This window comes from Roseobacter sp. HKCCD6576-2, assembly GCF_013179285.1.
Lineage (GTDB): Bacteria > Pseudomonadota > Alphaproteobacteria > Rhodobacterales > Rhodobacteraceae > Rhodophyticola > Rhodophyticola oceani.
This window is the reverse complement of sequence record NZ_WVNW01000002.1, coordinates 114,261-338,240: the sequence shown is the minus strand read 5'-3', so window position 1 is coordinate 338,240 and position 223,980 is coordinate 114,261. Positions and strand designations below refer to the sequence as shown.

The window sequence follows — 223,980 nt, the reverse complement described above, 5'->3', positions numbered from 1 at the left end:
ACCCGCACCGAGACCGACAGCTTCGGCCCCCTTGAGGTTCCCGCCGACAAATATTGGGGCGCGCAGACGCAGCGCTCGATCCTGAACTTCCCGATCGGGTGGGAGAAACAGCCGGTGGCCATCGTCCGCGCCTTGGGCGTGATCAAACGCGCTTGCGCGGAGGCCAATAAGGCCTCCGGCAAGCTGCCCGGAGATTTGGCCGACGCGATGATCGAAGCGGCTCAAGAGGTGATCGACGGCAAGCTCGACGATAACTTTCCCTTGGTGGTTTGGCAGACCGGATCCGGCACGCAGTCGAATATGAATGCCAATGAGGTGATCGCGAACCGGGCGATCGAAATCCTGGGCGGCGAGATCGGCTCGAAAACCCCGGTTCATCCGAATGATCATTGCAATATGGGGCAGTCGTCGAATGACACCTTTCCGACTGCGATGCACATTTCGGCGGCGGTTACGGCCCATGAGGTCCTGATCCCTGGCTTGGAAAAACTGCATGCCGCGCTTGAGGCGAAAGTTGCGGCCTTTGACGGGATCATCAAGATCGGTCGGACGCACACGCAGGACGCCACACCGCTGACGCTGAGCCAGGAGTTTTCCGGTTATGCGCATCAGGTCGCCATGGGCATCGCCCGCGTGAAAGCAGCGCTTGGCCGGATTTACGAACTGGCCCAAGGCGGCACGGCGGTTGGCACCGGCCTCAATACCTCGCCCGGTTGGGCCGAAGAGGTGGCAGGCAATATGGCGCGGATCACCGGCCTCCCCTTCGTCACCGCGCCCAACAAATTCGAAGCGCTCGCGGCGCATGATGCGATGGTCGAGATGTCTGGCGCACTAAAGACCGTCGCCGCCTCGCTGTTCAAAATCGCCAACGATATCCGTCTGCTCGGCTCAGGCCCGCGCTGCGGTCTGGGCGAGTTGATCTTGCCCGAGAACGAACCGGGCAGCTCGATCATGCCGGGCAAGGTGAACCCCACGCAATGCGAGGCGCTGACCCAGGTTTGCGCCCATGTGATGGGCAATGATGCGGCCGTTGGGTTTGCGGGCAGCCAGGGGCATTTCGAACTGAACGTCTATAAGCCAATGATGTCCTATAACGTCCTGCAAAGTATGCAGCTTTTGGGTGATGCTTCGGCCGCCTTTACGGACAATCTGGTCGACGGGCTGGATGCGGACCGGACCCGGATCGACAAGCTAATGCGCGAAAGCCTGATGCTGGTCACAGCGCTGGCCCCGACGATTGGCTATGACAACGCGACCAAAGTTGCCAAGACGGCGCATAAGAACGGCACCACCCTCAAGGAAGAGGCAATCAAGCTCGGCTTTGTCGATGAAGACACCTTCGAGGCTGTGGTCCGCCCGGAAAACATGGTCGGTCCGAAGTGAGCACCCCGATCAACTTGAACAAAGCCCGCAAAGCCCGCGATATGGTGGAAAAAAAAGCCAATGCGGATGCGAATGCCATCAAACACGGGCAAAGCAAAGCCGCGCGGCTGTTGCAGGCCACGCGGGATGAACAAGCCCGCAAATTGCTCGACGGGCATGAGCGGGAAAGCGAATGAACGCCCGGCCCCGGAAACGGTCTTTGACTTTGCGGGGCCACCGCACCTCCGTCTCGCTTGAAGACGCCTTTTGGCAGGAATTCCAACGCATCGCGACGGAGCGCGACATGTCGGTGAATGAACTGGCCGCAGAGGTTGATGAAGCGCGGGGACTGGAGAGCGGGTTGGCCTCGGCGATCCGTGTCTATGTGCTGCATCACCTAACCGGACGTTAACCACGATCAGCCTAGCCTGCGCGATATGAGACAGGACCCCGCCCTTCTTTCCGCCGATCACTGTATGTCGCATCTTTTTGGTTCCAAAGCCGCCCGTGATGGTTTGGTGATCCGGCGCAGCGTGCGAGATATCGACCGCTATGTGGGTCGGGAGGCCTTCATTCGAGAGTTGAAACGGCGCGGATATCGGGCGGTCGAAAACGCTGGCCAAATGGTGATCTTCTGCAACCAAGCGCCTGTCCGCATCGTGCGGTGATCCGTTTTCTTGCAAGAAAACGAACCGGAATTTTGCAAAACTCCGGTTACCCTCGCGGACGGGCGCGCAGCCAAATCCCATCTTTCGCTCGGACAGTGAGATAGGCTACCGGCACAGGATCGCGCCCCTCCAGCCGTTCAAACCGAAACGCCTTGACCAACATCGACAGCAAAAGCGGCCCCTCAACCATCGCAAAACCTGCGCCCGTGCACACCCGGCTGCCGGCAGAGAAGGGAATATAGGCCTCGCGCATACATGTTTTGCCATTCTCAGTCTGCCAACGGCCCGGATCGAACCCGTCGGGATTGTCCCAAAGACGCTCATGACGCTGCAGATGCCAGGGCGAGATGACCATCTGGCTCCCTTTACGGATCGACCGATCCCGAAACGTCTCAGGGCAGGCGTTTTCGCGGACCATCATCGGCACCGGTGGATAGAGCCGCAACGCCTCCCGAAACACATCCCGGCTGAACTTCAATTTCGACATAACCGAGAACTCGGGGCCGTCCAAAATCGCGGCTTCCTCGGCAATGCGCTCCTGCCAATTCGGGAACATCGCCAAGAGAAACAAGGTCCACCCAAGAGCACTTGCGCTCGTCTCATGCCCGGCCAGGAAGAAAATCGCCACCTGATCCACCATCTCCTCGGTCGAGAAGGTCTCGCCGGTCTGTGGGTCCGCCGTGGTCATGATTTTGGTCGCAAGATCGTCCGGCGCCCTGCCCGCTTTGATCTCCTCCATCCGATCTGCTGTGAGCCGGGTGATCAGCCCGCGGATCACGCGTGCCGATGCTTTCGTCTGCGCCCGATGCCCACGCGGCATCCAGCGCGGCAGGGGCAGAAACGCGGCGGCGTTTAAGATCGGTTGCGTCCTCTGATAGGTGCGAAACTCGTCAAACACCTGAGCGGCAATCTCGTTCTCAATCGGGATCGAGAAGAGCGTACGGAAAATCACATCTGCCGCCGCGTGGCTCATCTCAGGCTCGACATCCACGACGCCGTCTCCCATCCGCGCCACGGCGGCCTCGCCTGCCGCCCACATGGCCGGGAACGTGTCGCGCAACCGTCCGCCTTCGAAAGCCGGGTCGATGATCCGGCGCTGCCGCTTCCAGGTCTCGCCATTGGTCAGAAAGACCGAGTTTCCGAGAAGCGGGCGCAGCCCTTCGCCAATCCGATCCGATTTCGGAAAATCATCGGGGCGTTCCTTCAGAACCGTTTGCACCAAAGAGGGCTGGTTCAGCAGGTAAGACCGGAAAAACGGCGTCCGGAACTCGGCCATCCAGGCCCGATAGAGGCGCTGAGGCTGCGCCGAGAGAATGTCGCGCCGGAACAACTTGAGGTACCGCAGAAGAGACACCCGATCCGGGCGCGCGGCCGGTTTGGGCGGGATCATGCGGCCATACTCGTATAACGGTTCACCGGGCGTTCGATCCGGCTTTTCGAAGGCGCCCGGTCGGCGAAGCGGCTTTGCAGGCTCAGCGGGCCCGCCGTGATGCGAAAATAGTCGTAATCGCCCGGCTGATCGAAGGCGTTGAGATACTGGAAATGCAGCTCAAAAAGCCGCCAGCGCAGCGCCTTCCACCTCTCAGGACTCAGCGTTTGGGTGAAGGCCGCCGAAATGACAAGCGGCCAGCGCTTCCCCTCTGGCGCGACCCCGGTCACCGAAACCGGGTCGCAAAGCGCGAAGGCGCAGCCATCGCCGGGGGCCGTCACATCGACCCAAGTGATCTCGTCCCGGCTACTCAGAAACGCCAGATCCGCGCGCAGCCGACCCGCTTTCGGCAGGAAAGACACCATCGGCACCACCTGCCCCAAGGTCAGAAGCGCCAGACGCGGCCCATCCGCCGGAACCCGGCCTGCGCGGATCAAATCTGACAGGATCGAGACCGCGATATACGCACCGGAAGAATGTCCAACGATCAGCACCTCGTCCACATCCGCCTGCAAGGCCGCCGCAATTTGATCAGCAGCCTCACGCATCCGGTCCTCCTGCTCTGGCGGATACGCCCCACCATAGCGCGCCGAAAACGCGTAATCATGCATCAGGTAATAGGCGAGAAACCGTCCATCTTGTCGTCGGAACAGATCCAAGACGGCCCAGACCATGACCAGCCCCAGAGCCAAGCCGAAGAAGGACAAGGGAATGCCAAGGAGCCGGTGCCCCATCCATTCGACCACGAAGGCGACCGCGACTCCGACAGCAAGCGCCGCAAGCAACTGACCCAACAGGAAAACCACCGGGTAAAGCGCCGCAATCACCGGTCCCTTCCGGAGCGTCATTAGGCGAAACAGCGCCCCCGACCATATGTAGATCCAAGCCGTGCGAAAAAGCTGGCCATAAGTCGCGAGAATACCGTGGCTCATCGAGTCCCGCACGATGTCGGACCAGTACATCACCTCGATATCGGTCTCGACCGCCGCCCCCTCCATCTCGGCGCTGACATGCCAGCCGAATTTGCCGCTGGTCTGTTTTGGGCCAAGGGCGATGTCATAGCCAGAAATCGCAGCCTGCGCCGCCGCTTCGCGCCGGTAGCGCTCGCGATATTTGCGCGGCGGCACCGGGTCGTAGCCGGGGATATACATCACCCGGCGGCGGTGAACCTCTTGACCTGGGGTATCCGTCATCTGCCCAATCACACGATCGATTTGGGCAAGCCTATGGCAATTCAGCCCAGAAGGCCAAGGGCCGGGAATGTTTCAAGCAACCAAAACGCAAAGGCAGAAAACGCCCCGGTCATCAGCGCGACACCGACCCCAACCAGCAACAGGCCCATCACGCGCTCAATGGTTTTCATATGCCGTTTCAGTCGCGTCATCAGCCCCATGGCGCGTTCTATGAACGCGGCGGCCAACAGGAATGGCAGCCCCAGACCGATCGCATAGACCCCAAGCAGCGCTGTCCCGCGCTGGACGCTCGATTCCGTTGCCGCAATGGACAGGATCGCGCCCAGTTGCGGCCCAATGCACGGGGTCCAGCCAAAGGCAAAGGCGAGCCCTAGAATATAAGCGCCAAAGCTCGATCCACCCCGGTCGCCTGCATCCATTCGGGCCTCGCGGTCGAGGATTGGGATGCGGAAGAGGCCAAGGAAATGCAGGCCGAAAACGATAATCACGGCACCTGAGATTTGCGCCAGAAGAACCTGATTCTGAAGAAAGAATTGCCCAAAGACAGAGGCAGTGAAGCCAAGGAACAGGAACACCGTCGAGAGGCCCAAGACAAAGAACAGCGCGGCCAGAACGGCCTTGCGCCGTGCCGCACCCGCGACCGCCATATCGTTCATCGAAATGCCGCCCATATAGGCGAGATAAGGTGGCACAATCGGCAAGACGCAAGGGCTGAGAAAGCTCAGCACACCGGCGGTCAGCGCGACAAGCATCGCCGGCAAAAGCGACGCGTCAAACAGGTCAATCCCAAACATGTCTCTTCCCTACCCCGGCAAATCGGAAAGGTCACGAGGCCAACGGTCACATATCCGTGGACAGGACCGCGCGCCCGGCTTATGTCGCCGGGGATGGACTTTGATCTGGATATCGATGCGCGCGGCTTGCTCTGCCCCTTGCCGGTTCTGCGGCTCCGCAAACGTATGGGCGGCCTTGAAAGCGGTCAGGTCGCGCGGCTCTTGGCCGATGACCCGGCAGCGCATGTCGATGTGCCGCATTTCTGTGCCGAACAAGGGCATGGGTTTCTGGGGAGTGAAGAGATAGAGGACGGCACCGCCTATTTGGTCCGCAAGGGCTGAGACCGGGGGACCGGAAAACGCGCGTTTTCCGGGCGGAATTTTCGAAAATTCCGGGCCGCACTCAGCCGAACAGCACCATCGCTCGCGCATCCCAGGCCAAATCGGCCCGATCTCCGCGCTCCAACACGCGGCGTCCGGGCATGTTCCGCATCGACACCGATACCGTGTTCGGCGCCCCATCCAATCGCACATCGTAATAGGTCATATCGCCGTAATAGGTGTGTTCTTCGACCACGCCCTGCGCCACGCGATCCGCGCTTTGCCCCTCAAAAAGCAGTGTCAGACTCTCGGGGCGCAAGCCGATGCTGGCCTCGCCACCAATCCCTGCCGGGCATTGGTCGGGCGCCAAGGCCGCGCGCCCCAAACCGGGAACCTCGACCTCAACCATCGTACCGCCCGAGTCGATCACGCGGGCGGGCAAGAAATTCATCATACCGATGAACTCTCCCACACGCCGATTGGCCGGACGGCGGTAAAGCGCCTGCGGCGGCGCCAATTGCGCGATCTCACCTTCGAACATCACCGCAATCCGGTCGGACATGATCAGCGCCTCTTCCTGATCATGGGTCACCAAAATGAAGGTGATCCCAACCTGCCGCTGCAGCCGACGAAGCTCGGTCTGCATCTGCTCGCGCATCTTTTTGTCCAAGGCCGAAAGCGGCTCATCCAGCAGTAGCACCTTGGGCTTCAGGATCAGGGCGCGGGCCAGCGCCACCCGTTGCCGTTGCCCACCTGAGAGCGCATGAGCCGCACGGCTGCCAAACCCGCCGAGCCCGACCATCTCCAATGCCTCCCCCACGGCGGTTTGTTTTTCAGAACCACTCATGCCTGATTTCCGCAGGCCGAAGCCGACATTCTCCGCCACGCTCAAATGTGGGAAGATTGCGTAGCTCTGAAACACCATATTCGTCGGACGCTTGTTCGGCGGCACGCCTTCCACATCACGGCCATCCAACAAAATCCGTCCGCTCGAGATATCCTCGAACCCGGCAATTGCGCGCAGCAACGTGGTCTTGCCACAGCCCGACGGCCCAAGCAGCGAGAAGAACTCGCCCTGCCCGATCTCCGCGTCGATGCCGCGAAGCGCATGATACTCGCCATAGAATTTATGCACGCCCTGAAGCGCGATGATCGGCTCTTGGTTGGTGTCTTTCACAAGAACCCTCCGGTGTCTCTAAGGCCGGCCCGGTGTAGGCCCCGGCGGCGGAAATACTCAGCGGTGATCAGAAGCATGATCGACAGCACAACAAGGATTGTCCCAAGCGCCATGATCACCGGCAACCGGCCCGGGAAGCGCATTTGCCCCCAGAGATAGACCGGCAAGGTCGGCTCATTGCCCGAGAGGAAAAACGCTATGATGAATTCGTCGAGCGAGATCGTGAAACAGATCAGAAGCGAGGCGATGATCCCCGGCATCACCAGCGGCAGCGTGACCAAGCGGAAGGTCGAGAGCGGCGTCTCGCCCAAATCCACCGCGGCCTCTTCAAGGCTTTGATTCATATTGGCAAAGCTGCCGTTCAGGATCGCGATGGCGAAAGGCGTGCAGATCAACACATGGCCCGCAATCACCGTCCAGATCGAGGGGGTCAGGCCGATTTGCAACATCGCGACCAGAAGGGACACCGCGACAATGATCTCGGGCAGAACCAAGGGCAGCATGATGAAGCCCAATATGCCGCCCTTAGCCGGAAACACATGACGGTTGCCCGCCCGCGCGGCGAACAGACCGAAGCAGGTGGCCAAGATCGCCGTTGTGACCGCGATGAAGATCGAGTTGACCGTCGCATCATGCAGCGCTTCGGTCCGCGTCAGCTCGATAAACCAATCGAAGGTAAACCCTTGCAGCGGAAAGGCGATGATCGTGCCATCGTTGAAGGCGAAGAGCGGCAGGAGCACAATCGGCGCGTAGAGGAAGACCAAATAGGCCACCGCATATATCCGCAGGCCCTTCATCTGCTTCGGGTCCAGCGGCGAGTGACGAAGATCAGCGCGAGCGCAATGAAGGTCACACTGACCATGGCGATAACTGCCAAAGTCGCGCCAAGCGGCGCGTTGTTCAGCCGCATGAACTGCACCTGGATCATGTTGGCGATCATCGTGCCATCCGATCCGCCGACCAGGCGCGGCGTGACATAATCCCCAATTGTCGGAATGAACACGATCAGGATCGCCGCCAGAACGCCCGGCATCGCCAGCGGCAAGGTCACGCGCAGAAAGGTCATCACCCGGCTTTCGCCTAAATCCCGCGCGGCCTCCAACAGGCTGCGGTCGATCTTCTCCAGGCTCACAAAAATCGGCAGGATGGCGAAGGGCGCGAAGGCGTGGGCGAGCGTGATCACCACCGCATTGGCATTGTAGAGAATCCAGCTCAATGGCTCATCGATGAGCCCCAAGCCAACCAAACTGCCATTCACCGGCCCGTCAAAAGCCAGAATCACGCGCCACAGGAACACACGGATCAGATAGCTGGTCCAAAACGGGATGGTGATCAGAAAGAGCCAGAGCGACTTGCGGTCGGGCCGGACGTAAAAGCTGACAAAATAGGCAATTGGGAAGGCCAAAAGCACCGTCACAATCGTCACGGCGCCCGCGATGCGAAGCGAGCGGAACAACAGCTCGGAATAAAGCGGATCGGTCAGCGCCTCGCGGTAATTGTCGAGGGTGAAGCTCCGGTCGATGGTCAGGAAATCCTGGGTCCAGAAGCTAAAGAGAAAGATCGTGCCAAGCGGCGCCGCCAGCAGCAAGAGCGCATAGGTCAGGGGCGGGCTGACCAAGCCCAAGCCCCGTGCCGCATCCGTTCGTAAGGCCTTGCGCAGCCTCGCGCCCTGGCTCATCCACCTCTCCCCGACCACGCTCTTCGGTCAAGCTCGAAGATTTACGGCAATGCCCTCCAGGTGCAAGAGATTTGACCCGCTCCACCCTCTCGAGATCAGAATCGTGGCATCATAGAAAAGGGCCGCCCAGTTGGACGGCCCCTTTGAAACTCTGCTGGTTTGCTTAACGCTTGGAGAACTGGAAGCTCCGGCGCGCTTTCCGCTTACCGAATTTCTTCCGTTCCACAACCCGGCTGTCGCGGGTCAGGAAGCCAGCGGCTTTCAGCGCGCCGCGCAGGCCCGGTTCGTAAAGCTGTAGCGCTTTCGAGATGCCGTGTTTCACAGCACCGGCCTGGCCCGAGAGGCCGCCGCCTTTGACCGTGGCCATCACGTCGAACTGGTCTTCGCGACCGGCAACGGTGAAGGGCTGGCGCAGGATCATCTGCAGCACCGGACGGGCAAAATACTCGCTCTGGTCCTTGCCATTGACGACAACCTTGCCGGAGCCGGGGCGGATCCAGACGCGGGCAACCGCATCTTTCCGTTTGCCGGTGGCATAGGAGCGGCCAAGCGCATCACGCACAGGTTCGCGGGTGACTTCGGTTTCGGTGATCAGGGTGGCTTCGGGAGCGGGCACAGCGCCCTCTTCCACGGCGCCTTTCAGCTCGTCGAGCGATGTCAGTGTCTCGGCCATGCTCATGCGCTCCGCGTGTTTTTAGGGTTTATGGATTTCACATCCAGCACGGTCGGCGCTTGCGCCTCATGCGGATGCTCGGTGCCGGCATAGACGCGCAGATGAGTCATTTGCTGACGGCTCAGTTTGCCGCCCGGCAGCATGCGCTTGACCGCTTGGGTCACAACACGCTCGGGATAGTCACCATCAAGGATTTGGCCGGTGGTGCGGGACTTGATCCCACCCGGATAACCGGTGTGCCAGTAGTTGGGCTTGTCGCGTTTCTTGCCGGTCAACTGCACCTTATCGGCGTTGATGACGATGACATTGTCGCCCATATCCATCGAGGGGGTGAATGACGGCTTGTGTTTGCCGCGCAACCGCATGGCGATGATCGAGGCGAGACGGCCCAGAACAACGCCTTCGGCGTCGATCAAGATCCACTGCTTGTCGATATCCGCCGGGGTGGCAGAAAAGGTTTTCATGTGTCTTTGTCCTTCGGAAGACGAGATCGCGGGCGCGAAATCCGGCGCCCATCGGGATGGCGCCCTTTTACCGAAGTGACAATTCACGTCAAGAGCGGTGTTCCGGACAAAATCATTACAAAACAGATACTTGTTACTAGGGTACTATTTTACCCCAAAAGATTCTGTCCGGAACCTCTTGCCGGAGCGTCTATTGCACGCGCTCCGGACCCTTGATCAGCGATTGGGCGGTATAGACCAGAATCGCGGCCCCAACCGCGCCCAATGCACCGATTCCCAGTACGATGATGACATCGATCGGCCCGCCGATATCGGCCAGCCGCGACTTGGTGATGACCAATACGAACCAAACCGCCGCAACCGCCCCCACGGGCATCGCCAACTGCGCCAGAAGGAATTTGCGCCAACTCACAGCCCGATCGCGGATCAGCACATAAAGATACGCCAGCGTGATGACCACGGCCAGTGCCACAAGCGCCCAAAAGAGGCCACGGCCAAACATCTCTTCGAAGACGGCGATGAAGTTTCCAATTGTCGGGTTTTCCATATCGCTTCCTTCCCCTCTTAAGCCCGGCCGCGCAGCATCGCGTTATAGGTGGCTTTCAACCCGATCTCTTTGATCAGCCAACTGACCCAAAGCTCTTCCAGCGGCGCGATCAGGCCGGGGAAGCTCGGAACCAGATTGTTGTTATAGTCGAATTCGACCAACATCGCGCGCCCGACCCGCGTGATCAGTGGGCAGGATGTATAACCGTTGTAGAGATGGTCACTCTCTTGGCCTTCGATCTGTGCCACCAATTGGTCTTCGAGCACTGCGACCTGCCATTTGGCGCTGGCCGCCGTCTTGCCTTTCGGCACGCCCGCCACATCACCCGCGGCAAAGACATTGTCATAGCGGATGTGGCGGAGCGTATACTGATCGACCTCGACCCAGCCCTGTTCACCACTCGCCCCGGTTTGCCAAGACAGGCCGCTGTCGCGGATCACCTGGTGCGCGCGCATCGGCGGGATCACATTGGTGAAATCGAACCCAATCTCTTCGCTGCCGCCATCTTCCGTGCTGAAAGTCGCAACCTTCCGGCCCGGATCAATCGCCGTCATCACCCGGTTATACCGCGTCTCAAACCCCTGGCGCTCATAGAGCATCCGAACCTTCTCATTGACGATCGGCACACCGAACAAGGTCGAAGAATGGGCGCAATAGATGATCTCGGTCTGCCCGCGCGTCCCTTTGCGCCGCGCATGATCATCCGTGAGGAACGTGTATTTCAGCGGCGCACCAGCGCATTTCATACCCGTATTAGGCCGCGTGAACAGACCAACGCCACCCTCATCGGTGAACTGATCCATCAGGCTCCAGGTGGTCGCGGCCTCTTCTGGCCCGGCATAGACCGACCCAATCCCGTTTTGGCCAATGAGATCTCGGGACATCCCCTCGATGCCCTCGTAATGCAACTCCAAACCTGTCGCGACGATTAGATAGTCATAGCCAACCGTCTCGCCGGTTGAGGTGCTTACCTGCTGCGTCTCCGCATCGATGTTGGTAGCCGAACCTTCGATCCAGGTGATGCCGCGCGGCAACCAGTCAGCGGTTGCCGAAACCGAATAGGATGACGGGCGCAAACCGGCGGCGATGAGCGTGAAGCCTGGCTGATAGAGGTGCCGCACGCGCGGATCGATGATGGTGATCTGCGCCCCATCAACCCGATTGTGCAGCCGATTGGCCAGCGCCGTCCCGGCAGCCCCGGCCCCCAAGATCACAATCCGGGCGCTGCTCTGCACCGTCTGGGCCTGCGCCCCCTCGCCTTTCGGCAGCGCCGCGACAGCCCCGCCAGCGGCCATCAAGCCCAGAAGCTTTCGGCGCGTTTCAAAATCAGGTTGGTCCGTCATCCGCCCTCTCCCCCAAAACTGCAAGAATTCCCTTCAGCTTGGGGGTAATACGCAACGCCAACCATTGGCATTGATATAGATCAACCCTAGAAAGCGCGCCACATGCGTCTGTTCGGGCAAGACCTGACACCGACCGGGCGGAGAGAGATGCCGCTAGCACTCCGGCGGGATCGAATAGGTCAGCGAGGCGCGCGCGACGGGCCGGTCATCCCCTTCGGAGTAAATCCGACAGTCCCCAACGGCCAACACCCTGCCCAGCTTCAACAAAACCGTATCGCACAGCAGATCGACACCTGCGGCGGGCTTCCGCATGAAATCGATCGAGCAATTCGTGGTGACGGCAAGCGCCTTCGGCCCGATCCGCGTCAGGATCGCCAGATAGACGCCCACATCAGCGAGCGAAAACATCGTTGGCCCCGAGACCGTGCCACCGGGTCGCAGATGCTCCTCGCCCACGATCAACCGGACCCGCAACAGGCTGTCACCGACCTCTTCGACACGGAACATGTCGGCCACTTGCGGGAATTCCGCCGTCAAAAACGCCTGCAGCGCCGCCCGGTCCATCGCCAATGCCATTGCCCTCTCCCCTCGTTTCGCCCTAGGGTTCGCGTGTTTTCAGGGGCTTGGCAAGGGAGCGTGCAGGTGACCGAGCAGATTTTAATCCGAGAAGATATCGGGGCGATTACACGGCTGACATTGAACAGCCCGGACAGTTTGAATGCGCTGAGTGACGCGATGTTGGCCCGATTGAACGAGGAGTTTTCGGCGCTGATGCATGACGCCGGCCAGCGCGTGGTGATCCTACGCGGGACGGGTAAAGCCTTTTGCGCCGGGCATGACTTGAAAGAGCTGCGCACCAAACGGCAAGCGCCCGACAAGGGCGCCCGCGCCATCCGCGATCTCTTCGATCGCTGTACGGAGGTGATGCTGATGATCCCGCGCCTGCCGCAACCGGTCATCGCGCAAGTGCACGGCATCGCCACCGCTGCGGGCTGTCAACTGGTGGCCTCTTGCGATCTGGCCATAGCGGCGGACGACACACGTTTCGGCGTGAACGGCGTCAATATCGGCCTCTTCTGTTCCACGCCGATGGTGGCGCTTTCCCGCAATGTGTCGCGCAAACACGTGTTTGAGATGCTCACAACCGGGCGCTTCATCTATGCCAATCGCGCGGCGGAACTCGGGCTAATCAACAAATCCGTGCATTCCGAAGCGCTGGAACAAGAAACGATGGAGTTGGCCGAAACGATCGCCAGCAAGCTGGGCAGCGCTGTCCGGATCGGCAAACGCGCGTTTTACGAGCAACTCGAACAACCCATCGCCTCGGCCTATGACCAAACAGGCGCGGTGATGGTCGAAAACATGCTGGAAGACGACACCGCCGAAGGCATTGCCGCGTTTCTAGAGAAACGCGAACCGGACTGGAAAGACACCCCCTAACCTATTCTAGGAACAGGGATATTGTGGATGGTGGCTTGGCCTACCGGGCGCGGTTATCTGGCGGGGCGGACCAAATAGCGATCGAGCCCGCTTCGAGTTATCCTTTGCCGATCTGAAGGACGAAGACCTAGGCGGCTTTGGTCTTCGCAACCTGTTCCTTTATCGGCGTCGACGGTTAGTTTGGGTCGGCGTGTTTCCCCCGACCCTTCATCCCCCGTCTTCAGGCCCTGTAGATGGCCGTGAACTTGTCTTCCAGATAATCAAGAAGTGGCGCTTCGCTGATCTCTCCACCAATGGCGTGCTGGATCGTCTCGCGTGGCGATCGAAGTCCGCCATATTGCTGCAAACGCTCTTTCAACCACCCCGTCACCGCGCGCAGATCCCCACGCGCCAAATCCGTGTCCAGTTCCGGCAGATCACGCCGAAGCGCCGCGTGCAGGCACCCTGCATAGACATTGCCCAAAGAATAGGTCGGGAAATAGCCGATCAGCCCGGCGGACCAATGCACATCCTGCAACATCCCGTTTGACGGCTTGTCCACCGCGACGCCGAAATCGGCCTCAAACCGGTCATTCCAGGCCGCCTCCAGATCACTGACCGCCAGGTCACCCGCCAAAAGCGCGCGTTCCAGATCAAAGCGCATCAGAATATGCAGATTGTAATGCACTTCGTCCGCCTCGGTGCGGATATATCCCGGCTGCACCCGGTTCACAGCGGCATGAAATGCCTCTTCGCCGTCGACATTCAGCGCCCCGAACCGATCGACCATTCGGCCATAAAGCCAGCCGGTGAAGGCCCGGCTCCGCGCCAGTTGGTTTTCGTAGATCCGGCTCTGGCTCTCATGCACGCCCATCGACACGCCCTGCCCCAGACTGGTCAGGCGAAACTCCGGCGCGATGTTTTGTTCATAAGTGGCGTGGCCGACCTCATGGATTGTCGAATAGAGGCAGCCAAAGGGCTCACGCTCATCCACCCGCGTGGTGATCCGCACATCGGCACCACTGCCGGAGCTGAACGGATGCACCGCCTCGTCGATCCGGCCATGGTTGAAATCATAGCCAAAGGCCGCAGCCAATTCATGGGTCAGGGCCAGCTGCTGCTCTTTCGAGAACACCCCGTCAAGCGGCGCCGGATCATAGCCGCTCTCGGCCACCGCGGCTCTCAGCACCACCAAGCGCGGCCGAAGCGCGCCGAACATCTCCTCCAACGCCGCGCCGCTCATCCCCGGCTCATAATCCTGGAGCAGCGCGTCATACGCATCGCCATCACCCGAAAGCGCCGCCGCCTCTTCCTGACGAAGCGTCAAGATCTCACGCAACACAGGCAAAAAAGACGCCACGTCTTCATTGGCCCGAGCCTCGGCCCACACGCGATGGGCCAGCGCCGTGGCCCGAACGATGGCAGCAGACAATTCCGCCGGCACTTTCGCCGCCCGGTCATACGCGCGGCGGATCAACCGGATCTGCGCCGCATCCGCCTCTGTCTCTGGTTTGGCCGCCGCGAGCCAATCGGCCACCCGCGCATCGACCCGACGGCTGTGCAGCACCCCCTCCAACGCGGCCAGTTCCTCGCCGCGCTGCGCAACTGCGCCCTCGGGCATCATGGTTTCCTGGTCCCAACTCAGCCGCCCCATGACTTGCGCCAAAGCTTCCGTCTGACGTTGAAACGCCGTGAGATCGTCCATCGCGCTCATGCGCCTGCTCCTCGAACCGATTGTGGCAATGGGTACAAGCTGAGGAACCGGGCGCGCAGCACCAGAACCACCAACACGACCGCGCCGAATTGATGCAAAATCGCCAAATACCAAGGTGACGAATGCATGACCGTAATGATGCCCAACACCATCTGCCCCAACAGCATCACCGCCATCCAATCAAACGCCCGCTTGGTCGCGACCAGAGCCGAACGACGCGCCATCCACCAAACCACGACACCAAAGATGAACAGCAGATAGCCGACGATCCGGTGGAAAAACTGCACCGTCCCGTCATTCTCAAACAGGTTCCGCCAGACCGGCTCCAACACCCACATATCCGGCGGCGTGAAGCCGCCGGCCATCAGTGGCCAGTCAATGAAATTCCGCCCCGCATCGATCCCCGCGACCAAGGCCCCGATGAGGATTTGCAGAAAGGTCAAATGCAAAACCCCCGTCGCCATCCCCTTCAACTGCTTATCGCCCGAACGCCGCGCCTGCATCAGCGCCGCTTCGTCCCGACCAAGCGCCATCACATACCACGCGATCAGCGCCAGGATCAGGAAGGCCAAACCCAGATGGATCGCCAACCGATAAGACGCCACGTCCAGCATCCCGGCTTCCAAGCCTGACGACACCATCCACCAGCCAATCGCGCCTTGCAGCCCGCCAAGCCCTCCCAAGAGCAACAGCCGCCCGGTCCACCCCGTCGGCACATTGCGCGTCGCCAAAAGCCCAACAAATCCAAGCGACCAAACCAGGCCAATCACCCGGCCCAACTGCCGATGACCCCATTCCCACCAATAGATCACCTTGAACTCAGCCAGGCTCATCCCCTGGTTCTGCAACTTATACTCCGGGATCGCCCGATAGGCCTCGAACTCCGCGTCCCAGGCCTCTGCACTCAATGGCGGGATCGCGCCCGACAGCGGCGCCCATTCGGTGATCGAAAGCCCACTATCGGTCAGCCGGGTCAGCCCGCCCACCGCGATCATCACCACCACCAGCGCAAAAAGCGCCATCAGCCAGGCCCGGACCAACGCCCGTCCGCGCCCACGCCCGCCGCTCACGCCGCCCGGTGTCGCCGCCGGTTTCTGCGTCTCGCTCACCTCTTCGAAAATACTGCGGCTCATGCCCTGCGCCTCACCCTCTCACATCTTGCCGACAGAGCTATCCCAAGCCCCAACCGCCTTCAAGCAAGCGCGTCGCCCTGTCACGTCCCCGGGCTTCTCTGCTTCCCAAACATCCCCGCCGGAGGCTCCCAAACTCGGCCAAACCGCGCAAAGCCCGGCGGCCTCTCTCTCCGCGCCCCTCAAAGCCCATAAGCAGGCGCAGCCTGCCATCGCCGCCGGGCCGGAGTCCGTAGGGCGCGCATCACGGCTAATCCCGCCGCTTCTCGGCCCACCGCACCATTTGCCGCATCACACCGTGGAAAATCTGCACATCCGCCCGGGTCAGGGGGAGCCGCCCCCAGAGATTGCGCAGATTGACCTTCATCCCCTCGGCCTTGGTCTCGGGAAAGAAAAACCCCGCCTCCCCCAGCCGCTCCTCGAAATGATCGCCCAGCTTCTCAAGCTCCAACCCGCTGGCAAACTCGGTCCCCGCCATCTCCATCACCTCAGGCGCCACATCCACACCCTGCCGCCGCCATTCATAGGCGGTCAGCAACACACATTGCGCCAGGTTGAGCGACGGGAACTCTGGGTTCACCGGCACCGAAATCGTGGCATTGGCCAGAACGATATCTTCATTCTCCAACCCCGCACGTTCCGGCCCGAAGAGCACGCCGACCTTGCCACCCTCGGCCTGGATCGCCCTGGCCTGCTCCATGGCGCGCTCCGGCGTCACAATCGGCTTGGTCAAGCCTCGCGCCCGCGCCGTGGTGGCGAAAACATACGTGCAGTCGCGGATCGCCTCCGGCACGCTCTGGCAAAGCCCCGCCTGATCCAAAAGCCGCCCGGCCCCGCTGGCCAGTGCGACGGCGCGTTCATTCGGCCAGCCATCGCGCGGGCCCACCACCCGCATTTGATCGAGGCCGAAATTCCACATCGCGCGCGCGGCAGCACCGATATTCTCGCCCATCTGCGGGCGGACCAAAATGAAAACAGGCTGGGTCATGGCGCTCGTCTAGTGCGGCCCCACCGCCCATGCAATCCCCCCATTGTTCGCATCGCCCCCGCGCGCTATCACCCCGCAACGCGACGCCCGAGGACGCCTCCATGACCGAGACCCCGCAACTCTATCTGATCACGCCTCCATCCTTCGAGCCGGAGGTCTTCGCCCCGCGCTTGGCCTCGGTCCTCGACCGGTTCGAGATCGCCTGCCTCCGCCTGACCCTGGCAAGCCATGACGAAACCCATGTCGCCCGCGCCGCTGACGCGCTCCGCGAGGTGGCTCATGCGCGCGATGTACCGATTGTAATCACCGCCCATCTGCAACTGGTCCAAACTTTGGGCCTCGATGGCGTGCATCTGACCGATGCCGCACGGTCGGTGCGTAAGACCCGGAAAGAGCTGGGCGACGACTCGATTGTCGGCGCGTTTTGCGGCACCTCCTCCCATGACGGCATGTCGGCGGGCGAAGCTGGCGCGGACTACATCGCCTTTGGGCCGGTTGGCAACAGCGCCCTGGGCGATGGCAGCAAAGCTGAGCGGGACCTGTTCGCCTGGTGGTCGGAAATGATCGAATTGCCCGTGGTCGCCGAAGGTGCGCTCGACACGGATTTGATCGAAACTCTCGCGCCGGTCACCGATTTCTTCGCCATCGGCGAGGAAATCTGGCGCGAAGAGGATGCCAGTGCCGCGCTTACCCGTCTGACAGCGCCGCTTCGCTGACCCCCGACCGCACGGCCATCTCGCAGGCCCGTGCCAAAGCTTTGCGATCAACAAAATCGGCCACACGCAGCGGCGGATGATAGGTCACATATACCGCCCCATGGCGTGGCGTGGCGAGGATCTGCAGCAGGTTGTCCCCAAACTCCATATCGCCCCACCAACCGTAATACCGCGCCTCCGCGCCAGTCGGCGCAGCATAACGCAGAGATACCGGCTGCACCTGCAGGACGTTCTGCAATCGATCTGTGAAGAACGCCGAGAAAAGCGTTGATTTAAAATCCAAAACCCGCTGCCCGTCGCTCGATGTTCCCTCTGGAAAGAACAGCAGCTTGTGACCTGTGATCAAGCGATCCTCAAACACGGCCTGCTGCGCCCGGGCATCACCGCGCCGCCGATTGATGAACACCGTTCCGGTGCCGCGCGCCAGCCAACCGATCCCGCCCCAGCCCCGCACTTCGGCTTTCGCAACGAAATACAATCGTTTGCAGGCATTCAGCACAAAGATGTCGAGCCAGCTGACATGGTTCGACACATAAGCCCCCGGCCCGGCCATCGGCTGACCGCTGACGCGCCGTGGCAGGCCAATCAGCCAGCAAGCGGAGATACAGACAAACTGCGTGATATACGGCGTGACCGGTCGGGTCAGTCCGAAGAGCCAGCGCTCAGGCACCCGCAACAAGAGGAGCAACGAAAAACAGATCGCCAAGAGCAGCAGAAGCGGCGCGCCCCGGCGCGCCACGCGCAACCAATCACGCGCGCCCAATGCGCGCGGCGGTGGCGGCGGGGCCTCGCCATACCAGGTGCTCACGCCGACGCGCCTTTTTGATAAATCGCCCGATGCCGGTCCGACATCCGCGCTGTGTCCATGATCAAACAGACATCGACACAGTTGAAGGGCCGATCAATAAACGCCCCCTCGCCCACAAACCCGCCAAGCCGTAGATAAGCTTTGATCAAGGAGGGGATCGCGCGCGTCGCCGCCGGTCGATCCAATTGCTCCTCTGGCACCAAATCCATGCGCTGAAACGCCTCGGCCCGGGCTCGAACACGGATATCGACCGGGGCAAGGTGGCGATGATGCAAAAACGAAAGCGGTTGCGCCAAAGGTCCGATATCGGTGCCGTGGAATGACGCGACACCAAACATCACCTCGATCTCGCGCGCCGACACATAAGCCGCCAGCCCGTTCCAAAGATGCATCATCGCGCTGCCGCCACGATATTCGGCATGCAAACAAGATCGGCCCAACTCCAACAACCGACGACCCGATCTCTTCAACACCTGCAAATCATATTCATCTTCGGAATAGAATTGCCCGGCGGCCCGGGCCTGCGCATCGCCCATCAACCGATACACACCGACAACCTGATCACCCGCCGCACGGCGATGATCCAGCAACATCAGATGATCGAAATACGGATCGAAACGGTCCTGCTCCAACCGCGCCTGATGATCGACGAGCGGGCCATCGCCGCCCAATTCGCCCACAAACACCTCGTATCGCAAGCGTTGCGCGGCCCGAAGATCCTCCGCATCGGTCGCCAAACGCACCTCGAAATGACCGTCATCGATTTGCATATGCGTCCTCAGCCCTCGTCTCGCGCGGGTTTACCAAAGCCGCCTGCGAACGCAAGCATGCGCCCAGTCGGCACTTTGCCGCCGACCCCTGACATGTTAGGGTTTGGTTAACCATCCGGTTTTTACTGTAACGATTATCGCTCGAGCTTTACGAGAGGACGTCCATGATCAGCCCAACGCGCGTGCCGTCAATGACAACCTTTCCGGCATGCTCGAAATTCACAGTGATTTTGCCCCCGATATTTGACTGCACCTGCCCGCGCCCCCAATCGGACCGCTCCGGGTGGCGGACAATCATACCCGGCTCCAAAATCGCATTTAGATCATCCGACATGTAGAGGCTCCGCAAATGGAGGACAGACCGATTTTTCCGCCCGAAGATGTGGCCGCGCTGGTTGGCTCGCGACTTTGCCATGATCTCGTGAACCCACTTGGCGCCATTGGCAACGGCGTCGAGCTCCTAGGTATGACCGGCAGCACCGATGGCCCAGAGATGGCGCTGATCACGGATGCGGTCAAGGATGCCCTGGCCCGCATTCGATTTTTTCGGATCGCGTTTGGGGCGGCCTGCGCCGACCAAACGATCAGCCGCCGGGAAATCGATGACATCCTGTCTGGCCTGCACGCCACCGGGCGGCTGCGTGTCACTTGGACGCCGACTGAGGCAATGCCACGGCTGGACGTCAAACTCGCGTTTTTGATGCTGAACTGCGCCGAGACCGCCTTGCCGATGGGGGGCGACATCACCGTTACACAAGATGAGACCGGGCTGCATGTCACCGCCGAAGGGCCAAGGCTCACCGCAGACCGCGCGCTTTGGCAACTCTTGGAGCATCCATCGGAGACAGCGGATGTCCGCCCTGCGGAGGTGCAATTTCTTCTCCTGAGGGATACGGCCTTTGCCATCGGTCGCGGCCCGTGGGTGAGCGTGGGTGAGACCGGCCTCGACATCCGGGTCTAAGACAGCAGCACCAACCCGGCCCGGAACCGCCGCATATTCTGTCGGTAATGCTCGGCTGAGGCCAAAAGCCCTGCCGTCGCCGCCTCGTCAAGCGCCCGTACCACCTTGCCCGGTGCGCCCATCACCAAGCTGCCATCAGGGATCTCTTTGCCCTCGGTCACCAAGGCTCCGGCACCGATCAAACAGCCGCGCCCGATCTTGGCGCCATTCAAAACCGTGGCTCCCATCCCAATCAGAGACCCGTCGCCAATTGTGCAGCCATGTAGCATCGCCTTATGACCAATCGTGCAATCCGCCCCGACGGTTAGAGGACAACCCGGATCGGTATGAAAAACGCAGTTCTCCTGCACGTTCGAGCCAGCGCCGATCCGGATTTCCTCGTTGTCCCCACGGATCGTGCAGCCGAACCAGACGCTTGCGCCGGCTTCCAGCACGACCCTGCCAATCACATTCGCATCGGGCGCGACCCATGTATCCTCGGCAATCTCCGGGGCAATCCCGTCAAGCGCATAAATCATCCCCGGCCCTCCTCGAACTGGTCATGCAACATCCGCACATGCCCTTGCAGACCCGGTTGCTGCGCCTGCTTCAACCGCTCCGCCTCGACAATCTGTTTCAGTTTCGCTTCAGTTGCGTCCAAGTCCTCGTTGATCAGCACGTAGTCATAACCATCCCAATGGCTGATCTCATCCCAGCTTTTCTGCATCCGTTTCGCGATAGTCTCGGCATCGTCCTGGCCGCGAGCCTCCAACCGCCGTTTCAACTCGGCAATTGAGGGCGGCAAAATGAAGATCGATAGGACATGATCGCGGAGCGCCGAAGTTTTGATCTGCTGCGCCCCTTGCCAGTCGATATCGAACAGCACGTCACGCCCCTCATCGATGGCCTCGGCCACCGGCGCCAAGGGGCTGCCATAGAAATTGCCGAAGACAAACGCGTGTTCCAGCATGGCGTTGTCGGCCACCAATTTCTTGAACGCCGTTTCGCTCAGAAAATGATAATGCTGCCCATCGACCTCACCAGGGCGCGCGGGCCGCGTCGTCGCGGAGATCGAAAAACTCAGGCTCGGGTCCCAGGCCATCAACCGGCGCGCCAGAGTCGTTTTCCCGGCGCCCGAGGGCGAGGACAAGATGATCAGCAATCCACGGCGGGTCTGTAGCGGCATCTTTATTCCACGTTTTGAACTTGTTCGCGCATCTGATCGATCAGCACTTTCAGGTCAAGCCCGATGCGCGTCAGTTCGGTATCCGAAGATTTGGAGCACAGCGTGTTGGCCTCCCGGTTGAACTCCTGCATCAGAAAGTCGAGCTTCCGGCCAACCGGCCCCTCGGTTGTCAGCAATTCGCGCGCCGCCACCACATGCGCGTGTAGGCGATCAATCTCTTCGGTCACGTCAGCCTTTACGGCCAACAGCGCCAATTCTTGCGCCAGTCGCGGTTCGTCCAGGCCCTCGGCCGCCTCGATCAGCTTGGCCACATTGTCCCGAAAAGCCTGAGCCGCCTTCTCCTGCCGAGCCACGGCACGTGTTGCGGCCTCCTCGACCAACCCATCCATCTCACCCAATTGCCGGGTCAGCACCGCATCCAACGCGAGACCTTCATTGGCCCGCATGGTCTGAAACGCCGCCAAAAGCGCATCGAAATCCTCCAGCAACACCTCAAGAGCCGGTGGTTCCGGGTCCGCGCCGCGGGCATCATAAACGCCTGGCATCGACAGAATATCCGTCGGCGTCGCCTCGGCAATCACCAAGCCAACCGCCTCTGCCGCCCGGGTCGCCTCCGCCATCGCGGCGAGCGCTGAGGTCAGTGCGGCTTGATCGACGGCCTGCGTCCCGGCGCCAGGCGCGCGCGCCAATTTCAACGAGAGGCTAACACTGCCGCGCCCAAGCGCCGCGCCAAGCCGTTTCCGCAGGGCGGCTTCAAGCGCGCCCATACGCTCCGGCAAGCGCAACCGCAGGTCCAAACCTTTAGCATTCACACTACGCATTTCCCAGGACCACACCTGCCCAGGCGCGCTTCCTTCGCGTGCCGCATAGCCAGTCATTGAGTTAACCATTTAGGATTTTGCCCCCCATGCCCGTAAAATTTTATTCAGTTGTTAAGATTTGGGTAAGGATTTCGTGGCTAGCGTTAACATATTCTGTGATCGCTTCACAACGCGACGATCCCATTGGGAGGGCGTGAGGTGAGGCGCGCGCGGTGTGGTATACAGACGGCGAGCGAGAATGTCGTTGCCTGCTGGCAGCGAAAGCATACGATGGCGCATCCGACGATACGTGACGTGATTGAGTACTGGGATCGTCTCCGGGCCTCTCGGGATGTGCCCAACCGGTCCGATATCGATACGCGCGAGATTTCGGAGGTCTTAAGCTATACATTCATCCTTGATCGTGCCCGCCCAGACGCGGTGCGGTTCCGTCTTTCGGGAACCCATGTCAACGAGTTGATGGGTCTGGACGTCCGCGGCATGCCGTTCCATGCAATTTTTGAGCTGAGTGAGCGTAAGTCTTTGATGGAGCATGTGGAAACCGTCTTCACCGGACCGTGTCGTTTGGATTTGGGACTGATATCCGATGCTGAAGGGCGCGCGCCGCTGGATGGGTGGATGGCGCTTCTTCCCCTGCGCAATATCGATGGGGAAATCAGCCGCGCGCTTGGGGTGCTCGTCACCGAAGGTGACGGCTTTCAGATGGTTTGAACTGGCGCAAAATTTTTTTCGTTACAAAACAATGCCTTGCAAATTTTGTTTTTCACAAGGTTTGAACACTTTGTAGGTTTTCCGGGGGTATTGGGGTATTTGACAGGGTTTTTTGCAGTAAGAAAATTCAATGTTTTCAATGGGCGTCAGAAAATCGTGTTACCTGATATGGTAACAGGTTACGGCTTGGACTTGGAAGCCTTGATCTCAAGTGGCTGAGAGATGGCAACGCTGCCTTTCAACCTGACATATTCCGCATAAGCCTTCTTTCCAGCAACGTATGGAAGGTCAGCCCGGAAGACCCTCCAAGCATCGCTTGTGGGTTCCTCGTTAGCGAAAGCGCCAAGCAATTCCTGATCTGACTTAATGGTCAAGAGCAGTTCGGCTGACGCTGTCAGAACGCTTGTAGTGAAGGCTGACATTTCGGCAACTTCGTCGTTTTCGGATACGCCAAACATCAACCAAGACGGGCTTAGCGATAGAGCCGTGCAAATGTTGGCAAGCGTAACCGCGCGGGGAGAACTCGGCCCCGCAAGATACTTTTCCATAGCGCTCTTGGAGATACCGCCAATCTCAGCAAGCTGGGCAACGGTTAGGTCATGGTTCAGCATCAATTCTCGAAGACGCTTCGAGAGATCAAGTTGTGACAGTTGCGCGGCGTCCATTTTTCTGTCTTTCTGTATCTATGTATTGATTACCGTATTTTTTTACGGTATTCTGTAACCGAATGATACAAGAGGCTTGCGGACTTTGCAACATTACGTGTCGATCAGACAGCTATTGAAGGCTGGCCGCATACCGAGCACTCGCAAGGGTGCTATCCAGTGGTTGAGGCGTGAAATGGTTCCGTTGCTGGACACTGGTTCCGGTTTCGCTGTCGATATTGCACAACTGCCCGAGGCGGAGCGTCTGGCATATCTGCAGCGGGAAAGCGAGAACCTGCATCTTGATCCCGGCGTGTTTGACGACGTGGCCCATGAAGCATTCATGCAAGCGCCGCCGTCGCGGCGTGAACGGGCGGAGCGCAAAGCAGAGATTGCCCGATTTCTGGTGTCGCTGGGCGATGCAATCGTCTGGCGTGAGCGCGAAAAACTGGTGCATAAGCGGTTCGGTGCAAAGGGCAATTCAGCGCAGCGCCTCAAGGCCATTGTGAAGCGTGTTCAAGGGGTTGATCCGATCAACTTTGCCCCTGCGCTATTGGACAACTATACATGCGGAGCCAAAGGCCGCGCGGATATGTCAACGGATGCATGGCGGTTTTTCATGACTGTGATCCGCAATGCCGCCCCAGAGTTCCCGTTGTCGGCTGCATGGCGTGACACGCGCGACGTCGGCAAGAAAATGGGCTGGGCGGTTCCATCTTATCCGACATTCTACCGCCGCTGGAACGCCTTAAGCGTGGCGGAGCGACATACAGCACGGCATGGCCGCGAAGCGACCGTAAAGCGGCTCACGATCCCGACTGTGCGCGACAAAACTTCGATTGCCCCTTTGGAATGGGTGTCGCTTGATGGGCGAACACAAGATTTCTGGGTTGATTTTGGCGACGGCCGCGCGGTTCGCCCGGTTATGATTGCCGTAGCCGACGTGGCCTCAAATATGGTTCTTGGCTGGGAATTGGTCGAGACCGAAAATGCGCCGGCAACAGTGCGTGTTATCAAGCGCATATGCGAAACCTTTGGCATCTTTGACCGTCTTTACCCTGACAACGGTTCGGCCTTTGCAGGGCATCTGGTGGCGGGCGGCAATGTCCATCGGTTCCGCAACGGCGGTAAGAAGCCCGAAGGCGTCCAGCCGCCCGGTATCTGCAAGATTATGGGTATCAATCTGACTTTTGCCCTACCTAAGAACGCCCAAGCTAAGATTATGGAACGCGTCTTTGCCAGCCTGTCGCGTGTTGTGGACGATAGACCAGAGTTTCGAGGTTGCCATGCGGGCCACGCGCCCGGAGCAAGCCCGTCTGCTGACGTTGTGCCGATCCCAGTTGAGGATGCGCGGAAGGTGATCGAGCGCGAGATTGCCCGGTTCAATCGTGAACCGGGGCGGCGCGGCCAAGGTGCGAATGGGCGCTCTTATGAACAGGTGTTTCAAGACGGTCTGGACGCCCGTATCAAACGCAAACCGACCGCCAAGCAGATTTACCTTGCTGGGCTGATCTACAGCCCGGTTTCGGTGGATCGTTTCGGACAGGTTCGCAAGTATGGCTGGACCTACGGCGATCCCTTGTCGCAAGAAGCGCTCTTGCCCTTCCATAAGTCAGGACGGAAGATCCTGCTAGGCCGCGATCCCGACGATTTTAGCGCCCCGGCAATCGCCTTTGACGAAGACGGCAACCTGATCTGTGAAGGCATCGCTCCAGTGCAAGCGGGCAAGTATGACAGCGTTGACGGTATCCGTTCGGCTAAACGGAACAAGAAGGCCGCGCGGGCCGCTGCAACGGCGGCGGAAAAAGCCCATGATTACATGACGGATCAAGAGTTTGTCGCCGCGTTGGCTGCGCTCGATGCACCCACGCCTGCGCCAATGCCTTCGCAACCGGAGCAGGTTGTCGCAGGGCGGTTTGGTTCGCCTTTGAAGGCGAAACCGAAACCCGAAGGTGAAACCGGGCAGACGATCAATCCTGATTTTTATCGGAATATGGATACCGCGCTTGAGGCCAAGAAGGCTCGGGCGGGTAAGTTGGCATGAGGGATGTAGCACCATCCCCCACGCCATTGAACCGGGGCGCAAGCCCCTCTGTATCAACGGAGACAAACATGGCACACCACTTACGAATTGCCAATGCCGGAGTTGAAGCCCGGCAAATCGGCGACTGGGCGGATACCGAAACGGCACAAGACATTCGCCGTTCACTTGACCTTGTCAAAGCGACGGACCGCCCCAGCATCACCATGATTGCCGGAGCACCCGGAACGGGCAAGACAAGCGCTGTTCGTCGCTTTTGCGAGGCGCACGGCGAGAATGCGTTGTTCATTCAAGCCGCCCGTGGCGAAGGCACCGCATGGAATTTTGCTCATGCCCTAGCAAACCTTTGGGGCCATGCGCGACCGACATTCAACTGTCACTTTGAGGCGCGAGAAAAGATTGCAAGTTACATCGGGACGGGAAGTGTTCTGGTTGTGGATGAAGCGCAATATCTGCACCAGCGGAACCGCAAGAGCGGGCAGACCGGCGAGGCGTTTGAATGGCTTCGCGCCACAGCGGAAACAGGCGGCTTCGATCTGGTTTTCTGTGGTGATTTGGACTTGCCTCGCGCGATTGAGGCCATGCCACAATTGCAAAGCCGCCTCATGCGCCCGGTTGTGATCCGGCAAGTGAGCCGCGCCGATGTTGCCGCCGTGGTGGACAGCACCGCCTTAGCGGATGTGCGATCCATTGATGCGCTGCATGCAATCGCCCGGATGCAGGGCGGCTTGCGCAATGTCGAGAACGTCATTCGGATTGCCACGCTCTTTGCGGGCGACAAGATGCCCGGCCATGAGCATCTCAAGGCCGCTATCATTGATATGAAGCTGGACGGAAAGAGGGCATCATGAGCAAAACAATCCAAATCGAACTGACACAAGCTGAGGCGGCGGAACTCAAAATCGCCGCGCAAGAGGTGCAGTACGTCTTTCATTTCATGGGCAATGTGCTCGGCATGGTGGAAAACGGAATGTCCACTGGCTCTCTCGACAATCCCGAAAACACGGGCAACCTGATCGCCCTGTTTTCCTTACTTGGACGTGCGATGAAGCATGCAGCTGAGAAGGAAGGCGAGTGCCTTGCCAAGTTTGGCCTCAATCTCAAAACAGAGGTTCGCAATGCCGCTTAGTCGAAAACACATTACCGTTCTGCATGTGGCAAAGAACAAACTCGGGCTGAATGATGCGGAATACCGCTGCGCTTTGACTGAGGTTGCGGGTGTAACCAGTTCAACCGAGTTGGATCAAGCCGGGTTTAACGCAATGATGGGGCTTTTCGAATATCTGGGCTTTGCACCGCTCTTGGCGAAAGGTGAGAATTACGGCAATCGCCCCGGCATGGCGAGTTTCGCCCAGCTTGAACTGATCCGCACGATCTGGCGCGAATACACCCGGGCCGCCTATGAAGGCGAGAGTGAGTTGAACAAATGGCTCTTTCGCACATTCAAGATATCCAGTTTGCGCTTCATGACCAAATCGCAAGCCCAGCGGGCAATTACTGCTCTCAAGGCGATGAAGTCCCGTGCGGCTTGATTAATATGCTATGAATTGAGGGGCGGCGCTTGAGCGCCGCTCTTTTCGTTTCTGAAGCGGGGTTCATGAATTTAGCAACCCTACCAGCCGAAAACACCGGAACAGCGCCCCTGCCCCGTTTAAATGGTGTTTAACGGCGAATTCCGAGGTAACAACACTGTATCGTTGCCAGAATGCGTCCTGTTTGCTATCCAAATCGTGCGCCTGAGCCAATTCGTCGAAGTCGGCCAAATGGCCGTGAAGGGTTGACGACCTTCCAGACGCAAGCGTCTGAGCCAAGCGGGCAGCCGGTCATGAGCCGCGAAGGAGACACCGTCCTTCCAGACGCTTTCACACTACATGTCTGATCCCGACAACTGTCGGGCCGTTAATCCCCGACGCCTGTCGGTATTTTCCGGGTATGTCGAAAACACCCGTTCATAATCATCTGTTAAGTTGCGACGAAATGCTGACGCTGGATATGCGCGTCAGTGAGTTGCTTGAAGCCCTTGAGGACGATCTGGGGCCGGAAGCCGTCTGGAAGCTGACAGGCACATATGGCGGATGCGTTTTGCACTTGCCCAAGCGTAACGCAATGCAGCGTTCGGTAGTTTTCGAACGGCTCGGCGAAACTATCTTCACTTGGCTCCATAATCGTTTGGGACACGGGACGACCCAAATCCCGATGGGACCGCATTCGCGCTCGGCTCGAAACATGGCCGCATTCCGCGCGGCTTTCCTCAAAAACAAGTCACACCCTCAAATCGCTCGCGAGCTGAATTGCCACGCCCGTACTGTCGAGCGCGTGGCAGCGCGGTTGCGTGACGCTGGCTTTCTCTAACCCCTCAAGGAACCTCCGCCATGATCGTTAATCCTGAAAACGTTGATCTCGCCTTTCGCGGCTTCAAGACGCTGTACTCGACCGCCTACGCCGCCGCGCCCGTCTACTATGACAAGATTGCGATGACCGTTCCCAGTTCTGCGAGGAACGAGGCATATGGCTGGCTGGGGCAGTTTCCGCAACTGCGCGAATGGCTGGACGGCGAACGCGAAGTCAAGAGCCTGACCGCGCATGGCTTCACCATTGAAAACCGCAAGTTCGAAAGCACGGTTGCTATTGGCCGCGATGACTTCTCCGACGACCGTTTAGGCATCTTCAAGCCGATGGTTTCCGAGATGGGGCATCGTGCCCGCCAGCATCCCGACGAACTGGTGTTTGCCATGCTGGCCGATGGTTTCACAGTGACTTGCTATGACGGTCAGTTCTTCTTTGACACGGATCATCCGACCAAAGATGCGGCGGGCGATGTCGTTACTGTAAGCAATATGGCCGATGGCACGGATCAACCTTGGTTCCTTCTGGACACCACACGCCCAATCAAGCCGATCATCTGGCAAGAGCGCGAGAAATACGAGTTCACCCGCGTGAACCGCCATGACGACAATGAAGTCTTCATGACAGACAAATACAAGATGGGCGTCCGCGCCCGCGTCAACGCAGGTTTTGGCCTCTGGCAATTCGCCTACGGTAGCAAGCAACCTTTGACCTCTGACAACTACGCTGCCGCCCGCGCCGCCATGATGAAACTGCGCGGGAATGAGGGCCGGATCATGGGTGTGAACCCGTCCACACTGGTTGTCGGTCCCGATCTGGAAGAAGCGGCGGCAAAGATCGTCAATTCCGAAGTGAACGACGGCGGCGGCTCGAACCCTTGGAAGGGCACAGCCGACCTTATCGTTACTCCATATCTGGGTGGCTGATCCGATGGCGTTTGAAGTTGCAACCTGTGAGGCGCGGGAACTCCCCCAGGGCAAAGCCGCGCCCACCGTTATTCACCTCTTGCCGCTTGGCACATTTCGGGGGCGTGACGGGCGTTCATGGAAACTCGACAATCCCCACCATCTGATTGCCCAATTCCGTTCCCGCAAAATCGACTTGGTAGTTGATTATGAGCATCAGGCGGATGATCCGGGTCGTAAGAAAACCGGCCCAGTTCCGGCAGCGGGCTGGATTACCGAACTCGAGGCGCGCCCAGATGGTATTTGGGGCCATGTCAAATGGACCGACACCGCCGCCAAGCTGATCAAAGAGCGGGAATATCGCTTTATCAGCCCAACGTTCAAATACGCGCCTGTCACGGGCAAGGTTGTGTTCCTCAAGGGCGCGTCCCTTGTGCATGAGCCGAACCTTCACCTGACAGCGCTTGCTAGAGAGGAACCTACCATGTCAACCGACACCGATCTGAGCGATATTGCATCTGCGCTTGGACTACCGTCCAGCGCTGATCGGGGCGCAATCCTGAACGCGATCACTTCGCAGTCCACACCCGACCCTGCCAAGTATGTTCCGATCGAGGCCGTGCGCGACCTCATGAATGATCGTGGCAGCAAGGTTGCTATGGCACGGGAAAATGAAGTTGAAGCTATGGTTTCGGATGCACTTGACGAAGGCTTTATCACACCGGGAATGCGCGACTGGGCCACGGCACTTTGCCGCCAAGACCCTGACAGCTTTGTCCAGTTCACCAAAAGCGCAGCGCCTGCCTACGCCCATTTGTTCAAACCCGCCGTTAGCGGTTCACCTTTGAGCGAACCAAAGTCCCGCGCATACGACGAGGCCGAATTGGCTATCTGTGCACAACTCGACATTGAACCGGGAACAATGGTTGAACGGTAAGTTGGGGTTTTCGGCTTTGGCTTAGCCTTGGTCTCAAAGCCGGAATGGGGTGAGCGGAAACTGGCAGGTTCCTCGCTCACCCCGCAAATGTAAGGAGCCAGAAATGGGCGAAAGTATCCGTGTCAAAATCAGAGACGCATACGCGCAAATCAAGGCAGGTAAAGCCATGTTTGAAGAAGGTTTAAAAGCCCTTTCAAACGCCCTTGAAACAGTCGGCGCTTGTGAAGATCATTTGCTTCAGCGCGGACTGGAAAGCCTGCCAGAATGCAATGTCCCGGTGACTGAGCATCGCAAAGAACATCGCATGGGCCGCGCTCCAAAGATCGACTGCGACCCAGAGCTTCAAGCCTTCCTAATCGCGCGTATTGATCGATTAACTTACGCTCAGATTGCACAAAAGGTTGCGGAGCATTTCCCGGAGCCACGCCGTGTCGGCAAGAGCGCCATACACGCATGGTTCAAGAAGCGGCAGCGGGGCTGATTGATTTGTTTTTTGTTTGATTTGATTATTAAGGATCGTTCCGGATACTCTCAGGACTTTCCGGCTCATTCGGTATCAAACCTCTGAAAATACCCTTTTTAAACTATATGAAAGACAACAGAAGGGGTGATCGGGCAGCCCCCCCGCCGCTTCCGTTTGCGTCGGACAAACTTGAAGCCCTTGCGCGCTGGCCGTCCCGCTCTTGGGACACAATATGATGGCGCATCGGGACTGGCCGAAGCCCCGGCCCCCTGGACGCCACCACCACGGATCACATCTGACAAGAAACCCATTTTGCGGGTCGTCAAAGGCGGCAAGGACTAGCGATCTAACCACGCGCGATTAATCAATTCGCCGATGGCCGCGATGTGAAGGTTAACACGCTAGCCGCCTCACGGCTGACGGCATCATCAATGCGATCGACACAAAAAAAGGCTCCGAGCACGTCGCGCACCCCGAGCCTTCTGCCTCTTTCCCTCACGTTATCCGACGGCGCGTTTCGCTTCACGACCGGCCGACAGCTCTTCGGCCACCAGGAAGGCCAGCTCTAGCGACTGGCTGGCGTTCAACCGGGGGTCACAGGCCGTGTGATATCGGTCCGACAGATCCTCATCCGTCACCGCGCGCACGCCCCCGGTGCATTCGGTCACATCCTTGCCTGTCATCTCAAAATGCACGCCGCCGGGCACGGTCCCCTCGGCCCGGTGGATCGCAAAGAACTCCTGAATCTCCTGCAAGATCGCGTTGAAGAACCGCGTCTTATAACCGGAATTCGCCTTGACCGTGTTGCCATGCATCGGGTCGCAGGACCAAACGACATTGGCACCTTCCTCCTGAACCGCCTTGATCAGACGGGGGAGATGCTCACCGACTTTACCGGCACCGAACCGCGCGATCAGGGTCAGTCGTCCGGCCTCGTTCTCCGGGTTCAGCGTCGCCATCAGCACTTTCAAATCCTCTGCCGAAGTCGACGGCCCGCATTTCAGACCAATCGGGTTCTGAACGCCGCGGGCGAATTCCACATGGGCCCCGTCGGGTTGCCGCGTCCGATCCCCGATCCAGATCATATGGCCCGATCCGGCCAGCGGCAGCCCGGTGGTCGAATCGACCCGCGCCAGCGCTTCTTCATATTCCAGAAGCAACGCCTCATGGCTGGTATAGAAATCGACGGTCGAGAATTCATGGGTCGTCCCACCATCGATACCCGCGGCGGCCATGAAATCGATGGTGTCCTGAATTCGGGTTGCGATATCGCGATATTTCTCGGCCCCTGCCCCATCCGTGAAGCCAAGCGTCCAGGAATGCACCCGGTGCATATCGGCAAAACCACCGGTCGAAAACGCGCGGAGCAGGTTCAGCGACGCGGCTGCCTGCGTATAGGCCTGCAGCATTTTCGCCGGATCGGGAATGCGCGACTCGGGCGTGAAATCCAGCTCGTTGATGATGTCCCCGCGATAGCTGGGCAGCTCCACGCCATCGACAACCTCGGTCGGGGCCGAACGTGGCTTGGCAAACTGGCCCGCCATCCGACCGACCTTCACCACCGGCACTTTCGCGCCATAGGTCAGCACCATCGCCATTTGCAGCATCACCTGGAACGTGTCGCGGATCGTGTCCGCGCTGAACTCGGCAAAGCTTTCGGCGCAATCCCCGCCTTGCAGCAAAAACGCCTCGCCGCGCGAGACAGCCGCCAGTTCCGATTTTAACCGCCGCGCCTCACCGGCAAAAACCAGCGGCGGATATTTCCCAAGCTGCGCCTCAACCGCGGCCAATGCCGCCTGGTCGGGATAATCCGGCATCTGAACCCGCGGTTTCGCGCGCCAATCCGATTTGCTCCAGCCTTGTGCCGCTGTCATAACAGCCTCCTACATCGCTCACCGACACGCTTATAGGCATGTCCGGCGGTGCATCCAATGGCCTTTTTTTAGCGCTATCGGAGATTGCCAAGACTCGCAAATGGTGGTTTCGCTATCAAATCGGGCCGTCGATTGGCCCGGATGGGAGGAAGAAAGGGACCGGCGCATGCCCAGCCTGAAAAACGGCGTGCCGAACCAGCCGAAACGCTATGTGTTCGTGCTGCTGGACCAGTTTACCATGCTCTGCTTCTCCTGCGCGGTGGAGGCATTGCGGATCGCCAACCGTATGGCAGGCGAGACGCTCTATGAATGGTCCCTCGCTGGCGAAGGCGGCGAGATGGTCTATTGCAGCGCCGGGATTGGCTACAAACTCGATCACGATCTCGAAGAGGTCGGGCGCGATGACATCGTTTTGCTCTGCGGTGGCATTGACGTGCAGGGGGCGACGAATAAGCGGCTTCTAAACTGGCTCCGCCGGGAAGCGCGCAAAGGGCCAGTGATCGGCGGGCTGTGCACCGCGGGCTACTCGCTCGCCAAGGCCGGGCTTTTGGACGGCAAACGCGCCACGATCCATTGGGAAAACCAAGACAGCTTCACAGAAGAATTTGAGGATGTGGCGCTGACCAAATCGGTCTTTGTGATTGATGGCAACCGGATCACAACGGCAGGTGGCACGGCCTCAATTGACCTGATGCTGAAAATCATCGCCACCGATCATGGCGAGGAGTTGGCCAATCTCGTCGCCGATCAGCTGATCTACACCTCGATCCGCACCGACCAAGATACCCAACGCCTCTCGATCCCAACCCGGATCGGCGTGCGCCATCCGAAGCTCAGCCAGGTCATTCGGATGATGGAGCAGAACATCGAAGACCCGATCAGCCCGTCGGTTCTGGCCAGCGATGTCGGCATGTCGACCCGGCAATTGGAACGCCTGTTCCGGCGCTACCTGAACCGATCTCCCAAGCGCTATTACATGGAGTTGCGACTGGCGAAAGCGCGCAACCTGTTGATGCAGACCGATATGAGCGTGATCAATGTGGCGCTGGCATGTGGCTTTGCATCTCCGTCGCATTTCTCAAAATGCTATCGGGCGCATTACGACACGACCCCCTATCGCGAGCGCGGATCGCAGGCCGCGCGCCTATCGGGTTAGAACAGCGGCAAAAACACGTTGATATCGGTGTTGAACCCCATGCGGATCGCCACCAAATCATCGCCTCGGTCGTGCAGAAGCAAATGCACATAGATGTAATTGAACTCATCGTCCCAATAGGCGATGATCTGCTGCTGGAATCCATTCGACATGGAGCCATCTTGCATCACGGCCCCGTCCACAAAATCATTGGGATAGAACCCGCGCAACTGGGCCTCGACCGCGATAAGATCTTGCGGCGACATCTCATCGCTGCCGCCAAAAGCGGCCAGGAGTTCCGACACCGCACGAGACATGACCAACCTGTCCAAGGTGGCGCGCATGGCATCATAATCGTCGAAGACGCCAGGCGTCCGGTCTTGCGCAAGTGCGGAAATCGGCATCACCGCCAAAAGCGCCGCAAAAATCAGCCGCCCGATGGCAGACATGCTTCTGTGATCCTTCATGGCTCAGCCGTTCTCAAGACGGGCGGCGCGCCCGCCCCGACGTTTGGTCGCAGGTGGGGCCGCACGTCCGGCCTTTAGGACCTCGGTCATCGGGTGATCGTCATGGCCAACACCATGGCGCGCCAGAAGGATCTCGATGGCGGCACGCGGGTCCGGCGCGGCCAGGCTCAAGGCCCAATCCATGAAGATCGAGCGGCATTCTGGCAGGGTGATCCCATCGATCAAATACGCCTCTCGGATCAGGCCTTTCGGATCATTGGCGTCGCCGGGCTTGCTCATGTGGATGTTCCTGTCTCTGCACCCGTCTCGGGCAAGATGCCTGCAACGATCAGTGCCGCCTCCGACCGGGCCGCGTCAAGCATTCTCGTCAAGGCCTCGATCGTATCGGTCTCCGTCGTCTGGCAAAGAAACGCCCGCCCGCCAACGCCGATCTCCTCCAGGTCAAGGGCCTGATCGGTCAAAAGCCGGGTGGCCTGCTGAACCTGGGTAAAGAGCCGGTAGGCATCGCGGAGCGCTTGCGCTGCCGAGGCCGACAGCCAGCCGAGCCGTTCAGCCGCCGCAATCTGCCCGGCGACCTCGCGCGCCGGATCGCCCGCCGCCAAGGCCGCGGCCTGGGCCAGAAGCTCGATCTCTTGCGCGCCACCGGCACCACCTTTCACCGACCACGTATCGCCGCCTCGCCCCGCCGCCTGCAGCCGGGTCCGCATCTCGGCGGTGTCGCTGAGGACGGTTTCGGGCGATGTATCAGCGGCCAAAACATCCCGGCGTACGGCTTCGATATCGGCCATCAACTCGGGCGCTCCGGCCACCGGCCGGGCCCGGGTCAGCGCCATATGCTCCCAGGTCCAGGCCTCAGTCATCTGATACTGCCGAAACGCCTCCAACCCCGTGGCAACCGGCCCCTGCCGCCCCGAGGGTCTGAGCCGCATATCCACTTCATAAAGCTTGCCTGACGCGGTCGGCGCGCTCAGCGCCGTCACCAGCGCCTTTGTCGCCTTGGCAAACCAAGATCGCGGGTCCAGCGGGCGGCGGCCTTCCGTCATCTCAACGCCCCCGGCATCATAAATGACGATCAGATCCAGGTCTGATCCCGCGCTCAACCGCCCCGCGCCCAAGCTGCCCATGGCCAGAACTGCGCCACCGCGACCCGGCGCTGGCCCATGACGCCGCGCAATATCGGCGCAGACCGCGGGCCAAAGACCGGCGACGACCGCATCGGCCAAGGCGGAATACTGCGCCCCTGCCTCTTCCGCATCGATCAACCCGCGCAGGTGATGCACGCCGATCCGAAAATACCATTCCTTCTGCCAGCGCCGGGCCTCATCCAACTGCGCCTCATAATCCAACCCAATCAAAGCGGCCGACAGGTCCTGCGTCAGGGCTTCGGCACCGGGCCACGCCGCAAAGAAACTGCCGCCCAGAACGGCATCAAGCACCGCCGAGTGCCGCGAGAGATACCGCGCGAGCCCCGGTGCCGTGGCGCAGATATCGACGATCAAATCCACCAAGGGTGGGTTCGCCTCGAACAGCGAAAAAAGCTGCACTCCCGCGGGCAGACCGCGCAAGAACCCGTCGAAATTGCCAAGCGCCTCTTCCGGGCGCGCCGCCTTGGCGAACCGGGCCAAAAGATCCGGGCGGAGCCGGGCAAAAATCTCCTGCCCCTGGGCGGAGCGGAGCGCCGGATACCCATGCCAGCGCTCGACAATATCACGGGCCGTCTCGCTCAGCTCGGGTTCTGGATCAGCGCGCGCATCGGGCGCAAAAAACGGCTCGGTCAGATGATCCACGGCCTTCAGCCGGCCCTTCAACGCATCCCGGAACAGATCCGTATCAGCCATACCGCAGAACCGCGCCAGCCGGTCAAACCCTTCTTCCGAATTCGGCAGACTATGAGTTTGCGCATCGGCAATCATCTGCAAGCGATGCTCCACCTCCCGATGGGCGCGGTAATGCGTGCTCAAAGCCTCCGCGGTGTCGGCCTCGATCCAGCCTTTCCGGGCCAACGCCTCAAGTGCCACCACCGTCTCCCGGCTCCGCAAATCCGGGTCACGCCCGCCCGCCACCAATTGCCGGGTCTGCGCAAAAAACTCGATCTCGCGGATGCCCCCGGCACCAAGCTTCATATTATGGCCGTCCAGGGTGATCGGCCCATGCAGCCCCTTATGCGACCTGATCCGTTGCCGCATATCATGGGTGTCTTGGATCGTCGCGAAATCCAAATGTTTGCGCCAAACGAAGGGCGTCAGGATGTCCAAGAACCGGGCGCCCGCCGCGATATCGCCCGCCGCCGCGCGGGCTTTGATATAGGCGCCGCGCTCCCAACTGCGCCCCTCGGCCTCGTAATAGCGCTCCGCCGCCGCCATCGAAATGCAAACCGGTGTCGATCCTGCATCCGGGCGCAGGCGCAGATCGGTGCGGAACACATACCCTTCAGCGGTGTTTTCCGACAGCGTCGCCGCCATCCGCCGCGTCGCGCGGATAAAACTGGCCCGGGCATCCATCTCGTCGCCCGGGTCGAACCGGCTTTCATCGAACAGGCAGATCAGGTCGATATCCGAGGAATAGTTCAACTCCCCCGCACCCATCTTGCCCATCGCCAGCGCCACCATCCCGGCACCGGTTTCCGCATCCTCCGCCACCATCCCTGGCAGCTTGCCGCGTTTGATCTCGGTTCCGATATGAGCCCGCATCGCAACGTGAACAGCGGCATCCGCAAAATCGGTCAGCGCGCCTGTGACCTCTTCCAAGCGCCAGACCCCGCTCAAATCCGCTAGTGCCGTCAACAGTGCTGCGCGCCGTTTCAACTGCCGAAGCCCGCTGGCCACTCGGGTGCCGTCCAATTCTGCGGTGGCGGCCAGAATGCCGGCTTGCGCCGCCTCCGGCGCGGTCGTTAACGCTTCGGCGAGCCAATCTGTCTCCTGTGCCATCAGCCGGGCCAGATACGGGCTGCAGCCCGCCGTGCCCGATATCAACGGGCGCAGTTCCGGCGCTAGGTCAGGAAGCAGCGCCAGGGCCTCGCTGCCGCGCTCAGGATCAAAAGCAATCGGATGACGCGTGATGCGCGCGGCGAATGTCATGGGGTCTGATCAGCCTCATCTAGGGGGGTGTCCTGGCTGAAGATATTGATCCAGCCTTGCGCCCGGCGCTGCCAGATGGAGCTGACAAACATCACCTCTTCCGAGCCACCCGGACGACGATAGGCCGCGCGATAGGAATAAAGCCCGCAATCAGGCCCAAGCTGGCGAAAACGCGGATCGGAAAGGGTGTACTCGGCAACGGTGGGCCCCTCCGACAATTGGCTGGAATGCTCGGCGCGCCCGGCAAAGCCGCTTGGATACACACCTAGAAAATCCGCGCTCAACAGCGCCGCGTCGGCCGCCGCGTCTCCGGCCTTCAACGCCTCCCAAACCGCGCGCTCCGCCGCTTCAATCTCCTGTTCCATGGCGCTCGACCTCCCACACTTGTCGTTCGCCCCGATCCTTGCAATGGTCGCGCCTCAGGAACAAGGGGCAAGCCGATGAGCAAGAGTTTGAAACGCGTGGAACGCGCATTGGCCGAGGCTGGCGTGGAGACCGCCGTTCTGGAGATGCCCTCCACAACCCGAACAGCGGCTCAGGCCGCCGAGACGGCGGGCTGTGCGCTGGATCAGATCGCGAAATCGATCATTTTCAAAGCCGAGACCAGCGGCGAAGCCGTGCTCTTCATCACCGCTGGCGGCAACCAGGTCGACGCAGACAAAGCCAGCGCCCTGGCCGGGGAACCTCTGGGCAAGGCCGATGCCGACCTGATCCGCGCGCAAACCGGCTTTGCCATTGGCGGCGTTGCGCCCATCGGCCATCTCGCGCCAGTCCGCGCCTGGTTCGATCCGCGCCTCTCAGAGTTCGAGATCGTTTATGCAGCAGCGGGCACGCCACGGCATATCTTTCCCATCGCGCCGGATGTTCTGATCGGGCTGAGCGGGGCCAGACCGGCCAGCTTCACCGCCTGACACCCGGAAAACAGGGTTTTCCGCCCCGGAATTTTCGAAAATTCCGGGCGCGCTCATATCGCGCGCAGCACGGACGCCGCCGCCCGGAGCCCCGGCGCATCCCCGCCGCGCCCCAACCGGTCCATCGCCAAATCCGCCGCATCAAGCTGCGCCTGTCGCGCGGCGCCATCCTCCAGAAGCTGCAATAAGGCATCGGAGATCGGCCCGGGCCGACAGTTCTCCGCCAAGAACTCCGGCACAGTGTGGCTGTCGGAGACCAGATTGACCAAGGTCACCGTATCGATCCGCAGCATCATGCGGATCACCTGTTTCGACAGCCAACTCATATCGTAAGCGATCACCATCGGCGTGGCCGCCGCCGCCAGTTCCAAACTGACTGTGCCAGACGCCGCCAGGGCCAGATCGGCCGCCGCGAATGCCGCCCGTTTCTCGGCCGCGGCATCCGCCGCCGACCTCTCCCGCGGGTCCAGGATCACCGGCGGAACCGGCCAGCTTGCGGTCAGTTCCGCCACATCATCAGCCACCGCCGCCAGCGTCGGCAGCACAACACGCAGATCCGGATGCGCCGCCAAAACCGGGCGCAGCGCCTCGCCGAAAATTGGCGAAAGCCGGGCAACCTCACCTCGGCGCGAGCCGGGCAAAACCAACAGAAGCGGCGCGTCGGCACCAATCCCCTGCCGGGATCGGAACGCCTGCGCCTCCTCGGCGCTTGCGACGGGCTCGGTCGTGACCGGATGACCGACGAAATCGCAGGTCATACCGGCGGCCTCCATCAAAGGCGGCTCGAAGGGGAATAACGCCAGCACATGATCGATCGACCGTGCCATTTTCTTGGCCCGCCCGGCGCGCCAGGCCCAGACCGTTGGCGCCACATAATGGATCGTGCGTAGATCGCGCGCCCGGGCCTTGACCTTCGCCGCGACGCGGAGCGAAAACTCAGGGATGTCGATGGTGATCAGCGCATCGGGCCGTGTCGCCACGATCTCATCGGCGGTTTCCGACACCCGCCGTAACAGCGACCGCAGGTGCGGCAGAATCTCGGCCAGACCGATGACGCTCAGCTCCTCCATCGGAAACAGTGTCTGCAACCCCTCCGCCTGCATTAAGGGGCCACCAATGCCGTGAAACTCCAGATCCGGCTCCATCGCTTTGAGCCCGGCCATCAATGCCGCCCCCAAACGGTCGCCTGAGGGTTCGCCCGCGATCAGAAATAAGCGCCGGGTCACGGGGCCGCCCAAATCGCGACGCCTTTGGCCTCCGCCTCGGTCAGAACCGCGCCACGATCCAGAAGCAGCACGCTGCCTGCGGCGATCTCGATCCCGGAGAGACCGGCCTTAGCCGCAAGACGGACCGTATCGGCCCCAATCGCCGGCATATCGACCCGCAGATCCTGCCCCGGTTTCGGGCGTTTGACGAAAACCCCGCCCGATCCGGGCCGGGTCTGCGCCACGAAGTCCAGCATCGCATCGGTCCCCTGCAAGGTTTCGATCCCCAAAACTTGCCCCGAGGCCGCAACCGCGCCCTGCCCCACATCAAGCGGCCCAAGCGCGTCTAGAACGGCACGGGCCCGCGTAGCGTCTGTCTGGTGCTGACTGGTCGGAATGCCGGCGAGGACCCCCTCTTCCGCGACCAGATCGGGGCGCAGCTCATGAGCCGCGCGGACCGCAAAGCCTTCGTCTTCCAGAAGCTCGATAACACTGCGCAGGAGGCCATCATCCCCTTGTCCAATCGCGGCCATGAGACGCGGCAGCAACGCGATGGTCGTCTCATCCAAAGCCGAGGGGTCAAATTGCGGGCGGGTCATCGCGCCTGCCAAACACAACTCGTCGACACCTTGCGCTCGCAATGCCTCGAACAATCCGCCAAGCTGCTCGAACCTGGCCGGGATCACCGGCGCGTCCCGGACTTGCAACTCAACGCCTTGAAACGCCACCACATGCGCCGACCCCGCCTGCAGCAGCAACTGTGGCAGAGCACCAGAGCCCGCGATGATCGCACGCGCCATCGCTTCAGCCCGGCGTCAGGAAGGAGCGACCCGAGTCGCCCAAAACGAAGGCGACGATCTCATCCACATAAGGTGACGTCCCCTCATCGGCATCCCGCAAGCGGCGTGCCCGGTCTTGGAACGCATCTTCGCCCTGCGCCAGCGCCTGGAACGCCGCGCGCAGCGCCATGATATCCTCGCGGCTCACCCCCCGACGCTTCAACCCGACTAGGTTCAACCCTTTCAACTCGCCACGCGGTGCATGGACCAGCCCATAGGGGATCACATCATGGGTCACCATCGTCACCGCGCCAATGATCGCGCCTTTGCCGATCCGCACGAATTGATGCACACCCGACAGGCCGCCGATCAAAACATCGTCTTCGATGATGCAATGTCCACCGATTGAGGCATTGTTCACCGCGATCACCCGGTCGCCCACGATCGCGTCATGGGCCACATGGGCATTGGCCAGGAATAACCCGTCATCGCCCACCTTGGTCACCCCACCCCCGCCTTCCGTGCCGGTGTTAATCGTCACACCTTCACGGATGCGGTTGCGCTTGCCAACGATCAGCCGCGTCCGCTCGCCAGCGAATTTCTTATCTTGCGGGATGTCGCCGATATTAGCGAAGGGGAAGATCACCGTCTCATCGCCGATCTCCGTCCAGCCCGTCACGATGGCGTGGGATTTCAGATGCACCCGCGCCCCAAGCGTGACCTCTGGCCCGACAACGCAAAACGGCCCGATCTCACACTCGGGACCGATCACCGCCCCCTCTTCGATCACAGAGGAGGGATGGATGCGCGCGGAGGGATCGATAGCCATCAAGCGCCCTCTGCTGGCAAATCCATCATCGCGGTGAACTCGGCCTCAGCCGCCATCTCCCCCTCGACCGTGGCCACACCTTGGAACTTCCAAACCTTGGCCCCCGCTTTGCCGCGGGTGACCGTCACCGACAGCTCCAAGACATCGCCCGGCACAACCTTGCGGCGGAACTTGCATTTGTCGATTGCCATGAAATAGACCAGCAAATCCTTGTCAGCCATATCCATGCTAACCCCGACCATCACGGCAGCCGTCTGAGCCATCGCCTCGATGATCGTCACGCCGGGCATGATCGGCGCGCCCGGGAAATGGCCCTGAAAATGCGGCTCGTTGAAGGTGACATTTTTGACGCCAACGGCGCTGGTAAACGGCACGATCTCCCGCACTTTGTCGATCAATAGGAACGGATAACGATGTGGAATGATCCGTTGGATCAAGTCAATATCAGCGGTTTTGGGCGGGGTGGTCATTGGGTGCTGGTGTCCTTTGGATCATTATTGACGCACACGCCCTCTGCGTAACAACTCGGGTCGCGCGCGGCAAGGGCGGTTCAGCGGCGGCTCATGGGGCCGTCGAGGATCCATTTTCGTCGTCTGGCCGGGCCAAGGGCGCGGGAAGATCACCACCCTGCAAAAGCGGACCTTCGCCACCATCGCCGAGGCGGGCGTCGACGCGTTCCAAGGCCAAGGCGGTGATGTCGACCGATTCCGCCGATAAAAGCACCGCGCGATTGTCCATGATGACGGCCGCGCCGCGCTCTCGAACCAGATCCAATAGAATTGGAAAGGCCAGTTCGAAAAACCGCTGCCGCGCGGCGTCGGCCTGCAGACTCAGCGACTGCGCTTTGGTCTCTTGCGCTTGCCGGATTTCGCCCACGCGCGCATCAAATTCCTCGGCCAAGGCCCGAAACGCCATCGGATCCATGGTGGCGCGCTCACCCGTCAGGCGCATCTCTTCTTCTGTGAGTTGCGCCTCGATCTCGCGGTTCTCAGCCGCCAAGCTTTCGCCTGCGGCTTCCAACTCGCTCTGAACCCGCTGCCCATAAAGAGAGGCCGAAAACAACCGATCCTGGTTTAGTACCAAAATCCCCTCTGGCGCCGCGCTGGTCTGCGTCGACGCGGGGTGCGGCGCGACCCAAATGAGGAGGGCCAAAATGGCCAAACCCCATATCGGCCTGAAGCGCGCATGCGCCATGCCCGTTCTCCTTAGAAGCGCGCCTCGATGGTCAGATCGAATTCCCGGGTCTCGTCATAAGGCTGGGTCTCCAACGCATGGCTGAAGTTGAAACGCAGGGGCCCAATCGCGGTATCCCAGAAGATCGAGAACCCGACCGAGGAGCGGAAGTGGATGTCGTCATCGACCATCATCCCACCTGCACCCAGTGTGTCATCCAGCCCCCAAACCGTGCCAATATCGTAGAACACGCCGCCAGAGATGCCATATTCATCCGGCAGTCCGAGTGGGAAAGCCGCCTCGAAGCGGGCAACTGCGAAGAAGTTCCCGCCGAGTGCGTCGTCATTCGCGGCGTTGGTGTCCCGCGGTCCCAGGCCACGCGGCTCGAACCCACGCATCTGGCGGCTGGACAGGAAGAACCGGTCGGTGAACCGGCTATTGCCATCCAACATCGCGATGCCACCGCCCTCAACCGTGGCCCGCAAGGTCACCTCTTCCTGCGCGACGCTTGTCTCTGCCGAGGCCAGGGCCGTGGTGCGGATATACTGGCTGTCGCCCCCAAGACCGGCGAGTTCTTGATTGAAGCGCAGAAGCACGCCTGCATTGGGGTTCAGACCCGTATTGCGGGTGTCATAGCTGAAGCCATAGCCAATCGAGGAAGTTATGCGTTCCCCCTCTTCCCGCTGAATGATCGGCGAACTGTCGGCTGTCACGTTCAGGATGGTATCCTGCGACAACCGATAAAACACGCTCGCCCGGCTGTACTCACCAATCGGGAAGCCAAGCGACGTCTGGAACCCAAGGTTTTCGGTGTCAAACGCAGCGTTTTGCGCATCCGTTTCATTGAAAAAGACATTCAGACCCAAGGCCAAATCGCGCCGCAAGAAGGCAGGCTCCTGAAAGCTGAAATTGAATGCTCGGCTGTCGGTCGTCGTATTGAACGAAAACCGCAGCGCTTGACCACGACCAAGGAAGTTCTGCTCCGCATAGCTGACGGCCAGGCCCGTCCCCGTATCGCTCGAAAAACTGACCGAGAAACCAAGAGAGCCGGTGGGCTGCTCTTCGACATCCACATCGACAATCACTTGATCCGGCGCCGTGCCCTGGCGGCCCTCGACTTCGACATCGGAGAAATAGGCGAGCGCGCGAATCCGTTCGGAGGCTTGGCGAATAGCGCGCGGGTCAAACGGATCGCCCTCCACCGTGTCGAACTGTCGGCGCACCACACGGTCGAGCGTGGTCGCGTTACCCTCGATATCGATTCGTTCGACGAAGACGCGCTCACCGCGCACAACGGCAAACTCAACGTCCAGCGTCAGATCTTCATCATTGCGGGTGATCCGAGGTTCGACACGAATGAACCGGAGGCTCTGCTGTGTAGCGAGGTTTTCCATCCGGCTGATAGTGTTATCAATTAAACGCGGGCTGTAGGTCGTGCCGCTGCGCATGCGGATCACATCCAGATATTCATCCGTGTCGATCTCGGGCAAATCGCTGACAACGGTGATCTCCCCCACATCAAAGCTTTGACCTTCACGAATGTTGAAGGTGATGAAAAACGCGTCTCGGCTTCGGGTGAGTTCCGAGGTAACACTCAGAACTTCGAAATCCACATACCCGCGATCACGATAGAAATCTGTCAGCAGTTGTTGATCAAACGCAATCCGATCCTGGACGAAACTATCGCGTCGAATAATCGCCCGGAAAATCCCAGCCTGCGTGCTTTCCAACACACGGCGCAGGCGACGATCCGAGTAATTGCGGTTGCCGACAAACTCAATGCGCTCGGTCTCGACCACGCGCCCTTCGGTCACTTCGAAGACCAGATCGACGCGGTTGTCGCTACGCCGGATGATCACCGGGGTAACCGTCGCGGTCAATCGGCCCGCCTCGCGATAGGCTGCTGTAATCTCGGCGGCATCCTGCTCGGCCACAGAGGGCGAATAGACCCGGCGCGGCTGTGATGTGATGATGTTCAGAAGATCTTCGTCATCGAGCCGCCGGTTGCCCTCGATATTGATCCGGTTGATGGTCGGGTACTCTTGCACAATGATGACAAGGGTCGATCCGCGCGGCACCACTTCGACGCTTTCAAACAGGCCGGAGTTTTGCAGCCGCTGCTGCGCATCGTTCAACTGGCCAGCGCTGATCGCCTCACCAGGATTGATCCCGGCATTGACCAAAACTGTGCTGGCGTCGATCCGCTGATTTCCTTGCACATCAAATTGCGAAAACCGAAAATCCTGCGCCGCGACTGGAAGCGTTAACAGGCACATAAAGGTCAGTGCCATCAGGGTTGCAGCTGCACCCCGCCATCCCGCTGCGAGAGTTGCGCGATTGCTCATCGAATCCTGCCCCGTCCATGACCTGTAATCTTCGGTCATCCCTACCGAAGCCGCGGGGTCTTGTCAAAACGATCCATCACAGCCCATAGCGGTTATCCACAGGCTGTGTCACAAGATATACACAATGGTTTTTGACGGACGGTACACCGATACCAGTGCAACCTGATCAGTGGATCGTTGCGTAGGACAACATCCAACCTGCCACAGTCAGCGCAGAGACAATGATCAGCGGAACCAGCAATCGGTCCACATTGATCTGTACGAAGAATCTGATGCCGCGATAACCGTCTGAAAGCAGTCTCATCTGACATACCCTTATCTGACCCAAGAATTTGGGTTTTCTGCGGTTTCAGATGTGCTGCCTGAATATGGCTGAATTTGGGCACCCCAGGGGCGGTTTGGTGATGACTGCCTCCCCCTCACGGGCAGAAGATATCATTCGTCAACGCAAAAAGCATCAGAGACAAAAGCAACATCAGACCGACAGACATAAAGATCTTTAGTGCTTTGTCAGAGGGAGGCTTGCCCGCAACCGCCTCATAGGCGTGAAACAGCAGATGCCCGCCATCCAAGACCGGGATCGGGAAGAGATTCAGAAGCCCTACAGCCGTCGACAACACAGCAATGAACCAGATGAAGTCGTCCAGACCCTGACTTGCCGCCGCGCCAGAGGTCTCCGCGATGCCAATAGGCCCTTGCAGATTGCAACTTGAAATCGCACCGGTGATCATATGCCAAAGGCCGGACAGCGAAGACTGAATAATGAACCCGGTTTGCGCGACACCGTATTGCGCCGCATCCACCAGGCCGACAGGTTCGGTAACAGGTTCAAAGAACAAACCACCGCGAATACCAATCAGCCAACGTGTCTCAAACCCGCCCTCTGCCAGCGGCAAATCCATCCGGCGAGGACTGAGTGTGAATTCCAGCATCTCGCCATCGCGCCAGACATCAAGCGCAAGCGCCCCGCCTTCCGAGGCCTCCACTGCGCTGCGTAACTGGCGGAACGCATAGACCGGCTCGCCATCAATCGCCCGGATGACATCGCCGACTTCCAGCCCCGCCGCCATTGCCGCCGATTGCGGCGTGACCGCTTCGACCACCGGTATCCAGGGCGCGACCGCATCGACCGTCATCGCCACGCCGTCACGTTCAATCTCATAGCTGAGCGTCGGAACAGATGGCACCGCCTCGCTCAGGCTCCGCACATCGGCGAGGCTGGCAATCGGCGTGCCATCAATGGACGTGATCAGATCGCCTTCCTGCAAAACCTGCATATCGGCGGGCAACGCCTTGGGCGTGCCAACGCGGGCCTCTTCAATCGCCTGGCCTGAAGCCAAAACGAAACCGGCAAAAACCAGGATCGACAGGATAAAGTTGAAAACCGGGCCTGCCGCTACCGTCGCCGCCCGCGCCCAAAGCGGCGCGCCATGCATCGAGCGCCGCCGCTCGGCCACATCCAACGCGTCAACCGCAGCCCCATCCTTACCCGAGGCCGCATCCGCATCCCCCAGAAACTTCACATATCCGCCAAAGGGCAGCGCTGCGATTTGCCAGCGTGTGCCATGGCGATCCACCCGGCTGGCCAGGACCGGACCGAAGCCGATGGAGAACACCTCCGCATGGATGCCAGACCAGCGCCCAACGATGTAATGGCCATATTCATGGATCGCGACGATGATCGACAGGGCGGCGATAAAGGCCACAATTGTAAACGCAACATTGCCGAACTGGGGGATGAATTCCATAACCTACCTGTCGTTTTGTCGTTTCGCGACCTGCTCTTCGGCCCGTTGCCTAGCCACATGGTCTGTTTCCAGCACGGTCTCAAGGGTCTCTATGGCATCGTGAAGGCGAATATCGCGCGAAATCTGGTCAAGTGTCGCCGCGACCACACCTGTCATATCCATGAACCCGACCCGCCCGGCCAAAAACGCATCAAGCGCGACCTCTTTCGCGGCGTTGAACACCGCGCCCGACCGACCGCCTGTTTCCATCACTTGCCGCGCCAAGCCGAGAGCCGGATAGCGAATGTCGCAGGGCGCGCGAAACTCCAATGTGGCCAGCTCCGCCAAATCAAGCCGCGCCACCGGCAGGTCACGCCGCGTTGGCCAATGAAGGGCATAGCCAATCGCATGACGCATATCAGGCGCGCCCAGATGCGCCATCAACGCACCATCGCAAAACCCAACCAACGCATGGATGATCGATTGTGGATGCACAACCGCCTCGACCTGATGGGGGCGCACACCGAAGAACTCTTTTGTTTCAATGAGCTCCATCGCCTTGTTGAACATCGAGGCGCTGTCGATGGTGATCCGCTGGCCCATATCCCAATTCGGATGCGCACCGGCATCTGCGACGGTCGCACTGGCCAAGGCTTCAATCGGCCAATCTCGAAGCCCGCCGCCCGATGCCGTGATCACGATCCGCTCCACCGCCGCCATGTCTTCGCCGACCAGCGCCTGAAACACCGCTGAGTGCTCACTATCGACCGGCAAGATCGTGGCGCCATGCGCCCGCCCCTCGGCCAGCAAGAGCGGCCCCGCCGTGACCAAACTCTCTTTATTCGCAAGCGCCAGAGTCGTGCCATGGCGCAGCGCGTGAAACCCGGGCTCCAGACCCGCCGCGCCAACAATGGCCGACATCACCCAATCGACCGGTCGGTCCGCGGCCTCCACCAAGGCGCCCTGCCCGGCTGCAGCTTCAATCCCGGTCCCCGCCAAGGCCTCTCTGAGCGCAGGCAGATGATCTTCATAGGCCGTGACCGCAACATCGGCCCGAAAGGCGCGCGCATCCTTGGCCAATTGCGTTACATTCCGCCCGCCGGTCAGCACCACCACATCATAGGCATCCGGCGCGCGCGAAATCAGATCAAGCGTGTTCTGCCCAATCGATCCTGTCGCCCCAAAGACACTGACCTTACGCATACTGGTCCTCTAAATCGGCGTCGGCGGAAACTCCGCAAAGCTCTCCACCAGCAGTAGCAAAAGCGCGGCCCCAAGCATTCCGTCAAACCGATCGAACATCCCGCCATGGCCGGGCAATAGGTTCGAGCTGTCCTTGACCCCCACCCTGCGTTTCAAGGCGCTTTCGGCGATATCGCCCATTTGGCTGGCCATGCTCAGCGCGACGGAGATGCCGATCAGTTCCACGCCAGAGCCTGTCGCCTTCATAAAGGCCGCACCGACCAAGCCCGCGCTGACCCAACCGGCAACTGTGCCAGACCATGTCTTCTTCGGGCTGACCAGCGGCCAAAACTTCGGCCCGCCGAAAATCCGCCCCGCGAAATAGCCGAACACATCCGTCGCAGCCACGACCAGAACCAGCCACAGCATCCAGGTCAGGCCGAAATCCTCGCGATGCACCAGAAGGCCGAAGCCCGCGAACATGATCAAAGCGGCGTACATGATGTAAAGCGTTCGGTTCTTCTCTAGCACGCCGATCCCCAGAATGCCGACCAGCAAAAGCAGCGGCAAACCAAGCCCGATGGGCAAGAGTTTCGCCGCCAGCAACAAGCCCGCAGCCAAGCATCCCAGAACGATCGCCCGGCGCAAACCGCCACCCAGCATGCGCACCAGTTCCCAGACCAACACGCCCACGATCAAAATGACCAGGCCGACAAACACCGCGCCGCCCATCCAAACCGCCGTAAGGCCAACAACGGCCATCGCCATGCCCGTGGCCGACCGTGCCGCCAAATCAGAGAAGCTATCGCGATTGAGGCTCATTTGGGCCGAACCGGGGTCAGACAGACACCGCGCCGAACCGCCGCTCTCGAGTCCCAAAGCGGCTCAGCACGTCACCAAACTCTGCGCGCGAGAAATCCGGCCAGAGCGTATCGATGAACTCATATTCGGCATAGGCCGATTGCCAGAGCAAGAAATTCGAAATCCGCGCCTCGCCGGAGGTGCGGATCACCAGATCGGGGTCTGGCAGAAGGCACGTATCGAGGTATTTCGGCAATGTCTCGTCGGTCACGTCGCGCGGGTCAAGCTTGCCTGCCGCTACATCATGCGCCAGGCGGCGCGTGGCGCGGGCCACCTCGTCGCGGCCACCATAATTCAGCGCGATCGTCAGATTGATACCGGTATTGGTCGACGTCAAAAGCTCCAGATTGTCCATCAGGTCAACCAGCGCCGGCTCCAGCTTAACCCGGTCGCCGATGAAGCGCACCCGGACATTTTCATCCAACAAAGATTGCGTTTCGCGGCGGATATAGCGTTTGAAAAGCTTCATCAGACCGGCCACTTCGGTCTGCGTCCGCTTCCAATTCTCGGTCGAGAAGGCAAAAATCGTCAGATAGTCGACGCCGAACTCTGGGCAGGCCCGGACAATCTCTTTCACCCGTTTCGCGCCTGCGTGATGACCGACCAGCCGGGGCCGCCCGCGCATCTGCGCCCACCGGCCATTGCCATCCATGATGATCGCCACATGGCGCGGTGTCTGTTCGCTGTCACTCTTGGCGGCCATGTCGGCTCCTGTTTTCGGTCGAAAGCGGCGGGTGCGCTATACCTGCATGATCTCGGCTTGCTTGGTCTCAAGCGCGCTGTCCACCTTGCCGATATGGCCATCGGTCAGATCCTGCACCTCGGATTCCCAAAGCTTCTGATCATCCTCGGACATACCGTCGCCCTTGGCTTTCTTGATCTGATCCATCCCGTCACGACGGACATTGCGGATCGCCACCCGGGCGCTTTCGGCATATTGCGCCGCAACCTTGGTCAGTTCGCGGCGACGCTCTTCGTTCAACTCGGGGATCGGCAGCATGATGATGGTGCCGTTGAGCTGCGGGTTGATGCCCAAGCCGCTTTCACGAATGGCTTTCTCAACCTTACCGACCATGGATTTGTCCCAGACGTTGATCGTGACCATCCGGCTTTCGGGCACATTCACCGTCCCGACTTGGTTGATCGGGGTCATCTGACCATAGGCCTCAACCTGCACCGGCTCCAGCATCGCCGCCGAGGCGCGCCCTGTGCGGAGCGAGGCAAACTCTGTCCTCAGCGCCGCCAAAGCGCCATCCATCCGGCGTTCCAAATCGTCTAGGTCTATCTCGATATCGTCGGACATGTCCCTGCCCCGTTTTTTCTTAACTCTGACAAAGACCGCTTCTAAGCGGTCACATTACCTTTGTATAGGTGCCTTCCCCGGCCAGGATCCCGCGGAACCCACCCGGTTCATCCAAGCTAAACACAATAATCGGCACGTCATTTTCGCGGGCCAGCGCGATCGCTGAGGCGTCCATCACGCCCAGATGCTGCGCCAGAACCTCGTCATAGCTGATCTCGTCATACCGTTGCGCGTCGTCATGTTTGGCCGGGTCCTTGTCATAGACCCCGTCCACCTTGGTGCCCTTGAAAATCGCCTCGCAGCGCATCTCATTGGCGCGCAGCGTAGCGGCCGTATCCGTCGTGAAATAAGGGTTGCCCGTCCCAGCCGCAAAAATCACGACCCGCTTCTTCTCCAGGTGCCGCACCGCGCGGCGGCGGATATAGGGCTCACAAACCTGATCCATCGGGATCGCGCTGATGACCCGGGTGAAGACCCCCATCGATTCCAGAGCCGATTGCATCGCCAACGCGTTCATCACCGTGGCCAGCATACCCATATAATCAGCGGTCGTGCGCTCCATCCCCTGTGCCGAGCCCTGAAGTCCCCGGAAGATATTGCCGCCGCCAATCACCATACAAATCTCGACGCCCAGATCATGGACCGATTTGACCTCCTGGGCGATCCGCTCAACCGTCGGCGGATGCAGCCCGAACCCTTGGCTCCCCATCAACGCCTCGCCCGAAATCTTCAGCATCACGCGGTTATAGGCGGGGCGTGCGGGGGCGGTATCGTCTGGCATGAAGTCCTCTGGAACAGCGGCTGGCAAGGCCGATCATTGAGATTGCCGCAACATGGCGTAAAAGGGGATTGTGTTCAACGCCAGTCTGGCCGTTTCAGTTCCAACATAAAGAATTACCCGCAAGCCCTTGTTTGATATCAACTCTCTCTCGCCATCTCGCCCGGTTCTTATTGCTGGCGCCACCGCATCCGGCAAATCGTCGCTGGCTCTGGCCATTGCCGAGGCGCAGGGCGGGCGCATCCTCAACGCGGATGCTCTGCAAGTCTATGACGGCTGGCGCATCCTGACCGCACGGCCCGGCAAAGAGGATGAGGCCCGCGCGCCCCATGCGTTATATGGCCATGTACCGTTCGAAGCCGAGTATTCGGTCGGAGCCTGGCTACGCGATCTGACGCCCCTGCTCGACGGCCCCCGTCCGATCATTGTCGGCGGGACTGGGCTATACTTTCGGGCGCTAACCGAAGGGCTGGCCGAGATCCCGAGCACCCCACCTGCGATCCGGGAGGAGGCCGATGCTCTGCCCTTCGATCAGCTTCTCTCGGAGCTGGATCAGGCAGACCCTGTCCTTGCCGCGCGGATCGACCGCCAGAACCGCGCTCGCGTTCAGCGCGGTTGGGAAGTGTGGCGCGCCACAGGCCGCCCACTCTCTGGATGGCAAGCGGAGACGGCCTCGCCGCTTCTGCCACTCGATCAATGTCAGCCGCTGTTGCTTGACGCAGATCGGGAATGGCTGAACGCGCGGATCGAGACCCGGTTCGACAAGATGCTGGAAGACGGCGCCCTGGACGAAGCCCGCGCCAACCTGCCCCGCTGGTCCCAGGCTGGCGGCAGCGCCAAGGCCATCGGCGCGCCCGACCTCATCGCCCATCTGCAAGGCCACCTATCTCTGGAGGACGCCCGCACCGCGGCGATCCTTGCCTCCCGCCAATATGCGAAACGGCAGCGCACATGGTTCCGCGCCCGAATGAAAGGCTGGCAACATATCGCGCAACCATAGGCAAATTCTCGCACGACCGTTGGAAATGGCCTGCGAAACGCCCCTTCCCTTTCACTTTTTCAATCTGTAGCGTTAATGGCGATGTCCGAAAGCTACGCCGTCACTTCTCTTGGTCAATTGCGCATGCGCCCCACTTGGCGCGTGGAAACATTGCATTCAAACCCGCGGCATCATCTCTATTGGATCACCCGCGGTCAGGGCCGAGTCTCGGTCGGCTGCATCACCCGGGGCTATGGGCCGAACACAGCCGTCTTTGTGCCCGCCGGCATGGTGATGTCTTTGGAATTGCCGCAACAGATCCAAGGACTGTTGCTGCGGATTCCGCCGGATCCCGGAATCGACCTGCCAGATCGGCCGTTCCATTTGCGAGTCTCAAACATCGAGGCGCAGGCCAGTTTGACCGGGCGGATCGAACGGATTGAGCGCGAGATTGCTGGTCAGGCGCCAGCCATGGATCGGGCGTTGAAAGGATACGGGTTGCTGATCTCGACCTGGATCACCCGCGAACTTGCCCGCCAAGAGGGCGCGATTGCCCGGGACAAGACCCATCACCTGGTGGAGAAATTCGCCCAACTTCTGGCCATCAGCTATCATACAGGCGCGGGCGTGGCCGATTATGCCGACCGGCTTGACATCACCCCCACACATCTCAGCCGGGTCTGCAAAGAGGCCGCCGGCAAACCGGCCCACGCATTGATACATGAACGCTTGATGCATGAGGCCCGGGCGCTCTTGGCCGATACGGATCTGTCGGCGCGGGCGATTTCCGATCAACTCGGCTTCTCGTCACCGGCCTATTTTACGCGGGCTTTCTCACTGGCGACCGGTCAAACACCCACGGCATTTCGGGCCAAACCGCGCCGCTAAGATAGCATGGCGACTCATCTTGCAAGCGAATTATTTCGCCGCGATGTCGTTTTTTGACCTGGCAAATGTCGCAAAAATTACACTAATGGACGGTGCTGACCATTGACGCCTTGAATAGAATGTTGCGCAATGCGCGTCACAAGATTGCAAAAAAGCTGCTAAGCTCAGAACGATCAAGAAATACTGACAACAAATCGTGTCACAGGGAGACGACAATGACACCGATGAAACAGACGGGTAAAGCGGTTCACCCCGCTGCCAAAATGTATGCCGAGGAATATCGACAGGGCCAACTCAGCCGTCGCGAATTCCTTGTCCGGGCCTCCGCATTGGGGGTCGCCACCGCCACCGCTTATTCGATGATCGGACTCAACCCGGCCGAAGCCATGGGCCATCGTCAGACACCGCCGATGGGCGGTACACTGCGCATTCAGATGGAAGTGCGCGCGCTGAAAGACCCGCGCACCTATGACTGGAGCCAGATGGCCAATGTGAGCCGCGGCTTCCTGGAGTATCTGGTCGAATACAACGCCGACGGCTCCTTCTCCGGCATCCTGCTGGACAGTTGGGAGGTGAATGATGAAGCCACCCAATACACCCTGCGCCTGCGCCCGGGTGTAAAATGGAACAATGGCGACGACTTCACCGCAGCCGATGTGGCGGCGAATTTCGAAGGCTGGTGTGACGCCGATGCCGAAGGTAACTCGATGGCCGCGCGCATGGGCGCAATGGTCGATCCCAACACCAACCGCGCCGTCGAAGGCGCGATTGAGATTGTCGATGATCTCACCGTGCGGCTGAACCTGCCCTCCGCCGACATCACGATCATTCCGGGCATCGCCGACTACCCCTCAGCCATTCAGCACCGCGATCTGATCGGCACCAACCCGCTGGATCACGGCGTCGGCACCGGCGCCTATCGCATCACCAATTACGAAGTGGGTGTGCAGGCAACGCTGGAACGCAATGCCGATCATGAGTATTGGGGCGAGGCCTATCTCGACCAGATCGACTTCATCGATCTCGGCCAAGACCCGGCGGCCTGGTTGGCCGGTGCCGAAGCGGGCGAGTTCGACATGACCTATGAGACGGTCGGTGAATTTGTCGATCTGTTCGCGGCCATCGGGTGGGAACAATCCGATGTTGTGACCGCCGCAACCGTGGTGATCCGCCCGAACCAGAACAACGCGCCTTACGACAACCTTCAGGTGCGCCAGGCCATCGCCAAAGCGGTTGACCCGCAGGTCTGCCTGGATCTCGGCATCAACAGCCAGGGCGAGTTGGCGGAAAACCACCATGTCTGCCCGATCCACCCGGAATATGCCGAACTGCCGCCGCTGGAAATCGACAAAGACGCAGCCTATGCGCTTCTGCAGGAATCCGGTCATGCCGATTTCGAGTTCGAGATCATGTCGATCGATGACGACTATCGCCGCAACACCACCGACGCGGTCGCGGCACAGTTGCGCGATGCGGGCTTTACCGTCACACGGACGGTGATCCCCGGCTCGACCTTCTGGAACGACTGGACAAGCTACCCGTTCAGCTCGACCAACTGGAACCACCGCGAATTGGGCGTGATGATCCTCAACCTGGCCTATCGGTCGGGCGTGGCCTGGAACGAATCTGGCTTCGCGAACGAGGAGTTCGACACCCTGCTAGACCAGGCGAACGGCATTCAAGACGCCGGCGCGCGCCGCGAGATCATGGTGCGCCTGCAGACGATCATGCAGGAACAAGCCGTAACGCTTCAGCCTTACTGGCGCTCGCTCTTCCGCCACCACACCGGCTCGGTCGTGAATGCGGAGATGCATCCGAAGTTTGAGATCAACGTGCATTACCTGGGCGTCGAAGCCTAAGGTCAAAAGCGACGGGGCGGTCCGATGGGCCGCCCCGTGCCACATTTGCGGGTGCCCACTGCCCGCCCCATCAAACGGGCCCACCAATGAGGCCTGATGCTCCACCGCCACGGAGCAAGAACCGACAGGGAATAATATGGGACTGTTTATCCTGAAACGCTTCGGCGTGATGCTTCTGACCGCGCTATGCCTCACCTTTGTGGTCTTCTTTCTGACCAATCTCTTTCCGAACCTCGAAAAGCTCGCGAAAACGCAGGGCAACGCCCGAATGACCGATGCCGAGGTGGTCAGCTGGCTCGACAATAACGGCTATGGCGGCCCGATGATCACCCGCTACGGCCAATGGCTGGGCGTGGTTCCGGGCTGGACCCGCACCGATGAAGAGACCGGTGAGGTCACAGGTCGATGTATCGATTTCGGGATGGACCCGGCCGATGCGCCCCGCTTCTGCGGCATGTTGCAGGGCGATCTGGGCTATTCCACCGTTTCGGATGATGAGGTCTCGAACATCGTTGGCGGACGATTGCTTCTGACCGGAAAACTCATGGGCTGGGTGTTGATCGTGATGATCCCCTCGGCCCTGATCGTCGGCGTCCTGGCGGGCATGCGCGAGGGGTCACGATTAGACCGAACGCTCTCCACCGCCTCCATCGCAACGACGGCGACACCCGAATATGTCTCCGGCGTGATCTTCATCGTGCTCTTGGCCTCCTCAACGGCGGGCATCTCGCCCTGGTTGGCCGAACAAGGCTGGATCGATGGGCGCACGCTCTTCTTAGGATCGTCACGATCCGCGATGGATGACATCACCTTCTGGAACTTCACCCTGCCGGTGATGACGCTGGCGCTCTACGGCATGGGCTATATCGCCCGGATGACCCGCGCCTCAATGGCCGAGGTGATGACCGCGCAATATATCCGCACGGCGCGACTGAAAGGCGTGAGTTTCACCAAGATCGTTCTGAAACACGCGCTCCGCAATGCGCTGATCGCGCCGTTCACGGTGATCATGCTGCAAATCCCCTGGCTCCTGACCGGGGTGGTGATTGTGGAAACCCTCTTCAACTATAACGGCTTTGGCTGGACCCTGGTGCAAGCCGCGTCCAACAACGACATCGAACTTCTGATGTCGGTCTCCATCGTCGCCGTGATCGTGGTCCTGATGACACAGCTGATATCAGACATCGGCTATGTGTATCTGAACCCACGCATCCGTATCTCTTAAGGAGGGCCTGACACATGGACCCGATTACCTGGACAGGCTCCCTTGGCCCCTACCTGAACCCGCTGATCTTAGCCGCTGTTGTGGTCTTCATTCTGGGCTTCTTGGCGCAACTCGTGCTAAATTTTGCCGGCGTGAAACCCGGCGAAGTTCAGATCAATGCCGATCACACCTTCACCATGACCCGCTCGGCCAATGACTATGCGCTAATGGCGATGAAATACGCAGTGATGCTGTTTCTGGCCTGCGTCGTGATCATGATCATCGGTGGCATCGTCCAATCCGACCTTGCCGCCAAAGGCATCATCGGCGGCATGGGGCAGCAGTTCTTGCCGGTCTGGATCGCGCTTATCGTCATCTTCGCACTCTCGATCAACTTCAAGCGCAAGCTCGGCCTCTATGGCAAACTCTTCGACAGCCCGATTGGCATGGTGGGCTTCTTCCTTGTCATGTTCTGGATGCTGACGGCAATCTTCGCCAATATGATCGGCACCCATGGCCCGATCGACGTGATCAGCCAGATGCGCAACGAAGTGCCCGGCACCTTCCTGCCCAACCCTGATGAAGGCGACTATCTGGTCTATCTTCTGGGCGGCGACAATCTAGGCCGCGACGTGTTTTCCCGGATGGTCTTCGGGGCGCGCGAGGTGCTAAAAATCGCCCCGGCTGCCACGCTCTTCGCCTTCATGGTGGGGATTACGCTTGGCCTGCCCGCTGGCTATTTCGGCGGCAAATTCGACACCGCGCTGACCTTCATCGCCAATCTGGTCTTGGCCTTCCCGGTGATCCTCTTGTTCTACCTGCTGGTGACACCGGAAATCGTCGCCTCGGGCATTCCGACTTATATGGCCGCCGTGCTGTTCCTGTTCCCGATTATCTTCTTCGTGATCCTGTTCAACAGCCGGTATTTCACCCAACCGATGACGCGTAACTTCTACATCATTGCAACGCTCATCATCGGCGGCTGGCTCTATCTGGGCCTGGCCTGGGATGCAGACCCGCTTGGTCTGATCTCCATGCCGGGGAACATCCTGATCGTGTTTGTCTCGGTGGTCTTCGTGAACTCACCCACGGTCTTCCGGATCGTGCGCGGCATCGTGCTCGACATCAAAACCCGGGATTACGTGGCCGCCGGACAGACCCGCGGCGAAGGCCCTTGGTACATCATGCTTTGGGAAATCCTGCCCAATGCGCGGGGCCCGCTGATCGTCGATTTCTGCTTGCGGATTGGCTACACCACGATCCTTCTCGGGACCTTGGGCTTCTTCGGCCTGGGCGTCAGCCCCGAGAGCCCGGATTGGGGCTCGACCATCAACGAGGGGCGGCGGCTTCTGACCATCTATCCCCATCCGGCCCTGCCGCCGGCGCTGGCGCTGATGACGATGGTCTTGGGCCTGAACCTCCTGGCCGATGGCCTGCGTGAGGAAAGCCTCAAGGACTGATGTGAGAGGCGCGCGGGGCTGCCCCTCGCGCGCCCATACCAATTCCATACCGGATCCATACCGGATCCATACGCCCCAAACGGGCGACAGGGAGACAAGAATAATGGCACAGCGCGAGCCCTATGACGGCCCCATTCTCGAAATTGAAAACCTCTCGATTTCCTTCTTCACCCGCCTTCGCGAAATCCCCGCCGTGATGGATTTCTCCTGCACCGTGATGCCGGGCGAGGCCATGGGCCTTGTGGGTGAAAGCGGCTGCGGCAAGTCCACGGTGGCGCTTGGTGTGATGCAGGATTTGGGCGTCAATGGCCGGGTTGTCGGTGGCACGATCAAGTTCAAAGGTCGCGACCTGAACACGATGAGTGATGAAGAGCTGCGCGACCTGCGCGGGTCTGAAATTGCGATGATTTATCAGGAGCCTATGGCGTCGCTGAACCCGGCCATGAAGATCGGCAAACAGCTGATGGAAGTGCCGATGATCCATGAAGGCGTCTCTGCCGAGGAGGCCTATGCGCGTGCCCTCGAAGTGGTCACCGACGTGCGCCTACCCGACCCGAAACGGATGTTGGAAAGCTTCCCGCATCAGCTCTCCGGCGGGCAACAGCAGCGGATCGTCATCGCCATGGCGCTGATGGCCAACCCGTCGCTTCTCATCCTCGACGAGCCAACCACCGCGCTCGACGTGACCGTGGAGGCCGCCGTGGTCGAGCTGGTGAAGGATCTGGGCCACAAATACGGCACCTCAATGCTGTTTATTTCCCATAACTTAGGCCTGGTTCTTGAGACCTGTGACCGGCTCTGCGTGATGTATTCCGGCGAGGCGGTGGAGACCGGCTCCATCGAAGACGTGTTCGACGAGATGCAGCATCCCTATACCCAGGCGCTCTTCCGCTCGATCCCCCTGCCCGGCGCCGACAAAAACGCCAGCCCGCTCATCGCAATCCCCGGCAACTTTCCCCTGCCCCATGAGCGCCCGCAAGGCTGCAACTTCGGCCCGCGCTGCGACTATTTCGAGGCCGGACGCTGCGATGCCAGCGAGATCAAAATGGCCCCGATCCATGGCAATGACCGCCATGCTTCGCGTTGCCTGAAATTTGACGAGATCGATTGGTCTGCCCCGCCCACGGTCGCGGAAAAAAAGGAAAAAGCCCCGATTGGCGACACGGTTCTCAAGATCGACAACCTTAAGAAATACTATGAGGTCGCGGCCAATTCGATGTTTGGCGGCTCAAACACCAAAGTAGTGAAAGCCAATGAAACGCTGAGCTTTGAGGCGCGCGAATCCGAAACCCTCGCCATCGTCGGCGAATCCGGCTGCGGGAAATCCACCTTTGCCAAGGTCTTGATGGGGCTGGAAACGGCAACCGATGGTCAGATCATCCTCGACAATCAGAACATCGAATCGACCGAGATCGAGGATCGCGATACCGGCACGGTGTCATCTGTGCAGATGGTGTTCCAGAATCCGTTCGACACGCTGAACCCCTCAATGACGGTCGGTCGGCAGATCATCCGCGCCCTCGAGATCTTCAAGATTGGCAACAACGAGGCCGAACGCCGCGCCCGCATGCTGGAATTGCTCGATCTGGTGAAGCTGCCCCGTGCCTTTGCCGACCGGATGCCGCGGCAGCTTTCCGGCGGCCAGAAACAGCGCGTCGGCATTGCCCGCGCCTTCGCCGGCGGGGCCCGGATCGTGGTCGCCGATGAGCCTGTTTCCGCGCTCGATGTGTCGGTGCAGGCGGCTGTCACGGATCTGTTGATGGAGATCCAGCGGAACGAGAAAACGACGCTTCTCTTCATCTCTCATGACCTCTCCATCGTGCGCTATCTCTCGGACCGCGTAATGGTCATGTATCTTGGCCATGTGGTGGAACTGGGCGATACAGATCAGGTCTTCTCGCCTCCCTATCACCCCTATACCGAGGCGTTGCTCTCCGCCGTGCCGATCGCCGATACCTCGGTTGAGAAACAGCATATCGTGCTCGAAGGCGATATCCCCTCGGCGATGAATCCGCCCTCCGGCTGCCCGTTCCAAACCCGCTGCCGCTGGAAATCCGAAGTGCCAGGTGGGCTTTGCGAAAGTGAAGTCCCGCCAATGCGGAAGCTGGCGGATGGTCATGAGATCAAATGTCATTTGGCCGAAGACATCCTGGCGCGTATGGAACCCGTGATCAAAATCGCCGCTGAATGACCTGAGGCGGTTGCGGGTCAAGGATCGCCAGGTCGTCAAGCTGTGGTGCCAAGGGCGCCCTTGACGTGCTGAAGACTGACGGGTCGGCTCAGCCGGACGCCTTTCAGGCTCTTCGATCCCTCTTGGTGGCCCGCGCGACTTTCAACGGTGCCTTGAGCCGCTTGCGCCAGCTAGCGGCCACGCCCAACTGTGCCTGCGCCGCAAGGCGCGGAAACAGGCGGGAGCGCTCCGGGCGACCGGGTGATGCCCGGGCGCAATCTGCCACTTCACTCGTGTCGCAAAGAAAAAGGGGGAGCAAAGGCTCCCCCAGTTTCGCTGTTCAGGCTCACTCTATTGTACCGCCCGGTTTCTGCCTGCGGCCTGAACCGCGTCAGGGGCGAGCGCACCCGCCCCGTGTTTCAGGTCTCCGCACCCGGGCAAGGGCGCGAAAACCCGATCTCGTGTCAGCTACACCCGCTTGTCGCGCCGCAGGTGTTGCACTTCATGCAGGTACCGTTGCGGACCAGCGTGTAATTCCCACACTCGCCGCAGGCCTCGCCTTCATAACCCTGCATTTTCGCCTTAGTCCGCGCGTCCATCCCGACGGTGCCGGTCGCCACCGCAGTGGTCACCGAGGCTGCGGCCACGGTGGTCGTGCCCGCCGTCTCTGGCACCAAGGTTTGCAGCGCCGATACCGGATCGCCGCCCAAAGCCGTGGCCCCCATCTCGGCTCCGCCTTGTAGGACGACCAGTTCCTGCGGAACGCGCTTGCGGAGATAGCCGGTGGAGCTGATCTGTTTCAGCACTTCCAGCGATTTCGACGCGGCGGTCTCAGACACTTCGGAGATGTTCGAGACACCTTCCTCAACGCCCCGGCCGACCGTGTCGAAGCTTTCGCCTTCCGGCTTCACATGCGCCAGATCGGTCCGGTCCAAATAGGACACCGCCAATTCGCGGAAGATATAGTCGAGGATCGAGGTCGCGTTCTTGATCGAGTCGTTGCCTTGCACCATCCCCGAGGGTTCGAATTTGGTGAAGGTGAAGGCGTCGACGAACTCTTCCAGCGGCACGCCATATTGCAGGCCGACGGAGACCGCGATGGCGAAGTTGTTCATCATTGCCCGGAAGCCAGCGCCTTCCTTATGCATGTCGATGAAGATCTCGCCCAGTTGGCCGTCGCCATATTCACCGGTCCTGAGATAGACCTTGTGCCCCCCGACAATCGCCTTCTGGGTATAACCTTTGCGACGCTCCGGCAGCTTCTCGCGATGGGCGCGGATGACTTCTTTGACGACCACCTTCTCGATGATCTTCTCGGCCAGAACCTGCGCCTTCTCCATCGTGTTGCCGCTTTCCAGAACCTCGGCAGCCTCGTCATCATCCTCAACCAGGGCGGCGGCCAGAGGTTGCGAGAGTTTCGAGCCGTCACGATAAAGCGCGTTGGCCTTCACACCCAAGGACCAGGACAGCTCATAAGCCTTCTGGCAATCCTCGATGGTTGCGTCATTGGGCATGTTGATCGTCTTGGAGATCGCGCCCGAGATGAAGCTCTGCGCCGCGGCCATCATATAGATATGGCTGTCGACGGAGAGGAAGCGCTTGCCCTTCTTGCCGCAAGGATTCGCGCAGTCGAAGACGTTCAGATGCTCTTCCTTCAGGAAAGGCGCGCCCTCCAAGGTCATAGTCCCGCAGACATGGTCATTCGCGGCGTCGATATCGGCTCTCGAGAAGCCCAGATGCCGCAGCATGTCAAAGGTCGGGTCATTCAGTTTTTCCGCCGGGATGCCAAGCGGCCCGGTGCAGAACTCTTCGCCAAGCGTCCATTGGTTGAACACAAAGCGGATATCGAAGGCCGAGGGGAGCGCCTGCTCCACCTTTTCGATCTCTGCCGGGCCAAATCCGTGGCCGATCAGTGCGGTGTGGTTGATGCCAGGCGCATTGCCGAGCGTCCCGTGGCCGACCGCGTAGGAGATGATCTCTTCGATCTGGCTGGAGCTATAGCCGAGCGTGTCGAGCGCGGCAGGCACCGACTGGTTGATGATCTTGAAATAGCCACCGCCGGCCAGTTTCTTGAACTTCACCAGAGCGAAATCCGGCTCGATCCCCGTGGTGTCGCAATCCATCACCAGACCAATGGTGCCAGTGGGCGCGATCACGGTCGATTGTGCATTGCGATAGCCATGTTTCTCGCCGAGTTCCAGCGCCTCATCCCAGGCCTGTTTCGCCAGCGCGATCAGGGTTTGCTCCGGGCAGTTGCCATGATCCAGCGGGACCGGTTTCACGGCAAGCTCTTCGTATCCATCCGTCCGGCCATAGGCCGCCATCCGGTGGTTGCGCATCACCCGCAGCATATGCTCGCGGTTCCGCTCATACCCCGCGAACGGACCCAATTCAGAGGCGATCTCGGCCGAGGTTGCATAAGACACACCCGTCATGATCGCGGTCAGCGCACCACACATCGCGCGCCCTTCGGGGCTGTCATAGCCGTAGCCCATATTCATCAGGAGGCCGCCGATATTGGCGTAACCCAGGCCAAGCGTCCGGAAGTCGTAAGACAGCTGCGCGATTTCTTTCGACGGGAACTGCGCCATCATTACGGAGACTTCGAGCGTCAGGGTCCAAAGCCGGGTCGCGTGGATATACCCCTCCGCGTCGAATTTGCCCTCATGATAGAAGGTCAAGAGGTTCATCGAGGCCAGGTTGCAGGCCGTATCATCGAGGAACATGTATTCCGAGCACGGGTTTGACCCTCGGATCGCGCCATCTTCCGGGCAGGTGTGCCAGGCATTCACAGTGTCATGGAACTGGATGCCCGGATCGGCGCAGGCCCAAGCAGCATGGCCGACCTTTTCCCAGAGGTCACGGGCTTTTACGGTTTTGATCACTGCACCATTCACCCGGCTGATCAGATGCCAATCCGCGTCTTTCTCCACCGCTTCCAGGAAGGCGTCAGTCACCCGGATCGAGTTATTCGAATTCTGCCCGGAAACCGAGCTATACGCTTCGCTATCCCAGTCCGTATCGTATGTCGGGAACTCAATCGACGTGTGGCCTTGCTTTGCATAATCCAACACACGCTTGATATAGGTCTCAGGTATAGCCACTTTTTTGGCGTCCCGAATTGCCGTTTTCAAACTTTCGTTCTTGGACGGGTCAACCGCGTCATCCAAGCTGCCATCCCAGGTGCGGATCGCCTCGAAAATGCCGTTGAGCATCTTCTCATGCATCTTGGAGCCCGCGACGATGGACGCCACTTTCTGCTCCTCGATCACCTTCCATTCGATGAACTCTTCAATATCCGGGTGATCCGCATCAACGATCACCATCTTGGCCGCGCGCCGAGTGGTGCCGCCCGATTTGATCGCGCCGGCGGCCCGGTCACCGATTTTCAGGAAGCCCATAAGGCCCGAGGATTTGCCGCCGCCGGAGAGCTTCTCACCCTCACCACGCAGGTGGCTGAAATTCGTGCCGGTGCCGGAGCCATATTTGAAGAGCCGCGCCTCACGAACCCAGAGGTCCATGATCCCGCCTTCATTCACCAGATCATCCTGCACGCCCTGGATGAAACAGGCATGCGGCTGCGGATGCTCGTAAGATGAGGAGGATTTGGTCAGCTTGCCGGTCTTGTAGTCGACATAGTGGTGCCCCTGCGCCGGACCATCGATACCATAGGCCCAGTGCAGACCGGTGTTGAACCATTGCGGGCTGTTGGGCGCCGCCATCTGGCGCGCCAGCATCAGTTGCATCTCATCGAAATAGGCCCGCGCATCTTTCTCGGAGGAGAAATAGCCGCCTTTCCAACCCCAATAGGCCCAAGCGCCGGCGAGACGCCGGAAGACCTGCTTGGCAGATGTTTCCCCGCCATAGCGTTGGTCCTCCGGCAGAGCCTCCAGCGCCTTTTCGTCGGCCACGTGGCGCTGCAGGAACGAGGGGACACCCTTCTCTTTCACCGGTTTCAGCGCGGCTGGCACCCCGGCCTTCCGGAAGTATTTCTGCGCGATCACATCGGAGGCCACTTGGCTCCAACCTGCGGGCACTTCGACGTCATCAAGTTTGAAGACGGTGGTGCCATCGGGGTTGCGAATCTCCGATGAGGTGAGGGTGAAATCCAGCCCGGCATATGCATCGGTGCCAGCGGTGGTGAATCTCCGTTCAATCTTCATGAGCTGCCTCTTTTACCTTTATCCCCTACGCGGCCTACCGCGTTGCCCGGCTCTGGCCGTCTTGACTGTGCCCTTCAGAGACAAGCCACCCTGCCGCGCCCAAATCGAGCCCGCTGCCATGCTTTATTGGTCCGCATGTGCATCTCAGTAGGTTGGTCTGTCCCGCGCTAGGCGCCCGCACTATATATTGTGTTGATCGACCCAGCCCACACAACCTGACGTATAGCACCCCTCTCGGTCAACGGATTTTTTACGGTTTTGTGACTGTTTTTTTTGTTGCAATCAGCGCGGGCTTGGTTCCTTGACGACGCAACGTGATTCAGGGCTCAACATGGCGCTGAACAGGTATTCGAAAAACCCGAATGGAACCGGATGCTTACCGGTCAGCTTTGAGCAATCGCATGAGGAAGCGCCACAATTCGACCACATCTGACCAACGTCGGCAGATCGAACACATTATCTTGTGCATAGTTGAAAAGTGGTCGGGGCGGCGAGATTCGAACTCACGACCTTCTGTACCCAAAACAGACGCGCTACCAGGCTGCGCTACGCCCCGAACGAGGGACCGTCTAACGCGACAGGCCCGGCTTGAAAAGCCCTCGTTTTACTCTTCTGCACAACTCCAGGCCGCAACCTCTTGTGGTAACCCTGGATGACGGAGTTCAGACCCCTCCGAGATACCGATCTGCGCGGCAAGACCTCCATTGATTTCCAGAACCGCCAGAATGCCATCGCCGCCCGGAATCGGCGTCCGATCCAGCGGAATCGCGTTCTCATGAACGCGCTGCACCGTTCCGGTTTCATCCATGAAGATCATGTCGAGGGGGATCAGCGTATTCTCCATCCAGAAATGCACCCGCTGCGGCGCTTCGTAGATAAAGATCATACCGGCACTGGATGGCATGCTTTCGCGGTGCATCAACCCAAGGGCGCGCTCATCAGAGTCATCGGCCACCTCAACCGTGAAACGCACGGTGCCCCACTCTCCGCGCAGTTCAACCCGGTCCGGGCTGCATTCTGCCCAGGCCCCACCGGCCAAGACAACACACGCCATGGCCACCGCAAAACACCGCATTTCAGTCCTCCTGGACGTAATCCCAGCTACGCACTTCGGCGGCCATTTTCCCACGCGGGCCATCAACCACCCGCACAGTCACCGCCTCGCCCGGCTGTAAATCAGCAAGGCCAAACCGGCGTAGCACTTCCACATGCACAAAGACATCCGCAGAATGCATGAAGATGTTCACAAACCCAAAACCTTTTGATTTGTCGAACCATTTGACTCGCGCCGCCAAGTAAGGGGCATCTGGGTCAAGATCGGCCATCAAGCCCATCATCGGATCTTCCGGATCCGCTTCCGGCGGCTCGATCTCAAGCACCTGTTGCGCTTGCGCCCCGCGATCAGTCTGCTGGACCATCACTGTGATCCGCGCATTGTCGGCGACCGATCCCTGGCCGAAATTCCTTAGTACATTTGCATGCAACAAGATGTCAGGCCCGCCATCGTCAGAGACGATGAACCCGAACCCTTTGGCCACGTCGAACCATTTGACCCGGCCAGTGACCTTGTCGCCCATCTCTTCTTGTTCATCCGCCATCGTGGGTAGTTCCCATCTTCTTCTGGGCTTTTTCGATTTGTCCCTGTTTCAGGCTTGAACGTTTGTGACTCCGCACGCAAGTGAAATTTAGTTATGAAAAACAAAGATATGACATTTCACGCTTCCTGGAAATGACACTTTATTATCCATTTTAGACAAATATTCGAGCCTGGTGTCCTACGGATTCAGGCGTGTCACCTCCCATGCTGCCGCTACGTCATGTCGCTGCCACCGAAACCGATCGTGCAACCGGAACGCCCCGTCCGCCCAGAACTCGATCTCCAATGGCTTTATTCGAAACCCACCCCAGAATGGTGGTCTCTCTGGGGCCGTACCGTGTTGTGCCGTCACCTTGGCGACTTCCGCGACCAGATGTGCGCGACTGGCCAGCGGGCGAGACTGTTCCGACGCCCAGGCCCCAAGTCGGCTCTTCAGCGAACGAGACCTATAATAGTCATCCGCCGCCGCCCCGTCTTCGCGCTCAACCAGCCCGCGTACGCGAATCTGCCGCCGCAAGGATTTCCAGTGCATGACAAAGGCAGCCTTGCCCGAGCCACTTAACTCTTCCCCTTTGACACTACCATAATTTGTATAAAAAACAAAGGCATCTGCTTCGATCTCTTTCAGCAACACCATTCGCACATTAGGCAGGCCATCTGCATCAACGCTGGCCAAAGCGATTGCATTGGGGTCGTTCGGCTCGCTCTCTTCGGCCTCGCGCAGCCATGATTGCACCAAGGCAAATGGGTCATCGCCTTGAAATATTCCGCTGCGGTCGCTCATGATCTCTTCGCCTTTTCAACACTTCAAGCGCGCACGCTAGCCGTCGGACACAATCACGGCAAGACGTGGATCACGTTCTCTTGAAGCCCCCCGGGCAATGGCCTAAACCCAAGCCTATCAACGAATAGAACAAGCCGGATTAGGGGATCGTGATGGGGTTGATGAGCGGGAAGCGTGGGCTGATCATGGGGCTCGCCAATGACAAATCCATCGCCTGGGGCGTGGCCAAAGCGCTCGCGGCGGAAGGCGCTGAGTTGGCTTTTTCCTACCAAGGCGAACAATTGCTCAAGCGGGTCACACCGCTCGCCGCGGAACTTGGCAGCGATATCGTTCTGCCCTGCGATGTCGGCGACGAGGCCAGCATGGACGCGCTCTTCGCGTCGCTCAAGGATCAGTGGGGCAGCCTAGACTTCGTTGTGCATGCCATCGGATTCTCTGACAAAAACGAGTTGCGCGGCCGGTATGTCGACACCACGCCCGGCAATTTCGACATGACCATGAACATCTCGGTCTACTCGTTCACCGCGATTTGTCAGCGGGCCGAAAAAATGATGTCGAATGGCGGCAGCCTGCTAACGCTGACCTATTACGGTTCGGAAAAAGTCATGCCGCATTACAATGTCATGGGTGTCGCCAAGGCGGCGCTGGAGGCCAGTGTGATGTATCTGGCCGAAGATCTGGGCCGCGATGGCATTCGTGTGAACGCGATCAGCGCCGGTACGATCAAAACCCTGGCCGCCTCTGGCATCGGCGACTTCCGCTACATCTTGAAATGGAACGAAAACAACTCGCCGCTCCGGCGGACGGTCAGCCAGGAAGAGGTCGGCAAATCGGCGCTCTATCTGCTCTCCGATTTGTCCAGCGCGGTCACCGGTGAGGTGCATCACGTCGATGCTGGCTATCATGTGATTGGGATGAAGAACCCAGAAGCCCCCGACATGTCCTTGGAAAAGAAAGGCGCATAGAGATGGTCACGCCTCTGCCGCACGAAAAAGGCTTCCACATCTCCTGGGATCAGATCCACCGCGACAGCCGCGCCTTGGCGTGGCGGTTGGATAAACGCGGTCCGGGCACTGACGGCGCTTGGAAAGCAATTGTTGCGATCACCCGGGGCGGCATGGCGCCCGCAATGATTGTCGCGCGCGAGCTGGATATTCGTCAGGTCGCGACAATCTCGATCAAGTCTTACAATCATCAAACCCAAGGTGAGCCGCAGGTCTTGAACAGTCCCGACCCCGCATTGATGGGCGATGGCGAGGGCATTCTCGTGATCGATGACTTGGTGGATTCGGGCAAAACGCTGGAAGTGGTCCGTGCACTCTACCCCAAGGCGCATTTTGCGACAGTGTATGCGAAGCCAAAGGGTGAACCGATGGTGGACACGTTTATCACCGGGGTCAGCCAAGACACGTGGATATTCTTCCCCTGGGATATGGCGCTGCAATATGTAGAACCGTATCGTGGCACAGACTAACCGGGCCCGGTTTCTGACAAGAAACCGGCGCGGAATTTTTCAAAATTCCGGCTCCTAGCCCGCTCGAAGCGCATCCGACAGGACCTCTTGCACAACCGCGCGCGGGACATCCCCCGTCACAAACGCCTGCCCGATTCCACGTGCGAGGATAAAGCGCAGCTGCCCATCGACAACTTTCTTGTCCTGCCCCATGAGGGTCAGTAACGCATCTGCACCTGGTAATTCTCCCGTAATATCAGACAGATCACGCTTCATCTTCATGTCTGAGAGATGCGCGCGGACCCGGCTCGGCTCCTCTTGGGCGCAAAGCCCCATCCGCGCCGACACTTCGAAGGCCAGTGCACAACCGATTGCCACGCCCTCGCCATGTAACAAGCGATCCGAATAGCCCGTTGCCGCCTCCAGCGCATGGCAGAACGTGTGACCGAGGTTCAGAAGCGCCCGGTCCCCCTGCTCCGTTTCGTCGTGCACAACGATATCGGCTTTCATCTGCACCGAGCGCCGAACAGCGTCCTGCCTCAACCTTGCATCACCCGCAGCGAGACCCGGACCGTTTTCTTCCAGCCAGGCAAAAAACGCGGCATCGCCAAGCAGCCCGTATTTCACCACTTCGCCATAGCCCGCTAAGAAATCCCGTTCGGTCAGCGTGCCCAGCACATCGATATCTGCCAAAACCAGTGTGGGCTGATGAAACGCCCCGACCAGATTTTTCCCATGGCGGGTGTTGATCCCGGTCTTGCCTCCCACGGAACTGTCGACCTGCGCCAAAAGGCTCGTCGGGATCTGTACGAAGCGAACACCCCGGCGCAGAACAGCCGCGGCAAACCCCACGAGATCACCGATCACACCGCCGCCGAAGGCGACAACGACATCACGACGCTCCACCTTCTGGTCCAGCAGCCACTCGACGACTTGCATCAAAAACGGCCAGCTCTTCGTCGCCTCGCCCGGCGGCAACACCAACGCCTCCATCTCGATTCCATCCGCCGCCAATCCCGCGCGGAGCGCTTCCAGATGCAGAGCTGCCACCGTCTCCTCGGTCACCACCCAGACTTTCGGCCGCGCGAGAACCGGCGCGATCTCGGCCCCGGCCCGCGCAATCAGGCCGAGCCCGATCCGCACATCATAGGCCCGGTCCCCCAGAGGAACATGAACCGTCTCGACACCCATCACCCTGCCTCCACCACACCCGCCGCTATTAGGCGTTCCAATACCGCATCCGTTGTCTTCGCAATCGACCACGACGACCGCACTTTGACCCGCAATTCCGCCTCGGCATAAGACGGCGTCCGCGCCTCAAGCAACTCTGCCAACGTCGCCCTTGGGTCGGCGGTTCGCAGCAAAGGCCGCGTGTCTTTGTGTCGAACCCGCGCCCAAAGCAGGTCGAGATCGGCCTCCAGCCATAACACCGCCGCACGGGCCGAAATCATGGCGCGATTGGCCTCCGACAACCACGCGCCCCCGCCTGTCGAGAGTACGCAAGGCGGCCCCTCCAGTAGCCGGGCAATGACCTGCCCTTCTTTGTCGCGAAAAAACGCCTCGCCATCGCGTTCGAAAATCTCCGCGATGCTCATCCGGGCGCTCTCCACAATCTCCGCATCCGAGTCGCGCAGCTCCACCTTCAGCCGCGCCGCCAGGGCCCGACCAATCGCGGTTTTGCCGGAGCCCATCATGCCCACCAGCACCACGGTTTTCACCAGACGCAGCCGATTTGTTGGCATGGTTTCGCCCATCACTTAAAAATGTCCCTCCAAGACTGGCGTAATTCCGCTTGCAATGGCTTATAGTGAAAGTGAAGCGGCGGCAAACGCCGCGAGAAACAGGCAAATCGAAGGGCATAAATGGGGCGGTTGATCAAGCTTTTGGCTGTGTTGATTGTGTTGGCTGTGATCGGCCTCGTGGGCTATTCCTATTCTGGACTGATGGTGCCCGAGACCCGAGAAATCACCGTGCCAGTGGTGCTTGATGCGGATTAGACCCTTCCTTTGCGCCTTAGCCCTAACCGTTGGCGCTGCCGCCGCGCAAGAGACGGATGGCGACGCGGCATTGGCCGGCCCTGACTGGCTGTCTGACACGATCATCCGCCCTCATGGCGACGTGGCGACCTCCGCCACACCGCCCGAGATCACGGTTATGCCCTTGGGCCAAGTGCGGCTGGACGCGGTTGGTATCTTGCCCTTTGCCACAACTGGCCTGCCCCCAGGTCTCTGGGCCGATAGCGCGCCCGACACGCTCGCGCGTCTGATGTTGTCGCAACCGGCGGAAGGCCTGCCAGCGATGCTGGCCTTCACAAGGCAACTGGCGCTGGCGGAACTTGACCCGCCACAAGATGCCAGCACGGAGGCGATCTTGTTTCTGGCGCGGCTTGATCTTCTCCTTGATCGCGGGGCGTTGGAACCCGCGCGCGCCTTGATGGAACGCGCCGGGCCTGCCGATCCACGGATTTTCCGCCGCTGGTTCGACGTCAGCCTGCTCACTGGCCAGGCGGAGCGCGCATGCGCCGCCATGCGCGCCAGCCCTGACATCGCGCCAACCTTTCCGGCGCGCATCTTCTGCCTCGCCCGGAGCGGCGACTGGCCCGCCGCGGCCCTCTCGCTTGGCACCGGCGAGGCACTTGGCTTCATCAGCACCGCAGAGGCCGACCTGATCGCCCGCTTCCTCGACCCCGAGCTCTTCGAGGGCGAACCACCCCTGCCCTTGCCTCCTGAGATGACACCGCTGCATTACCAAATGCTGATCTCTTTGGGCGAACGTCCGCCCTCCAACGCCCTGCCGCTGGCCTTCGCCCATGCCGATTTGGCCGACCTGGCCGGGTGGCGCGCGCAGCTTGATGCGGCGGAGCGGTTGATGCGGGCGGGTGCGATAGAGCCAGAACAGTGGCTCGCGATCTATACCGCCCGCACCCCTGCCGCCTCCGGTGGGGTGTGGGAACGGGTCGACGCGCTGCAATCTTTCGACGCGGCCCTTCTGGCAAGCGATCCAGAAGCCATCACCCGCTATCTGCCAGAGGTTTGGGCCGCGATGCAGCAGGCCGGGCTCGAAACCGCCTTTGCGCGGCTCTATTCTGATCGGCTTCTGCGTCTCCCTCTGACAGGCGAAGCGGCGATGTTGGCGCGCCGGGTTGGCCTGCTCTCACCGCTTTATGAAGCGGTGGCCCAAGGCGCGGTGGCGCAAGACGATCATGAGCGATTCCTTTTTGCCATCGCACGTGGCGAGGCGCCCGAGGCCCCTCCCCGCACCGGCACCGATGCAATCACCACCGCCGTCGCATCGGCCTTCGCCGACACAACCCCCCCCGAGCGCTTCACCCGGCTTTTGAACCTGAACCGCACTGGCGAGGCCCTTCTGCGAGCCGCCCGCACCTTGAGCGCGGGCGCCGGCGACACCGATGACATGGCCGATGCTCTGCGACTGTTTCGAGCCCTTGGCCTGGAAGACACGGCGCGCCGCGCCGCCCTGCAACTGATGATCCTGGACCGGGCCTGATATGGCCGCCGCCGCTGACCAGCGTTGGATACAGTCCTTCATCGAGGCGCAAGCCGCCGAGCTAAACGCCGCGCAGAACACGCAATTGGCCTATGCCCGCGATTTGGAGGATTTCCGCGCGTTTCTTATCGATCGAGAGACCGATCTCGCCAAAGCCAGCCGCACCGAGATTGAGGCCTATCTGATGATGCTCGACGCAAATGGCTTGGCGAAAGCGACCCGCGCCCGGCGGCTTTCATCGATCAAACAGCTCTATCGGTTTACCTATGAAGAAGGCCTTCGCGCCGATAACCCGGCGCAGTTGGTCAAAGGCCCAGGACGTGAGAAACGCCTACCCAAGACCCTCTCGGTCGAGGAGGTTGACCGCTTGCTTGCCGTCGCCGAAACACTTGGGCGCACCCCTGGTGATCGGCTGCGCAATGCCTGCCTAATGCAATTGCTCTACGCGACGGGTATGCGCGTGACGGAGCTTGTCTCGCTCCCGGTCTCCGCCGCCCGTGGCAACCCACAAGTGATGCTGGTCAAAGGCAAAGGCGGCAAGGAGCGCATGGTCCCGCTCTCCCCGCCGGCGCGTGCCACCCTGATCGCTTGGCTCGGTCATCGTGATACGGAAGAGGCGCGCAAGACCGAAAACACCGGCGCAGCGCCATCTCGCTTCCTCTTCCCGTCTCGCGGCAAAGCGGGCCACCTGACCCGAATGCGGTTCTATCTGCTGATCAAAGACATTGCTGTCGCCGCAGGTGTCTCGCCCGAAAAGGTCACACCGCACACACTTCGCCACGCGTTCGCGACTCATCTTCTGGCCGGCGGCGCCGATCTCCGCTCGATCCAAACGCTTCTGGGCCACGCCGATATCTCGACCACCGAAATCTACACCCATGTGTTAGATGAGCGCCTGAAATCCTTGGTGCTCGACCACCACCCACTGGCCGCGCAAGACAAGGACTAATCCCCGTGCCCGGCGGAGAAATGCCGTCGTGACGGCATGCAACACTTGCCCGTTTCGCGCGTGCCAGGCCCTTGAAGAACCCCCATTCGCACCCCATAACGCTGCTCATGGACACCACCCCCTTCATGGACACCGCATTCTGGGTCACCGCAGGCGCCATCATTGGCCTGTTGGTGCTCTCAGCGTTTTTCTCTGGCTCCGAAACGGCGCTCACCGCCGCCTCGCGCGGCAAGCTCAGATCGCAGGCCGACCGGGGCAACAAAGGGGCCGAGCGGGCCTTGAATCTGACCGAGGATAGCGAGCGGCTGATCGGCTCGGTTCTGCTTGGCAACAACTTGGTCAATATCCTGGCCGCCTCGCTGGCCACCGCGCTTTTCACCCGCGCCTTTGGCGAAAGCGGCGTAGCACTGGCAACACTGGTCATGACGCTTCTGGTGCTGATCTTCGCCGAGGTCTTGCCGAAGACTTACGCGATCACCAATGCGGAAACCGCGGCCGCCCGGGTCTCGCCGGTTATCCGCATCGTCATCTTGGTCTTCTCGCCGGTGGTCCGCATGGTGCAGGTGCTGGTCCGCGGCGTCTTGCGCATCTTCGGCGTGCAAACCGACCCCGACAGCGCCGTTCTCAGCGCGCGGGAGGAGATCGCGGGGGCCATCACGCTTGGCCATTCCGAGGGTGCGGTAGAGAAAGAGCACCGCGACCGGCTTTTGGGTGCGCTCGATTTGAGCGACCGCACCGTTGAAGAGATCATGCTGCACCGCTCCGGCATCGAGATGATCGACGCCGATGCCGATCCGGAGCAGATCCTCAGCCAAGCCTTGCAGTCGCCCCACACCCGCCTGCCCGTTTATCGCGAGGAACAGGAGAACATCATTGGCGTCATTCACGCCAAAGACCTACTGCGCGCGATGGATCAGTTGATGCGTGGTGACAATGCACCGGGCTTGGAGAAATTCGACATCGGCCAGGTCGCGATGACCCCCTATTTCGTGCCCGAAACCACGACGCTCGACGACCAGATGCGGCAGTTCCTGCGCCGCCATACGCATTTTGCTCTGGTGGTCGATGAATATGGCGCGCTGCAAGGGTTGATCACGCTCGAAGACATCCTTGAGGAAATCGTCGGCGAGATCACCGATGAGTTCGATGTCGAAGAAGTCATCAACCTGACCCCCGGATCAGATGGCAACTACTTGATCGATGGCGGCATGACGATCCGTGACCTGAACCGCGCCACCGATTGGAACCTGCCGGATGAAGAAGCAAACACCGTCGCTGGTCTGGTGATCCACGAAGCGCAATCGATTCCCGTCGAAGGCCAGTGTTTCAGCTTCCACGGCTTCCGGTTTGAGGTGGCGTCCCGCGATCAAAACCGCCTGACGCAGTTGAAAATCCGCAAGCTCTGAGGACGCCCCGGTTTCTTGCCAGAAACCGGTCCGGAATTTTGCAAAATTCCGGTGCCGCGCTGAAACCGGATACAAATGTCGCTTTCTGACTTGCTCCGCCCGGCGCCGCGCTCTTTCATCGCCGCGAGTGATAGAAGGACAGCCCCTCATATGAAAACCACCACCCAAGTCTGCGTCATCGGCGGCGGCGTTGTCGGCGCCTCGGTTCTCTATCACCTGACCAAACTGGGCTGGTCCGATGTGATGCTGGTGGAACGCTCGGAACTCACCTCCGGATCGACTTGGCACGCCGCTGGCGGGTTTCATACGCTGAACGGCGATACCAATATGGCGGCGCTGCAGGGCTACACGATCCGGCTTTACCGCGAGTTGGAAGAACTGACTGGCCTCTCCTGTGGTCTGCACCATGTGGGCGGCGTGACCCTGGCGGACACGCAAGAGCGCTTCGACATGCTGAAGGCCGAACGCGCCAAGCACCGGTTCATGGGGCTGGAGACCGAAATCCTCGGCCCCGACGAAATCAAGCAGGTTGCGCCGATCACCAATACCGATGGCATTTTAGGTGCCCTTTATGACCCGCTCGACGGCCATCTCGACCCTTCAGGCACCACGCACGCCTATGCCAAAGCCGCACGGATGGGCGGCGCCGAGATCGTGACCCAGTGTATGGTGACCGAAACCAGCCCGCGCGCCGATGGCACCTGGGATGTGGTGACCGACAAAGGCACGATCCATGCCGAGCATGTGGTCAATGCGGGCGGGCTTTGGGCCCGTGAAGTCGGTGCAATGGCGGGCTGCTACCTGCCGCTGCACCCGATGGAGCACCAATATATCGTCACCGATGAGATCGCCGAGATTTATGAGCGGGCCGAAGAGCACCCGCATGTGATGGACCCGGCGGGCGAAAGCTATCTCCGCCAAGAAGGCCGTGGCCTCTGCATCGGCTTCTATGAACAACCTTGCAAACCTTGGGCGGTCGACGGAACGCCTTGGAGCTTCGGCCACGAGCTTCTGCCCGATGACTTCGACAAGATCGAAGACAGCATCGCTTTCGCCTATAAACGCTTCCCGATCCTGGAAACTGCCGGTGTGAAATCGGTGATCCACGGCCCCTTTACCTTCGCGCCCGATGGCAACCCGTTGGTCGGCCCAGTCCACGGGTTGCGCAATTACTGGTCCGCTTGCGGCGTCATGGCAGGCTTTTCGCAAGGCGGCGGTGTTGGGCTGACGCTTGCGCAATGGATGGTCGACGGCCAACCAGATCGCGATGTCTTCGCGATGGATGTGGCGCGCTTCGGCCGGGTGATCACGCCGGGCTATACGCTGCCAAAAGTGATCGAGAATTATCAAAACCGCTTCTCTGTCGCCTACCCGAATGAAGAATTGCCCGCCGCGCGGCCGTTCCGTACCACGCCGATGTATGACATCTTCGATCAGATGGGCGCGGTCTGGGGGCAGCAATACGGGCTGGAAGTGCCGAACTATTTCGCCGAAGAGGGCGAGCCGCGCTATGAAACCCCCTCCTTCCGCCGCTCAAACGCCTTCGAGGCCACCGCGCGCGAAGTCAAAGCGGTGCGAGAGGCCGTCGGCATCAACGAGGTGCAAAACTTCGGTAAATACCGGATCACCGGCGCTGATGCCCGCGCTTGGCTCGACCGGATCATGGCAGGCCGCGTACCGCAGCCCGGGCGCTTGTCTCTCACCCCAATGCTAAACCATATCGGCAAGCTAATCGGGGACTTCACCATCTCCTGCCTCTCGGAAACCGAATTCCAACTGACGGCAAGCTACGGCTCGCAAGACTATCATTTACGATGGTTTGACAGTCAGTTGCAGGGCGATGTTCATGTCCAGAATATCTCGGATACCCGCACCGGTTTCCAAATCGCTGGCCCCCGTGCCCGCGACCTCTTGCAAGCCGTCACCCGCGACGATGTCTCGGCCGAGGCGTTCCGTTTCATGGATGTCAAACCAATCACCATCGGGCTCAGCACGGCGCTTGTTCAGCGGGTCAGCTATACCGGCGATCTGGGCTATGAGATTTATGTCGACGCGATGGAGCAGCGGCAACTCTGGCATATCCTCTGGACCGCTGGCCAAGCGTTCGGCCTGAAACCCTTCGGGATGCGGGCGATGATGTCACTACGCCTGGACAAGTTCTTCGGCTCCTGGCTCCGGGAATTCTCTCCCGACTATACCGCCGCCGAAACCGGCCTCGACCGCTTCATCAGCTTCAAAAAGAACACTCAGTTCATCGGTCGCGAGGCGGCGGAGGCCGAACGGGCCAATGGCTCCGCCCGCAAACTCTGCGCCTTCGAGGTCGCGGCCACCGATGCTGATGTAAATGCCTATGAACCGATCTGGCTCGACGGCACGGTTCAGGGGTTCTGCACCTCCGGCGGCTATTCGCATCACGCGCAGAAATCCATCGCGCTTGGCTTCGTGCCAACAGATCGCGCCAGTGACGGCCTAGAGGTCGAGATCGAAATCCTAGGCGAGATGCGCCCGGCCCGACTGATCACCACCCCGCTCTTTGACCCAGAGGGTACGCGCATGCGAGGGTAGAATGGGCCTGGAAAACGAGTGGACTCCTTAATCCGCGCCCTTCTCTGCTTCAGAAATATCCCCGCCGGAGGCCTAAAATCTCTTCTGACACACCCCTCATTCTCCTCCTCGCTGCGGGTCGCGCCACGCGCATGGGCGGCACGGACAAACTCTTGGAACCTGTCCAAGGCGCGCCGCTCGTGGCAACCATGGCCAAACGCTGTACCAAAGCCGGGCCGACCCGGGTGGTGCTTGGCCCCGATCAGCCAGCGCGCCGTGCGGCTCTGGCAGAGATTGACTGTGAGATCGTTGAAGCCCCCGAGAGCGCAGGTATGGCGGCGTCAATCCGTGTCGGCCTCTCGGATCTGGAAGCCCCCGCCGTGCTGATCATGCTGGCCGATATGCCCGAGATCACAGCCTATGATCTGCATCTGATGTTGACGCTCCACGCCCAGGCTCCCGATGCGATCCTCCGCGCCGCCAGCGAAGACGGCACGCCCGGGCATCCGGTGCTCTTCCCCGCCGACCTCTTCGCCGATCTCCGCAAGCTCAGTGGCGATATCGGCGCCCGCGACCTCCTCAAACGCCACGCCAACCGTATACACCTGATCCCGCTCAAAGGAGATCGTGCGCTGATCGATTTGGACACGCCCGAAGACTGGGCCGCCTGGCGAGCAAAAGAAAAGGGCGGCCTGTAATCAGACCGCCCTTCGCTCGGGTCAAGGTTCGCCCCCCAAACCCCTTGTCCCTCGCTGCATAACTCGTGCGTCTCAGCGTACGATCAGCCGCGCCTCATGCGCTTTCAGGGCGCGGCGGGCGGCGACGTAGCTGTCGCGGCCTTGCGGCGTTTTCAACTCCGGGAAGATCTCGAGGATCTCGTTCCGGGTACCATTCCCCATCGCGCCCAAGGTTTGATCGCCAGGCTGGAAGCTTTCCGTCCAGGCGCCATCGGCCAGCACCACTTCGTGCCGGTCGAACATGAAGTGGATATAGGTAGCGCGCATCGGATCGAGCCACTGAACCGAGCCATGATTGACCAGGTGTTTGGCCGCGACCAGAACTTCGCTCTCTTCGAAGTAAAGCTGCGTTGCGTCACCCGCCACCAGCATCCGATGCTGCGGCGAGACGATCATGTCGCGCTCCGGCAGGCCATCACCCAAGCTGCCCGCTCTGATCAGGATCGGGCGTAGATAAGGCGCGCCGCGCAGTTCGGCGCGCTGCAGGGTGCGGTTGCCAACCCAACGGATCTCTTGGATGCCATTGTCGCGGGTGATGACCTTGTCACCTTCGCGCAAGCTCTCGACCGGCACTTCACCTTTCGGGGTTGCGATCCGCGCACCCGGCGTGAAGCAGGGAATGACATTCTCGATCTCGATAAAGGTCATCGTGCCGGTCACGTTCTCCGGTGCGAAGCCGTTGCCGTCGAAGAAGGTGACGGTGCCGCTTTCGCCCGGGGTGCCGCCGGGGTCGATCGAGTCATCGAAGGTCACATGCAGCGGCCCGGCGCCGGTCAGGTCCAGCGTGTCGAAATCGTCGCCGCCTTCGCCACCCTCGATATCGTCGCCGATACCATGACCATTCTGGTCCACGATGAACGTATCTCGGTCGTCGCCCCCGAACATCTCATCGGCACCCTGACCGCCGATGATCAGGTCGTCACCCTCATCGCCCATGATCAGGTCATCGTCGATCCCGCCATCCAGCGTATCGTTGCCCTCGCCACCATGAATGGTGTCGTTATCGTCTTCGCCATAGACGAGGTCGTCGCCCGCCCCGGCATAGATCAGGTCATCGCCATTATCGAGGATTGGATCGTCCGGCCCGTTCGGATTGTCGTCCGGGATATTGACGATATCCGGGAAGCTCGGGCCCAGACCGCCATAGATCGTGTCATCGCCAGCACCAGCATCGACCGTGTCGGAGCCTTCCCCAAGCGTGATCAGATCGTCGCCATCGCCGGAGGTGACGCTGTCATCGTCAAAACCCACATCAATGACATTGTCGCCATTGCCCGCGTGAACCGTGTCATCGTCGTCGCCAGTGATGATGGTGTCGTTGCCATCCCCCGTGATCACCAGATCTTTGTCGTTGTTCGGATCCAGATCCTCGGACCCGGGCACAAAAGGGAAGCCGCGATCCGGCAGCGCCGAAACGGTGTCTCCATCAGATGTGTCGATGAAGTTGTCGCCATCCATGTCGTTGACGGTGTCGTTGCCCGCCCCGCCAGTGATGGTGTCATCGCCATCGCCGCCATCAAGCACATCATCGCCAGCGCCGCCGTCCAGCGTGTCTTCGCCGTCGCCGCCATTCAGCGTGTCGTCGCCATCGCCGCCGTCGAGGTCATCATTGCCGTCGCCGCCGTCGAGATCATCGTCGCCGTCGCCACCATTCAGCTCGTCATCGCCGCCATTGCCGATCAGCACATCATCGCCGTCGCCGCCGTTCAGCGTGTCGTTGCCTTCGGGGCCATCATCGACAAAACCAACCGCGTCGAAATACACATCCGTAACATTGATGCCGCTGTCATTGCCGCCATCCTGGCTATGCGTGATGATGATCGACGACACTGGGCCGGGGATATCGACCAAGATCGAGTAATTCGCACTGGTGTCGCTCTGATAGCCGCCATTGCTGTCGGCGGTATCATTACCAGGCACGCCATCGGTGTTCGACAAGGTCAGATTGTTGCCCGCCGTCAGCGAGACTTCGATCGGATCGCCATTCTCGTCGAAGGCTTGGATCTTGACCACGCCATCGCCATCGATGTCATTGACGCGAAACGACACATTCTCGACCGGATCAGAGAATTCGAGCTCATACTTCGCTTTGTCGCCTTTGTCTTCCAGATCGCTGGACAGCGAACTGTTGTCATCCACCGGGTCGCCATCGCTGTCGATGCCCGCAACATTCTGATTGTTATCGGCAAATTCGGTCTCGACATCACCTTTTTCGGACAGAATCTTGAAGGTCACATCGACACTGCCGGTGTTCTGCGTGAACCCGTTCAGGTCATCGCCATCCTCAATCGGGCTCGGACCATTCGGATCGGGCGCCAGATCCCATTCGAACTTCTCGCGACCGCCGCCGAGAAGCGGATTGCCGGTGTTGTCATCACCGACCAGCGTGTCGTTGCCCTCGCCGCCATCGACGCTGTCGTCACCGCTTCCAGCAAAAACCAGATCATCGCCATCGCCGGCCTCGACCGTGTCATTGCCCGCGCCCGCGACCACTACATCGTCGTCGGTGCCATCGACAACCGCATTGTCGATCATGTCGGGTGGCGTGTCGGGGTCGCCGGTATAGGCCACATCGATCAGGTCATCGCCACTTGTGCCTTCAACGATCATGTCGCCGCCAGAGGCGTTGATCACATCAATGTCGTAGATCGCAACATAGTCGATGGAGCCATCGAAAAACTTATCGTATTCGCCATCGTCCTTTTCACGGGCCCCGAAGGTCCAGCTTTCGTCGTCATTGTCGGTGATGTCCATGGTCAAACCAAGCTCAGTGGAGCTCAGCGTTTGGGACGTCCCCTCGCTCAGATTCTCGACCAGCAAGGTCGCGCCGGAGGTTTCATCCCAGGCATAGGTGACTTTGACGTCATCACCGGGATCAAAGAAGTTCTTGTGCGTCGACAGTTCCAGTTTCGCACCATTGGAATAGTGCACCACCTCAACTTCGCCGTCATCGGTGACACGGATTTCGAAAAACCCTTCGCTATCCTTGTCCTTATATTCGCCGCGGTTGACCAGCGTATCGGGGCTGGAGCCAACATGCTGATCCTGGTTGAACTGCACTGCGACGGTGCCTGTGCCCAACTGGAACGGCACATCATTGCCCGGGAAGGTCGACGTTCCATCGAACCCGGTGTTGTTGTTCACATCGAAGAAGTCGCCATGGCCATCGGTGTGCAACGCGCCGCCGGAAATGCTCGCGCCACCCTCGGTGTGACCGTTTTGCGCGAACCCATCGGCCAAGCCAGTATCCTTGGTCTTGCTGCCATCAAGGAAATCCCAAAGGCCAACCAAGTTACTTGCAAACGGGTCATTGAAGTTGTTCGCCATCGTTCTCTCCTCTCGCCGACATCCAAGATGCCGCCCGCCATCATCCGGCGGAAAATCCAGTACCAACCCAAATCGAACGACGCCGGCGCAGAAGGCGGCACGCACGCAAACACAAATGGACTGAGGAAGAGAGGCCCCGTGCTAAACACGGATGGTCAGAGGCGGTGGCAGCCGCCGTTTCTGACCTATGCACCACATGCCACACATAGTGACATCGCGGAACGCACACCCTCCGCACTCAAACCGTGCGTCATGTGCGGCCGCCCCCGTGGCCTAAACAGACATCGCCCCCCAGTCGGGCTAGAATTGGATAGCCTGTCGGACTGGTTCCAAGAAGTGGAAAGTTGTCGGGAAAGTGGCGGAGGTCAGGCCAAGTGGTGTTCAGTGGGCGGCAAGAACATGCCGAATATTGGCATTTTCTTGCTTAACTGTTTCGCGAGCCGCATCTTCATCGCTCGGCAGGTTTTTGCCGAATTCGCAGTAATAATTGGAGGTTTCGTCAGATCTTCTGGTTTTGCTCACAGAGATACCCACAGGGTTGGGGGTAAAAATCGACTATATTGTATCACTTTTGGAAACACATGCTTGTCGCGGTATCGGAAACAATTTGTCAACGCTCCGGCCAATTTGGGCAAGAATAGGGCGGAAACAATCCCTCCGAACCCATTCCAAAGTACCTCCCATGTCACCAGTCTGCGCCATAGTCGATTCGCGGAAGCGGATCACCGTTTTGTCGTCGACGACCAGATTCCAAGCCGAGTGGCCATTCTGGGTCGGCCTACTCCAGGCTCTCAATCCCCGAGCCGCCGCGCCGACCGCCGCAGCAAAATGGCGGCCTCTGCCACCGGGAGCGACAGGTGTCGCTTGTCACATATATCTGGTGAAGTCTGGGCTGGTACCCGAGGTCGGACTCGAACCGACAAGCCTTGCGGCGGGGGATTTTGAATCCCCTGCGTCTACCAATTCCGCCACTCGGGCCCAGAGAGGATCGTCTACCGCCGGTCGCAGGCGGCGTCAACGGGCGAAGATCATTTGATCGCAGACAATTGCGCCCTCGCGAAATCCTCTTCAAGCAGCGCGGCGAGAATCGCACCACCTCCGTCTGGAAAACGTGTTTTCCTGCACTGCACCCCGGCTAGAACATCGCCCCAACGAGCCACAGCGTGATCCCTGGGAAGGCCACCAAAATCACCACGCGGATCAGGTCAGAGGCCACAAACGGCGCCACGCCGGCATAGGTCCGTGCGATGGGAATATCCCGGGCCATCGAGTTGATGATGAACAGGTTCATCCCAACCGGCGGCGTGATCAGCCCGACTTCAACCACAATCAGCGCCAAGATTCCGAACCAGATCGCCGCCTCCTCTGGCGAGAGCGTGTAGCCCCAGAAGGTAAACTCCAGCGCCATGATGATCGGGAAGAAGATCGGAATGGTCAGCAGGATCATCGAAAGCGAATCCATCACGCAGCCAAAGATGAGATAAGCCACCAGCATGATCGAGAGGATCAGAAGCGGCGCGTAGCCCTGCGTGGTAATCCAGTCCACCAACTGCGCCGGGGCTTGAGTGAAGGCCAGGAAGGAGTTGAAGAGCTGCGCGCCCAGAACGATGAAGAAGATCATCGCGGTCGCTTGCGCGGTGGCGAGAACGGAGTCGAGGAAGCCTTTCCAGGTCAGCCCACCGGTCGCGAGCCCATAAATACCCGTCGCCACCGCACCCACGGCCGCCCCTTCGGTCGGGGTGAAGAGCGCCTGTACGCCGTCTTGCGCCCAATTCCAGTCCGCCGCGATACCGCCCATGACCAGGCCGAAAATCACCACGACCGGCCAAATCTTGGCCATGGTCTTGAGACGCTGTGCATACGGCACGCGCTCGGCCGTGGTCGCCGCCCCGGGGCGAAGCCGCACATAGATCGCCACGGTGAGCATATAGCCAATGGCCGCAAGAATGCCGGGTATGAGCGCGGCCACAAACATCTTCACGATATTCTGCTGCGCCAGGATCGCGTAGATCACCAGGATGATCGAGGGCGGGATCAGGATGCCAAGCGTACCGCCGGCGGCCAAAACCCCGGTGCTGAGGCTGTCAGAATAACCCCGCTTCCGCATCTCGGGCAGCGCCACCTGCCCCATGGTCGAGGCCGTGGCGAGCGACGAGCCGCAGACCGCGCCGAAACCGGCGCAAGCCCCAACCGCGGCCATCGCGACGCCGCCCTTACGGTGGCCAAGCCAATCCGAGGCCGCCTGGAACAGCGCCCCGGACATCCCCGATTTTGTCGCGAATTGCCCCATGAGCAGGAAAAGCGGCACGATCGACAGATTGTAATTGGAAAACGTGTCATAGGTCAGCGATTTGAGCTGGCTGAGCGGTGCGGAGGGCCGCCCCAACACAATCCATGTGCCCACAAACCCCGTGACTGCCATAGCCACGCCAATCGGCACCCGCAGGAATATCGCCACCAACATCAACGCGAAGGCGAGGATCGCCAGTTCCAAACCGGTCATGCTGCAGCCTCATATCCAGCGGCTACCCAGTTGATCGAGCGCCAGACGGTATAAAGTGCCACGATGAAGAAGAGCGCCGCCCCGATCACCGAAAGCCCGTAAGGAATCCAGGTTGGTATCTCCAATTCATAGGTCGTCTCAGGGAAGAACGGTCGCGATCCGAAGCCAAAGACGCTCCGCAGCTCGTCCGAGCCATAAGGAAACTTCTCGCCGAAGCCGAGCCAGATCCGCCAGAGGATCACATAGGCGACAATCGCTAGGAGAATATCCCCCACCAGCCCGGAAAACGCCTTAACCCTGGGCGGCATGTTCTGCACCACGATGTCCACCGCCACATGGCCGCGTTTTAACTGACACCAAGGCAAGAACGCGAAAACCGCAATCGCGCAGCCTGCCTCGACCAACTCGTAGTCACCGGTGATCGGACTCAACCCAAACCCATCGAGCGCCCGCCCGATGATCGAGACACAGACCATCACCGCCAAAACCGCCAGCAGCACGCCACCGAAATAAGCAAGCCCACGGGCCATTCGTTCCATCACACGGCCAGTCGCCGCCTCCCAATCGGGTGCCAATGCCATCTCTATCCGTTCCCTGCCCGCCGCTCTACTTGGCGCTACATTCCGATTAACGGCCCGCGCGCGTTCAATGCGTCCACATCGAACCCCGCAAGCGCTTTATATTCCGCGGCCACCTCGGCCAGTTCCCGATCACTGATCACATCTTCGATGGCGTCAAACCCATCCGGCGCGCGCGCGGCCACCTCATCAAGCACCTTGTCCGGCCCATCCCCGCGATTGGCCAGGATCAGGGCATTCACCGCCTCACGCCGATCCGCCTCATAAGCTGTCAACGCCTCCGGCACGCGCCCATGACGCATCAACTCGCCGGTCAAGACACGCGCGTCCAGAATTGCTTGGCTCGCCCCGTTGGAGCCAATTGGATACATCGCATGAGCGGCATCGCCCAAAAGGGTCGCCCGCCCGAAACTCCATTGCGGCAGCGGATCGCGGTCAACCATCGGGTATTCCCAAATCCGTTCGGCGTTCTGGATCATCCAAGGAATGTTCAACCAATCGAATTGCCAATCGGCGAATTCGGGGGCGAAGTCGCTCAAACGGCCTTCGCGGGTCCAGTCTTGCCGATCCCAATCGGTGTCGGGCGGCAGAGCCAGATCGGCGATCCAATTGATCCGCATCCGACCATCGCCATGATCCTGCATCGGATAGCAGACAAATTTCTTAGCCGAGGTTCCCGCCATCGCCATTGATCGACCAGTCAGAAACCTCGCCGCGTCCGTCACGCCGCGCCACATCATCGTGCCACCCCAAACGGCCGAGCCCTCATCGGGGTACAACTTTGCCCGCGCGACTGAATTGATCCCGTCGCAGGCGACGAGAAGCTCTCCATGAAGATCGTCTTGCTGCTCGCCGGTTGTTCTGTCTTCCAGGTGAACCCGCACGCCATGCGGCGCTTCGGTCCATCCGGCCAAAGATCGGCCCGTTTGGACCACATCTGGCCCGGCGCGACTGATCAAGTTCCGCAACAGCATCAACTGAAGCTCACCACGATGGATTGAATATTGCGGCCAATTGTATCCCGCCTCTAAGCCGCGTCGTTCGGTCCAGATCCGTTGACCCTGGCTTGAGAAATAGACCACCTCGCTCGTACGCAGACCAACCCCATCCAGCTCGATCTCCAGGTCCAGTTCAAACAGCTCGCGCACCGCATGAGGCTGGATGTTGATCCCAACCCCCATCGGTTTCAGCTCATGCACCGCCTCGACAATCTTGAACGGAATACCCTGTTGATGCAGTGATAGACCCAGGGTCAACCCGCCAATGCCGGCGCCTGCGATGATGACTGTCATGAAGCTTCCGCGCCTCCGTCACTTATGACGTGGTAAAGGAAAAGACTGGGATCGGACGGTGCCTTTACCGCCCGAACCCGAATAGCAACAGCGACTACATCGAGTCCCCGGCGTGGCGCGCAACAGCGGCCCGCGCGTCTTCGACCATCGCCGCCCCGTCAAGACCAAGGCCGTTCATCTCCTCGATCCAATCCGCGGTGACCTCCTCACCGACGGCGCGAAGCTCGGCAACGACCTCATCGCTGAGCGTGACAATCGTGTTGCCCCGTTCGGTGATCATGTCTTCGGCCAGCGTGTCACCTTCATCCATGGCGCGCCCCGCCCAAGCCGAAGCATCGATCCCGGAATTGGCATCAATAATGGCCCGCAAGTCATCGGGAAGGCTGGCATAAGTGTCGTTGTTCATGCCCCAGATAAAGAAGGTGTTGTAGAGCGCCCGGTCGCCGCCGATCTGCGTATGGCTATCGGCCAATTCTTCGACACGCAGGGCGGGCACCACTTCCCATGGGATCACGCCGCCATCCACCACGCCACGCGAGAGCGCTTCGGGGAAGGCAGGCACCGGCATCCCGACCGGCGTTGCGCCAAGACGCTCCAGAAGCGCGTTTGCCTGCCGCGACGGACCACGAAGCTGCAAGCCGTCGAAATCGGTAATCGCCTCTATCGGGTCACCGGTTTTGTGGATCACGCCCGGGCCATGCACATGCACCGCCATTACGTGAATATCGGCAAACCGGCTGTCGAGCATGTACTGCTCGGTGAATTCCCAGGCTGCACGGCTGCTGTCTTCCGCATTCATCGAGGTCATGAAGGGCAGCTCCATCGCCTCAGCTTCCGGGAACCGGCCCGGCGTGTAAGCAGGCAGCGCCCAACCACAATCGATCACGCCATCGCGTATCTGATCATAAAGGGCGGGCGGCGACCCGCCGAGTTGCATTGCCGGATAGAGTTCCACATCGATGCGCCCGCCGGATTGCTCCTCAACCTGCGCGGCCCATGGCTCCATGAAGAAGCGCGGGACCGACCCCATCGGCGGCAAGAAATGCTGGCAGCGCAGGGTCACTTCTGCCTGCGCATAGGCGGCACCAGTCTGACCTGCTGCGCCAATTCCCAAGGCAACAAGGCCAATTGCCGCCGTTTTCAGCGTGATGTTCATCATAATCCTCCCTGATCCGGCATCGTGCCGCGTGATCTCTTTCCAATGGGACTAAGCCCCAGCTATCACGCGCGGTCAAAGCTTTTTATGGCTTTTCTCCCCTGCCGCTCCTGCGGAAACGACCCTGCCGCGCGCACCTCGATAGAAACACTCTTAACCAAGCGGTCGGGTTTGTCATCAGGTTTTTTACGCCCTGCGGTTGACCCGGCCCGACCAATACGGCATCGGCCCGAGGAACAGGCAAACATAAAGGGCGCTGATGATCCGGCCGCTATATGATTGGACACTGGGGCTCGCAGGGCACCGGCACGCGCTTTGGGCCCTGGCCCTGGTTTCGTTTACGGAGAGTTCTTTCTTTCCGATCCCCCCCGATATCCTGATGATTCCGATGATTCTGGCCGCACCGCATCGCGCCTTTCTGATCGCCGGCGTCTGTTTGATATCATCGGTCCTTGGCGGGCTCGCGGGCTACGGCATCGGGTATTTCTTTTTTGAGCAGATCGGACAGCCGATCCTCGCCGCCCTCGGCAAAACCGAACAGATCACGGCCTTCAATCAGCGCTTCAATGATCTCGGCTTCTGGCCCGTGCTGATCGCGGGGCTGACCCCGTTCCCGTATAAGGTGATCACCATCATGTCGGGTTGGACCGCCCTGCCCCTTGGCACGTTCATTGTGACCTCGATCATCGCCCGGGGTCTGCGCTTCTTTATCGTTGCTGCGTTGCTCTGGCGCTACGGCGCCCCCATTCGTGACTTTATCGAACGCCGTCTTGGGTTGATGTTCACGCTCTTTATCGTGATCCTGCTGGCCGGGTTCTATATTGTGAGGGTCCTGTGACACGTCGTTCCTTGATTTTGCTCGCCGGGTTTGGGTCGGCCGCGATGCTGCTCGGAGCCTTTGGGTTTCAATATATCGGCGGGCTCGCCCCCTGCGCGATGTGTCTGTGGCAACGCTGGCCGCATGCCGTCGCCATTGCTCTGGGCGTGATTGGCGCGGCGATCCCATCGGCGCTGATCGCTTGGGCAGGCGGCCTGACGATGCTGACTAATGCGGGCATCGCGCTCTACCATACCGGCGTCGAGCGCGATTGGTGGGAGGGTCCGCAAAATTGCACCGGCGCGGCCGCGCAGGACCTCGGCTCAATGTCCGCGAGCGATCTGCTGGCCACCGATACCGGTCCGCAAATCGTCCTTTGTGATGAAGTCGCTTGGGAGATGTTCGGCCTCTCCATGGCCAGCTGGAATGGGCTTGTCTGCCTGGCGCTGGCGCTGATCTGGTTCGCCGCTGCCGCACGCAACCGCACAATCGGCTAGCCCAAACTCGCCCCAAATCCGTGGCAACTGGCCGCGCCGAGGGCTCCCTGTATAGGGGGCGTGAGGCCGGGCCACCCGCCTTCACCGGGGGCGCGCACCCGTTCGCGTGTTCAAAAGCAAACTGGTTTCGCTGGTCTCCACGCCTTCCATCCGTCGGATCTCAAACAACACCCGATCCAACTCCTCGAGCGTCTCGGTTCCCAATTCGACAATCAAATCCCATTTGCCATTGGTCGAATGCACCGCCTGCACCGCCATATGACCGGTCAAGCGCGTCATCAGCCGCTCCGCCCCCGGGCCAGACACCGCCAACATCATCAGCCCGCGCACCGGATGGTTCGCCAAATCCGCAGCCGTCACCACAGTGAAACCCCGGATATCGCCGCGGGTCTGCATCTTCTCGATCCGCGCCCGAACTGTGGCGCGCGACACGCCAAACCGGGCCGCCAGATCCGACAAAGACGCCCGCGCGTCCCGCTTCAACGCCGCCAGGAGCCGCTGATCCATGTCATCTATTTGCAAACTGAGAGCCTCCGCATCGGCATATATCTAGACTTTTTGCGCAATCTGGAGGGTTTTGTCTAATCCATTTCGGCAGGTATTGAGCAACAAATGCGCGACATCACGGACACTCCATGCCCCAACCTTGTCTCCTCCTCGGTGCCCCGGTCGATAGCGGCAAACGCCGCGACGGCTGCTTGATGGGCCCGGACGCCTATCGTACCGCTGGCCTGGCTAAAGCCCTCACCGATCTTGGCCGAGAGACCCGCGACCTGGGCAATCTCATGCCCGCGCCGCTCGGCCAACCCAGCCACCCGAACCAAGCCCTGCACGCGCTGGCCGAGACCATCGCCTGGACCGAAACACTGACCCAGGCCGCCCAAGCCGCCATGGCTGACGGCTTCCCGATCTTTCTCGGCGGCGATCACAGTCTTTCGCTTGGGTCCGTGGCCGGTGTCACAGCCCATGCCAATGTCCAAAGCCGCCCCCAATTTCTACTCTGGCTCGATGCCCACGCGGATTTCCACACGCCCGACACGACCACCTCGGGCAATCTGCACGGCACGCCCGTAGGGTATGTCGCAGGACGCCCCGGGTTCGATCTCTTCCCGCCCCTGGCTGCTCCGATCCCGGAAGAAAACATCTGCATCCTCGGCCTCCGCTCCGTCGACCCGCAGGAGAACGCCGCGCTGACCCAGACCCAAATTGCCGCCCATGATATGCGCGCGATTGACGAATACGGCATCGCGACGCCGCTCCGCAGCTTCCTGGCCAAGGTCGCGGCGGCCAATGGCTTCCTGCACGTCTCCTTGGATGTCGATTTCCTCGACCCCGGTATTGCGCCCGCGGTCGGCACCATGGTCCCTGGCGGCGCCACCTTCCGCGAGGCGCATCTGGTGATGGAAATCCTGCATGACAGCGGCCTCGTCACCTCGCTTGATCTGGTCGAATTGAACCCGTTCCTCGACGAACGCGGTCGCACCGCATCGCTGATGGTCGACCTCACCGCCTCACTCATGGGCCGCAAGGTCTTTGACCGCCCAACCCAGAGTTTCGCCGCATGAACCTGCAAGCGCCCAATGCCGTGGTGATGATCCGTCCGCATCATTTTCGCCCCAATCCCGAGACCCGGGCTGACAACGCATTTCAATCTGAGACGATAGGCACGTCGCACACCGCGCTGGCCGAATTCGACGCCGTCGTCGAGAGCCTCCGCCAAGCCGGTGTTACCGTTCATATCTTCGAGGATGAACGCACCGACACACCGGATTCTGTCTTTCCAAACAATTGGTTCTCCACCCATGCGGGCGGCCATGTGGCGATCTATCCGATGTTTGCCGAGACCCGCCGCCGGGAGCGTCGGTGGGATGTGATCGAGATGTTGAAACGCGACTATCGGGTGCAGGATGTGATCGATTATTCCGGCCTGGAGCCCGACGGTTTGGCGCTGGAAGGCACTGGCGCGATGGTGCTCGACCATACGGGCCATGTGGCTTATGTCGCCGCCTCGAACCGCGCCGATCCGGTGTTACTGGAGCGGTTCTGCACCCATTTCAACTATGAACCGATTGTCTTCGATGCCCGCGACAGCATCGGCCGCGCGATTTATCACACCAATGTTCTGATGGGCATCGGCACCGATTACGCACTGGTCGGTCTCGACATGATCACCGATGCGGAGCGGCGCGCCACGGTCCAGGCCCGGTTGGAGGAAACCGGCCATGATGTGATCGCGCTGACGCCGGAACAGATCCACGGCTTCGCTGGCAATGCGTTTGAACTGACCGGGCGTGAGAGTCGCATTCTCGCACTGTCCGACACCGCTCTGGCCGCGCTCACGCCCGCCCAAATCGCGCGGATCGAGGCGAGCGCCACGCTCCTTCCCCTCTCCATTCCCACCATTGAAGCCGCAGGCGGATCTGTCCGTTGTATGCTGGCTGGCATCCACCTGTCCCGCCGTTGAGACCTGACATCATGACCTTGCCCCAACCCTCCGAGCGCGCCTTCGTTCCCTTCGTCTCCGTCGAAGCGATGATGCAACTGATCCACCAAGTGGGTTTGGAACAGATGCTGCGCGAACTGGCCGACTATATCGAGGCCGATTTCCGCCGCTGGCCACTCTTTGATAAGACACCGCGCGTTGCATCGCATTCGGTCGAGGGCGTGATCGAACTGATGCCAACCTCTGACGGCGAGCTTTATGGATTCAAATACGTCAACGGCCACCCAAAGAACATGAAGGAAGGCCTCCAAACTGTTACGGCATTTGGGCTTTTGGCTGATGTTGCCACCGGTTACCCGATGCTGCTGAGTGAAATGACGATCCTCACGGCGCTGCGAACGGCGGCGATGTCCGCCATGGCCGCGAAACATCTCGCGCCGAAAAACGCGACCACCATGGCGATGATCGGCAATGGCGCGCAGTCGGAGTTTCAATGCCTCGCCTTCAAAGCCATCTGCGGCATCGACACGGTCCGCCTCTACGATATCGATCCCGCTGCGACGGCCAAAGCGATCCAGAATCTCGCGGGCCAAGGCCTGACGCTTCAGACCTGCAAAACCCCCGAAGAGGCTATGGAAGGCGCGCAGATCATCACGACCTGCACCGCCGACAAGCAACTGGCCAGGATTCTGACCGACAATATGATCGGTTCCGGTGTCCACATTAATGCGATCGGCGGCGATTGCCCCGGGAAGACGGAGCTGCACCGCGACATCCTCCTGCGCTCCGACATCTTCGTCGAGTTCCCGCCACAGACCCGGATCGAAGGTGAGATTCAGCAATTGCCCGAAGACCATCCCGTCACCGAGCTTTGGCAAGTCATCGAGGGGACCGCGACGGGGCGCAGTTCGCCCGCGCAGATCACGCTTTTTGACAGCGTCGGCTTCGCGATCGAGGATTTCTCGGCCCTGCGCTATATCCGCGACCGATTGGAAGACACGGGCCTCTATCAGCAGCTCGACATGCTGGCCGACCCGGACGATCCGCGCGATCTCTTCGGCATGGTTCAGCGGGCGAAGCCCGCGACTTCAGCCGACGCACGACCGGAATAGGTTACAAAACCCACCAAATTCTGGAAGTCTTGTAACCTATCAATGCAGCGGGAACTCCCCCACCACATTTCGCCATTCGCCCGGCGCGATCATTTTCCGATGGGTGAATCGCACCGAGTGCAGCGGGCCTTCGATTTCGTCCTGCCAGAATTCGATAAACTTGAAAAGCCGGGGGTAATCCGGGGCCAAGTCATAATCCTGCCAGACGAAGGTGTTGAGAACACTCTGAAAATCCGGCATCCGGTAGCACATTTCGGCTGTGGTCAACCCATAGCCCTTCAACATCAGCTCAGTCTCGGTTTCTGCCATTGGGCACCTCTTGTTTGGTCCCTTCCTGGTGTCAGCCTGCCACAGGGTGGTTAATTTTCAAAGAAAACAGCCTGTTAGCAAGGTGGCCGAGCGGCTGCCAACGGCAGCGCGCATCCCCCATTGCACCCCATATGCAGTTACCGTTATACTCTGACCCAACAAAATATAGACGCAGCCAAAAGCGAGCACATACGCGTGACTGACACGCCAGAACCCCCTGAAAACATGGACGAAACCGCGCCCGAACGCCCCGAGTATTCCGGCCCGTCCATTGACATCACCGACGAAATGAAAACCTCCTTCATCGATTATGCGATGTCGGTGATCATTTCGCGCGCCATTCCAGACCTGCGTGACGGGCTGAAACCCGTTCATCGCCGCATCCTCTACGCGATGCACGAAACCGGGAATTCGCACGACAAATCCTACCGCAAATCCGCCCGTCCGGTCGGCGATGTGATGGGCAAATATCACCCGCATGGTGACGGGGCGATTTATGACGCATTGGTCCGGATGGCACAGGATTTCTCGATGTCTTTGCCGCTTCTCGACGGGCAAGGCAATTTTGGGTCGATGGATGGCGATAACCCGGCGGCCATGCGCTATACAGAAGTGCGGATGGACAAGCCGGCCGCGTTTTTGCTGACCGATATCGACAAAGATACTGTCGATTTCCAAGACAACTATGACGGCAAGGACCAAGAACCGACGGTGCTGCCCGCCCGGTTCCCGAATATGTTGGTCAATGGCGCGGGCGGCATCGCCGTGGGTATGGCAACCAATATCCCGCCGCACAATCTCGGCGAAGTGATCGACGCCTGTCAGGCTTTGATCGTGAACCCAGATCTGACAAGTGAAGAACTGATCGACTACGTGCCTGCGCCAGACTTCCCGACCGGCGGGATCATTCTTGGCCGCACCGGTGCTCGGAAGGCCTATCTCGAAGGGCGTGGCAGCGTCATCATCCGCGCCAAAACCCGCGTCGAGGAGATTAGGAAAGATCGCTATGCCATTGTTCTTGATGAGATTCCCTATCAAGTTAACAAAGCGAGCATGATCGAGAAGATCGCGGACCTGGTGCGGGAAAAGAAAATCGAAGGGATCAGCGCGGTCCAGGACGAATCCGACCGGATCGGCGTGCGTGTAGTGATTGAGTTGAAGCGCGACGCCACTGCCGAGGTGGTCCTCAACCAACTGTTCCGCTTCACCCAGATGCAGACCTCTTTCGGCTGCAATATGCTGGCGTTGAACGGCGGGCGGCCCGAGCAACTGACGCTACGTGGGTTCCTGACCGCGTTCCTCGATTTCCGCGAAGAGGTTGTGGCGCGACGCACGGCCTTTGAATTGATGAAGGCGCGCGAGCGTTCGCATATTCTCTGCGGTCTGGCCGTTGCGGTGAGCAATGTCGACGAAGTTGTTGCAACCATTCGGAAATCTGCCGATGCGGCCGAGGCGCGCCAAGCGCTGATGACCCGCCGCTGGCCCGCCGGAGAGATTGCCGATTACATCCGGTTGATCGACGACCCGACCCATAAGATGAACGAGGACGGAACTTACAACCTGTCGGAGACCCAAGCCCGCGCCATTCTGGAACTGCGCCTCCAGCGCCTGACACAGATTGGGGTGAAAGAAGTCACCGATGAGCTGCAGGAGCTGGCCGAGAAGATCAAAGACTACCTCGCTATCCTCGCCTCCCGCGAGCGGATCATGGCGATCATCTCCTCCGAATTGGCCGATGTAAAAGAACAATTCGCCGTGCCGCGCCGCACCGAGATCATCGATTGGTCGGGCGATATGGACGACGAAGACCTGATCGAGCGCGAAGATATGGTCGTGACGATCACCGCGGGTGGCTATATCAAACGCACCCCTCTGGCCGAATTCCGGGCGCAACGGCGCGGCGGCAAAGGCCTCTCAGGCATGGCGACCAAAGAGGATGATGTGGTGACCACGCTGTTCGTGGCCAACACCCATACGCCGCTTCTTTTCTTCACCACCGATGGCATGGTCTACAAGCTGAAGACCTGGCGCTTGCCGATGGGCAGCCGAACGGCGCGCGGCAAGGCCGTGGTGAACATTCTGCCGATCCCAGTGGGCACCTCCATTGCGGCCGTTATGCCGGTCGACCGGGATGAGGCGGACTGGAACGATCTGCAAATCGTCTTTGCCACCTCGGCGGGTGACGTCCGTCGCAATGCGCTGTCGGATTTCGCCAATGTGATGCGCAACGGCAAGATCGCCATGCGTCTGCCGGAGGATGGCTCCGTCACCTTGGTCAACGCGCGGATCTGCACCGAAGACGAAGACGTGATGCTGGTCACCGATGCCGGGCGTGCGATCCGGTTCCGGACCACCGATGTCCGGGTCTTCAAGGGTCGCGAGTCGACTGGTGTGCGCGGCATCCGCCTTGCCGGTGATCATAAGGTTGTCTCCATGGCGGTGATCCGTCACTTCGAGGCGAGCGCGGAAGAACGGGCCGCGTATCTGAAGATGCGCCGGGCGGTCGCTGGTTTGACGGACGATGCCGATCTTCCGGACGAGGATGAAGAGGCCACGGGCGATCTTTCGCTCAGCCAAGACCGTTATGCGGAGATGTCTGCGGCGGAGGACCTGATCCTGACGATCACCTCTGGCGGCTTGGGCAAGCTCTCCTCCTCGCACGACTATCCGGTGCGTGGGCGTGGCGGCCAAGGTGTCGCCGCGATCGACAAAGCCATGCGAGGCGGCCCGCTGGTGGCGAGCTTCCCGGTGGAACTGGAAGACCAAATCATGCTGGCCACCTCAAAGGGCCAATCAATTCGCGTGCCGGTCGAGGGCATTTCCTTCCGCTCCCGCAGTGCCGGAGGTGTGAAAGTATTTAATACGGCCAATGGGGAAGAGGTCGTCAGCGTCGCCTGGATCGCGGATCAAGGGGATGAGGAAACCGCCGAGTAATCGCCACAATTAAGCCTGGGCGCGCCGAGAGTCTTGCGGGCTGCACATTTACGCGCCCGGGCATCGGCACCGCATTTTCGTCTGAAAACATCGCTTTTTCAGGCGGTTGTTTCACATTTCGTTGACATTCTCGGGGTGGAGCCTGGCAGCTTCGGCCATTGACCACCCTAGGGAAACAGTCCCGCCGGTGCGTTAATATAATCTCGCGAAATCACCTCAATACCCTCACAAACGCGCCTCAATTGAGAACAATAATTTATCTCGAACGTTATTGTCTTGCGCTGGAATAACCGCAGCGCCTGATACGAGCTTTGGGAAAACAAGATGCAAACCGGAAAATCCGACAGTGTGGTTCTTAGCACAGCGGCCCAGAATGTTCTTCGAATACTGATCGCATCGTATTTTATTGCGGCGGCGCTGCAATTGATCCCGGGGACTGATCTGACACCGCTGACATCTCAGATCGCACCGGCACCTTATGCGTCCATCCTGGCGGCAGTCGTCGTCTTTGGGTTGGCATATCTGGTCATGATTGGCGTCTGGATGCGCGGCGCGGCTTTGCTGCTCGGCTTGATGACGTTCTTTGCTTCTTACCTAAAGATGCTCGAATTGGGCTTGGAACAGGAGTTGGGAAGTTTCTGGCGCGATCTGGCGTTGATCGCGGCATTGATCCTGACCTATGCGGAGAATGCGCCGCAAAACCGCCTCGGGCGCCGCGCTATTCGGCGCCATGTGACGCCCCGCCGAATCCGCCGCACGGTCGAGTTTGTGGCCCCGGAGGATCCTGAGCAGATGCCAGAGGGGGTGGCAAACCGTGTCGCACGCGTTGTTGCGATGGCGGAAGAGGAGGTCATGCCCGACTTCTCCGAACTGGAAGATGACGAGCGCATAACCGCGCAGATGCGCCACGCCCTGACGGCCCCATAAAAACACAATCGGGGCCGGGTGCGCCCCTTTTCAAGACTGGCTCAGGCGGATACATCCGCCGCTATGACACACCCCCTTCATATCATCGGCGGCGGCATGGCCGGATCCGAGGCCGCGTGGCAAGCCGTTCAAATGGGCGTTCCCGTGGTGATCCACGAAATGCGACCCAAGACCGGCACCTTCGCCCATCAAACGGGCGATCTTGCGGAAATGGTCTGCTCCAATTCCTTCCGCTCCGACGATAATGAGCAAAACGCCGTCGGTCTTTTGCATTGGGAGATGCGCGAAGCGGGCGGATTGATCATGGAGATGGCGGACCGTCATCGCCTGCCCGCCGGTGGAGCCCTGGCCGTTGATCGGGAGCCCTTTGCGGCGGATGTCACGGCACGGCTGCAGGCCCATCCGCTCGTCACAATCTCCGGCGATGAAATTACCGCCCTACCCGAGACCGGCCCCGTTATCATCGCGACAGGCCCTCTCACCTCAGGTGCCCTGGCCGAGGCCATTGCGGCGGAGACGGGCCAAGACAGCCTGGCCTTTTTCGACGCCATCGCCCCGATCGTCTATGCCGACAGCATCGACATGTCGAAAGCCTGGATGCAATCGCGCTATGACAAGGGCGAGACCGAGGAAGAACGCACGGCCTATCTCAACTGCCCGATGGACCGCGATCAATATGAAGCGTTCATCGACGCCCTTCTAAGTGCGGAGAAGACGGCGTTCAAACCGGGTGAGACGGCTGGCTATTTCGATGGCTGCCTGCCGATTGAGGTGATGGCGGAACGCGGGCGGGAGACCTTGCGCTTTGGTCCGATGAAGCCCGTAGGTCTGACCAACCCGCATCAACCGGATGTGAAAGCTTATGCGGTTGTGCAGCTCCGGCGTGACAATAAGCTGGGCACTTTGTTCAATATCGTCGGCTTCCAGACGAAGATGAAATATGGCGCGCAAAGCACTGTTTTCAAAATGATCCCTGGGTTGGAAAACGCGAGCTTTGCCCGCCTTGGCGGCATCCACAGGAACACCTTCATCAACTCGCCCACCTTGCTTGATGATCAAATGCGCCTTCGCTCAAAGCCGCATATCCGCTTTGCTGGGCAAATTACCGGCGTCGAAGGCTATGTCGAATCCGCCGCCATGGGGCTTCTTGCCGGGCGCATGGCCGCTGCAGAACTGCGGGGCGAAACCTTAGCGCCTGTGCCGCACGTCACCGCGATGGGCGCGCTGATCCATCACATCACAGGCGGCGCGGAGGCAAAGACCTTCCAGCCGATGAACGTGAATTTCGGCCTCTTCCCGCCCGTCGAGGGCCTGAAGGGGGGGCGTCGGGGGCGCAAGGATCGCTACAAAGCCTACACTGATCGCGCCAAAGTCGCCTGGACCGAATGGCTTGGTCAGACCACGCTGGACGCCGCCTAAACCTCGCTGCTAGGCTCGGGCGCATGACGGATGGATTTCTGAAGAAAGTCTATGGGCTCCAAGGCAAACGTGCTGTGCAGGAGTATTATGACAAATGGGCCGAGACCTATGATGCCGAGGTCGGCGCGAATGGCTATGCCACACCTGCGCGATGTGCGGCAGCGCTTCGAAGCACGGGCCTGTCGCTCGACGCACCGATCCTCGACATGGGTTGCGGCACCGGGCTGTCCGGCGTGGCGCTGACGGCCGAGGGATTTTCGGTGATCGATGGCTGCGATTTGTCGTCCGGCATGTTGGATCACGCCAGCGCGCGCGGCCTCTATCGGCACCTGTTTCTGTCTGGCGAGACGCCGCCAGACAGCTATGATGTGGTGGCTGCCGTCGGCGTAATTGGCCCAGGCGCGGCGCCGGCCTCTCTCTTCGGCACATGCCTTGATCTGTTACGGCCTGGTGGGCGGTTGGTGTTCTCCTACAACGATCATGCATTAGAAATCCCAGAGTATCCCGCGACGCTCGCTGCGGCGCGGGAACGTGGCACGGTCCGCACGCTGTTCGAAGAACGCGGGGACCACCTGCCAGAGATCGACGTGAAATCCACCGTATATGTTCTTGAAAAGACGTGACATTCACCACACGCTTTGCCCCATCTCCAACCGGCCCGCTGCATCTGGGCCATGCGTATTCGGCCTGCTTGGCCTATGACATGGCACAAGATGCGCGCGGGCGATTTCTGCTCCGAATTGAGGATATCGACAAATCCCGATCTCGACCGGAATGGGAGGCACAGATTTTCGATGATCTGAGCTGGCTCGGCCTCTCCTGGCCCGATCCGGTACTGCGCCAATCCGAGCAGATGGCCAGCTATGACGCCGCTTTGCGCCAACTCCACACGCTCGGTCTGATCTATCCCTGCCACTGCAACCGCAAAGACATCTTGGCCGCGCTCAACGCCCCGCAAGAAGGGGCCGCGTTACCGACCGGCCCGGACGGCCTCCTGTATCCCGGCACCTGTCGCATCTCACCGGCTGAGGCGCGCAACGTGCTCTTCGCGGCGGGGGTCTGGAGGTTGAACATGCGCGCCGCGGTGGAGCACATGAAAACGCCCTCCCTCAGTTATCTTGAGATGGGCGAAGGAGATGGCGTAACCCCCGGCACCGTCCATCTGTCTCCAGAGCATTTTCTGGAACACATCGGCGATATCGTGTTGGCCCGGCGTGACATGGGCACGTCGTATCATCTCTCCGTCGTGTTAGATGACGCAGCACAAAACATCACCCATGTGATCCGCGGCGCCGACCTCTCGGAGGCAACCGCGATCCATGTGTTGCTCCAACGGCTTCTGGGCCTACCCACACCCATCTATCATCACCACCGCCTGATCCGGGACGACGCAGGCAAACGCCTCGCCAAACGCGATGATGCGCGGGCCATCGCAAAATATCGGGCGGAGGGTGCCAGCCCAGAAGATATTCGAGCGATGATAGGTCTTTAGCGCGCAGTGTTACTCTTCCGGGGCCATCAGCTCCACCTCTTCGCCATCGCGAATCGCGGTGTAGAAACACACCCGGCGATTGGTGTGGCAGGCGGGGCCGTCTTGCCGGACCAGAACCAGCAGACAGTCGCGATCGCAATCGACCCGCATCTCCACCAAATGCTGCAAATGACCGCTGGTCTCGCCTTTCACCCAGAACGCCTGCCGCGAGCGCGACCAATAGGTGACGCGGCCCGTCTCAAGGGTCTGCGCCACGGCGGCAGCATTCATCCAGGCCAGCATCAAAACCTCGCCCGTCTCGGCCTCTTGGGCAATCGCGGGCAAAAGCCCGTCAGCATTGTAACGGAGTGTTTCAGGATCGAATGACATCTTGCGCGGGGCCTCTTTGCAAAGCGGGTCAGCGCCGCTACCTATAGGCGAGACGCGATGGAAGGCAAACCGATGACCGCCGAGACCGATCTGATCAAGCTTTATTCGCAGCGCATCTTGGCGCTGGCCGCGGATATGCCTTTGTCCGAGCGCTTGGAGGCGCCCATGGCCAGCGTGAAGAAGCGCGCGCCGCTCTGTGGGTCGACCGTGACGGTGGATTTGGACGTCGAAGACGGGCGGATCAGCCGCTTTGGCCAAGACGTGAAAGCCTGCGCCCTGGGCCAGGCCTCCGCCGCGTTGATGGGGCAAAACATCCTGGGCCGGACACAGGCCGAGGTCGAGGCCGCCCGCGATGCGCTGAAAGCGATGCTGAAAGACGGTGGGCCGCCCCCGGGCGCGCCGTTTGCGGGATATGACGTTCTCGAACCCGCGCGGGATTACAAGAACCGCCATGCCTCGATCATGTTGGCGCTCGAAGCCACCTCTCAAGCCATGGCGAAAGCGCAGCAAGCCGACTGCGCCTGAGCGCCCAACTCAATACCCGTTGATAAAAAAACCGCCGCGCTCCGGGGCAATGGAGGCGGCGGCAGTCGCGTGTCTCTAGGTCAGGGCCCCGAATGCAGGCTCAGGCAGAAACCACATTCATCAGGCAGTGAGATCGGGGCGGCAAATGGGGACGGGCCGCGCCGAATAAAGGCCCCTGACAGACCGCAGGCAGTGTCGTGATGTCAGATCAATCCGGGCAGATGAAACAGGCCAACCGTCAGACCAGCCAAAAGCAGCACGCCGACGCTATCAGAGAGCAGCGTGTCACGGGATTGGGCGAGAATACGGGCGGCTTGGGCAATCATGGGGGCGGTCCTGTCTCAATCTTTTGTTGACCTTTTGTTCTCATTTTCTCGCCACCATGTAAAGAACTTTTTGAGAACATGTGCGAACAAAAGCCGATTTCACGTGTTAACCAACTGAAATCAGGCGAATTGCTTTCTCCTGCTCCAGGAGCCAAAGCAAGACCCGCATCGATTGCCCGCGCGGGCTCTCAAGTTTCGGGTCTCGTTCAAGCAATGCCCGCGCATCGCTCTGCGCGATTGCCATCAGCGCGGTTTGGCTCTCCAGATCGGCCACCCTAAAGCGCGGCATACCCGATTGCGCCGTACCGATCAGGTCGCCTGCGCCGCGAATGGCGAGGTCTTCCTCGGCGATCCGAAAGCCATCTTCGGTTTCGCGCAACACGCTCAACCGCCGTTTCGCACTCTCGCCCAACGGGCTGCGATACATCAAGAGACAGGTGGAGGCCGCCGCCCCGCGCCCCACCCGACCCCGGAGTTGGTGGAGCTGCGCCAGGCCGAAAATCTCCGCCTGTTCGATCACCATGATCGAGGCATTGGGCACATCCACCCCAACCTCGATGACCGTTGTGGCGACCAACACCCGGGTCCGACCGGCCTGGAAATCCGCCATAGCGCGGTCTTTCTCCGCCTGCGGCAATTGTCCATGGACCAAGCCCACGACGCCTTCTCCAAGTTCGGCGCGCAGCGCTTTGAACCGTTCCTCCGCCGCGGTCGCTTCGTAAACTTCGCTTTCCTCAACCAGCGGGCAGACCCAATAGGCCTGTCGCCCCTCTTCCACCGCATCGCGCAAATGCTGCACCACTTCGGCGATCCGCCCGGTGGAAATCAGCGCCGTCTTCACCGGTGTCCGGCCCGGCGGTTTCTCGTCCAAGACGCTAATATCCATATCGCCGTATTGCGCGAGGCTGAGCGTGCGCGGGATCGGCGTCGCTGTCATCACCAGCATGTCCGCCGCCCGGCCCTTCCGGCTCAGCCGAATTCTTTCGTGCACGCCAAACCGGTGTTGCTCATCAACAATCGCCAGGCGCAAATCGGCAAATTCCACATCGTCCTGGAACACGGCATGGGTGCCAACGAGGATCTGAATGTCGCCGCGCGCCAGGGCCGCGAGCTTCGCCTTCCGCTCCGCGCCTTTATCGGCCCCGGTCAGCATTTCGATCACAACGCCCGCGGTCTCCGCCAGCGGTTTCAGGTTGCTGTAATGTTGCGCCGCCAGGATCGAGGTCGGCGCCATCATCACCCCCTGCCCCCCGGCCTCGACCGCGATCAAAAGCGCCATGAGCCCCACCAGGGTTTTGCCCGCCCCCACATCGCCTTGCAACAGCCGGCTCATCCGCACCGGTTCGCCCATATCAGCCGCGATCTCGTCCAAGGCGCGCAGTTGCGCGCCGGTCGGGCTAAACGGCAGAGAGTCCAACACCTTTTGCCGCAAATACCCATCGCCGATCGACGCGAATCCTTTGGCTTTGCGCACCGATAAGCGAGCGAGGCCGAGGGTCATCTGATGGGCCAACAACTCATCATAGGCCAGGCGTTCACGCGCTTTCGCGCTGCGTGAGAGGTCTTCGGGGCCTTGCGGATGATGCGCCTGGGCCAGCGCCTCCGGCCAGGCGGGCCAGCCTTTGCGTTTCAGCAGCTCCAGGTCGATCCATTCCCCGAGATAGGGCGCGCGCGGCAAGGCGGAGGCGACCGCTTTCGCCATGCCTTTCTGTGTAACACCCGCCGTCAGCGGATAAACCGGCTCGTAAGCGGGGATTTGGCCGGCCTCTTCCGGCGGCAGGATGTGGTCAGGGTGCGGCATCTGCGCGATGCTCTCAAAAAGCTCCACTTTGCCCGAGACCACCCGGCGGCTTCCGGTCGGCAGGACCCGTTCCAGATAGTCGCCGCGCGCATGGAAAAACACGAGCTGGAAGCTGGTCTGCGCATCGCTCACCTCGATCCGATATGGCCCCCGCCCGCTCGGCTTGCGGTGCTTTCCGACCGTCACCTCAACCGTCGCCATGCCGGGCAGATCCACCTCACGGATAGACGCGCGGCGGCTGCGATCCATACCGCCAATCGGCAATGTCAGCAGCAGGTCTTTCGGCGTTTCCACATGAAGGCCCGCATAGTGTTTCGCGGTCTTCGGGCCGACACCATCAAGCGTATCAAGCCCGGCGAAAAGCGGGAAGAGTATCTCTGGCCTGCCCCGGGCTTCAGGCATCGCCGATCAACGCCAGCCAAGCGTCCTCATCGATGGTCTCAACACCAAGATCGGCGGCTTTCTTGGCCTTTGACCCGGCCCCGGGCCCCGCGACCAGAAGATCGGTCTTTGCCGAAACGGACCCCGCCACTTTCGCACCCAAACCTTCGGCCCGTGCCTTCGCCTCGGCGCGGGTCATCTTTTCCAAACTGCCCGTGAAGACCACAGTTTTGCCGGCGACGGGACTGTCTGATGCCGCTGGCATCTCCGCATTTTCCACCGTGAGATGCGCGGCCAATCGATCGATGGAGGCGCGCTCGCGAGCCTGTTGAAAACTCATCACCAGAGAGACGGCCACGGTTGCACCGATCCCGTCGATGCCAACCAGATCGTTCCAGGCAGTCCGCGCTGACGGATCAAGCCCGTCCCACGCCGCCTGTCTCACCGCAGCCAGATTGGCGCGACGCCCGTCATCAGCGGCCTGCCGACGCTCTACCGCCAGCGCGTCCTCCGCCGCGCGGTGCCGATCAGCGGCTGGCGCGGCGGCATCGATGGCGGACAGGAACTCGTCCCAACTGCCGTAGTGGCGCGCCAGATCGGACGCCGCAACTTCGCCCACATGCCGGATACCAAGCGCGAAGATCACCCGAGCCAAGGGGATTGTTCGCTTGTCATTGATCGCAGCAAAGAGATTGCTGGCCGAGGTTTCGCCCCAACCTTCGCGGTTCTTCAGCTGCTGCAATCCCGTTCCATACCGGGCTTCCAGTTCGAAGATATCGGCAGGTTCCGCGATCCAGGTATCTTTGTAGAATTGCTCCACTTGTTTCGCGCCAAGACCCTCGATATCGAACGCAGCGCGAGAAACGAAGTGCTTCAGCTTTTCAACGGCCTGCGCGGGGCAGATCAAGCCGCCGGTGCAGCGGCGGACGGCATCCCCCTCTTCGCGCACGGCGTCTGAATTGCACTCAGGGCAGATCTCCGGGAAGACGAAGGGCGCGGCGGCGTCGGGGCGCTTCGACAGATCGACATCGGCCACTTTCGGGATCACATCGCCCGCGCGATAGACCTGGACCCAATCGCCCTCGCGAATGTCCTTGCCGCCGCGGATCGGGCCACCCTTCGCATCGCGACCGGCAATGTAGTCTTCATTGTGAAGCGTCGCGTTAGACACAACGACACCTCCGACCGTGACCGGGGTGAGCCGCGCAACGGGGGACAGCGCGCCAGTCCGGCCAACCTGGATCTCGATCTTCTCAAGCCGCGTCCATGCCAGTTCGGCGGGGAATTTATGAGCGATGGCCCATCGCGGCGTTGTCGATCGGAGGCCAAGCCGTTGTTGCAGCGCCAGATCGTCGAGTTTGTAAACCACGCCATCAATGTCATAGCCTAGCGTGGCCCGCGCCTGTTCGATTGCGGCGTAATGCGCCAAAAGCTCATCCGTGCTCTCGCAGCGTCGGGTAAGGTTATTGGTCTGAAACCCCAGATCGGCGAGCCGTCCAATCGCCTCCATTTGGGTATCGGCCAACGGGTCGGACACCGCACCCCAAGCATATGCGAAAAACCGCAGCGGGCGGGCGCGTGTTATTCTCGGATCAAGCTGGCGGAGTGATCCTGCAGCCGCATTGCGTGGGTTGGCGAAAGTTTTCTCACCAGCCTCGGCTTGGCGGGTATTGAGCGCAGTAAAATCCGCGTGGCTCATATATACCTCACCGCGGACCTCCAACAGGTCCGGTGCACCGTCGAGCCGCTCTGGGATATCCGTAATGGTTCGTGCATTTGCGGTGACATTTTCACCAACAGCGCCATCGCCACGCGTTGCAGCCTGAACCAAAACGCCCTCTTCGTATCGAAGGGAGAGCGATAATCCATCTATCTTGGGTTCTGCAGTAAAGGCCAGTTTCTCAGCGGGCTCCATCCCCAGATACCGGCGAATGAAGCTTGCAAATTCCGCCACATCCTCGGCATCAAACGCATTGCTGAGCGAGAGCATTCGCTCGGCATGCGCAACCTTCGAAAACCCCTCTGCCGGGGCGGCCCCCACATGTTCGCTCGGGCTGTCACTGCGTTTGAGGTCGGGGAACGCGGCCTCGAGCGCCGTGTTCTCTTTCTTCAGCGCGTCATAATCCGCGTCGCTGATCTCAGGGGCATCATCCTGATGATAGGCCAGATTTGCAGCGGCAATCTCTCGCGCCAACTCAGCCAAGCGCGCCTCTGCCTCAGCCCTCGTCATGGCGGCGACCTGGCCCTGCTTTGCGCCTGCCTTGCTCATACTCCGCTCCCGCGCTCTGATCCTTGCAGAGTGATAGGAGGCAGGCGCCGTCAGGTCCAGTGCGAGATGTCGACGGCGGCCCGATCAGGCGCTCGCGGCGATGTGCTCTGTGTTGAGCGCGGGCTGCGGATCGCGCAAGACATATCCCCTGCCCCAAACCGTCTCGATATGATTGTCGCCACCTGTCGCCTGACTGAGCTTCTTGCGCAGCTTGCAGATGAAGACATCGATGATTTTCAACTCGGGTTCATCCATGCCGCCATAGAGATGGTTCAAGAACATCTCTTTGGTCAGCGTCGTGCCTTTGCGGAGACTCAACAACTCCAGCATCTGATATTCCTTGCCAGTCAGATGAACGGCGCGGCCTTCGACATCAACGGTTTTCGCGTCGAGATTCACCGCGATTGATCCTGTTTTGATCACCGACTGCGCATGGCCTTTCGACCGGCGAATGATCGCGTGGATTCGCGCGACAAGCTCTTCACGGTGGAACGGCTTGGTCAGGTAGTCATCCGCACCGAACCCGAACCCCTTCAGCTTGTTTTCGGTATCGTCTGCACCCGAGAGGATCAGTATCGGCGTCTCGATCCGCGCGAGACGCAACTGCCGCAGGACTTCATGGCCAGTCATATCAGGCAAGTTTAGATCAAGAAGAATTAAATCGTAATCATAAAGCTTTGCGAGATCGATCCCTTCTTCGCCAAGAGGTGTCGAATACACGTTCAGATCGGCATGGCTCAACATCATCTCGATGCTTTTCGAAGTGGTGGGATCGTCTTCGACCAACAGGACGCGCATCAATTCTCTCCGATTCTTATCCGGCGTTGACGCTACCCTGAGGTGAAATGGTTAATTACAAGTTACCCTTTTAGATAGTTCCGCACGGTGGTCTAAGTTTCAATCCCGTAAATGCCATTTATTGACGGTAACGTTGTATGGCGGTTGCCCGCAAGGCGGCTTCACCATGGGTCGCAACCGCCTCTTTCCACGCAGTTAATTCCTCTTCGGACAGACTCCAAGTCTCCATAGCTTCCGTCGCGGAAACCAACCCAAACTCAACCGCCCGCACCACCGCGGCCTTGCGGCTGGCGACCCAACGGCGGGTTGTTGGGCTGGGCAAGTCTGCCCGGGTCATCTGCGTGCCGTCGGGCAATGTGACAACATGCGGCCCTTTTATACGCCGGATATACATGATGATCCTCTCTCATATCAGTATTCGGCCAAAAACTTGCAAGAAACTGCTTAAAGAGGAGTAAGTGCGGGGCTTGAGGATAGGGCGCATTTTCCTATATTGCGCTGGAACTCACCCCCGCAGGAGCAGCCTGATGGCCCTTGACCGCCCGACAGACGCGTTGAACTCGCTTGGCTTTGCCAAAGCGCCGGCGGACACACGCGTCGTCGTCGCCATGTCGGGGGGGGTCGACAGCTCCGTTGTCGCTGCGCAATTAGCGGAAGAAGGCTATGATGTCGTTGGCGTGACATTACAGCTTTACGATCACGGTGCGGCGCTGGCCAAGAAAGGCGCCTGTTGCGCCGGGCGGGATATCCATGATGCGCGTCGTGTGGCCGAGGAAATGGGTTTCCCGCATTATGTGCTGGATTATGAAAATACCTTTCGGGAGGCGGTGATCGACGAATTCGCCGATAGTTATTTGGCGGGCGCGACACCTGTGCCCTGCATTCGCTGCAACGAGCGGGTGAAATTCAAAGATCTTTTGGAAACCGCGAAAGATCTCGACGCCGATTGCATGGCCACCGGGCACTATATACAGCGGAAAATGGGACTAGAAGGGCCAGAATTGCACTCCGCAGCTGATGCAAGCCGCGACCAATCCTATTTTTTGTTTTCCACCACGCCGGAACAGCTGTCTTATCTGCGCTTCCCGCTTGGTCATCTGACCTCGAAAGCGGAGACCCGGGCCTTGGCCGGAAAATACGGGCTGAGCGTGGCTGACAAACCGGACAGCCAAGACATCTGCTTCGTACCCAATGGCAATTATGCCGCCGTGATCGAAAAGCTGCGTCCGGGCGCGGGTGAGCCGGGCCAGATCGTCGATATGGAAGGCCAAGTCCTGGGCCAGCACACGGGCGTGATCCATTACACGATCGGCCAGCGGCGCGGGCTTGGCATCGGCGGGCTGACCGATCCGCTCTATGTGGTGAAACTCGACCCCGACAACCGCCGTGTTGTGGTCGGCCCGAAAGAGGCGCTTTCCACTCGTGTCGTCCCGGTCCGTGAGATCAACTGGCTGGGCGATGCGCCGTTCACCTCGCAGGACGAATGGCATATGGGCGTGAAAATCCGCTCCACCCGCCCGCCGCGGGACGCGATCATCCGCCCCATCTCCGAGACGGAGGCCGAGGTTGAATTGCTGACCCCAGAAGAAGGGGTAAGCCCGGGCCAGGCTTGTGTGTTCTATGCCCCCGAAGGCAGCCGCATCTTTGGCGGTGGCTGGATCTGGCGCGGACAATAGGTGATCGGAGGGCGTCCGAGTTTCGGACGCCTCTTGGTGGCCGCCTGCCTGCGGCACGCTATGGCCGGCCCCCGCGCCCCAAAAGAGGCCCTGCGCCGGATGAGCGCGTGGGCCACGTTGCTCAAGACCTGATAGCGACCGGCCATTTCTGCAACACAACCGATGGCGTGCGAAATGACCCTTCATCTGGTGAAATCAAACACGCCAAGATCCTGAGCCGCGCGGGCGGTAATCTGTGCCGCCACCTGACCCGGTCCTCGCTTCTCTGCTGCAAAATATCCCCGCCGGAGGCACAAATCTCTTGCGCGCGCGCCCAATCAGACGCCCCCGCCCATCAAAAACACCCGAAAGCTCACCCGCTGATGGCTGATCTGGCGAACCACCTGAACCCGCTCCACCCATTGATAGCTTGAACGCGGCCCATCCCGCCCAACCAGCCGATACCCCTCGGCGCCATATTGAGCGCGAATATGCTCCCCCTCTTCCGCACGGATCACTGTGTCGTCGACGCGAACCGTCTCCGCAAACCCGAGAGCGAGCAGCGCGTGGGCCTCATCTTCCGTCCAAGGGCGCAGCCGCCGCGCATCATCCCAAGCAAAGCTACACCGCAGAAGGGCCACCGCCTCCTCGGGCCAGGTCTCCAAATCATCTCGCTCCGCCCGCGTTGCGGTCAACAGCGGAAACACCTCGGGGTCAGAGACGCGACGCGCAGCCATCTGGTCGCGAATCGCCAAACCATAACGGGCGCAATGCACCAGCCCCGCCGGAATCCGCCCGCCGGGTGCCCCAAACGAGCCTTGAATGACCCAATAAAACGGATCGCCCTCTGCGGCCGACACATCCGGCGGCCCAGGCCGGGCCAGAAAGCCGGGAACATGCGCCTGCAACTCCGACAGAAAAGCCATCTCCCCAAAATGAGCCTGCCCCGTCAAATCCTCGACAGCGCCAGGCATCAAAACATCTGGCTCTTGCGCAACGGCCCAAGAGGCCCAAGCCGCCACCCCTGCCGCAATCAAACTGCATGGCCCCAATCTCATGCCAAAACGATAGCAGCCAAACCGGCAGATGCCAGCGCGGCTCCACAGATGTGATGTCGGAACGCACTAGGTCGCAGCAGCACCTAAACTGGTCAAGCGCCACGCGACCTTGCCCATAATCCCGCGACAGCGCGCGTTGGCGAGGACTCCGCCCAGGGGTCACGAGCCGACGCGCCGACACTGCCCATCAGGGCATATTCCAACCAAAGGGGAAGACGTGGCGCGGTTGACGGGGCTCGAACCCGCGACCCCCGGCGTGACAGGCCGGTACTCTAACCAACTGAGCTACAACCGCGCAGACGCGAAACAGGATGCAAGAGCGATGGTGGTGGCGCGGTTGACGGGGCTCGAACCCGCGACCCCCGGCGTGACAGGCCGGTACTCTAACCAACTGAGCTACAACCGCTCACCATCCGCCTTACGCATCCGCTTCGGCGTGACGTGTGGTCTATGCTGCGCACCGCGCCTCGTCAAGCGGGCATGCACTCAAAATCTCCACCCATCTGACTAAGGATTAGGATCCGCCCCGCGAACGCGTGGCGTCACCAGCCAAACAGGCCTCCAAGACGTCCAAATCTGGCCAGAACATCCGCCGCGCCGGGACGGTTTCGCCCAAAAGCGGATCGTCGAACACAGGTCCCTCGACACCACCCCAATGCCGATACACCGTCCGGGTCGCCTTGTTCTCCTCCAAAACAACCAGCGACAGAGATGACAGGCCACGCCGCCGCAAGTCGGCGCAGATTGCCCGCATCAGGTGCCGCCCAACACCCTTCCCGCGCATCCCGGCGCCAGTATGTAAGTTGTCCAGATACGGCCCCTCCTCATGGTGGGGATACCAAAGCGCAAAACCCGCCAAAGCGCCGTCCCACTCCGCCACCGCAACCTCAGCTTTGTCCAAAACATCGGGGACCCATTTCTGCGACATCATCGCCGTCAACGGCGCATCTAAAGCGCCAGCTTTGAAGCAGGGGGCATAGGTGGTTTGCCAATTGGCAATATGCAGGGCCCGAAGCCCAGGCAAGTCATCCTCACAGGCCGGGCGGATCACCAAACTCATGTCTCTGACGCCTGTCGTTCGCGCCAAAACACATAAAGCCCCGCCGACGCAATCAGCACAATCCCGACCCAAACCGCCGCTGACGGGACCTCGCCAAACACCACCCAGCCCCAGAAAATCGCCATTGGCAAAGCCGCGTATTCGAAGGGGGCCACGGTGGCGGGCGCGCCGGTCCGATAAGCCTGGCTGATCGCATAGCCAATGCCGCCACCCAAAACCCCAATCAGTACGAACATCCAAACGTCTTCGGTCGCGGGCCAGGTCCAGGCGCGCAGCAAGAAGATCAGACTGTCATGCTCGACCCGTTCGGCAAATCGCCCATCGCCGGCAACCAAAAAGAAAATCCCGCCGACACAGAGAAACGCACCCTGAATATAGATCGCCATCGCAGCAGCGCTCGATTTCACCCCAAGCTTCCGGGTCAACACATTCATCCCCGCATAGCCAAGGGCGGCCAAAATCGGCAAAGCCAATGTCCACCCTCCCGCCGCGCCGGCATCGGCGTCACTCCAGGGTTGCGTCATCACCACGACCCCCAAGAACCCCACAATCACCGCACCGAAACGCCGTGGACCCACCTTCTCCCCCAGAATCGGGATCGAGAGCAGCGTGATGAAGAGCGGCGCGACGAAAAAGATCGCCGTCGCCGTCGCAAGCGGCATCACCGCCAAAGCGGCGAAGAATGTCATATTCGCGAAGACGATCAACAGCGCGCGGATCAAATGCAAGCCAGGTTGCGTGGTCTTGAGCAGATGGAAACCGCCCTCCATCCGCAAAATCATCAGCGCAATGCAGATGCCAATGGCCGAGCGGATAAAAACCATCTGATGCAACGGATAGCCGTCCGACAGCGCCTTGATCATCATGTCGTTGATCGAGATGAAGAACATGGCCATCAGGATCAACCCAATGGCGGCCTTACCATCGCTGCCCGATTTGATCTCGACAGACTCAGCCATGTCACCCCTCCTCCCTGCCCGCTACGCGAAAAAACCGGTGCGCGCCAGAGCCAGCCGATCGGTCCGCTTGACGGATGGGGCCAAACGAAATAACCATCTAGTTATGGAACAATTTGGTTATAAAGAGGGGCACCCCAACCTGGACGCGGTTTTCGCCGCCCTGGCCGATCCAACGCGCCGGGCCATTTTATCCCGGCTTGCCCAAGGCGACGCGCCCGTCCACGACATCGCCGCGCCGTTTCAGATGAGCCAGCCCGCGATTTCGAAACATCTTAAAGTGCTGGAACGCGCCGGCCTCGTCGAACGGGCCATCGACAAGCAACGCCGCCCTGCCCGGCTGAACGCGGCGCATATGGCCGCCGCCGTCGCGTGGCTCAAGCAATTCGAACAGTTCTGGTCCGGCAGTTTCGACCAACTCGACACATTACTTGAAGATTTAAAGACGGTAGAGAGGACAGACCGATGACCGAGACTCCGATCTTTGTGCTGGAGCGTGAATTTGACGGGCCCGCTGCGCTCGTCTGGCGCGCCTGGACCGAGCCGGAGTTGCTCTCCCGCTGGTATGGGCCGGGTGTTGAGACCATCATCCATCAGTTCGACGTCGCGCCCGGCGGTCTCTGGCTGGGAGAGATGAGATGGAACGGAAACGCCAACTATCAGCGGGTTGAATATACCGAAGTGGTCGCGCCGGAACGCCTCGTCTGGCTCCATTCCATGGCCGATGCGGATTGGAACGTGATCGCCAACCCGATGATGCCGGATTGGCCCCGCGTCCTTCTGACCACCGTCACCTTTGGCGAGGTCGGAGGCAAAACCAAACTGCGGCTAACCTGGGAACCGCATGAGGCGACCGAGGCCGAGGTTGCCTGTTTTGCCGCTGCCCTCGCAGGTATGGACAAAGGCTGGGCCGCCGGTATGGAGATCCTAGCGGAAATCTTGGCCGAGCTGCAGTAAACGGCTGGTTTCAAAGGCAAGGAAACCCCGGTCCGCGCCGTTCTTGCACACTGGCAGCCCGGAGGAATAGGGTTTCTTCATCTGTGGGTTGGAGAGGCCTATGAGCGAACGCTTTGAGATCAGGCAAGCGCACAAACGTGATGAGCCCGCTATCCGATCCTGTGCAGAAAACGCTTATGATCAATATGTTGCAGCGATTGGGAAAAAGCCCGCCCCAATGGTCGCGGACTTCAGCTCTCTGATTGCGTCAGGTCATGCCTATGTCGCCGTCGACGCAGGGGCCGATGTCGTTGGGTTCATCATCTTTTATCAGGAGGGTGATCACATCCTTCTGGAAAACGTCGCCGTTCGCTCGGACACGACAGGTCGAGGTATCGGCAAGCGTCTCATCGAGTTTTGTGAGGCGGAGGCGAAACTGTCCAAAGCGACGTCGGTCAAACTCTACACGAACGAGAAAATGACAGAGAATCTGTCGATCTATCCACATCTCGGCTATCAGGAAATTGAGCGGAGACGAGAAGACGGCTTCAATCGCGTCTTTTTTGAGAAGCCCATTTAAGCAACGCCCGCTTCGGCGGCGAAGCGGGCGTTTAGAAAGAGCACGTGCGGAAAACAGCAAGCCTACCGCTCCGGCAGCGGGATGAACTCCTCCTTGTCCGTGGGTGGCAGTTGAAACCGGCCATGTTCCCAATCACCCGCGCGCCAGGCCTCTTTCGCCTCCTCGATCCGTTCCTTTGAGGAGGCGACGAAGTTCCACCAGATATAGCGCGGGCCTTCGAGCGTCTCACCGCCCAGGATCATCACCCGCGCGCCCTCTTCGCCGGCGGTCATCGACACCCGATCGCCAGGGCGGAAGACCATCATCTGCCCCGCCTCATAGCGTTGCCCCGCGATCTCGACGCGACCCGAGACCACATACGCCCCGCGATCCTCATGATCGTCCGGCATTGGCAGCCGCGCGCCGGGTTGCAGCAGCGCATCGGCATAGAACATCTCGGACGCGGTTTCGACCGGGGCCCGTTCGCCATAAGCGTTGCCGAGGATCAGGCGCATTTCTTTGCCCTCGCCTTCCAAAAGCGGCAGTTCGGATTTGCCCGCATGAACAAACGCGGCCTGACCGTCTTCGGCCCCTTTCGGGAGCGCGATCCAGGTCTGGATGCCGAAGAGATTGTAGGGCGCCTTCAACATCTCGCCATCGATCCGCTCCGAATGGGTGATGCCATGGGCCGCCGTCATCAGGTTCACCGCCCCTGGCTCGATCCATTGATCGGTGCCGAGGCTGTCGCGATGGTGGAATTTGCCCTTGTAGAGATAGGTCACGGTCGCCAGGCCGATATGCGGATGCGGCCGGATATCCACACCTTTGCCGGTGACGAACTCTGCCGGGCCCATCTGATCGAAGAAGATAAACGGACCAACCATTTGGCGTTTCGGCGCGGGCAAGGCTCGGCGCACCTCGAAATCGCCGAGGTCGCGGGCGCGGGGCACAATCACGGTTTCAATCGCGTCAACCGCGTCTTCGGTGGGGCAGTCGGGGTCCAGTGCAGGGTTCCAGCTCATCGGCAGGGCCTCCTTCGGCAAACTTGATTGCGGTAAAGGTAGGACGTGTTGGGCGGTTTGGGCAGGGGGATCGACCAACAGGCGCTGTGCGCAAACGCACGCTGCGCGGGCGTTGAGAAGGCTTCTGCGCGTATTGGATAGGCTCGATAGCCCCGCGCTGCGCATTGCTCAAATCTGGATTGATTGGTGGGTGATGAGAGGCTCGAACTCCCGACATCTTCGGTGTAAACAACTCGGTCCCTCCCCAAGCCATTCAAAGATAGCCAAGAGACCGCTTCGTATTCAGCGCCCGTTCTTGGTTTGGCCCATTTCCACAGGTTCAGCCAGGTTCAGTGAACCTTGGCGCACTTCGTGTTTTGTCAATGTGATCGCCTTTGTGGTCTCGCTATCGCTGACCGCAGAACAGGTCGTCGCGATGTCTGACGGTCAAGTGACGTGGTGCACATCATGAGCGGGCGTCGTCTACCACCGGGCGGCGGGATAATCATTGTCTCGATTGCCACGATCATCTTCTGGGTCGTTGCCTACGTGATCTTTTGGGGGCCATTCTGATGTCGGCTGATCAAAGGTGTTTTTGGGTTCCTCGGAAGTCGCTTTCACGAACTCACACGAAGTGGACGTGTCTTTCCTGCGGAGACATCCGCAAAGTGTTCGGCTCTGGCCCGCCCAAAACCTGCTCTATATCGCTTTTGCGCTTCGGACTCTACCTCAATAGCCCCCCCACACAGAAAGGAGGCCGTGATGGCTAAATGGGATTTCAGCGCTCAACTGTGGATCGAAACATGCTGTAAGTGCAAAACACGTTTCGGAATCTCAGATGAGGTCTATCGGGTCGCGCTGCAGCAAAGGGAGCATGGCTCCTTTCACTGCCCGCATGGTCACTCGCAGCACTACGTCACAGGTGAAACTGAGATTGAAAAACTCCGCCGTGAGCGCGACCGGCTTAAACAGAACAACGCCTATGAGGTTGATAGAAGGCGCGCTGCGGAGGCAGATGCGGAAGCCCAAAAGCGATCCGCAGCCGCCTACAAAGGAGCCGCAACGCGGATGAAGAACCGCGCCAAGGCTGGCGTCTGCCCGTGCTGCAACCGGACGTTCCAAAACCTCGCGAGGCATATGGCCTCTCAGCACCCAGACCATGAACTCAACAACGTGGTCGAGCTTGGACAGGCGGCCAATGACTGACCACCCCCTAGACCTCCGCCCCCATGAGGTGCGCGCCGCGCTGGATGGCCGCTTGTCGCTGATCGTGAGGCCGTTGGAAAACGTGCCGCCAGCGCCAGAGCCAGACTGTCACCCAAAGCACGTTCAAAAACACGAGGCACCTTATCTCGACGCCTATTGCTCACAGCACCGGACAGACACAAACCCACGCGGCATGTCTCGTTTTTGGAACTGGTGGCAGGTAGATGACCGAATGTGTTGGCCTCAGTTCGAAGTTCAGTTCGCCCCTGGGGATCGGCTCTGGTGCCGCGAGACGTGGCGCATAGGCGCTTGGCACTACAACAATGCAACAGTCGCGCTGGATTACGTGGACGGCCCGCGCAAAGAGTGGCTGGACGTTGATGACATCGACCAACTTCATCGCCTGATTGATGAGTCTCGTGAAGATGCCCGAAAGGCTAACGTTCGGCTGAGTGATCTAACATATTACGAATACACATGGCCCCCTGGCCATAGCCCAACGCGCTGGCGTCCCTCCATCACCATGCCCCGTTGGGCCTCCCGCCTGACCCTGACCGTCAGCGATGTGGACGTGAAGCGGGTTCAGGAGATCAGCCCGAAGGAAGCGCGTTCCACCGGCGTTGACCCGGTTCACATGGCCCCCGGCGGGCCTTACGGCAATCCGAGTGACGGTTGGCTTGACTACCGTGAAGGGTTCAAGCGCCAGCACCAAGACGCCTGGGACCGCAATCCATGGTGCGCCTTCTACAGCGTCACAGTCCAAGAAGGTGGCGAGGTGTCCGCATGATCATGACGCAGGAACCCGCGACACTAGAACAGGCAATTGACCAATCCGCTGCCTATGTGCGGCTTGCAATCGAGTGGTTCGATCCAACGCACATCGTCACGATGGTGTCTGGCGGCAACGACAGCGCGGCGACACATGCGCTAGCCGTCGAACTCGGGCTGCCCGTCGCAATGTCGATCCACGGACGAACGGGCTGCGGCCTTCAAGCAACTGAGGCCCATGTCGAGGCCAATTATGGGCACGATGCACCTTTGGTCATCGCTGACGCTGGCCGGGCGTATGAAGAATATGTGATGCGCAAGGGCTTCTTCGGCAAAGGCACCGACGCCCACAAAATGGCCTATCACGTGCTCAAGGCTGGCCCCTTCCGCAAGACTGTTTCCAAGGAACTGCGGCAGGGCAAGCGCAACACGCGCGTGCTCTTGCTCAACGGCGCATTCAGAGCAGAAAGCCCAAACCGATCCAAGACACTCAAGCGCGTCAGCATGGACCCCGCCGCCCCCATGAACATGTGGTTCAACCTGATCCACGATTGGACCCCAGAACTCCGCGACAAGTACCTCGCGAGCCGCAACATCCCTATCAATCCAGTTTCCAAAGCGCTCTGCCGGTCTGGCGAGTGTATGTGTGGGACGATGCAGACGGCGGCGCAGCGCATAGAGGCTGCGGCATTCGATCCGACCTGGGGCGCATGGCTTGACGATCTCGAAGCCGAAGCCCGCGCGGCGCATGGATTTGGATGGGGCGAGAGCAAGCCGCGAGGCACCCCCAAACAGCCCGATCTGTTTATGCCGATGTGCTCGGGATGCAGCGTCACAGTCCACCCCACCAATATCGACATGGAAGGATAGAGCGATGCTTGATCTTGCAGGAAATGGCGCGGTGATCTCGGAGTGCGGGCAATACCGCTATCGCTTGGACCGCCATATCGGCTGCGGCGAAAAGGTCTTCGCTTTTTTCGGCGTAAACCCATCCACCGCCGACGCTTCGCTTGACGATGCGACGGTGCGGAAATGGCGGGGGTTTAGTCAGCGCCTCGCAGCGCGTCGATTTATCGTTGGCAACGCATTTGCATTTCGCGCTACGGACGTTCGCGCGCTGGCATCAGAGCCTTTCCCGATGGGGCCTGAATGGCGTGACCACATCGACCGAATAGTCGAGGAGGCTGACTTTTTGGTTCCATGCTGGGGAGCAAGCGGGAAGCTGCCACGAGAACTGCATAGCCAACTCTACACTCTCATGTCGATTTTGCGCGAAACGGGCAAACCTCTCTTTTGCTGGGGACTGACGGCGAGTGGCGACCCCAAGCACCCGCTGATGCTCAGCTACGATACGCCGCTTGTCAGCCTTTCGGGAGCCCCCTCATGACCAGTAGAGACATGGAAGGATAGGACGATGAAAGAAAGGGTTATCGATCTTTTTTCGTGCATCGGATGTCATGCGCTTGGCTTTCACCGGGCCGGTTTGTCGTCGACCGTCGCTATGGTCGAGAAAGATGAGTTCCGCCGCTCTGTTCTGGCGCGGCGATTGCCGAACATCGCCCTGCATAGCACGGTCGAAGAATTCTCTCCGCCACCAGCCGATATTGTTTTCGGAGGTCCACCCTGCAAGGAGACGAGCGTTGCCGCAGCAATACATAACAAACGTACAGGCTTCAGTCTCTGGCCGGAAATGCTCCGAATTGGGATCAACGCCGGAGCTGAATGGATTGTCGTGGAGCAGCCGCCGGGACATTCGGCGTGGGAAGCCGAAGTGTGTAACGATCTTTCCAAAGCTGGTTTCCACGTCGCCCGACTTGAGTTCGGCGCTTGCGATCTTGGCGCACCTTACATTCGCCGGAGAGTCTACTTGGTGGCCTGCACCAGCTTGTCGCGATTGGAGGTCGCCTGGCGCGAGGGACCACGAGCGATTGAAGCAGTCGCGCGGGCAGCAAATGCCCGAGGTGCTTGGGACCCGGGTAAGCTCAGGTCTTTACGAGTGGATGCTCGATCTGCCGGAGAAATGGAGCGATCCAAATCAGCTTTGAGACGCAGCAGGCTTGAAGCGCTTGGCGACAGCAATCCGCCAGAAATGGCCGAAGTGATCGGAATGTGCATTGCCTCTGCCCTTACAACCCCGGAAACCCCCAATGACCAGTAGAGACGGAGGGGCGGCACCCAACCCAATCGGTTTCGACGATAGGCTGCTCGCCATTTGCGCCGCAGCATGTGCAGAGTTTGGCGATCCGCCGTGCTGGCAACTCCCCGATCTTGTTGATCCGTGCGAGCCGATCGCGCCCTGCGCGAATTGCTTAGCCCTCGCCGCTGACAACGCCGCCAAAGACGCGGAGATTGCGCGGTTAAAAGGCGGTCTTACCACAATCCACGCTTCATTACGTGAACGACAGGAGCGCTTGGGTGAAGAATTTGAGGCCGCTATCTTTGACGATTTGGAGAGTCTTTATGAGGACTAAACTGTCAATGACTTACACGCTAAAAGAAGCGGTTGAGCGCTCTCTCAACCCTCTGAATCTAGTGGTCGCAGCTATTGGCATTGGGAGTTCTGGATGTTGCGATTCCGTTATCTACTACAAGTAGGGCGCGTGGCGCATTCCAGCAATTTTCGGCTTCGCTATTCTGATCTATTGAGAGACGAGCTTCATGTTCTTTTGCTACTCGGTTTCGCCGTCTTTCAAGTATCTTTTGGCGGACATCGTCTGCGTCCATTCCGGTGTCCATGCAATAGGCCATGATAACCGCTTCCAACCCCCAAACGGCTTTGTAATCTCCCTCCCTGCCTTCAATGTCCGCCAAGTCGGAAAGAGTGTCTATTATGATCTCGTCTGGTGTCATCATTTCTGTCATCATCGGCCCCTGTCATTCTGGGGGTGAGACTTCAATGATTTGGTTAACAGCCTATTAACAATGGTTCTTATTGCTGGTTGTCGGTCTATTACGTCACGTCCTACGGCTAAGCAGAAGTCGCTCCTTCAGAACTCGTTCAAATGCAATCGCAGTATTCTCATGACCCCCAATGCGGGCAGCCGCGAGGCCCTTCTCAAGGGAGTCCTCGATAACAATCTGTTCGTCTCTCAGTGCAGTTATGCCGGGAATCCACGGCTGCTTCGCGCCTTTCGTAAGTTCCATTCTCTCGTCCTCAAGTTGATTCGATTTTTCCGCTTCAATTGTTGAGACAATCGAAACCTGAGGTTAAGAAAACCTTAATCGCCCTTGTTTGCATGGCGATAGTGCATCTCTCGGCGACAGTTCGCCCCATTGTTCGATATTGTAAAGCAACGATCCGCTAATCATCTGGCGTGTCGGGCGCGCGGTTGTCGGCTCCATTCTTCACGCTGAGGCCATTATCATAGACTCGCCTGATCTCTGATGGTCGCCGCCCACAGACGCGGCAATACATCTTATTTGCGATGGATCTGTCTTGATCTAGATCCGATGTTCTCACATTGTTCACGGCATGCTAGACAGATTCCAACCGATCAAACCGCCTCTACGATTCACCCATGCGCCCTGCTTCATCGGCGGAAAAACCGAGCCTGGCGACCGGGTTGTGCGGTGTAACGGTCACAATGTCGGGCGGGTACATCAGCGCGTGTCAGATTACAGCGGTCGCTGGCAATGGATGACCTGGGCCTATCCGGCCAGCCAGGGTGATGCACCGACCAATGAAGCCGCGCTCGCCATGGTGAAAGGGTCCGTCACGGTGCTGATCGAAAAGGATGGCGGGTTGACGCTCGACAAACGGCGCCCGCCGCAGAAGCGTTTCGGACGCTAGAACAATTCAGGGTCGATCTCTTCGATCAACTCAGGCCCATCATCGTCACGCCCAAAGGGCCGCACATCCCGCACCAGAAAGCGACCGGTCCAGCTTGTGCCCCAATCGCAATCTTCAAAAGTGAGCCAGGGCATCAGTTCATCATCCGATAGGATAACCGGCATGCGGCTGTGGATATGCGCAATCTCTGGCTCAGCCTCGCGCGTCACGATGGTGCAGGTCTCGGTGCCATCGGACAGCGTCGAATGCAGCCCCGCAAAGAAGAACACCGGATCATTGCGCTCAAGATAGATCAGATGTGGCTGTTTCTTGCCCTTTTGGCCTGTCCATTCGTAGTAGCCGGTTGCGGGCACCAGGCAGCGGTTCGAGCGCCAGGCGACGCGAAAGGTAGGGCTCGACGCCGCGCTCTCGATCCGCGCGTTGAAGGTGGTGGCCTTCCAGTCTTTTACGCCGCCCTTGTGCCAATGAGGCACAAACCACCACCGCGCATCGCTAGAGGCCAACGCGCCCGGCCGCCCGGTGACAACCGGCACAAACTGGGTTGGCTTGATATTGAAGCTGACCCGCGCCGGCTCAGGCCGAATAATCGACATCGCGTCGTGATATTCCGCCCAAGAGGACTCGCCTAAAACAAAACGTCCACACATGGATGCGATGAAAGCGGCGCTGGCGGCTCAGGTCAATGGCCTGATCTCGAAGACCTGCAGCTGCTCTGGTTGGGCGCTCACGGGCTATATGATGCTCGACCGAAACAGCGGTTCACAAAAACGAAGCGTTGCCAAGGTGCAGCCCGTGACGCAAACCCGTCGCCGTCTGATTTGCCCGAAAACGGATCGGCGATCTTGCCTGTTGGTCGATTAACAAATACGGACGGTATAAGCTTAGATCGTCCCACCATAAGACAGAGAACGCACGCAATGACCTACTCTCGAAAGAACCCGAGCGCGCGCTATATCGAGCTCGTGACCCAATATACGGACATCCATCGCGATGGTCTGCCGGATCAGCAGCTTGCGGGGGATGACGTGTACTTTGGCGCGAGCCTGCTGCAGCACCTGCCGAAGGTTAAGCTCCTGGCAAGAGAGGTGGGTGCCAAGTCGCTGCTCGACTATGGCTCCGGCAAAGGGCGCTACTATACAGCGAAAGACATCAAAATGCCGGATGGAACCACAATCCCAAGCATCAAGGAGTATCTGGGTCTCGACGATGTACATTGCTACGATCCGGCCGTACCCGAACACCGAGAGCCGCCGCAAGGGACGTTCGACATCGTGGTGTCGACCGACGCACTCGAGCATTGCCCTGAGAGCGACATACCTTGGATCATGGATGAGATATTCAGCTACGCGCGTTGCGCGGTCTTCGCGAATGTGGCAAGCTACCCGGCAAAGAAGACACTGCCAAATGGTGAAAACGCCCACGCGACACAACGTATGTCAGATTGGTGGGATGAGCTTCTGAAGGGCGTCTCTGCCAAGTATCCAGAGGTCAGATATCAGTTCGAGATCGTTCAGTTCGAGAAATCCCTTGCTACGCTCTTCCGAAGGCGGCGGCGGGTGCGAACGGTCAGCGGCTAGTCGTCAGGGATAGCCAGTCTGACACCGTAGCGCGTACCGACTGCATGACATCCTCCCAGTCCCGGCCATTGCGACGGACCAAGGTGGCATCTGGATACCACGGCGTGTGATCCTGGAAGTAGGGCCAACTCAGGTGGAAGCGGTCATCAAGAAGAACTATCATAGGCCGACCCATGGCGCCGGCAAGATGGGCGCCTGAATTGCTGATTGTGACGATCAGGTCAACCGCTGACAACTGTGCGGCAAACCCGTCCATATCCACAAACTGATCGATCTGCGGGTCTACTAAAACGTCGCATGAGCCGGCACGTTCTACGCGGGCTTTCGCTTTGGCCACGTCCCCATACTGAAGCGAGATGAAATGCGCATCCATGCCATTTAGAAGCCTGGCCCAGGCGTCAAAACTCGGTACATCCTTGCGTGAGTTCAAACTGCCCCAAGCGATGCCAATGAGCGGTTTGCCATCTGGCGCATAGCGTGCTCTGAGGCTCTCTGAGAGGTCCAAATCGGCTAGAATTGGGCGATGTGCCGCGGCAATTCTTTGTTCCGAAGTTGCGAACAGTGCGGGCAACCGTTCCAGACCGGCGTGATACTCATCTGGTGCGCAAACATCTTCGGGCATATCGTCTTCGTTCAGGAACGTCGCTGTGGGGAAGCTTCGCGAAAACATAGGGATCAGACGAGGTTCAAGATAAACCTTGCAACCCGGCGCCCGCTCCGCTGCGAGGCCGATCATGGATGCATATTGAATGGCATAGTGAATGCTCTGGCGATCGTAGCGCATCGGCGTGATGACGAGATTGCCGTCAGGGAGCGGCTGGCCTTCCCAAGGTTGCCCAGGCGCAACCGAAAGCAATTCATGCCCTTGAGCGCGTAGCTTGTATGCCCTAGGAAACTCGCCCAATCGCTCCAACGCCGTCGCCAGGTAGTGAAGTGTTTGTGCATCGGGTGCGGTTTGCGCTTCAGTCAGCGCTTGATCCAACGATCTGAGCCCAGCCGATTGTCCGCCATTTGCGACGGCGGCACCGATCGTCTGCTCGACTGTTTTTTTTGCATTCGGTTTGCGGGCGCTTTGTCCTGTCAATTTCTTCCATCCATTGCGCGCATCTTTCGCCAACCGGTGCGAAAGATCAGCAACGTAGCGGCGGTAAGAGCCATGATAAAAGCTTGGCATCTGCTTGAAAAACCTATGTCAAGGTGGGACGGTCGAGTTTGGTTCCGATCCCACATTGACTCCAGGTTAAGGGAATTGCAAATAGGGCCTCACCGAAAACTGAGGTAACAAGAGCAGGAAACTGCATGTCGGATTTAAGGGTATTCATTGGCTGGGATTCTCGGGAGTCCGAGGCGTACGATGTCGCTCGCCATTCACTGCTGCGCCATGCGAGCATCGACGTCGAAATCACGCCAATTAAGCTTCCAGATCTTATCGATCAAGGTCTTTACACGCGAGATGTTGACCCGCTGGCTTCAACAGAATTCACGTATTCAAGGTTTTTTACGCCTTACCTGGCCGGGTTTGATGGTTGGGCGCTTTTCTTTGACTGTGATTTTCTTTGGATTGACGATGTCGCTCCGCTCCTGGACTACCGGGACGACAGCAAAGCCGTGTTTTGCGTCCAGCACGATTACACGCCCAAAGAAACCCACAAGATGGATGGGCAGGTTCAAACCACGTATCCACGTAAGAACTGGTCGTCCTTCTTGTTTTTTAACGCCGGACACGCTTCCGTCCAGCAGCTCACACCGGACGTTGTGAATCGTGAAAGTGGTGCTTTCCTGCACCGGATGGCTTGGGTGGACGATAAAGAGATCGGCAGCCTTCCGACCGCCTACAACTGGCTCGAAGGCTGGAACGATGTTGCCACCGATGGCCCACCCCGCGCTGTGCATTTCACGCGCGGCGGCCCCTGGTTCAAAGAGTGGCAGGACGTCGACTTCGGCCCCGAATGGCTCGCTGAGCACGATCTTGCCAAAGCGAGTTGAAGGACGGGGCGGCCCCGCAAGTGGTACAAGGCAAGGTGATAGCTGACCTAGGTCGGAGGTCTCAGATCCGGCCCATCCTGAAGGCCAAGGCAACAATAAGTCCTAGCATGCGGTCTCGAAGCGGTATCCGGGCAACGCCAGAGCCCGGTTCGCGCTTGTAGCCGAAACTTTCGTAGTCGCGTGCAAACCAACTCCGAATAAGAGCCAGATCCTCCTCCGAGGTGTCGAAGTCCCCGACATGGGCATACGTCTCCGGACCCTGTAGAACAACCGCTGGCAGGTCTTTGGGGGCGAGAGAGGCCAGCCATACCGTCACTGCGTCGAGGCCGTCCTCAAAGTAGAAGACCTTTGCCTCCGGCGGGACAAAATCGCTCTGGCAGCGAAAATGATTGTCGAACACGGACGGATAAATGCGGCTCGCCACAAACATGACGCGGCACCAGCGCGTGAACCCGATCCGCGCGAGGGCCCGGCGTTTCCGCCGGTGCCGACTCTGGAAACGATATTCACTTTGCAGCCGTGTCACAGGATCACGGACAACAGCGAATACCTGATCAGGCGTGCGGTCGAGTTGGCCGCATGCTGTCGCCCAATCCATATGTTGCCGAGATGTTCCCAGCCGGTCTGAGATCCAGCCCCCGCGTTTCCATCTGTCGGTCCAGTCCGCGTCAATGAAACCGATGTTTCCAAACGCGTCATTCATCCAACGTTCAATGTTGCGTCCACCGGTTTTCGGTATGTGGCAAAAGTATAGAAGCATCCCATCGAGGTTTGAATATGGCAACAGGGTATCCCTTCCATCCGCCTTTGGTCAGGTTCTCATACTGACTGGCTGACCTTTAAATACCGCTGACGAGTGATGACTACCACATGTTGCAGTGCTTCGCTGACGGTATGCGTGCGCAGGTGCACCCCAAACCCTAGTTGCACGGCCACTGTCAAGCCGACGGCACCGATTGCCGCTGTCGACACAAAAAACCTTTGGGGCTCATCCATTAGAATCATGCCGTGACGTGGGCAATGGCTTCAGAGAGCTGCGTGGCTATCGCATGATGGGTGGTACGTGAGCGAAGGTGCTCCATTCGATCCAAGGCCGTCGCCCATTCCGGTCCGCCAAAACTGTCGAAGAGATGCCGTATACCCTCATTCAAAGCATCAGCCGACAGGTCATCAGCGAGATACGGGTAATCGTCCCCCAACAGGGGAATGACGTCATCCACCGCCCGGTTCGAGAACACTACGGCACCCAATGCAGCGGCTGAGACTCCCTTGGTGAAGGGCCGGTACGATCGGTCGGGGTCGCCAGCCAACGCATCTGCTTTCGGCGGTCTCACGCAGTAATGGCAGTTAAATTGACCCAACTGGTCGACGCTGCTCAAAAAAGCGGAGCGCGATGAAGCATCGAGAAACGTGATCTTACTCTCAAATTCAGGTGTCGTTGGCGAGTTATGTGACGACCCAAGAAACCCGATCCTAAGCTGATCCAGATGCCGTCGCTCGACATAATCCAGAGCTGAGTCGTAGTTGTGCAGTACAGTCGCGACTGTACCGCTGGTACGTCGGCCCTTTTTGTTCAGGCGGGCGAGCCGGGCTCTTAAGGCATCAGCGCCCACAAAAGACGTTGCAATGTGGCAATCGACACCCCAGGTGGGTCCTTCGCTGATCTTCAGATCGACATAGTCCACCAGAATTGCCGACGCTTTTCTTCGAAGGCGGTCCAGATCTTCGGATTTCCAACCAAGCACCGCGTTCTTTGAGAAAATATAGACGCTGTTCTTTGGTTCCAGCGCAACCCACGCTTTGGTCCAGGCTTTCTGTGCGTTGGAAACCGGACGAGTGACCACATCGAACTTATCGCCGTAAAAACGCTGCATATGGCTGGCCATCTGCGAAACACGCATCACGGAACTGCCCATGTTCCGCCGTGACCAGCGGAAAACAAAAACCAGCCTCTGCCGCCTGCGCAATTGCAAACTCCTAACGATCGCCCCTTATAGTGGAGGCTCTTGTAGCCATGTTTTCTGCATAGTGGAATGGTTCGGTAAGGCATTGACGTCGCCAGCCCGAGTACCGGTGACCAGCGGCTTGCCCGAAAACGGGTTTCTAGTTGGTATCCTATCAAGCAGTCCGGCTCGAATTCCGCGGCGCCCCATCAAGGAACCATGGCGATTTCGTTCACCGGGCAGTCGTTTGTTCGACCAGCGACGAACGGCTCCCTCTTGCTCGACACGCTGACTCTTTTGCTATTGCAGCGAACTTCCCATTTCCGCCCTCCACTTTGCCATACAGTCACATTTGTCTTGGCGATCTTCGTAGGGTGCATGTCTGGCACATTCAAACCGCAGTTCGCAGAGTGGAAGAGGGTCACTGCTGATCAAATCAGTCGCGATATGTCCGCAAGGGCCGCCAGGAAGTCTGCGGCCGATAGCGTGAGCTTCACCTCTCCCCGACCGGCTTGCTCACATCGATCGCCCACCGGACAAGAAGCGCGTGCCGATCCGCGCAGGTCCGATGATCGGCACGATCCCCAATCGCGATACTGATCGTGTAAGCCCGCCCGTCCAGTTCAGTTGGACCATCGCAGGCTTGTGTCAGTTCGGTATCCGGCGGGTCGGGCTTAATCGAAACCGGCCGCTCGATCGAGCGCGCGCAATTGCTCAGGAGCAAAACCGCAAGAAGCATCACCATCAGAGATCGCGTCATTGATCAGCCCCTGTGTGAGAGTGTCCAAACGTGTGCGGGCGGCAGCAAGATCCTCGGCCACGTCGCGATACTTTGCATTGACCGCAGCATTATCGGCCCGAGCCGCAAGCTCGGCCACCATCTGTGCCGCCTGACAGGCATCGCGGGATTGTCCTGCCCTAAACTCACCCCACCAAACCACACCGGCCGCCATCGCCGCTAAACTGGCGGCTCTGAGCCATCCTACAGTCATGCCACCCGTGCGCTTTCCATCCAGCCGGAGCTGATCACCTTAAAACCGGGGCAAAGCTTCGGCGCATAGTCATTGTGGCCGGACACGCGCTGAAGCCGCGTGCGGCTCGCGATCTCGGTGATCACCTCATGCAGGCTGATCCGCTGAGCTTCGGTGTAGAAGTCGACGAACCGCCCCATCCGCGTCACCCGCACAACCGGCACCAACGCCCAATGCAACACGCCGCGATTGCGCTCACGGCAGCCCGCGCCGATCATCTCATACGGGCGACCCGACGCGCGCGTGCCATCCGGCGCGATCAGGCCATGATAGCCTTCCGCGCGCCACCCATTCGGAGATCCTTGCCAACCCGGCGCAGTATGCAACGCGCGCACCCAGGCCATCATCTGCGCGGCGGTCTTGCCACGCCACCAATCCGCCGCCGTCGCGGTGGTGTGCACCATCACTTCATTCACCGGATACCGTGCCCGGCCCTGATAGATCATCCGATCATGCTCAAGCTCAGTCGCCCCGGCGTTGCCGAAGAGCGCGGCCATAAATGCCGCGTCTGGCACCCCATCCACCGGCAGACCATTCGCAGCCTGAAAAGCACGGATCGCGCCGCGCGTATCGTCACCGATGATGCCATCGGCCCCATGCGGCCCGATATCGAAGCCATTCCGGTCAAGCTGGATCTGCATTTCGCGATTTGTGGTCATTCGTCGTCACTCCGTTTTTCGGGCACAACCTGATCAACAACGCGGTCGGCAATGTCGTCGGCGCGGCTGGAAACGCGGTTCAAGAACTGTGCGATGAAATTGGCGATCCAGCCCGAGGCCACACCCGTCGCGGCCATGCCGATCTGCACCGGAAACGTGATCTCGAACGCCGACCAGGCGATGGCGGTCAGCGTTGCGAAGAAAACGGCCACACCTAGGATCGCCCAGACCTTGCGGCCATCGCGCCGGTGGCGGGCCATGACGCTTGCGCCAGCCGCTGCCAGCAACACGCCCGCAATATATTCGTGGCTTGGGATCGACACGCCGAGCCCCGCAAGGGCCAGCGCCAGATAGTCACGCAACACATTCGTCGAAGCGTGACCGGCCTCCATGGCCGCACGTCTGAGTGGCATATCCATGCCCCCTTCTCTTGCTCGATTTTCCGTTGGTTGGTGTGGTTGTGGCCCTACGGCCAGTGGCTGTCGTCGGCGAAATCAGCCGGGATCGGGTCCATGGCCAAAAGAACATCCATTGCGCCATAGATCGCGCCCGTGGCCGCCGCCAGCGCATCGCGCTTCGCAATCACTGTCGTGGCCAACTCCGCGACGGTGACGCCGCGCCCTGCCGCACGCGGAGTTAGAAAGGGTGTCGCCGCAGTTTGATCAACTAAGTACGCTTCAGCCTCCTGAATCTGCACAGGCCAAGTCTCGCGTTCGCACACGAGGTATTCTGCGACCAGGGCCTCAGCACGCCGGCCAGCCTCACCGCGCACATCGGCGATCGTCGGCGGCTCCACCGGCGGTGCTTCAAAGATATCGTCCGGCAGACGCCGGTATCCAGGCAAAACGTGGTCGGGCACCTCGATCCATTCGTCAGATGGCGGTTCGACAAAGGACACCACAGTAACGATGTTATCGACGATAAGCGCGGTTTTCATATGCGCTCTCCCTCTACAAAGGCAAAGACCTCGTGTGGCGTCTCCGTTCCGTAAGTACGACCGACACCGATGCGTTGGGCGCCGGCGGTCGACGTGGAGATCGCTTCCAAGCGCAGCGTCTGCCCCGCACTGACATATGCCCGACCCAGGGAGTTGTTTGGTAAGGATTGCTGCGCATAGTTGATCACCGTATTTCCGAGACCAACCGCGTCGCCAGTAACCGCGTCCGCCAGCCGAGCGCGCGCGAATGCTCGGTCGGTCCCCAGGACCACACCAAATCGCAAGAAGCAGTTCGCATTGACCGTGAATTCAGGGCCGCTTGGAGTGACAAGACCGGCTGTATCCGAGACTTCGGTGTTCAGGTTCACCGTCTGCCACGTGTTTGCCGCAGCGAAGTTTGCGCCAGCGGTTCCTGATGGCTCGCGAAGTTCGAGCACGAAAGACTCTCTACCCCCACCAAATTGCTGCCAAGCGCCCCAGCTCGATCCGACCTTCGCCGCCCAAAACTCTTCGCCACTGTCGCGCTCCTTGATCACCAGAAACTGATTGGTTTCTGAAACGTACGACGACCAGCCGTGGAAACGACGGTTTGCGATTGGCGCGTTGGGTTTGTTGTGGCCACTCACGATTCCTGTTCGATTGATCGTATGCCAATCGTCAACATCGATGGATACATCTAGGCCCAGGTGCGCAAGCTGAGCATCAAGGTCAGCGGCTCCCAAAAGGTTGTAGCCCGCTGGCGTCGCATCAAACAGCGATACGCCATCCTCACTGCCGTTGACCTGTAGGACGCTGCCAGCGCGACCACTCAAATTAGGAAGATTACCGGTAAGAAGCGCGTTGGCCTGCTCTTCATTGTAGTCCACAACCTCCGACATGTAAGCCGTCAGCGTCGGCCAGAACGATACGTTTACTTCGGCTCGGTCGCTGAACGTATCCGGCTGACTGCGCAGAGCGGGGGGTGGGACTGTTGGCGCAACTGGTTTTGTCATCTTAAACCATTCCTTGAACTTGGATTGAGAGGATCGAGTTGGGGCCTGCCTGATAGACGAGCCGGTAGTCTCGAGCGAAGCCGTAGACATTCGCCGCCAAGGCGGCGCGATCATCGCCAACCCAGACCGCCGGAGCACCGCCACGAAGGGCGCGAAGCTTCTCGAAGGTTACGAGAACAGAGGCTGTTGGTACGACCACTTCAAGATCGGCTAGGCGTGTTGCCTCGCGGACCGTCCGCGTCAGATTTCCAAACTCGTCATTTTGAACGAAGCTAAAATCGAGGCCTGACAAGCCAGTGCCGGGTGTGACCACCTCGCCAATCTCACTAACAGGTCCAACTGCAAGCTGGCCAATCGCTGCGATGCCGCCCGTGTTAGTGACAGTCACCTTAACGACGCCATTGGCGTATGGCGGCAAGTCGGTGATGATGAACTCGGTCAGCGGCGCAAGATCGGCAAAATAGTAGTCGTACCAATTGGCGACGCTTGCGGCGGCGTAGAGATCAATCGTCCGTTGAAACACAACCTCGTCCGGTGATCCCGGGATGTACACTTCCACCGAAACGGCGGTTCCCATTACTCCGAAACCGGCGATCCCACCAACAAACTCGCCTGGGGCAACCTCAAGAGCAATCTCATCTGTCATTGTTGCTTGGACGCTTGGCTTTTGGTCGAACATCTTCCAGCGGTTGGTTGCTGAAATGATCTGCCAATTAACGGGATCAGGATCGTCGATCAGCGGGTCCGCCAGCGCCGTCATCTCTAGATCAGGATCGTTTCCTTGGTTTGAGGATGTGAGGCTGCGATAGACTGTGTGGGTAGACGTAGAGATAACGAAATCACCTCGCGCGTAGGCCGTGCCGTTGTCCCACTCCGCATGGTCGTTTTCGGGGATATTGCTGCTGAGGAGTTTCTCATCCGTCACCGTGATCGGCGTGATGATCTTCATGTAGTCGGCTCCAGATCGGTACGTTGCTGAATGGCAAGGATACTGCTGTTGATGCGGGCGTTGTTCAGATCGCCTTCTCGAATTGCGGTCACGACTTCACGAAGAAGATCAGCCATCTCAGCATTGTTGGCGGCTACCACCTGCTCCATTGACTGCCGATAGCCACCCGCAGTCGCTGCATAGGTCGCATCAGCCAGCGTCCGATAGAGCCCCTGCCCCGTCATTGCGTCGTTCAGAGCATTCACTTCCTGGGTGATCTGGGCAAAGGCCGGAGAAAGCTTGATCAGCGATGCGACAAGCTCGCTGTCACCAAGCTGGTCCGCTTCATCCACCAGGGATCGGAATGCCGCCCGCGACGCTGGTAGCGTGTCGATACCAAGCGCAGATAGCTCCGCATTCAGAAGCTGCGTTGCGCGCGCCGTCCGCTCCGCATCTGAGAAGAAGTTCTGGTAATAGCTGCCGGTTGCTGTCGTGAACTCATCCAATGTGCCGAAGAGATCTACAAAGGCGGACGCCGCGGCTCCACCGGCAAGGCTGATGTCGTAGAGCTTGAGCTGTAGATTGCTCATCCAGTGGTTCGTCGTGGTCAGGCTGTTGGCCAGCCGCTCCAAGGTTTCGGAAGCCGTCTCCCCGACCCGGGCGAACCCTGTCAGGCCCGGGATCATATCCGCCATCGCATCTGCCGCGCCGGTCAGCGCTTTCGTGACGGCAGACTCAGCATCTTCCTCGCTGAGGCCGCGTGTGCTGATCCGCATCGTGTGCGCAAAGCCGTCGAACGTGCTGGATGCAAAGCCAAGCGCATCCGCCGCGCTGTAGACCCCATCCCGCAAGGTATCCACCATGCCGGTGATCGCGGTTGTCGTTTCTTCATCCGCGTCTGTCAGATGCGTGCGCACCTTCTTCGACAGGCCCCAGAACCGCTTGGTCTGAACAACTCTGAACTCCTGAACAAACGTATCCATGTTGTCGATTGTCACACTAAGACCGGCGTCCAACTCCTTGGTGCGCTTGCGGAAGAAGCTGAACGCAGCCGCGACTGCGCCCAGGACGGGGATGGCTGCACCTATCGTGCCTGCAAAGCCCAGACCCGCAGCGTTGGCTCCGATGTTGAAGACATTACCGAGACCGCCGGACAGCGCATTGCCGAGACCACCGAGAAGCCCCGTACCGCCGCCTAGACCACCGAAGCCGAGAATAGATCCGGTGTTGCCGAAGGAGCCGAGGAAGCCGCCCAGGAGGCCCTGACCGGACGCGAGGTTGCCTAGCCCCCCACCCTTGCCGTCAACGACTTGAGCGACCGCGCCTGTCGCACCACCACCCGCAAAGCCGACCGCAGGCATGACGATCCTATTTCTCAGCGCGAGCATGGTGATGCTGATGAACATGTCGCGGAACTCCCCTAGAACCGCTTGAGTGAACGATCGGACATCACGGAAGCCGCGCCGCATCCAATCGCTGAACGCATCGGACACGCGGTCTACGGATCGGCTCATGTTGCCGCGCATTTCTTCTGCGAAATCGGCGGCTGCTTGTTCGGACTTGGAGAGTTGTTTGGATGTCTCGGAGAGGGCGGAGGATGCCCGACCCGAAGAACTGGCAAGGTCGTCTGTTGCCGAGGTCGCCTCCTCCGTTTCTTGACGAAGGTCCGCCATTATCTCTGTCAGACGCTCCATGCGTGCGCCCTGCTCTGCCGCCTCACGGTCAAAACGAGGGTCTCTCGGATCGTAGATGGGGGTCTGAGACGCCTGAGCCGCGCGTCCAATCAACCCCATCATTTGCATCGCGCGATGGAGCGAAATCCCAAGTTCGTTGGCGAGGTCGCGTGCGCCCGAAATTGCTGGCCCGAAATCGACCCCGAGAATCTCACTGCTGAGCCTAGATGCGGTCTCGGTCGCCTCTTCGACGGGCTCGCCCAACGTAATTGCCGCACCAGTCGCGGTTTCAAGAGCTGTCTCAATCAACTCTATTGTTCGAAGGGCGGCGCGGTACTCGTCGTCCGTTTCCCCCGCAACCGCGAGCAGACGGTTCTGCATCTCAACATTACCTCGTAGCCGTTCAATCATGGCGCGGTAATCGTTGATCTGGCGTTGGCTAGCCCTGTCACCGGCCTCGTTGATCCTGGCCTGCATGCGCTGAACCTCTGAGAACGCTGCGACCTGTTCATTCGCGAGGCGCTGAAACTGATCTGACGCTCGGATTGAAGATTCGAGTTCTTGCCGCTGTGCATCAGCCGAAGCGAGGTGCGCCCGCGCTTGCGCCAGTTTCACACCCGCAACGTCGATGGACATGGTGCGCCCCTGGGTGAGCGTTCCGGTCAGTGCATCAATCTTTGCGATTTCCTGATTTATCCCGGCAGCGGCGGCGTAAGATGCCTCCGAGAGTGCGACCGTGCTGCGAGAAAATCCAAACACTCGCGGGCCTGCTCGCCCGACGAACGAAATCAACGACCCGAATAAATCGACCAGTTCAGACGTTGCCCGGACCACGCCGGTGATGCCTCGCACTGTCGCACGCAGCACCGCTGTCAGCCCGGCGTCGCCCAAGGCGATGACGAGTCCCTGCACCGATGACCAGAGGCTATCCAGATCGCCGGAAAGATTGTCACGGATCGTCCCGGCCATCCGGCTGGCCTCGCCCTCGACGTTCGAAAGCTCCTCCGTCAACTCGCTGAGGCGACCTGCCTGGCTTGTGAGCGCCAAAATGGCAGGACCACCGCGATCTCCGAAAATCGTAAGGGCGTCTGCTGCGCTGATACCCGAAGCCGCTAGGCGATCCACAATATCCACGACGCTTGTAGTGGCCGGGTCCACCTCTTCGAGCGTCACGCCCAAGCTGTGAAGCGCGGCAGCAGCCTGGCTGGTTGGATTGGCCAGCGAAGATAAGACACGGCGCAACCCGGTGCCCGCCGCCGAACCTTGAATCCCGGCGTCCGACAACACGCCAACCGCTGCTGCCGCTTCGCCCAAATCGACACCCATCGCGGCTGCGACAGGGCCGACGAAGCTCATTGCGCTGCCTAACTGCGAGACATCCGTGTTCGCTCGCGAGGATGCAGCGGCCAACACGTCCGAGACATCGGCGGCGTCTTCAGCAGCGATGCCAAAGGCGCTCATGATGTTTGACGCGGTGTCGGCAGCTTGTGCCAAGTCCATGGACGCAGAGGTGGCGAGGTCCAAAACGGCTGGAATCGCGGAAATGCTCTCGGTTGCTGTGAAGCCTGCCATGCCCAAGAAGCGTAAGCCGCCGGCCGCTTGCGATGCGGTGAACTCCGTGGTTGAGCCAAGCCCCGACGCCGTATCCCGCAGCCTCTCCAGTTCATCGGTGGTTGCACGCGTGATCGCTTGTACTTGCGACATCGATCGGTCGAACTCTGAGATCGTTCGAACCGCAGCGCCAAGCGAGACCATGGCCGCAGCCGCGCCAACGAAAGAACCAGCCATCGCCGATGCGCCTCTCGCTGCTCTGCCGAATGTCCGACTTAGCCGAGTGGAGGCGCGTTCTGCGTTAGCACCGGAGCGGGTGAAGTGGTCAAGGTCTCGCTTGGTGCCGCGAATAGCGCTGCCATCAATAGCGATGCCGAGATGTGCGATTGTTGTCATCGGCAAATTCCTTGTCAGAAGCAAGAAAAGCCCCTAGCGTTTCTAGCTGAGGGAGTTTTTTTGGAGGTTTCACGATGAAGGTGTTGGCTTCTTTGGCAGCGGCCTTCTGCCTTTGCTCACCGGCTGCTGCTGAAACTGGTCGCGATGCGCTTTGCGCTGGATTGGGTAGCCTTGCGGCCACGATTATGACGCAACGACAGAACCAAACACCGATTTCGACCTTGATTCAGGCGTTGGAAGGCAGCAGCCCCAGCGAAGACAACGCGCCGCCTTGGCACGAAATGACTCGAGCCATGATACTAGAGGCCTACGAAACTCCGTATTTTCACACAGAAGAGATGCAGCAACGCGCGGTAGCCAACTTTCAAAACGAGATTGAACTAGCGTGTTTTACAGGGGCCTTAGGCTCTGAATAATCTTGCGCTGGCAGGCGCTTTGTTCTCATACAGACTGCGACAAAGCAAGGGCAGCTAGACTGCCTCGCCCTCTTCTTAGAGACAGCATCATTCACCCGAGACGACCTGCATCTTCGGGCCTTCGGGCTTGATGTTCGTTTCCAGATCGGTCGCAACTTGCTGCATTTGTACTGCCACTTGCCGAAGGTGCTCGGCGAAGGCGTTTGCACGCTTGATCAAGCTCGGCTCGTGATCGCAGTCGATATCCTGCAAGCTAGACCAGATGACCCGGAGCGCGGCTTCGACGTCCGGTATCTTCTCCTCGAGGGCGGCAATATCCTCGACGAGTCCCCTTGCTTCGATATCGGCGTTCTTCAGATCGTCCAAATAAGCTTGATGCTCCTCGACCCGCGCACGCAGGCGTTCTGCATTCTGCTTCAGTCGCTCAATAGATTTGCGCGCCGCGGCTTCTTCGTTCTTTGCCTTACTCGCCTGCGCTTCCAGCTTTGAGTAGGCTTCGTTTGCCAATCCGTCAGCTTGCGCCTGAGCCGCTTCAAGCGCCTTGACCTCGGCATTTTCGGCAAGTTCAACTAGTCGCGCAGTCTCCTCTTGCAACCGCTGTTCCGCCTCTTCCTCGCGCTCTTGGGCTGCTGAGAGATCGGCAGCGACCTCCGCTAAGGCGTCTGCCTTCGCCCTCTCGATCAAGGCCGACTGCCCTTCCAAGAGGCTTCGGTTTTGGTCCTTGAGGTCGTCGGCCTGTGTTTCCGCATGATCCGCGCGGGCGCGTTCCTCTGCAATCTCACGCTTCATGCGTTTGATCTCCGCTGCGGTGACGGCTTCGCCCGCTTCTGTCCTCGCCTCAACAGCGTCTCGAACCTCGGATGGCGTTGACGGGGCTGCAAGTTCATAAAGCACCGTTGGATCCAAATTGTTCAGTGTGAACACTTTGTCCCGATAGACTTCCGCAACCTGCATGAAGCGGGTTGCCGTGGGTCGGCTCATCCCAAACTCGGCCTCTATCCATGGGAGGAATGCGCCATGTGGAAGGCGCTCCTTCACCGCAATCAGGTCGAGGCCGATGGCCACGATATCCTCAGTGGTCCGCTTCATGCGGACGCGGATGCGCTCTGCGGCGGCCCGAACCTCATTGATTTCGCCCTGTGCGAGGCCAGCGTAATCATAATTCGCAATCTCTGTCATTGAACAGCACCTCCGCCGATAAAGAAGTCCTGCTCAACTCGACTAATCGTACCCGCGATCTCTTTCGCAAGCTGCTTGACAGCAAGCTTGATCTCCTTCCTTGGGCGCTCCTGCTCCATACCTCGCATTATCAGTTCAGCCGCCGACCCTTCGATTAGACGGAGAGCATCGAGGACGATGACGTCCAGCGCGTCGCGGCTGTTGTGTTTATCCTCGACTTCGCGCTTGTTCAGGCCGAATGGTGCATAGATCGACCGCGTGAAGTTCGAGAAGGCGCGCTCTGGTGCTGTCGATCCACCCGTTTCATCTTCGTATTGATTGAAGAGAGATATGGCGTCGGTCAGGCTGAGCCTCGCTTCCTTCCCTGCCTCCCGCACCGCAATCCAGTAGTTGTTCCGGCGCTCAAGCGGTGACTTCTTTTCTTGCTCAACAAGTGTGTTCATGGCTATTGCCCTTTCGTGGGCCTTTCTTTGCTAGTGGGGTATCCACACGGCGGGGGCAATCTGGATGGCCGTCCAGATCGGTAATCCCCCGCCGTTCCGCGAGGAAAGGCGTCTCGCGAAAACCATCTTCATTGCGGTTCTTAGAATCTCCAATGCACAGCACCCAACCGTCTCCGATTTTGGTGAAAGCTGATTGATAAATCGCTTACTTTCCAATACCTTAATCAAACACCACCTCCTTTACGGAAGGCTTCGCTTTCAGATGTTGATGCCAGTCATTTCCCGGGCCTCTGCCGCTAAAGCTCTTTCGAGGACGCTCATCTCCATGCCACCATTTGAGCCTGCCAGCACGACCTTGAGCGCGTACTCGTGCACGCTGGCTGGCGTAGTGCTTATGATCTGATCTTCTAGCTCGGTGATCTCTGCATAGAGATCGTCGCCATCGGTTGCGTTGAAACGCTCTTGCAGAGTTAGCCAGCGGTCGAATGCCTTAACGAGCGCTGAGGCTGTTGTTGCCGAGGCTACCCCTGTCGCCAGAGTTGCCGGAATCCCGGCCAGGACGGCGCGGCGGTTGGTCTTTGCGCTTAAGGAAGTCATGCCTCGACCTCCCACCCACGGCTTGATTGGTAGTGAGCCTTTGGCCCTGCGCCGTCATAGTTCGGCGGGAACGCGATGGCCGTGATCTCTTCTTTGTGGATAATGATCGAGTGAAAGACCTCCATCCCCTCGGGGGCATCGACGGAGATCGCCTCCTTTAGCGTGAGACATGCAGCCCGAATTGGGTCGGTTTCGGCTTTGATCTGTGTAGCTGCAGCGCCAGCAGGGAGTGCCGCGGCGAGCCCATGAATGAATGTCCGGCGGTCCATTATGCCAACTCCCGCTCTAGAGCCGCAGGGGCGGGATTGCGCGGGGTCGGCTTAGGCAGAACCGCTTGTGGGCCTTCTAGGCCACGGTCAAAGAATGCTTTGACCTTTGGGCTACGTGCCAGATCGGAAAGCTTGATTTCTCGTTGGTGATTACGTATTTTCATGACGTTATCCTTTTCTGGGGATTTCATCTGGGCCGGTTAGCGCTGCAACGCTTCCGGCCCGCTTCATTTCTACTTTGCATTTTTTTCTGCTTTCTCTGACGGGCTCTTCATTTGGACCTTCTCTTCCAGTGCAAGCACTACGAAGGTGTTCATGCTCTGGCCAACCGATCCGGCCGTCAGCTTCAGTTTGTCTCTCAATACCTCTGGCAAACGAAGGGTGACCTGAGTCACCCCCTCACCTGCCCTTGGTTGTATTGCTGAACTCAACTTGGCCTCCGCCATGCTATTACCGTGCGATTAGTATTACGGTGATAGTATTGCTTGTCAACTGATGATCGCGCAGTGCTATCAAAAAGGAGGCGCGGCATGGCAGAGAGTCGTACAGGCAGAGGTTCTGAACAGTTTGTAGTCCGCCTCCCTGACGGGATGCGGGACCGCATTAAAATCGCTGCGTCAATAAACCAGCGCTCAATGAACGCCGAGATAGTGGCTACCCTTGAGGAAACATATCCTCCGGTGTCTGATCCGCATCTCGCGGAGATGCATCAGCTTCTTTCTCGGTATCTAAACGACCAAGTGAATTTTACCGACGAGGATGAATACCGGTTAAACACGCTCATCGTCGAGTACCGGATGAAGCAAACGACCAGCACACCCTCCTCTGACCACGACAAAGAGTAACCCGCACAGGAGCGCGTCTGCGCTTTCGTGAGCCTAGGGACTAGGTTGCGCCGTCGATCTCAGCGATCTTGGCCTCCAAAGCAGCAATCTCCTTTGCTTGATCGGCGTCCGGCGTGGTGTCGTGCCGAATGTCCACCAGTGCGTCAATCAAAGCTTCTTTGGCCAACTTTGCTTTGCCCTTTGCAAGCAACTTCTCTGATTTGAGCATCGCATTTTCGACCCGAACCTGATCTCTTTCACGAACCAGTTCTGCGATGGCCGGTTCAACAGCTGTCACGTCCTCGAATTCGATCAAGAACTTGTTGAGGTTGTCTATCGCCTTAGCATAGCCACCTAGGCGTGCCGCTGGCGTAGCTGCGCTTTCCCTCTTAGCACGGGCCGCGAAGACCTGACTGTTTACCAGCCTCCCTATTGCTCCGCTCCGAATGCTAAGGAACTCCGTCTTGATTTCGGGAATGGGCACATCAAGCGTCGGAACCGAAGCGCGGTAATAAGGCTCCAAACGATCCAGAGCGCCCAACGCGACATCACATCGCGAAACGATTGTTTTTTCGTTCTTAGAGCGGTCAACGATCTTTCCGCTCTCGACCACAATCCGACAGAGGTTGGCTATCTGCGGAACGTGTTCATCCGAACATCGACGACACAAGCCGTTGTTGTCGGTCTGGAGGAACAGTCCTCTCCTTTCGCAATACCTACACTTTGCCAAAACAATCTCCACACAGCCGCACTGGGTATAGACCAACCGCGAAAAACAGGCAAAGAATTCATCGTGCCCCAAAAAGCTGAGGCTGGATGATCAGACGAGATGGTATTGCTTTCGATTTAGAGAGAATTGAGCTACAATTCCCAGATCGACTGACTGCGAAGACGAGAAGTTGGGCAATGAGCTTTGCTGACGATTACTCCGAAGTTGATGGTATGACTGTCGCGGAAGCGGTGGATCAAGCGAAAGAACTGTTTAGCGAGGTGACTGAGGAAGATCCTCACTGGCTTTTCTTCAACCAAGGCATGAACCAGTTCTACAACGACCGTGACAGACCATTCTCGGAACTGAACGCGGAAAGGAAAGAAGAACTAAAGGGTTACCTACAAGAGTTAAACTCAATCAGGGACATCTACCTAGGGATAGCTCGATCTGATTACACCAACGAAGCTCCGAAATTCAGCTCAAGGAACTCCGCTAGAAACCGTTGCCTTGCTCATGCACGCTCCAACTTCGGGCTCTGTGTATCGTCCGGTCGGAGTTTGAGAGATTGCGAAATTCAGAGGGGGCGGGACGAGTTCTTATGTAGTTTGATTAGCAGCGGAAATGGTAACGGAAAGTGGGTTTCGTTGTTTGCAGACATGGGCTTCAAAGGGCAGAATCTAATACTTGGGAAAGGAAGATACGATGACCTGAGAAAACTCAACTTCGATAGGAAGTTGAGCTCATTCAAGCAATCTCCGACCACTGGAGTTACGTTGTTTCCCGATCTGAATTTCGGCGGGGTTCCCGGAGACTATAAATACCGCTACTGGCACCGAGATGACATGAGGGCTGGAGCATATGGTGATAACAACGTTCGTTCAATCATCGTCTATTAAGTGAGTCTTACCGACGCGCCTAAGACCATCGCAAAGCCAGGACCCCGCTCCCATGATGGCTCTTGCACCCCAATAACCACGCAAGGATCAGCACATGACGAGATGGGTTTCTAACCACCCCTTTGTGTCGTCCGTCCTTTTGTTTGGATACATGATCGGCGTCTCAAAGGTCATGGCCTTCGTGGGGGAGCGGTTCGACACGAGCGTTGCGATCTTTGTCTTTTGCGCTCTTGGGGCGGTCTTCATGTATTTCTGTTTTGTGATCGCCTTCGCTATTATCAAGGCGTTCAACTGAAGACAAAAGCGTCACCAGACAGATTTGAGAGATCGGATAGAGAAGAACTCACAGTTTCGTGTTAAATGGATACTGATTCTTGAATACACTTGTTTATTAGAATGATCGTTCTAAACGGGGGGTAAAATGCCAGAACCAACAACAGCACTTGTTCTCGCAGGTTCCGTTGCTCAATCTGCCGCAGAAGAGTTTGGTAGCAGGGCGGGAGAAGAGATTGCAAACCTTGTATTCGGTGACGATGAAGCCGATGACTTGGAGCGCATACAAGAAAAACTCAAGTTGATGGACCAGAAATTAGACCAGTTATTGGCCACAACTCGCGCAACGAACGTTCTCGTGTCGTTGTTGCCGGGCGTAATGGCACGCATCATAGACGAAAGATTTCGCGACGAAGCTTGGCGTTCACTAAAGAGCGGCAGGGATGTCTTGCTGAGTCTGAACGAATGGCACGGAGGCGTTTCTTTAGATTACATTTATCGTGCTTATGAGGCTTGGCGCACGGTCCTTGATCTCGAAGACCGAATGGAGGAGTTGATTAAGCTACCGGCTTTCGCACAGTTCTTGCTCGCAATGACCAAAGGTGCGGCGTTGGATTTGGTTAGATCCAGCCTAATCGTTAAAGTTTCCACCATCGCGGCGAGTTCGTTGGAAGCCAAAAAACGGCTTGAGGAGGCCCTACTCGAAGCCGAAGGTATCATTGGGACAGAGTATATCTCGTCCGGTTCGCTCCTCGACGCAGCACCTTGGATTACATGGACAAGAGCACCGGACAGGTCGGTCAGGTCTAGACGCTGGATCGAAGTTGGAGGAATGGGCTTCAATGGCCCACCGCCAGGTTACTACATCGATGTAGAGGAGCCGGACACTGTGTGGAACACCGCTGCCAGTGAAAAGTCTGCCCGGCTTGCTGAGATCCAGTCTGGTCTGGCCAGATTGGTTAGTGTTCTGGTGACGATTGAGTTTGCCCACGCGGTGCTCTCGAAATACCTTGAAGCACTAGAAAACTATTCCGCCCCAGTCGAGAGCATTCGGACCATACCAGGGAGTTTCCCTTTTCCGGAGGAGATGGTCATCAACGAGTAAGGCTCTGAGAGGGGAGTCGAATTCTGAGACTTGGCGTCAATGGTTGTAATCTCGCGGTCTCTTCATCATCTGTGCAAAACCGGCTTTCAGCGCGTCGTTAACGCCCTTTCGGTCCACCACAGCCTCCGTCAATGGTGATGGCGTGTGCTTCTGATCGAACTCGCCCAGTGCGGCGACGTAAGCCCTGCTGGCCGCGATAACGGCCTCTGCGCCCCACGGGCCAATGCTGACCCCACTCAACCGTTCGAACGCTTCAATATCCACCCAATCCAGCGCGACTGGCCCAAAACCACCACCCTTGGTCGGCCCACAGGACAGAAGAACCTCTGGAAGGTGTTCCAGACTTTCAATCTCCGGGTAATCCACCACCTTCCCCGCGTTTACCAGCTTCCGCCAGCGAGGCAGTCCATCCTTTTCCTCGGTGGTTGTTAGCCATGCATGTTGCCTCGCCCACAGAACTAGCTGGTCGAGGCGCTGTCGAAAAAATTGGCGCGGTCGGAGATGAACCTGTCTGCCTGATCAAAGCACGGCGGGTAGCCCATTATCACCTTCATCACGTTGTCGAAATCATGCTCAATCAAGAACCCCTTAGACTCTGGGTCGCTTGGGGCATCATTCCAAACAATGTGAGACCACCCGGTGACGCCGCTTGCGACGGTCTCAAACGCCTCCATTTCCGCTTCCGAGAACTTGACTTTGCCGCGCTGCTTTTGAGCGCGATTGAAATTCGCAGCCTTGCGCTCACGGAACGCCTTGCTGTCGATCCCGATCATCTTGAACAAACACGGAAACAGCTCATGCCCCTCTAGGTCTCGGTCTGTTGTGACCTGCCAGCCCTTTTCTGGATGCTCATATGCGTAGAGCGGGGAGCCGTCCGGCGCCAATAGGTGCATCTCTTGTGCTTGGCTGGATTTTAGGGCCGAGCCGATTGCGTTCAGATCCATGTTCATTTCCTTGGTCACTGGTCACGTGCGGGCCGAGATGGTGTGACCATGCCACCCCGGCCCAGTCCCGCGCGGGAGTTAGGCTGCGATCTGCACCCAATCTCTGTGATCGACTTCGATAGTTGAGGTCGCGGTCACAACGTCATCGACGCCACCGACATTGGCCATGAACGACATGACAAGGCCCATGCACCAATACTCAGTGCCGTCCTGCAGCGTGACCCCAACTGCAACCGCATCGTCACTGTCACGCGCCGTGATCATGGCTGTCTGGCCTGCATCATCTGGGTCGAGGGCCAGCTGAGGATTGATCGTCCCATTGTTGTAGCTGCCCTTGCCCTTCTTGGTGGCGCGGCCGGCAAGAGGATTGTGTGTCACGAGCGCGTACTCACGCCCGAAGAAGTCGCCGATATTGGTGATTTCTCCGACGATGGTTGGGGTTAGTGCCCCGTATCCAACTGCATCGAATGTAGCGGGCGGCGTCGCAGAAATGGACAGGGACGCGCCCGCAGCCGTTTGATAGGCCATGGCCTTTTCCTTTCAGGAGTTTTGGGAAGACGCCTCTGAGGGCGCGTGTTGTCCGGTTGCCCGGATTACTTGACCGGCGTTAGCCCGTTGCTGAACTCAACCAGCGTTTCGCCGTCAGCGGTTGTCGAATCCATGACGACGCCTGTGTACACAACGTCGCCAAAACGAAGGAGCAGATCGTCGCCCTTCGCTGGAGCCTTGCCTTTGAAAACAGCCGCTGGAAACAGCTTGTCGCCGCGCGGCATGCGGATGAGCCGCGCATTCTCAATCGCTTTGGAGCCCGTTGCCGGTTCGGGCGCGCTTTCTTTGGTCATGGAGGTGATCCTTTCAGAAGCCGATATGGAATTGTGATGCTGCACCGATACTCGGTGTCTTCTTGGCGATAACCGCCGATGGATGCCGGGCCGGAAACCCTTGCGTCACCCAAGTCTTGGTTCAGCGGAAACAGATCGAGGACCGGTTGAACCAGATCGCGCATTTTGTTGGGGCCAAGGCCAGCCTCAACCACCACGTCCACTTGCAAAAGCAATGTACTGGACGTGCTGCCTCGAAGAGAAACCGCCCTCGACAAAACAGGCCCGTCATAGACCTCATAGCGGGGTGTCACCCCGTCCGCCTTGACGTTCGGCCATGCAGTGTTGGGCAAGTCAGGCAGACCCGCCAGCCTCTCATGGGCGGCAGCCTGAACGGCGGTTATCGATGTCATGTCAGTCTCTCAGTCTGCGGGCGTTTCTGGCGACGACATCAGGCCACTCCTGCGCGGCCCCGCGGACATAGAAGTCTGGCCCCTGCCCTCTGGCCCCATACTCCCGCGCAGCGGCGTAAGCGGCTGTGTATCCGGCGTAGATCGTGTCGTTCATCGATGCGCCAAGGATCGTTGAGGAAGCCTCGCCAATCGAGAAGCTGTATTCTTGCCCAGAACCGGGCTTTGCGTTCGGGTTGATGGTCGCCATTTCATCAGTCGAGACAACTAGGCTATTTCGGAGAAAGCCGGTCTTGACCCGCATCCGACCGCCTTGCGCGACCGGGCGCTGCATGATCTCAATTACGTCCTGTGCAGATTGATTTCTAACCAGGACGAAATTTCTGATCGCCTTGTCCGACCACCGTTCAAGCGTGGCCGTAAACTGCCCACTCATGTCAGGCAGCCATGCTTAGCCAGTTCACCTTCGTTTGCATGTAGCACCGGCAATGGATCACCTCTGAAGCGGGCGCGCCCAGGCTCGTATCGCCAGGAAACATCATCCGTGCGCCCGATGGGCTAATGAACGGCTGGTCGTGTGGAACCTCTTGCCCATCCATGCCCTTGTGGTTGTCGCGCGTTCGCGCATCGCCGGTGTCGCTCCATTTCTTTGTGACGGCTTGGGCGGGAACCTCTCCACTCTCGACAATCTGGTTCAGGCCCTCCTGGCGTCCGGCATTCAGGGCTTGGATTGTCTCTGTTCGTGCAATTCGCTCGCCGCGCCGCCGCAACAGGCCGTCTGAGTATCGCCCCGCGATCCGGTCAATGTCTGCTTGGCCGAGCGGCCTGCCTTCTCGGATGGACCGACGAACAAGCGGGTCAAAGCGCCGATCACGCGCCCGCCGGTCGAAATAGTCGCTTGCCGTCGCGGGATCAGCGAGCGCGGTTCGCATGTTCTGGACGTACTCGGCTTCCTGGCTGGTCAGGCCGATCAGACCGCCTGTCTGGCGCGTCCCGCCTGCGGCGCGGCGCCCGATAATATCAAGCGCCGTCGATCTCGGATTCCGGCCCTCTTGTAGCCCACGGAGAACCGCCTGCCGGACCAACGCGACCTGATCCTCTGTGATCTCCCGGATCAGAGTTCCCGCTCTCTCGGCTACCCACGTCTCCGCTCTCTGGTGGCGTCCCTGGAACCTTACGATCAGTTGCCCGCCCGTGGCGGGATGGCGCTTTGGGAGCGAGTTCAGCGTGTAAGCCCCTCCGGCAATGAAGGCATCAGCAATGGCCTTGTCCAATGGCGCGAAGAACTCAGGACCAATACGAAGTGCAGCTAAGACAGCCTGGACGTCACCGCGGTCAATGGCGGCCTCGATAGCAGTGAGTTGTGCGGTAGAACGCACATCATCAATCGCCTGCAAGAATGCCGCCCGCAACTCAGGGCGCATCCGCGCGACTTCTGCATTGAAGCGCTGGCGGCTTTCACGTGGCAAGATCAATCTCCCACAACAACACTGTACCACCCGGCGCAAGGGGCCGAACCTCTATGATCTGGTGCTTAACCTGATCGTCTGTCCAATCGCTAGGCATACCGAACCATATCGCATCGGCCTTCGTCGGCGCAAATTCTGCATCTGTTGAAACAAGCAGAGTACGGATGCTCTGACCGATCAGTGTCCCGTCACGGTCACGAACGCGCTCGATATCCTCGATCACCGTAAGAGCGTGAGCCGTTGGCGGACCGAAGGTTGGCGCATAGTCTGGCCCGGTTTGGGTGCCGGGGCGGATGAGGCTGACCACGTTGGGAGTGCCGTCGCCAATCTCTGCACCGGCTTCTGCGATTGCTGCGGCGACCTCTGCCGCGATATCCGCGCCGCTCATACTGCCAACACCGCGGGAACGTCCGGTAGTATGTACGGCCTCAAGCGGCCTTCGATCTTAGTCGAGACTGGGTACTGCGCCCCGCCCTTCTTGCCGGTGAACTCCCATTTGATAGTGGATACTGCGGTGAGGACCTTGGCGTCGGAGGGAGTGTAGGTCTTTCCCCAAAACCCGCCCTTCACGAGAGCGACTGCACCGTCATTGGCGATGCTCAGCTCAAGTAACGCCGCTTCATAGATGGCCTCATCAACCGCATCTGGCAGAGGATCTTTATACTGCTTCTGAAAGCGCCAAACATATTCATCTGTGACGTAGTCGCCACCTCGCGTCAGCGCTGCCTGTGCAATCGTGTCATTCGCGTCTGTCGGCGCGCTGTTACCTCGGGCGTTGTGATAGGCGCGGAATCCCGCTAGATCAGCCATTCCGCGCCCTCACTTACTCAGCCAGCTTGCCATCGATCGCTTCCTGCAGCGACTTGGCTGTCGCGCGCCCATCGTACTCGACGCCAAGACTATCGGCTTGGGCCTTGAGATCTGAAAGAGGGTCGGCTTTTGCCTTACCAAACTCCAAGCCAGCAGCCTTGTACCGCTCGACCTCAAGGTCAGACCAAATCGCATCGACCTTGGCGGACTTGCCTGGCTTGATGACGGTGAAGCCGCCCGTTTCGCGGACAGCCTTTGTTTTGAATGTGGGGTTTTTGATAATCACCTTGGTCATGGCGCCCCCTAGGTCCGCGTTGCGCGGCGTAGCACGCGCGGCTGCTGGCACATGTAGAGCGGGTAGGAATACAGTTCACCCTTGGTCCACATGTTGCGCTGACGATCCGGCACGTTAATTGCATAGACCGACTGGCCGGGGGTGTTGACGAACTGAAGGGCTTCCAAGGGTGAATACGCAACCTTGAAGACATCACGCGCGCCGACGGGGAAGAACTTTGCTTCATCAGTCGGGATTGCCACCGTCGCGTTGTCGTCCGTGCCGCGGTAGTTGTGGAAGGTGATACCGCCAATGCGGAAGCTTTCGAAGACCTGCCCTTGAGCTTCACGCAACGGGTTGGCTGCCTGCTGCTGCAGATAGAACTTCTCCACATTCGGATGCGAGATCAGAGCGTCATAGAAGTCATCGCCAGCCAGCGCATGGATCGACGCCGACGCAAGCGACCCCTTGCCAGAGCGCGCCATGCTGCGGGCGATGTCCTTGCACTTCTTGTGAACGTCAGTGGTATCAACGTCCAACTCAAAGCTTACGGCAGCCGGGATGGCCTCGTTAAACTCGGCTGAGTAGTCATAGATGACAGTCGATCCGTCAGCATCCAGAAGAACACCCTGCAACGCGCCAAGGCGGTGATGCTCATGGGTAACTTCCATATCGTTGCGGATGCGACCGAGACGGCGCCCGAACTCGCGCTGCACGCCCATAAGTTCGGTTTCAGAGCCAGTGGCCCGAATGCCGTCAAGTTCGTGGGCATAGAGCGTAAAACGTTTTGCGAGGCGTGTCGTGCGCAATGAAACCGCGTCACGATCCTCACCGCCCAGCACGTCAGGTGGTGCGCCATCGGCCGAGGTGGGAATAAGCGTTAGACCGCCCTCAATCCGATCAACAAACACGTTTCGGGTCCGGACAGGTTCCGGCTCAAAGAGGTTCAGCGACCCCAAAAGTTGAGGAACGTAGTCCATCTTCTCAACCATGCCCGACAAAGACGTCGCGCTGAAGGCTGAGTTATTGAAAATGTCCATGGTAGCCATGATCAGGCCTCCTTTCAGCGAACGATGATGCCGAGTGCGGCCAAGGCGGCATTCGACGTGGTGATTTGAGCGGCGTCTGCGCCGTCCTCATAGGTGAGATCGGAGCCACGCACTTCGGCATCGCGGGCGAGGTTGGTTGCCTCGAAATCCACGGCAGAGCCGGTACCGTTCACAAGACTGGCAAACAGGATGCCCGCCTCGCTCTCAGAACCGTCAGATGCGCCGGCAGCGTGGCGAACGAACTTGCCAGATGACGTAATCTCGCCAAGCACTGTGCCTGCTTCGAGCGTGGTGTTCGCTGGAACCGTCACAGTGACCTCATCACGCGAACGCCAATCATTCGCCTCCGAGATCATGAACTCGGCCTTGCGTGCGCCTTCCGTAAGAATTGTCATGGATCAAGCCTCCTTGCGCATGGGGACAACAGAGTCCCACCCGTCAGTTGTTTTAGTTGGCGTGCCATTGGTGATTGCGTCTGCAACCACATCGCCTTTGGCCGCGTCCTCGGCGAGGATGTCGAACCGGGCGTCGATGTATGCCTCGGCCTTGTCTGCCACGGCTGCATCGCCCAACTTTTGCGAAACAACAGCCTTACGAATGTCCGCGTCGGACATGCCCTTGGCGTCGAAGTCTTTGACAATTGCCTTCGCGGACGCGACGAGATCGGCGCGAGCCTGGACCTTGGCATCAAGATCTGCGTCGGAAATAGCCGCCTTCTCCAGATCTTCGATCTTGGCGTCTTTCTTTGCGATTTCAGCGTCCTTTGCCGCGATCTCAGCGTCGTGCTTTGCCTTCGCATCGGCCATGGCCTTCGCCTGGTCCGCCTTGAAAGCTTCGATCTTCGGTGCATCGGCAACCGCGACTTGCGCGGCCTGATCGCCCAGCACCACAGTTTGCAGATTGTCGGCCATTTGGCGTCCTTTCATGTCTGCTGTGGGTAGCGGGGCCACGCCCCATTTGCCCGCATTGTCACCAATGCGGAGTTCAGAACCGCCTCGAGCGCGATCTACGAGCGCCAAGTGGTTGATTGTGATGGGTCCGGTCTGGATCGCCTCATAGGCGGTGCCGTCCGGCGCTGTGCCGTCCTGCATTTTGATCGGAGTCGAGTACCCCATGCTGATTTCGCGCGTCCCGTCGCCGATAGCGCGGATCGCGGCAGCATCACGAACCATGATCCCAACCCGGACGACCTCGCCATCTCGCGCGATATCGTCGCCAACGTCGCCGACAGCGTGTGCCTTCCAGTTTTCCGCCGACACGTCTTCGTCGGGGTGCCCGAGCGTGATCGGCTTCCCGGCAAAAGTTGCGAGGCTGTCCTTGTGAAACACCACCTCTTCCGGTCGATAGACGACGATGGGGCGCTCATCTGTCAGGCCCAACTCCGTACCGAGATAGGTTTGGCATCCTGTGCGAGCGCATGCGATTTCAGCCGCAAGGTATCCATCCCGCGTAACGCGGGTTCCCGCCATATCGGCGGTGTCGGTGAATTTCATAGTGTCAGACCTCTTCGCCCTGGAAGTAACTGTCTGCGTCGGCCTCAAGACCCGGAGCGATGCCAGATTCGGTAAGGGCGTTGATCAGCGCCTTAGACAGCGGCTCTTCTGGAACCAGGCCATCCATCCGATAGACCCGTTCAAAGGCTGACGTGATCTTGTCGCCAACTTCGGCGCGTTCCTTGGCACTTGGCTGTCCCAGTGGTCGCCAGTTGTAGAAAATCTCATCGGGCCTTGAGCCGAGTGCCGAGCGGATCAGGCATTCGTCCAGCAGGGCCATCGCTGGCTGCATTTCAAGTGTTTGGATGACCTTGACGGTGTCGTGATAGTTCTTCTGGTCGCCCTCACCCGTGGCGTTCAAACCGGCCGGTGACTGACCGAATAGCCGCGTCATCGGTATGTCGGACACCGCCGACACAGTTTGCATGAAGCGATCCCACAGCTTATCAAGCGATCCGAAATCTGCTGACTTTTGGGTGTACTCTTCCTCAGCGTCCAGAAGGAGCGCCTTGGTATTGCTCTTCGCCAGCAAGGCCAATTGGAAGCGCTGGATAATGTTTGCCTCGTACTCCGGCCCACCGTTTCGCAGGTTGTCTGTGAAGCCCGGAACCGAAATCACATCAACAGACGCCTCATAGGTCAGCGCCAAGATGTTGGCGGCAACGCTGTCGACTGCCTTCACAGCCTCTAGCGTCGATGTCAGGACGCTATCGCCCCAACCAGAAGCTGCCGAGGCCATGTCTATTTCCGGCAACTCCCTGCCATGGAAGACAACCAATCGACTTGGGTGGACTCTTACGCCCGCATCAAGCTGGTAGAAGGATGGCTTGCCGTACCCTTCAAGGCGCGGATCAGTCTCAATACCCGCTGCCGACACCCGCGACTTGGGAAGCACTGTCAGATATTGCAGACCGCCACGTCTGATCGTCTCCGGGTTCATGGGCTTGGCCGGGTCAGTCTCCCCGGTGCCAATGTAGATCGCTGCTCCGCCGTAGAGGCGGGCAAGGATTTTGGCTTGTCTCACAAGCCCCTGAACATGAAGCCGGGACTCTTCGGCCTCGATAGCGGTGATCTCTTTAGCGCCCGCTTGCCACTCTCGCCACTCTCGGCACGCATCCTGCGCCGGTATATCTACGATCTTACGAGCCAGCCCCGATGTGCGGTAGGCTGCCTGTAATTGCTGATCATCAGGGATTTCCAGATAATACGATGCCGACGCCGCTTTATCGCGGGGAGAGCCAAGACCTGACACGAGGTTGCGCAGGCCGTCGAAAATAGTCGTCATATTGCGCCCGCCCAAGAATATGTGGAGCCTTCAAGCATCAACTCCGTCAGCGCCCACACCAGCGCGTCAGCACGGTCGGGAGAGCCGTCACCCAGATATCCAGCCGCCGTGAAGTTACACATCTGGTCCTCAAGGTCCGGGAAGTCGCCCACGTGATGCACCCTGCCCTGCTCGTAGAGCGCGCTGATTGGCTCCGCCCGAACTGCCTTGCCTCGACTGGCAACAACCTCCTTGAAGGCTGCCTTCTTGTTCGCAGTGGCGACCGTGAACCTCACCATGTCGCCGCCGTAGTTTCGCTCCCCGACAATCCGGTCAGCGCCATAGTGATCATATCGCTCGACCGCGCGCCTACCCCATCCCTCGGGCGACATCTGGCAAGTCGCGTCCTCAAGGATGTAGGCGTCCCCATCGACGCCAAGTCCTGCGACAATGATCCCGATATCATCTCCACCGCCGTCACCACGTGTCCCGGATGGATCCACAGCAACAACGATGCGTCGTGGCTCTGGGGCCTCTGCTACTCTTAGAGCGTCGATGCCCGGCATAACTTTGCCGTCAGGGGCTTTTCTGTCTTCAAGCGCCCAGAGAGCGCCATGCACCTCGCTCGCCCATTCACCGGCCTCAAACCGCAACCGCTTGGCTGCAGACATGCTGGCCAGCACATCAAAGTATTCGGCAGGCAGGTTCTCCGAGTTGTCAGCCGGGTTAACCAGCATCTCCACGTACTGTTCCGGCTGCGGCAGCGTTTCCTTGGTGCCTGGCTTCACCTTCGCGCGGAACAGTTGGTACGACCAATGCAGTTTGGACGGCGGATTGCAGTCGTAGTAGGCCTTTAGCGAGAGATGCGTCCGCCCCGTAGCGGTCGCGATCTCCGGAGCAAGCTCGACCTTCTGGGCCAGGCGAGACATCGCTGTTTCAACCGACGCCCATGGAATCTGGCTGCTCTCGTTGAAGTAGAGCGTGGCGTATTCCTGGCCGAGGATCTTCTCGACCCGCTCCTTATCGTCCAAGCCCCCGATCCAGATTTGCGATCCATTCGGCAACTCGACAAAGAAGTCAGTCTTGTCGAAGCGCACCGAAAGCGTCGGAAAGCAGAGCTTGAGAACCTTCGGCAGTGTGTCCGACCAAACCGATGTCTTGGCGTGATTGAACCTAAACCGGAATATGGCGTGGCGCGACCCCGGCGCATTGATTGCGCGTTGGATGATCGCCCGGATAAGAACGAAGGTCTTGCCTGATCTCGATCCGCCGCGAAGCATAATGTTGCGGGCGGGTCCGGCTAAGAGCTTGTTGGCCTCCTGTTGTTTGAGCGTCAGCTTGGATGTCAAAGCTCAGCGTCGGTTTGGTCTACCGTCAGGGCGATGCCGCCGATATGCTCTTTTTTGTCAGCCAGCCCCAAATCACGGGCAATGATGTTTGGATTCAGGAACTCAGCAGCCGCCCCCTCGAACTTCTGTTGACGAATGATCTCTTCGGTTCGCGTAATGACCTCCGACAAATCGGGCCGCGAAGATCGCCATTCATCCCACGTGGAAACCGCGATATCCAAGAAGTTGCACAGGCCGCTAATCGTCATAGCGCGCATCTTCGGCACCTCGGCCATTGTGACTTGGCCCTGGTATGCAAAGGGTCTCGCCTCGACTAGCGGGTTCTCTTCAACCCAGTTGAAATACTCTAGGCACCTCTCCCACAGCTCCTCGGGGTTCTTGAACTTGGGTTTGGGGCCTGCGCTTGAGCGGGCCTCCCAGAAACGGTTGCCCTTAGCGAAGCGCCCCGCTTCATCTCGGTCGCTCATGGTGTACTTTTCCTAGGTTTGCATTTCGGAAAACCGGCAGAATCTGATACCGTCTCCAAATTGAGATTTCTGAATTGGAGATCGAGATGAATAGCGAAGACGTAAAGAATTGGGTTCAGTCTATTGCGATTGTGCTTGCAGGCTGTTGGGCCTTTTTTGAGTTTGTCATCAATGCGCCCAATCGCGACACTACTATCGCGGAGTCTGAAGCCGCTTTAAGTCCGCGTGTAGACGCCCTGGTTACATCAGAGGTGTTTGGCCTCACCAGAGAGAACTTCGAAGCTCATCGCGCTGCCACCTGCTCTTCAGATGCCGAAACACATGCTTTGCCTCTCGAAACTCGCATCTCCTACTCAGCAACGAACTCGATGACCGCCTCAACAACGATCTCTATTGAACGAGTGGTCGCTCGACGGGTGGGCGGAACACCTAATCCGATTACCGCAAACCAGGAGCAAACAGCATTGTCCACGCTTTGGCCCGCCGAAGTCCTTGATGTGTCTGATGAGAACTTTCTGATTGGATCTAGAGATCGCATCCTTGAGCCTGGCGAAACCAATACATTCTACTTCGCGGGGCTGGTTCCTTTCACGTTTCCATGTGAACCGGAAACCGCTCCTGGAATAACCGAGTTTGCCATCGGCTTCGAATACAAGTTGGTTTCGCAAGTCGGAAGCCGTTCCGGAACAGGAGAACATGCGGCATTCGTCGTTTGCCCTGTTGATGTTGGGCTGACTCGTTCATGCAGGCCGACTGTCTCTCCTCTTCCAATCGATCTCCCAAATGACTACTCGCCTGCGACGGATGGTGGTTCCGCCTCAACAACCAATCGCGAAGTAGTCGCCACTCCGGGTGTTCGTAGCGAAAACGCTTCGACTACAGATCAAATGGAATCAACCCCAACTTGGAGGCTCCTAAATCCTAACGCGCTCCGTAGCTACAACCCATCAGACCTTGATGCGATCATGCGAAACTATTGCCTGTCGCTTCCGCTTCCCGAGCAACCGTCTTGCCTTAACTTCAGTGATGGTTCTAACGAGGTTCCATGGTCAATTCCAAACGCCATGATAATGGATGCTCCCGCCCCATTCGATCCGGCTTACCCTTTCTTTGGCCCGATTGATGAGGGATCAGTGGCAACCAACCCAAGCCTAAATCCAGAGCTAGAGCTATACGATGGCTGAGCGGATGAGGCAGCGGAGACGGCTATCGCATAAGCACACCGACTGATTAGGCCAGAATCAAAAACGCCCAATCTTTCAACCGGGCGCACATCTTCGATGTTCGTGTTTTACCCCCCTTTAGCGTTTTGGTCAATAACCAAGATGATCAGCCACGCAAGTCATCGCGCCCTGCAATTCCGACTTCACGATATCATGTCCCCGCTTGAGCTTTCGGATCGGCGTGTTGTTCCAACAGATTTCCTCAACGACAAACCGGAAGTGGCGCGGAACCGCATACATCGCTCGGTTCAATCGGGACGTCACATCGCAATGCACAGCCGCAAAGGCATCTGGCCGCGTGGATGTATCGACGCGCTCTTTCGCTGGCGACCCACTAGAAAGCTTCTGGGTGGCGCAATAGGCATCCCTGATCTCCCGCGCCGCCTGATACTGCCGCAAAGAGAGAAACTGCAACTCATCTATGACCTCGATGCGGCGGCGGCGGGCGCGGCGGTTGGGATCAGGCCGACCCTCATGGTGTAACCGCTCAAGCATCGTGCCAGACAGTGCTGCTGGCGTCCCTGTGCCGTGATCGCCGGTATAAGCCAGCGTCGGAGACTTACGCTTCCTCGCTCTGGTGGCCGCTTTCTTTCCCTTGCCCATCCTGCCTCTCGCCAAATGCTGCTACTGCTTCGTTGATGACCGCCTGACGCACCCAATCGTCTGTGATGTCGTCAGGGACCAGTGTGGCCCACCCGCACTTGTGCCAAAGCGCCTTACGCGCGGCGTGGTTTCTCTGCTCAGCGACCTCTCCGGTTGGTTCAGGAGATGGCCCGTGGCTGTATATGCTCGATACACCTGTGCTCATTTTTGCTGTTCAGCCTCCTTCGCTCGATACTCAAACCGGTCGTTGCCATAGCGATCCTTAACGCGCCGGCGCTGGCATCTGCGCTCCCGGTGAATGGCCGTCAGGTGCGTCCCCGCACCTCTCCCGCTCATGCCGATCCTGCGCCCGATCTGCGATGCTGTGGCCCAACAGCTCATGCGTTTCAAAACAGACACGGTCTTATCCATGCGGGCTTCTGTGTCTGGACTCCGCTCACCAAGGTTCGAGCGCGGCAAAGGAGGACCACCATGCGCATCTTCGTGCTTGCGAAGTCGGAGCCATTCTTTACGCAGCGCCGCTTGATCCATGCGTGGAATGATTAGCAGTGGGGTTTGATGGGCCATCTCATCACCATGGGATTTCTTCTTCGGGACCGGACCCGCCGTACCCGCCTTGGGGGGTGGGTTGGGTGTTGGAGTTCTGGCCGTCTGGCTTGCCGTCCAGCATCACCAATTGGCTGCTGAACGGACGTAGTGTGATCTCGGTCGAGTATCGGTCCTGCCCGCTCTGGTCCTGCCACTTGCGGGTTTCCAACTGGCCCTCGATGTAGACCTTTGACCCCTTGCGCAGGTATTGCTCCGCGACCCGGACAAGCGGCTCCGAGTAGATCGATACCTGGTGCCATTCGGTGCGCTCCTTGCGCTCACCTGAGTCCTTGTCTTTCCAAGTCTCAGACGTGGCGATACGCAGATTGCAGACCTTTCCACCGGACTGGAAGGTTCTGACCTCAGGGTCTCTTCCAAGATTGCCAAGAATTATGCACTTGTTGACTGATCCGCTCATAACTCACGTCCTTTCTCTTCGTTGTGCTTGCGAACGCCGTAGATGACGCTGGTGTGATGAAGGCCCAGGCGACGGGCGATCTCCGCATAGGGCCAGCCGTTGCGATGCAGCATGTCCCAGAAGTGCCACCGCGCGCGGGCTAGCCGGTGCGGTCCGCCCTTCTGGTGTGCGGCTGTGATCTCCGATGGCTTGTAGCCGTAGAGCGACGAGACCGAAGAAAGAGCACGTTCCATCCTCATGCTACCAACCCCCGGGCTTGGACCTGCTCAGCCGTCACCAGACCAGCCTCAATCATGGCCCGGCACATCTGCGGGGGGCAGACAGATGGGCTAACGAACGTTCCATCCCGGATACTCTTAGCCCAAAGCTCCAACTTAGCCTGTGGATCGGCGGGCTTGGGTGGTTGCCAGCCCTCATCCTCCCAACGGCGCTTGCTGAGATAACGCGTCGGATAGAGCGGGGTTCGGTCCTTGTGGGCGTTCATTTCCCAAGCGTACCAAGCGACAACACTGTCGAACGCAGCTTGACGATCATCAGCATTCATGCGCCGCCACTGCGCCACAGCTCCCGCTTTGTCGTTCTTGCACCCCTTTGGAACCCTCTCCCAAAAATCTGAGAAAGATGACGTACCGCCCCCTGGGGGGCTTTGGGGGGTATTCTGGATTCTAGCCTCTGGCTTCTGGGGCTTATCCGGTGGCTTATCCTCTAGGTTAACCGACGCCGAATTTATCCTTTCTTTTGAGAGATTTGGATTTCCACCCTTACGGCCATTATTGCGCGCCGTTGCCGCCTTCTTGGCTGATCGTGACATCTTCCGCGAGTAGATGACGTTCTCTCGCGTGCGGGAGAAGACACCAGCTTCCTCAAGCTCGCGAACAAGGTTCGGGAGTTGGTCCGATGGTATCCCTACCAACGCGCTGAGTTGCGCATCTGTCGGGGAGTGGCCGCCAACAAGAAGATGGCCGTAAGGGGTGGATTCGTGCATGAGGCAGATCATTTCAATCCAGAGTCCTCTTGCTGCCGCCGAACACATCCGAAGTTTCGGATCTGAACGCCAGTCTGTCGGGTAGAATTTGAGCCATGGATTCGCCATCAAGCCTCCGCGCTCAGGTGGCCTGCGGAAACTCGCCCGAACCGCTCTGCCAAAAACCTGAGTTGGTCCATCTGGGCCTTTGCCCCGCCCGGGACTGAGACGGCGTGCACAACGCACGTGCCCGACACGACATCAGGACAGCGCATGAATGTGCCGCCGAGGAGCCACTTGTCGTCGGGCGTGGCCCCCATTTCGTGCAACAGATCGTGGAGCGCCTTGAGCCGGTTGTCGCTGTCGCCCAAGTGATTCTCGGGCAAGCTGACATCGGTCCAGTACCAGACATCCGGCAAGAGGCTGCCGAACGCCCCGGCGGACTTCTGTTCATTCATCCGCCAACCCGCTTCATTGCACCACGCCGAGTAGTTCGGATGCTTGCGGCGGTTCTTGCCCATGCCAGTGTAAAGCTGGTTCACGGACGGGGGCATAGGGAGGGTGATTGTGAATTCGGTCATGCCGCCCGCCCCACAAACTCGGTCACGCCCTCGGCGTTCTGGTCAAAGAGGTGCCACGCACAATTGACTTTTCCGGTGTATGGACTGTCGGGAATCCATTTCACCCGACCGACAGATACGATCTTGCGGAGATGTGGCAGGTACGGCGCGGCCTGCTTGGTGTGGACCCAATCTGCATCGAACAAGAGCCACGTCGGACGCATGGCGCTGAAATGCTCGATCATCGGGTGGAGGATGGAGCGGGTCCAAGGCGGGTTGGTGATGATGTATTGGGCTGAAAATAGACGTGTAACCAGGAGCGCGTCCATTTTGCCTACGTGGGTGGCCCGAGGCTCAATATCGGTGCCATAGCCCTCGTGGCCCGCCTCCAAAAGCGCATCCAGCAAATCGCCTTTGCCGGCGCAAGGCTCCCAAAACAGTGACCGAGAAGGGAGGAACCGCAACAGGGGCGCAACTGCTTCGCATGGCGTGTCATACGCATCCTGTGGGCGGCGCTTGAAGTCAGATCTCTTACCCATGCCCCACCTCCGCGCGCATCAGGGCGTGTGTGGCGCCCTGTAGGGCTTTGAGGGTGGTGTGTTGGGCGCGAGTGTCTCCGCGTGCGCAGGCAGCGTCGTAGGCCGCTTGCGCGTCATTTGCCCGTTGGGCGAGGATGGCCCGTTGTTGCGAGTATTGTGCCGCAAACTGCTTAAGGGCGCGGAGAAGGCGGCGGAGGAAGGTCATGCATCCTCCCGGCTTAGGCCATTGAGAAAGCCCCACTCGTCTTTAGCCTTTTGGTAGGTTGCCTTCGTGACGACAGGGCAACTGCAGGCGGCAGCCTTTAGGGCGGCGCGTGAACCTTGGCGCGCGATGATGTATCCCCGCCCTAGGCGCTCGCGCAAGTAAGCCTCCATCGGCGGTGGACCGTCGCCACGGCGCAGGGTCTGGCCGTCAAGGAAGAGGCTGTCGTTGTTTGCTTGGAATATGCCCGCTTCGATCATACGCGAGACCAGGGCCGACGACATCGGCTTCATGCCGTTGATACGCCAGACCTCGTGGCCGGACTCTGTCGTGTCAGCCATGATGTAGCCACCGGCATCCATGGCCTTTACCGCCATGGTGACAAGCTTCTTATCGTGGGACGAAAGCTCCATCATGCGTCCTCCAAAACAGGCAAGGTCTCTGTGATTTCTTCGAGGTATTCGCGAACTAGCGGACGCCGGATGCGGTAGCGGATGACTTTTGTGAGTATGGGGTAATTGCGCCAATCCCAAGACTCCCCACCCTTCGACCCAGCAACAACAGTTTCGACTGGCAGATCGCCTCGCACGGGACAGAAAAGCCACACCTGGACCACTTTACCTGCGCACGGACACCCCTTGCCGTCATGCTCGATCCATGGCCCCCACTCATACTGCATCACGCACCTCACGTCGCAAATCCGATGATAGCCAAGACGGCAAAAAACAGAGCCATCCACGCCCAGGCCGTGCGCCCCATGCTCATCGCATCACGCTCTTTCCAGACGACCCACATGAGGCGTCTCCATTCACCCATCGATTTACCTTCTGGCATTTTTTCGGGCTTGCGGAATGCAAACGGTCCAAACATCACACACCTCCGATGATTGCGGCCCCAATGGCGAGGCCAGAGAAGAAGCCGAGAAAAAAAGGCCCGACGCCACAGAGGACGCCGAGCAGTTGCCGGTGCGATCACCGGATGACCCGCAATCAGGGAGGGAGACGGAACGAGGTTGCGGGTGTTTATTCATTAGCGGCCTCGATAGCGTTTGCCGCCAAATCGAGTTCATGTGCCTGGTTTGAAAGGTCAGCCACCTGTAGTCGAACAGCGCTTGCCCGCTCCCGTAGACGGCGAACCAGAATTGCGCGATCTCGCTTCTGCTCCGGGCGGTTAGTGCTCGTGGGTTTGTCAGCCATCACGACGCCTCCGCAAAACCGTGGTGCCAGGGAATGGTTGCCGGGGATGTGGAGCCGCCTCCCCGGCGGGCGGCATTATACGAAGCATCGGCCTCGCTCTCCTGACGCGCCACCGCAGGCCACCCCTGCGCGTCTGTAGGGGCAGTACGGACGGGTAATGGTCCGGCCTTGGTGTTCTGTGCGGGGGTCATGCACGCCTCCGCTCAATCTCGTTTGTCAAAAACTTTTGAAGTTCAACCAATTGGCCGGAAATGGCCTCGATGACGAAACCACTCCCAACGCAGAACCAAAGAAGTGCGGACACAAAGGCCCGCACAAATCTAAGCAGCCCGATCATTTCCACCCACCCAATCTCTGTATGCTTCTTCGCGCATCTCCCGCAGACAGCCGGGATGCATCGCATCTGCCATGCTGGTGGCTGAGCCGTTGGGCGCATTGACGCCATCCCACCAGTTGACGGCGGTCTGATAGCGGACGTTGTAGTAAAAGCTGACTTCCTCGGGTCCGGCGTAGTTGCGGCGCAGGAAGCGGCTGAAATAGCGCTTAAACTCGGCGCGCCAGAACAACACAAAAACTTTGGGCCATGACATTTGAGAGGTTCCGTTCTTATCTGTTTCTCGTGTCGGAGAAACTTGAACAGGAACAGCGGAGGACACTGGGGAGGTCACGGTGTGGCCTCCTTGGTGTTTTTGGGTGCGGCTTTGGTCGCGGGCTTGATGAAACTGAATGCCGCGTCTGGGCATGGAATGTCCCGTTTCTCGCACTCTCGTTTGACCACCGAAAACCATCGAGAGGGGAAAACGCCAGCCGTCAGCGCGTTGGAAAGCGCGGCCTTACTTACTCCCAGACTCTCAATGAGTATGTGGCGTCCAAGCTTGTCGCAGATGATCTCAGCGTCTGTCATAGCATTGATTTAGTACATTTGTTATGTACCGTCAATGCTCAGCGCTTATGGACGTTCATTTTTTGTGGACTGCGATCTATCCATTTCCCATGAACACACAGGAAAAAGAGCGGCTTGCGCTGACCGGCGACGCGAGTGAGATGGCATCCGGGGTGCGTATGAAGGCGGCGCGGCTAACCACCGGCCTTGGCCAGGAAGCTTTCGGCCAGCATGGCGGGATCGGGAAGCAGGCGGTCAACAATGTTGAGAAAGGCCGGTCATTCCCTTCACGCCCCATCATGGTGTACCTCTTTCGAGAACACCGGATAGACTTCAACTTCCTTATTCTTGGTCAGTTCTCTCAGCTTCCCGGTGACGTGCAGGATGTGCTTTTCGAGAAGCTAAGCGACGTACACAGTGAACGGGATCTAGAACCCAGTTAAGGTTCACACCTAAGCGCCCCACAAGCACCAACAGACAAAACGTTACGCGATTCATAGCACCTCCCCAGGTTACTCTTATTCTTGACTCCGCCGTCTTGCGGAAAGGGGTGGCACGGGATCAGGCCGTCAACAGATCGACCGGGCACTACACTGTCAGGATGGGGAACAAATCAGGAACACGCAAGCCGCATTATGTTGTGGGGCAAAGTTCTTTTGAGCGTAAGGGTTGGCGGTGGTAAGTAAATCTGGTGAGTCGGACAGATGCAAATTGACGGGCCGCCGAAGCGCTCCGCTGAATGATTGTTGCCCAGGAAAACATGGCCGAAACGCCGCTAGTTCTTGTTTTGTGCTGTACTTGCTAGTATATTCCCGGCAAAGGAGGCTACGTATGGCAATCAACGTTCAAGCGGCAGCCAGGCATATGTCGCAGCGCTCTGGCTGGACGCTATCCAACCTTCAGCTTCAGAAGCTCATTTACTTGGCTCACATGTTTTATCTGGGTCGCACGGGTGGCGACCCGCTTGTGAATGGCCATTTCGAAGCGTGGGACTATGGCCCGGTCCACCCGGAACTATACCACCGCGCCAAAGTATTTGGTGCGCACCCCGTAAAAGACGTGTTCAGCCCTCACCCCAGTGTGGCGGGAACGCCAGAAGCTGAACTGCTCGATGAAGCATATGACGCTCTGGGTTCCACCCGCCCCGGGCAGCTTGTTAACGCTACCCATAGGGAGGGCGGTGCATGGGCAATCAACTATATCCCAGGCACGCGAAGGATTCCGATTCCGAACACTGATATCTTGGCCGAATACAATGGGATGGAAAGTGACTGAACCCTCTGATCTGCGAAAGCCAACTCGGAGACTCTCTGGTCTAAGCGCATCGGAGCCAACCAAGCAAGAGCAGCAAATACAAGAGCTTCAAGATGATCTAGCGGACGAAAAGGATGCGCGCCGAGAAGATCAGTTTGTCTTCATAGTCATTGTTGTGATTTTGTTCGACATCGTGTTCTTCACTTTGATGCCCACTTTCGGCGGGCCGCTAGCGCTCCTCGTCCTTCAGCTTCTGATACTCATTCCTCTCGCAAGGCGCATGGGGATGGAAGAGATTGCAAGGATCCTGAACGGAGTCATCAATAGGCTGGCAGGCAAGACCGGGAACGGCGAATAGAAGCCGGCGCCAACACCAAATCCTAACACCCCCACCCCGCTCCGGCGGGGTTTTTCTTTGCGGTGATTCTCACAAGATTAGATCGATGTACATTTATTTTGTACTTTTGTGTTGACTGTACATATTTTATGTACCATATTCCTCCCAACACCCGAGCCTGCCTCACAGTTGGGAGAGACAATATGCACACCCCCTACGAAGATCGATTGCGGCACGTAAAAGCCGCCGCAGACTTAGCGATCATCGCGCAGCTCATCGTTGTCTGCGTTGTCCTCTCTGTTGCTGTGGGGGTGTTCTGATGGCCCGTCATGACAACATCGCCGCCCTACCGGCCACGACGCCGATCTTCATGCTTGAGCTTAGCGACGGAAATGCGCCGTTCGGTGTCTTCGGGGCCGATCTAGAGGCCCTTGCCGATCAAGTCTTAGAGCTTCTGCCGCACATGTCGCAGATCGGAGATTGGCGGGAGTCCATCGTCATCGCAAACGATGAAACCCACGAATGGGTCAACACGCCAACACGAAGCGAGAAAGCAATGATCTTGGAAGCGGTCGCGCGCTCTCTGCTCGAAACGCACAACCCAGAGCCTAACGACATCGGCGGCTTCTACATGTGGTTCGGGTGGGACAGCCCCTACCCCGATGGCCTCTCCGAGATGGTTGAAGGGACAGAAGCTTTTGACGCTGCCTGCCGCGAAATCACCGCCTCGCGGGATTGGATGGATCACCAAGCAGACATGGCAATCAAGGAGGCGCGTGAGCAATGAGAACCGCTGGCCAACATGAACTACTCCGCGCCTTCATTGAAGAAGTTGCCGAGTGGGACAAGGCAAACCCCAATAACCCATCTCACGCTCTCACCTTTCGATGGTTTCGTGACGCAATGCGCAAAGCCAATGACCGCGCTGAACGTGAACAGAACAACGAGGCTGCGTGATGAAACACATTGACGCCAACACTATCGCTTCGGTTGCGCAGATGATCCGCGACATGTGCGGCGACGACCTCGACGACATGACGCTGCTGGATACACTGGATGGCGAGATTGACACAGGCGACCTGCTCGACGCCCTGATTGCAGATGAGCGCGCCGCCGAGGCCATGCAGAAGGCCATCGCCGACCAGATGAAAGGCATGGCTGAACGGAAAGAGCGCTTTGCGCGCCGCCAAGCGGCATCTCGCTCGGCGATGATGCGGGTGATGGAGGCCGCAGGGGTTCGGAAGGCGGAGCGCCCGAGGGCTACAATCTCGCTCGCGGTGGGTCGCACAAAGGTGGATATCACCGATCTGGAAACTGTTCCCACACAACTCTGCCAGATGAAGAAGCAACCCGACCGGACGGCTATCAAGAAGGCCTTGGAGGCGGGCGAGACCGTCCCTGGGGCTGAGCTTGTTACTGGCGGCGATACGCTAACAGTGAGGGCTTCGTGATGAACCTGTCTAATCTGTCAGCCGAGTTTCCCCGCGAATCCGTTCACTGGCGCGTCCAGGGGCAACCATACAAGGGCCGCGATGGCTATGCCGCCCTCGCGTTGGCCTATATCGACGCGCGCGACGTTATGGACCGCCTAGATAATGTCTGCGGCCCTGAGGGTTGGCAGGATAGCTACGAAGAAACCTCGACCGGCAGGACCATCTGCACACTCTCGATCAAGATAGGTGACGAGTGGATCAGCAAGTCGGACGGTGCCGGTGGAACGCAGGTTGAGGCAGAGAAAGGCGGTCTCTCTGATGCCCTAAAGCGCGCCGCCGTGAAATGGGGGATTGGCCGATACCTCTACCGCCTCGACAGCCCGTGGGTTGCCTGTGAGGTGAAGCAGGTGGGCAACAAGGTTCAATGGAGGTCCTGGGCGGAAGACCCGTGGTCGAAGGTGAAGGTCAGCGGGTATCAGCAAGAGGCCCCTAAGTCGAAACAGAAGCCAGAAATGACCCCCGCTGAAAGGCGCGATTGGGTCCAAAACAACATCAGCAAAGCCAAGTCGATCGACGGTCTAGACGCGTGGCTTAACCGCCCCGACATCCAGGAGGCAATCACCGGCCTGCCCGAGCCGATGCAAAACGAAATCACCACCGCCGCAAACGCCAAGCGGAACGCGCTTGATCCGATTACATACGGCGATCAGGCAGTGGGGGCGTACTGATGCCCACGAAGATCCTCCGCGAAGATCGACATATCGATGCGCTTGCAGTTCTCCTGCGCGCCGTCGACCCACCTATCACGGTATCATGGACGAAAGGCGACCCACGATCCGGGGCGCAAAACCGGCTGGCACAACGCTGGTTCAGCGACATCGCCCGTCAGTTCGGCGACCGGACTCATGAGGACGTCAGGGCAGACTGCAAGCTGCGTCATGGGGTGCCGATCCTCCGCGATGGGAACGAGGCGTTCTGCGCGTCCTACGATAGAGTGTTGATGCACCTGGGCCATGAAGAAAAGTTGGCTGCGATAAAGGCCTTCGACCTGCCTGTCACACGCTTAATGACCGTCAAGCAGATGACAGCATTCATGGATGCCGTTCATGCGGAGTTTGCTGCTTTGGGTGTCCGCTTAACGGACCCCGACGCGCTGAAATACGAAACAGAGTTTGGCGCGGAGGTGTTGGCATGACCATAATTCTCGCCCTCGCACATGCGTTCCGGTTCAACGCGGAGTTCCAGCCTCACTTTCTCTATCTGGGCGCATTCATCATAGACATGGCAATCGTGGAGGCCCTGCTGTCATGAGCCGCATAGCCCCCATGCGCCCACCCGTCCAGAAGGTGAGCAACTGCGTGTCCAAGAAGCTGCGCAACTTCGCGCGTGGTCAAATGTGCACCATGCAATTGCCTGGGTGCGACCGCAGCGGAGAAACCACGGTCATGTGCCATATCCGCCGCTTCACAAACACCGGCATGGCCGAGAAGCCGCATGATTTCTTCGCATATCATGGCTGCGCGAACTGCCACCGCAACGAAGACAAGGCCGGAGATGACGACTTCCTCCGCGCCCTGATCATCACACAGAACCGTTTGTATGAAGCTGGCCTCCTGGGGCCGCGTGAGTAGGAGAGAAGAGATGGATTTAGAAGTTGGCACAGTGAGAGAGATCAAGCAAATCTATATGCGGCATGAGTGTCACAACTGCGGCGACCCAGCCACTAAGCGGGTTACGTACCTTTTGCCTAATGCGCGTCGAAACCCGCGATCAGCGGCCTACGGACGTGACGATGTGTCCTGGTGTGCGGACGAAGAAGTCTTCATTTGCGGTGACTGCCCAGAACCACAAATGGAAGGATTCGAATGGTGCGCGTCGTTCTCGGGCGAGCGATTCCAGCACATGCTTCATGAATTTGTCGAGATCAGCAGGACTGACACACCCCCGGAGATCACCCAAGAAGGGGAAAAGATATGAGCCTCTATGCCGACAAGTCAGTTGATATCGAAGTCTTGGACAACGGATATCTGCTAACCTGGGAAGACAAGACAAAAGGAAGTGGCCATTGGGCTGCAGTGGACCCACGCCTCGAACCGAAGACCCGAGGACGTGAGGTGATTGAGACCAAGGCTGCTCTTATCAAGCGCCTCAAGCAGCTTCTGTAACCCTATGAGATACCCCCGACCATACTCTCCCGATGATCTTGCCGCGCGGTGGGATTGCTCTGCAGAAACCGTTCGGCAGATGCACCACCGTGGCGAGTTGCACGCTTTTCGCGTTGGGCGCATGTTGCGGATACCAGCGGAGGAAGTGGAAAGGGTCGAGCAATGCCAGAAATCACCATCGGACGCCTGCGAGGCGGGTTCTGCGTCTCTTGGCCCGACACTAGCACCGGCAAGAGACGGCGCTATCAGCTTGCGGCACGCACGCGAGAGGAAGCCGAGGCCGAGGGTCGGGAGCGGTACCTGCGGGAAACCTGGACAGCGGGAGACCTCACGGTGAACGCGATCTGGCAGGCATATGTCGACCACTTAGGAGCAAAACCCACGGCAAAGACCATGGGCTTCACCGGCAAGGCCGTTCTGCCAGCATTTGGGGCGTTGAAGCCGTCTCAGATTAACGACGAAGACAGCCGCAGATACCTTGCGTCCAGGACCGCCGATGGCAAAAAGATCGGCACGGTTCACACTGAACTTGGCCACCTCCGCAGCGCGCTGAAATGGGCAGTGAAGCGCAACCTGATCGACCGAGCGCCACATATCGAGTTGCCACCTAAGCCAGACAGCAACGTGCGCCCCATGAGCGGCGAAGAGATGCAGGCCATCGTTGATGGTTGCGTTGCGCCACATGTGAGGCTTGGCGTTATCTTGCTCATAGGAACCGGCGCGCGCGTGGGTGCGATCCTTGATCTGACTTGGGATCGAATTGACTTTGAGCGGGGAGTTATCGACCTGCGCTTGCCCGATGGTGTGACCCGTAAAGGCCGGGCCGTTGTTCCAATGAACAGAATGACCCGAGCCGCGCTAGAAACGGCGTACCGGGCGCGCCTAAGTGACCACGTAGTTGAATGGGCGGGCGGGCGCATCAAGTCGATGGGCAAAGGTTATCGGTCGGCGTTGAGCCGCGCGGGCATTGGCAAGGCGTCCATTCATCAGATTCGCCACTCGGTAGCCGTCCGAATGCTGGCCGCTGGTACGCCCATTGAGAAGGTGAGCCAGTATCTTGGCCACTCCAATATCCAGATCACGCAGAAGACCTATGCAAGGTTCATGCCCGAGCATTTGGCCGATGCAGCCGAGATTCTAGACCTCACGCGGTTCAGTGAACCCAAGGCAACTTCGCAAAAGGGTGGTGCTTGATGGAAAAAACGTGTATCATCAAAGGCATGAATTGGTGGGTGATGAGAGGCTCGAACTCCCGACATCTTCGGTGTAAACGAAGCGCTCTACCAACTGAGCTAATCACCCGACCGGAGATGCTCTAACAAAAAGCTGGGGCGGGATGCAAGTGGGCTTCTGCCCGGTCCGTTCGAGAAACCTTTCGAGGACCGAATAAGGGTGTCTCTGGTGTCACGCCTCTCGCAACACGCTCTCAACCCCATCCTGAATGGCAAAGACCACACCTTGCTCATGATCGAGCCAGGCCATCTCATCGAACTCCAGGCCAAGGCAGAGTCCCCGGATCACCGAGGAGGTGACACCATGGGTGACAATCAGCGTGGGACCGCTCAGATCGTCCAACACCCCGAGCACCCGGGTGAGCAGGCTGGCATAGCGCTCCCCTTCGGGCGCTGTCAGCGCGCGTTCCAGATAGCTGCCAGGGTTTGAGAAAAGCGTGGGCCAGCGGGTTGCGGCCTCGTCTCGGGTCAGGCCTTGCCACGCGCCCATGTTGACCTCGGCGAGGCGCTCATCGAACGCAACTGGGCCATCATAGCCGCCCCGCGCGATCTCCCACGTGGCACGGGCGCGCCCCTGCGGGCTGCAATAAACAGAGAGGTTCGGCGTCTCAGCCAGAATCCGTGCCACGATCTGCCCTTGGATGCGGGCCTGGGCTTCACCCTTCGCCGTCAGCGGGGAATCCAGCGCGCCCTGAAACCGGCTTTCCAGATTCCAGACGGTTTCCCCATGGCGCAGAATGTAAATCGGAGGCATCGGCACAGCCCTTTTAAACTCAGACCGCCCTAAGCCGACCGGTGACCAGATACAAGCACCGAGGTCTAGATCTACGCATCAAGCCGCGCCGCCCGATCATCGGCGGTGATCACTTCTTTTGGTGGCAAGGTATCGAGGACCGTTTTGATCCCAGCTATGTACCGTAACGGCGCTGGTTACATCCGTGGGTTGGGCGATCTGTGAGATCCGTTCAAAGAAATCTCGGCGCTGTTCCGAGATTTCTTTGAACGATTTCTGGTCATCAAACAACCAATCGTCATAATCCGCTGAAAGGGCGGCAATGATGACCCAAACGAGCCGTTAAGGAGGTGACACATGAACTGTTTGACCTCCGGCACCGCTTTGGGTCCTCCAATTCTGAACGACAAAGGGTATTCCAAAATGATCCGTTCCCACTCTCTCGTCTCCGCGCTTGCAGTCGCCATCGCTTTGCCTGCCGCCGCCTGGGCCGATTGCCCGACCGGTCCCGCGACCGATGGTGTCTATATGACATTCCCCGACATGCTCATGCGCTACGAGGTCCAAAGCGACGGCACCATCCTGGAAACCGAAACCAACTATAAGGATGGCGAAGTTTGGCAACATGTCATGCATCCGACTGGACTTGTCTTCGAGAGTTGGGAGCTTGTCGCGGATCAAGTTGTCGCTGATAGCATTGAGACGGTCACCTACTCGACACCTTTGCCCGACATCGCGCCAAACACCCGTTGGGATATTGAAGAAACCGCGCGATTCAGTGACGGGTTCGAGATCCGCTATTTTACTGAGGTTGAGGTGCTTTCGCCGACCGAAGTTGGGGTCGAAGACTGCAGCTATATTGGCTGGCCTGTGAACGTGCGGCGCACGGACCTCGAAACGGATGAAGCCTGGGTCGATGCTCAGATGTATCTGCCGGAGCTTGAAATCCTGGTCTATCTGGCAAGCGCTGATGCCGGTGAACGCCCCAACATTGTGCCGCCGCAGACGATTTCCGCACAGCATCCAGACGTCGCGAACTGAGACAAGGCAATTTGAGCGGCTCGCCCCCCTCGAGTCAGGTCCATGCGATATGCAGCTATCGACCAACAATCCGAAGGTGGATGGTGGGTGATGAGAGATTTGAACTCCCGACATCTTCGATGTGAACGAAGCGCTCTACCACTGAGCTAATCACCCGTAGGGCGGGCTTTTAGCTGTCCTCGTCCGGCTCCGCAAGGCCTTCTGAGCCGCGCTTATGGCGTTTGATCCGGGTGATCAGAACATCGCCATTTTTGGCCTCGTTCCGCCGTTTCACGACGACTTTGCCAAGCGGCGGGATCACCAGGTCCTTGCCGCTATCCAACGCAGTGCCTAGCTCGTCGAGAACCAACTCCACCGCAATCCGTAGGTCGCTTCGCTTGAGCGCGCAGCGCGCAGCTACCGCGTCCAGAAGATCGCCGCGCTTGATCTTACCGGCGGCCGCATCAACCGCGCTGTCCTTCGCTGGAACTGCCGCCTTCGCCGCGGCGGCGCCACCCTTTTTGACCGGCGTCATCGCATCTTCGAGTTTGTCGGATGCGACCTCGGTTGTTGCGGGTTTGGACGTGCTGGTCGATTTTCGAGACCGGCGTCCGGCCGGGGTGGATTTACGTGGTTTCGTGGTCGTGGCCATGGGACGACCCCCTGCTCATTGTTTCTCACGTGCGGACAGAGTAGCGAGACACCGGTGTTTTCGCTACCCTTTTGAAACGGCGTCTAAGTACAAGTCTAGCGATGGCCCCCGCGCCCCTGCCGCATCGGAGGCACAGTCAGGTAAGATGACATCGGCAACCAACCTGTTTCTCCAGATTGCCCTCGCTGTCCTTTGGCTTTTGGCAAGCGGCCTTCTGCTGGCTCGGTACCTGCCAGATAGCAGCCAATTCAATTCCTTTGGCCAAGGCGCAGGTCTCCTCTTCTTGGCTCTGATAATTGTTGTGCTTTGGCGCGCCCCGCCGCGCGCTGCCGACCTACCCAATCTCACTCCGGGAACGATGCTGGGTCTTGGATACCGCACAATGTTGGGCGCGATCCTAGCGGCGCTGATCGCTCTTTTCCTTCTGGGCATTGTCTTTCACCCATGGCTCGTTCTCGTGATCGCCTTCACCCTGGCCGCCATTGGCGTCATCGCCAAGCGCCGCCAATCTTTGTCATGGCGTATGATCGGTCTGGGCCTGTTCATCGGCGCACTCTGCCTGTCACTGTCGGGGTTGAGCGGCCGATTGGATATGTTCCAAGCCATTCACCTGGCCTGCGTTCCCATTCTTTTTGTGGGGGGCGTTTTGCTGACCCAAGAAAGCGGCCTGACCCTTGTCTACTGTGTCGACGGCACCTGGACGGAGGTGGCAAAGGGGTTGCTGATCGGCTGCGTCTTGGCCGTCCCCGCCGCGTTTCTGAACATCAGCTATGGCGCCCATTCCGGGGATGCATGGATCGATCAGCCCTGGGAGCCAATCGTGGCTCTGGTCCCGGGTTTTGCGGAAGAGATATGGGCGCGCTTGTTCCTGTTGACGGCAATCTATGTGCTGCTCAGGCGCCGCAGCAATGATCGCCCGACCCGCGTGGTGCTGGCAGCGGTGTTTATTGCTGCCGCTGTGCATAGCCTGGCGCATCTGCCCGGACACATGGTGTTCAGCCCGGCAGCGGTGCCGATGCTGCTCACGGCGCTCCTCTACGGGGTGCCGATGGGGTTGCTATTTGTCAAATTCGGGTTCGAACACGCGGTCGGGTATCACTTCTTTATCGATTTCGTGCGCTTCATCGCGGCGTTGCAGGCCAGCCAACTGGGCTAACGAAAAAGGCGCGCCGGTGACGGCGCGCCTATCTCGATAAGGTCCGGATGACGATTAATGCGGGGCGGAGGATGCCACACCGCTGCCGCCTTTGGCCTCCAACGCGGCTTGGGCGGCGGCGGCCTCTTCGGCGGCCTCGTCCCATTCCACCGGCTCGGGTTGCTCAACCAAAGCGTGGCGCAAGACCTCGGACACATGGCCAACCGGGATGATCGTCAGACCCTCTTTCACATTGTCCGGAATCTCGGGCAGGTCTTTCTCGTTGTCTTTGGGGATCAAGACGGTCGTGATCCCGCCCCGAAGCGCGGCGAGCAGCTTCTCTTTCAAGCCACCAATCGGCAGGACATTGCCCCTAAGCGTCACCTCACCCGTCATCGCCACGTCCTTACGAACCGGGATTTGGGTCAAGACCGAGACAATCGACGTCACCATCGCGACTCCGGCCGAGGGGCCATCCTTGGGCGTGGCGCCTTCGGGCACGTGCACATGGATGTCGAGCTTGTCGAATTTCGGCGGTTTGACCCCGATCGACGGGCTGATCGAGCGGACAAAGGAACTTGCCGCGTCAATCGACTCCTTCATCACATCGCCAAGCTTGCCGGTGGTCTTCATCCGACCTTTGCCCGGCAGACGCAGGGCCTCGATGCTCAGGAGGTCGCCACCGACAGAGGTCCAGGCCAGACCGGTCACAACGCCGATCTGATTGTCCTCTTCGGCCAGGCCGTATTTGTGCCGCCGCACACCCAACATCTCTTCGAGATTATCCGGCGTCACAGTCACCGCATCGGTGCCACCTTTGACGATGGTCGTCACAGCCTTCCGCGCCAGTTTGGCGATCTCACGCTCCAGGTTCCGGACCCCCGCCTCGCGGGTGTAGTAGCGGATCACATCGGTGAGCGCCGGATCGGTCAGCTCAAACTCGTCCTTCTTCAGGCCGTGATTTTTGACCTGTTTGCTCACCAGATGCTGCTTGGCGATCTCGCGCTTTTCATCCTCGGTGTAACCGGCCAGCGGAATGATCTCCATCCGGTCCAGAAGCGGGCTCGGCATGTTGTAGGAGTTCGCCGTGGTCAGGAACATCACGTTCGAGAGGTCGTATTCCACCTCCAGATAGTGATCGACGAAGGTCGAGTTCTGCTCCGGATCAAGCACTTCCAGCATGGCCGAGGCCGGGTCGCCGCGGAAATCCTGGCCCATTTTGTCGATCTCATCGAGCAGGATCAGCGGGTTCGTCGTCTTGGCCTTCTTCAGCGCCTGAATGATTTTGCCCGGCATCGAGCCGATATAGGTCCGCCGGTGACCGCGAATTTCGCTTTCATCGCGCACGCCGCCAAGCGAGATGCGGATAAACTCGCGCCCCGTGGCCTTTGCAACCGATTTGCCCAGGCTTGTTTTACCGACACCCGGAGGCCCAACGAGGCAAAGGATCGGGCCTTTCAACTTTTTTGAGCGCTGCTGAACGGCGAGATACTCCACGATCCGCTCTTTCACCTTTTCCAGGCCATAGTGATCGTCGTCGAGGATTTTCTCGGCCCTGGTCAGGTCTTTCTTCACCCGGGATTTCACACCCCACGGGATCGACAGCATCCAGTCGAGATAGTTGCGAACAACGGTCGCCTCGGCGCTCATCGGGCTCATATTCTTGAGCTTTTTGATCTCGCCATCGGCTTTCTCGCGCGCCTCTTTCGAGAGCTTCGTATTGGCCACGCGCTCTTCAAGCTCGGCCACCTCGCCCGCGCCCTCTTCGCCATCGCCCAGCTCGCGCTGAATGGCTTTCATCTGTTCGTTCAGATAATACTCGCGCTGCGTCCGCTCCATCTGCGACTTCACGCGGGTCTTGATTTTTTTCTCGACCTGCATGACGGACATCTCGCCCTGCATCAGGCCGAAGACCTTCTCCATCCGCTCGCCCACATCGAGCGTTTCCAGAAGCTCCTGCTTTTGATGCACTTCGATGCCGAGATGGCCGGAAACCAGATCGGCGAGCTTGGCCGGGTCTTGGGTCTCGGCGACAGAGCTCAGAGCCTCTTCGGGGATGTTCTTTTTCACCTTGGCATAGCGCTCGAACTCTTCGCTGACCGAGCGCAGCAATGCCGCAACCGTTGCCTCATCGCCGGGCGTTTCTTCCAAGGGTGCAACATGCGCCTCGAAGAAGTCCGGGTTATCGACAAACCCGGTGATCGCAACTCGGGCGCGCCCCTCGACCAGTACTTTTACCGTGCCATCCGGCAGCTTCAGAAGCTGCAGCACATTGGCCAGCACGCCCATTTCAAAAATACCGTCCGTCGTCGGCTCGTCCATACCTGGATCGACCTGCGCCGAGAGAAGAATCTGCTTGTCATCGGCCATCACCTCTTCCAAGGCGCGCACCGATTTCTCCCGGCCCACAAAAAGCGGGACCATCATATGTGGGAACACCACGATATCGCGCAGTGGAAGCACCGGGTATGTCGTTTGATTTTCTGGCATCTTGCCTTCCTTGTTCTTGGCAAGAGGGCACGGGACCCTGGCTTGGCAGCAATCCCCCTGGCCCCCTCCGGATCAGGATATGTCAACTTGGGGTACGCATACGCGGAATTCAAGCAGAAGCGGCCCCATTCCTTAACACATACTGTCGCTGGAAACAAAACGGCGCAACCAAGATATGGCGAAAACCAGGGGATAAACCGCGAAATATTGTGGACCTTGTGTTGGTTTACCCTTGTATCGCAATTGGCCTGAAGTAACTCTTAACGTCATTGGGGCCGGCCGCACTGGCTCCACTTGTTCGTCCAACGTATCCCTTTCAAACAAAGGTCTCTTTCCCGATGACAGATTCCAATCTCACTGACGCACAGGATCGTGACATCGCTGTGTTTGAATCTGTGCAAGACGCGAGCAATCAAGACTTGCTGGCATATGCCGCTAAGCAAAGCGGCCAGACCGTCATTCAGGTCACCAAAGCGTTCTCCGACATATCCAAGCTGGATGGCAAACTGACGTTGAAAGAGTTCGTCCGCTACGGGCTTTATGATCCGGCGCATCCAAGCCAAGCGACCCGGACGGAATTCATCGCTAATGATCTCCGCTGGCCGATCGCACATACCTGCAATCCAGGCGGATGGAACAGCGCCGCAGAAGACAAGGTCCTCGCAGGTACAATTCTTGGCGCTGGCGGCGTGCCGGTTCCGGAGGCGATCGGCGTCATTGACCGATCCGCACGTGTCTTCCCAGGTCTTCCAAAGATCGAGACGGCAGATGCTTTGCGTGATCTGCTCCTGCTAAACGGGCCCGATCTTTTCGGGAAAATCATCGGTGGCATGGTCAGTTTTGGGGCATTCAGCGTCGAAAGTGCCGACCAGACGCATCTAACTTGCGTCGGACAAGGTCCGATGACCTACGATGCATTCTTGACCGATTTTGTTGGCAGCAACACCTATGTGATTCAAAGGCGGCTGTCCAACCATAGCGATATACGACCCTATGCGGTGGCACTTTGCACCGTGCGGATGGTCAATCTGCTAACCTCAAGCGGGGTGAAGTCACCCATGGCCGTCATCAAGATGCCGCAGGGCAGCAACATCGCAGACGCCTATTGGCGCGCTGGCAACCTTGCCTGCTCCATTGATGTCGCCACCGGCAATGTCGAAACCGTCACACGGCGCAATGGAATGCAGATCGAGTTCCTAGACGATCATCCGGACACCGCAGGATTGAAAGGTCTCACCCTTCCGCATTGGGACAAGCTGCAAGAGGTGAACCGCCAAGCCGCCTCGATTTTCGCTCCGATCCGATATCAGTCTACCGACATTGCGATCACGGAAACGGGCCCCGTTGTCGTCGAGTTGAACTATGGCGGCGGGTTTGACCTGCCTCAGAATGCCAGCGGGCGCGGTTTCTTAACCTCTGAAGTTCGGCAATTCTTTGAGGATTGCGGCTATCAGTTCTCGGGCAAAGATAAACGCGAAAACAAGCCATCCGGTGGTTTCAGCCTGTTTCGCCGCAAGCGCGGTTAGGTGACACGCAAAAGCGGCGGGATATCCCCCTCGGAGCGCCCGGCATGGAAGTCGGCCTCCCACGCCTCAAACCGATCCTCGGCGATCGCATCGCGCATGCCCTGCATGATCTCCTGGAAGTAATGCAGGTTGTGCCAGGTCAGCAGCATTGAGGAGATGATCTCCTGCGCCCGGAACACATGGTGCAGATAAGCGCGGGAATAGTTGGAACAGGCCGGGCATGTGCACGCTTCATCAACCACGTCGCCGTCGCAAGAAAACTGGTCTCAGATCAATCACACTGCCGGTGGAGATTGACCCCACCGGCAGATATCTTAGAGCGTCGTCAGACTTTGACGTTGCCCTTGGCCAGGGCGTTGTAGATCACGCCGCCCAATACGGCACCAATCACCCAGGCATAGCCCGACAGTACCGAGAACCACGGCACCCAGACGGTTGCGACCGAGAAGATGGCAGCCAGACCGAAAGCCTTCACCGCGGCATGGTTCCAGCCGTTCTGGTAGTGATAGGTGCCCCCTTCCATGTCGTAGAGGTCATCCTCGTTCAGCTGCTCTTTCCGGTGCCAATAGTAGTCAACGATCATGATGCCGAAGATCGGTGCCAGCGTCGCGCCCAGCGTGTTGACGAAACCGCTGATCCCGAATTGGCTGATGAAGCTGTTCCAGAAGCCACCGATCACCAGTGCAAACACCGATGTGATCAGGCCAGCGTTCCGAAAACTGATCTTTCCGGGTGCCACGTTGGAGATGCCATTCACGGCCGGGATGAAGTTGGCCACCAGATTGATGCCAACAGTGGCGGCAAAGAAGGTGATGGCCGCGATCACGCCCAGAAGCACACTGTCGGTGCGTTCGACGATCTCGGTCGGGTTGATGATCTCTTCGCCGAAGACGACGGCCGCGCCACCGGTTGTCAGCAAGGCAAGGGCCGAGAACAGGATCATGTTCAGCGGCAGTCCGGCCAGGTTGCCGATGATCATGGTCGGCTTGTCCTTGGCGTAGCGTGAGAAGTCGCTGAAGTTGATCATCACAGCCGCGAAATAGGCCACCATCGTGCCGACAATCGCAACAAAGCCCGTCAGTTCGGTCCAGAAAGTCCCCTCCGGATTGGCAAAGATCGTTGCGGTGGCTTGCAGAAGCTGCCCGTCCGAACGCTGCCAGAGCACGACCACAAGGCCAATCATCACGACATAGACGAAGGGGCCTGCGATGTTCAGGAAGGTTTCGACCCAGCCCATGCCACGCCAGAAGATAAAGATGTGGAAGACCCAGACGATGAAGAAAGAGAGCCAGTCGATTCCGGTCAGGCCCAGAATCTCGGTGCCGCCCGCGTCGATGCCTGTGATTGATCGAATGAGAAGGGCCAGCGCCGTCGAGGCAAAATAGACCTGCACGCCATACCAGAACACAGCGACGGTGGCGCGCAGAATGGCCGGCAGATTGGACCCCGCGGTGCCGAGACTGGCGCGCGCAAAAACCGGGTAAGGAATTCCGTATTTTTCACCCGCTGCGCCGGACAGGTTGACCATCCACATCACAAACAATCCGGCAAAGATCAACGCTGCGAAGGCAGTCCAGCCGCCAACGCCGTAAGAGATGAAGAGAGATGCCACGAGCGAGTAGCCGAAAAGCGACTGCACGTCGTTCGCCCAGATGTTGAAGATGGCGAACCATCCCCAGGTTTTCTCGTCATCACCGACAGGGTTGAGCGTGTGCGTGCTCTCCCCCGCGACCGTATCACCATGGGCAACATGTATTTCATTTGTTGATGCCATTTTTTCCTCCCAGTGTGCTTCGCGAAGGGCGATCGCTGATATTGCTGAGCCCTTCTGTGAAGTTGTGCTTGCATCTAACATTTTAGATACTATCTTAATACACATACTAATAATAACTTCAAGTAGAACTTCAGAATGAGTAATGATGAGGAACGCTGCGATGAACCGATCGAACGAGGTCCAACTTATGGCGACCCAAGCCCAGGAGGCATTATGGGCCGCGTTGCTGGCTGGAAAACTGCGGGATGGGCAGTTTCTGTCGATGTCGCAACTTGCTGAAATTCTGGACTTTCCGATCGCTCCCATTCGCGAGGCGGTCAAAGTGGCAAGCGCGCAAGGATTGCTGAGCGCGCTGCCGAAACGCGGCATTCGGATCATGGAGGCCCACCCCGAGACGATCCGAGAATGTCTCGATTTCCGCATGGTGATGGATCAGGAAGGCGCGCGGCGCCGCATCGCGTCCAACGCACTTTCCGGACTGGATGCGCTGCGAAAACGGCATGTGGAGATGCGGGACACCGCCAGAACTGACGCGGCAAAATCGCTGCCACCGCAGGCCATCGAGATCGACTTGTCGTTGCACGACTTCCTGTCTGACGGGCTGGACAACGCGCAGCTTGCGGAGGGTTATGCGGTGAACCGGATGCGCATCGGCATCATCCAGAATTCACGCCCCTTCCTGCAGGACAGGATCGTTTCGGCGATGGAAGAGCATATTGCGATTATCGAGGCTCTGGAAAACAGGGACATCGAGACGGCGACAGTCGCGATCCGACATCATTGTGATCAGACGCTTCGTTGGTGGGGTGTCACTTGAGGGCCGGCCCGTCTCCAAACTTCTTCTGCTTGTCGCGTACAACGCGCGCGCGGAACTGAGCGGTGGTTTCGGTTTAAGCTAGGCCACAGCCGTATTGCTGCACGCCGACGAGCTGCCGAGCTGGCAAAGTCGCATACTCGACCCCACCCTCGCCTCCGATCAGATACCGGTTGCCCCCTGCTGGCTGCCACCAGTGGCCCAACCGAAGGCATAAACGGAGCCAGCCCGCAGCGACTCGAGAACTTCAAAGGATGGCACTGTTTGGCAATGCCATATCACAGATATCCGAATGTCTCCCGGTCAGAACGGCTCTTGCCATCTCGTCGCTAAGAGCGGTTAGCCGTGAGCGGCGGGATATCCCCCTCGGAGCGCCCGGCATGGAAGTCGGCCTCCCACGCCTCAAACCGATCCTCGGTGATCGCCTCGCGCATACCCTGCATGATCTCCTGGAAGTAATGCAGATTGTGCCAGGTCAGCAGCATCGAAGAGATGACTTCCTGAGCCCGGAACACATGGTGCAGATAGGCGCGGGAATAGTTGGAACAGGCCGGACATGTGCATGCTTCGTCCAACGGTCGCGGGTCGTCGGCATGGCGGGCGTTTTTGATATTCACGACACCGCGGCGTGTGAATGCCTGCCCCGTGCGCCCGGATCGGGAGGGCAAGACGCAATCCATCATATCGATGCCGCGCTTCACCGCCCCGACAATATCATCCGGCTTGCCCACCCCCATCAGATAGCGAGGCTTGTCCACAGGCAGCATATCGGCCGCGAAATCGAGGCAGCCAAACATCGCCGCCTGCCCCTCACCCACGGCCAATCCGCCCACCGCATAGCCATCGAAGCCAATCTGGGTCAGCGCCTCGGCGCTCTCTTGGCGGAAGTCCTGCTCCAAACCACCCTGCTGAATGCCAAAAAGCGCATGGCCGGGCCTATCGCCAAACGCCTCCCGTGAGCGATCCGCCCACCGCATCGAAAGCCGCATACTCTCGGCAATCCGGGTCCGATCCGCAGGCAGCGCCGGGCATTCGTCGAAACACATCACGATGTCCGAGCCGAGGAGTTTTTGGATCTCCATCGATCGCTCCGGGCTCAGCATGTGTTTCGAGCCGTCGATATGGGATTTGAAACTGACGCCCTCCTCGGTCAGTTTCCGCAGCTCGGCCAGGCTCATCACCTGAAAGCCGCCGCTATCGGTCAGGATCGGGCGCTCCCAATTCATAAACCGATGCAACCCACCCAAATGCGCGATCCGCTCGGCCCCGGGGCGCAGCATCAAGTGATAGGTGTTGCCGAGCAGAATATCGGCCCCGGTTGCGCGCACGCTCTCGGGCATCATCGCCTTCACCGTCGCCGCCGTGCCCACGGGCATGAAGGCCGGCGTGCGGATGTCGCCGCGCGGGGTGGAGATCACGCCCGTGCGAGCTTTGCCGCTGGTCGCGGCGAGCGAAAAGGAAAACCGATCAGTCATTGCGCCCCGATAAATCGCCCGCGCGGATTTGCCAAGCCTTCGACCGGCCTTTACGACCCAGATCACAATCCTTATATCTTCTGTCAAGAATTCCACAGTGAAGGTGGTCCATGACCCAACCGCAAGAACATCTCGAAGGGACGCCGCTGATCAAGCCGTCGAGCACGGATCACCCGCTATACGAGACCATCGTCGAGGCCTGCCGGACGGTCTATGACCCAGAGATTCCGGTGAATATCTATGATCTCGGCTTGGTCTACACGGTTGAGATCGGGGCCGAAAACGATGTCGATGTGGTGATGACCCTCACCGCGCCGGGCTGCCCCGTCGCCGGTGAAATGCCCGGTTGGGTGGCCGAAGCGATCGAACCGCTTGATGGGGTAAAGACCGTCAATGTCGAACTGACCTGGGAGCCACCCTGGGGTATGGATATGATGAGTGACGAGGCCCGTCTCGAACTCGGCTTCATGTGATCATCTCGCCCGCTTGAACAGAGCGCGCCAGAGCCGCCGCGGCCACCAAACCTGAAACTCCATTTGCATTTTTGCAAACTTGGCTTGTTCTTTCTGATATTCCGTTTGAGGCGTATCAGGGTTACAAATAGGTCGAATAACAGAGATCATTCTGTCCTCCTGACTTTGATTGGCAGGACAGATCTAAGCCGTGACAGCGTATCCCGGCAGATGCCAGATCCGCGACTGGAGTTGCAAAAATGGAAACCCAACCGCATTGGGATGATTACGCCTATTTCGCCGCCGTGGCGCGGCATGGTGGCATTGCGCGCGCAGCTGAGGCCAGCGGCGTCAGCACCGCGACCCTCAGCCGTCGGATGCGTGCTTTCGAGACGCGCCTTGGCCGCCGTCTCTTTCTGCACGGTTCGGCGGGTTATGCCCTGACCTCAGATGGCCGACAGCTTTACGAGAAGGCCCAGAAAATGGAGGTCGCCGCGACGGAAATCGCGCGCTGGCATACAGAGGCGACCGGCCCGGTCTGTGTCCGCATCTCAGCAGGCAGTTGGACCGCGACGGACTTGGCCGAACACGCAAGTGCCTATTGGAGCCCCAACGCCACCTGGCTACCGGAATTCGTCTATTGCGATCTCAGCCTCGATATCGCGCGCCGGGAGGTTGATATCGGCATCCGCAACACGCGCCCCGATCAGCCCTGGCTCGCCGGGCAGCAGATCGGCCATGTGGACTATGCCGCCTATGCCACATCGCCCGAAGTCGTAGGTTGGATCGGCCCGGCCCATGGTTCGGTTGAAACGCCGTCTGCTCAATGGATTAAGCGTCATCATTCACCTGAAATCGTGACCAAGGCCAATACGCCCCATCTGGCCGTCGCGCTGGCCCGTGCCGGGATCGGGCGGGTTGTTCTGCCGCTCTTCATCGGCGAACGTATGAACGGCCTCACCCGGGTCTCAGACCCAATTGCGGAGCTTCGCAGCGAACAATGGTTGGTCAGCCACCACGAGGGGCGGCACGAAAAACCCGTGCGCGCCGCGCTGGACGCAATCGCGGGATACCTGCGGCAGCGCGATCCGCTCCCTTGAGCCAGGGCCCGGTCTGACCTACATTAGGCCAACACAGGAAAGGGTGCATACATGTTCGGTATTCCCGGCAAACAGGCGGTCTCCATCACCGACAAGGCGGCGGCCCAAATCGCCAAGCTGATGGAAAAAGATGGCCATCAGGGCTTGCGCATCGGCGTCAAGAAAGGCGGCTGCGCGGGCATGGAATACACGATGGACTACGTTACCGAGGTCGATCCCCATGACGAAGTGGTCGAACAAGACGGCGCGCGGGTGATGATCGCCCCAATGGCACAGATGTTCCTGTTTGGCACCGAGATCGATTATGAAGTGTCGCTGCTTGAATCCGGCTTCAAGTTCAAGAACCCCAATGTCACCGATGCCTGCGGTTGTGGCGAGTCGATCAAATTCGATGAGGCGCTTGGAAAACTTGCGTGAGCGTTTCCGACGCCGATATCGCCTTTGCCAAAGAGCTCTTCGCCGATCTGGAGCCGCTTACGACCCGCAAGATGATGGGTGGGCTCTGCCTTTATCATGACGGCACAATCTTCGCGATTCTGCAGTCGGATGGCTCGATCTGGATCAAAGGCGCTGGTGATTTTCAAGGAGAGTTGGACGCCCGCGGATTGGAACGGTGGACCTATCGCCGCGATGGCAAGAAAGAGGTGGCGATGCCCTATTGGCGGCTGCCCGACGCAGCGCTTGATGACCCGGAAGAAGCGGTCACGCTGGCACGTGAAGCCCTGACCCATCTGTGAGCCCCCTTCCCCGCTTACCCCCAGACTGATACGTCTCGCAGGAGCACAAATCAGGAGGGACAGATGCGCCGCAAGCTTGCCGCTGGAAACTGGAAAATGAACGGCCTGTCTACGGATATGGGCGAAGTGGCCGCGCTCCCCACCGGTTTGGGCGTGGATGTTTTGATCTGCCCGCCCGCGACGTTGATCGACCGCATGGTCCATGATCCAGACACCTGTGTTCAGGTTGGTGGGCAGGATTGCCACCCAAACCCGAACGGTGCCCATACCGGCGATATCTCCGCGCAGATGGTCGCAGATGCGGGCGCATCCCATGTCATTCTCGGCCATTCCGAACGCCGCCAAGATCACGGCGAAACCGATGCCCTGGTGCGGAGCAAGATAGACGCGGCGTGGTCCGTCAGCCTCGTTGCCGTTCTCTGCATCGGCGAAACGGAAGCGCAATACCAAGCGGGCGAGACTCTCGACGTGCTCCGCACTCAATTGGCGGGCTCCCTGCCCGACGGCGCGGCGCCGGGCAATCTGGTGATCGCCTATGAGCCGGTTTGGGCGATTGGCACGGGGCTGGTCCCCACAATGGCCGAGATCGAATCCGTACATGGGTTCATCCGCACCGAACTGGCCACTCGATTTGGCACGGACACCGCTGACGGCATTCGCCTGCTCTATGGCGGCTCCGTCAAACCCGGCAATGCCGATGAGATTTTCGCCGTGCCGGATGTGGACGGTGCTTTGGTGGGCGGCGCGTCACTCAAAGCGGCAGATTTCGGCGCGATCATCATGGCGCTCGATGCAGCCGCTAAGGCGATCTCGGCCTAGGATGCGCACACCCTGACCTAAGAGATGTCACAATCTGTCATAGGGCTGGGGCTGCGTACCATCGATATCGGTGAAACCGTACGCCCGGGCCAGATGGGCGGCCTCTTGGATTTCGCCTGATCGCGCCATCACCTTTGGATCAGCCGCCAAAGCGGCCACCCCACGCCCGACGAACTGGGCCGTTTCGCGTTTTGGCATCTTGCCTTTCTTCTTGTCGATCACATGGCCCGGATAGAGCGACAGAGCCGCAACGCCATGGGGTCTCAGTTCCTCCGCCATATCGCGGCTCATGGCGTCGGTTGCGGATTTCGCGGCACCATAGGCGACATTGCCGTAATATCTCCGGGCCGCATAAAACGAGATATTCACGATCAACCCGCTACCTTGCGCAATCATAATCGGCGCGGCCAGGCTCGACGCGATATAGGTCGACCGGACGCCGACCAGGTGCATCTCATCCCAGAGATCAAAGGGCTGGGTCCAAAACGGCGCTTTCCATTTGAAACCCGTGTTAGCCGCGCGGTTGCGCAGCCGCGTGTAACCGCCCCAGGCATTGTTGACCAAGATATCCAAACGCCCGACCTCAGCCGCGATCTGTTCGAAGGCCTGAGCCACAGCCGCATCATCGCTGTGATCGCAACGCAGCGCGATGCCTCTGCCGCCCGACTTGGTGACCTCGGCGACATGCCGACCGGTGATCGAGCGCCCGGTCACAAATACGGTCGCACCCGCCTCCCCCAATCCGATGGCGATGCCTCTGCCTACGCTGCGGGTGCCGCCGGTGACCAGTGCGACCTTTCCTTCCAATGCCGCCATAACAGATCCTTTCATGTCCTCGCGAGCTTTGGAATGATCACAAAACTCTGGCCGATCAGATATGCTCTAGGTTAACGGCCAGGCACAATCTGCGGTCACGCGTCACCCTGGCGTCTCTTGCATCACCGACCCACCGCGCTAAAACGGGTCTCACGTGGGTTGGACCGCGCACATGAGGTGCGTGGCCTTTCACATGGGAGGATATACATGACATTCACCAAATTGACCGCGCTGGCCATGACCACTGCGCTGACCGCGACGGCTGCGTTTGCAGACGGGCATGTGGACCGTAGCGATTGGCCGGAGAGCTTCACCGTTGGCACCGCAAGCCAGGGCGGCACCTATTTTGCTTATGGTTCTGGCTGGGCAAACCTTGTGGCTGAAGAGCTGGGTCTTTCGGGTGGCGGCGAAGTGACCGGCGGCCCGATGCAGAACATGGCGCTGGTCCATACCGGCGAAGCACAGTTCGGTATGACCACAATGGGCCCGGCGGCGGAATCGCTGAACGGCACCAACCCAATCGCGCCCGGTCTGCAGATGACCAATGCCTGCGCGATGTTCCCGATGTATCAGACGCCGTTCTCGGTGACCGCGCTCAGCTCGTCCGGGATCGAAAGCGTCGCCGATATCCCCGCTGGCGCGCGGATCGGCTTTGGCCCGGCTGGCTCCACCTCCGACACCTACTTCCCGCGCATGATGGAAGAGCTGGGCGTCGAATTCGAACGTCGCAATGGCGGCTGGTCGGATCTAGGCGGTCAGTTGCAGGATGGTCTGCTCGACGTGATCGCCTTTGCCGCTGGCGTGCCGGTGCCCGCCGTGTCGCAGCTTGAAGTGCAGACGGATGTGAACATCATCGAGTTCACCGAAGAAGAGCAGGCGCAGATCATGGCGGCCTTCCCGGTCAGCCAGTTCGACATTGCCGCGGACACCTACACCACGCTGGAGGCCGACGCGCGCTCGGTCTCGATGTGGAACTTCGCCATCGCAAATTGCGAGCTGCCTGCCAGCTTCGTCTATGCGGTTGTCGATGTGGTGATGAGCGACAATGAGCGGATGGTGAATATCCACCGCGCCGCGCGCTCCACCCTGCCCGAGAACTACGACAAAAACACCGTCATGATGTGGCATCCGGGCGCGGCCCAGTGGTTCGCAGACAATGCCGGTGCGATGATCTCGGACGATATGATCCACAGCGATATGTAATCAGACCGCAGGTCTGAAACGGAAAAGGGCCGCCCAGATCGGGCGGCCCTTCTTCTTTTAGGTCAACGTCTTATTGCGCAGGCACATAGCGCTGTAGCGCGACGCGGATCACCCCGGAATAGCTTTCCGAATACTGCGTCACGCCCAGCATATACGTCCCGGGATTAACCCGCGTCGTCAGTTGGCTGTTCAGCGAACCTCCAGCGTCATCGTTGAATTCGATGAAGCGACCGACCCCATCGAAGAGCCGGATCACCGGGTCACTGTCACTGATCTCGATCGCGTCGATCACCACCAGACCGCCCGCCGGAACGGTGAAGCTGAACCAAACCGCGTCACTGCCGACGACCTGATCCATCACCAGGCTGGTTTGCAACGGACCCAGATCGATGATCGGATAGCTGCCACCGATCGGCGGGCTGGCTTCACCGGTCGCAAACATCTCTTGCATCGCGGCCACTGGGTCATACCCCCGAACCGACACTGTCACCGGCTGCGTGTCATCTGAGAGCGACCGCATCGCGATGCAATAATTCCCGGCGGGCAGCGGATCAGTGAAATCGATGCGCGAGTTGAGGCTTTCGTAATCATCGTTTTCGGCGATGAGCGTGCCCTGACCGTCATAGATGTAGATATACGGGTCTGCCGACTGGTTTTCCGCCCGAATGGTGAGCGCCTGGGGCGCCGATAGCGAGAAGCGGTAATACGGAGTCGCCGCGATGGAGTTCGTCGCGGTGACACCGGCCTGCAACTCCGCATCGATCACGCCGGAACCAAGCTGCGTCGCGGGTGTGTTGGGCAGGCAGGGGTCAACGCCCGCGAAATTACCAAAGCCACCACCCCACCCAGGGGTCAGCGCTTCATGTTCGGCGCGACCCACGCGGAGATCGGCAACAACAGCACCGCCACCAAAGGCCCGTGTCGAGACACAATAGGTTCCCGGTTGAAGGAAGATGTCACCACGTGAGGCGAGATCACCGCCACTATCATCATCGGTCAGGATAATCGTACCGGCCTCGTCGCGGATATCGATCACCGTATCGCCACCTGGGTTCGGGCTGGCTTCGATCCGATACTCCCCTGGTGTGCTGACGGAAAACAGCGAAACGGTCTCGCCGCCTGGTGGCACCATGACACCAGTCTGATCGATATGGCTTGCAGATGTGGAGATATCGGATGTTTCGGCCGAGCCGCCCACCCACATGCCATTGGCGCCGACACCGCCACACATGGCCGCATCTTGGGCCAAGACAGGAAGAGCAGGTAAGCTTGCAAGGGCAAAAACAGCACTGCTCAGAAACGCGCCGGTTCTCGAAATCATATGTTATCCTCCAATTGGGCCGGGTTGGTCACGGGAAGGCCCGACACGCGCGAGACTAACCCGCCAGGTCCGCCACTGGCCAGCAGAATACGCGGCGATCTTTCCCCCTTTTTCCGCCAGCGGCGCTCTCTACCGGCCAGCGGAATGTGCCAAACTACGCGGTTGCAATGACCTGGTGGGCAAGCCAAAAAGGTGGGCACCGGCCAAATGACGCCAAAACGCGCAACAAGATGGCCAACCAGGGGGACAGCCATGACCGAGACTGAGAGCAACCAGGCCGAAGACCAGGTATTGGCCGAAGGCGTGGATGAAGAACCGATTGAAAGCAATCGTCGGATGTTCGAAGGCCGCGGCTATTTGATCATCGCCACGCTGTCGACGCTTTACGCCGCCTTCCACATGGCCGCGCTGAATGGGATCTCTGTCAGCGGGTTGACCGGCCTCGACCTACCGTTCCTGCCGCAATTCCCTTTGGAAACTTGGAATTTCCGCATTGTTCATATCGCGGGTGCTTTGGGGCTCGGGTTCCTGCTGTTCTCCGCCCATACCTTCTCCGATCACGCGCCGGATCACAAAGAAACCAAGCTCCTGTCGCTGGCGGCCGCGCTCTTGGCCCTGCCTGCGCTTCTGGCCGGGGTCACCGCGTTCCGCTTCATGGGGATGATCAGTTCGGGCGATCTGCCAGAGATGGGTGGGCTCACCACTTGGGCCGCCTTCCCCGGCACTGAGATTTACGCCCAAGAGGTCTGGTGGTTTGGGGTGCCGCTTCTGATCGCCACCTTCGGTGCCATCGCCACTGGCTGGTTCGAGCGGCGCGGGCGCGAGCTTTACGCCGCATCCGACATCGTTCTGGCGATTTGCGGCGTGGTCGTCGCGCTCTATCTGATCGCGATTTACGGCACCGCAGCCCGGAACTCCGTCGGCACGCCTTTCGTCCCCATCGGGGTGGCCTTTGCGGCCACCGCCGGGGCGGCGATGATCCTGGAGTTGACCCGCCGTGTGGCCGGTTTGGCGCTGGTGATCATCACCGGGGTTTTCCTGGCCTATACCTTCACCGCACATCTGCTGCCTGGCATCCTGGCGGTGCAAAACGCCTATAGCTGGCAGAGGTTCTTCGGCCATGTCTATTCCGACGCGGGGATCCTCGGGCCAACAACGGCAGTCTCTTCGACCTATATCATCCTCTTCATCATCTTCGCGGCGTTCCTGCAGGCCTCGAAGGTTGGCGATTATTTCGTGAACTTCGCCTTCGCCGCAGCCGGGCGCGCGCGCGGTGGCCCGGCGAAGGTGGCGATCTTCGCCTCAGGCCTGATGGGAATGATCAATGGCACATCGGCCGGCAATGTGGTGGCCACCGGCTCGTTGACAATCCCGCTGATGAAGAAAGTCGGTTATCATAAAAAGACTGCCGGCGCGGTTGAGGCCGCCGCCTCCACCGGCGGGCAGATCATGCCGCCGATCATGGGCGCAGGTGCCTTCATCATGGCTGAGATCACCGGCATCCCCTATCAGGAGATCGCCATCGCCGCGATCATCCCGGCGATCCTCTATTTCACCTCGATCTATTTCATGGTGGATTTCGAGGCGGCAAAACTGGGCATGCGGGGCATGCGCGAGGATGAGCTGCCGAAGTTCCGCAATATGGTGAAACAGGTCTATCTGTTCGTGCCGATCATCATTCTGATCGCGGCGCTCTTCATGGGGTATTCGGTGATCCGGGCGGGCACATTGGCCACCGCCGCCGCCGCTGTGGTCTCATGGCTGACACCGCATCGGATGGGTATCCGCTCGATCATCAAAGCGTTCGAACTTGCGGGCGTCATGTCGATCCAGATCATCGCGGTCTGCGCCTGCGCGGGGATTATCGTGGGGGTCATCTCGCTCACCGGCGTGGGGGCGCGGTTCTCCTCTGTGCTGCTCGATCTCGCAGGTGTTAGCCAGCTTCTGGCGCTCTTCTTCGCCATGTGCATCGCCATTCTGCTCGGCATGGGGATGCCGACCACGGCTGCTTACGCCGTGGCAGCCTCCGTGGTCGCCCCGGGCCTCGTGCAGCTTGGCATCCCGATGCTGACGGCGCATTTCTTCGTCTTCTATTTCGCCGTGGTCTCGGCCATCACGCCGCCCGTGGCCCTGGCGAGTTATGCGGCGGCGGGCATATCCGGCGCGAACCCGATGGAGACCTCGGTCGCCTCGTTCAAGATCGGGATTTCCGCCTTCATCGTGCCGTTCATGTTCTTCTATAACAGCGCGATCTTGATGGACGGCACATGGCTCGAAGTGATCCGTGCCGCCGTCACGGCGATCTTGGGGGTGTTCCTGCTGACCTCAGGGGTTCAAGGCTGGTTCATGGGCGGGCGGGCCGTCTGGTTCCTGCGCGTCGGGCTAATCATCGCCGCGCTTTGCATGATTGAGGGTGGGTTGATCACCGACCTTGTCGGCATCGGCATCGCGGCGGCGGTCTTCTTCGTCCAACGCGTGGTCAAACCCGATCCGGACGCCGCGATCTCGGTGCGCGGCGCGGACTAAGGGGCCACTAAGAAAACGGATCAGGGGAGGCCGTTGCGCCTCCCCTTCCTCTTGATCACAATGCTCAAATGCATCGCCGGACTCCGCCATCCGGCCCGTCACCTAGAGGCGATATGAAAACGCTCCATCAAGCCCCGACCGATCCGGGGTTCGTGCAAAACCCCTACCCGTTCTACGCCAAGGCCAGAGAGGCCGGGCCGCTTGTGTTCTGGGCCGAGTATGATCTGCCCTGCGCAACGACCCACGAGGCGGTGAACACGCTCCTTCGCGATCGGCGGTTTGGTCGCGAGCCGGTTGAGGCCTTGCCGGTCCCCGATCACCTCGCCCCCTTCTATGCGGTCGAAGCCCATTCGATGCTGGAATTGGAGCCGCCACGCCACACGCGCCTGCGCAGCCTCGTTTTGCGCGCCTTCACCTCGCGGCGGATCAAAGCGCTTGCACCCGAGATCGAGACCCTCACCCACACGTTGATCGACGCGAGCCCATCAGAGCCTTTCGATCTGCTCGACGCGCTGGCCCGCCCCCTGCCAGTCACGATCATCGCCCGGCTGCTCGGCGTGCCGGAAGAGATGGCCCCGGATCTCTTGCGCTGGTCCAATGCGATGGTCGGGATGTATCAGGCGGGCCGGACACGGGCCGATGAAGACGCCGCCGTCCAAGCAACCGAAGATTTCGTGGCGTTCATGCGCGACTATGTCGACCGCCGCCGGGCGGAGCCGCGCGACGATTTGATCAGCCATCTGATCGCCGCCGAAGAGGATGGCGAGAAGCTCTCCACCGATGAGTTGATCACCACCTGCATTCTGCTTCTGAACGCGGGCCATGAGGCGACTGTGCATTCCATCGGCAATGGGGTGAAACTCTGCCTGGAAACCGGCGCGCGGCCCGGTGAAACCCCGGCATTGCTGATCGAAGAAATCCTGCGCTACGACCCGCCGCTGCATCTTTTCACGCGTTATGTCTATGAAGAGGTTGCGCTTTTTGGGCATAGGTTCCAGCGCGGCGATCAGGTCGGCTTGCTGCTGGCCTCCGCCGGGCGGGATGAGGCCGTGTATCAAGACGCCAAGACCTTCCAACCCGATCGGCAAGATGGCCCCGCCAATCTGGCCTTTGGCGCGGGGCTGCATTTCTGCGTCGGTGCACCGCTGGCCCGGCTGGAGATGCAGATTGCCCTGCCGATCCTGTTTCAGCGCTGCCCAAATCTGCGCCTCGCCGAAACACCGACCTATGCCGATATCTACCACTTCCACGGGCTAGACCGGTTGATCGTGCAGACCTGACGCAGAGCGCACCGTCTAGACGCGCTCGCGACGGTGCATCTTCGGGCCGTCAATTCGAGCGGATATCACCGCCAAACCCGCTGCCCATATCCTCGATCACCGGATCGCCAAGCAGCCGGACGGACGCTCCGAACCGCGCCTCCACCGATGCAGTCTGATCGCCATAGACCACCGCCTCCGCGCCCCCACGGGCGGAGATATCGAGGTTGTGGCATTGGAACTCTCCAGCCCTGAGCGACGCGCCAGCGCGGATCTCCGCGCTCAAGTCGGCGCAGTCCCCTGACAGGCGCATGCTGGACCCGTTTTCGACGGTAACATCCGTTTCGCCGGCACTGCCATCGAACTGCAAACTGGCCCCGGAGGAGGCATAGAGCGTCGTCTCATCGGCAGTGATGCTCGCGATCCGCAAAGAGGCGCCGTGACGGGCTTCGCCCTCGAACGCTTCGACGCTGCTCGGGACCTCTGCGATCACCGATGCCCCGGCTCGCGACTCGACCCGGATCAGTTTGGGCATGTGAATCTCCACCTCGAACTGATCGTTGCTATTGAGAGCCGACCGGATCACCGGCGCGCGGCGCTCAATCCGCAGCACGTCGCCATCCTGTTCGATCACCAACCGGTCGATATTGCCCCGCCGCGCTGTCGCCTCGACCTGAAACGGACCCTCATTGAGCGTCGCGCTGACGCCTTCAGCCACTTCCACCTCGGTAAATCCGTCAAACTGATAGACCCGATCCTGCGCCATCGCGCCGCTTGCCAGCAGCACGATCAGAACGGCCCCTGCTCCCAAATACTGCGTCATGTGATTGCCCTCTCTCACTCACGGAAACGTGTGCAAGACGTATGTAAATCAATTTAACATACAAGAGCCGCTCCGGCAATATTTTGATCATGCGCGATGACAACCCCTGAGGCCCGCGCCCATCCCACGTCAGATTTTGCAGGCCCGCGCGATCTGTTCGGCCTGCGCCTCAATGGCAGCGCGGCCCGCATTTATGGACTCTTCGGCGCGGAAGAACTCCAAAACCGTGAGGTCTGGCAAGCAGATGTCCAGGGCCACATCCGCCGGGTCCGCCGCCATTCTGGTGCGGCGGAGATAATCGGTGAGCATATCAAGCGAGGACGACACCACATCGAACCCTTGCGGCGGGACCGGCCCACGCGGCGGCGGTTTCGGCAACCAACCCTCAGGCAGGCTCTCACTCAACTGCTGATGCCATTGCTCGATCACCCCAAGCTCCTCCGAAGGTTGCCACACCCGCCCCTCGGCTTTGCCATTCGGGTTGATCGAAAGCACCACATCGGCCCCCGCCGCGCGACAGACCGAGACCGGCACGGGGTTGGTCAACCCGCCATCAACCAGCCATCGGCCATCCAAATAAGACGGAGTGAAAACCCCGGGGATCGATAGGGAGGCGCGGACGGCAGGCAAAAGCCGCCCATTCTGCAACCAGACCTCGCGACCGGTTTCCAGATTGGTCGCCACCGCCGTGAAGGGCAGCGCCAGATCAGAAATGGCGCAATCAAGCCCCCACTGACCCAACACATTCGCAATCTGTTTGCCCGCAACCAGCCCACCCGCAGAGAGCTGTAAATCGACCAGGCCGAGGAATTTGGTTTGGGTCAGATCAAGCGCCCAATCCTGCAACTCGGCCCGTTTGCCGCCAGCCTCCGCTGCCCCGACAAGCGCGCCCATGGAACAGCCCGCGACGACATCGGGGCGGAGGCCCATATCCTCCAACGCAGCGAGCGCGCCGAGGTGGCACCAGCCCCTGGCCCCGCCGGACCCAAGCGCCAAACCGATCCGGGGCCGCGCCACCATCTACTCCGCCGCGAGGGTGCGTTTGCCGAGCATCGGGCCGAGATAGCGCCCGGTATGAGAGCGCTTCACTTCCGCCACTTTCTCCGGTGTGCCCGTGGCCACGACGGTGCCTCCGCCATCGCCCCCCTCAGGGCCGATATCGATGATGTGATCGGCGGTCTTCACCACGTCGAGATTGTGCTCAATCACAATAACGGTGTTGCCTTGCTCCACCAACTCATGCAGCACCTCTAGCAATTTTCGAACATCTTCGAAGTGCAATCCAGTAGTAGGCTCATCCAAAATATACAAAGTCCGACCTGTAGACCGTTTGGCCAGTTCTTTCGACAATTTGACCCTCTGCGCCTCGCCACCCGAGAGCGTCGTGGCCTGCTGCCCCACTTTGATATAGCCCAGACCGACCCGCATCAGCGCATCCATCTTCTCGCGGATGCTGGGGACCGCTTTGAAGAAGTCTTGCGCATCCTCGACCGTCATATCGAGCACATCGGCAATGCTTTTGCCTTTGAATTTGATCTCCAAGGTCTCGCGATTATAGCGAGCGCCCTTGCAGGTCTCGCAGGTCACGTAGACATCGGGCAGGAAATGCATCTCGATCTTGATGACACCGTCGCCCTGACACGCCTCGCACCGCCCGCCCTTCACATTGAACGAGAACCGGCCGGGTTTGTAGCCCCGCGCCTTGGCCTCGGGCAGCCCGGCGAACCAATCGCGGATCGGGGTGAAGGCCCCGGTATAGGTGGCCGGGTTCGACCGTGGCGTCCGGCCAATGGGCCGTTGATCGATATCGATAACCTTATCGAGATGCTCCAACCCCTTGATCGTCTCGCAGGGCGCAGGTGTCTGCCGGGCGCCGTTCAGCTTCATCGATGCGGTCTTGAACAGCGTCTCAATCGTGAGCGTGGACTTGCCGCCGCCAGACACGCCCGTGACACAAACGAATTTGGCCAGCGGAAAATCGACGGTCACTTTCTGCAGATTGTTGCCCGTGGCCTTAACCACCGTCACCTTCTTCTTGTTGCCCTTGCGCCGGGTCGCGGGCACGGCGATCTCGCGGGTGCCCGCCAGGTACTGCCCGGTGATCGAAGCGGCATCGCCCATGATCTCCGCCGGGGTGCCTTGGCTGACGATCTGCCCGCCATGCACGCCTGCTCCTGGGCCGATATCGAAAACATAATCCGCCTCTCGGATCGCCTCTTCGTCATGTTCGACCACGATCACCGTGTTGCCCGCGTCGCGCAGGTTCTTCAGCGTTGTCAGAAGCCGATCATTGTCTCGCTGATGCAGCCCGATCGAGGGTTCATCGAGCACATAGAGCACGCCCTGCAACCCGCTGCCGATCTGGCTGGCCAAACGAATGCGCTGACTTTCGCCGCCCGACAGCGTGCCGGCGTTCCGGCTTAGCGTCAGGTATTCCAGGCCGACATTGTTCAGAAACCCAAGACGCTCTCGGATTTCCTTCAAAATCGCCCGGGCAATCTCGTTTTTCTGCTCCGTCAGGCTCTCCGGCACGGTATCGCACCAGGCGGCGGCCTCGCGGATGCTCATCTGCACCACTTCGCCCACATGCAGGCCAGCGATCTTAACCGCCAGCGCTTCGGGACGCAGACGGAACCCATGGCAAGATCCGCAGGAGCGGTTGTTCTGATACCGTTCAAATTCTTCGCGAATCCAGGCGCTGTCCGTCTCGCGATAGCGGCGCTCCATATTCGGTATCACGCCTTCGAAACTGCGCGTCACCTGATAGACCCGACCGCCTTCATCATAGCGAAACGGGATTTCGACATCGCCAGAGCCACGCAAAAACACCTGCTGTATCTCCGGCGCGATGTCTTTCCACTTGGTCTTGGGATCGAACCCGTAATGATCCGCAATGGCCTGAATAGTCTGCAGGAAATAGGGTGACTTGCCTTTCCGCCATGGGGCAAGGGCGCCATCCTCAAGGGTCAGCGCCGCATCAGGCACCACCAAGCGTTCATCGAAAAACAGCTCAACGCCCAGACCATCACAGGAAGGGCAGGCCCCAAAGGGGGCGTTGAAGGAAAACAGCCGCGGTTCGATTTCGGGGATCGTGAAGCCGCTCACCGGGCAGGCGAAATTCTCGGAAAACGTGATGCGCTCCGGCTCCGGCGTGGTGCCATCGTCCAGGGCCTTCGGCGCGGTTTCCAGAACCGCGATACCGTCGGCCAGATCCAGCGCGGTGCGGAAACTGTCCGCCAGCCGGGTCTCGGCCCCTTCGCGGACCACGATCCGATCCACCACCACATCGATGTCATGGCGGAACTTCTTGTCCAGCACCGGCGGCTCATCCAGCTCGTAAAACGCGCCATCGACTTTGACCCGCTGAAACCCCTGCTTGCGCAGCTCCAGGAATTCCTTACGGTATTCGCCTTTCCGGTCGCGGATGATCGGTGCAAGCAGATAGCCGCGCGTGCCCTCCTCCAGCGCCATGACCCGGTCGACCATATCTTGCACCTGCTGCGCCTCAATCGGCAGCCCCGTGGCGGGCGAAAACGGTGTTCCGACCCGGGCGAAGAGCAAACGCATATAGTCGTAAATCTCGGTGACCGTACCGACCGTCGAGCGCGGGTTTTTCGAAGTTGTCTTCTGCTCAATCGAGATCGCCGGGCTCAGACCGCTGATATGGTCCACATCCGGCTTTTCCATCATATCGAGGAATTGCCGGGCATAGGCCGACAGCGACTCAACATAGCGCCGTTGCCCCTCGGCATAGATGGTATCGAAGGCCAGTGAAGATTTCCCTGAACCTGACAGGCCGGTAATCACCACCAGCTCATCACGCGGAATATCCACATCGATATTCTTCAGATTGTGTTCGCGGGCACCGCGCACTTCGATCTTTTTCAGCTCAGCCATAAAGGCCCCCGATTAACCGTCGGTTCACACATAGGGGAGCTCGGCTGAGTCTCCAACGAAAAAATGCGAACGAAGCGGGAACATGCTGACAGAGAGAGTCAGCTATGGGCAACCCGCCAGCTTATCCACAGCATCGAGACGAACCCAATCGCCGTGAGGATCACTGCGGCGGCCACCAATCCGTTGAGGCCGGCCGCGCCCATGGCAAGCGCAAAGATCGGGCTGCCGGTTGAGGTGCCGACATTGCCAAGCTGCGCCAAGGCGCCATTGGCTTCGGCTTGGGCCACCGGTTCCGTGTTCAAGGCGGGGATCGCTGCAAAGCCTGCGCCCGGCGCAACTCCGATACTGACAAAGGCCAGAAAGGCCACCCAGGGACGTGCGAGATCGGGCACGAGGGCCAAGAGGATCATGGTCGTAATGGTCGTGATGTAAGACAGGCGCAAAACCTCGATCGGCGGAAACCGCCGCGCAAGCCACCCGGCCAGGAAGGTGCCTCCGAGCGCCGCGAGTGGCAGCACGCTGGCCACGACGGATTCCGGCAGCGCCCCCGCCACAAAGGGCGCGAGAAATGTCAGCAGTGCCACGAAAATCAATGTGTGCCAAAAGAAGCCGAGCGCAGGGGCCAGCCGGCGCGGATCGCTATAGATCGCCCGATGCGCCGCGATGAAGCCCGGCCAGGGCGCGGGCGATGGGCCGATACGGTCCACCATACGCCAGACCAAAGCCGCCAGGCACCAGAACCCCAACCCATGCAGCATCCAGACGCCGCCAAGCCCGCCGAACTCTATCAACCCGGGCAGGATCAGGGCCGTGAGCGCGAAAGACACACCAAAGAAGCTGGCCCAAAGCGCCATCACCATCGGCTGATCCCGCGGCGTGCTGATCCGGACCATCAAAACCGGCGCGGCCACCACAATCGAGAGATGCGCAACGCCCTCCAACACGCGCAACGCCAGCAAAAGCGGGAAGGCAGGCAAGAGCCCTTGCAGGATCGACAGCCCGCCGCCCGCGATAAGCGCGCTCAGCAAGACCGGCCGGGGTCCGAACCGCCCCGCACCCATCCCGGCGATGGCACCTAAAAATATGCCCGCGACGCCGACCGATGACACAACCAACGCCAAAACCGCCTCGGGCCGATCATAGACCTGGCTCAACGCGTCAAAGGCCAAGGATACTTTGCCGAACTGCGCCGCAGCAAAGAGGCCGATCACCCAAAGCAGGATCACCTGCGCCCAATCTGTTGTCTGTTGGAGCTTCATACGCCCGGCATGACAGCGCGCAACTGGAGGGTCAACCAGATCAACGAATGCTTCACAAATGACCCCGTCGGGCGTAGCATCTGACCCATATTTTATCCCGTGATTGCGCGGGACACAAAATTTTACATATGAAGAGGGTTGGACCATGCGCCGGTTTCTCGCGAGTATTTTCCTGTCAATCTGGGCGGTTGTGCCCGCCCAAGCCCAAGTCGATGAAACGCCAGCCGCGATCCTGGTGCTGGATGCCTCTGGCTCCATGTGGGGGCAAATCGACGGGGTGAATAAGATCGTCATCGCCCGCGAAGTGATTGGCGAGATGCTGCAAGACCTGCCCAGCTCGCAGGCTTTGGGCCTGACCGTCTATGGCCATCGAACCCGCGGCGATTGTGCCGATATCGAGACATTGATCGAACCCGGGCTCGACACCCGCGACGCGATTGCGACCGCGGTCAACGCGATCAACCCGCGCGGCCGGACGCCGATGACCGCCTCGGTCGTTGAGGCCGCCCGCGCCCTCCGCCACACCGAAAACGCCGCGACCGTGATCTTGGTTTCCGATGGGATCGAGACCTGCGAGGCGGACCCCTGCGCCATTGCCGCCGAGCTTGAGGCCGCCGGTGTGGGGTTCACCGCCCATGTGATCGGCTTTGACGTGGAAGACCCAGAGGCGCGGGCGCAGATGCAGTGCATTGCCGACAATACCGGCGGCCAGTTCTTGACTGCGGACAATGCCGAAGAGCTGGCCGAGGCGTTGGAACAGGTCGCCGTGGCCCCTGCCCCGATGACCACCCCGGTGACCTTGCGCGCGGTTGTTGAGCCGGACATGTCGGCGCCTGTCTCTCCGCTGGAATGGTCGATCTTTGACGCCGATGGCAACCCGGTCCAGGGCGCGACACAAGCCCCGGGCCTGACGCTGGCGCTTCTGCCGGGCACCTATCGCGCGCAGGTGTTGCGCATGGCGCAAGGCACCGAACATGGCACAAGCTTCACGGTCGAAGAAGGGGTAGAGCAGACCGTGACGGTCGCCCTGCCCTTCATCCCGCCGCCGAGTTTCGAGGTCACGTTCACTGCCCGGATCGGTGGCGAGGCAGGTCCGATCATCACCGACCCGGTGCTCTGGGATATCCGCCCATTGCCGGAGAACGTCGCGGAGACCGAAGAGGGCAATGAGCTGGTCTTTGACCTGGAAGGCGGCTCCTACACCGCCAACGCCTATTGGACGGTGCAGGAGGTCAGCGAAGAGGTTCAGTTCGTCGTCGTCGATGCAGCGCGAACCGTCACCGTGGTTTTTGAAGAGCCGCCGCTCATCGCCAGTCTCATCGCACCGGAGACCGCCGTGGCCGGATCAACCATTGAGGTCGGCTGGACCGGCCCGGACATGGATGGCGACTATATCGGCATCGGCCTGGCCAGCGAGACGGGTGGCAATACCTGGCGAAACTACACCTATACCGAAGACGGCAGCCTGCTTGGCCTTCTGGTGCCGCCAGAGCCGGGCGACTATCTGATCGGCTATTTCCTCGGCGATGGGCGCGAGCGTATCGCGGTTGCCCCACTCACCGTGACGCCAGTTGAGATCACCTTGACGGCACCGGAAACGGCCACCGCAGGCGACACGATCGAGATTGGGTGGAGTGGGCCGGACTATGAAGGAGATTATGTCGGGATCGGTCGCGCTGATGCCTCCGGTGGCAATCTGTGGGAAAACTACACCTATACCCGCGATGGCAATCCGCTTGATCTTTTGGTGCCGCCGACGCCGGGCAGCTATCTGATCAGCTATTTCCTCAGCCAGGATCGGACGCAGATGGTCTCGGTTCCGATTGAGGTGACCGATGTGCAGGTGTCGATCACCGCACCGCCGGAAGCGGTTGCGGGGTCCAGCATTGAGATTGGCTGGACCGGGCCCGACTACGACAATGACTATATCGGTATTGGCCCGGTTGACGCCTCGGGCGGCGATCTTTGGCAGAACTACACCTATACGCGCGATGGCAGCCCGATGGACCTGCTGGTGCCGCCAGAACCGGGAGAGTATCTGATCAGCTATTTCATCGGTCAGGACCGCGAGATCATGGCCCAGGTGCCGATCACGGTCACCGAGTTGCAGGTCGGGATCACCGCGCCGGACAGCGCGGTCGCCGGGTCGACCATCGAAATCGGCTGGACCGGCCCGGATTACCAGAACGACTATATCGGGATTGGCCGGGCCGATGCGCGCGGCGGGGATCAGTGGGAAAATTACACCTATACCCGCGACGGGGCACCGCTTGACCTATTGGTTCCCACCACACCCGGCGCCTATGTCATCACCTATTTCCTGGGTCAGGATCGCGAAGTGATGGCGCAAGTGCCGATCACGGTCACGCCGCTGCAATCCGAACTGACCGCGCCCGCCACGGCGATTGCCGGTGAGATGATCGAGATCGGGTGGGTCGGGCCAGATTACGGCAATGACTATATCGGCATCGGTCCATCCGGCGCGAGCGGCGGCGATCTGTGGCAGAACTACACCTACACCCGCGATGGCAACCCGCTGCGCCTGCTCATGCCGCCAACAGGCGGTGACTACGTGATCACCTATTTCCTCGGCCAAGACCGTGATCCGCTGGCCAGCGCCACGATCTCGGTCAGCCCTGTGGCGGCCACGCTGACCGCCCCGGCCCAGGCCCCGGCGGGAGGCACGCTCGAGGTCGGCTGGACCGGGCCTGATTACCAGAACGACTATATCGGCATCGGCCGCGCAGGCGCGACCGGCGGCGCACAATGGGAGGAGTATGTATACACCCGGAACGGCAATCCGATGATCATCGACGTGCCTGACGAGCCCGGCGCCTATGTGCTGCGCTACTTCCTCGGGCAAGATCGGGTCGTGATCGCCGAACACCCGCTCGTCGTGCAGTAACGCCGATCAAATGCGGGGCGATCTGACGAAGGCCGCCTCGCAAGTCTGACCACAGTCCGCCCGCGCGCCCGCGACCACGGCGCTGTCTCCTTCCTCGCCTTTCAAGACGGCACGGAACTGCGTGGCAAGAGCGGACGATGCTTGAGACCTGATCAGGTTCAACCTTACGGCGCCGTTCTCCGATGTGCCGCCGCCAGATACGTCATTTCGCATCTCCACGGTCTCGTGATATGATCTCCCGGTCAGACCCAAGCCGTCGGGCCGCCCGCAAAAATCTAGAGAAACTGGGGATGTTTTGAGCCAAATGCGCCGGAATACCACACATAAAGACCGGGAATACCCTTGCAAAAACAAGAGCTTCCCCGGTGATCCAGTTTAGTCATTCAGAATTCGAGGTCCAGCCGCAACCAGCTCTATCAGTGCATCAGCTTTGGTCATAGTTTAGTCATTCAGAATTCGAGGTCCAGCCGCAACCGCAGCCAATACCGGATGGTTCGGGCGCTGAGTTTAGTCATTCAGAATTCGAGGTCCAGCCGCAACTCGTCGTTGGACCATCCGCAAAAGTAATAGAGTTTACTCATTCAGAATTCGAGGTCCAGCCGCAACGCGACCGCATCCTGCCCGTAATACTTGTTCAGTTTACTCATTCAGAATTCGAGGTCCAGCCGCAACTGTCGGCCCCTGTCTTACTAGGCGACAGACAGTTTAGTCATTCAGAACTCGAGGTCCAGCCGCAACGATCCGAAACCACGTCAATCCTAAGCGCAGACGATCAGATATGGATCACCCGGTCATACGCGTCGAGCACGCTTTCATGCATCATCTCGCTCAAGGTCGGATGCGGGAAGACGGCCTCCATCAGGTCTTCCTCCGTGGTCTCTAGTTGACGGCCCACTACATAGCCTTGGATCAGTTCGGTCACCTCCGCACCGATCATATGAGCGCCGAGAAGTTCCCCCGTCTTGGCGTCAAAAACCGTTTTGATCATGCCCTCTTGTTCACCAAGTGCAATTGCTTTGCCGTTGCCAATGAAGGGGAAGCGGCCGACCTTGACGTCATAGCCGAGCTCCTTCGCCTTGGCCTCGGAATAGCCCACGCTGGCCACCTGCGGGTGGCAATAGGTGCAGCCCGCGATGCTTTCGGGTTTCACCGGATGGACCTTGTTTTTGCCCGCGATCAGCTCGGCGACCATCACGCCTTCATGGGAGGCTTTGTGGGCCAACCAAGGGGCACCCGCGATGTCGCCAATGGCATAGAGCCCCTCGACCCCGGTCCGGCAATACTCATCTGTCACCACATGGGTCCGGTCGATCTTCACGCCAAGCGCCTCAAGCCCCAGACCTTCCACATTCCCGACGATGCCGACTGCGGAAATCACCGTGTCGAACTCTTGCGTTTCGACCTTGCCGCCGACTTCGATATGCGCGGTGACTTTATCCGCCGCGCGGTCGAGTTTCTTCACCATCGCCTTTTGCAGGATCTTCATCCCCTGCTTCTCAAAGCTCTTCTTGGCGAAGGCGCTGATCTCGGCATCCTCGACCGGCAAGACCCGATCCATAACTTCGACCACAGTCGTGTCGGCACCCAGAGTATTGTAGAAGCTTGCAAATTCGATGCCGATGGCACCGGACCCGATCACCAGCAGTTTCTTCGGCATATGCGGCGGTTGCAGCGCGGCCTTATAGGTCCAGACAAGTTTGCCATCGGCCTCAAGCCCCGGCAATTCACGCGCCCGCGCGCCGGTCGCCAGAATGATCGCCTTTGCCGCCAACTCTTCGGTGCCTTTGTCGGTCTTGACGCTCACCTTGCCCTTCGCGGGGATCGACGCAGCGCCCATGACCACCGTCACTTTGTTCTTCTTCATCAGATGCGACACGCCGCCCGAGAGCTGCTTGGCCACCTTGCGCGAGCGATCCACCACCGCGTCGAGGTCATAGCCGATGCCATCGGCTTTCAGCCCAAACTCCTTGGCCCGGTGCATCAGATGGAATACCTCGGAAGAGCGCAGCATCGCCTTGGTCGGAATACAGCCCCAGTTGAGACAGATGCCGCCCATATGTTCCCGCTCGACAATCGCGACGTTCAGGCCCAACTGACTGGCACGAATGGCGGCCACATAGCCCCCGGGCCCGGCCCCGATTACAACGACGTCAAAACTCTTGGCAGCCATGGGTGATCCTCCTGGCGGAAATTTTGTTCAGCATTAAACTATCTCTAGACACATCGCAATTGACCTCTGCCGCGCAGCATTGTCGCGGGGTCACTCCGACACCAGCCAGGCGTTTGTCGTGGCGATCACCTGGTCTAATGTCTCCGCCCCGGTGAAGACGTTGAACACGTGATCCATCTCCATCAACACCAGCTCATCGGCCGCATTGTCGCGCGCCTCCAAGACGGTTTGCCCCATCTCGGGCTGTGGCGTGATCAGCTCGTCATTCGAGCCGACAATCACCATCACCGGGCCAGGATAGCCCGAGATCGCGCCAACCGGATCGCTCTCGGGGATTTCCTGAAAGAACGCGCCATTCAGCTCCATTTCAACACCCCAAGGCAAGGTGAAGCCCACGGGCACCGAGGGCGCGACCGATAGCCCAGCTTCCATCACGTCGGCACCAAAGAGCGTCGGGTAAGTCTCCGCCGGCGCTGTCACGGGATTGAGCAACACCACGCGAGACAGGTCGGGGCGTTCCGCCGCCAAATGCGCCGCAACCAAGCCGCCCTGGCTCCAACCAATCACCGCAATCTGCCGCCCTTCAAGATCGGGATGGCGCGCCATCCAATCGACGGCGGCCACTGCATCTTCGATCTGTGTGGAGAAGGTCGTCTCTTCCCAGGGCATTTCCAGGCTTTCGCCAGAGCCACGGAAATCAATCCGGAGGCTCGGCATGCCCGCTGCCGCCAAGGCCCGCGCAAATCGGGTGTAGACGAAATCTTCGGTGCCCTCGACGGGCAGCTCATCTCGCGTGCCGGTAAATCCATGCAGCAGAAGCACGGCAGGCCCCGCCCCGTCCGACATCTCATAGCTGCCGATCATGCTATCGCCGGAGACATCCAGCCGCACAGTTTCGGCCAAACCGACCCCCGTCATCGCCAGCCCAATGGCCAGCCCCAATCCGATCCGCATCCGCGCCTCCTTATGATTCATGATCATGGGGCGCACGCGCGATCTTAGATCAGGCCGCCGCCTCCAGGTCAGTGACGATCCTGCCATAGCCGCCCTCTTCCATAAAGCGCTGTTCTTCGGGCGAGCTTTTGCGGCCCAAAGCGTCATTGCGAAACGGGAACCGGCCGAATGTGCGGATGATCTCCCGATGCGCGCGGGCATGGAGCAGGTTGTTGCCCGTGGTCATGCGTTCTTTCATCAATCGTACGCAGTGGTCTTGGTCGGCCAAGACCTCGGAATGGCAAAATGGCATATAGAAGAACTGCCGCTCTGGCTCATCGGCGCGCATATCCCAGCCTTCTTTGATGCTGTAGCACGCCGCCGAGAGCGCTTTGCGATCCGTGGCGAAGGCCCGGGCCTGGCCGCGGAACATGTTGCGCGGGAACTGATCAAGCAGGATCACCAATGCCAGCGCCTTTCGGGGATGGCTGGTCCAGGTGGCAAGCTCACCACGCTCACCAGCTTCCCAAAGCTGCAAGAACCTGTCGGTGATCTGATCGTCGAGGGCTTGGTCCTGTTTGTACCAATGCTCCGGTTCACATTCGGTCAACCAAAATGCCAGCACATCCTCTGACGGGTGGGGTGTCATTGTGCTCTCCTCTTCATCCGACTCTTGACGGTCGTACCATCACTCTACACAGCGGAGACCGGCTTGTCTGCCGCTTCTTCGTCTTCCAGCGCGGCTTCAATAAATGCTTCCTGCGCCAGTTCCATCGCGACCGGCGAGGCCGTGGGCATCACAGGGGCATAGCTGCCCGTATCCACAGCCAAAGGTGCCGGGCGCACGGTCATCCGATAGGCAGCATAGACCGCCAATCCTGCCATAAGTGCGACGATATAAAGGAAGTATCCTTGCGGCCCGGCCACATTCATCAAGGCCCCGACGATCAAGGGACCAAAGATCGCGCCGACACCGTTGATAAAGATCATTCGGCCTCCGGCGGCGGCCATCTGATCATGCTCCAAGAAGTCATTCGTATAGGCCACAAGCAAGGCGTAAAGCGGGTTCGCCATACCGCCGACAACGAAGGCCGCGATCAGGATGAGATAGAAGTTGCTGCCGCTGAGGATCGCCAAGACCCCGGCCACTGCGCCCAAAGCGCTGACGATCAAGATCAACCGGCGGCGATCCATCCGATCGGAAATCCAGCCAATCGGATATTGTAGAAGAAGTCCGCCAACATAGAAGCTGGCCACGAAAATCGAGATTTGTCCGAGGCTGAAGCCGACCTCGGTGGCATAAACCGCCGACATGCCGAACATCGCCGAGAACACGCCGCCAAGCACGAAGATTCCCATACAGCCGAGTGGAGACACTTGGATGATCTCCCGAAACCCCATGGGCCGCGTCGCCTCAAACGCCGGCGTTGGCGTCACCGACAACAGAATCGGCGCGAAAGCGAGCGAGACCAGAACCGACAGGATGATAAAGAGGTTATAACCCGATGGATCGCCCGCAACCAAAAGCGCCTGGGCCGAGACCACGCCCGCCAATTGCACCACCATATAGACCGAGAGCGTCTTGCCCCGGTTCTCATTCGTGGTGGAGTTGTTGAGCCAACTCTCCGCCGTCACATAGACACCCGAGAAGCAAAACCCGATGATCAGGCGCAGCACGGTCCAACTGATCGGATCGGTCAGAACCGGGAACAGGATAAGCGCGGCGGAGACCAGAGAGCCGAGGGCGGCAAAGACCCGAATATGTCCGACCCGCCGGATCATCTCGGGCGCCAATCGCGACCCGCCCAAGAAGCCCGCGAAATAGGCCGACATAATGACCGACAGCTCGACGGTCGAGAATCCCTCGATATCGCCGCGCACACCCAAAAGCGTGCCTTGCAGCCCGTTCCCAACCATCAAGAGAAGCATCCCGAGCAGCAATGCCCAAGACGACCGAAGCACATCAAACATAGCGCGTCCCTAACCGATGCGACTCAGTGTGGACGTCCAAACACGTCTCGGTCTGTCACATCTGCGACGGAATGAGCAAAGACGCGTCGCCATAGGAGAAAAATCTATACTCATTCTCAATGGCATGGGCATAGATTTGCTTGACCCGCTCCGGTCCCATCAGGGCCGAGACAAGCATCATCAGCGTCGATTTCGGCAGGTGGAAATTGGTCATCAGCGCATCGGTGATTTTGAACCGATAGCCGGGATAGATGAAAATATCCGTGTCCCCCTGCCAGGGCGCGAGGCGACCGTCCTCCGCTGCCGCAGTTTCGATCAGGCGGAGCGCGGTGGTGCCGACCGGGATGATCCGCCCGCCCTCCGCACGGGTCGCACTGATCTCAGCGGCAGCCTCGGTGCCGATCTCGCCCCATTCGGCATGCATCCTGTGCGTGGTGACGTCATCCACGGTAACCGGCAAGAAGGTCCCTGCCCCCACATGCAAGGTCACAAAACTCATCGTCACACCGCGCGCGCGGAGCGCACTCACCAATGCTTCATCGAAATGCAGGCTGGCCGTCGGAGCGGCAATGGCGCCGGAGCGCCGCGCCCAGATGGTTTGGTAGTCGTCCTTGTCCTGCGCATCCGCTGGGCGTTTGCCGGCGATATAGGGCGGCAATGGCATGGCCCCTGCCGCGTTCAAAGCCGCGTCGAAATCCGTACCTGTCAGGTTGAAGCGCAGATGCAGCCCCTCGGCCAGGGCCGTCACCTCGGCCGAAAGCTCATCGGAGAACACCACGGTCTCGCCAATCGCAAGTTTGCGCAGGGGCTTGGCCAATGCCGACCAACTGCCATCGGCTTGCGGCTCCAACAGTGTCACTTCGATCTTCGCCTGCACCACTTCTTGGCCCGTATCGCGGCGGCGCATTCCGGTCAGACGCGCCGGGATCACCTTGGTATCGTTCAAGACCAGCCGATCGCCGGGGCGCAAAATATCCGGCAAGTCAAACACATGCCGATCATGGGTCGCGGCCCCATCGGCCAAGAGCAACCGCGCGGAAGAGCGTGGTTTGGCGGGCCGGGTGGCGATCAGCCGCTCCGGCAGGTCAAAATCGAAATCAGAGAGTTTCACTGGCTAAGCTCCGGTGGCGGGCGGCGAAAGATGTCCCGGAAGATTCCTGGTGTCAGAATCGACAATGGGTTCACGTTCACCCGGGTATTATCAGGCGTCCCCGTCAGGCGATAGCTAACGCCAAACAGCCCTTCGCGGCGCGGAGAAAAGAGTGCCCCAATCACCCCGTTCACAATGTAAAACGGCGAAACGACCCCTTGCATATCAAACTGACGATTGGCGATGTCATATACACCATCCATCGAAATCCCCATGGATGGGCCCACAGCCGTGCCCTGCTCGATGACAATCGCGCGCGGCGTCAATCGGAACCTTGCTTCAACCTCGCCCAGATTGATGCCCGAGCCGCCAAGTTGATCCAGCAGCCCGACAACCGAGATGACATTGAGCAATTCGGCCATCGCTGGCGCATTTCGAAGTCGAGGGCCCGCGATCATCAATTGCCCGTTATAGCTGCCCGTCTGACCCGTCGGTTGCAGCACCAAATCCATCGCCCCGCCATAAGCGTTCTCATAAAGCCCCGCGGCACGCAGCACCGCACCACCATCATCGGATCGAAGCCGGACCGCCGCCCCGTCGCTGGTGGTGACTAAAGTTCCCGCAACCGTGGCAGCGCCATTCACATCCCCCCGGAATTGCCCCGACAGCCCGCCGGTCGTTGTCAATTCAGCAACAAGGCCCCTGAGCGCGATGCCATCACTCACCTGCAACCGATCCAGCCGCACGGTGATTGGCCCACCGCCGCCCGTCCCCGCGCCGCCGCCGGACGGGGCACGACGCAGGTCAAGGCTACCGCCGACGATCTCAACCGCTGGTGCCCTCTCGGCACCGCGACCCACCAGATCCCCCGTCACATCCAACCATTCGCCCAACCGGAATTGGGCGGCGCTCAGCCGGTCCAACCCGCCACCCTCTCGCAAGCTGATCGCGCCATCAAGGGTCAACCCCGCCGCCTCGACCTGCAATGAGGTCACTGCGGGGTTGGGGCCCAAACGCACGGTCGCAGCCAAGCGGCCGCTATCCCCGGCGTCTTTGCCCCAAGAAAGCGCGTCGAGGCGCAGGCCCAGACCCGCCAAGTCCGATGTCACGATCACATCGGGTGGCCCGCCTCCCGGTTCCAAATCAAGTACGAAGTCGGCGGCGGCGGCGCCGGTCATCACCCCGCTTGGCAGGGTCGCGCCAAACGCCGCCAATGTTTCCGCCGAAAGCGGGCCTGACCCTTCCAACCGGCTTCGGCCATCGGCATCAGGGCCCAAGGCCCGGCTCCAAACACCAGTCGCCGCCACCCCGTCGAGATCAGCGCGGCCACTGATCGCGACACGGTCCGGCACCACCTCCACCTGCAATTGCTCTGCGCGCAGCGTCCGGCCCTCGATCAGCGTTTCCGACCGGACATTTCTCAGGCTGCCGGTCACATCAAACGCCAAGCGGTCGAATGGCACTTGGTTCAACAGTGGCAATTGCAACTGTCCGCGCAAACTGGCCTGTCCAGAGGCCAATGTTTCCGCCGACAGCGTGCCATCCGCGAACAGGTTCACAGGCGGCAACTCCAGCAAACTCAACACATCCGGCAACGCCCCGACCGCCCGCAGGTCGAAGCGGGTGTCGGGCCCACGCGGGCGCACATCGTCGATCACCATGGTTGATCCCGCCATCTCGACACTGCCGCCCAAAGGCGCGGTGACGCGGCCTTCGCTCAACGACAGGACAAACCGCGGCCCCACAAGCGACAGATAACCGCGCGCCTCTTCGATTGGTGGCAGATGGCGCAGGGCGCGAAGCGTTGTGGCGTCAAAATCCATCCGAAGCGCATGGGTGGGCCCCTCGCCCGCCTCTTGCCGGAAAGCGAAGTTCACATTGCTCAAGTCGGCGGCGATGAGGTTTTGCTCAAGCCAACCGCGGGTGTTGGGGATGGCCGCCGTGGGCCAATAGGGCAAAACACTCTCTGCGGCGATCTCGGGGATTTCCGCGTCGATCCTTGCGCTCAGCCCCGCAGGCTCTGCCGCCAAGACACCCTCGGCGCGGACGTGCAAAGGCCCGTCAAAGAGCACCGCTTGCCCCAGTTCGAGTTGTACGAATGGCAGAAGTGACAGGCGCATATCCATCGCCCCGCCTTCGAACTGCACCGGTGCCTCAAAAACGCCCTCCGGGTTGGCGGCGATATTCGCAAATTGAAACTGGCCCACATAGGTTGTGCCATCCGGCATCAAATCGGCATGGCCCGTGGCGTCGAAACTGAGCGCCAGCGCGTCTAGGTTCAACTCCGAGAAACTGAGCCGGGCTGTCTCGGCATCATACTCGAAATAGGCGCTGAGCGCGTTGAACGGGAGCGGCTCCACTCCCTCACCGAGGTTCAGATGCCCCGCGCCAATATCCAGAGCCGCGTTCAAATCGCCGATCGTGCCGTCGTCGGTCAGCCGCGTCGTCACCGCGCCCGAGATCGGCGCGCGCATCAGGTCGAGCCAAGCAAGCGCCGGCACGCCCGCCGCCGCATCGCGCGCCGCAAGGTTTTGATATTGGACGCGCATATCCGTCCGCCCCAATTCGGGGTTGCGGGTCACGGCCAAAGACAGGGAGGTGTCGCGGCTGCCCTCGATCTGCCCGCCCATCGTGAGCGTCAGCGCCGCGCCCTTTTTGACCAAGCGCATATTTCCGTTATGGGCGCGCAACACCTGATCGCTGATTTCGTCATCCAAGACCAACTCCAAGCCGGTGCCGGTGATCTCTTCAAGATCGGCGAAGAAGGGCTGCGCAAACATCGCGTCTATCCGCGCCAAGGTCTCGCGCAGGTCGCGCGCTTCTGCGGCACTGTCATCGCTTAGAGCCAGGTCGAACCGTCCCTCCGCATCGCGCCCGGCCCGGATCCCGGCGCCGGTGATCTCCACCCGATAAGGCCGCATCTGACCGCTCAGAAGCGCGCGCCCATTGAGATGCACGGACAGTTCCGGAAACCGCGCCCGGAGCTCGCCCGCATCGCGCATCACCACGTCGCTCAGCACGATTTGCGGCGTCACCCCGCCGTCGCGGAGCGCGATGCCCATATCGCCAATCTGAATTTCGTTGGCGAGCATCGCTTGATCCAGCCGCGCCTCGATCCGATCCTGTACCATATCGGGCAAGCGGATCATGTTCTCCATCGCCATATAGATGACGCCGGCGACAAACAGGATCGGGATCGAGATCAGCGCCGTCAGGGTCACGCCGCACCAATAGACAACCCGGCGGCGCCTGCGCCGGGGTTTGGGAAGCGGTGTCTCCTCTGGCTGCTCTGCCATTTTCGGCCTGTGGCTAAGGGTGATGCCCTATCGCGTGATCTTGGGCTTTATCTTCGTCGCAAATCCCCTAGCTTGCAAACCGAACGCGGCCAAGCCGCTTGTCACAATCAGATGAGGTGCATGATGCTCGATATTGGTTCCCCCGCCCCGGATTTCACCCTCCCCCGAGATGGCGGCGGCGAGGTGACGCTGTCAGCCGCGCAACCAAAGCCGGTTGTGCTCTATTTCTACCCCAAGGATGACACCCCCGGCTGCACCAAGGAGGCCATCGCCTTCACCGGGCTGGCTGCCAAGTTCGAAGCCGCCGGTGCAATGATCATCGGGATCTCGAAAGACACGGTCGCCAAGCATGACAAATTCATCGCCAAACATGATCTGGGCATCGCGCTGGTCTCAGATGCCGAAAGCGACACCTGCGAGCGCTATGGCACCTGGGTCGAGAAGAACATGTATGGCAAGAAATATATGGGGATTGAGCGGGCCACCTTCCTGATCGGCGGCGATGGCAAGATCGCGCAGATCTGGCGCAAGGTGAAAGTGCCGGGCCATGCCGAAGCCGTGCTAGAGGCGGTCCGCGCCCTGTGACGTCACTTGCCGAAATGGCCGTCGCGGTGCTGAGCACGGCGGATGCGCGGGCCAAGACCGCCCTGTCGCGCGACTATGCAGCACAGTGGAAGGCCTCGCGCGCCGAGGGTGGCACGCCGATCCCGATTGGGTCGGCGACGCCGCCAGATCGCCCCGCCCGACCCGCCGAGCCGCCGCTTTTGGACCCGCGGGAGGTGCCGCGCCGGAAGCCAGGCACCACCGCCGGGCGCACCGCGATCCTGCATGCGGTCGCGCATATCGAGCTGAATGCGGTGGACTTGCACTGGGACATCATCGCGCGCTTCGCCCATGTGCCAATGCCGATGGGGTTTTACGACGATTGGGTGCAGGCCGCAGACGAAGAATCCAAGCATTTCAATATGATCGCCGACTGCCTTGAAGTAATGGAGAGCCACTACGGTGCCCTGCCTGCCCATGCCGGGATGTGGCGCGCGGCGGAGGACACGGCAGAGGATTTCATGGGGCGGCTGGCCGTCGTACCAATGGTGCTGGAGGCGCGTGGCCTCGACGTCACGCCAGGCATGATCGACATCTTTTGCCGGGCCGGCGATGCGCCCGGTGCCAAGCAAGCCGTTGCGGCAATGGAGGTCATTTATCTAGAAGAAGTTCATCACGTGGCTTATGGCTCGAAATGGTTCCACTTCCTCTGTGGCCGCGAGGACATTGATCCGAAAGAGGCGTTTCATCGGTTGGTCCGGCGCTATTTCCATGGGGCCCTCAAGCCCCCTTTCAATCAAGAGAAACGCGCCGAGGCTGGTTTGCCACCCGATTTCTATTGGCCGCTCTCCGAAAAAACGGTTTGAGCGCCTGATATATCGGCGGTTTTTTGCCCAAACCCGGCAACAATGGCGTCTTTTAGCCACATTTATCGATAAAAGATTGAGGCAAAAATCCCCATCGCTTATGCCCATGCGGAGCTTCGGTGCCGCACGGGGATAAATGCGGCAGAGGGACAGACGGAAGATGGGGCACGATACGTGACGATACGGGCATTCAGCCGCTTGCATGCGGTCCTGGAAAAACATCTGCCAGAGCAGCGGTTATTTCTGAAATCCGACAGCGGCATGCGGTTCGTCCGGCTACGGTCTGGCACCCAAGCGATGATGATCGCAGGCGGTGCGCTGTTCGTCGGTTGGACCGTGATCGTCACCTCCATTTTCCTCATCGATACAATCAGTGCTGGTAGCGCCCGTGACCAAGCGGCTCGGGCGCAGATGTCCTACCAGACCCGGCTGAACGCTCTTTCAGAAGAACGTAATGCGCGCGCCTCCGAAGCGCGTCTCGCGCAGGACCGGTTCGCAATTGCGATGGACCAGGTCTCGGATATGCAGTCGCATCTGCTCGAATCCGAAGAGCGCCGCCGCGAGATGGAAACCGCTGTCGATGTGATCCAAACCACGCTTCGTCGGACCATGGCGGAACGCGACGAAGCCCGCGCCCGCGCCGATCAGCTTTACGCCGAGATCCAAGCCGAAACCGGTACGATCCAAACCGCGGCGGGCAGGCAGCGCGACATGGAACAGACGCTCGCCTTCCTCGCCGATGCGCTTGAAGACACCGCGACCGAACGTGATGACGCGCATGAGGATATGGAAGTGGCCCATGCCGAGGTCGACCGCCTCGAATTCGAGGCCGAGCTTGCCGCCGAGCGCAACGAGCGTATCTTCACACAGATTGAAGAAGCCGTCGCAATGTCGCTTGAGCCGTTGGACAATATGTTCCGTAGCGCTGGCATGCCGACCGATCAGATCATCGACCAAGTGCGGCGCGGCTATTCCGGCCAGGGCGGCCCGTTGATGCCAATCACCATGTCGACGCGCGGCCAAGCGCCCGACCCGATGTCACTCCGCGCCAATGAGGTTCTGGAAGGACTCGACCAGGTAAACCTCCACCGGATGGCCGCCGAGCAATTGCCTTTCGCAATGCCGGTGCAAAGCTCGGTTCGCTTCACGTCAGGTTTTGGCTATCGCCGCGATCCGATTAATGGTGGTCGGCGGCTTCATGCCGGTGCCGATTTCGCCGGGCCGGTCGGCACGCCGCTTTATGCAGCAGGCGATGGAGTGGTTATTTTTGCAGGGCGTCAGAGTGGATATGGCCTCATGGTTAAGATCCAACACCCCTTTGGCATAGAGACACGTTATGCCCATATGTCCCGGATCGGTGTCAGCCAAGGCCAAAGGGTCTCGCGCGGCGATCGGATCGGTGATATGGGAAGAACGGGCCGTGTAACCGGGTCGCATCTCCACTACGAAGTGCGCCAAAACGGCACCCCCATAAACCCGATGAACTTCATCACGGCAGGAAGAGATGTTTTCTAAATCCAAGATCAACGAGCCCGGCCCGAAACAGGGCGATGACACGGCCAGCCCCAAACCCGCAGCCGCCTCGGCCGAACGCCCGGCGATGCCGCTGAGCAACCCCACGCCAAAGGCAAAGCCACCTGCCTCGTTGCTCAGCGCCGATCTCACGATTGTCGGTAACTTGCGCACCTCGGGCGACATTCAGGTCGAAGGCAATGTGCAGGGCGACATCCGCGCACATCTTCTGACCGTTGGCGAAAGCGCCACAATCGAAGGCGAGGTTGTGGCCGATGATGTGGTCGTCACCGGCCGCGTAGTAGGTCGGGTCCGTGGGCTGAAAGTACGCCTGACCTCCACCGCGCGGGTTGAGGGCGATATCATCCACAAGACCATCGCGATTGAATCGGGGGCCCATTTCGAAGGCTCCGTCCAGCGTCAGGAAGACCCGCTTGCCACTGGCAGCCAGGCCAAAGCCGCTCCGGCCGCAGCCCCAGTGGCCAAAGCCGCCCCCAAGCCGCAAGCGGCGGCCGAAAGCAAAGCCTAAGAGATGAGCATCGGCGCCTCGCCCAACGGGGCCGCCGAGCCAACGGAAAAGCCGGGCGCCCTGCCCGGCTTTTGTGCACCTGAAGCCCGAAAATTCATCCTGATCGCGGCAATTCTTGCGTCGGCGCTTGGCTTCATCGACGGCACCCTCGTGGCCATCGCCCTGCCCGCCATGCGCGATGGCTTAAACGCCAGTCTGGTTCAAGCGCAATGGATCAACAATGGCTATCTCCTCCCCCTCTCTGCGCTGATCCTTCTGGGCGGCGCCTTGGGCGACCGCTTCGGCCTGGCGCGGGTCTTTGCCGCCGGGATTGCGGGCTTCGTACTCGCCTCGCTAGCCTGCACCGTGGCCCCCACGCCAGAAACTCTGATCGTCGCCCGCGTGCTGCAAGGTATTGGGGCCGCCGTGATGGTCCCCGGCAGCCTGGCACTGATCGCCCGCGCTTATCCAGAAGAGGAACGCGGACGCGCCATCGGCATTTGGGCCGCCGCCTCGGCCCTGACCACAGCGCTTGGCCCGATCCTTGGCGGCCTGGTGCTCAGTGTCGGCGGACCGGAAACCTGGCGCCTGCTGTTTGCGATCAACCTGCCGCTTGGGGGGCTGGCGTTTTGGATGATCTTGACGAAAGTCGCCGCCGACCCGGCCCGTCCCGATCACCCGCTGGACCTGCTTGGCGCCGCGCTCATCACCGGCACATTGGGCCTGATCGCACTTGGCCTGACTGGCGCGTCCGAAGGCCACGCGGTCAACTGGACACCGGCGCTGGCCGGTGCGGTCCTCTTCCTCGGTTTTCTCGCCTGGGAGGCGCGCAGTCGCTATCCCATGGTGCCACTCGATCTGTTCAAAAACGCCTCGTTCAGCGCCGCCAACGCCGCCACATTTCTGATCTATTTCGCGCTGTCGACGGTGATGTTCTTCCTCCCGATGACACTGATTGCCGGTTGGGGCCTGCCAGAGATCATGGCCTCGGCCGCTTTCGCCCCGCTCTCGGTTTTCATCCCGCTCCTCTCGACCAAAGCCGGCGCTTGGGCCGACGATTACGGCCCCGGGCCGCTCATCGCGCTTGGCGGCGGGTTGGTGGCGCTGTCGTTCGCTTGCCTCGCGATCACGACGCCGATGCAAAACTTCTGGGCCCTCACCCTGCCTTCGACCGCGCTGATGGGGCTTGGCATGGCGCTGGTCGTCGCGCCGCTCTCCACGGCGATCATGGGGGCCGTGCCCTCTGAACGCTCCGGCACGGCCTCGGGCATCAACAACGCGGTCAGCCGGGTCGCGGGCCTGGTCGCCGTCGCGGTGATGGGCACGCTGGCTGGCACGCTTTATGCTGGCGCCGGTGGGTCCGGCAGTTTCGGCGCGTTTTCCGATACGGACGGCCATGCCGACGCGATGAACGCAGCCTTCGCTGTCTTGTGTTGGATCACCGCCGCGCTGACGGCCCTCGGCGCAGTTGGGGCCTATCTCTTCATTCGCAAACCGGACTAATCCAGCGGCGTCAGCGCCCGGCGGTAAATGTGCCAGGACGCATGGCCCAAGACCGGCAGCACCAAAAACAACCCGAGTAGAAACGGCACCATCGCGAGAAATGTGAGCCCGGCGATGATCACCCCCCAGGTCACCATGACCAGCGGGTTCTGCCGCACGACCGCAAAACTGGTCAGCATGGCCGTCACGAAATCCAGCTCCTTATCAAGCAAAAGCGGCAGCGCGATCACGGTCAGCGAGAACAGAACCAGCGCAAAGATCGCCCCTGCGGCTGTGCCCGTGATCAGCATCACCAGCCCCTCGGGTTCCAACAGATAGGCATAAGACGAGGTCACATTGGTCAGCGCCGACGGCCCCAAAAACAGCGCAAACAACATATGCGCGAAGAAAGACCAAAACAGGAAATAGACGATGATCACCCAAGAAATCGACGGCAATTGCCGATCTTTCTGCCGCCAGATTACCCCGAAGATATCATTACGGGTCCAACCGTCGCCCTTCTCCAAACGCCGCGAGACCTCATAGAGCCCGACCGCCAGAAACGGCCCAAGCAAGGGGAAGCCCATGGTGATCGGGATCGCATACCAAATCTGTTCGGTGACGAAGAGGAAGAGATAGATCAGCCAGCCGCCCATTACATAGACATTGGCAAAGAACAGCCCCATGAACGGCGCTTTCAGATAGTCCCTCAGGCCCATTTTGAGCGCATAACTCAAATCGCCCAGGCCCATTTCATTGACCTTGGGCACCTTCGATGCGGCGCGCGGTGGGCTGATATCGCTCATCCCAATCCTCCCTCGCGCCAAGTCTAGCGGCAGGTCTCGGCGCCCGCCAAGCCCCTGCCTACCCTTTGGGTCAAATTATTTGCATCCGTCAAAGATCGGGCGGATGCCGCGCGGGCCAGTCCGTGGCTCGATGATGGTGCTCCCCCATCGCAAGCAGCGCCGCATCCGCCCCGCGTGCACCGATCAATTGCACACCGCCCGGCGCGCCATTTGCGCCAAATCCAGTGGGCAGGTTCAGGCATGGCAGACCGGCCAAACTGACCGGCACCACGACCTCCATCCAACGGTGATAGGTGTTCATCGCGACGCCCGCGATCTCTTTCGGCCAATGCCACTCCGCCGGAAACGGCCAACACTGGGCAGAGGGTAGAACCAGTGCGTCAAACCGGCTGAACACGTCGTCCAAAGCGGCGAGCCAATCCAGGCGGATCGCCGCGGCTTGTTCGATCTGATCGCCCGTCAATGCCAAGCCACGCTCGATCTCCCAAATCACCTCAGGTTTCAGAAGCGCCCGTTTCGCCGGGTCGCGCCAGTCAGCCCCATGCTCCAATGCAACCGAGAAGGATCGCAGATCGGTCCAACTCCGCCAGAGTGCCGGGGCCTCAAAGGGCGGCGCAATCGGCTCCACCTGCCAACCCAAATCCGCCATGACCGCCAAGGCCGCCTCGGCCAGCGGCAGAATGCCCGCCTCCATCGGATAGGCGCCGCCCCAATCCGCAAGCCACCCAATCCTCGGCGTCTCCGGTCCCGCACCCGGCTGAAACACCCCATCGGTCAATGTCTCCAACAGCGCCGAGATATCCGCCACGCTGCGTGCCATCGGTCCGCGCGTTGACAGGCGGTTGGTAAACACCGCCTCCCCCGGCTCGCCCGGCATCAACCCTACAGTTGGCCGAAACCCGTAGACATTGTTCCATGCCGCCGGATTTCGCAGACTGCCCATCATGTCAGACCCATCGGCCAGCGCCAGCATACCGCTGGCCAAGGCTGCCCCGGCCCCGCCCGAAGAGCCGCCCGCACTCAGCGCGAGATCATACGGGTTCCGCGTCACACCAAAAACCGGATTGTAGCTATGCGACCCAAGGCCGAATTCGGGGACATTCGTCTTACCAATGATGATCGCTCCGGCCTTGCGCAGCCGCGTGACCAGCGCCTCATCCACCTCCGGCACATGATTGGCGAATAGGGGTGAGCCAAAGGTCGAGCACACACCCTTCACCGCCACCAAATCCTTCACCGCCATCGGTATCCCATGCAGCCAGCCGGTCCGCGGCATCGCATCCGCCAGCCGCGCCTCCCCCATCAGCGCCTCACGATCCTTAAGCGATACAATCGCATTGACCCGACTGTTCACCGCCGCGATCCGGTCCAGCGTCGCGCGCATCAGCTCAACGGCGCTCACCTCGCGCGCCGCCATCTGCCGCGACAACTCCACCGCGTCCAACCGCAACAGATCCGACATTGCGCCCCTCCAGCTTCTCTGCTTCCGAAATATCCCCGCCGGAGGCATCTTTGCTCCGCGATCAGACGCCCCATTCTCGCAACCAAAACCTGCCTCTGCCACGCCGCCGTGGCAACGCGCGCCGTCCGAGGGCTCCCGTCAGGGGGCGTGAGGCGGCGCGCCGCTACTCGGCCTGCGCCTCGGCCCGGCTTTTGCCCGACACATCCATCGCCAAGGTCGCGGCCATCAGCCCGTCCAAATCGCCATCCAAAACCCCGGCACTATCGGAGGTCTCGAACCCGGTCCGCAGATCCTTCACCATCTGATAAGGCTGCAGCACATACGATCGGATCTGATTGCCCCACCCGGCATCGCCCTTATTCTCGTGCGCCTCGGTGATCGCGGCGTTCCGCCGATCCAGCTCCATCTGATACAGCCGGGACTTCAACGCTTTCATCGCAATATCGCGGTTCTGGTGCTGCGATTTCTCGGAACTCGTCACCACAATCCCGGTCGGGTTATGGGTGATCCGCACGGCAGAATCGGTGGTGTTCACGTGCTGCCCACCCGCACCTGACGACCGATAGGTATCGATCCGAATATCGGCCGGGTTCACCTCGATCTCGATATTGTCATCAACCACAGGATAGACCCAGACCGAGCTAAACGATGTGTGCCGCCGGGCCGCACTGTCATAGGGGCTGATCCGCACCAAGCGATGTACGCCGCTTTCTGACTTCAACCAGCCATAGGCGTTGTGCCCGGAGATCTTATAGACGGCCGACTTAATCCCGGCTTCTTCGCCGGGGCTCGTCGATTGCAGTTCGACCTCATACCCCTTTTTCTCGGCCCACCGCACATACATCCGCGCCAGCATTGAGGCCCAGTCACAACTCTCCGTGCCACCTGCGCCCGAGTTGATCTCAAGGAAGGTATCGTTGCTGTCGGCTTCGCCATCCAGAAGCGCTTCCAACTCCTTCGCCGCCGCGTCCTCCACCAACGCGGCCAAGGCGGCTTCGGCCTCTTCCACGACCTCCGCATCGCCCTCTTCTTCGCCCATTTCAATCAGGCCGATATTGTCTTCAAGCGCACCTTTGATCGCCTCATAGGTGCCGATCTTGTCGACCAAGATTTGCCGATCCCGCATCAGCTTCTGCGCCCCGGCCTGATCATTCCACAGATCGGGGTCTTCCACACGCGCGTTGAATTCTTCCAGCCGATGCTGGGCCGTTTCCAGTCCCAAACGCTGCCCCAGCAGCTCCAGCGACTTCTGGACTTTTTCGATATGAGATTGGGTCTCGGCCCGCATGGGTCTTACTGCCTGTCAATGATCTTGTCGGTGTCCAACCGATCTAGACCAGGGACCTCGCCCCTGCAAGGCAGAGGTGTCAGTAAAGCCCACCGGAACTGAGCGTGCCAAACCCGGTTCCTGTCGGCACACGGGCTGTATCCCCGGTGGAGGTCGTCACCGTTTGCCCCGCTGTCGCGCCTGCGCCCTCCTCTTCGCCGCGCCCAAACATCGGCAGGTTCGACCCCATGGCAAAGCCACCATCGACAACCGCGAGCAGCCCATAAATCGGCTCTTCGCCTTCGCGGAACAACTCGGCCACCACATGATCGCCGCTGGCATCCGCCGGCAGACGCTGACCCGAGAAGCGGTCAATGTTATAGAACACCCCACCCTCCGGCACGCGGAACGGCCCGCCGCCATACTCCTCAACCGCAGCTTGCATGAACTCGTTGAACACCGGCCCACACAACCGCCCGCCGCCATTGCCACCGCCCATCGGGCGCGGCGTGTCGAAACCGATATAGCAGCCCGCGACGATATTGCTGGAATAGCCGACAAACCACGCATCGCGCTCGTCATTGGTGGTTCCGGTCTTGCCCGCAATCGGCACTGGGAGGTTCACTGTCGACGCGGCGGTGCCCCGCTGCACCACGCCACGCATCATTGAGGTCACCTGATAGGCGGTGATCGGGTCGATCACCCGCTCGCGATTTGAGACGATCCGCGGGGCCACGCCCGGCTCGAGCGAGGCCAGTTCACAATCCGGGCAAAGCCGCTGATCATGGCGATAGACCGTGCCACCGAAGCGGTCCTGCACCCGGTCCACGAGTGTTGGCTCGACCCGCTCACCGCCATTGGCAAACATCGCATACGCCGCCACCATGCGATAGAGCGTGGTCTCCTGGCTGCCCAGGGAGTTGGCCAAAAACGCCTGCGCCTCGTCATAAACGCCAAAACGCTCCGAATAGCGCGCGACGGTCTCCATCCCCACATCTTGCGCCAAACGAATGGTCATCAGGTTCCGCGACCGGACAATGCCGGTGCGAAGCGGCGCGGGCCCGTAAAACTGGTTCGATGCATTGGTCGGTCGCCAAACGCCCGCGCCCGTATCAATCTCAATTGGCGCATCAATGACGATGGTGTTGGGGCTATAGCCGCTATCCAACGCGGCGGCATAGACAAAGGGTTTGAAGCTCGATCCCGGCTGCCGCGTCGCCTGGGTTGCCCGGTTGAACACCGAATACTGGTAGGAGAACCCGCCCTGCATCGCCAAAACCCGGCCGGTATTCACATCCATCGCCATCAGCCCGCCTTGGACTTCCGGGATCTGGCGCAGTGTCCAGCGGATGAAGCTGCCATCGCTGTCCCTGTTCATGGCACGGACATGGATCACATCGCCCACATCCAGCAAATCGCCGGCCACCCGCGCGCTGGAACCGCGATTGCCTTCGGCATCGACAGGCCGCGCCCAGGTCACATCCTCGGCGGGGATGAAATGCCCATCCTCATCCTCGGGCACATCTTCGATCCCGATCCGGGCTGACCGCTCCCCCACAGACAAGACGACCGCCGCATGCCAGCCGTCGATATCGCGCGGGAACTCCACATCGGCCAAAGCCGCGCGCCAGGTCTCTTCATCCGCACCGTCCAGAACCGCCGGGTCAATCACTGCCAGCGGTTCCCGCCACAAGCCGCGCGAACGGTCATAGCTTTCCAGCCCACGGCGCAGCGCCACCTCGGCGGCCTCTTGCAGGCTCTCATCCATCGTCGCACGCACCGCGTAGCCACCCGAGAAGAACTCCTCTTCGCCGAACTCGACCGAGAGCTGACGACGGATTTCATCGGTGAAATAGTTGCGCGGCGGAACGGCGGCGCGGAACGGCTCGATATGTCCGCCCTGCACGGTTTCCAGCGGTGTGGCTTGGGCCGTCTCCATCTCTTCGCGGCTGATATAGCCGTTCTCATACATTTCACGCAGTACGTAATTGCGCCGGTTCACCGCACGCTCATAATCCCGCACCGGGTGGAAATTCGACGGCGCCTGCGGCAGCGCTGCCAGATAGGCCGCTTGCTGCAAGGTCAATTCCGAGAGATCGGCGTTAAAGTAGGTCTGCGCAGCGGCAGCGACGCCGTAGGAGTTCTGCCCCAAGAAAATCTCGTTGAGATAAAGCTCCAGAATCCGATCCTTGGTCAGGGTCTGCTCGATCCGCGCGGCCAGGATGATCTCTTGCACCTTCCGCTCAATCGTCCGGCTGCCATCAAGCAGGAAGTTTTTCATCACCTGCTGCGTAATGGTCGAGGCACCGCGCACATCGCGACCTCGCGAGCGCACGGCCTCAACAATTGCTGCACCAATCGCGCGCGGGTCGTACCCCTCATGCTCATAGAAATTCCGGTCCTCGGCGCTCACAAAGGCTTGCGAGACCCGATCTGGGATATCCTCAGCGGCGACAAACAAACGCCGCTCGCGGGCGAATTCGTCCACAATCTCGCCTTCGGCGGAGTAGATTCGGCTGATCGTGGCGGGCGTGTATTGCGCCAACGTCTCATGATCCGGCAAGTCGCGGCTATACATGTAGAGGACCGCGCCGATCGAGAAGGCAGTAAACACCAAGCCGATCGTCAGCCAGCTAAAAATTGCGCCAAAAATGCCGAGAATGAATCGGAACATGGAAAACCTATGCCGTCTAGTGTTGCCCGCTTATAGGGGCCGATGCGTACCGGGTCAAAAGCCACAAGCGGCTTTTCGCGATCACAAATGCGCGTCATGATCGGTCTATGCAACCCAAAGACATCCTCCCCGCTTATGAGCGCGAAGCCGACCATTGGGCCCGGACGCGCGACAGCTCGCTCTATGAAGTCCCGTTCTTGTGTGAGGCTTTAGCCGGTCAGGCGGGCGCACGGGTGTTGGATTTGGGCTGCGGCACTGGGGTACCGATCGCGCGCTGGTTTGCAGATCAGGGATGCATGGTCACCGGTGTCGATGGCGCGGCGGCGATGCTGGATCATTTCCGGGCTAACCTGCCCGAGGCTGAGGCGATTCTGGCCGATATGACCACGCTTGCCCTTGATCGCCCCTTCGATGTGATCCTCGCCTGGGACAGTTTTTTCCATCTCAGCAAAGCCGCGCAGCGTGCGATGTTCCCAATCTTCGCCGCCCATGCCGCCGAAGGCGCGCGGCTTATGCTGACCACAGGTCATGATGAAGGTGAACCAATTGGCCAAGTCGGCGCTTCGCCAGTCTATCACGCCAGTTTGACACCAGCGGCCTATCGCGCGCTTTTTGCGGCACATGGCTTCGATGTGCACTGGTTCCGGCCCGAGGACCCGGAAGCCTGGGGCAGATCAGTCTGGCTCGCAGTTAAGATCTGAGCACTCACTGCCGCAGCAGGGCGGCTGCCGCCGCATCCGTCACCGCCCATTCCAAAATCGCATCTCGGATTGTGGCTTGGAACGCCGCCCGCCAGTCAGCATCGAGGATATTGGCCAGGTCGCTCGGCTCCGACATAAATCCAAGCTCCACCAGGACCGAAGGGATATCCGCCGCTTTCAACACGGTGAACCCGGCCTCAAGCCGGGGGCGGCTGTGCAGATCGCCCTCGGCTTGTGAGATCGCCGCGACCAAAGCATCGGCCAGCGCGTCTGAGCGCGGGTCGGTTTCGCGCCGCGCCAGGTCCATCAGAACATCGGCCACCACATCATCGCTGCCGCTGAGGTCGACGCCAGCCAGCAAATCTGCCCGATCATGACGTTCGGCCAAAGCGGCGGAGGCCTCATCGGAGGCAGTTTCCGACAGGGTATAGACCGTCGCGCCGGTCGCCCGCCCCTCCGCCAAGGCATCGGCGTGGAGCGAGAGGAGCAGATCCGCGCCCGCCGCGCGGGCGATGGTGACCCGCGTGGGCAACGGTACGAATGTGTCGCTTTCCCGGGTCAGGATAACATCGAACCTCCCCGACCGAACCAGTGTTTCCCGCAACTCCCGGGCAAAGATCAGCATCAGATCGGCCTCGTCATGGCCATCGCGCTGTGCGCCGGGATCAACGCCACCATGGCCTGGGTCCAGAACCACGATCAAACGTTCGGCCCCATCCTGCCGCGCCAGCCCGGGCACGGTTGCAACCGGCGTCACCAATGTGGCCACCCCCGGCGGCGCACCGGCCTCGGCGGCGAAGGTTTCGGCATCAATCGGCACCATCCCGATCCGCACCCGCGCCGTGCCATCACTCGGGTCGGTGGCCATCGCCGCCAAGGTCACGCGCATCGGCTCTGCAAGGCGGAGAACCATGCGCGACCAGCCCGCCTCCAACGCGCCGCCAGTTTCCACCGATGTGATGGTGTCAGCCGCGTCGAACTCTGGCCCAAGACCGTCCCAAGCAACTTCGCGGAAATCGACAACCACACGGGCCGGATCATCCAAGGTGAACACCCGAAACGGCACCGCCTGGGTGATGGCCAAAACCATTTCCGCCCCGCCCCGGCTGGTGTCTTGCGCGCGGCTCGTCTCGGGCAGCACGCGGGCCAAGGCACGGAACTCCTGCGCCTGGGCCGCCGCGCCCAAGATCGAAATCACTAGAAAGGTCAGAACTGCTCGGATCATCGGTCTTTTTCGCCGAATTGTGGTTGGCACGTCTCTAGCAGTTTTGGCGCGGCGCATGAAGGGCCGAGTTTTGGCACCATCCGCGCCACATCCCCGCCGTTTTCGAGCGCAACCCTATGCCCACCCGACGCAAGACAGACGCAGAAAATGCCAAAATCGACGATCTATCGTTTGTACCGCCTGCGCCGCACGATCCTCTTGGTCGTGGCAATCGTGACGCTTGGCGCTTTGGTCTCAAATCTGATCGGCGGGATCTACAGCCCGTTCTACTTCGTAGCGGACATTGCCGAAGCTGCCGGGATCACGCTGGCGCTCGCCTGCATCGCTGCCATCCTTCTGCCCACCTGCCCGGTCGAACATCTGGCCGCCGCAGTCGTTGCGGCGGTCATGCTCGCCACGTCGCATTGGCACGGCCTCCTTTTTGCACCGGACAGCAAGGGCGGCGCGTTTGACGGGACATGGCAGGTGATCGGCTTTTACGCCATCACGGGCTATTTCGGCTGGACCGTCGTTCTCGGTCTCATCGCGCTTGCCCTGGAACGCATCATGGGCCTCAAGGCTGTGTTTCGCGGCACGATCTTCCGCCGCGAACCGCTAGACATGATCCGGCCTCTGTTCCGCGTCACGCCTGACACCACGCAGGAGCATATGAGCTATGACCCGGTCCGATGGGATGGCTGGGCCGAGGTGAAAACCGCGCGGAAAGGTCATCGCGAGGGTGATTTCCGGATTGACCGCATAGAAGGCGGCTATCTGATCCGCTCGGTCCGGTCCGACCCGGAGGTCGAAGTGATTGAAGCGCTGATCACCCAAACCGAGGGCGCAGCACCCGACAGCGTCACGACCCTACGGTTTTCGGAGACCTCGCAAGGCACAAAGGTGCAGGTCCACGAGGTCACGACCTGTTTGAATGCTTATCGGCTGCTGGAGTTCTGGCTCGGCGACATCGCGGCGGACCATCTCCACCATGAGATTGATGCCAAACTTGGTTGCCCGAGCCGCGCCATCTGGCGCCTGCCGCTGCGCTCGGTGATGCTGACGATCAGCAGCCTCTTGACACGACGCGGCCCCAACTCCGCTGGCCCTTCTGCCGCGAGTTAAGCACGCCGAGCCGCCATGAAGGCCTGCAAACGGGCAATGCTTTCCTCAATGTCCCCCGTTGAGCGGGCATAGGAAAAGCGGAGCGTCTGGTGGCCGCGATGCGGATCGAAATCAAGGCCCGGCGTCACCGCCACACCGGCTTGCTCCAGCATCTCGGCGCAGAACGCCCGGCTGTCATTGGTCCAGTCCGACACATCTGCGTAAACATAAAATGCGCCGTCGGCCGGGGCGGTCTTGGTAAAGCCCGCCTTGGCCAGCCCGTCGAGCATCAGCGCCCGGTTCGCAGCATAAACCGCGCGATGGCCATCCAACTCGGCACGGCCCTCCGGGCTAAGCGCACCGAGGGCGGCAACTTGGGCCGCATGGGGCGGGCAGATGAACATATTCTGCGCCAAGCGTTCGATCAGGCGGACATGATCCGGCGGCACAACCATCCAGCCCAACCGCCAGCCGGTCATGGAGAAATACTTCGAAAACGAATTAAGCACATAAACCTGATCGGTGATTTCCAGCGCGGAGACGGCCGGGCCTTCATATTGCAACCCATGATAAATCTCGTCGGAAATCAAAGCGATATCGCGTGCAGTGCAGGCCTCTGAAAGTTCCCTGATCGCGTCTGCATCCAGCATCGTACCGGTCGGATTAGCGGGCGAGGCCACAACCAACCCAGCCAAATCATCGGTCAATTGCGCCGGCAGAGGCTGATACCGGCTGGCCAGATCGGTTTGCAGCCCGACCGGCTCCAGGCTTAGCGCCCGCAGAATCTGCCGATAAGACGGGTAACAGGGTTCGCCCAAAGCGACTTTCTCACCCGCATCAAAAAGCGCGGAAAATGCCAACAAAAACGCGCCTGAGGCGCCGGCGGTCACCACCACGCGCGCCGGATCGAGATCAAGGCCATACCATTCGTCATAAAGCGCTGCGATGCCCGCGCGCAGATCAGGTCGGCCAAGCGCAACGGTGTATCCAAGCGGCCCCGCGTCCATCTCGGCGGCAAGCCGCGCGCGTGCGGCAAGCGGTGCGCCAGTCCCGGGCTGACCCACTTCCATATGGATGATGTGACGCCCCGCCTCTTCGGCGGCACGGGCCGCTTCCATCACATCCATCACGATGAAGGGATCGACCTCTGCCCGGCTTGAATGTCGCATGAAAGCCTCCGTATGATGGCCGCGTTGAACCAGTCCCGATTGGAGACGTCAATGCCCGCCCGCCGCCGCTTAATGACGCTGCTCGCAGCGCTGGCCCTGACCCTCTCGGGTTGGGCGGCACAGGCGCAATCGATCATCCGCGATGCCGAGATCGAACGCGGGTTGCAGGAGCTGGCCGCCCCGATCTTGCGCGCGGCTGGCTTGCCAACCTCAACCCGGATCATTGTGGTGAATGACCGCTCTCTGAACGCTTTCGTCGCGGACGCCCGGCATATCTTCATCCATTCCGGCCTGCTTTTGCGCATGCAAGACCCCGCCGAATTGCAGGCCGTCTTGGCCCATGAGGCGGCGCATATCGCCAATGGCCATCTGACCCGCCGCCCCGCCGCCGCGCGCTCAGCCGGGAGCGCGGCGCGCATGGGTCTGCTCTTGGCATTGGCGGCAGGAGCAGCCTCGGGCAATAGTGAGGTGGGCGCCGGTCTGGCGATCGGGTCCACCTCCGCCGCCGCGCGCCGGTTTTTTGCGCATACAAGGGCGGAAGAGGCCAGCGCCGATCAGGCTGGGATGCGCTACATGGTGCAATCGGGGATCGACCCCGCCGCGATGCTGACGGTGCTGGATATCTTCCGGGGGCAAGAGGCGCTCTCCGTCGGGCGGCAAGACCCTTATATCCGCACTCATCCCCTGACCCGCGATCGGATCCGAACTGTCGAGGCCTTCGTCAATGGCCGCTCAGGCGCGGCTGCGGGGGCGGAAAGCAACGCCGAGGCGCGCTATTGGTTTGCACGGATCACCGGCAAGCTCGGCGGGTTTTTAAACGCGCCGCGCCAGACCCTGCGCCAGGTGGGGCGGAATGACCAAGGCGAGATCGCGACGCTGCGCCGGGCGATTGCTTATCACCAAAGCACCGATGCCAGCCGCGCCATTTCCGAGGTTGGACGGCTGCTACAGATGCGGCCGAACGATCCTTACTATCAAGAACTTCAGGGGCAAATCCTGTTTGAGTCCCGCAACTTCGGCGCCGCTGTCCAAGCTTATGCCCGCGCCGTGCAACTGGCCCCACGCGAACCGCTAATCTTGGCTGGGTATGGCCGCGCGCTTCTGGCCGCCGACACTCGCAGCGGCAACGCGCAGGCGCTGGACGTGCTCGGGCGTGCCTATTCTCGCGACCCGTTCGACCCGCGAATGTTGCGCGATCTGGCACTCGCCTATGCGCGGAGTGGCAATAACGGCATGGCCTCGACCGTGACGGCGGAGCGTTATGCGGTTCTAGGTCGAATGGAAGACGCCGAAATTCACGCAACCCGGGCCAGCGGCCTTTTGCCCACCGGATCGGGTGGCTGGCTTCGGGCCCAAGATGTGCTACGGGTGGCCGAAGCCGCTCAAAACCGGAGAAACCGCCGATGAAATCCTTTCTTACCGCCGCCCTAACGGGGCTGGTTTTGGCTCTATCTGGCCCTGCCCTTGCCGTCGATTTGGACGCGTTGAGCGACACTGAGCGCGACGCGTTTCGCGCCGAGGTTCGGGCCTATCTGCTAGAAAACCCCGAAGTTCTGATGGAAGCCATTGCGGTATTGGAGCAGCGTCAGGCCGAGGCCGAGGCGATGCAGGATCTCGATCTCGTTGCGGCCAATGCGGATGCCCTGTTCAACTCCGACACCGCCTGGGAAGGGGGCAACCCAGAGGGCGATATCGTCTTGGTCGAGTTTCTCGATTACCGCTGCGGCTTCTGCCGCCGGGCGTTCCCGGAGGTTGAGCAACTGATCGAGACCGATGGCAATATCCGCCTTGTGATCAAAGAATTCCCGATCTTGGGCGAGCAATCGACGCTGGCTTCGCGCTTCGCTCTCTCAACCCGGATCATCGAAGGGGATGATGCCTATAAAGACATCCATGACGCGTTGATGGTGATGCGTGCGGATGTCAGCGAAGAAAGCCTGAGCCGGTTGGCAGGCGAGCTTGGCTTTGACGGTGACGCGATCCTGGCCGGGATGTCGGACCCAGAGATCGACCGCGTGCTGGAGGCGAACTACGCCCTGGCGCAGCGGCTGCAGATCAGCGGCACGCCAAGCTTCGTGATGGGCGATCAACTGCTGCGCGGCTACCTGCCCTATGACGCGATGGCGAGCCTGGCGGAGGAGCTGCGCGCCGCAGCAAACTGAGCGGCGCGGCCACCCGCGCATAACAATCGCAAGGGCGGATGTTGCCCTTGCGATAGCATGTCATCCGCTTGCCACACGGCGTCGATAAACATGGGCCTTGCTCATCACCGGATGATGAATGGGATATGCCGAAATTCGACTCATACGTGATCTGCACCTCCCCGCGCAGCGGCAGCACATTGCTCTGCAAACTTCTGGCGGCGACAGGTATCTCCGGCAAGCCCGAGTCTTATTTCCATACACCTTCGGCGGATGATTGGGCGAAGGCTCTCGATCTGACGCTTACCGATGCGGCATCCGAACAAGAGGCGCTCGCCGAAATCTTTGAGGCCGTGCGTGCAAAAGGGCGCGGTAATACCTCGATCTTTGGCCTCAGATTGCAGCGGCACAGCGTCGATTATTTCCTGCAAAAACTGGCCCAACTACATCCTGGTCATACGACCGATTTGCCACGTTTTGAGGCCGCATTTGGGCGCGCCGCGTTCATCCATCTGACGCGGATGGATAAAGTGGAACAGGCGGTGTCATACCTAAAGGCCGAACAGACCGGTCTTTGGCATCAGGCACCAGACGGAACAGAATTGGAGCGTATCTCGCCACCAGCGCCGCCACAGTATGACGCCGCTGCCATTCAAGAGAGATATGACAGGTTTCAGGCCTTTGTCACGGATGGAGCCGCTGGTTCACGGCTGAGGGCATTCATCCGATCCGTATCACCTATGAAGCGCTCTCGGCTGACCCGATTGGCACATTGCGTGATCTGTTGGACCGGCTTGGTTTGGAGCGAAGGGCCGCTTCGGGTGTGACACCGATGGTCGCGAAATTGGCCGATCACACCAATGTCGATTGGGCGACACGATTTCGAGCAGAACGGAGTGCCCACTAGCGCGTGCGGGCGTGGCATCCGCTCGGAAGCATCTCCCATCAATGTTAAAGGGCGCCCTCTGGACGCCCCTTTTTTCAGGTCTGTAAGCGGGTCAGCCGATTGACCACCAGCCCTTACGTTTCGGCTTCGGCGGACTGTCATCCGCCACCACGGCAACCGGTTCTGGCTCCGGTTGTGGTTCGGGGGCCGGTTGAGGCTCGGCAGCGGCTTCCTCGACAACAGGCTCCGGCTCCGGGGCCGCCTCTTGTGCCTCAACCACGGCCTCCACCATCGCTGGTTCTGGCACAGGCTCGGGGGCCGGTTCCGGCTGTGTCTCCGGCTCGGCAGAGTCGGTCGCATCACCTGGCTCTGCCTCCGCCGGGGCTTCGGCCGCGCCCTCGGATGCATCAGCCTCGGTCGCCTTCTTGCGCCCGCGCCCGCCTCGCGACCGGCGGCGTTTTGGCTTGGCCTCCTCTTCGACCGGCGCGTCAGAGGCCTCAGCTGCAGGGGCCTCTTCTGCATCCACCTGGGCAGTTGCGGCTTCGGCGGTGTCTTCGGCCTCGGCGTCGCCGTTGGTCTGCGCCTCATCGCCGTTCGATTTCCGACGACCGCGCCCGCCCCGACGCCGACGACGTTTCCGCTTGGTGCCGTTCTCTTCCGTCTCCGCGGCCTCCGGCGTCTCCGCCTCATCGCTCGCGGTGTCGTCCTCGATCTCATCCATCAAAGCCGCATCCATCGAGACAATCGGCGCCGCATCGGGCACCCGCCGCGTAGCGGTTTTGAACTTCTCGATCTTGTAATCGGGTGCCACCAGATGCGGGTCGGCCTCGATCCGGACCGAAAGGCCATAGCGGGCTTCGATCTCGGCGAGATATTCCCGCTTGGCATTCATGATGAAGTTCACGATCCCCACCGGCGCGGTCAGCAGCACCTCGCGCGAGCGGCGGCGCGTGCCCTCTTCTTCCAACTGTCGCAGGATCGACAACGCCAAGCTGTCATCTGAGCGGACCAACCCGGTGCCATGGCAGGCGTGGCACGGTTGCGTCGTCGCTTCCAACATCCCAGGGCGGAGCCGCTGACGGCTCATTTCCATCAGGCCAAAGGCCGAAATCCGACCCACCTGAATCCGCGCGCGGTCGGTTTTCAGCTTCTCTTTGATCCGTTTTTCGACCGCGCTGTTGTTGCGACGATCATCCATATCGATGAAGTCGATCACGATCAGACCGGCCAAATCTCGCAACCGCAACTGGCGCGCCACCTCTTCGGCGGCCTCCAAGTTGGTCTTGGTCGCGGTCTCCTCGATCGAGCCTTCCTTGGTCGCCCGACCGGAGTTCACATCAATCGCCACCAGCGCTTCGGTCACACCGATCACGATATAGCCGCCGGATTTGAGTTGCACGACCGGGTTGAACATATCGGCCAAGTAGCCCTCGACCTTGTGGCGCGCGAACAGCGGCATCGGGTCGGTGTAATGCTTCACGTTCTTGGCGTGGGACGGCATGATCATTTTCATGAAGTCCTTGGCCTGGCGATAGCCGGCATCACCTTCGACCAGCACCTCGTCGATCTCCCGGTTATAGAGATCGCGGATCGAGCGGTGGATCAGGTTGCCTTCCTCATAGATCGGCGCAGGCGCGGTGGATTTCAGCGTCAGGGCGCGGACCTGCTCCCATTGCCGCTGCAGATACTCATAATCGCGCTTGATCTCGGCCTTGGTGCGCTTGGCCCCGGCGGTCCGCACGATCAGCCCCGCGCCCTGCGGCACGTCGAGACCGGTGGCGATCTCTTTCAACTTCTTACGGTCGGCGGCGTTGGTGATCTTGCGAGAAATCCCGCCGCCCCGCGCGGTGTTCGGCATCAGCACGCAATAGCGCCCCGCGAGGCTGAGATAAGTGGTCAGCGCCGCGCCTTTATTGCCACGCTCTTCTTTCACGACTTGGACCAGAAGGATCTGGCGAACCTTCACGACTTCCTGGATTTTGTACTTCCGGGGGCGCGGCTTGCGTACCGGGCGGATGTCTTCCTGGTCGTCATCATCTGCGACCGTATCAACATCGTCATCGGCGGCTTGGGCGTCATCCTCGGTGCCATCTTGTTCGGCGTCGTCTTGTTCGGTGTCGCCTTCTACATCGGGCTCGTCCGCTGCGTCAGCGCCGTCATCGGCCTCCGGCTCAGATGCGTCTTTCGCCGTGTCAGGATTGGCCTCATCCGTTTCAGACGCTTCTGCCTCTGCAACAACTTCGTCAGCGGGGTCGGCCTCCGCAACCTCGGCCTCTGGTGTCTCAGCCGCCGTGTCAGGTTCGGCTTTGGCCGCCTCTCCTGCATTGGCCTCTGACGTATCGGTCAGATCGGTGGCAACGACCTCTTCATCGCCCAGATCGACCACATCCATACCGGAAGGGGTTTTGGCCTCGCCGGTGGTAACCGCGTCGGTCTTTGTGGCCTCGGCCTTGGTATCGGTGCTTTTCCGGCGCCGACGACCACGGCTGCGTTTCGGGCGCGGTTCCTCTTCGCTTGCGGCCATCGCCTCGGCATATTCCCGCTCTTCGGCCAGAAGCGCTTCGCGATCCGCCGTCGGGATTTGGTAATAGTCCGGGTGGATTTCCGAAAAGGCCAGAAACCCGTGCCGGTTGCCGCCATAATCGACAAAGGCCGCTTGAAGCGACGGCTCCACCCGGGTGACCTTTGCGAGATAAATATTGCCTGCGAGTTGCCGCTTGTTCAGCGACTCAAAGTCGAACTCCTCGACTCTATTTCCGTCTGCCACGACAACGCGGGTCTCTTCCGCGTGGGTGGCATCGATAAGCATCTTTTTTGCCATGTTATCCTTGCGCATGACCGCATCCCGAGCCCTCGGGCTCTCTGGCGGTCATGATATCCTGAAATGGCGAGGGCGCGCGTGCGCACCGTTGAGGGGCGGGCCAATGCCGCGCCTCTCGGTGCCAGGGTTTGTCTCGCGCGCGTCATCGCGGTTTGTCTCCGACAGCGCGACAAGGTCTGCGCCATCCGTTCATAAGCCCTTCTACAAAGGGCAATCTCTATGGTCCTCAAGGACCTTCCGTCTGCCCGTCTGGCGCGCGTCACGTTACGGCGCGTCCAAGGGCAGAGAAACCATTCGACCGATCCAGGCTAATCCAAACCGGCTTCTCTGACATTAATGTCAGCGAAAGGCAGATTACAATGGCTATTTCCGTATCCCCGCCCGCCCTTGCATCCAATTGCCGAGCAGATAGGGTATAAAAACCTCCCTCCTCCAGCTGATAAGAGATCGATGCGAGACCTTTCAAAAATCCCGCCATATCAATGGACTGAGCCGGAGTGGCGTGGTCTGGTCAACCGCGTGCGCGCCGGGCGCAGATTGGCGCCCAAGACCTGGCCAGGCAATGCCCGCTGCGCCGTGGCGCTTTCCTTCGATTGCGATCACGAAACATTTGAAATGGGCGCGGGTGGCCACGCAATCGGACGGCTCAATTGGGGCGACTATGGCCGCCGCGCGGGCGTGCCGCGGATTCTGGATCTGCTGGCCCGGGAAGCGGTTCCGGCGAGCTTCTTCATGCCGGTCGTAGCCGGGTTGATCGACCCAAGCGAGCCGCGCCGGATCGCGGAGGCTGGGCATGAGATTGGCGTTCATGGCTGGATTCATGAGCAAACAGGGACGCTCAGCGCAGCGGAAGAGCGCGAGATGTTGATCCGTGCCCGAGATACATTGGCCGACCTATCCGGCGCCGAACCTGTTGGTCACCGCGCAGCGCATTGGGATTTGAGCCCGCATACCGCCGCCCTCACCGCGGAACTGGGCTTCGAATATGACAGCTCAATGATGGCCGATGATGACTGTTACGAGATACTTCTGGACTGCGACCCATCGGGTTTGATCGAAATTCCGGTCGATTGGGTGCGCGACGACGCCGCTTACCTGCTCTTCAATCGCACCCCACCGACCCGGCCCTATACGTCACCCGAGGCGGTGTTCGACATCTTCAGACACGAGTTCGATCTGGCCTATGAAGAAGGCGGAGTCTGCCAATTGGTAATGCATCCGTTTGTCATTGGATACCGGTCACGGATCTGGATTTTGGACCGTTTGATCGCGCACGCCAAAGCCAAAGGCGATGTCTGGTTTACGACCCATCGGGATTTGGCCGCCTATCTGCGTGAGAGCTTTGATCTATCGGCAAAACCGCCTCAAACTCCTTGATTTTTAGCGGTTTTTTTGCTCTTCTGCGACCTGCAAACAGGACTAGGGAGCCAAGCGATTCCACGGGATGCAGACACCCCGCCTTTGGGCGATTTGATCCGCCGCAGACGCCGCCAGTTGAACCTGACGCTGGAGACCGTCTGCCGTGCGGCAGATATCTCGAAAGGCTATCTCAGCCAGGTCGAGCGCGGGTTTGCTGTGCCGACGATCACCACCCTGTCGCGGATCGCGGCGGCGCTGGATACCAGCTTGGATGCCTTCATCGCCCGGCCCGACCCGACCGATTGCATCACCCGGGCCGATCAAAGGCAGCGACTGGCGCTCGGCCCGTCAGAACTGCTCTATGAACGGCTTGGCGCCGAGTTTGCTGGTCATGCGCTGTCGACCTTCATCATGACAGTTCCGCCGGGCTATCGCTCGGAGGATGTGAACCATGAAGGTGAAGAGACTTTCTATGTGCTGTCGGGCACGCTCTGTTTGATGTTGGATGGTGACGATATTGCGCTTGGGCCTGGCGATAGTGCGCATTACAGCGCCCGGCGGCTGCATGGCTGGGCCAATACCGGGCAAGATATCGCGAAAGTGCTTTGGACCGGGACGATGGATTTGTTCCGGGAACCAAGCGCCTCGTCGGAGTCTGCTGACGACTAAACCAGTCCTGCCTCGACAGGCAAACAGACCCCTGTGATACCAGCCGCTTGATCGGAGGCGAGATAAAGTGCCGCCTCGGCCACATCCTGCGGCCGCGCGAGCCTGCCCAAAGCGGTTTCACCGGCCAAATCGGCGGCGGCTACATCCGGGTCAGGTCCGCCATCGGCCGCGCGCGCGGCGATGCGGGCCTGAAGCGCCTCCGTCATAATTGGACCCGGCGCAAGCGCGTTGACCCGTACGCCAAGCGGCCCCAAATCCTGAGCCGCGGCGCGCATCAGCCCCACCACCGCATGTTTGCTCGCGGAATAAAGCGCCTGCCCCGCCACTGCACGATAGGCGTTGATCGATGCCATCAAGACCGCGGCGCCTTGGGTCTTTGCCAGATGGGGCACGGCAGCGCCGAGGCTCAGCGCCATGCCGCGCACATTGATCGCGAAAACCCGATCCCATTCCGTGAAATCGAGATCGGTGACCTTGCGCCAAGGCGGAACGACCCCTGCAT

Annotated in this window: 229 protein-coding genes, 6 tRNA genes, 2 pseudogenes and 1 CRISPR repeat array (2 of these 238 running past the window's edge); of the genes and pseudogenes, 101 read left to right on the top strand and 136 right to left on the bottom strand. The window is 59.8% G+C overall.

Annotated features, from left to right (window positions below):
* The 4 genes in view from fumC to GTF44_RS08740 are tightly spaced (at most 25 nt apart) and all read left to right on the top strand, a layout consistent with a single transcriptional unit that may run on beyond the window.
* Positions 1-1,383, top strand: partial view of a class II fumarate hydratase gene (gene fumC, locus GTF44_RS08755; RefSeq protein ID WP_171560958.1) — the 3' portion only. Its footprint begins 9 nt before the window's first position; the window shows 1,383 of its 1,392 coding nt (coding positions 10-1,392); the start codon falls outside the window, past its left edge; the stop codon is at positions 1,381-1,383.
* On the top strand, positions 1,380-1,559 hold the full coding sequence (locus tag GTF44_RS08750) for a DUF4169 family protein (protein ID WP_171560961.1): 180 nt from the start codon (positions 1,380-1,382) through the stop codon (positions 1,557-1,559). The genes fumC and GTF44_RS08750 overlap by 4 nt, the downstream gene beginning before the upstream one ends.
* Entirely contained in the window at positions 1,556-1,774 is a 219-nt protein-coding gene (locus tag GTF44_RS08745) for a ribbon-helix-helix domain-containing protein (protein WP_171560964.1), read from the top strand. The genes GTF44_RS08750 and GTF44_RS08745 overlap by 4 nt, the downstream gene beginning before the upstream one ends.
* Before the next feature lie 25 nt (positions 1,775-1,799).
* Positions 1,800-2,030, top strand: a complete 231-nt coding sequence (locus tag GTF44_RS08740) for an N-(5'-phosphoribosyl)anthranilate isomerase (protein WP_171560966.1) — start codon at positions 1,800-1,802, stop codon at positions 2,028-2,030.
* 46 nt (positions 2,031-2,076) lie between these two features.
* Here GTF44_RS08740 and GTF44_RS08735 read toward each other — a convergent pair whose 3' ends face one another.
* From GTF44_RS08735 to GTF44_RS08725, 3 genes are read right to left on the bottom strand one after another with little or no spacing between them, the layout of a single operon-like run.
* Entirely contained in the window at positions 2,077-3,420 is a 1,344-nt protein-coding gene (locus tag GTF44_RS08735; RefSeq protein ID WP_171560969.1) for a cytochrome P450, read from the bottom strand.
* Positions 3,417-4,652, bottom strand: coding sequence for an alpha/beta hydrolase (locus tag GTF44_RS08730; protein WP_171560973.1), 1,236 nt, complete (start codon positions 4,650-4,652; stop codon positions 3,417-3,419). Before GTF44_RS08730 ends, GTF44_RS08735 begins: the two co-directional genes overlap by 4 nt.
* 41 nt (positions 4,653-4,693) lie before the next feature.
* Complete coding sequence (locus GTF44_RS08725) at positions 4,694-5,446, bottom strand: cytochrome c biogenesis CcdA family protein (RefSeq protein WP_171560975.1); 753 nt, start codon at positions 5,444-5,446, stop codon at positions 4,694-4,696.
* A gap of 93 nt (positions 5,447-5,539) precedes the next feature.
* Here GTF44_RS08725 and GTF44_RS08720 point away from each other — a divergent pair, with 93 nt between their 5' ends.
* Positions 5,540-5,767 (top strand): sulfurtransferase TusA family protein, encoded by a 228-nt coding sequence (locus tag GTF44_RS08720; protein WP_145209205.1) that lies wholly within the window; start codon positions 5,540-5,542, stop codon positions 5,765-5,767.
* 61 nt (positions 5,768-5,828) lie between these two features.
* On the opposite strand, the gene GTF44_RS08715 is transcribed toward GTF44_RS08720, so the two are convergent.
* The 8 genes from GTF44_RS08715 to GTF44_RS08680 all read right to left on the bottom strand — a co-directional run bounded on the left by GTF44_RS08715 (position 5,829) and on the right by GTF44_RS08680 (position 12,204).
* Positions 5,829-6,923: an ABC transporter ATP-binding protein gene (locus tag GTF44_RS08715; RefSeq protein ID WP_367383390.1), complete on the bottom strand. Its 1,095-nt coding sequence runs from the start codon at positions 6,921-6,923 to the stop codon at positions 5,829-5,831.
* Positions 6,920-7,720, bottom strand: a complete 801-nt coding sequence (locus tag GTF44_RS08710) for an ABC transporter permease (RefSeq protein ID WP_171560978.1) — start codon at positions 7,718-7,720, stop codon at positions 6,920-6,922. The genes GTF44_RS08715 and GTF44_RS08710 overlap by 4 nt, the downstream gene beginning before the upstream one ends.
* Positions 7,717-8,601, bottom strand: a complete 885-nt coding sequence (locus tag GTF44_RS08705; RefSeq protein WP_171560980.1) for an ABC transporter permease — start codon at positions 8,599-8,601, stop codon at positions 7,717-7,719. The genes GTF44_RS08710 and GTF44_RS08705 overlap by 4 nt, the downstream gene beginning before the upstream one ends.
* 163 nt (positions 8,602-8,764) lie before the next feature.
* Complete coding sequence (gene rpsI / locus GTF44_RS08700; protein ID WP_145209214.1) at positions 8,765-9,274, bottom strand: 30S ribosomal protein S9; 510 nt, start codon at positions 9,272-9,274, stop codon at positions 8,765-8,767.
* 2 nt (positions 9,275-9,276) lie between these two features.
* The gene (gene rplM / locus GTF44_RS08695) at positions 9,277-9,738 is read right to left on the bottom strand and encodes a 50S ribosomal protein L13 (RefSeq protein WP_171560983.1); all 462 of its coding nucleotides are present in this window, start codon (positions 9,736-9,738) and stop codon (positions 9,277-9,279) included.
* 190 nt (positions 9,739-9,928) lie between these two features.
* Positions 9,929-10,285, bottom strand: coding sequence for a DUF5368 domain-containing protein (locus GTF44_RS08690; protein ID WP_145209220.1), 357 nt, complete (start codon positions 10,283-10,285; stop codon positions 9,929-9,931).
* Between the two features lie 17 nt (positions 10,286-10,302).
* A complete protein-coding gene (locus GTF44_RS08685; protein WP_171560986.1) occupies positions 10,303-11,628 on the bottom strand; it encodes an NAD(P)/FAD-dependent oxidoreductase in 1,326 nt (441 codons plus the stop codon).
* A 153-nt stretch (positions 11,629-11,781) separates the two neighbouring features.
* A complete protein-coding gene (locus GTF44_RS08680; RefSeq protein WP_216365012.1) occupies positions 11,782-12,204 on the bottom strand; it encodes a PaaI family thioesterase in 423 nt (140 codons plus the stop codon).
* A gap of 66 nt (positions 12,205-12,270) precedes the next feature.
* Between GTF44_RS08680 and GTF44_RS08675 the strand changes: the two genes are divergently transcribed.
* A complete protein-coding gene (locus tag GTF44_RS08675; protein ID WP_367383389.1) occupies positions 12,271-13,068 on the top strand; it encodes an enoyl-CoA hydratase in 798 nt (265 codons plus the stop codon).
* A 220-nt stretch (positions 13,069-13,288) separates the two neighbouring features.
* Here GTF44_RS08675 and GTF44_RS08670 read toward each other — a convergent pair whose 3' ends face one another.
* The 3 genes from GTF44_RS08670 to GTF44_RS08660 form a co-directional block, all read right to left on the bottom strand.
* The gene (locus GTF44_RS08670) at positions 13,289-14,761 is read right to left on the bottom strand and encodes a carboxypeptidase M32 (RefSeq protein WP_171560994.1); all 1,473 of its coding nucleotides are present in this window, start codon (positions 14,759-14,761) and stop codon (positions 13,289-13,291) included.
* On the bottom strand, positions 14,758-15,894 hold the full coding sequence (gene ctaA / locus GTF44_RS08665) for a heme A synthase (RefSeq protein ID WP_171560997.1): 1,137 nt from the start codon (positions 15,892-15,894) through the stop codon (positions 14,758-14,760). The genes GTF44_RS08670 and ctaA overlap by 4 nt, the downstream gene beginning before the upstream one ends.
* A gap of 247 nt (positions 15,895-16,141) precedes the next feature.
* A complete protein-coding gene (locus GTF44_RS08660; RefSeq protein WP_171560998.1) occupies positions 16,142-16,879 on the bottom strand; it encodes an RNA methyltransferase in 738 nt (245 codons plus the stop codon).
* 101 nt (positions 16,880-16,980) lie between these two features.
* Here GTF44_RS08660 and GTF44_RS08655 point away from each other — a divergent pair, with 101 nt between their 5' ends.
* Positions 16,981-17,595 carry a thiamine phosphate synthase gene (locus tag GTF44_RS08655; protein WP_171560996.1) on the top strand — a complete coding sequence of 205 codons (615 nt, stop codon included), beginning with the start codon at positions 16,981-16,983 and terminating at the stop codon, positions 17,593-17,595.
* Here the strand turns inward: GTF44_RS08655 and GTF44_RS08650 are convergent.
* From GTF44_RS08650 to GTF44_RS08640, 3 genes are all read right to left on the bottom strand, one after another.
* A complete protein-coding gene (locus GTF44_RS08650) occupies positions 17,567-18,403 on the bottom strand; it encodes a 1-acyl-sn-glycerol-3-phosphate acyltransferase (RefSeq protein ID WP_171560993.1) in 837 nt (278 codons plus the stop codon). The genes GTF44_RS08655 and GTF44_RS08650 overlap by 29 nt on opposite strands.
* The gene (locus GTF44_RS08645) at positions 18,400-19,173 is read right to left on the bottom strand and encodes a GNAT family N-acetyltransferase (RefSeq protein WP_171560991.1); all 774 of its coding nucleotides are present in this window, start codon (positions 19,171-19,173) and stop codon (positions 18,400-18,402) included. Before GTF44_RS08645 ends, GTF44_RS08650 begins: the two co-directional genes overlap by 4 nt.
* Positions 19,174-19,321: 148 nt before the next feature.
* Positions 19,322-19,507: a DUF3553 domain-containing protein gene (locus GTF44_RS08640; RefSeq protein ID WP_171560988.1), complete on the bottom strand. Its 186-nt coding sequence runs from the start codon at positions 19,505-19,507 to the stop codon at positions 19,322-19,324.
* A gap of 15 nt (positions 19,508-19,522) precedes the next feature.
* On the opposite strand from GTF44_RS08640, the gene GTF44_RS08635 reads away from it, so the two are divergent.
* The gene (locus GTF44_RS08635) at positions 19,523-20,134 is read left to right on the top strand and encodes a histidine phosphotransferase family protein (protein WP_171560985.1); all 612 of its coding nucleotides are present in this window, start codon (positions 19,523-19,525) and stop codon (positions 20,132-20,134) included.
* Here the strand turns inward: GTF44_RS08635 and GTF44_RS08630 are convergent.
* The 3 genes from GTF44_RS08630 to GTF44_RS08620 are packed head-to-tail and all read right to left on the bottom strand — an operon-like array spanning position 20,131 to position 22,189.
* The gene (locus tag GTF44_RS08630; RefSeq protein WP_171560982.1) at positions 20,131-20,652 is read right to left on the bottom strand and encodes a gamma carbonic anhydrase family protein; all 522 of its coding nucleotides are present in this window, start codon (positions 20,650-20,652) and stop codon (positions 20,131-20,133) included. The genes GTF44_RS08635 and GTF44_RS08630 overlap by 4 nt on opposite strands.
* Positions 20,649-21,299, bottom strand: a complete 651-nt coding sequence (gene gmk / locus GTF44_RS08625) for a guanylate kinase (RefSeq protein WP_171560979.1) — start codon at positions 21,297-21,299, stop codon at positions 20,649-20,651. Before gmk ends, GTF44_RS08630 begins: the two co-directional genes overlap by 4 nt.
* A 2-nt stretch (positions 21,300-21,301) precedes the next feature.
* Positions 21,302-22,189 (bottom strand): YicC/YloC family endoribonuclease, encoded by an 888-nt coding sequence (locus GTF44_RS08620; protein ID WP_171560976.1) that lies wholly within the window; start codon positions 22,187-22,189, stop codon positions 21,302-21,304.
* A gap of 201 nt (positions 22,190-22,390) precedes the next feature.
* Between GTF44_RS08620 and GTF44_RS08615 the strand changes: the two genes are divergently transcribed.
* Positions 22,391-22,831, top strand: a complete 441-nt coding sequence (locus tag GTF44_RS08615) for a PAS domain-containing protein (protein ID WP_171560972.1) — start codon at positions 22,391-22,393, stop codon at positions 22,829-22,831.
* A gap of 179 nt (positions 22,832-23,010) precedes the next feature.
* Here the strand turns inward: GTF44_RS08615 and GTF44_RS08610 are convergent, their stop codons facing one another.
* Positions 23,011-23,496: a helix-turn-helix domain-containing protein gene (locus tag GTF44_RS08610; protein WP_171560971.1), complete on the bottom strand. Its 486-nt coding sequence runs from the start codon at positions 23,494-23,496 to the stop codon at positions 23,011-23,013.
* A gap of 175 nt (positions 23,497-23,671) precedes the next feature.
* Between GTF44_RS08610 and GTF44_RS08605 the strand changes: the two genes are divergently transcribed.
* The 8 genes from GTF44_RS08605 (at position 23,672) to GTF44_RS08570 (ending at position 30,185) form a co-directional block, all read left to right on the top strand.
* Positions 23,672-25,519 (top strand): transposase domain-containing protein, encoded by a 1,848-nt coding sequence (locus GTF44_RS08605; protein WP_171560968.1) that lies wholly within the window; start codon positions 23,672-23,674, stop codon positions 25,517-25,519.
* 68 nt (positions 25,520-25,587) lie between these two features.
* Positions 25,588-26,367: an AAA family ATPase gene (locus GTF44_RS08600; protein ID WP_171560965.1), complete on the top strand. Its 780-nt coding sequence runs from the start codon at positions 25,588-25,590 to the stop codon at positions 26,365-26,367.
* Complete coding sequence (locus GTF44_RS08595; protein WP_171560962.1) at positions 26,364-26,645, top strand: hypothetical protein; 282 nt, start codon at positions 26,364-26,366, stop codon at positions 26,643-26,645. The genes GTF44_RS08600 and GTF44_RS08595 overlap by 4 nt, the downstream gene beginning before the upstream one ends.
* Complete coding sequence (locus GTF44_RS08590) at positions 26,635-27,048, top strand: regulatory protein GemA (protein ID WP_171560959.1); 414 nt, start codon at positions 26,635-26,637, stop codon at positions 27,046-27,048. The genes GTF44_RS08595 and GTF44_RS08590 overlap by 11 nt, the downstream gene beginning before the upstream one ends.
* Before the next feature lie 400 nt (positions 27,049-27,448).
* A complete protein-coding gene (locus GTF44_RS08585; protein ID WP_171560957.1) occupies positions 27,449-27,868 on the top strand; it encodes a hypothetical protein in 420 nt (139 codons plus the stop codon).
* 20 nt (positions 27,869-27,888) lie between these two features.
* Positions 27,889-28,788, top strand: coding sequence for a Mu-like prophage major head subunit gpT family protein (locus GTF44_RS08580; RefSeq protein ID WP_171560954.1), 900 nt, complete (start codon positions 27,889-27,891; stop codon positions 28,786-28,788).
* Between the two features lie 4 nt (positions 28,789-28,792).
* Positions 28,793-29,704, top strand: coding sequence for a phage protease (locus tag GTF44_RS08575; RefSeq protein ID WP_171560951.1), 912 nt, complete (start codon positions 28,793-28,795; stop codon positions 29,702-29,704).
* 103 nt (positions 29,705-29,807) lie between these two features.
* A complete protein-coding gene (locus tag GTF44_RS08570) occupies positions 29,808-30,185 on the top strand; it encodes a hypothetical protein (RefSeq protein WP_171560948.1) in 378 nt (125 codons plus the stop codon).
* A 482-nt stretch (positions 30,186-30,667) separates the two neighbouring features.
* On the opposite strand, the gene GTF44_RS08565 is transcribed toward GTF44_RS08570, so the two are convergent.
* Positions 30,668-32,041, bottom strand: a complete 1,374-nt coding sequence (locus tag GTF44_RS08565; protein WP_145209263.1) for a class II 3-deoxy-7-phosphoheptulonate synthase — start codon at positions 32,039-32,041, stop codon at positions 30,668-30,670.
* 166 nt (positions 32,042-32,207) lie between these two features.
* Between GTF44_RS08565 and GTF44_RS08560 the strand changes: the two genes are divergently transcribed.
* Positions 32,208-33,197, top strand: coding sequence for a GlxA family transcriptional regulator (locus GTF44_RS08560; protein WP_145209266.1), 990 nt, complete (start codon positions 32,208-32,210; stop codon positions 33,195-33,197).
* Here the strand turns inward: GTF44_RS08560 and GTF44_RS08555 are convergent.
* The 4 genes from GTF44_RS08555 to GTF44_RS08540 are packed head-to-tail and all read right to left on the bottom strand — an operon-like array spanning position 33,194 to position 37,085.
* Positions 33,194-33,625 (bottom strand): hypothetical protein, encoded by a 432-nt coding sequence (locus GTF44_RS08555; RefSeq protein WP_171560943.1) that lies wholly within the window; start codon positions 33,623-33,625, stop codon positions 33,194-33,196. The two genes, GTF44_RS08560 and GTF44_RS08555, sit on opposite strands and share 4 nt — an antisense overlap.
* Positions 33,626-33,646: 21 nt before the next feature.
* Positions 33,647-33,922: a hypothetical protein gene (locus tag GTF44_RS08550; protein ID WP_145209272.1), complete on the bottom strand. Its 276-nt coding sequence runs from the start codon at positions 33,920-33,922 to the stop codon at positions 33,647-33,649.
* A complete protein-coding gene (locus GTF44_RS08545; protein WP_171560940.1) occupies positions 33,919-36,720 on the bottom strand; it encodes a glutamine-synthetase adenylyltransferase in 2,802 nt (933 codons plus the stop codon). Before GTF44_RS08545 ends, GTF44_RS08550 begins: the two co-directional genes overlap by 4 nt.
* Positions 36,717-37,085: a DUF4440 domain-containing protein gene (locus GTF44_RS08540; protein WP_171560937.1), complete on the bottom strand. Its 369-nt coding sequence runs from the start codon at positions 37,083-37,085 to the stop codon at positions 36,717-36,719. Before GTF44_RS08540 ends, GTF44_RS08545 begins: the two co-directional genes overlap by 4 nt.
* A gap of 75 nt (positions 37,086-37,160) precedes the next feature.
* Here GTF44_RS08540 and GTF44_RS08535 point away from each other — a divergent pair, with 75 nt between their 5' ends.
* Positions 37,161-37,631 carry a YbaK/EbsC family protein gene (locus tag GTF44_RS08535; protein ID WP_171560935.1) on the top strand — a complete coding sequence of 157 codons (471 nt, stop codon included), beginning with the start codon at positions 37,161-37,163 and terminating at the stop codon, positions 37,629-37,631.
* A 53-nt stretch (positions 37,632-37,684) separates the two neighbouring features.
* On the opposite strand, the gene lpxB is transcribed toward GTF44_RS08535, so the two are convergent.
* The 13 genes from lpxB to pyrH form a co-directional block, all read right to left on the bottom strand.
* Complete coding sequence (gene lpxB / locus GTF44_RS08530) at positions 37,685-38,857, bottom strand: lipid-A-disaccharide synthase (RefSeq protein WP_171560932.1); 1,173 nt, start codon at positions 38,855-38,857, stop codon at positions 37,685-37,687.
* The gene (locus tag GTF44_RS08525; protein ID WP_171560929.1) at positions 38,854-39,636 is read right to left on the bottom strand and encodes an LpxI family protein; all 783 of its coding nucleotides are present in this window, start codon (positions 39,634-39,636) and stop codon (positions 38,854-38,856) included. Before GTF44_RS08525 ends, lpxB begins: the two co-directional genes overlap by 4 nt.
* A 4-nt stretch (positions 39,637-39,640) precedes the next feature.
* Positions 39,641-40,444: an acyl-ACP--UDP-N-acetylglucosamine O-acyltransferase gene (gene lpxA / locus GTF44_RS08520; protein WP_171560926.1), complete on the bottom strand. Its 804-nt coding sequence runs from the start codon at positions 40,442-40,444 to the stop codon at positions 39,641-39,643.
* Positions 40,444-40,914 (bottom strand): 3-hydroxyacyl-ACP dehydratase FabZ, encoded by a 471-nt coding sequence (gene fabZ / locus GTF44_RS08515; protein ID WP_171560922.1) that lies wholly within the window; start codon positions 40,912-40,914, stop codon positions 40,444-40,446. Before fabZ ends, lpxA begins: the two co-directional genes overlap by 1 nt.
* A 91-nt stretch (positions 40,915-41,005) precedes the next feature.
* Entirely contained in the window at positions 41,006-41,638 is a 633-nt protein-coding gene (locus tag GTF44_RS08510) for an OmpH family outer membrane protein (protein ID WP_171560919.1), read from the bottom strand.
* 11 nt (positions 41,639-41,649) lie between these two features.
* Entirely contained in the window at positions 41,650-43,962 is a 2,313-nt protein-coding gene (gene bamA / locus GTF44_RS08505) for an outer membrane protein assembly factor BamA (RefSeq protein ID WP_253261266.1), read from the bottom strand.
* 166 nt (positions 43,963-44,128) lie between these two features.
* Positions 44,129-44,266 carry a hypothetical protein gene (locus tag GTF44_RS08500; protein WP_171560916.1) on the bottom strand — a complete coding sequence of 46 codons (138 nt, stop codon included), beginning with the start codon at positions 44,264-44,266 and terminating at the stop codon, positions 44,129-44,131.
* Between the two features lie 115 nt (positions 44,267-44,381).
* The gene (gene rseP / locus GTF44_RS08495) at positions 44,382-45,710 is read right to left on the bottom strand and encodes an RIP metalloprotease RseP (protein ID WP_171560913.1); all 1,329 of its coding nucleotides are present in this window, start codon (positions 45,708-45,710) and stop codon (positions 44,382-44,384) included.
* A 3-nt stretch (positions 45,711-45,713) separates the two neighbouring features.
* Complete coding sequence (dxr, locus tag GTF44_RS08490) at positions 45,714-46,892, bottom strand: 1-deoxy-D-xylulose-5-phosphate reductoisomerase (protein ID WP_171560911.1); 1,179 nt, start codon at positions 46,890-46,892, stop codon at positions 45,714-45,716.
* A 9-nt stretch (positions 46,893-46,901) separates the two neighbouring features.
* Positions 46,902-47,693 (bottom strand): phosphatidate cytidylyltransferase, encoded by a 792-nt coding sequence (locus GTF44_RS08485; protein ID WP_171560908.1) that lies wholly within the window; start codon positions 47,691-47,693, stop codon positions 46,902-46,904.
* Between the two features lie 16 nt (positions 47,694-47,709).
* Positions 47,710-48,435, bottom strand: a complete 726-nt coding sequence (locus tag GTF44_RS08480) for an isoprenyl transferase (RefSeq protein WP_171560907.1) — start codon at positions 48,433-48,435, stop codon at positions 47,710-47,712.
* 36 nt (positions 48,436-48,471) lie between these two features.
* Positions 48,472-49,035: a ribosome recycling factor gene (gene frr / locus GTF44_RS08475; protein WP_145209308.1), complete on the bottom strand. Its 564-nt coding sequence runs from the start codon at positions 49,033-49,035 to the stop codon at positions 48,472-48,474.
* A 49-nt stretch (positions 49,036-49,084) separates the two neighbouring features.
* Positions 49,085-49,816, bottom strand: coding sequence for a UMP kinase (gene pyrH / locus GTF44_RS08470; RefSeq protein WP_171560904.1), 732 nt, complete (start codon positions 49,814-49,816; stop codon positions 49,085-49,087).
* Positions 49,817-49,943: 127 nt separating this feature from the next.
* Here pyrH and miaA point away from each other — a divergent pair, with 127 nt between their 5' ends.
* From miaA to GTF44_RS08440, 6 genes are all read left to right on the top strand, one after another.
* Positions 49,944-50,813 (top strand): tRNA (adenosine(37)-N6)-dimethylallyltransferase MiaA, encoded by an 870-nt coding sequence (miaA, locus tag GTF44_RS08465; protein WP_171560901.1) that lies wholly within the window; start codon positions 49,944-49,946, stop codon positions 50,811-50,813.
* Between the two features lie 123 nt (positions 50,814-50,936).
* Positions 50,937-51,680, top strand: a complete 744-nt coding sequence (locus GTF44_RS08460) for an AraC family transcriptional regulator (RefSeq protein ID WP_171560874.1) — start codon at positions 50,937-50,939, stop codon at positions 51,678-51,680.
* 215 nt (positions 51,681-51,895) lie between these two features.
* Positions 51,896-53,539 carry an ABC transporter substrate-binding protein gene (locus GTF44_RS08455; RefSeq protein WP_253261529.1) on the top strand — a complete coding sequence of 548 codons (1,644 nt, stop codon included), beginning with the start codon at positions 51,896-51,898 and terminating at the stop codon, positions 53,537-53,539.
* Positions 53,540-53,675: 136 nt separating this feature from the next.
* Positions 53,676-54,764 (top strand): ABC transporter permease, encoded by a 1,089-nt coding sequence (locus GTF44_RS08450; protein ID WP_171560871.1) that lies wholly within the window; start codon positions 53,676-53,678, stop codon positions 54,762-54,764.
* 14 nt (positions 54,765-54,778) lie between these two features.
* A complete protein-coding gene (locus GTF44_RS08445) occupies positions 54,779-56,203 on the top strand; it encodes an ABC transporter permease (protein ID WP_171560868.1) in 1,425 nt (474 codons plus the stop codon).
* Positions 56,204-56,306: 103 nt separating this feature from the next.
* Positions 56,307-58,394 (top strand): ABC transporter ATP-binding protein, encoded by a 2,088-nt coding sequence (locus GTF44_RS08440; RefSeq protein WP_171560866.1) that lies wholly within the window; start codon positions 56,307-56,309, stop codon positions 58,392-58,394.
* A gap of 443 nt (positions 58,395-58,837) precedes the next feature.
* Here GTF44_RS08440 and GTF44_RS08435 read toward each other — a convergent pair whose 3' ends face one another.
* The 5 genes from GTF44_RS08435 to pdxH all read right to left on the bottom strand — a co-directional run bounded on the left by GTF44_RS08435 (position 58,838) and on the right by pdxH (position 64,917).
* Complete coding sequence (locus GTF44_RS08435) at positions 58,838-62,536, bottom strand: vitamin B12-dependent ribonucleotide reductase (RefSeq protein ID WP_171560863.1); 3,699 nt, start codon at positions 62,534-62,536, stop codon at positions 58,838-58,840.
* A gap of 479 nt (positions 62,537-63,015) precedes the next feature.
* Positions 63,016-63,092, bottom strand: a tRNA-Pro gene (locus GTF44_RS08430).
* A 48-nt stretch (positions 63,093-63,140) separates the two neighbouring features.
* The gene (locus GTF44_RS08425; RefSeq protein WP_253261267.1) at positions 63,141-63,611 is read right to left on the bottom strand and encodes a DUF192 domain-containing protein; all 471 of its coding nucleotides are present in this window, start codon (positions 63,609-63,611) and stop codon (positions 63,141-63,143) included.
* Between the two features lies 1 nt (position 63,612).
* The gene (locus GTF44_RS08420) at positions 63,613-64,134 is read right to left on the bottom strand and encodes a cold-shock protein (protein WP_145209334.1); all 522 of its coding nucleotides are present in this window, start codon (positions 64,132-64,134) and stop codon (positions 63,613-63,615) included.
* A gap of 177 nt (positions 64,135-64,311) precedes the next feature.
* On the bottom strand, positions 64,312-64,917 hold the full coding sequence (gene pdxH / locus GTF44_RS08415) for a pyridoxamine 5'-phosphate oxidase (protein ID WP_171560860.1): 606 nt from the start codon (positions 64,915-64,917) through the stop codon (positions 64,312-64,314).
* A gap of 146 nt (positions 64,918-65,063) precedes the next feature.
* Between pdxH and fabI the strand changes: the two genes are divergently transcribed.
* The gene (gene fabI / locus GTF44_RS08410) at positions 65,064-65,882 is read left to right on the top strand and encodes an enoyl-ACP reductase FabI (protein WP_367383398.1); all 819 of its coding nucleotides are present in this window, start codon (positions 65,064-65,066) and stop codon (positions 65,880-65,882) included.
* Positions 65,883-65,884: 2 nt separating this feature from the next.
* Positions 65,885-66,391 carry a xanthine phosphoribosyltransferase gene (gpt, locus tag GTF44_RS08405; protein ID WP_145209344.1) on the top strand — a complete coding sequence of 169 codons (507 nt, stop codon included), beginning with the start codon at positions 65,885-65,887 and terminating at the stop codon, positions 66,389-66,391.
* A gap of 54 nt (positions 66,392-66,445) precedes the next feature.
* Here gpt and aroB read toward each other — a convergent pair whose 3' ends face one another.
* Positions 66,446-67,561 carry a 3-dehydroquinate synthase gene (gene aroB / locus GTF44_RS08400; protein WP_171560855.1) on the bottom strand — a complete coding sequence of 372 codons (1,116 nt, stop codon included), beginning with the start codon at positions 67,559-67,561 and terminating at the stop codon, positions 66,446-66,448.
* Positions 67,561-68,112, bottom strand: coding sequence for a shikimate kinase (locus GTF44_RS08395; RefSeq protein ID WP_253261268.1), 552 nt, complete (start codon positions 68,110-68,112; stop codon positions 67,561-67,563). Before GTF44_RS08395 ends, aroB begins: the two co-directional genes overlap by 1 nt.
* 120 nt (positions 68,113-68,232) lie before the next feature.
* On the opposite strand from GTF44_RS08395, the gene GTF44_RS22410 reads away from it, so the two are divergent.
* The 6 genes from GTF44_RS22410 (at position 68,233) to GTF44_RS08370 (ending at position 75,474) form a co-directional block, all read left to right on the top strand.
* Positions 68,233-68,367: a hypothetical protein gene (locus GTF44_RS22410; protein WP_290152179.1), complete on the top strand. Its 135-nt coding sequence runs from the start codon at positions 68,233-68,235 to the stop codon at positions 68,365-68,367.
* Complete coding sequence (locus tag GTF44_RS08390) at positions 68,357-69,877, top strand: hypothetical protein (protein ID WP_171560850.1); 1,521 nt, start codon at positions 68,357-68,359, stop codon at positions 69,875-69,877. Before GTF44_RS22410 ends, GTF44_RS08390 begins: the two co-directional genes overlap by 11 nt.
* A gap of 1 nt (position 69,878) precedes the next feature.
* Positions 69,879-70,826, top strand: a complete 948-nt coding sequence (locus tag GTF44_RS08385; protein WP_171560847.1) for a site-specific tyrosine recombinase XerD — start codon at positions 69,879-69,881, stop codon at positions 70,824-70,826.
* 107 nt (positions 70,827-70,933) lie between these two features.
* Positions 70,934-72,232 carry an HlyC/CorC family transporter gene (locus tag GTF44_RS08380; protein WP_145209356.1) on the top strand — a complete coding sequence of 433 codons (1,299 nt, stop codon included), beginning with the start codon at positions 70,934-70,936 and terminating at the stop codon, positions 72,230-72,232.
* 150 nt (positions 72,233-72,382) lie between these two features.
* Positions 72,383-74,797, top strand: coding sequence for an FAD-dependent oxidoreductase (locus GTF44_RS08375; RefSeq protein ID WP_171560845.1), 2,415 nt, complete (start codon positions 72,383-72,385; stop codon positions 74,795-74,797).
* A 44-nt stretch (positions 74,798-74,841) separates the two neighbouring features.
* Positions 74,842-75,474: a nucleotidyltransferase family protein gene (locus GTF44_RS08370; RefSeq protein WP_301270768.1), complete on the top strand. Its 633-nt coding sequence runs from the start codon at positions 74,842-74,844 to the stop codon at positions 75,472-75,474.
* Positions 75,475-75,546: 72 nt separating this feature from the next.
* Here the strand turns inward: GTF44_RS08370 and GTF44_RS22405 are convergent, their stop codons facing one another.
* From GTF44_RS22405 to GTF44_RS08340, 6 genes are all read right to left on the bottom strand, one after another.
* The gene (locus GTF44_RS22405; RefSeq protein ID WP_171560842.1) at positions 75,547-78,840 is read right to left on the bottom strand and encodes a Hint domain-containing protein; all 3,294 of its coding nucleotides are present in this window, start codon (positions 78,838-78,840) and stop codon (positions 75,547-75,549) included.
* 893 nt (positions 78,841-79,733) lie between these two features.
* Positions 79,734-79,818, bottom strand: a tRNA-Leu gene (locus GTF44_RS08360).
* A gap of 157 nt (positions 79,819-79,975) precedes the next feature.
* On the bottom strand, positions 79,976-81,343 hold the full coding sequence (locus GTF44_RS08355; RefSeq protein WP_171560839.1) for a TRAP transporter large permease: 1,368 nt from the start codon (positions 81,341-81,343) through the stop codon (positions 79,976-79,978).
* Positions 81,340-81,924 (bottom strand): TRAP transporter small permease, encoded by a 585-nt coding sequence (locus tag GTF44_RS08350; protein WP_171560836.1) that lies wholly within the window; start codon positions 81,922-81,924, stop codon positions 81,340-81,342. Before GTF44_RS08350 ends, GTF44_RS08355 begins: the two co-directional genes overlap by 4 nt.
* Positions 81,925-81,959: 35 nt before the next feature.
* The gene (locus GTF44_RS08345; RefSeq protein WP_171560834.1) at positions 81,960-83,213 is read right to left on the bottom strand and encodes a flavin-dependent oxidoreductase; all 1,254 of its coding nucleotides are present in this window, start codon (positions 83,211-83,213) and stop codon (positions 81,960-81,962) included.
* Positions 83,214-83,307: 94 nt separating this feature from the next.
* A complete protein-coding gene (locus tag GTF44_RS08340) occupies positions 83,308-84,372 on the bottom strand; it encodes a TRAP transporter substrate-binding protein (RefSeq protein WP_367383461.1) in 1,065 nt (354 codons plus the stop codon).
* 256 nt (positions 84,373-84,628) lie between these two features.
* Here GTF44_RS08340 and GTF44_RS08335 point away from each other — a divergent pair, with 256 nt between their 5' ends.
* Both GTF44_RS08335 and GTF44_RS08330 read left to right on the top strand, forming a co-directional pair.
* A complete protein-coding gene (locus GTF44_RS08335; protein ID WP_171560832.1) occupies positions 84,629-85,207 on the top strand; it encodes a YqaA family protein in 579 nt (192 codons plus the stop codon).
* Positions 85,204-85,683, top strand: coding sequence for a disulfide bond formation protein B (locus tag GTF44_RS08330; protein ID WP_171560829.1), 480 nt, complete (start codon positions 85,204-85,206; stop codon positions 85,681-85,683). The genes GTF44_RS08335 and GTF44_RS08330 overlap by 4 nt, the downstream gene beginning before the upstream one ends.
* A gap of 81 nt (positions 85,684-85,764) precedes the next feature.
* Here the strand turns inward: GTF44_RS08330 and GTF44_RS08325 are convergent, their stop codons facing one another.
* Positions 85,765-86,199, bottom strand: a complete 435-nt coding sequence (locus GTF44_RS08325; RefSeq protein WP_171561057.1) for an AsnC family transcriptional regulator — start codon at positions 86,197-86,199, stop codon at positions 85,765-85,767.
* 119 nt (positions 86,200-86,318) lie between these two features.
* Here GTF44_RS08325 and rocF point away from each other — a divergent pair, with 119 nt between their 5' ends.
* From rocF to GTF44_RS08310, 3 genes are read left to right on the top strand one after another with little or no spacing between them, the layout of a single operon-like run.
* Positions 86,319-87,248 (top strand): arginase, encoded by a 930-nt coding sequence (gene rocF / locus GTF44_RS08320; protein ID WP_171560827.1) that lies wholly within the window; start codon positions 86,319-86,321, stop codon positions 87,246-87,248.
* Positions 87,245-88,147, top strand: coding sequence for a citrulline utilization hydrolase CtlX (gene ctlX, locus GTF44_RS08315; protein WP_253261270.1), 903 nt, complete (start codon positions 87,245-87,247; stop codon positions 88,145-88,147). Before rocF ends, ctlX begins: the two co-directional genes overlap by 4 nt.
* A gap of 17 nt (positions 88,148-88,164) precedes the next feature.
* A complete protein-coding gene (locus GTF44_RS08310) occupies positions 88,165-89,238 on the top strand; it encodes an ornithine cyclodeaminase (RefSeq protein ID WP_301270766.1) in 1,074 nt (357 codons plus the stop codon).
* Positions 89,239-89,277: 39 nt separating this feature from the next.
* On the opposite strand, the gene GTF44_RS08305 is transcribed toward GTF44_RS08310, so the two are convergent.
* Complete coding sequence (locus tag GTF44_RS08305; RefSeq protein WP_171560821.1) at positions 89,278-89,547, bottom strand: usg protein; 270 nt, start codon at positions 89,545-89,547, stop codon at positions 89,278-89,280.
* A gap of 195 nt (positions 89,548-89,742) precedes the next feature.
* On the opposite strand from GTF44_RS08305, the gene gyrA reads away from it, so the two are divergent.
* From gyrA to gluQRS, 5 genes are all read left to right on the top strand, one after another.
* Positions 89,743-92,481: a DNA gyrase subunit A gene (gene gyrA, locus GTF44_RS08300; RefSeq protein WP_171560818.1), complete on the top strand. Its 2,739-nt coding sequence runs from the start codon at positions 89,743-89,745 to the stop codon at positions 92,479-92,481.
* A 324-nt stretch (positions 92,482-92,805) separates the two neighbouring features.
* Positions 92,806-93,408: a DoxX family protein gene (locus GTF44_RS08295; protein ID WP_171560816.1), complete on the top strand. Its 603-nt coding sequence runs from the start codon at positions 92,806-92,808 to the stop codon at positions 93,406-93,408.
* Between the two features lie 63 nt (positions 93,409-93,471).
* A complete protein-coding gene (trmFO, locus tag GTF44_RS08290; RefSeq protein ID WP_171560813.1) occupies positions 93,472-94,827 on the top strand; it encodes a methylenetetrahydrofolate--tRNA-(uracil(54)-C(5))-methyltransferase (FADH(2)-oxidizing) TrmFO in 1,356 nt (451 codons plus the stop codon).
* 23 nt (positions 94,828-94,850) lie between these two features.
* Positions 94,851-95,450: a class I SAM-dependent methyltransferase gene (locus GTF44_RS08285; RefSeq protein ID WP_171560810.1), complete on the top strand. Its 600-nt coding sequence runs from the start codon at positions 94,851-94,853 to the stop codon at positions 95,448-95,450.
* Complete coding sequence (gluQRS, locus tag GTF44_RS08280) at positions 95,447-96,319, top strand: tRNA glutamyl-Q(34) synthetase GluQRS (protein WP_171560808.1); 873 nt, start codon at positions 95,447-95,449, stop codon at positions 96,317-96,319. The genes GTF44_RS08285 and gluQRS overlap by 4 nt, the downstream gene beginning before the upstream one ends.
* A 9-nt stretch (positions 96,320-96,328) precedes the next feature.
* Here gluQRS and hisI read toward each other — a convergent pair whose 3' ends face one another.
* Positions 96,329-96,688 carry a phosphoribosyl-AMP cyclohydrolase gene (gene hisI, locus GTF44_RS08275; RefSeq protein ID WP_171560805.1) on the bottom strand — a complete coding sequence of 120 codons (360 nt, stop codon included), beginning with the start codon at positions 96,686-96,688 and terminating at the stop codon, positions 96,329-96,331.
* Positions 96,689-96,760: 72 nt separating this feature from the next.
* Between hisI and GTF44_RS08270 the strand changes: the two genes are divergently transcribed.
* Positions 96,761-97,213 carry an iron-sulfur cluster assembly scaffold protein gene (locus GTF44_RS08270; RefSeq protein ID WP_171561053.1) on the top strand — a complete coding sequence of 151 codons (453 nt, stop codon included), beginning with the start codon at positions 96,761-96,763 and terminating at the stop codon, positions 97,211-97,213.
* A gap of 203 nt (positions 97,214-97,416) precedes the next feature.
* On the opposite strand, the gene GTF44_RS22400 is transcribed toward GTF44_RS08270, so the two are convergent.
* The 5 genes from GTF44_RS22400 to GTF44_RS08250 form a co-directional block, all read right to left on the bottom strand.
* A complete protein-coding gene (locus GTF44_RS22400; protein WP_290152202.1) occupies positions 97,417-97,539 on the bottom strand; it encodes a hypothetical protein in 123 nt (40 codons plus the stop codon).
* 106 nt (positions 97,540-97,645) lie between these two features.
* Positions 97,646-99,742: an ATP-dependent DNA helicase RecG gene (gene recG, locus GTF44_RS08265; protein WP_171560802.1), complete on the bottom strand. Its 2,097-nt coding sequence runs from the start codon at positions 99,740-99,742 to the stop codon at positions 97,646-97,648.
* The gene (gene ligA, locus GTF44_RS08260) at positions 99,735-101,951 is read right to left on the bottom strand and encodes an NAD-dependent DNA ligase LigA (RefSeq protein ID WP_171561051.1); all 2,217 of its coding nucleotides are present in this window, start codon (positions 101,949-101,951) and stop codon (positions 99,735-99,737) included. The genes recG and ligA overlap by 8 nt, the downstream gene beginning before the upstream one ends.
* Positions 101,952-102,074: 123 nt before the next feature.
* Positions 102,075-102,788 carry a response regulator transcription factor CtrA gene (gene ctrA / locus GTF44_RS08255; RefSeq protein ID WP_145209412.1) on the bottom strand — a complete coding sequence of 238 codons (714 nt, stop codon included), beginning with the start codon at positions 102,786-102,788 and terminating at the stop codon, positions 102,075-102,077.
* A gap of 118 nt (positions 102,789-102,906) precedes the next feature.
* Positions 102,907-103,182 carry a DUF1153 domain-containing protein gene (locus GTF44_RS08250; RefSeq protein ID WP_171560799.1) on the bottom strand — a complete coding sequence of 92 codons (276 nt, stop codon included), beginning with the start codon at positions 103,180-103,182 and terminating at the stop codon, positions 102,907-102,909.
* Positions 103,183-103,315: 133 nt separating this feature from the next.
* Between GTF44_RS08250 and mnmA the strand changes: the two genes are divergently transcribed.
* Complete coding sequence (gene mnmA, locus GTF44_RS08245) at positions 103,316-104,464, top strand: tRNA 2-thiouridine(34) synthase MnmA (RefSeq protein ID WP_171560796.1); 1,149 nt, start codon at positions 103,316-103,318, stop codon at positions 104,462-104,464.
* Between the two features lie 317 nt (positions 104,465-104,781).
* On the opposite strand, the gene GTF44_RS08240 is transcribed toward mnmA, so the two are convergent.
* The 5 genes from GTF44_RS08240 to GTF44_RS08220 form a co-directional block, all read right to left on the bottom strand.
* Positions 104,782-105,417, bottom strand: a complete 636-nt coding sequence (locus tag GTF44_RS08240; protein ID WP_171560794.1) for a hypothetical protein — start codon at positions 105,415-105,417, stop codon at positions 104,782-104,784.
* Positions 105,418-105,719: 302 nt separating this feature from the next.
* Positions 105,720-105,796 (bottom strand) — tRNA-Asp (locus GTF44_RS08235).
* A 34-nt stretch (positions 105,797-105,830) separates the two neighbouring features.
* Positions 105,831-105,907, bottom strand: a tRNA-Asp gene (locus GTF44_RS08230).
* A 108-nt stretch (positions 105,908-106,015) separates the two neighbouring features.
* On the bottom strand, positions 106,016-106,561 hold the full coding sequence (locus GTF44_RS08225; protein ID WP_171560791.1) for a GNAT family N-acetyltransferase: 546 nt from the start codon (positions 106,559-106,561) through the stop codon (positions 106,016-106,018).
* Positions 106,558-107,520, bottom strand: a complete 963-nt coding sequence (locus tag GTF44_RS08220; RefSeq protein WP_171560788.1) for a DMT family transporter — start codon at positions 107,518-107,520, stop codon at positions 106,558-106,560. Before GTF44_RS08220 ends, GTF44_RS08225 begins: the two co-directional genes overlap by 4 nt.
* 67 nt (positions 107,521-107,587) lie before the next feature.
* On the opposite strand from GTF44_RS08220, the gene GTF44_RS08215 reads away from it, so the two are divergent.
* The 3 genes from GTF44_RS08215 to GTF44_RS08205 all read left to right on the top strand — a co-directional run bounded on the left by GTF44_RS08215 (position 107,588) and on the right by GTF44_RS08205 (position 109,033).
* Positions 107,588-107,986 carry a helix-turn-helix transcriptional regulator gene (locus GTF44_RS08215; RefSeq protein ID WP_253261271.1) on the top strand — a complete coding sequence of 133 codons (399 nt, stop codon included), beginning with the start codon at positions 107,588-107,590 and terminating at the stop codon, positions 107,984-107,986.
* Positions 107,983-108,474: an SRPBCC domain-containing protein gene (locus tag GTF44_RS08210; protein ID WP_171560785.1), complete on the top strand. Its 492-nt coding sequence runs from the start codon at positions 107,983-107,985 to the stop codon at positions 108,472-108,474. The genes GTF44_RS08215 and GTF44_RS08210 overlap by 4 nt, the downstream gene beginning before the upstream one ends.
* Positions 108,475-108,574: 100 nt before the next feature.
* Entirely contained in the window at positions 108,575-109,033 is a 459-nt protein-coding gene (locus GTF44_RS08205; RefSeq protein WP_171560783.1) for a GNAT family N-acetyltransferase, read from the top strand.
* Positions 109,034-109,095: 62 nt separating this feature from the next.
* Here GTF44_RS08205 and GTF44_RS08200 read toward each other — a convergent pair whose 3' ends face one another.
* Positions 109,096-110,034, bottom strand: a complete 939-nt coding sequence (locus GTF44_RS08200) for a pirin family protein (RefSeq protein ID WP_171560780.1) — start codon at positions 110,032-110,034, stop codon at positions 109,096-109,098.
* A gap of 741 nt (positions 110,035-110,775) precedes the next feature.
* On the opposite strand from GTF44_RS08200, the gene GTF44_RS08195 reads away from it, so the two are divergent.
* The 6 genes from GTF44_RS08195 to GTF44_RS08170 are packed head-to-tail and all read left to right on the top strand — an operon-like array spanning position 110,776 to position 114,458.
* A complete protein-coding gene (locus GTF44_RS08195; protein WP_171560777.1) occupies positions 110,776-111,219 on the top strand; it encodes a hypothetical protein in 444 nt (147 codons plus the stop codon).
* Entirely contained in the window at positions 111,212-112,006 is a 795-nt protein-coding gene (locus GTF44_RS08190; protein ID WP_171560775.1) for a hypothetical protein, read from the top strand. Before GTF44_RS08195 ends, GTF44_RS08190 begins: the two co-directional genes overlap by 8 nt.
* A 2-nt stretch (positions 112,007-112,008) precedes the next feature.
* Complete coding sequence (locus GTF44_RS08185; protein ID WP_171560772.1) at positions 112,009-112,857, top strand: phosphoadenosine phosphosulfate reductase family protein; 849 nt, start codon at positions 112,009-112,011, stop codon at positions 112,855-112,857.
* 4 nt (positions 112,858-112,861) lie between these two features.
* Positions 112,862-113,374 carry a DUF1643 domain-containing protein gene (locus GTF44_RS08180; protein ID WP_171560769.1) on the top strand — a complete coding sequence of 171 codons (513 nt, stop codon included), beginning with the start codon at positions 112,862-112,864 and terminating at the stop codon, positions 113,372-113,374.
* Between the two features lie 27 nt (positions 113,375-113,401).
* The gene (locus GTF44_RS08175; RefSeq protein WP_171560767.1) at positions 113,402-114,145 is read left to right on the top strand and encodes a DNA cytosine methyltransferase; all 744 of its coding nucleotides are present in this window, start codon (positions 113,402-113,404) and stop codon (positions 114,143-114,145) included.
* Positions 114,135-114,458 carry a hypothetical protein gene (locus tag GTF44_RS08170; protein ID WP_171560764.1) on the top strand — a complete coding sequence of 108 codons (324 nt, stop codon included), beginning with the start codon at positions 114,135-114,137 and terminating at the stop codon, positions 114,456-114,458. The genes GTF44_RS08175 and GTF44_RS08170 overlap by 11 nt, the downstream gene beginning before the upstream one ends.
* A gap of 58 nt (positions 114,459-114,516) precedes the next feature.
* On the opposite strand, the gene GTF44_RS08165 is transcribed toward GTF44_RS08170, so the two are convergent.
* Positions 114,517-114,852 (bottom strand): hypothetical protein, encoded by a 336-nt coding sequence (locus tag GTF44_RS08165; RefSeq protein WP_171560761.1) that lies wholly within the window; start codon positions 114,850-114,852, stop codon positions 114,517-114,519.
* A 607-nt stretch (positions 114,853-115,459) separates the two neighbouring features.
* On the opposite strand from GTF44_RS08165, the gene GTF44_RS08160 reads away from it, so the two are divergent.
* The gene (locus tag GTF44_RS08160; protein ID WP_171560759.1) at positions 115,460-115,777 is read left to right on the top strand and encodes a hypothetical protein; all 318 of its coding nucleotides are present in this window, start codon (positions 115,460-115,462) and stop codon (positions 115,775-115,777) included.
* Here the strand turns inward: GTF44_RS08160 and GTF44_RS08155 are convergent.
* Positions 115,774-116,424 (bottom strand): SOS response-associated peptidase, encoded by a 651-nt coding sequence (locus GTF44_RS08155; protein ID WP_171560756.1) that lies wholly within the window; start codon positions 116,422-116,424, stop codon positions 115,774-115,776. The two genes, GTF44_RS08160 and GTF44_RS08155, sit on opposite strands and share 4 nt — an antisense overlap.
* 270 nt (positions 116,425-116,694) lie before the next feature.
* On the opposite strand from GTF44_RS08155, the gene GTF44_RS08150 reads away from it, so the two are divergent.
* Complete coding sequence (locus GTF44_RS08150) at positions 116,695-117,354, top strand: methyltransferase domain-containing protein (RefSeq protein WP_171560754.1); 660 nt, start codon at positions 116,695-116,697, stop codon at positions 117,352-117,354.
* On the opposite strand, the gene GTF44_RS08145 is transcribed toward GTF44_RS08150, so the two are convergent.
* On the bottom strand, positions 117,344-118,528 hold the full coding sequence (locus GTF44_RS08145) for a hypothetical protein (RefSeq protein ID WP_171560751.1): 1,185 nt from the start codon (positions 118,526-118,528) through the stop codon (positions 117,344-117,346). The two genes, GTF44_RS08150 and GTF44_RS08145, sit on opposite strands and share 11 nt — an antisense overlap.
* Before the next feature lie 125 nt (positions 118,529-118,653).
* Here GTF44_RS08145 and GTF44_RS08140 point away from each other — a divergent pair, with 125 nt between their 5' ends.
* Positions 118,654-119,340 (top strand): glycosyltransferase, encoded by a 687-nt coding sequence (locus GTF44_RS08140; protein ID WP_171560748.1) that lies wholly within the window; start codon positions 118,654-118,656, stop codon positions 119,338-119,340.
* Positions 119,341-119,401: 61 nt separating this feature from the next.
* On the opposite strand, the gene GTF44_RS08135 is transcribed toward GTF44_RS08140, so the two are convergent.
* The 9 genes from GTF44_RS08135 to GTF44_RS08095 all read right to left on the bottom strand — a co-directional run bounded on the left by GTF44_RS08135 (position 119,402) and on the right by GTF44_RS08095 (position 129,291).
* Positions 119,402-120,100 carry a sulfotransferase family 2 domain-containing protein gene (locus tag GTF44_RS08135; protein WP_171566031.1) on the bottom strand — a complete coding sequence of 233 codons (699 nt, stop codon included), beginning with the start codon at positions 120,098-120,100 and terminating at the stop codon, positions 119,402-119,404.
* A 241-nt stretch (positions 120,101-120,341) separates the two neighbouring features.
* The gene (locus tag GTF44_RS08130; protein ID WP_171560731.1) at positions 120,342-121,241 is read right to left on the bottom strand and encodes a hypothetical protein; all 900 of its coding nucleotides are present in this window, start codon (positions 121,239-121,241) and stop codon (positions 120,342-120,344) included.
* Positions 121,242-121,957: 716 nt separating this feature from the next.
* The gene (locus GTF44_RS08125) at positions 121,958-122,275 is read right to left on the bottom strand and encodes a hypothetical protein (protein WP_171560728.1); all 318 of its coding nucleotides are present in this window, start codon (positions 122,273-122,275) and stop codon (positions 121,958-121,960) included.
* On the bottom strand, positions 122,272-122,973 hold the full coding sequence (locus GTF44_RS08120; protein ID WP_171560726.1) for a peptidoglycan-binding protein: 702 nt from the start codon (positions 122,971-122,973) through the stop codon (positions 122,272-122,274). Before GTF44_RS08120 ends, GTF44_RS08125 begins: the two co-directional genes overlap by 4 nt.
* On the bottom strand, positions 122,970-123,386 hold the full coding sequence (locus tag GTF44_RS08115) for a hypothetical protein (RefSeq protein WP_171560714.1): 417 nt from the start codon (positions 123,384-123,386) through the stop codon (positions 122,970-122,972). Before GTF44_RS08115 ends, GTF44_RS08120 begins: the two co-directional genes overlap by 4 nt.
* Before the next feature lie 53 nt (positions 123,387-123,439).
* Positions 123,440-123,910 (bottom strand): hypothetical protein, encoded by a 471-nt coding sequence (locus GTF44_RS08110; protein ID WP_171560711.1) that lies wholly within the window; start codon positions 123,908-123,910, stop codon positions 123,440-123,442.
* On the bottom strand, positions 123,907-124,902 hold the full coding sequence (locus GTF44_RS08105) for a hypothetical protein (RefSeq protein ID WP_171560709.1): 996 nt from the start codon (positions 124,900-124,902) through the stop codon (positions 123,907-123,909). The genes GTF44_RS08110 and GTF44_RS08105 overlap by 4 nt, the downstream gene beginning before the upstream one ends.
* A 1-nt stretch (position 124,903) precedes the next feature.
* On the bottom strand, positions 124,904-125,851 hold the full coding sequence (locus GTF44_RS08100; protein ID WP_171560706.1) for a hypothetical protein: 948 nt from the start codon (positions 125,849-125,851) through the stop codon (positions 124,904-124,906).
* On the bottom strand, positions 125,848-129,291 hold the full coding sequence (locus GTF44_RS08095) for a phage tail tape measure protein (protein WP_171560703.1): 3,444 nt from the start codon (positions 129,289-129,291) through the stop codon (positions 125,848-125,850). The genes GTF44_RS08100 and GTF44_RS08095 overlap by 4 nt, the downstream gene beginning before the upstream one ends.
* Before the next feature lie 233 nt (positions 129,292-129,524).
* Between GTF44_RS08095 and GTF44_RS08090 the strand changes: the two genes are divergently transcribed.
* A complete protein-coding gene (locus GTF44_RS08090; RefSeq protein WP_171560701.1) occupies positions 129,525-129,866 on the top strand; it encodes a hypothetical protein in 342 nt (113 codons plus the stop codon).
* An 87-nt stretch (positions 129,867-129,953) separates the two neighbouring features.
* Here the strand turns inward: GTF44_RS08090 and GTF44_RS08085 are convergent, their stop codons facing one another.
* The 5 genes from GTF44_RS08085 to GTF44_RS22525 all read right to left on the bottom strand — a co-directional run bounded on the left by GTF44_RS08085 (position 129,954) and on the right by GTF44_RS22525 (position 132,800).
* On the bottom strand, positions 129,954-131,045 hold the full coding sequence (locus GTF44_RS08085; RefSeq protein ID WP_171560698.1) for a DUF3102 domain-containing protein: 1,092 nt from the start codon (positions 131,043-131,045) through the stop codon (positions 129,954-129,956).
* Complete coding sequence (locus tag GTF44_RS08080) at positions 131,042-131,488, bottom strand: hypothetical protein (protein ID WP_171560697.1); 447 nt, start codon at positions 131,486-131,488, stop codon at positions 131,042-131,044. The genes GTF44_RS08085 and GTF44_RS08080 overlap by 4 nt, the downstream gene beginning before the upstream one ends.
* 258 nt (positions 131,489-131,746) lie before the next feature.
* A complete protein-coding gene (locus GTF44_RS08075; RefSeq protein ID WP_171560694.1) occupies positions 131,747-132,085 on the bottom strand; it encodes a hypothetical protein in 339 nt (112 codons plus the stop codon).
* A complete protein-coding gene (locus tag GTF44_RS08070) occupies positions 132,082-132,354 on the bottom strand; it encodes a hypothetical protein (RefSeq protein WP_171560691.1) in 273 nt (90 codons plus the stop codon). Before GTF44_RS08070 ends, GTF44_RS08075 begins: the two co-directional genes overlap by 4 nt.
* Positions 132,355-132,587: 233 nt before the next feature.
* A complete protein-coding gene (locus GTF44_RS22525) occupies positions 132,588-132,800 on the bottom strand; it encodes an Arc family DNA-binding protein (protein WP_171560688.1) in 213 nt (70 codons plus the stop codon).
* A gap of 84 nt (positions 132,801-132,884) precedes the next feature.
* Between GTF44_RS22525 and GTF44_RS08060 the strand changes: the two genes are divergently transcribed.
* Positions 132,885-133,199 carry an Arc family DNA-binding protein gene (locus GTF44_RS08060; protein ID WP_171560687.1) on the top strand — a complete coding sequence of 105 codons (315 nt, stop codon included), beginning with the start codon at positions 132,885-132,887 and terminating at the stop codon, positions 133,197-133,199.
* Between the two features lie 40 nt (positions 133,200-133,239).
* Here GTF44_RS08060 and GTF44_RS08055 read toward each other — a convergent pair whose 3' ends face one another.
* Entirely contained in the window at positions 133,240-133,920 is a 681-nt protein-coding gene (locus GTF44_RS08055) for a hypothetical protein (protein ID WP_171560685.1), read from the bottom strand.
* Between the two features lie 164 nt (positions 133,921-134,084).
* Here GTF44_RS08055 and GTF44_RS08050 point away from each other — a divergent pair, with 164 nt between their 5' ends.
* The 3 genes from GTF44_RS08050 (at position 134,085) to GTF44_RS08040 (ending at position 136,164) form a co-directional block, all read left to right on the top strand.
* Complete coding sequence (locus GTF44_RS08050; RefSeq protein ID WP_171560684.1) at positions 134,085-134,786, top strand: hypothetical protein; 702 nt, start codon at positions 134,085-134,087, stop codon at positions 134,784-134,786.
* Positions 134,787-134,880: 94 nt separating this feature from the next.
* Positions 134,881-135,081, top strand: coding sequence for a hypothetical protein (locus GTF44_RS08045; protein ID WP_171560682.1), 201 nt, complete (start codon positions 134,881-134,883; stop codon positions 135,079-135,081).
* A gap of 126 nt (positions 135,082-135,207) precedes the next feature.
* Positions 135,208-136,164 carry a hypothetical protein gene (locus GTF44_RS08040; protein WP_171560680.1) on the top strand — a complete coding sequence of 319 codons (957 nt, stop codon included), beginning with the start codon at positions 135,208-135,210 and terminating at the stop codon, positions 136,162-136,164.
* A 36-nt stretch (positions 136,165-136,200) separates the two neighbouring features.
* On the opposite strand, the gene GTF44_RS08035 is transcribed toward GTF44_RS08040, so the two are convergent.
* The 16 genes from GTF44_RS08035 to GTF44_RS07960 all read right to left on the bottom strand — a co-directional run bounded on the left by GTF44_RS08035 (position 136,201) and on the right by GTF44_RS07960 (position 146,514).
* Positions 136,201-136,530, bottom strand: a complete 330-nt coding sequence (locus tag GTF44_RS08035; protein ID WP_171560678.1) for a hypothetical protein — start codon at positions 136,528-136,530, stop codon at positions 136,201-136,203.
* Positions 136,531-136,622: 92 nt separating this feature from the next.
* Positions 136,623-137,108 carry a hypothetical protein gene (locus GTF44_RS08030; RefSeq protein ID WP_171560677.1) on the bottom strand — a complete coding sequence of 162 codons (486 nt, stop codon included), beginning with the start codon at positions 137,106-137,108 and terminating at the stop codon, positions 136,623-136,625.
* Between the two features lie 78 nt (positions 137,109-137,186).
* Positions 137,187-137,636: a hypothetical protein gene (locus tag GTF44_RS08025; RefSeq protein WP_171560675.1), complete on the bottom strand. Its 450-nt coding sequence runs from the start codon at positions 137,634-137,636 to the stop codon at positions 137,187-137,189.
* Positions 137,637-137,701: 65 nt separating this feature from the next.
* Positions 137,702-137,950 (bottom strand): hypothetical protein, encoded by a 249-nt coding sequence (locus GTF44_RS08020; RefSeq protein ID WP_171560674.1) that lies wholly within the window; start codon positions 137,948-137,950, stop codon positions 137,702-137,704.
* Positions 137,947-138,342 carry a phage tail terminator-like protein gene (locus tag GTF44_RS08015; RefSeq protein ID WP_171560672.1) on the bottom strand — a complete coding sequence of 132 codons (396 nt, stop codon included), beginning with the start codon at positions 138,340-138,342 and terminating at the stop codon, positions 137,947-137,949. The genes GTF44_RS08020 and GTF44_RS08015 overlap by 4 nt, the downstream gene beginning before the upstream one ends.
* A gap of 1 nt (position 138,343) precedes the next feature.
* Positions 138,344-138,673: an HK97 gp10 family phage protein gene (locus GTF44_RS08010; protein WP_171560670.1), complete on the bottom strand. Its 330-nt coding sequence runs from the start codon at positions 138,671-138,673 to the stop codon at positions 138,344-138,346.
* A 103-nt stretch (positions 138,674-138,776) separates the two neighbouring features.
* Positions 138,777-139,808: a phage minor head protein gene (locus GTF44_RS08005; protein ID WP_171560669.1), complete on the bottom strand. Its 1,032-nt coding sequence runs from the start codon at positions 139,806-139,808 to the stop codon at positions 138,777-138,779.
* On the bottom strand, positions 139,798-140,196 hold the full coding sequence (locus GTF44_RS08000) for a hypothetical protein (protein ID WP_171560667.1): 399 nt from the start codon (positions 140,194-140,196) through the stop codon (positions 139,798-139,800). Before GTF44_RS08000 ends, GTF44_RS08005 begins: the two co-directional genes overlap by 11 nt.
* Complete coding sequence (locus GTF44_RS07995) at positions 140,193-140,618, bottom strand: hypothetical protein (protein ID WP_171560666.1); 426 nt, start codon at positions 140,616-140,618, stop codon at positions 140,193-140,195. The genes GTF44_RS08000 and GTF44_RS07995 overlap by 4 nt, the downstream gene beginning before the upstream one ends.
* A 13-nt stretch (positions 140,619-140,631) precedes the next feature.
* Positions 140,632-140,913 carry a hypothetical protein gene (locus GTF44_RS07990; RefSeq protein ID WP_171560665.1) on the bottom strand — a complete coding sequence of 94 codons (282 nt, stop codon included), beginning with the start codon at positions 140,911-140,913 and terminating at the stop codon, positions 140,632-140,634.
* A gap of 8 nt (positions 140,914-140,921) precedes the next feature.
* Positions 140,922-141,941 carry a major capsid protein gene (locus tag GTF44_RS07985; RefSeq protein ID WP_171560664.1) on the bottom strand — a complete coding sequence of 340 codons (1,020 nt, stop codon included), beginning with the start codon at positions 141,939-141,941 and terminating at the stop codon, positions 140,922-140,924.
* 14 nt (positions 141,942-141,955) lie between these two features.
* Positions 141,956-142,336: a head decoration protein gene (locus GTF44_RS07980; RefSeq protein ID WP_171560663.1), complete on the bottom strand. Its 381-nt coding sequence runs from the start codon at positions 142,334-142,336 to the stop codon at positions 141,956-141,958.
* A 3-nt stretch (positions 142,337-142,339) separates the two neighbouring features.
* On the bottom strand, positions 142,340-143,434 hold the full coding sequence (locus GTF44_RS07975; RefSeq protein ID WP_171560662.1) for a DUF2213 domain-containing protein: 1,095 nt from the start codon (positions 143,432-143,434) through the stop codon (positions 142,340-142,342).
* A gap of 4 nt (positions 143,435-143,438) precedes the next feature.
* Positions 143,439-144,719, bottom strand: coding sequence for a DUF1073 domain-containing protein (locus GTF44_RS07970; protein WP_171560661.1), 1,281 nt, complete (start codon positions 144,717-144,719; stop codon positions 143,439-143,441).
* Complete coding sequence (locus tag GTF44_RS07965; protein WP_253261287.1) at positions 144,716-145,978, bottom strand: phage terminase large subunit; 1,263 nt, start codon at positions 145,976-145,978, stop codon at positions 144,716-144,718. Before GTF44_RS07965 ends, GTF44_RS07970 begins: the two co-directional genes overlap by 4 nt.
* Positions 145,979-146,043: 65 nt before the next feature.
* A complete protein-coding gene (locus GTF44_RS07960; protein WP_171560658.1) occupies positions 146,044-146,514 on the bottom strand; it encodes a DNA-packaging protein in 471 nt (156 codons plus the stop codon).
* 86 nt (positions 146,515-146,600) lie between these two features.
* Between GTF44_RS07960 and GTF44_RS07955 the strand changes: the two genes are divergently transcribed.
* Positions 146,601-147,698: a hypothetical protein gene (locus GTF44_RS07955; protein WP_171560656.1), complete on the top strand. Its 1,098-nt coding sequence runs from the start codon at positions 146,601-146,603 to the stop codon at positions 147,696-147,698.
* A gap of 129 nt (positions 147,699-147,827) precedes the next feature.
* Here the strand turns inward: GTF44_RS07955 and GTF44_RS07950 are convergent, their stop codons facing one another.
* The 8 genes from GTF44_RS07950 to GTF44_RS07915 form a co-directional block, all read right to left on the bottom strand.
* Positions 147,828-148,340 carry a hypothetical protein gene (locus tag GTF44_RS07950; RefSeq protein ID WP_171560653.1) on the bottom strand — a complete coding sequence of 171 codons (513 nt, stop codon included), beginning with the start codon at positions 148,338-148,340 and terminating at the stop codon, positions 147,828-147,830.
* A gap of 571 nt (positions 148,341-148,911) precedes the next feature.
* Positions 148,912-149,346, bottom strand: a complete 435-nt coding sequence (gene ssb / locus GTF44_RS07945; protein WP_171560652.1) for a single-stranded DNA-binding protein — start codon at positions 149,344-149,346, stop codon at positions 148,912-148,914.
* Positions 149,343-149,579, bottom strand: coding sequence for a hypothetical protein (locus GTF44_RS07940; RefSeq protein WP_171560650.1), 237 nt, complete (start codon positions 149,577-149,579; stop codon positions 149,343-149,345). Before GTF44_RS07940 ends, ssb begins: the two co-directional genes overlap by 4 nt.
* 859 nt (positions 149,580-150,438) lie before the next feature.
* A complete protein-coding gene (locus GTF44_RS07935) occupies positions 150,439-150,891 on the bottom strand; it encodes a hypothetical protein (RefSeq protein ID WP_171560648.1) in 453 nt (150 codons plus the stop codon).
* On the bottom strand, positions 150,888-151,409 hold the full coding sequence (locus GTF44_RS07930) for a class I SAM-dependent methyltransferase (RefSeq protein ID WP_171560646.1): 522 nt from the start codon (positions 151,407-151,409) through the stop codon (positions 150,888-150,890). The genes GTF44_RS07935 and GTF44_RS07930 overlap by 4 nt, the downstream gene beginning before the upstream one ends.
* 201 nt (positions 151,410-151,610) lie before the next feature.
* Positions 151,611-152,027, bottom strand: coding sequence for a hypothetical protein (locus tag GTF44_RS07925; protein ID WP_171560643.1), 417 nt, complete (start codon positions 152,025-152,027; stop codon positions 151,611-151,613).
* Positions 152,028-152,298: 271 nt separating this feature from the next.
* On the bottom strand, positions 152,299-152,481 hold the full coding sequence (locus GTF44_RS07920) for a hypothetical protein (protein ID WP_171560641.1): 183 nt from the start codon (positions 152,479-152,481) through the stop codon (positions 152,299-152,301).
* A gap of 646 nt (positions 152,482-153,127) precedes the next feature.
* Positions 153,128-153,550: a hypothetical protein gene (locus tag GTF44_RS07915; protein ID WP_171560640.1), complete on the bottom strand. Its 423-nt coding sequence runs from the start codon at positions 153,548-153,550 to the stop codon at positions 153,128-153,130.
* A gap of 208 nt (positions 153,551-153,758) precedes the next feature.
* Here GTF44_RS07915 and GTF44_RS07910 point away from each other — a divergent pair, with 208 nt between their 5' ends.
* From GTF44_RS07910 to GTF44_RS07860, 12 genes are all read left to right on the top strand, one after another.
* A complete protein-coding gene (locus GTF44_RS07910; protein WP_253261274.1) occupies positions 153,759-154,133 on the top strand; it encodes a helix-turn-helix domain-containing protein in 375 nt (124 codons plus the stop codon).
* A 388-nt stretch (positions 154,134-154,521) separates the two neighbouring features.
* Complete coding sequence (locus GTF44_RS07905) at positions 154,522-154,965, top strand: Panacea domain-containing protein (RefSeq protein WP_171560638.1); 444 nt, start codon at positions 154,522-154,524, stop codon at positions 154,963-154,965.
* On the top strand, positions 154,958-155,302 hold the full coding sequence (locus GTF44_RS07900) for a hypothetical protein (protein WP_171560636.1): 345 nt from the start codon (positions 154,958-154,960) through the stop codon (positions 155,300-155,302). The genes GTF44_RS07905 and GTF44_RS07900 overlap by 8 nt, the downstream gene beginning before the upstream one ends.
* A gap of 298 nt (positions 155,303-155,600) precedes the next feature.
* A complete protein-coding gene (locus GTF44_RS07895) occupies positions 155,601-156,068 on the top strand; it encodes a hypothetical protein (protein ID WP_171560634.1) in 468 nt (155 codons plus the stop codon).
* A gap of 169 nt (positions 156,069-156,237) precedes the next feature.
* Positions 156,238-156,732: a siphovirus Gp157 family protein gene (locus tag GTF44_RS07890; RefSeq protein WP_171560633.1), complete on the top strand. Its 495-nt coding sequence runs from the start codon at positions 156,238-156,240 to the stop codon at positions 156,730-156,732.
* Positions 156,732-157,442 carry a Rad52/Rad22 family DNA repair protein gene (locus GTF44_RS07885; RefSeq protein WP_171560631.1) on the top strand — a complete coding sequence of 237 codons (711 nt, stop codon included), beginning with the start codon at positions 156,732-156,734 and terminating at the stop codon, positions 157,440-157,442. Before GTF44_RS07890 ends, GTF44_RS07885 begins: the two co-directional genes overlap by 1 nt.
* A complete protein-coding gene (locus tag GTF44_RS07880; RefSeq protein WP_171560629.1) occupies positions 157,442-157,909 on the top strand; it encodes a hypothetical protein in 468 nt (155 codons plus the stop codon). Before GTF44_RS07885 ends, GTF44_RS07880 begins: the two co-directional genes overlap by 1 nt.
* A gap of 112 nt (positions 157,910-158,021) precedes the next feature.
* Positions 158,022-158,345 (top strand): nuclease domain-containing protein, encoded by a 324-nt coding sequence (locus GTF44_RS07875; protein WP_253261275.1) that lies wholly within the window; start codon positions 158,022-158,024, stop codon positions 158,343-158,345.
* A gap of 10 nt (positions 158,346-158,355) precedes the next feature.
* Positions 158,356-158,691, top strand: a complete 336-nt coding sequence (locus tag GTF44_RS07870; protein ID WP_171560627.1) for a hypothetical protein — start codon at positions 158,356-158,358, stop codon at positions 158,689-158,691.
* A complete protein-coding gene (locus GTF44_RS07865; RefSeq protein WP_171560625.1) occupies positions 158,688-158,879 on the top strand; it encodes a hypothetical protein in 192 nt (63 codons plus the stop codon). Before GTF44_RS07870 ends, GTF44_RS07865 begins: the two co-directional genes overlap by 4 nt.
* Before the next feature lie 4 nt (positions 158,880-158,883).
* Positions 158,884-159,216: a helix-turn-helix domain-containing protein gene (locus tag GTF44_RS22520; protein WP_367383388.1), complete on the top strand. Its 333-nt coding sequence runs from the start codon at positions 158,884-158,886 to the stop codon at positions 159,214-159,216.
* Positions 159,213-160,073: a tyrosine-type recombinase/integrase gene (locus GTF44_RS07860; protein ID WP_367383387.1), complete on the top strand. Its 861-nt coding sequence runs from the start codon at positions 159,213-159,215 to the stop codon at positions 160,071-160,073. The genes GTF44_RS22520 and GTF44_RS07860 overlap by 4 nt, the downstream gene beginning before the upstream one ends.
* A 32-nt stretch (positions 160,074-160,105) precedes the next feature.
* Here GTF44_RS07860 and GTF44_RS07855 read toward each other — a convergent pair.
* Positions 160,106-160,181 (bottom strand) — tRNA-Val (locus GTF44_RS07855).
* 102 nt (positions 160,182-160,283) lie between these two features.
* The gene (locus tag GTF44_RS07850) at positions 160,284-160,865 is read right to left on the bottom strand and encodes a histidine phosphatase family protein (RefSeq protein WP_171560622.1); all 582 of its coding nucleotides are present in this window, start codon (positions 160,863-160,865) and stop codon (positions 160,284-160,286) included.
* A 336-nt stretch (positions 160,866-161,201) separates the two neighbouring features.
* On the opposite strand from GTF44_RS07850, the gene GTF44_RS07845 reads away from it, so the two are divergent.
* Positions 161,202-161,885 (top strand): hypothetical protein, encoded by a 684-nt coding sequence (locus tag GTF44_RS07845; RefSeq protein ID WP_171560620.1) that lies wholly within the window; start codon positions 161,202-161,204, stop codon positions 161,883-161,885.
* An 81-nt stretch (positions 161,886-161,966) separates the two neighbouring features.
* Here the strand turns inward: GTF44_RS07845 and GTF44_RS07840 are convergent.
* Together GTF44_RS07840 and GTF44_RS07835 are read right to left on the bottom strand one after the other, a co-directional pair.
* Positions 161,967-162,041: transfer RNA gene (locus tag GTF44_RS07840), tRNA-Val, on the bottom strand.
* Between the two features lie 13 nt (positions 162,042-162,054).
* Positions 162,055-162,516, bottom strand: coding sequence for an HU family DNA-binding protein (locus GTF44_RS07835; protein ID WP_171560619.1), 462 nt, complete (start codon positions 162,514-162,516; stop codon positions 162,055-162,057).
* 145 nt (positions 162,517-162,661) lie between these two features.
* Here GTF44_RS07835 and GTF44_RS07830 point away from each other — a divergent pair, with 145 nt between their 5' ends.
* Positions 162,662-163,672: a CPBP family glutamic-type intramembrane protease gene (locus tag GTF44_RS07830; protein ID WP_171560617.1), complete on the top strand. Its 1,011-nt coding sequence runs from the start codon at positions 162,662-162,664 to the stop codon at positions 163,670-163,672.
* 54 nt (positions 163,673-163,726) lie between these two features.
* Here the strand turns inward: GTF44_RS07830 and lon are convergent, their stop codons facing one another.
* Complete coding sequence (gene lon, locus GTF44_RS07825) at positions 163,727-166,141, bottom strand: endopeptidase La (RefSeq protein WP_171560615.1); 2,415 nt, start codon at positions 166,139-166,141, stop codon at positions 163,727-163,729.
* 338 nt (positions 166,142-166,479) lie between these two features.
* Between lon and GTF44_RS07820 the strand changes: the two genes are divergently transcribed.
* The gene (locus tag GTF44_RS07820; RefSeq protein WP_171560613.1) at positions 166,480-167,667 is read left to right on the top strand and encodes a sugar-transfer associated ATP-grasp domain-containing protein; all 1,188 of its coding nucleotides are present in this window, start codon (positions 166,480-166,482) and stop codon (positions 167,665-167,667) included.
* On the opposite strand, the pseudogene GTF44_RS07815 reads toward GTF44_RS07820, so the two are convergent.
* Positions 167,664-167,918 (bottom strand): annotated as a pseudogene (locus GTF44_RS07815) (tRNA-guanine transglycosylase); the annotation flags it as partial. The gene GTF44_RS07820 and the pseudogene GTF44_RS07815 sit on opposite strands and share 4 nt — an antisense overlap.
* Positions 167,919-167,992: 74 nt before the next feature.
* Entirely contained in the window at positions 167,993-169,441 is a 1,449-nt protein-coding gene (locus tag GTF44_RS07810; protein WP_171560612.1) for an NCS1 family nucleobase:cation symporter-1, read from the bottom strand.
* Positions 169,442-169,601: 160 nt separating this feature from the next.
* Between GTF44_RS07810 and GTF44_RS07805 the strand changes: the two genes are divergently transcribed.
* Positions 169,602-170,258: a GntR family transcriptional regulator gene (locus GTF44_RS07805; RefSeq protein ID WP_171560610.1), complete on the top strand. Its 657-nt coding sequence runs from the start codon at positions 169,602-169,604 to the stop codon at positions 170,256-170,258.
* A 326-nt stretch (positions 170,259-170,584) separates the two neighbouring features.
* Here the strand turns inward: GTF44_RS07805 and tgt are convergent, their stop codons facing one another.
* Positions 170,585-171,730, bottom strand: coding sequence for a tRNA guanosine(34) transglycosylase Tgt (tgt, locus tag GTF44_RS07800; protein WP_171560609.1), 1,146 nt, complete (start codon positions 171,728-171,730; stop codon positions 170,585-170,587).
* 110 nt (positions 171,731-171,840) lie between these two features.
* On the opposite strand from tgt, the gene GTF44_RS07795 reads away from it, so the two are divergent.
* The 5 genes from GTF44_RS07795 (at position 171,841) to tpiA (ending at position 174,838) form a co-directional block, all read left to right on the top strand.
* Positions 171,841-172,203, top strand: a complete 363-nt coding sequence (locus GTF44_RS07795; protein WP_145209463.1) for an SUF system Fe-S cluster assembly protein — start codon at positions 171,841-171,843, stop codon at positions 172,201-172,203.
* A gap of 239 nt (positions 172,204-172,442) precedes the next feature.
* Complete coding sequence (locus GTF44_RS07790; protein ID WP_171560607.1) at positions 172,443-173,282, top strand: LysR family transcriptional regulator; 840 nt, start codon at positions 172,443-172,445, stop codon at positions 173,280-173,282.
* A 51-nt stretch (positions 173,283-173,333) separates the two neighbouring features.
* Positions 173,334-173,699 (top strand): iron-sulfur cluster assembly accessory protein, encoded by a 366-nt coding sequence (locus GTF44_RS07785; RefSeq protein ID WP_171560605.1) that lies wholly within the window; start codon positions 173,334-173,336, stop codon positions 173,697-173,699.
* On the top strand, positions 173,696-174,019 hold the full coding sequence (locus tag GTF44_RS07780) for a TfoX/Sxy family protein (RefSeq protein ID WP_171560603.1): 324 nt from the start codon (positions 173,696-173,698) through the stop codon (positions 174,017-174,019). Before GTF44_RS07785 ends, GTF44_RS07780 begins: the two co-directional genes overlap by 4 nt.
* A 63-nt stretch (positions 174,020-174,082) precedes the next feature.
* Entirely contained in the window at positions 174,083-174,838 is a 756-nt protein-coding gene (gene tpiA, locus GTF44_RS07775; RefSeq protein WP_171560602.1) for a triose-phosphate isomerase, read from the top strand.
* Positions 174,839-174,865: 27 nt separating this feature from the next.
* On the opposite strand, the gene GTF44_RS07770 is transcribed toward tpiA, so the two are convergent.
* Positions 174,866-175,669, bottom strand: coding sequence for an SDR family NAD(P)-dependent oxidoreductase (locus GTF44_RS07770; RefSeq protein ID WP_216365349.1), 804 nt, complete (start codon positions 175,667-175,669; stop codon positions 174,866-174,868).
* 192 nt (positions 175,670-175,861) lie between these two features.
* On the opposite strand from GTF44_RS07770, the gene GTF44_RS07765 reads away from it, so the two are divergent.
* On the top strand, positions 175,862-176,857 hold the full coding sequence (locus GTF44_RS07765; protein ID WP_145209478.1) for a TAXI family TRAP transporter solute-binding subunit: 996 nt from the start codon (positions 175,862-175,864) through the stop codon (positions 176,855-176,857).
* Positions 176,858-176,927: 70 nt separating this feature from the next.
* Here the strand turns inward: GTF44_RS07765 and GTF44_RS07760 are convergent, their stop codons facing one another.
* Positions 176,928-178,178, bottom strand: a complete 1,251-nt coding sequence (locus GTF44_RS07760) for a DVUA0089 family protein (protein ID WP_171560599.1) — start codon at positions 178,176-178,178, stop codon at positions 176,928-176,930.
* Positions 178,179-178,430: 252 nt separating this feature from the next.
* Here GTF44_RS07760 and GTF44_RS07755 point away from each other — a divergent pair, with 252 nt between their 5' ends.
* A complete protein-coding gene (locus GTF44_RS07755; RefSeq protein ID WP_171560598.1) occupies positions 178,431-180,704 on the top strand; it encodes a TRAP transporter fused permease subunit in 2,274 nt (757 codons plus the stop codon).
* Positions 180,705-180,817: 113 nt separating this feature from the next.
* On the top strand, positions 180,818-181,984 hold the full coding sequence (locus tag GTF44_RS07750) for a cytochrome P450 (protein ID WP_171560596.1): 1,167 nt from the start codon (positions 180,818-180,820) through the stop codon (positions 181,982-181,984).
* A 49-nt stretch (positions 181,985-182,033) separates the two neighbouring features.
* Here GTF44_RS07750 and GTF44_RS07745 read toward each other — a convergent pair whose 3' ends face one another.
* The 4 genes from GTF44_RS07745 to GTF44_RS07730 form a co-directional block, all read right to left on the bottom strand.
* Positions 182,034-182,786 (bottom strand): DUF2807 domain-containing protein, encoded by a 753-nt coding sequence (locus GTF44_RS07745; protein ID WP_171560594.1) that lies wholly within the window; start codon positions 182,784-182,786, stop codon positions 182,034-182,036.
* Between the two features lie 129 nt (positions 182,787-182,915).
* Positions 182,916-183,806, bottom strand: coding sequence for a patatin-like phospholipase family protein (locus tag GTF44_RS07740; RefSeq protein WP_171560592.1), 891 nt, complete (start codon positions 183,804-183,806; stop codon positions 182,916-182,918).
* Complete coding sequence (gene uvrA / locus GTF44_RS07735) at positions 183,807-186,683, bottom strand: excinuclease ABC subunit UvrA (protein ID WP_171560589.1); 2,877 nt, start codon at positions 186,681-186,683, stop codon at positions 183,807-183,809.
* Positions 186,684-186,781: 98 nt separating this feature from the next.
* Complete coding sequence (locus GTF44_RS07730) at positions 186,782-187,942, bottom strand: MFS transporter (protein WP_171560587.1); 1,161 nt, start codon at positions 187,940-187,942, stop codon at positions 186,782-186,784.
* Positions 187,943-188,087: 145 nt separating this feature from the next.
* Here GTF44_RS07730 and GTF44_RS07725 point away from each other — a divergent pair, with 145 nt between their 5' ends.
* Positions 188,088-190,847 (top strand): VWA domain-containing protein, encoded by a 2,760-nt coding sequence (locus tag GTF44_RS07725; RefSeq protein WP_171560585.1) that lies wholly within the window; start codon positions 188,088-188,090, stop codon positions 190,845-190,847.
* A gap of 372 nt (positions 190,848-191,219) precedes the next feature.
* Positions 191,220-191,585: a CRISPR direct-repeat array (repeat unit 29 nt; unit sequence TCATTCAGAATTCGAGGTCCAGCCGCAAC).
* A 34-nt stretch (positions 191,586-191,619) separates the two neighbouring features.
* Here GTF44_RS07725 and lpdA read toward each other — a convergent pair.
* The 6 genes from lpdA to GTF44_RS22515 form a co-directional block, all read right to left on the bottom strand.
* Positions 191,620-193,017 carry a dihydrolipoyl dehydrogenase gene (gene lpdA / locus GTF44_RS07720; RefSeq protein WP_171560582.1) on the bottom strand — a complete coding sequence of 466 codons (1,398 nt, stop codon included), beginning with the start codon at positions 193,015-193,017 and terminating at the stop codon, positions 191,620-191,622.
* A gap of 90 nt (positions 193,018-193,107) precedes the next feature.
* Positions 193,108-193,971, bottom strand: a complete 864-nt coding sequence (locus GTF44_RS07715; protein WP_171560580.1) for a S9 family peptidase — start codon at positions 193,969-193,971, stop codon at positions 193,108-193,110.
* 49 nt (positions 193,972-194,020) lie between these two features.
* Positions 194,021-194,599, bottom strand: a complete 579-nt coding sequence (locus tag GTF44_RS07710; RefSeq protein WP_171560577.1) for a DUF924 family protein — start codon at positions 194,597-194,599, stop codon at positions 194,021-194,023.
* A 44-nt stretch (positions 194,600-194,643) separates the two neighbouring features.
* Positions 194,644-195,921 (bottom strand): MFS transporter, encoded by a 1,278-nt coding sequence (locus tag GTF44_RS07705; protein WP_171560575.1) that lies wholly within the window; start codon positions 195,919-195,921, stop codon positions 194,644-194,646.
* A gap of 55 nt (positions 195,922-195,976) precedes the next feature.
* Positions 195,977-197,032, bottom strand: a complete 1,056-nt coding sequence (gene queA / locus GTF44_RS07700) for a tRNA preQ1(34) S-adenosylmethionine ribosyltransferase-isomerase QueA (protein ID WP_171560574.1) — start codon at positions 197,030-197,032, stop codon at positions 195,977-195,979.
* Positions 197,029-200,307, bottom strand: a complete 3,279-nt coding sequence (locus tag GTF44_RS22515; protein ID WP_171560573.1) for an AsmA-like C-terminal region-containing protein — start codon at positions 200,305-200,307, stop codon at positions 197,029-197,031. Before GTF44_RS22515 ends, queA begins: the two co-directional genes overlap by 4 nt.
* Before the next feature lie 123 nt (positions 200,308-200,430).
* On the opposite strand from GTF44_RS22515, the gene GTF44_RS07690 reads away from it, so the two are divergent.
* From GTF44_RS07690 to GTF44_RS07670, 5 genes are all read left to right on the top strand, one after another.
* Positions 200,431-200,892 carry a peroxiredoxin gene (locus GTF44_RS07690; RefSeq protein WP_171561044.1) on the top strand — a complete coding sequence of 154 codons (462 nt, stop codon included), beginning with the start codon at positions 200,431-200,433 and terminating at the stop codon, positions 200,890-200,892.
* 14 nt (positions 200,893-200,906) lie between these two features.
* Positions 200,907-201,716: a ferritin-like domain-containing protein gene (locus GTF44_RS07685; protein ID WP_171561043.1), complete on the top strand. Its 810-nt coding sequence runs from the start codon at positions 200,907-200,909 to the stop codon at positions 201,714-201,716.
* Positions 201,717-201,890: 174 nt separating this feature from the next.
* Positions 201,891-203,231: a DUF5930 domain-containing protein gene (locus GTF44_RS07680; RefSeq protein ID WP_367383413.1), complete on the top strand. Its 1,341-nt coding sequence runs from the start codon at positions 201,891-201,893 to the stop codon at positions 203,229-203,231.
* The gene (locus GTF44_RS07675; RefSeq protein WP_145209516.1) at positions 203,221-203,757 is read left to right on the top strand and encodes a polymer-forming cytoskeletal protein; all 537 of its coding nucleotides are present in this window, start codon (positions 203,221-203,223) and stop codon (positions 203,755-203,757) included. The genes GTF44_RS07680 and GTF44_RS07675 overlap by 11 nt, the downstream gene beginning before the upstream one ends.
* A gap of 3 nt (positions 203,758-203,760) precedes the next feature.
* Positions 203,761-205,239 carry an MFS transporter gene (locus GTF44_RS07670; RefSeq protein WP_171560570.1) on the top strand — a complete coding sequence of 493 codons (1,479 nt, stop codon included), beginning with the start codon at positions 203,761-203,763 and terminating at the stop codon, positions 205,237-205,239.
* Here the strand turns inward: GTF44_RS07670 and GTF44_RS07665 are convergent.
* From GTF44_RS07665 to GTF44_RS07650, 4 genes are all read right to left on the bottom strand, one after another.
* Positions 205,236-206,024, bottom strand: coding sequence for a DUF2189 domain-containing protein (locus tag GTF44_RS07665; protein ID WP_171560567.1), 789 nt, complete (start codon positions 206,022-206,024; stop codon positions 205,236-205,238). The genes GTF44_RS07670 and GTF44_RS07665 overlap by 4 nt on opposite strands.
* Before the next feature lie 88 nt (positions 206,025-206,112).
* Positions 206,113-207,486, bottom strand: coding sequence for an amidase (locus GTF44_RS07660; RefSeq protein ID WP_171560565.1), 1,374 nt, complete (start codon positions 207,484-207,486; stop codon positions 206,113-206,115).
* Between the two features lie 163 nt (positions 207,487-207,649).
* Positions 207,650-208,774, bottom strand: coding sequence for a peptide chain release factor 2 (prfB, locus tag GTF44_RS07655; protein WP_145209528.1), 1,125 nt, complete (start codon positions 208,772-208,774; stop codon positions 207,650-207,652).
* 79 nt (positions 208,775-208,853) lie between these two features.
* Positions 208,854-211,427, bottom strand: a complete 2,574-nt coding sequence (locus GTF44_RS07650; protein WP_171560562.1) for a penicillin-binding protein 1A — start codon at positions 211,425-211,427, stop codon at positions 208,854-208,856.
* Positions 211,428-211,534: 107 nt separating this feature from the next.
* Between GTF44_RS07650 and GTF44_RS07645 the strand changes: the two genes are divergently transcribed.
* Entirely contained in the window at positions 211,535-212,128 is a 594-nt protein-coding gene (locus GTF44_RS07645; RefSeq protein ID WP_171560560.1) for a class I SAM-dependent methyltransferase, read from the top strand.
* Between the two features lie 4 nt (positions 212,129-212,132).
* Here the strand turns inward: GTF44_RS07645 and GTF44_RS07640 are convergent, their stop codons facing one another.
* Positions 212,133-213,353, bottom strand: a complete 1,221-nt coding sequence (locus tag GTF44_RS07640) for an N-acetylmuramoyl-L-alanine amidase (RefSeq protein WP_171560557.1) — start codon at positions 213,351-213,353, stop codon at positions 212,133-212,135.
* 147 nt (positions 213,354-213,500) lie between these two features.
* Here GTF44_RS07640 and GTF44_RS07635 point away from each other — a divergent pair, with 147 nt between their 5' ends.
* Positions 213,501-214,454, top strand: a complete 954-nt coding sequence (locus GTF44_RS07635; protein ID WP_171560554.1) for a hypothetical protein — start codon at positions 213,501-213,503, stop codon at positions 214,452-214,454.
* On the opposite strand, the gene GTF44_RS07630 is transcribed toward GTF44_RS07635, so the two are convergent.
* A complete protein-coding gene (locus GTF44_RS07630) occupies positions 214,451-215,602 on the bottom strand; it encodes an aminotransferase class I/II-fold pyridoxal phosphate-dependent enzyme (protein WP_171560551.1) in 1,152 nt (383 codons plus the stop codon). The two genes, GTF44_RS07635 and GTF44_RS07630, sit on opposite strands and share 4 nt — an antisense overlap.
* Before the next feature lie 51 nt (positions 215,603-215,653).
* On the opposite strand from GTF44_RS07630, the gene GTF44_RS07625 reads away from it, so the two are divergent.
* The 4 genes and pseudogenes from GTF44_RS07625 (at position 215,654) to GTF44_RS22510 (ending at position 218,650) form a co-directional block, all read left to right on the top strand.
* Positions 215,654-217,009 carry a M48 family metalloprotease gene (locus tag GTF44_RS07625; protein WP_253261322.1) on the top strand — a complete coding sequence of 452 codons (1,356 nt, stop codon included), beginning with the start codon at positions 215,654-215,656 and terminating at the stop codon, positions 217,007-217,009.
* Entirely contained in the window at positions 217,006-217,764 is a 759-nt protein-coding gene (locus GTF44_RS07620; RefSeq protein ID WP_145209548.1) for a DsbA family protein, read from the top strand. The genes GTF44_RS07625 and GTF44_RS07620 overlap by 4 nt, the downstream gene beginning before the upstream one ends.
* Before the next feature lie 125 nt (positions 217,765-217,889).
* Positions 217,890-218,342, top strand: a pseudogene (locus GTF44_RS07615) (Stf0 family sulfotransferase); the annotation flags it as partial.
* A gap of 119 nt (positions 218,343-218,461) precedes the next feature.
* Positions 218,462-218,650, top strand: coding sequence for a Stf0 family sulfotransferase (locus GTF44_RS22510; protein ID WP_367383414.1), 189 nt, complete (start codon positions 218,462-218,464; stop codon positions 218,648-218,650).
* 91 nt (positions 218,651-218,741) lie between these two features.
* On the opposite strand, the gene GTF44_RS07610 is transcribed toward GTF44_RS22510, so the two are convergent.
* Positions 218,742-221,450: a ribonuclease E/G gene (locus GTF44_RS07610; protein ID WP_171561037.1), complete on the bottom strand. Its 2,709-nt coding sequence runs from the start codon at positions 221,448-221,450 to the stop codon at positions 218,742-218,744.
* 450 nt (positions 221,451-221,900) lie between these two features.
* On the opposite strand from GTF44_RS07610, the gene GTF44_RS07605 reads away from it, so the two are divergent.
* Both GTF44_RS07605 and GTF44_RS07600 read left to right on the top strand, forming a co-directional pair.
* Complete coding sequence (locus GTF44_RS07605) at positions 221,901-222,827, top strand: polysaccharide deacetylase (RefSeq protein ID WP_171560549.1); 927 nt, start codon at positions 221,901-221,903, stop codon at positions 222,825-222,827.
* Positions 222,828-222,911: 84 nt separating this feature from the next.
* Positions 222,912-223,478 carry a helix-turn-helix domain-containing protein gene (locus GTF44_RS07600; RefSeq protein ID WP_253261431.1) on the top strand — a complete coding sequence of 189 codons (567 nt, stop codon included), beginning with the start codon at positions 222,912-222,914 and terminating at the stop codon, positions 223,476-223,478.
* Here GTF44_RS07600 and GTF44_RS07595 read toward each other — a convergent pair.
* Positions 223,475-223,980, bottom strand: partial view of an SDR family NAD(P)-dependent oxidoreductase gene (locus GTF44_RS07595; RefSeq protein ID WP_171560546.1) — the 3' portion only. Its footprint extends 247 nt past the window's final position; 506 of the gene's 753 nt are visible here — the last part of the coding sequence; its start codon lies beyond the right edge, outside the window — the gene reads right to left on this strand; the stop codon is at positions 223,475-223,477. The two genes, GTF44_RS07600 and GTF44_RS07595, sit on opposite strands and share 4 nt — an antisense overlap.

Excerpts from the sequence above, each read along its gene's own strand:
- GTF44_RS07605 (WP_171560549.1), top strand. The coding sequence starts at position 221,901 with ATGCGAGACCTTTCAAAAATCCCGCCATATCAATGGACTGAGCCGGAG.
- GTF44_RS08575 (WP_171560951.1), top strand. The coding sequence starts at position 28,793 with ATGGCGTTTGAAGTTGCAACCTGTGAGGCGCGGGAACTCCCCCAGGGC.
- GTF44_RS08455 (WP_253261529.1), top strand. The coding sequence starts at position 51,896 with ATGACACCGATGAAACAGACGGGTAAAGCGGTTCACCCCGCTGCCAAA.
- GTF44_RS08110 (WP_171560711.1), bottom strand. The coding sequence starts at position 123,910 with ATGAAAACCGCGCTTATCGTCGATAACATCGTTACTGTGGTGTCCTTT.
- GTF44_RS08345 (WP_171560834.1), bottom strand. The coding sequence starts at position 83,213 with ATGACAGTCATCATCGCAGGCGCCGGCATTGGCGGGTTGACCCTGGGT.
- GTF44_RS08125 (WP_171560728.1), bottom strand. The coding sequence starts at position 122,275 with ATGACTGTAGGATGGCTCAGAGCCGCCAGTTTAGCGGCGATGGCGGCC.
- GTF44_RS08175 (WP_171560767.1), top strand. The coding sequence starts at position 113,402 with ATGAAAGAAAGGGTTATCGATCTTTTTTCGTGCATCGGATGTCATGCG.
- gmk (WP_171560979.1), bottom strand. The coding sequence starts at position 21,299 with ATGCCGCTACAGACCCGCCGTGGATTGCTGATCATCTTGTCCTCGCCC.
- GTF44_RS07905 (WP_171560638.1), top strand. The coding sequence starts at position 154,522 with ATGGCAATCAACGTTCAAGCGGCAGCCAGGCATATGTCGCAGCGCTCT.
- GTF44_RS07920 (WP_171560641.1), bottom strand. The coding sequence starts at position 152,481 with ATGTTTGGACCGTTTGCATTCCGCAAGCCCGAAAAAATGCCAGAAGGT.
- GTF44_RS08195 (WP_171560777.1), top strand. The coding sequence starts at position 110,776 with ATGGCTAAATGGGATTTCAGCGCTCAACTGTGGATCGAAACATGCTGT.
- GTF44_RS07985 (WP_171560664.1), bottom strand. The coding sequence starts at position 141,941 with ATGGCTACCATGGACATTTTCAATAACTCAGCCTTCAGCGCGACGTCT.
- gpt (WP_145209344.1), top strand. The coding sequence starts at position 65,885 with ATGGTCACGCCTCTGCCGCACGAAAAAGGCTTCCACATCTCCTGGGAT.
- GTF44_RS22515 (WP_171560573.1), bottom strand. The coding sequence starts at position 200,307 with ATGGCAGAGCAGCCAGAGGAGACACCGCTTCCCAAACCCCGGCGCAGG.
- GTF44_RS07950 (WP_171560653.1), bottom strand. The coding sequence starts at position 148,340 with ATGGGCAAGGGAAAGAAAGCGGCCACCAGAGCGAGGAAGCGTAAGTCT.
- GTF44_RS07630 (WP_171560551.1), bottom strand. The coding sequence starts at position 215,602 with ATGCGACATTCAAGCCGGGCAGAGGTCGATCCCTTCATCGTGATGGAT.
- GTF44_RS08680 (WP_216365012.1), bottom strand. The coding sequence starts at position 12,204 with ATGGCATTGGCGATGGACCGGGCGGCGCTGCAGGCGTTTTTGACGGCG.
- GTF44_RS08705 (WP_171560980.1), bottom strand. The coding sequence starts at position 8,601 with ATGAGCCAGGGCGCGAGGCTGCGCAAGGCCTTACGAACGGATGCGGCA.
- GTF44_RS08335 (WP_171560832.1), top strand. The coding sequence starts at position 84,629 with ATGATCCGGCCGCTATATGATTGGACACTGGGGCTCGCAGGGCACCGG.
- GTF44_RS08630 (WP_171560982.1), bottom strand. The coding sequence starts at position 20,652 with ATGATTTATGCGCTTGACGGGATTGCCCCGGAGATTGCCGAGGATACA.
- pyrH (WP_171560904.1), bottom strand. The coding sequence starts at position 49,816 with ATGCCAGACGATACCGCCCCCGCACGCCCCGCCTATAACCGCGTGATG.
- GTF44_RS08535 (WP_171560935.1), top strand. The coding sequence starts at position 37,161 with ATGAGCAAGAGTTTGAAACGCGTGGAACGCGCATTGGCCGAGGCTGGC.
- GTF44_RS07910 (WP_253261274.1), top strand. The coding sequence starts at position 153,759 with ATGGACGTTCATTTTTTGTGGACTGCGATCTATCCATTTCCCATGAAC.
- frr (WP_145209308.1), bottom strand. The coding sequence starts at position 49,035 with ATGTCCGACGATATCGAGATAGACCTAGACGATTTGGAACGCCGGATG.
- GTF44_RS07745 (WP_171560594.1), bottom strand. The coding sequence starts at position 182,786 with ATGACGCAGTATTTGGGAGCAGGGGCCGTTCTGATCGTGCTGCTGGCA.
- dxr (WP_171560911.1), bottom strand. The coding sequence starts at position 46,892 with ATGCGTAAGGTCAGTGTCTTTGGGGCGACAGGATCGATTGGGCAGAAC.
- GTF44_RS08270 (WP_171561053.1), top strand. The coding sequence starts at position 96,761 with ATGACCGCCGAGACCGATCTGATCAAGCTTTATTCGCAGCGCATCTTG.
- GTF44_RS07820 (WP_171560613.1), top strand. The coding sequence starts at position 166,480 with ATGACAGATTCCAATCTCACTGACGCACAGGATCGTGACATCGCTGTG.
- GTF44_RS07760 (WP_171560599.1), bottom strand. The coding sequence starts at position 178,178 with ATGATTTCGAGAACCGGCGCGTTTCTGAGCAGTGCTGTTTTTGCCCTT.
- GTF44_RS07930 (WP_171560646.1), bottom strand. The coding sequence starts at position 151,409 with ATGGGTAAGAGATCTGACTTCAAGCGCCGCCCACAGGATGCGTATGAC.
- rpsI (WP_145209214.1), bottom strand. The coding sequence starts at position 9,274 with ATGGCCGAGACACTGACATCGCTCGACGAGCTGAAAGGCGCCGTGGAA.
- GTF44_RS08570 (WP_171560948.1), top strand. The coding sequence starts at position 29,808 with ATGGGCGAAAGTATCCGTGTCAAAATCAGAGACGCATACGCGCAAATC.
- GTF44_RS07625 (WP_253261322.1), top strand. The coding sequence starts at position 215,654 with ATGCCCGCCCGCCGCCGCTTAATGACGCTGCTCGCAGCGCTGGCCCTG.
- GTF44_RS08655 (WP_171560996.1), top strand. The coding sequence starts at position 16,981 with ATGACCGAGACCCCGCAACTCTATCTGATCACGCCTCCATCCTTCGAG.
- bamA (WP_253261266.1), bottom strand. The coding sequence starts at position 43,962 with ATGAGCAATCGCGCAACTCTCGCAGCGGGATGGCGGGGTGCAGCTGCA.
- GTF44_RS08620 (WP_171560976.1), bottom strand. The coding sequence starts at position 22,189 with ATGGTTAACTCAATGACTGGCTATGCGGCACGCGAAGGAAGCGCGCCT.
- GTF44_RS08375 (WP_171560845.1), top strand. The coding sequence starts at position 72,383 with ATGAAAACCACCACCCAAGTCTGCGTCATCGGCGGCGGCGTTGTCGGC.
- rseP (WP_171560913.1), bottom strand. The coding sequence starts at position 45,710 with ATGGAATTCATCCCCCAGTTCGGCAATGTTGCGTTTACAATTGTGGCC.
- GTF44_RS08735 (WP_171560969.1), bottom strand. The coding sequence starts at position 3,420 with ATGATCCCGCCCAAACCGGCCGCGCGCCCGGATCGGGTGTCTCTTCTG.
- GTF44_RS07660 (WP_171560565.1), bottom strand. The coding sequence starts at position 207,486 with ATGTCGGATCTGTTGCGGTTGGACGCGGTGGAGTTGTCGCGGCAGATG.
- GTF44_RS08030 (WP_171560677.1), bottom strand. The coding sequence starts at position 137,108 with ATGGATCTGAACGCAATCGGCTCGGCCCTAAAATCCAGCCAAGCACAA.
- GTF44_RS07785 (WP_171560605.1), top strand. The coding sequence starts at position 173,334 with ATGTTCGGTATTCCCGGCAAACAGGCGGTCTCCATCACCGACAAGGCG.
- GTF44_RS08685 (WP_171560986.1), bottom strand. The coding sequence starts at position 11,628 with ATGACGGACCAACCTGATTTTGAAACGCGCCGAAAGCTTCTGGGCTTG.
- GTF44_RS22400 (WP_290152202.1), bottom strand. The coding sequence starts at position 97,539 with ATGATTGCCCAAGCCGCCCGTATTCTCGCCCAATCCCGTGACACGCTG.
- GTF44_RS08485 (WP_171560908.1), bottom strand. The coding sequence starts at position 47,693 with ATGAGCCTCAATCGCGATAGCTTCTCTGATTTGGCGGCACGGTCGGCC.
- GTF44_RS08500 (WP_171560916.1), bottom strand. The coding sequence starts at position 44,266 with ATGAGACTGCTTTCAGACGGTTATCGCGGCATCAGATTCTTCGTACAG.
- GTF44_RS07715 (WP_171560580.1), bottom strand. The coding sequence starts at position 193,971 with ATGCGGATCGGATTGGGGCTGGCCATTGGGCTGGCGATGACGGGGGTC.
- GTF44_RS08600 (WP_171560965.1), top strand. The coding sequence starts at position 25,588 with ATGGCACACCACTTACGAATTGCCAATGCCGGAGTTGAAGCCCGGCAA.
- GTF44_RS08605 (WP_171560968.1), top strand. The coding sequence starts at position 23,672 with ATGGTTCCGTTGCTGGACACTGGTTCCGGTTTCGCTGTCGATATTGCA.
- GTF44_RS08205 (WP_171560783.1), top strand. The coding sequence starts at position 108,575 with ATGAGCGAACGCTTTGAGATCAGGCAAGCGCACAAACGTGATGAGCCC.
- GTF44_RS08220 (WP_171560788.1), bottom strand. The coding sequence starts at position 107,520 with ATGGCTGAGTCTGTCGAGATCAAATCGGGCAGCGATGGTAAGGCCGCC.
- GTF44_RS08640 (WP_171560988.1), bottom strand. The coding sequence starts at position 19,507 with ATGTCGGATGATCTAAATGCGATTTTGGAGCCGGGTATGATTGTCCGC.
- GTF44_RS08115 (WP_171560714.1), bottom strand. The coding sequence starts at position 123,386 with ATGCCACTCAGACGTGCGGCCATGGAGGCCGGTCACGCTTCGACGAAT.
- GTF44_RS07955 (WP_171560656.1), top strand. The coding sequence starts at position 146,601 with ATGAATAGCGAAGACGTAAAGAATTGGGTTCAGTCTATTGCGATTGTG.
- GTF44_RS08550 (WP_145209272.1), bottom strand. The coding sequence starts at position 33,922 with ATGAGCAAGCCCGGCGACGCCAATGATCCGAAAGGCCTGATCCGAGAG.
- GTF44_RS08670 (WP_171560994.1), bottom strand. The coding sequence starts at position 14,761 with ATGAGCGCGATGGACGATCTCACGGCGTTTCAACGTCAGACGGAAGCT.
- GTF44_RS08720 (WP_145209205.1), top strand. The coding sequence starts at position 5,540 with ATGGACTTTGATCTGGATATCGATGCGCGCGGCTTGCTCTGCCCCTTG.
- GTF44_RS07970 (WP_171560661.1), bottom strand. The coding sequence starts at position 144,719 with ATGACGACTATTTTCGACGGCCTGCGCAACCTCGTGTCAGGTCTTGGC.
- GTF44_RS08160 (WP_171560759.1), top strand. The coding sequence starts at position 115,460 with ATGCTAGACAGATTCCAACCGATCAAACCGCCTCTACGATTCACCCAT.
- GTF44_RS08480 (WP_171560907.1), bottom strand. The coding sequence starts at position 48,435 with ATGGCCGCCAAGAGTGACAGCGAACAGACACCGCGCCATGTGGCGATC.
- GTF44_RS08440 (WP_171560866.1), top strand. The coding sequence starts at position 56,307 with ATGGCACAGCGCGAGCCCTATGACGGCCCCATTCTCGAAATTGAAAAC.
- GTF44_RS08080 (WP_171560697.1), bottom strand. The coding sequence starts at position 131,488 with ATGAACACACTTGTTGAGCAAGAAAAGAAGTCACCGCTTGAGCGCCGG.
- GTF44_RS08085 (WP_171560698.1), bottom strand. The coding sequence starts at position 131,045 with ATGACAGAGATTGCGAATTATGATTACGCTGGCCTCGCACAGGGCGAA.
- GTF44_RS08525 (WP_171560929.1), bottom strand. The coding sequence starts at position 39,636 with ATGGCGCGTGCGATCATCGCGGGCTCTGGTGCTCTGCCACAGTTGCTG.
- GTF44_RS08420 (WP_145209334.1), bottom strand. The coding sequence starts at position 64,134 with ATGGCGGATGAACAAGAAGAGATGGGCGACAAGGTCACTGGCCGGGTC.
- GTF44_RS07935 (WP_171560648.1), bottom strand. The coding sequence starts at position 150,891 with ATGACCGAATTCACAATCACCCTCCCTATGCCCCCGTCCGTGAACCAG.
- GTF44_RS08740 (WP_171560966.1), top strand. The coding sequence starts at position 1,800 with ATGAGACAGGACCCCGCCCTTCTTTCCGCCGATCACTGTATGTCGCAT.
- GTF44_RS07915 (WP_171560640.1), bottom strand. The coding sequence starts at position 153,550 with ATGCCCAGACGCGGCATTCAGTTTCATCAAGCCCGCGACCAAAGCCGC.
- GTF44_RS08595 (WP_171560962.1), top strand. The coding sequence starts at position 26,364 with ATGAGCAAAACAATCCAAATCGAACTGACACAAGCTGAGGCGGCGGAA.
- GTF44_RS07870 (WP_171560627.1), top strand. The coding sequence starts at position 158,356 with ATGGATTTAGAAGTTGGCACAGTGAGAGAGATCAAGCAAATCTATATG.
- GTF44_RS07890 (WP_171560633.1), top strand. The coding sequence starts at position 156,238 with ATGAAACACATTGACGCCAACACTATCGCTTCGGTTGCGCAGATGATC.
- GTF44_RS07795 (WP_145209463.1), top strand. The coding sequence starts at position 171,841 with ATGACCCAACCGCAAGAACATCTCGAAGGGACGCCGCTGATCAAGCCG.
- GTF44_RS08425 (WP_253261267.1), bottom strand. The coding sequence starts at position 63,611 with ATGCGGTGTTTTGCGGTGGCCATGGCGTGTGTTGTCTTGGCCGGTGGG.
- GTF44_RS08540 (WP_171560937.1), bottom strand. The coding sequence starts at position 37,085 with ATGGAACAGGAGATTGAAGCGGCGGAGCGCGCGGTTTGGGAGGCGTTG.
- GTF44_RS08170 (WP_171560764.1), top strand. The coding sequence starts at position 114,135 with ATGACCAGTAGAGACGGAGGGGCGGCACCCAACCCAATCGGTTTCGAC.
- GTF44_RS07790 (WP_171560607.1), top strand. The coding sequence starts at position 172,443 with ATGGAAACCCAACCGCATTGGGATGATTACGCCTATTTCGCCGCCGTG.
- GTF44_RS08000 (WP_171560667.1), bottom strand. The coding sequence starts at position 140,196 with ATGAGCGGCGCGGATATCGCGGCAGAGGTCGCCGCAGCAATCGCAGAA.
- GTF44_RS07665 (WP_171560567.1), bottom strand. The coding sequence starts at position 206,024 with ATGAGCGATATCAGCCCACCGCGCGCCGCATCGAAGGTGCCCAAGGTC.
- GTF44_RS08150 (WP_171560754.1), top strand. The coding sequence starts at position 116,695 with ATGACCTACTCTCGAAAGAACCCGAGCGCGCGCTATATCGAGCTCGTG.
- GTF44_RS07705 (WP_171560575.1), bottom strand. The coding sequence starts at position 195,921 with ATGTTTGATGTGCTTCGGTCGTCTTGGGCATTGCTGCTCGGGATGCTT.
- GTF44_RS07710 (WP_171560577.1), bottom strand. The coding sequence starts at position 194,599 with ATGACACCCCACCCGTCAGAGGATGTGCTGGCATTTTGGTTGACCGAA.
- GTF44_RS07805 (WP_171560610.1), top strand. The coding sequence starts at position 169,602 with ATGAACCGATCGAACGAGGTCCAACTTATGGCGACCCAAGCCCAGGAG.
- GTF44_RS08730 (WP_171560973.1), bottom strand. The coding sequence starts at position 4,652 with ATGACGGATACCCCAGGTCAAGAGGTTCACCGCCGCCGGGTGATGTAT.
- GTF44_RS07885 (WP_171560631.1), top strand. The coding sequence starts at position 156,732 with ATGAACCTGTCTAATCTGTCAGCCGAGTTTCCCCGCGAATCCGTTCAC.
- GTF44_RS07835 (WP_171560619.1), bottom strand. The coding sequence starts at position 162,516 with ATGGCCACGACCACGAAACCACGTAAATCCACCCCGGCCGGACGCCGG.
- GTF44_RS08090 (WP_171560701.1), top strand. The coding sequence starts at position 129,525 with ATGAAGGTGTTGGCTTCTTTGGCAGCGGCCTTCTGCCTTTGCTCACCG.
- GTF44_RS08585 (WP_171560957.1), top strand. The coding sequence starts at position 27,449 with ATGTCGAAAACACCCGTTCATAATCATCTGTTAAGTTGCGACGAAATG.
- GTF44_RS22410 (WP_290152179.1), top strand. The coding sequence starts at position 68,233 with ATGGGGCGGTTGATCAAGCTTTTGGCTGTGTTGATTGTGTTGGCTGTG.
- GTF44_RS07640 (WP_171560557.1), bottom strand. The coding sequence starts at position 213,353 with ATGATCCGAGCAGTTCTGACCTTTCTAGTGATTTCGATCTTGGGCGCG.
- GTF44_RS07980 (WP_171560663.1), bottom strand. The coding sequence starts at position 142,336 with ATGACAATTCTTACGGAAGGCGCACGCAAGGCCGAGTTCATGATCTCG.
- recG (WP_171560802.1), bottom strand. The coding sequence starts at position 99,742 with ATGCCTGAAGCCCGGGGCAGGCCAGAGATACTCTTCCCGCTTTTCGCC.
- GTF44_RS08610 (WP_171560971.1), bottom strand. The coding sequence starts at position 23,496 with ATGGACGCCGCGCAACTGTCACAACTTGATCTCTCGAAGCGTCTTCGA.
- ligA (WP_171561051.1), bottom strand. The coding sequence starts at position 101,951 with ATGACGAGGGCTGAGGCAGAGGCGCGCTTGGCTGAGTTGGCGCGAGAG.
- GTF44_RS22405 (WP_171560842.1), bottom strand. The coding sequence starts at position 78,840 with ATGGCGAACAACTTCAATGACCCGTTTGCAAGTAACTTGGTTGGCCTT.
- GTF44_RS08165 (WP_171560761.1), bottom strand. The coding sequence starts at position 114,852 with ATGATGACAGAAATGATGACACCAGACGAGATCATAATAGACACTCTT.
- lpxA (WP_171560926.1), bottom strand. The coding sequence starts at position 40,444 with ATGGCTATCGATCCCTCCGCGCGCATCCATCCCTCCTCTGTGATCGAA.
- GTF44_RS08710 (WP_171560978.1), bottom strand. The coding sequence starts at position 7,720 with ATGAAGGGCCTGCGGATATATGCGGTGGCCTATTTGGTCTTCCTCTAC.
- trmFO (WP_171560813.1), top strand. The coding sequence starts at position 93,472 with ATGACACACCCCCTTCATATCATCGGCGGCGGCATGGCCGGATCCGAG.
- GTF44_RS07730 (WP_171560587.1), bottom strand. The coding sequence starts at position 187,942 with ATGAAGCTCCAACAGACAACAGATTGGGCGCAGGTGATCCTGCTTTGG.
- GTF44_RS08050 (WP_171560684.1), top strand. The coding sequence starts at position 134,085 with ATGAGCTTTGCTGACGATTACTCCGAAGTTGATGGTATGACTGTCGCG.
- GTF44_RS07650 (WP_171560562.1), bottom strand. The coding sequence starts at position 211,427 with ATGTTCCGATTCATTCTCGGCATTTTTGGCGCAATTTTTAGCTGGCTG.
- GTF44_RS08385 (WP_171560847.1), top strand. The coding sequence starts at position 69,879 with ATGGCCGCCGCCGCTGACCAGCGTTGGATACAGTCCTTCATCGAGGCG.
- GTF44_RS08460 (WP_171560874.1), top strand. The coding sequence starts at position 50,937 with ATGCGCCCCACTTGGCGCGTGGAAACATTGCATTCAAACCCGCGGCAT.
- GTF44_RS07995 (WP_171560666.1), bottom strand. The coding sequence starts at position 140,618 with ATGGCTGATCTAGCGGGATTCCGCGCCTATCACAACGCCCGAGGTAAC.
- GTF44_RS08155 (WP_171560756.1), bottom strand. The coding sequence starts at position 116,424 with ATGTGTGGACGTTTTGTTTTAGGCGAGTCCTCTTGGGCGGAATATCAC.
- GTF44_RS07925 (WP_171560643.1), bottom strand. The coding sequence starts at position 152,027 with ATGATGGAGCTTTCGTCCCACGATAAGAAGCTTGTCACCATGGCGGTA.
- GTF44_RS07675 (WP_145209516.1), top strand. The coding sequence starts at position 203,221 with ATGTTTTCTAAATCCAAGATCAACGAGCCCGGCCCGAAACAGGGCGAT.
- GTF44_RS08010 (WP_171560670.1), bottom strand. The coding sequence starts at position 138,673 with ATGCAGCGCCCGGTCGCGCAAGGCGGTCGGATGCGGGTCAAGACCGGC.
- GTF44_RS08075 (WP_171560694.1), bottom strand. The coding sequence starts at position 132,085 with ATGACTTCCTTAAGCGCAAAGACCAACCGCCGCGCCGTCCTGGCCGGG.
- ctrA (WP_145209412.1), bottom strand. The coding sequence starts at position 102,788 with ATGCGCGTCCTGTTGGTCGAAGACGATCCCACCACTTCGAAAAGCATC.
- ctlX (WP_253261270.1), top strand. The coding sequence starts at position 87,245 with ATGAACCTGCAAGCGCCCAATGCCGTGGTGATGATCCGTCCGCATCAT.
- GTF44_RS08355 (WP_171560839.1), bottom strand. The coding sequence starts at position 81,343 with ATGACCGGTTTGGAACTGGCGATCCTCGCCTTCGCGTTGATGTTGGTG.
- GTF44_RS08070 (WP_171560691.1), bottom strand. The coding sequence starts at position 132,354 with ATGGACCGCCGGACATTCATTCATGGGCTCGCCGCGGCACTCCCTGCT.
- ctaA (WP_171560997.1), bottom strand. The coding sequence starts at position 15,894 with ATGAGCCGCAGTATTTTCGAAGAGGTGAGCGAGACGCAGAAACCGGCG.
- pdxH (WP_171560860.1), bottom strand. The coding sequence starts at position 64,917 with ATGAGCGACCGCAGCGGAATATTTCAAGGCGATGACCCATTTGCCTTG.
- GTF44_RS07845 (WP_171560620.1), top strand. The coding sequence starts at position 161,202 with ATGAACTGTTTGACCTCCGGCACCGCTTTGGGTCCTCCAATTCTGAAC.
- GTF44_RS08225 (WP_171560791.1), bottom strand. The coding sequence starts at position 106,561 with ATGAGTTTGGTGATCCGCCCGGCCTGTGAGGATGACTTGCCTGGGCTT.
- GTF44_RS07865 (WP_171560625.1), top strand. The coding sequence starts at position 158,688 with ATGAGCCTCTATGCCGACAAGTCAGTTGATATCGAAGTCTTGGACAAC.
- GTF44_RS08040 (WP_171560680.1), top strand. The coding sequence starts at position 135,208 with ATGCCAGAACCAACAACAGCACTTGTTCTCGCAGGTTCCGTTGCTCAA.
- GTF44_RS07690 (WP_171561044.1), top strand. The coding sequence starts at position 200,431 with ATGCTCGATATTGGTTCCCCCGCCCCGGATTTCACCCTCCCCCGAGAT.
- GTF44_RS08120 (WP_171560726.1), bottom strand. The coding sequence starts at position 122,973 with ATGACCACAAATCGCGAAATGCAGATCCAGCTTGACCGGAATGGCTTC.
- GTF44_RS07880 (WP_171560629.1), top strand. The coding sequence starts at position 157,442 with ATGCCCACGAAGATCCTCCGCGAAGATCGACATATCGATGCGCTTGCA.
- GTF44_RS07725 (WP_171560585.1), top strand. The coding sequence starts at position 188,088 with ATGCGCCGGTTTCTCGCGAGTATTTTCCTGTCAATCTGGGCGGTTGTG.
- GTF44_RS08015 (WP_171560672.1), bottom strand. The coding sequence starts at position 138,342 with ATGACATCGATAACCGCCGTTCAGGCTGCCGCCCATGAGAGGCTGGCG.
- GTF44_RS07765 (WP_145209478.1), top strand. The coding sequence starts at position 175,862 with ATGACATTCACCAAATTGACCGCGCTGGCCATGACCACTGCGCTGACC.
- GTF44_RS08340 (WP_367383461.1), bottom strand. The coding sequence starts at position 84,372 with ATGATGAACATCACGCTGAAAACGGCGGCAATTGGCCTTGTTGCCTTG.
- GTF44_RS08745 (WP_171560964.1), top strand. The coding sequence starts at position 1,556 with ATGAACGCCCGGCCCCGGAAACGGTCTTTGACTTTGCGGGGCCACCGC.
- GTF44_RS08450 (WP_171560871.1), top strand. The coding sequence starts at position 53,676 with ATGGGACTGTTTATCCTGAAACGCTTCGGCGTGATGCTTCTGACCGCG.
- GTF44_RS08510 (WP_171560919.1), bottom strand. The coding sequence starts at position 41,638 with ATGGCGCATGCGCGCTTCAGGCCGATATGGGGTTTGGCCATTTTGGCC.
- ssb (WP_171560652.1), bottom strand. The coding sequence starts at position 149,346 with ATGAGCGGATCAGTCAACAAGTGCATAATTCTTGGCAATCTTGGAAGA.
- GTF44_RS08565 (WP_145209263.1), bottom strand. The coding sequence starts at position 32,041 with ATGACAGCGGCACAAGGCTGGAGCAAATCGGATTGGCGCGCGAAACCG.
- GTF44_RS08240 (WP_171560794.1), bottom strand. The coding sequence starts at position 105,417 with ATGCCTGGCGCTGTCGAGGATTTGACGGGGCAGGCTCATTTTGGGGAG.
- GTF44_RS07685 (WP_171561043.1), top strand. The coding sequence starts at position 200,907 with ATGGCCGTCGCGGTGCTGAGCACGGCGGATGCGCGGGCCAAGACCGCC.
- GTF44_RS08435 (WP_171560863.1), bottom strand. The coding sequence starts at position 62,536 with ATGAAGATTGAACGGAGATTCACCACCGCTGGCACCGATGCATATGCC.
- GTF44_RS07620 (WP_145209548.1), top strand. The coding sequence starts at position 217,006 with ATGAAATCCTTTCTTACCGCCGCCCTAACGGGGCTGGTTTTGGCTCTA.
- GTF44_RS08660 (WP_171560998.1), bottom strand. The coding sequence starts at position 16,879 with ATGACCCAGCCTGTTTTCATTTTGGTCCGCCCGCAGATGGGCGAGAAT.
- GTF44_RS08185 (WP_171560772.1), top strand. The coding sequence starts at position 112,009 with ATGACGCAGGAACCCGCGACACTAGAACAGGCAATTGACCAATCCGCT.
- GTF44_RS08305 (WP_171560821.1), bottom strand. The coding sequence starts at position 89,547 with ATGGCAGAAACCGAGACTGAGCTGATGTTGAAGGGCTATGGGTTGACC.
- GTF44_RS08555 (WP_171560943.1), bottom strand. The coding sequence starts at position 33,625 with ATGTCTGCCATCGGGCGGCTGATTTTTGCGGCGCTTTTGGCGGTGATG.
- mnmA (WP_171560796.1), top strand. The coding sequence starts at position 103,316 with ATGGCCCTTGACCGCCCGACAGACGCGTTGAACTCGCTTGGCTTTGCC.
- GTF44_RS07770 (WP_216365349.1), bottom strand. The coding sequence starts at position 175,669 with ATGAAAGGATCTGTTATGGCGGCATTGGAAGGAAAGGTCGCACTGGTC.
- GTF44_RS08690 (WP_145209220.1), bottom strand. The coding sequence starts at position 10,285 with ATGGAAAACCCGACAATTGGAAACTTCATCGCCGTCTTCGAAGAGATG.
- GTF44_RS08025 (WP_171560675.1), bottom strand. The coding sequence starts at position 137,636 with ATGGCCTATCAAACGGCTGCGGGCGCGTCCCTGTCCATTTCTGCGACG.
- GTF44_RS08020 (WP_171560674.1), bottom strand. The coding sequence starts at position 137,950 with ATGACCAAAGAAAGCGCGCCCGAACCGGCAACGGGCTCCAAAGCGATT.
- GTF44_RS07610 (WP_171561037.1), bottom strand. The coding sequence starts at position 221,450 with ATGGCAAAAAAGATGCTTATCGATGCCACCCACGCGGAAGAGACCCGC.
- rocF (WP_171560827.1), top strand. The coding sequence starts at position 86,319 with ATGCCCCAACCTTGTCTCCTCCTCGGTGCCCCGGTCGATAGCGGCAAA.
- fabZ (WP_171560922.1), bottom strand. The coding sequence starts at position 40,914 with ATGACCACCCCGCCCAAAACCGCTGATATTGACTTGATCCAACGGATC.
- tpiA (WP_171560602.1), top strand. The coding sequence starts at position 174,083 with ATGCGCCGCAAGCTTGCCGCTGGAAACTGGAAAATGAACGGCCTGTCT.
- GTF44_RS08285 (WP_171560810.1), top strand. The coding sequence starts at position 94,851 with ATGACGGATGGATTTCTGAAGAAAGTCTATGGGCTCCAAGGCAAACGT.
- GTF44_RS07755 (WP_171560598.1), top strand. The coding sequence starts at position 178,431 with ATGACCGAGACTGAGAGCAACCAGGCCGAAGACCAGGTATTGGCCGAA.
- GTF44_RS08105 (WP_171560709.1), bottom strand. The coding sequence starts at position 124,902 with ATGACAAAACCAGTTGCGCCAACAGTCCCACCCCCCGCTCTGCGCAGT.
- GTF44_RS08045 (WP_171560682.1), top strand. The coding sequence starts at position 134,881 with ATGACGAGATGGGTTTCTAACCACCCCTTTGTGTCGTCCGTCCTTTTG.
- GTF44_RS08145 (WP_171560751.1), bottom strand. The coding sequence starts at position 118,528 with ATGCCAAGCTTTTATCATGGCTCTTACCGCCGCTACGTTGCTGATCTT.
- prfB (WP_145209528.1), bottom strand. The coding sequence starts at position 208,774 with ATGCGGGCCGAGACCCAATCTCATATCGAAAAAGTCCAGAAGTCGCTG.
- GTF44_RS08200 (WP_171560780.1), bottom strand. The coding sequence starts at position 110,034 with ATGAGCTGGAACCCTGCACTGGACCCCGACTGCCCCACCGAAGACGCG.
- tgt (WP_171560609.1), bottom strand. The coding sequence starts at position 171,730 with ATGACTGATCGGTTTTCCTTTTCGCTCGCCGCGACCAGCGGCAAAGCT.
- GTF44_RS08635 (WP_171560985.1), top strand. The coding sequence starts at position 19,523 with ATGGAGGACAGACCGATTTTTCCGCCCGAAGATGTGGCCGCGCTGGTT.
- GTF44_RS07850 (WP_171560622.1), bottom strand. The coding sequence starts at position 160,865 with ATGCCTCCGATTTACATTCTGCGCCATGGGGAAACCGTCTGGAATCTG.
- GTF44_RS08395 (WP_253261268.1), bottom strand. The coding sequence starts at position 68,112 with ATGCCAACAAATCGGCTGCGTCTGGTGAAAACCGTGGTGCTGGTGGGC.
- GTF44_RS07940 (WP_171560650.1), bottom strand. The coding sequence starts at position 149,579 with ATGGAACGTGCTCTTTCTTCGGTCTCGTCGCTCTACGGCTACAAGCCA.
- uvrA (WP_171560589.1), bottom strand. The coding sequence starts at position 186,683 with ATGGCTGAGCTGAAAAAGATCGAAGTGCGCGGTGCCCGCGAACACAAT.
- GTF44_RS08580 (WP_171560954.1), top strand. The coding sequence starts at position 27,889 with ATGATCGTTAATCCTGAAAACGTTGATCTCGCCTTTCGCGGCTTCAAG.
- rplM (WP_171560983.1), bottom strand. The coding sequence starts at position 9,738 with ATGAAAACCTTTTCTGCCACCCCGGCGGATATCGACAAGCAGTGGATC.
- GTF44_RS07750 (WP_171560596.1), top strand. The coding sequence starts at position 180,818 with ATGAAAACGCTCCATCAAGCCCCGACCGATCCGGGGTTCGTGCAAAAC.
- GTF44_RS08095 (WP_171560703.1), bottom strand. The coding sequence starts at position 129,291 with ATGGCTGGTTCTTTCGTTGGCGCGGCTGCGGCCATGGTCTCGCTTGGC.
- GTF44_RS07975 (WP_171560662.1), bottom strand. The coding sequence starts at position 143,434 with ATGAAATTCACCGACACCGCCGATATGGCGGGAACCCGCGTTACGCGG.
- GTF44_RS07875 (WP_253261275.1), top strand. The coding sequence starts at position 158,022 with ATGAGCCGCATAGCCCCCATGCGCCCACCCGTCCAGAAGGTGAGCAAC.
- GTF44_RS22520 (WP_367383388.1), top strand. The coding sequence starts at position 158,884 with ATGAGATACCCCCGACCATACTCTCCCGATGATCTTGCCGCGCGGTGG.
- GTF44_RS08190 (WP_171560775.1), top strand. The coding sequence starts at position 111,212 with ATGACTGACCACCCCCTAGACCTCCGCCCCCATGAGGTGCGCGCCGCG.
- GTF44_RS08615 (WP_171560972.1), top strand. The coding sequence starts at position 22,391 with ATGGCGCATCCGACGATACGTGACGTGATTGAGTACTGGGATCGTCTC.
- GTF44_RS07960 (WP_171560658.1), bottom strand. The coding sequence starts at position 146,514 with ATGAGCGACCGAGATGAAGCGGGGCGCTTCGCTAAGGGCAACCGTTTC.
- GTF44_RS07965 (WP_253261287.1), bottom strand. The coding sequence starts at position 145,978 with ATGCTTCGCGGCGGATCGAGATCAGGCAAGACCTTCGTTCTTATCCGG.
- GTF44_RS08645 (WP_171560991.1), bottom strand. The coding sequence starts at position 19,173 with ATGCAAATCGATGACGGTCATTTCGAGGTGCGTTTGGCGACCGATGCG.
- GTF44_RS08560 (WP_145209266.1), top strand. The coding sequence starts at position 32,208 with ATGCCCAGCCTGAAAAACGGCGTGCCGAACCAGCCGAAACGCTATGTG.
- GTF44_RS08180 (WP_171560769.1), top strand. The coding sequence starts at position 112,862 with ATGCTTGATCTTGCAGGAAATGGCGCGGTGATCTCGGAGTGCGGGCAA.
- GTF44_RS07810 (WP_171560612.1), bottom strand. The coding sequence starts at position 169,441 with ATGGCATCAACAAATGAAATACATGTTGCCCATGGTGATACGGTCGCG.
- GTF44_RS08295 (WP_171560816.1), top strand. The coding sequence starts at position 92,806 with ATGCAAACCGGAAAATCCGACAGTGTGGTTCTTAGCACAGCGGCCCAG.
- GTF44_RS22525 (WP_171560688.1), bottom strand. The coding sequence starts at position 132,800 with ATGGCGGAGGCCAAGTTGAGTTCAGCAATACAACCAAGGGCAGGTGAG.
- GTF44_RS08380 (WP_145209356.1), top strand. The coding sequence starts at position 70,934 with ATGGACACCACCCCCTTCATGGACACCGCATTCTGGGTCACCGCAGGC.
- GTF44_RS07740 (WP_171560592.1), bottom strand. The coding sequence starts at position 183,806 with ATGGTGGCGCGGCCCCGGATCGGTTTGGCGCTTGGGTCCGGCGGGGCC.
- GTF44_RS08445 (WP_171560868.1), top strand. The coding sequence starts at position 54,779 with ATGGACCCGATTACCTGGACAGGCTCCCTTGGCCCCTACCTGAACCCG.
- GTF44_RS08135 (WP_171566031.1), bottom strand. The coding sequence starts at position 120,100 with ATGCTTCTATACTTTTGCCACATACCGAAAACCGGTGGACGCAACATT.
- GTF44_RS08350 (WP_171560836.1), bottom strand. The coding sequence starts at position 81,924 with ATGGCATTGGCACCCGATTGGGAGGCGGCGACTGGCCGTGTGATGGAA.
- GTF44_RS07990 (WP_171560665.1), bottom strand. The coding sequence starts at position 140,913 with ATGACCAAGGTGATTATCAAAAACCCCACATTCAAAACAAAGGCTGTC.
- GTF44_RS08140 (WP_171560748.1), top strand. The coding sequence starts at position 118,654 with ATGTCGGATTTAAGGGTATTCATTGGCTGGGATTCTCGGGAGTCCGAG.
- GTF44_RS08725 (WP_171560975.1), bottom strand. The coding sequence starts at position 5,446 with ATGTTTGGGATTGACCTGTTTGACGCGTCGCTTTTGCCGGCGATGCTT.
- GTF44_RS07830 (WP_171560617.1), top strand. The coding sequence starts at position 162,662 with ATGACATCGGCAACCAACCTGTTTCTCCAGATTGCCCTCGCTGTCCTT.
- hisI (WP_171560805.1), bottom strand. The coding sequence starts at position 96,688 with ATGTCATTCGATCCTGAAACACTCCGTTACAATGCTGACGGGCTTTTG.
- GTF44_RS08390 (WP_171560850.1), top strand. The coding sequence starts at position 68,357 with ATGCGGATTAGACCCTTCCTTTGCGCCTTAGCCCTAACCGTTGGCGCT.
- GTF44_RS07895 (WP_171560634.1), top strand. The coding sequence starts at position 155,601 with ATGGCCCGTCATGACAACATCGCCGCCCTACCGGCCACGACGCCGATC.
- GTF44_RS08590 (WP_171560959.1), top strand. The coding sequence starts at position 26,635 with ATGCCGCTTAGTCGAAAACACATTACCGTTCTGCATGTGGCAAAGAAC.
- GTF44_RS07645 (WP_171560560.1), top strand. The coding sequence starts at position 211,535 with ATGCAACCCAAAGACATCCTCCCCGCTTATGAGCGCGAAGCCGACCAT.
- GTF44_RS07635 (WP_171560554.1), top strand. The coding sequence starts at position 213,501 with ATGCCAAAATCGACGATCTATCGTTTGTACCGCCTGCGCCGCACGATC.
- GTF44_RS08250 (WP_171560799.1), bottom strand. The coding sequence starts at position 103,182 with ATGTATATCCGGCGTATAAAAGGGCCGCATGTTGTCACATTGCCCGAC.
- GTF44_RS08100 (WP_171560706.1), bottom strand. The coding sequence starts at position 125,851 with ATGAAGATCATCACGCCGATCACGGTGACGGATGAGAAACTCCTCAGC.
- GTF44_RS08130 (WP_171560731.1), bottom strand. The coding sequence starts at position 121,241 with ATGCGTGTTTCGCAGATGGCCAGCCATATGCAGCGTTTTTACGGCGAT.
- lon (WP_171560615.1), bottom strand. The coding sequence starts at position 166,141 with ATGCCAGAAAATCAAACGACATACCCGGTGCTTCCACTGCGCGATATC.
- GTF44_RS08210 (WP_171560785.1), top strand. The coding sequence starts at position 107,983 with ATGACCGAGACTCCGATCTTTGTGCTGGAGCGTGAATTTGACGGGCCC.
- GTF44_RS08545 (WP_171560940.1), bottom strand. The coding sequence starts at position 36,720 with ATGACATTCGCCGCGCGCATCACGCGTCATCCGATTGCTTTTGATCCT.
- aroB (WP_171560855.1), bottom strand. The coding sequence starts at position 67,561 with ATGGGTGTCGAGACGGTTCATGTTCCTCTGGGGGACCGGGCCTATGAT.
- GTF44_RS07670 (WP_171560570.1), top strand. The coding sequence starts at position 203,761 with ATGAGCATCGGCGCCTCGCCCAACGGGGCCGCCGAGCCAACGGAAAAG.
- lpdA (WP_171560582.1), bottom strand. The coding sequence starts at position 193,017 with ATGGCTGCCAAGAGTTTTGACGTCGTTGTAATCGGGGCCGGGCCCGGG.
- GTF44_RS08060 (WP_171560687.1), top strand. The coding sequence starts at position 132,885 with ATGGCAGAGAGTCGTACAGGCAGAGGTTCTGAACAGTTTGTAGTCCGC.